The organism is Aquisalinus flavus, from assembly GCF_014640095.1.
GTDB lineage: Bacteria > Pseudomonadota > Alphaproteobacteria > Caulobacterales > Parvularculaceae > Aquisalinus > Aquisalinus flavus.
In genome coordinates this window covers 1,249,957-1,475,897 of sequence record NZ_BMGH01000001.1, presented here as the reverse complement: position 1 = coordinate 1,475,897, position 225,941 = coordinate 1,249,957, and the positions used below count along the sequence as shown (strand labels likewise).

217 protein-coding genes, 4 tRNA genes and 1 pseudogene are annotated in these 225,941 nt (G+C 61.5%); 144 read left to right on the top strand and 78 right to left on the bottom strand.

All coding sequences use genetic code 11. The features are described from left to right. Positions 1–125 precede the first annotated feature (125 nt). A complete protein-coding gene (gene secE, locus IEV88_RS06830; protein ID WP_188159151.1) occupies positions 126–422 on the top strand; it encodes a preprotein translocase subunit SecE in 297 nt (98 codons plus the stop codon). A 21-nt stretch (positions 423–443) separates the two neighbouring features. Next, positions 444–977, top strand: a complete 534-nt coding sequence (nusG, locus tag IEV88_RS06825; RefSeq protein WP_188159152.1) for a transcription termination/antitermination protein NusG — start codon at positions 444–446, stop codon at positions 975–977. Between the two features lie 3 nt (positions 978–980). Here nusG and IEV88_RS06820 read toward each other — a convergent pair whose 3' ends face one another. From IEV88_RS06820 to IEV88_RS06785, 8 genes are all read right to left on the bottom strand, one after another. Continuing rightward, positions 981–2,117 (bottom strand): ATP-binding response regulator, encoded by a 1,137-nt coding sequence (locus IEV88_RS06820; protein ID WP_188159153.1) that lies wholly within the window; start codon positions 2,115–2,117, stop codon positions 981–983. Then, positions 2,101–3,471, bottom strand: a complete 1,371-nt coding sequence (locus IEV88_RS06815; protein ID WP_188159154.1) for a PAS domain-containing sensor histidine kinase — start codon at positions 3,469–3,471, stop codon at positions 2,101–2,103. The genes IEV88_RS06820 and IEV88_RS06815 overlap by 17 nt, the downstream gene beginning before the upstream one ends. Positions 3,472–3,473: 2 nt before the next feature. Continuing rightward, positions 3,474–4,016, bottom strand: coding sequence for a heme NO-binding domain-containing protein (locus tag IEV88_RS06810; RefSeq protein WP_188159155.1), 543 nt, complete (start codon positions 4,014–4,016; stop codon positions 3,474–3,476). Between the two features lie 124 nt (positions 4,017–4,140). Then, complete coding sequence (locus IEV88_RS06805) at positions 4,141–5,394, bottom strand: glycoside hydrolase family 5 protein (protein WP_206711264.1); 1,254 nt, start codon at positions 5,392–5,394, stop codon at positions 4,141–4,143. 678 nt (positions 5,395–6,072) lie between these two features. Beyond that, the gene (locus IEV88_RS06800; RefSeq protein ID WP_188160724.1) at positions 6,073–7,455 is read right to left on the bottom strand and encodes an ATP-binding protein; all 1,383 of its coding nucleotides are present in this window, start codon (positions 7,453–7,455) and stop codon (positions 6,073–6,075) included. Beyond that, positions 7,452–8,192 (bottom strand): response regulator, encoded by a 741-nt coding sequence (locus tag IEV88_RS06795; RefSeq protein WP_188160725.1) that lies wholly within the window; start codon positions 8,190–8,192, stop codon positions 7,452–7,454. Before IEV88_RS06795 ends, IEV88_RS06800 begins: the two co-directional genes overlap by 4 nt. An 85-nt stretch (positions 8,193–8,277) precedes the next feature. Next, the gene (locus IEV88_RS06790; RefSeq protein ID WP_188160726.1) at positions 8,278–9,129 is read right to left on the bottom strand and encodes a hypothetical protein; all 852 of its coding nucleotides are present in this window, start codon (positions 9,127–9,129) and stop codon (positions 8,278–8,280) included. A gap of 62 nt (positions 9,130–9,191) precedes the next feature. After that, the gene (locus tag IEV88_RS06785; protein ID WP_188160727.1) at positions 9,192–10,469 is read right to left on the bottom strand and encodes a carboxylesterase family protein; all 1,278 of its coding nucleotides are present in this window, start codon (positions 10,467–10,469) and stop codon (positions 9,192–9,194) included. Positions 10,470–10,980: 511 nt separating this feature from the next. On the opposite strand from IEV88_RS06785, the gene IEV88_RS06780 reads away from it, so the two are divergent. The 9 genes from IEV88_RS06780 to rplL all read left to right on the top strand — a co-directional run bounded on the left by IEV88_RS06780 (position 10,981) and on the right by rplL (position 19,109). Then, on the top strand, positions 10,981–11,778 hold the full coding sequence (locus tag IEV88_RS06780) for an RHS repeat protein (protein WP_188160472.1): 798 nt from the start codon (positions 10,981–10,983) through the stop codon (positions 11,776–11,778). Then, positions 11,693–12,046 (top strand): hypothetical protein, encoded by a 354-nt coding sequence (locus tag IEV88_RS06775; RefSeq protein ID WP_188481206.1) that lies wholly within the window; start codon positions 11,693–11,695, stop codon positions 12,044–12,046. Before IEV88_RS06780 ends, IEV88_RS06775 begins: the two co-directional genes overlap by 86 nt. A 19-nt stretch (positions 12,047–12,065) precedes the next feature. Continuing rightward, positions 12,066–12,788, top strand: coding sequence for an RHS repeat-associated core domain-containing protein (locus tag IEV88_RS06770; protein WP_229731427.1), 723 nt, complete (start codon positions 12,066–12,068; stop codon positions 12,786–12,788). Between the two features lie 929 nt (positions 12,789–13,717). Beyond that, positions 13,718–14,146, top strand: a complete 429-nt coding sequence (gene rplK, locus IEV88_RS06765; protein ID WP_188160469.1) for a 50S ribosomal protein L11 — start codon at positions 13,718–13,720, stop codon at positions 14,144–14,146. A 4-nt stretch (positions 14,147–14,150) separates the two neighbouring features. Beyond that, positions 14,151–14,849 carry a 50S ribosomal protein L1 gene (gene rplA / locus IEV88_RS06760; protein ID WP_188160468.1) on the top strand — a complete coding sequence of 233 codons (699 nt, stop codon included), beginning with the start codon at positions 14,151–14,153 and terminating at the stop codon, positions 14,847–14,849. Positions 14,850–15,101: 252 nt separating this feature from the next. After that, entirely contained in the window at positions 15,102–16,676 is a 1,575-nt protein-coding gene (locus IEV88_RS06755; RefSeq protein WP_188160467.1) for an aldehyde dehydrogenase (NADP(+)), read from the top strand. 20 nt (positions 16,677–16,696) lie between these two features. Then, positions 16,697–17,845, top strand: coding sequence for a fumarylacetoacetate hydrolase family protein (locus tag IEV88_RS06750; RefSeq protein WP_188160466.1), 1,149 nt, complete (start codon positions 16,697–16,699; stop codon positions 17,843–17,845). Between the two features lie 346 nt (positions 17,846–18,191). Continuing rightward, a complete protein-coding gene (gene rplJ / locus IEV88_RS06745) occupies positions 18,192–18,707 on the top strand; it encodes a 50S ribosomal protein L10 (RefSeq protein WP_188160581.1) in 516 nt (171 codons plus the stop codon). A gap of 27 nt (positions 18,708–18,734) precedes the next feature. Then, entirely contained in the window at positions 18,735–19,109 is a 375-nt protein-coding gene (gene rplL / locus IEV88_RS06740) for a 50S ribosomal protein L7/L12 (RefSeq protein ID WP_188160465.1), read from the top strand. 74 nt (positions 19,110–19,183) lie between these two features. Here the strand turns inward: rplL and IEV88_RS06735 are convergent, their stop codons facing one another. The 4 genes from IEV88_RS06735 to IEV88_RS06720 all read right to left on the bottom strand — a co-directional run bounded on the left by IEV88_RS06735 (position 19,184) and on the right by IEV88_RS06720 (position 22,974). Further along, positions 19,184–19,723, bottom strand: a complete 540-nt coding sequence (locus IEV88_RS06735) for a hypothetical protein (RefSeq protein ID WP_188160464.1) — start codon at positions 19,721–19,723, stop codon at positions 19,184–19,186. A 7-nt stretch (positions 19,724–19,730) separates the two neighbouring features. Next, complete coding sequence (locus IEV88_RS06730) at positions 19,731–21,467, bottom strand: YadA C-terminal domain-containing protein (protein WP_188160463.1); 1,737 nt, start codon at positions 21,465–21,467, stop codon at positions 19,731–19,733. A 187-nt stretch (positions 21,468–21,654) separates the two neighbouring features. Further along, positions 21,655–22,365: an anti-sigma factor gene (locus tag IEV88_RS06725; protein WP_188160462.1), complete on the bottom strand. Its 711-nt coding sequence runs from the start codon at positions 22,363–22,365 to the stop codon at positions 21,655–21,657. Between the two features lie 48 nt (positions 22,366–22,413). After that, on the bottom strand, positions 22,414–22,974 hold the full coding sequence (locus tag IEV88_RS06720) for a sigma-70 family RNA polymerase sigma factor (protein ID WP_188160461.1): 561 nt from the start codon (positions 22,972–22,974) through the stop codon (positions 22,414–22,416). Between the two features lie 353 nt (positions 22,975–23,327). Between IEV88_RS06720 and rpoB the strand changes: the two genes are divergently transcribed. The 40 genes from rpoB (at position 23,328) to IEV88_RS06520 (ending at position 57,683) form a co-directional block, all read left to right on the top strand. Then, entirely contained in the window at positions 23,328–27,404 is a 4,077-nt protein-coding gene (gene rpoB, locus IEV88_RS06715; RefSeq protein WP_188160460.1) for a DNA-directed RNA polymerase subunit beta, read from the top strand. Between the two features lie 110 nt (positions 27,405–27,514). After that, positions 27,515–31,759: a DNA-directed RNA polymerase subunit beta' gene (gene rpoC / locus IEV88_RS06710; RefSeq protein ID WP_188160459.1), complete on the top strand. Its 4,245-nt coding sequence runs from the start codon at positions 27,515–27,517 to the stop codon at positions 31,757–31,759. A gap of 116 nt (positions 31,760–31,875) precedes the next feature. Continuing rightward, positions 31,876–32,931, top strand: coding sequence for a response regulator (locus IEV88_RS06705; RefSeq protein ID WP_188160458.1), 1,056 nt, complete (start codon positions 31,876–31,878; stop codon positions 32,929–32,931). A gap of 357 nt (positions 32,932–33,288) precedes the next feature. After that, positions 33,289–33,660 (top strand): 30S ribosomal protein S12, encoded by a 372-nt coding sequence (gene rpsL, locus IEV88_RS06700; protein WP_155138168.1) that lies wholly within the window; start codon positions 33,289–33,291, stop codon positions 33,658–33,660. Positions 33,661–33,672: 12 nt separating this feature from the next. Further along, positions 33,673–34,143, top strand: a complete 471-nt coding sequence (gene rpsG, locus IEV88_RS06695; RefSeq protein ID WP_188160457.1) for a 30S ribosomal protein S7 — start codon at positions 33,673–33,675, stop codon at positions 34,141–34,143. Positions 34,144–34,171: 28 nt separating this feature from the next. Further along, the gene (fusA, locus tag IEV88_RS06690) at positions 34,172–36,265 is read left to right on the top strand and encodes an elongation factor G (RefSeq protein WP_188160456.1); all 2,094 of its coding nucleotides are present in this window, start codon (positions 34,172–34,174) and stop codon (positions 36,263–36,265) included. Between the two features lie 91 nt (positions 36,266–36,356). Next, the gene (tuf, locus tag IEV88_RS06685) at positions 36,357–37,532 is read left to right on the top strand and encodes an elongation factor Tu (protein WP_188160455.1); all 1,176 of its coding nucleotides are present in this window, start codon (positions 36,357–36,359) and stop codon (positions 37,530–37,532) included. A 74-nt stretch (positions 37,533–37,606) separates the two neighbouring features. Then, the gene (gene rpsJ, locus IEV88_RS06680) at positions 37,607–37,918 is read left to right on the top strand and encodes a 30S ribosomal protein S10 (RefSeq protein WP_155138177.1); all 312 of its coding nucleotides are present in this window, start codon (positions 37,607–37,609) and stop codon (positions 37,916–37,918) included. A gap of 12 nt (positions 37,919–37,930) precedes the next feature. Next, on the top strand, positions 37,931–38,737 hold the full coding sequence (gene rplC / locus IEV88_RS06675; RefSeq protein ID WP_188160454.1) for a 50S ribosomal protein L3: 807 nt from the start codon (positions 37,931–37,933) through the stop codon (positions 38,735–38,737). Beyond that, positions 38,737–39,384: a 50S ribosomal protein L4 gene (rplD, locus tag IEV88_RS06670; protein WP_188160453.1), complete on the top strand. Its 648-nt coding sequence runs from the start codon at positions 38,737–38,739 to the stop codon at positions 39,382–39,384. The genes rplC and rplD overlap by 1 nt, the downstream gene beginning before the upstream one ends. Continuing rightward, positions 39,381–39,680, top strand: a complete 300-nt coding sequence (locus IEV88_RS06665; protein ID WP_188160452.1) for a 50S ribosomal protein L23 — start codon at positions 39,381–39,383, stop codon at positions 39,678–39,680. The genes rplD and IEV88_RS06665 overlap by 4 nt, the downstream gene beginning before the upstream one ends. Positions 39,681–39,701: 21 nt before the next feature. Next, positions 39,702–40,541, top strand: coding sequence for a 50S ribosomal protein L2 (gene rplB / locus IEV88_RS06660; RefSeq protein ID WP_188160451.1), 840 nt, complete (start codon positions 39,702–39,704; stop codon positions 40,539–40,541). A gap of 11 nt (positions 40,542–40,552) precedes the next feature. Beyond that, entirely contained in the window at positions 40,553–40,831 is a 279-nt protein-coding gene (gene rpsS / locus IEV88_RS06655; protein WP_188160450.1) for a 30S ribosomal protein S19, read from the top strand. Positions 40,832–40,839: 8 nt separating this feature from the next. Next, positions 40,840–41,220, top strand: a complete 381-nt coding sequence (gene rplV / locus IEV88_RS06650) for a 50S ribosomal protein L22 (protein WP_188160449.1) — start codon at positions 40,840–40,842, stop codon at positions 41,218–41,220. Beyond that, positions 41,220–41,972 carry a 30S ribosomal protein S3 gene (gene rpsC / locus IEV88_RS06645; RefSeq protein WP_188160448.1) on the top strand — a complete coding sequence of 251 codons (753 nt, stop codon included), beginning with the start codon at positions 41,220–41,222 and terminating at the stop codon, positions 41,970–41,972. The genes rplV and rpsC overlap by 1 nt, the downstream gene beginning before the upstream one ends. 30 nt (positions 41,973–42,002) lie before the next feature. Beyond that, the gene (gene rplP / locus IEV88_RS06640; protein ID WP_188160447.1) at positions 42,003–42,416 is read left to right on the top strand and encodes a 50S ribosomal protein L16; all 414 of its coding nucleotides are present in this window, start codon (positions 42,003–42,005) and stop codon (positions 42,414–42,416) included. A 9-nt stretch (positions 42,417–42,425) separates the two neighbouring features. Next, entirely contained in the window at positions 42,426–42,626 is a 201-nt protein-coding gene (gene rpmC, locus IEV88_RS06635) for a 50S ribosomal protein L29 (protein WP_188160446.1), read from the top strand. Between the two features lie 19 nt (positions 42,627–42,645). Further along, complete coding sequence (gene rpsQ, locus IEV88_RS06630) at positions 42,646–42,888, top strand: 30S ribosomal protein S17 (RefSeq protein WP_155138197.1); 243 nt, start codon at positions 42,646–42,648, stop codon at positions 42,886–42,888. Positions 42,889–42,968: 80 nt separating this feature from the next. Beyond that, positions 42,969–43,337 (top strand): 50S ribosomal protein L14, encoded by a 369-nt coding sequence (gene rplN / locus IEV88_RS06625; protein WP_155138199.1) that lies wholly within the window; start codon positions 42,969–42,971, stop codon positions 43,335–43,337. A gap of 14 nt (positions 43,338–43,351) precedes the next feature. After that, positions 43,352–43,669 carry a 50S ribosomal protein L24 gene (rplX, locus tag IEV88_RS06620; protein ID WP_188160445.1) on the top strand — a complete coding sequence of 106 codons (318 nt, stop codon included), beginning with the start codon at positions 43,352–43,354 and terminating at the stop codon, positions 43,667–43,669. Beyond that, positions 43,662–44,222 (top strand): 50S ribosomal protein L5, encoded by a 561-nt coding sequence (gene rplE, locus IEV88_RS06615; RefSeq protein ID WP_188160444.1) that lies wholly within the window; start codon positions 43,662–43,664, stop codon positions 44,220–44,222. Before rplX ends, rplE begins: the two co-directional genes overlap by 8 nt. A 47-nt stretch (positions 44,223–44,269) precedes the next feature. After that, on the top strand, positions 44,270–44,575 hold the full coding sequence (gene rpsN / locus IEV88_RS06610) for a 30S ribosomal protein S14 (RefSeq protein WP_188160443.1): 306 nt from the start codon (positions 44,270–44,272) through the stop codon (positions 44,573–44,575). Between the two features lie 15 nt (positions 44,576–44,590). Continuing rightward, a complete protein-coding gene (rpsH, locus tag IEV88_RS06605; RefSeq protein WP_188160442.1) occupies positions 44,591–44,989 on the top strand; it encodes a 30S ribosomal protein S8 in 399 nt (132 codons plus the stop codon). Positions 44,990–45,030: 41 nt separating this feature from the next. After that, positions 45,031–45,564, top strand: a complete 534-nt coding sequence (gene rplF / locus IEV88_RS06600; protein WP_188160441.1) for a 50S ribosomal protein L6 — start codon at positions 45,031–45,033, stop codon at positions 45,562–45,564. Between the two features lie 30 nt (positions 45,565–45,594). After that, positions 45,595–45,957 carry a 50S ribosomal protein L18 gene (gene rplR / locus IEV88_RS06595; RefSeq protein ID WP_188160440.1) on the top strand — a complete coding sequence of 121 codons (363 nt, stop codon included), beginning with the start codon at positions 45,595–45,597 and terminating at the stop codon, positions 45,955–45,957. Between the two features lie 9 nt (positions 45,958–45,966). Further along, positions 45,967–46,539: a 30S ribosomal protein S5 gene (gene rpsE, locus IEV88_RS06590; RefSeq protein WP_188160439.1), complete on the top strand. Its 573-nt coding sequence runs from the start codon at positions 45,967–45,969 to the stop codon at positions 46,537–46,539. Positions 46,540–46,560: 21 nt separating this feature from the next. Next, a complete protein-coding gene (rpmD, locus tag IEV88_RS06585) occupies positions 46,561–46,749 on the top strand; it encodes a 50S ribosomal protein L30 (protein WP_188160438.1) in 189 nt (62 codons plus the stop codon). Positions 46,750–46,854: 105 nt separating this feature from the next. Further along, positions 46,855–47,340 carry a 50S ribosomal protein L15 gene (rplO, locus tag IEV88_RS06580; RefSeq protein ID WP_188160580.1) on the top strand — a complete coding sequence of 162 codons (486 nt, stop codon included), beginning with the start codon at positions 46,855–46,857 and terminating at the stop codon, positions 47,338–47,340. A 134-nt stretch (positions 47,341–47,474) separates the two neighbouring features. Continuing rightward, positions 47,475–48,824 (top strand): preprotein translocase subunit SecY, encoded by a 1,350-nt coding sequence (gene secY / locus IEV88_RS06575; protein WP_188160437.1) that lies wholly within the window; start codon positions 47,475–47,477, stop codon positions 48,822–48,824. Then, on the top strand, positions 48,821–49,414 hold the full coding sequence (locus IEV88_RS06570) for an adenylate kinase (RefSeq protein WP_188160436.1): 594 nt from the start codon (positions 48,821–48,823) through the stop codon (positions 49,412–49,414). The genes secY and IEV88_RS06570 overlap by 4 nt, the downstream gene beginning before the upstream one ends. Positions 49,415–49,570: 156 nt before the next feature. Next, on the top strand, positions 49,571–49,939 hold the full coding sequence (gene rpsM, locus IEV88_RS06565) for a 30S ribosomal protein S13 (protein ID WP_188160435.1): 369 nt from the start codon (positions 49,571–49,573) through the stop codon (positions 49,937–49,939). A 9-nt stretch (positions 49,940–49,948) separates the two neighbouring features. After that, positions 49,949–50,341 carry a 30S ribosomal protein S11 gene (rpsK, locus tag IEV88_RS06560; protein WP_188160434.1) on the top strand — a complete coding sequence of 131 codons (393 nt, stop codon included), beginning with the start codon at positions 49,949–49,951 and terminating at the stop codon, positions 50,339–50,341. Between the two features lie 79 nt (positions 50,342–50,420). Beyond that, on the top strand, positions 50,421–51,446 hold the full coding sequence (locus tag IEV88_RS06555; protein WP_188160433.1) for a DNA-directed RNA polymerase subunit alpha: 1,026 nt from the start codon (positions 50,421–50,423) through the stop codon (positions 51,444–51,446). 23 nt (positions 51,447–51,469) lie between these two features. Beyond that, the gene (gene rplQ, locus IEV88_RS06550) at positions 51,470–51,898 is read left to right on the top strand and encodes a 50S ribosomal protein L17 (RefSeq protein WP_188160432.1); all 429 of its coding nucleotides are present in this window, start codon (positions 51,470–51,472) and stop codon (positions 51,896–51,898) included. Between the two features lie 110 nt (positions 51,899–52,008). Continuing rightward, complete coding sequence (locus tag IEV88_RS06545; protein ID WP_188160431.1) at positions 52,009–53,412, top strand: Do family serine endopeptidase; 1,404 nt, start codon at positions 52,009–52,011, stop codon at positions 53,410–53,412. Then, positions 53,413–54,750 carry a replication-associated recombination protein A gene (locus tag IEV88_RS06540; RefSeq protein ID WP_188160430.1) on the top strand — a complete coding sequence of 446 codons (1,338 nt, stop codon included), beginning with the start codon at positions 53,413–53,415 and terminating at the stop codon, positions 54,748–54,750. Further along, positions 54,750–55,538: a sterol desaturase family protein gene (locus tag IEV88_RS06535; protein WP_188160429.1), complete on the top strand. Its 789-nt coding sequence runs from the start codon at positions 54,750–54,752 to the stop codon at positions 55,536–55,538. The genes IEV88_RS06540 and IEV88_RS06535 overlap by 1 nt, the downstream gene beginning before the upstream one ends. Next, the gene (crcB, locus tag IEV88_RS06530) at positions 55,538–55,939 is read left to right on the top strand and encodes a fluoride efflux transporter CrcB (RefSeq protein ID WP_206711371.1); all 402 of its coding nucleotides are present in this window, start codon (positions 55,538–55,540) and stop codon (positions 55,937–55,939) included. Before IEV88_RS06535 ends, crcB begins: the two co-directional genes overlap by 1 nt. After that, positions 55,936–56,922, top strand: a complete 987-nt coding sequence (locus IEV88_RS06525) for an RluA family pseudouridine synthase (protein ID WP_188160428.1) — start codon at positions 55,936–55,938, stop codon at positions 56,920–56,922. Before crcB ends, IEV88_RS06525 begins: the two co-directional genes overlap by 4 nt. A 20-nt stretch (positions 56,923–56,942) precedes the next feature. Beyond that, a complete protein-coding gene (locus IEV88_RS06520; protein WP_188160427.1) occupies positions 56,943–57,683 on the top strand; it encodes an ATP12 family chaperone protein in 741 nt (246 codons plus the stop codon). On the opposite strand, the gene IEV88_RS06515 is transcribed toward IEV88_RS06520, so the two are convergent. From IEV88_RS06515 to IEV88_RS06490, 6 genes are read right to left on the bottom strand one after another with little or no spacing between them, the layout of a single operon-like run. Then, the gene (locus IEV88_RS06515) at positions 57,652–58,383 is read right to left on the bottom strand and encodes an SDR family NAD(P)-dependent oxidoreductase (RefSeq protein WP_188160426.1); all 732 of its coding nucleotides are present in this window, start codon (positions 58,381–58,383) and stop codon (positions 57,652–57,654) included. The two genes, IEV88_RS06520 and IEV88_RS06515, sit on opposite strands and share 32 nt — an antisense overlap. Before the next feature lie 51 nt (positions 58,384–58,434). Further along, a complete protein-coding gene (locus IEV88_RS06510) occupies positions 58,435–58,875 on the bottom strand; it encodes an HIT family protein (protein WP_188160425.1) in 441 nt (146 codons plus the stop codon). Positions 58,876–58,888: 13 nt separating this feature from the next. Next, a complete protein-coding gene (locus IEV88_RS06505; protein WP_188160424.1) occupies positions 58,889–59,233 on the bottom strand; it encodes a putative signal transducing protein in 345 nt (114 codons plus the stop codon). A gap of 12 nt (positions 59,234–59,245) precedes the next feature. Beyond that, positions 59,246–60,391 carry a GNAT family N-acetyltransferase gene (locus IEV88_RS06500; RefSeq protein ID WP_188160423.1) on the bottom strand — a complete coding sequence of 382 codons (1,146 nt, stop codon included), beginning with the start codon at positions 60,389–60,391 and terminating at the stop codon, positions 59,246–59,248. Positions 60,392–60,451: 60 nt separating this feature from the next. After that, entirely contained in the window at positions 60,452–60,916 is a 465-nt protein-coding gene (locus IEV88_RS06495; RefSeq protein ID WP_188160422.1) for a RidA family protein, read from the bottom strand. Then, on the bottom strand, positions 60,913–62,262 hold the full coding sequence (locus IEV88_RS06490) for a DNA polymerase IV (RefSeq protein ID WP_188160421.1): 1,350 nt from the start codon (positions 62,260–62,262) through the stop codon (positions 60,913–60,915). Before IEV88_RS06490 ends, IEV88_RS06495 begins: the two co-directional genes overlap by 4 nt. Before the next feature lie 180 nt (positions 62,263–62,442). Between IEV88_RS06490 and IEV88_RS06485 the strand changes: the two genes are divergently transcribed. Continuing rightward, positions 62,443–62,808: a response regulator gene (locus IEV88_RS06485; protein WP_188160578.1), complete on the top strand. Its 366-nt coding sequence runs from the start codon at positions 62,443–62,445 to the stop codon at positions 62,806–62,808. 36 nt (positions 62,809–62,844) lie between these two features. Beyond that, entirely contained in the window at positions 62,845–64,218 is a 1,374-nt protein-coding gene (locus IEV88_RS06480) for a PleD family two-component system response regulator (protein WP_188160420.1), read from the top strand. A gap of 89 nt (positions 64,219–64,307) precedes the next feature. Here the strand turns inward: IEV88_RS06480 and rpmG are convergent, their stop codons facing one another. The 5 genes from rpmG to topA form a co-directional block, all read right to left on the bottom strand. After that, entirely contained in the window at positions 64,308–64,475 is a 168-nt protein-coding gene (rpmG, locus tag IEV88_RS06475) for a 50S ribosomal protein L33 (protein ID WP_188160419.1), read from the bottom strand. Positions 64,476–64,568: 93 nt separating this feature from the next. Next, complete coding sequence (locus IEV88_RS06470) at positions 64,569–65,021, bottom strand: DUF983 domain-containing protein (RefSeq protein WP_188160418.1); 453 nt, start codon at positions 65,019–65,021, stop codon at positions 64,569–64,571. A gap of 53 nt (positions 65,022–65,074) precedes the next feature. Beyond that, positions 65,075–65,728 carry a hypothetical protein gene (locus IEV88_RS06465; RefSeq protein ID WP_188160417.1) on the bottom strand — a complete coding sequence of 218 codons (654 nt, stop codon included), beginning with the start codon at positions 65,726–65,728 and terminating at the stop codon, positions 65,075–65,077. Between the two features lie 143 nt (positions 65,729–65,871). Further along, positions 65,872–68,274 carry a ribonuclease R gene (gene rnr, locus IEV88_RS06460; RefSeq protein WP_188160416.1) on the bottom strand — a complete coding sequence of 801 codons (2,403 nt, stop codon included), beginning with the start codon at positions 68,272–68,274 and terminating at the stop codon, positions 65,872–65,874. Positions 68,275–68,312: 38 nt separating this feature from the next. Then, positions 68,313–70,952 (bottom strand): type I DNA topoisomerase, encoded by a 2,640-nt coding sequence (topA, locus tag IEV88_RS06455; protein WP_188160415.1) that lies wholly within the window; start codon positions 70,950–70,952, stop codon positions 68,313–68,315. Positions 70,953–71,174: 222 nt separating this feature from the next. Here topA and IEV88_RS06450 point away from each other — a divergent pair, with 222 nt between their 5' ends. Continuing rightward, positions 71,175–71,408, top strand: coding sequence for a hypothetical protein (locus tag IEV88_RS06450; RefSeq protein WP_188160414.1), 234 nt, complete (start codon positions 71,175–71,177; stop codon positions 71,406–71,408). Positions 71,409–71,553: 145 nt separating this feature from the next. On the opposite strand, the gene dprA is transcribed toward IEV88_RS06450, so the two are convergent. The 6 genes from dprA to ruvX form a co-directional block, all read right to left on the bottom strand. After that, entirely contained in the window at positions 71,554–72,669 is a 1,116-nt protein-coding gene (gene dprA, locus IEV88_RS06445; protein WP_188160413.1) for a DNA-processing protein DprA, read from the bottom strand. 69 nt (positions 72,670–72,738) lie between these two features. After that, positions 72,739–73,335, bottom strand: coding sequence for a glycerol-3-phosphate 1-O-acyltransferase PlsY (plsY, locus tag IEV88_RS06440; protein ID WP_229731424.1), 597 nt, complete (start codon positions 73,333–73,335; stop codon positions 72,739–72,741). After that, complete coding sequence (locus tag IEV88_RS06435) at positions 73,332–74,372, bottom strand: SDR family oxidoreductase (protein ID WP_188160412.1); 1,041 nt, start codon at positions 74,370–74,372, stop codon at positions 73,332–73,334. Before IEV88_RS06435 ends, plsY begins: the two co-directional genes overlap by 4 nt. Before the next feature lie 2 nt (positions 74,373–74,374). After that, complete coding sequence (locus tag IEV88_RS06430; protein WP_206711370.1) at positions 74,375–75,406, bottom strand: aspartate carbamoyltransferase catalytic subunit; 1,032 nt, start codon at positions 75,404–75,406, stop codon at positions 74,375–74,377. 35 nt (positions 75,407–75,441) lie between these two features. Next, complete coding sequence (locus IEV88_RS06425) at positions 75,442–76,578, bottom strand: DUF547 domain-containing protein (RefSeq protein ID WP_188160411.1); 1,137 nt, start codon at positions 76,576–76,578, stop codon at positions 75,442–75,444. A gap of 80 nt (positions 76,579–76,658) precedes the next feature. Further along, positions 76,659–77,120: a Holliday junction resolvase RuvX gene (gene ruvX, locus IEV88_RS06420; RefSeq protein ID WP_188160410.1), complete on the bottom strand. Its 462-nt coding sequence runs from the start codon at positions 77,118–77,120 to the stop codon at positions 76,659–76,661. Between ruvX and IEV88_RS06415 the strand changes: the two genes are divergently transcribed. From IEV88_RS06415 to gatA, 3 genes are all read left to right on the top strand, one after another. Beyond that, positions 77,119–78,396 carry a hypothetical protein gene (locus IEV88_RS06415; RefSeq protein ID WP_188160409.1) on the top strand — a complete coding sequence of 426 codons (1,278 nt, stop codon included), beginning with the start codon at positions 77,119–77,121 and terminating at the stop codon, positions 78,394–78,396. The genes ruvX and IEV88_RS06415 overlap by 2 nt on opposite strands. A 108-nt stretch (positions 78,397–78,504) precedes the next feature. Next, positions 78,505–78,804 carry an Asp-tRNA(Asn)/Glu-tRNA(Gln) amidotransferase subunit GatC gene (gene gatC, locus IEV88_RS06410; protein WP_188160408.1) on the top strand — a complete coding sequence of 100 codons (300 nt, stop codon included), beginning with the start codon at positions 78,505–78,507 and terminating at the stop codon, positions 78,802–78,804. Between the two features lie 12 nt (positions 78,805–78,816). Then, the gene (gatA, locus tag IEV88_RS06405; RefSeq protein WP_188160407.1) at positions 78,817–80,331 is read left to right on the top strand and encodes an Asp-tRNA(Asn)/Glu-tRNA(Gln) amidotransferase subunit GatA; all 1,515 of its coding nucleotides are present in this window, start codon (positions 78,817–78,819) and stop codon (positions 80,329–80,331) included. Between the two features lie 984 nt (positions 80,332–81,315). Here the strand turns inward: gatA and IEV88_RS06400 are convergent. Next, positions 81,316–82,299 carry a malate dehydrogenase gene (locus IEV88_RS06400; RefSeq protein WP_194420205.1) on the bottom strand — a complete coding sequence of 328 codons (984 nt, stop codon included), beginning with the start codon at positions 82,297–82,299 and terminating at the stop codon, positions 81,316–81,318. Between the two features lie 162 nt (positions 82,300–82,461). On the opposite strand from IEV88_RS06400, the gene IEV88_RS06395 reads away from it, so the two are divergent. The 6 genes from IEV88_RS06395 to IEV88_RS06370 all read left to right on the top strand — a co-directional run bounded on the left by IEV88_RS06395 (position 82,462) and on the right by IEV88_RS06370 (position 88,928). Then, positions 82,462–84,204 (top strand): FAD-dependent oxidoreductase, encoded by a 1,743-nt coding sequence (locus tag IEV88_RS06395; protein WP_188160406.1) that lies wholly within the window; start codon positions 82,462–82,464, stop codon positions 84,202–84,204. Then, positions 84,201–84,827 carry a class I SAM-dependent methyltransferase gene (locus IEV88_RS06390; protein ID WP_188160405.1) on the top strand — a complete coding sequence of 209 codons (627 nt, stop codon included), beginning with the start codon at positions 84,201–84,203 and terminating at the stop codon, positions 84,825–84,827. The genes IEV88_RS06395 and IEV88_RS06390 overlap by 4 nt, the downstream gene beginning before the upstream one ends. A gap of 88 nt (positions 84,828–84,915) precedes the next feature. Beyond that, positions 84,916–86,424 (top strand): Asp-tRNA(Asn)/Glu-tRNA(Gln) amidotransferase subunit GatB, encoded by a 1,509-nt coding sequence (gatB, locus tag IEV88_RS06385; protein ID WP_188160404.1) that lies wholly within the window; start codon positions 84,916–84,918, stop codon positions 86,422–86,424. 1 nt (position 86,425) lies between these two features. Next, on the top strand, positions 86,426–87,982 hold the full coding sequence (locus tag IEV88_RS06380; protein WP_188160403.1) for an ArnT family glycosyltransferase: 1,557 nt from the start codon (positions 86,426–86,428) through the stop codon (positions 87,980–87,982). A gap of 155 nt (positions 87,983–88,137) precedes the next feature. Continuing rightward, positions 88,138–88,419 (top strand): sel1 repeat family protein, encoded by a 282-nt coding sequence (locus tag IEV88_RS06375; protein ID WP_188160402.1) that lies wholly within the window; start codon positions 88,138–88,140, stop codon positions 88,417–88,419. A 170-nt stretch (positions 88,420–88,589) separates the two neighbouring features. After that, positions 88,590–88,928 (top strand): P-II family nitrogen regulator, encoded by a 339-nt coding sequence (locus tag IEV88_RS06370; protein ID WP_188160401.1) that lies wholly within the window; start codon positions 88,590–88,592, stop codon positions 88,926–88,928. Positions 88,929–88,989: 61 nt separating this feature from the next. Here the strand turns inward: IEV88_RS06370 and IEV88_RS06365 are convergent, their stop codons facing one another. Together IEV88_RS06365 and IEV88_RS06360 are read right to left on the bottom strand one after the other, a co-directional pair. Next, positions 88,990–89,961, bottom strand: coding sequence for a Gfo/Idh/MocA family protein (locus IEV88_RS06365; RefSeq protein ID WP_188160400.1), 972 nt, complete (start codon positions 89,959–89,961; stop codon positions 88,990–88,992). 23 nt (positions 89,962–89,984) lie between these two features. Next, the gene (locus tag IEV88_RS06360; protein ID WP_188160399.1) at positions 89,985–91,799 is read right to left on the bottom strand and encodes an ATP-binding cassette domain-containing protein; all 1,815 of its coding nucleotides are present in this window, start codon (positions 91,797–91,799) and stop codon (positions 89,985–89,987) included. 151 nt (positions 91,800–91,950) lie between these two features. Here IEV88_RS06360 and IEV88_RS15310 point away from each other — a divergent pair, with 151 nt between their 5' ends. Then, complete coding sequence (locus IEV88_RS15310; protein WP_268235729.1) at positions 91,951–92,085, top strand: hypothetical protein; 135 nt, start codon at positions 91,951–91,953, stop codon at positions 92,083–92,085. On the opposite strand, the gene cobS is transcribed toward IEV88_RS15310, so the two are convergent. After that, positions 92,082–93,074, bottom strand: coding sequence for a cobaltochelatase subunit CobS (cobS, locus tag IEV88_RS06355; RefSeq protein WP_188160398.1), 993 nt, complete (start codon positions 93,072–93,074; stop codon positions 92,082–92,084). The two genes, IEV88_RS15310 and cobS, sit on opposite strands and share 4 nt — an antisense overlap. 93 nt (positions 93,075–93,167) lie before the next feature. After that, a complete protein-coding gene (locus tag IEV88_RS06350) occupies positions 93,168–93,815 on the bottom strand; it encodes a J domain-containing protein (protein ID WP_188160397.1) in 648 nt (215 codons plus the stop codon). A gap of 99 nt (positions 93,816–93,914) precedes the next feature. Here IEV88_RS06350 and IEV88_RS06345 point away from each other — a divergent pair, with 99 nt between their 5' ends. Next, positions 93,915–94,178, top strand: coding sequence for a BolA family protein (locus IEV88_RS06345; RefSeq protein WP_188160396.1), 264 nt, complete (start codon positions 93,915–93,917; stop codon positions 94,176–94,178). Here the strand turns inward: IEV88_RS06345 and IEV88_RS06340 are convergent. The 4 genes from IEV88_RS06340 to IEV88_RS06325 are packed head-to-tail and all read right to left on the bottom strand — an operon-like array spanning position 94,175 to position 98,455. Then, positions 94,175–95,467 (bottom strand): TCR/Tet family MFS transporter, encoded by a 1,293-nt coding sequence (locus tag IEV88_RS06340; protein WP_188160395.1) that lies wholly within the window; start codon positions 95,465–95,467, stop codon positions 94,175–94,177. The genes IEV88_RS06345 and IEV88_RS06340 overlap by 4 nt on opposite strands. A 15-nt stretch (positions 95,468–95,482) precedes the next feature. Further along, positions 95,483–96,751, bottom strand: a complete 1,269-nt coding sequence (locus IEV88_RS06335) for an HlyC/CorC family transporter (protein ID WP_188160394.1) — start codon at positions 96,749–96,751, stop codon at positions 95,483–95,485. Then, positions 96,751–97,887, bottom strand: a complete 1,137-nt coding sequence (gene aroB, locus IEV88_RS06330) for a 3-dehydroquinate synthase (RefSeq protein WP_188160393.1) — start codon at positions 97,885–97,887, stop codon at positions 96,751–96,753. The genes IEV88_RS06335 and aroB overlap by 1 nt, the downstream gene beginning before the upstream one ends. A 4-nt stretch (positions 97,888–97,891) precedes the next feature. Further along, the gene (locus tag IEV88_RS06325) at positions 97,892–98,455 is read right to left on the bottom strand and encodes a shikimate kinase (protein WP_206711369.1); all 564 of its coding nucleotides are present in this window, start codon (positions 98,453–98,455) and stop codon (positions 97,892–97,894) included. A gap of 303 nt (positions 98,456–98,758) precedes the next feature. On the opposite strand from IEV88_RS06325, the gene IEV88_RS06320 reads away from it, so the two are divergent. The 12 genes from IEV88_RS06320 to gmk all read left to right on the top strand — a co-directional run bounded on the left by IEV88_RS06320 (position 98,759) and on the right by gmk (position 110,969). Further along, on the top strand, positions 98,759–100,477 hold the full coding sequence (locus IEV88_RS06320) for a hypothetical protein (protein ID WP_188160391.1): 1,719 nt from the start codon (positions 98,759–98,761) through the stop codon (positions 100,475–100,477). Then, positions 100,464–101,438 (top strand): site-specific tyrosine recombinase XerD, encoded by a 975-nt coding sequence (locus IEV88_RS06315; RefSeq protein ID WP_373291133.1) that lies wholly within the window; start codon positions 100,464–100,466, stop codon positions 101,436–101,438. The genes IEV88_RS06320 and IEV88_RS06315 overlap by 14 nt, the downstream gene beginning before the upstream one ends. Before the next feature lie 80 nt (positions 101,439–101,518). Beyond that, on the top strand, positions 101,519–102,520 hold the full coding sequence (locus IEV88_RS06310) for a lipid A deacylase LpxR family protein (protein WP_188160389.1): 1,002 nt from the start codon (positions 101,519–101,521) through the stop codon (positions 102,518–102,520). 8 nt (positions 102,521–102,528) lie between these two features. After that, positions 102,529–103,425: a subclass B3 metallo-beta-lactamase gene (gene bla, locus IEV88_RS06305; RefSeq protein WP_188160388.1), complete on the top strand. Its 897-nt coding sequence runs from the start codon at positions 102,529–102,531 to the stop codon at positions 103,423–103,425. A gap of 162 nt (positions 103,426–103,587) precedes the next feature. Next, positions 103,588–104,559, top strand: a complete 972-nt coding sequence (locus IEV88_RS06300) for an acetyl-CoA carboxylase carboxyltransferase subunit alpha (protein WP_188160387.1) — start codon at positions 103,588–103,590, stop codon at positions 104,557–104,559. 275 nt (positions 104,560–104,834) lie between these two features. Further along, the gene (fabD, locus tag IEV88_RS06295; RefSeq protein WP_188160386.1) at positions 104,835–105,770 is read left to right on the top strand and encodes an ACP S-malonyltransferase; all 936 of its coding nucleotides are present in this window, start codon (positions 104,835–104,837) and stop codon (positions 105,768–105,770) included. Between the two features lie 22 nt (positions 105,771–105,792). After that, complete coding sequence (gene fabG, locus IEV88_RS06290) at positions 105,793–106,530, top strand: 3-oxoacyl-[acyl-carrier-protein] reductase (protein WP_188160385.1); 738 nt, start codon at positions 105,793–105,795, stop codon at positions 106,528–106,530. Positions 106,531–106,670: 140 nt separating this feature from the next. Continuing rightward, positions 106,671–106,907, top strand: coding sequence for an acyl carrier protein (locus IEV88_RS06285; RefSeq protein WP_155138334.1), 237 nt, complete (start codon positions 106,671–106,673; stop codon positions 106,905–106,907). A gap of 151 nt (positions 106,908–107,058) precedes the next feature. Then, a complete protein-coding gene (fabF, locus tag IEV88_RS06280) occupies positions 107,059–108,357 on the top strand; it encodes a beta-ketoacyl-ACP synthase II (RefSeq protein WP_206711393.1) in 1,299 nt (432 codons plus the stop codon). 31 nt (positions 108,358–108,388) lie between these two features. Next, the gene (gene mltG, locus IEV88_RS06275; RefSeq protein ID WP_188160383.1) at positions 108,389–109,429 is read left to right on the top strand and encodes an endolytic transglycosylase MltG; all 1,041 of its coding nucleotides are present in this window, start codon (positions 108,389–108,391) and stop codon (positions 109,427–109,429) included. Further along, on the top strand, positions 109,419–110,321 hold the full coding sequence (locus IEV88_RS06270; RefSeq protein WP_206711368.1) for a YicC/YloC family endoribonuclease: 903 nt from the start codon (positions 109,419–109,421) through the stop codon (positions 110,319–110,321). Before mltG ends, IEV88_RS06270 begins: the two co-directional genes overlap by 11 nt. Continuing rightward, a complete protein-coding gene (gmk, locus tag IEV88_RS06265) occupies positions 110,322–110,969 on the top strand; it encodes a guanylate kinase (protein WP_188160382.1) in 648 nt (215 codons plus the stop codon). Between the two features lie 105 nt (positions 110,970–111,074). Here gmk and rsmA read toward each other — a convergent pair whose 3' ends face one another. From rsmA to IEV88_RS06235, 6 genes are all read right to left on the bottom strand, one after another. Then, positions 111,075–111,911: a 16S rRNA (adenine(1518)-N(6)/adenine(1519)-N(6))-dimethyltransferase RsmA gene (rsmA, locus tag IEV88_RS06260; RefSeq protein ID WP_206711392.1), complete on the bottom strand. Its 837-nt coding sequence runs from the start codon at positions 111,909–111,911 to the stop codon at positions 111,075–111,077. A 2-nt stretch (positions 111,912–111,913) separates the two neighbouring features. Further along, positions 111,914–113,014 carry a 4-hydroxythreonine-4-phosphate dehydrogenase PdxA gene (gene pdxA, locus IEV88_RS06255; protein ID WP_229731423.1) on the bottom strand — a complete coding sequence of 367 codons (1,101 nt, stop codon included), beginning with the start codon at positions 113,012–113,014 and terminating at the stop codon, positions 111,914–111,916. A gap of 26 nt (positions 113,015–113,040) precedes the next feature. Beyond that, positions 113,041–114,375 (bottom strand): peptidylprolyl isomerase, encoded by a 1,335-nt coding sequence (locus IEV88_RS06250; protein ID WP_188160380.1) that lies wholly within the window; start codon positions 114,373–114,375, stop codon positions 113,041–113,043. 153 nt (positions 114,376–114,528) lie between these two features. Then, positions 114,529–116,760 (bottom strand): LPS-assembly protein LptD, encoded by a 2,232-nt coding sequence (locus tag IEV88_RS06245; protein ID WP_188160379.1) that lies wholly within the window; start codon positions 116,758–116,760, stop codon positions 114,529–114,531. A gap of 149 nt (positions 116,761–116,909) precedes the next feature. Then, on the bottom strand, positions 116,910–118,004 hold the full coding sequence (lptG, locus tag IEV88_RS06240; protein ID WP_188160378.1) for an LPS export ABC transporter permease LptG: 1,095 nt from the start codon (positions 118,002–118,004) through the stop codon (positions 116,910–116,912). Next, complete coding sequence (locus tag IEV88_RS06235) at positions 118,004–119,146, bottom strand: LptF/LptG family permease (protein ID WP_188160377.1); 1,143 nt, start codon at positions 119,144–119,146, stop codon at positions 118,004–118,006. The genes lptG and IEV88_RS06235 overlap by 1 nt, the downstream gene beginning before the upstream one ends. Before the next feature lie 201 nt (positions 119,147–119,347). Here IEV88_RS06235 and IEV88_RS06230 point away from each other — a divergent pair, with 201 nt between their 5' ends. After that, the gene (locus IEV88_RS06230) at positions 119,348–120,832 is read left to right on the top strand and encodes a leucyl aminopeptidase (protein ID WP_188160376.1); all 1,485 of its coding nucleotides are present in this window, start codon (positions 119,348–119,350) and stop codon (positions 120,830–120,832) included. A 69-nt stretch (positions 120,833–120,901) separates the two neighbouring features. Here IEV88_RS06230 and IEV88_RS06225 read toward each other — a convergent pair whose 3' ends face one another. Continuing rightward, positions 120,902–121,528, bottom strand: a complete 627-nt coding sequence (locus IEV88_RS06225) for a P44/Msp2 family outer membrane protein (protein WP_188160375.1) — start codon at positions 121,526–121,528, stop codon at positions 120,902–120,904. Positions 121,529–121,709: 181 nt separating this feature from the next. Between IEV88_RS06225 and IEV88_RS06220 the strand changes: the two genes are divergently transcribed. Further along, positions 121,710–122,177, top strand: a complete 468-nt coding sequence (locus IEV88_RS06220; protein ID WP_308419364.1) for a DNA polymerase III subunit chi — start codon at positions 121,710–121,712, stop codon at positions 122,175–122,177. Then, positions 122,174–122,506 carry a TraR/DksA family transcriptional regulator gene (locus IEV88_RS06215; RefSeq protein ID WP_188160373.1) on the top strand — a complete coding sequence of 111 codons (333 nt, stop codon included), beginning with the start codon at positions 122,174–122,176 and terminating at the stop codon, positions 122,504–122,506. The genes IEV88_RS06220 and IEV88_RS06215 overlap by 4 nt, the downstream gene beginning before the upstream one ends. Here the strand turns inward: IEV88_RS06215 and IEV88_RS06210 are convergent, their stop codons facing one another. The 8 genes from IEV88_RS06210 to IEV88_RS06175 form a co-directional block, all read right to left on the bottom strand. Then, a complete protein-coding gene (locus tag IEV88_RS06210) occupies positions 122,507–122,953 on the bottom strand; it encodes a PaaI family thioesterase (protein WP_188160372.1) in 447 nt (148 codons plus the stop codon). It abuts the gene before it with no gap. Between the two features lie 11 nt (positions 122,954–122,964). After that, the gene (locus tag IEV88_RS06205; protein ID WP_188160371.1) at positions 122,965–123,489 is read right to left on the bottom strand and encodes a PaaI family thioesterase; all 525 of its coding nucleotides are present in this window, start codon (positions 123,487–123,489) and stop codon (positions 122,965–122,967) included. Continuing rightward, complete coding sequence (locus tag IEV88_RS06200) at positions 123,486–123,782, bottom strand: chorismate mutase (protein ID WP_188160370.1); 297 nt, start codon at positions 123,780–123,782, stop codon at positions 123,486–123,488. The genes IEV88_RS06205 and IEV88_RS06200 overlap by 4 nt, the downstream gene beginning before the upstream one ends. 39 nt (positions 123,783–123,821) lie before the next feature. Then, a complete protein-coding gene (locus tag IEV88_RS06195) occupies positions 123,822–125,063 on the bottom strand; it encodes a bifunctional alpha/beta hydrolase/OsmC family protein (RefSeq protein ID WP_188160369.1) in 1,242 nt (413 codons plus the stop codon). Positions 125,064–125,252: 189 nt separating this feature from the next. Continuing rightward, positions 125,253–126,332, bottom strand: coding sequence for a GGDEF domain-containing protein (locus tag IEV88_RS06190; protein WP_188160368.1), 1,080 nt, complete (start codon positions 126,330–126,332; stop codon positions 125,253–125,255). A gap of 124 nt (positions 126,333–126,456) precedes the next feature. Then, a complete protein-coding gene (trmB, locus tag IEV88_RS06185) occupies positions 126,457–127,119 on the bottom strand; it encodes a tRNA (guanine(46)-N(7))-methyltransferase TrmB (protein ID WP_188160367.1) in 663 nt (220 codons plus the stop codon). Beyond that, a complete protein-coding gene (locus IEV88_RS06180) occupies positions 127,119–129,032 on the bottom strand; it encodes an ABC-F family ATP-binding cassette domain-containing protein (protein WP_229731422.1) in 1,914 nt (637 codons plus the stop codon). Before IEV88_RS06180 ends, trmB begins: the two co-directional genes overlap by 1 nt. Positions 129,033–129,096: 64 nt before the next feature. Further along, positions 129,097–129,510, bottom strand: a complete 414-nt coding sequence (locus tag IEV88_RS06175) for a DUF4870 family protein (RefSeq protein WP_188160366.1) — start codon at positions 129,508–129,510, stop codon at positions 129,097–129,099. 137 nt (positions 129,511–129,647) lie between these two features. On the opposite strand from IEV88_RS06175, the gene ndk reads away from it, so the two are divergent. Both ndk and IEV88_RS06165 read left to right on the top strand, forming a co-directional pair. Then, the gene (gene ndk, locus IEV88_RS06170) at positions 129,648–130,070 is read left to right on the top strand and encodes a nucleoside-diphosphate kinase (RefSeq protein WP_188160365.1); all 423 of its coding nucleotides are present in this window, start codon (positions 129,648–129,650) and stop codon (positions 130,068–130,070) included. 206 nt (positions 130,071–130,276) lie between these two features. Then, positions 130,277–130,801 carry a hypothetical protein gene (locus tag IEV88_RS06165; protein WP_188160364.1) on the top strand — a complete coding sequence of 175 codons (525 nt, stop codon included), beginning with the start codon at positions 130,277–130,279 and terminating at the stop codon, positions 130,799–130,801. An 83-nt stretch (positions 130,802–130,884) separates the two neighbouring features. Here the strand turns inward: IEV88_RS06165 and rlmB are convergent, their stop codons facing one another. Continuing rightward, a complete protein-coding gene (rlmB, locus tag IEV88_RS06160) occupies positions 130,885–131,718 on the bottom strand; it encodes a 23S rRNA (guanosine(2251)-2'-O)-methyltransferase RlmB (RefSeq protein ID WP_188160363.1) in 834 nt (277 codons plus the stop codon). Between the two features lie 140 nt (positions 131,719–131,858). On the opposite strand from rlmB, the gene IEV88_RS06155 reads away from it, so the two are divergent. The 3 genes from IEV88_RS06155 to IEV88_RS06145 all read left to right on the top strand — a co-directional run bounded on the left by IEV88_RS06155 (position 131,859) and on the right by IEV88_RS06145 (position 132,535). Then, positions 131,859–131,943: transfer RNA gene (locus IEV88_RS06155), tRNA-Tyr, on the top strand. Positions 131,944–132,123: 180 nt separating this feature from the next. Next, entirely contained in the window at positions 132,124–132,363 is a 240-nt protein-coding gene (locus IEV88_RS06150; RefSeq protein WP_188160362.1) for a GIY-YIG nuclease family protein, read from the top strand. Between the two features lie 98 nt (positions 132,364–132,461). Continuing rightward, a tRNA-Gly gene (locus tag IEV88_RS06145) sits at positions 132,462–132,535 on the top strand. Positions 132,536–132,646: 111 nt separating this feature from the next. Here the strand turns inward: IEV88_RS06145 and IEV88_RS06140 are convergent. Beyond that, a complete protein-coding gene (locus IEV88_RS06140; protein ID WP_188160361.1) occupies positions 132,647–134,035 on the bottom strand; it encodes a D-alanyl-D-alanine carboxypeptidase family protein in 1,389 nt (462 codons plus the stop codon). 345 nt (positions 134,036–134,380) lie between these two features. Between IEV88_RS06140 and IEV88_RS06135 the strand changes: the two genes are divergently transcribed. The 4 genes from IEV88_RS06135 to clpA all read left to right on the top strand — a co-directional run bounded on the left by IEV88_RS06135 (position 134,381) and on the right by clpA (position 138,394). After that, on the top strand, positions 134,381–134,863 hold the full coding sequence (locus tag IEV88_RS06135; protein WP_188160360.1) for a phasin family protein: 483 nt from the start codon (positions 134,381–134,383) through the stop codon (positions 134,861–134,863). Between the two features lie 214 nt (positions 134,864–135,077). Next, the gene (locus IEV88_RS06130; RefSeq protein ID WP_188160359.1) at positions 135,078–135,485 is read left to right on the top strand and encodes a DUF1499 domain-containing protein; all 408 of its coding nucleotides are present in this window, start codon (positions 135,078–135,080) and stop codon (positions 135,483–135,485) included. A gap of 152 nt (positions 135,486–135,637) precedes the next feature. Next, positions 135,638–136,015, top strand: a complete 378-nt coding sequence (clpS, locus tag IEV88_RS06125) for an ATP-dependent Clp protease adapter ClpS (RefSeq protein WP_206711367.1) — start codon at positions 135,638–135,640, stop codon at positions 136,013–136,015. Between the two features lie 48 nt (positions 136,016–136,063). Continuing rightward, the gene (gene clpA / locus IEV88_RS06120; RefSeq protein WP_188160357.1) at positions 136,064–138,394 is read left to right on the top strand and encodes an ATP-dependent Clp protease ATP-binding subunit ClpA; all 2,331 of its coding nucleotides are present in this window, start codon (positions 136,064–136,066) and stop codon (positions 138,392–138,394) included. Between the two features lie 224 nt (positions 138,395–138,618). Here clpA and IEV88_RS06115 read toward each other — a convergent pair whose 3' ends face one another. Beyond that, positions 138,619–139,470: a Brp/Blh family beta-carotene 15,15'-dioxygenase gene (locus tag IEV88_RS06115; protein WP_188481204.1), complete on the bottom strand. Its 852-nt coding sequence runs from the start codon at positions 139,468–139,470 to the stop codon at positions 138,619–138,621. Positions 139,471–139,718: 248 nt separating this feature from the next. Beyond that, a complete protein-coding gene (locus tag IEV88_RS06110) occupies positions 139,719–140,510 on the bottom strand; it encodes a bacteriorhodopsin-like (protein ID WP_188160355.1) in 792 nt (263 codons plus the stop codon). An 865-nt stretch (positions 140,511–141,375) separates the two neighbouring features. On the opposite strand from IEV88_RS06110, the gene IEV88_RS06105 reads away from it, so the two are divergent. Beyond that, positions 141,376–142,428, top strand: a complete 1,053-nt coding sequence (locus tag IEV88_RS06105) for a sensor histidine kinase (RefSeq protein ID WP_188160354.1) — start codon at positions 141,376–141,378, stop codon at positions 142,426–142,428. Positions 142,429–142,667: 239 nt separating this feature from the next. Here the strand turns inward: IEV88_RS06105 and IEV88_RS06100 are convergent, their stop codons facing one another. From IEV88_RS06100 to uvrB, 3 genes are all read right to left on the bottom strand, one after another. Continuing rightward, entirely contained in the window at positions 142,668–143,129 is a 462-nt protein-coding gene (locus IEV88_RS06100) for a DUF1801 domain-containing protein (protein WP_188160353.1), read from the bottom strand. Positions 143,130–143,215: 86 nt separating this feature from the next. After that, positions 143,216–144,145 carry a lipid-binding SYLF domain-containing protein gene (locus IEV88_RS06095; RefSeq protein WP_188160352.1) on the bottom strand — a complete coding sequence of 310 codons (930 nt, stop codon included), beginning with the start codon at positions 144,143–144,145 and terminating at the stop codon, positions 143,216–143,218. A 267-nt stretch (positions 144,146–144,412) separates the two neighbouring features. Next, on the bottom strand, positions 144,413–146,740 hold the full coding sequence (gene uvrB / locus IEV88_RS06090; protein WP_188160351.1) for an excinuclease ABC subunit UvrB: 2,328 nt from the start codon (positions 146,738–146,740) through the stop codon (positions 144,413–144,415). Between the two features lie 105 nt (positions 146,741–146,845). Here uvrB and IEV88_RS06085 point away from each other — a divergent pair, with 105 nt between their 5' ends. Beyond that, positions 146,846–147,214: a thiol-disulfide oxidoreductase DCC family protein gene (locus IEV88_RS06085; protein ID WP_188160350.1), complete on the top strand. Its 369-nt coding sequence runs from the start codon at positions 146,846–146,848 to the stop codon at positions 147,212–147,214. A gap of 12 nt (positions 147,215–147,226) precedes the next feature. Here IEV88_RS06085 and secA read toward each other — a convergent pair whose 3' ends face one another. Next, positions 147,227–150,211, bottom strand: a complete 2,985-nt coding sequence (secA, locus tag IEV88_RS06080) for a preprotein translocase subunit SecA (protein WP_188160349.1) — start codon at positions 150,209–150,211, stop codon at positions 147,227–147,229. Between the two features lie 172 nt (positions 150,212–150,383). Between secA and IEV88_RS06075 the strand changes: the two genes are divergently transcribed. Genes IEV88_RS06075 through IEV88_RS06065 form a run of 3 tightly spaced genes read left to right on the top strand, consistent with a single transcriptional unit; the run spans position 150,384 to position 152,140 of the window. Next, positions 150,384–151,442, top strand: coding sequence for a peptidylprolyl isomerase (locus tag IEV88_RS06075; protein WP_188160348.1), 1,059 nt, complete (start codon positions 150,384–150,386; stop codon positions 151,440–151,442). Between the two features lie 60 nt (positions 151,443–151,502). Continuing rightward, entirely contained in the window at positions 151,503–151,904 is a 402-nt protein-coding gene (locus IEV88_RS06070; RefSeq protein WP_188160347.1) for a (deoxy)nucleoside triphosphate pyrophosphohydrolase, read from the top strand. Next, positions 151,901–152,140, top strand: coding sequence for a Flp family type IVb pilin (locus IEV88_RS06065; RefSeq protein WP_206711365.1), 240 nt, complete (start codon positions 151,901–151,903; stop codon positions 152,138–152,140). Before IEV88_RS06070 ends, IEV88_RS06065 begins: the two co-directional genes overlap by 4 nt. Here IEV88_RS06065 and IEV88_RS06060 read toward each other — a convergent pair. Next, positions 152,137–153,051: a methyltransferase domain-containing protein gene (locus IEV88_RS06060; protein WP_188160345.1), complete on the bottom strand. Its 915-nt coding sequence runs from the start codon at positions 153,049–153,051 to the stop codon at positions 152,137–152,139. The two genes, IEV88_RS06065 and IEV88_RS06060, sit on opposite strands and share 4 nt — an antisense overlap. Before the next feature lie 89 nt (positions 153,052–153,140). Here IEV88_RS06060 and IEV88_RS06055 point away from each other — a divergent pair, with 89 nt between their 5' ends. The 7 genes from IEV88_RS06055 to IEV88_RS06025 all read left to right on the top strand — a co-directional run bounded on the left by IEV88_RS06055 (position 153,141) and on the right by IEV88_RS06025 (position 159,179). Next, positions 153,141–153,968, top strand: a complete 828-nt coding sequence (locus tag IEV88_RS06055; protein ID WP_206711364.1) for a ComFC family protein — start codon at positions 153,141–153,143, stop codon at positions 153,966–153,968. Between the two features lie 26 nt (positions 153,969–153,994). Further along, positions 153,995–154,261, top strand: coding sequence for a glutaredoxin 3 (gene grxC, locus IEV88_RS06050; RefSeq protein WP_188160344.1), 267 nt, complete (start codon positions 153,995–153,997; stop codon positions 154,259–154,261). Beyond that, positions 154,258–155,100: a carbon-nitrogen hydrolase family protein gene (locus IEV88_RS06045; RefSeq protein WP_229731421.1), complete on the top strand. Its 843-nt coding sequence runs from the start codon at positions 154,258–154,260 to the stop codon at positions 155,098–155,100. Before grxC ends, IEV88_RS06045 begins: the two co-directional genes overlap by 4 nt. Further along, a complete protein-coding gene (locus tag IEV88_RS06040) occupies positions 155,097–155,549 on the top strand; it encodes a DUF1178 family protein (protein WP_188160343.1) in 453 nt (150 codons plus the stop codon). The genes IEV88_RS06045 and IEV88_RS06040 overlap by 4 nt, the downstream gene beginning before the upstream one ends. A 151-nt stretch (positions 155,550–155,700) precedes the next feature. Then, the gene (locus IEV88_RS06035) at positions 155,701–156,534 is read left to right on the top strand and encodes an AraC family transcriptional regulator (protein ID WP_188160342.1); all 834 of its coding nucleotides are present in this window, start codon (positions 155,701–155,703) and stop codon (positions 156,532–156,534) included. Positions 156,535–156,647: 113 nt separating this feature from the next. Continuing rightward, a complete protein-coding gene (locus tag IEV88_RS06030; protein ID WP_188160341.1) occupies positions 156,648–157,442 on the top strand; it encodes an SDR family oxidoreductase in 795 nt (264 codons plus the stop codon). Between the two features lie 819 nt (positions 157,443–158,261). Next, positions 158,262–159,179 carry an HNH endonuclease gene (locus IEV88_RS06025; protein ID WP_188160340.1) on the top strand — a complete coding sequence of 306 codons (918 nt, stop codon included), beginning with the start codon at positions 158,262–158,264 and terminating at the stop codon, positions 159,177–159,179. Here IEV88_RS06025 and IEV88_RS06020 read toward each other — a convergent pair. Further along, a complete protein-coding gene (locus IEV88_RS06020) occupies positions 159,176–159,424 on the bottom strand; it encodes a hypothetical protein (protein WP_188160339.1) in 249 nt (82 codons plus the stop codon). The genes IEV88_RS06025 and IEV88_RS06020 overlap by 4 nt on opposite strands. Before the next feature lie 71 nt (positions 159,425–159,495). After that, on the bottom strand, positions 159,496–161,502 hold the full coding sequence (gene parE, locus IEV88_RS06015) for a DNA topoisomerase IV subunit B (protein WP_188160338.1): 2,007 nt from the start codon (positions 161,500–161,502) through the stop codon (positions 159,496–159,498). A 209-nt stretch (positions 161,503–161,711) separates the two neighbouring features. Here parE and IEV88_RS06010 point away from each other — a divergent pair, with 209 nt between their 5' ends. Then, complete coding sequence (locus tag IEV88_RS06010; RefSeq protein ID WP_188160337.1) at positions 161,712–161,966, top strand: hypothetical protein; 255 nt, start codon at positions 161,712–161,714, stop codon at positions 161,964–161,966. Positions 161,967–162,049: 83 nt separating this feature from the next. On the opposite strand, the gene IEV88_RS06005 is transcribed toward IEV88_RS06010, so the two are convergent. After that, entirely contained in the window at positions 162,050–162,667 is a 618-nt protein-coding gene (locus tag IEV88_RS06005) for a transglycosylase SLT domain-containing protein (RefSeq protein WP_188160336.1), read from the bottom strand. Between the two features lie 134 nt (positions 162,668–162,801). Between IEV88_RS06005 and IEV88_RS06000 the strand changes: the two genes are divergently transcribed. Beyond that, positions 162,802–163,341 carry a DUF421 domain-containing protein gene (locus IEV88_RS06000; protein ID WP_188160335.1) on the top strand — a complete coding sequence of 180 codons (540 nt, stop codon included), beginning with the start codon at positions 162,802–162,804 and terminating at the stop codon, positions 163,339–163,341. A gap of 25 nt (positions 163,342–163,366) precedes the next feature. Next, positions 163,367–163,567 carry a hypothetical protein gene (locus tag IEV88_RS05995; protein WP_188160334.1) on the top strand — a complete coding sequence of 67 codons (201 nt, stop codon included), beginning with the start codon at positions 163,367–163,369 and terminating at the stop codon, positions 163,565–163,567. Positions 163,568–163,684: 117 nt separating this feature from the next. Here the strand turns inward: IEV88_RS05995 and glnA are convergent, their stop codons facing one another. Beyond that, positions 163,685–165,091 (bottom strand): type I glutamate--ammonia ligase, encoded by a 1,407-nt coding sequence (glnA, locus tag IEV88_RS05990; RefSeq protein WP_188160333.1) that lies wholly within the window; start codon positions 165,089–165,091, stop codon positions 163,685–163,687. A 212-nt stretch (positions 165,092–165,303) separates the two neighbouring features. Next, complete coding sequence (locus IEV88_RS05985; protein WP_188160332.1) at positions 165,304–165,642, bottom strand: P-II family nitrogen regulator; 339 nt, start codon at positions 165,640–165,642, stop codon at positions 165,304–165,306. Positions 165,643–165,763: 121 nt separating this feature from the next. Between IEV88_RS05985 and IEV88_RS05980 the strand changes: the two genes are divergently transcribed. The 5 genes from IEV88_RS05980 to IEV88_RS05960 all read left to right on the top strand — a co-directional run bounded on the left by IEV88_RS05980 (position 165,764) and on the right by IEV88_RS05960 (position 171,755). Beyond that, positions 165,764–167,245 (top strand): NAD(P)H-hydrate dehydratase, encoded by a 1,482-nt coding sequence (locus IEV88_RS05980; RefSeq protein ID WP_206711363.1) that lies wholly within the window; start codon positions 165,764–165,766, stop codon positions 167,243–167,245. 135 nt (positions 167,246–167,380) lie between these two features. Next, positions 167,381–167,465 (top strand) — tRNA-Leu (locus tag IEV88_RS05975). A 159-nt stretch (positions 167,466–167,624) separates the two neighbouring features. After that, entirely contained in the window at positions 167,625–168,980 is a 1,356-nt protein-coding gene (tig, locus tag IEV88_RS05970) for a trigger factor (RefSeq protein ID WP_188160331.1), read from the top strand. A 132-nt stretch (positions 168,981–169,112) separates the two neighbouring features. Continuing rightward, positions 169,113–171,173: an SGNH/GDSL hydrolase family protein gene (locus IEV88_RS05965; protein ID WP_188160330.1), complete on the top strand. Its 2,061-nt coding sequence runs from the start codon at positions 169,113–169,115 to the stop codon at positions 171,171–171,173. A gap of 267 nt (positions 171,174–171,440) precedes the next feature. After that, on the top strand, positions 171,441–171,755 hold the full coding sequence (locus IEV88_RS05960) for a ferritin family protein (RefSeq protein ID WP_188160329.1): 315 nt from the start codon (positions 171,441–171,443) through the stop codon (positions 171,753–171,755). A 16-nt stretch (positions 171,756–171,771) separates the two neighbouring features. Here IEV88_RS05960 and IEV88_RS05955 read toward each other — a convergent pair whose 3' ends face one another. Next, on the bottom strand, positions 171,772–173,073 hold the full coding sequence (locus IEV88_RS05955; RefSeq protein ID WP_188160328.1) for a helix-turn-helix transcriptional regulator: 1,302 nt from the start codon (positions 173,071–173,073) through the stop codon (positions 171,772–171,774). 191 nt (positions 173,074–173,264) lie between these two features. Between IEV88_RS05955 and IEV88_RS05950 the strand changes: the two genes are divergently transcribed. Beyond that, positions 173,265–175,301 (top strand): caspase family protein, encoded by a 2,037-nt coding sequence (locus IEV88_RS05950; protein WP_188160327.1) that lies wholly within the window; start codon positions 173,265–173,267, stop codon positions 175,299–175,301. A gap of 106 nt (positions 175,302–175,407) precedes the next feature. Here IEV88_RS05950 and ubiG read toward each other — a convergent pair whose 3' ends face one another. Next, positions 175,408–176,124 carry a bifunctional 2-polyprenyl-6-hydroxyphenol methylase/3-demethylubiquinol 3-O-methyltransferase UbiG gene (gene ubiG / locus IEV88_RS05945; protein ID WP_373291179.1) on the bottom strand — a complete coding sequence of 239 codons (717 nt, stop codon included), beginning with the start codon at positions 176,122–176,124 and terminating at the stop codon, positions 175,408–175,410. A gap of 311 nt (positions 176,125–176,435) precedes the next feature. Here ubiG and IEV88_RS05940 point away from each other — a divergent pair, with 311 nt between their 5' ends. From IEV88_RS05940 to IEV88_RS05900, 9 genes are all read left to right on the top strand, one after another. Further along, the gene (locus IEV88_RS05940; protein WP_188160567.1) at positions 176,436–177,695 is read left to right on the top strand and encodes an aspartate kinase; all 1,260 of its coding nucleotides are present in this window, start codon (positions 176,436–176,438) and stop codon (positions 177,693–177,695) included. 9 nt (positions 177,696–177,704) lie between these two features. Further along, positions 177,705–179,987, top strand: coding sequence for a phosphoenolpyruvate--protein phosphotransferase (ptsP, locus tag IEV88_RS05935; protein ID WP_188160326.1), 2,283 nt, complete (start codon positions 177,705–177,707; stop codon positions 179,985–179,987). A 193-nt stretch (positions 179,988–180,180) separates the two neighbouring features. Continuing rightward, a complete protein-coding gene (locus tag IEV88_RS05930; protein ID WP_188160325.1) occupies positions 180,181–181,551 on the top strand; it encodes a TonB family protein in 1,371 nt (456 codons plus the stop codon). A gap of 129 nt (positions 181,552–181,680) precedes the next feature. Further along, entirely contained in the window at positions 181,681–182,799 is a 1,119-nt protein-coding gene (gene ispG / locus IEV88_RS05925; protein WP_188160324.1) for a flavodoxin-dependent (E)-4-hydroxy-3-methylbut-2-enyl-diphosphate synthase, read from the top strand. 143 nt (positions 182,800–182,942) lie between these two features. Then, the gene (prfA, locus tag IEV88_RS05920; RefSeq protein ID WP_188160323.1) at positions 182,943–184,019 is read left to right on the top strand and encodes a peptide chain release factor 1; all 1,077 of its coding nucleotides are present in this window, start codon (positions 182,943–182,945) and stop codon (positions 184,017–184,019) included. Between the two features lies 1 nt (position 184,020). Continuing rightward, positions 184,021–184,923: a peptide chain release factor N(5)-glutamine methyltransferase gene (gene prmC / locus IEV88_RS05915; protein ID WP_188160322.1), complete on the top strand. Its 903-nt coding sequence runs from the start codon at positions 184,021–184,023 to the stop codon at positions 184,921–184,923. After that, positions 184,923–185,975 (top strand): agmatine deiminase family protein, encoded by a 1,053-nt coding sequence (locus tag IEV88_RS05910; RefSeq protein WP_188160321.1) that lies wholly within the window; start codon positions 184,923–184,925, stop codon positions 185,973–185,975. The genes prmC and IEV88_RS05910 overlap by 1 nt, the downstream gene beginning before the upstream one ends. A 31-nt stretch (positions 185,976–186,006) precedes the next feature. Continuing rightward, positions 186,007–186,852 (top strand): N-carbamoylputrescine amidase, encoded by an 846-nt coding sequence (aguB, locus tag IEV88_RS05905; RefSeq protein WP_188160320.1) that lies wholly within the window; start codon positions 186,007–186,009, stop codon positions 186,850–186,852. 344 nt (positions 186,853–187,196) lie between these two features. After that, positions 187,197–187,793 (top strand): DUF4167 domain-containing protein, encoded by a 597-nt coding sequence (locus IEV88_RS05900; RefSeq protein ID WP_206711361.1) that lies wholly within the window; start codon positions 187,197–187,199, stop codon positions 187,791–187,793. A 73-nt stretch (positions 187,794–187,866) separates the two neighbouring features. Here the strand turns inward: IEV88_RS05900 and IEV88_RS05895 are convergent, their stop codons facing one another. From IEV88_RS05895 to lgt, 4 genes and pseudogenes are all read right to left on the bottom strand, one after another. Next, a complete protein-coding gene (locus IEV88_RS05895; RefSeq protein ID WP_188160318.1) occupies positions 187,867–188,811 on the bottom strand; it encodes a ribose-phosphate pyrophosphokinase in 945 nt (314 codons plus the stop codon). A 188-nt stretch (positions 188,812–188,999) separates the two neighbouring features. Beyond that, a complete protein-coding gene (pgeF, locus tag IEV88_RS05890; protein ID WP_188160317.1) occupies positions 189,000–189,755 on the bottom strand; it encodes a peptidoglycan editing factor PgeF in 756 nt (251 codons plus the stop codon). A gap of 9 nt (positions 189,756–189,764) precedes the next feature. After that, positions 189,765–190,901 carry a class I SAM-dependent methyltransferase gene (locus IEV88_RS05885; RefSeq protein ID WP_188160316.1) on the bottom strand — a complete coding sequence of 379 codons (1,137 nt, stop codon included), beginning with the start codon at positions 190,899–190,901 and terminating at the stop codon, positions 189,765–189,767. Positions 190,902–191,062: 161 nt separating this feature from the next. After that, a pseudogene (lgt, locus tag IEV88_RS05880) lies at positions 191,063–191,914 on the bottom strand (prolipoprotein diacylglyceryl transferase); the annotation flags it as partial. A gap of 107 nt (positions 191,915–192,021) precedes the next feature. Between lgt and IEV88_RS05875 the strand changes: the two are divergent. The 6 genes from IEV88_RS05875 (at position 192,022) to IEV88_RS05850 (ending at position 198,365) form a co-directional block, all read left to right on the top strand. Further along, a complete protein-coding gene (locus IEV88_RS05875) occupies positions 192,022–192,537 on the top strand; it encodes a CreA family protein (protein WP_188160315.1) in 516 nt (171 codons plus the stop codon). A 70-nt stretch (positions 192,538–192,607) separates the two neighbouring features. Beyond that, a complete protein-coding gene (locus IEV88_RS05870) occupies positions 192,608–192,862 on the top strand; it encodes an accessory factor UbiK family protein (RefSeq protein ID WP_188160314.1) in 255 nt (84 codons plus the stop codon). Positions 192,863–192,872: 10 nt separating this feature from the next. Further along, positions 192,873–195,173, top strand: a complete 2,301-nt coding sequence (locus IEV88_RS05865; RefSeq protein WP_188160313.1) for a glycoside hydrolase — start codon at positions 192,873–192,875, stop codon at positions 195,171–195,173. A 157-nt stretch (positions 195,174–195,330) separates the two neighbouring features. Further along, the gene (locus IEV88_RS05860; RefSeq protein WP_188160312.1) at positions 195,331–195,834 is read left to right on the top strand and encodes a type III secretion system chaperone family protein; all 504 of its coding nucleotides are present in this window, start codon (positions 195,331–195,333) and stop codon (positions 195,832–195,834) included. A 12-nt stretch (positions 195,835–195,846) separates the two neighbouring features. Further along, on the top strand, positions 195,847–196,683 hold the full coding sequence (gene proC, locus IEV88_RS05855; RefSeq protein ID WP_188160311.1) for a pyrroline-5-carboxylate reductase: 837 nt from the start codon (positions 195,847–195,849) through the stop codon (positions 196,681–196,683). 77 nt (positions 196,684–196,760) lie between these two features. Continuing rightward, a complete protein-coding gene (locus tag IEV88_RS05850; protein WP_188160310.1) occupies positions 196,761–198,365 on the top strand; it encodes a GMC family oxidoreductase in 1,605 nt (534 codons plus the stop codon). 105 nt (positions 198,366–198,470) lie between these two features. Here the strand turns inward: IEV88_RS05850 and IEV88_RS05845 are convergent, their stop codons facing one another. Both IEV88_RS05845 and IEV88_RS05840 read right to left on the bottom strand, forming a co-directional pair. Next, entirely contained in the window at positions 198,471–200,933 is a 2,463-nt protein-coding gene (locus IEV88_RS05845; RefSeq protein WP_188160309.1) for a transglycosylase domain-containing protein, read from the bottom strand. A gap of 178 nt (positions 200,934–201,111) precedes the next feature. Further along, positions 201,112–201,879, bottom strand: coding sequence for an NAD kinase (locus IEV88_RS05840; protein WP_188160308.1), 768 nt, complete (start codon positions 201,877–201,879; stop codon positions 201,112–201,114). Positions 201,880–202,015: 136 nt separating this feature from the next. On the opposite strand from IEV88_RS05840, the gene IEV88_RS05835 reads away from it, so the two are divergent. Further along, positions 202,016–202,864, top strand: a complete 849-nt coding sequence (locus IEV88_RS05835) for a class II aldolase/adducin family protein (protein WP_229731418.1) — start codon at positions 202,016–202,018, stop codon at positions 202,862–202,864. 84 nt (positions 202,865–202,948) lie between these two features. Here IEV88_RS05835 and IEV88_RS05830 read toward each other — a convergent pair whose 3' ends face one another. Beyond that, positions 202,949–203,353: a VOC family protein gene (locus IEV88_RS05830; RefSeq protein ID WP_188160307.1), complete on the bottom strand. Its 405-nt coding sequence runs from the start codon at positions 203,351–203,353 to the stop codon at positions 202,949–202,951. Between the two features lie 150 nt (positions 203,354–203,503). On the opposite strand from IEV88_RS05830, the gene IEV88_RS05825 reads away from it, so the two are divergent. Continuing rightward, positions 203,504–205,054, top strand: coding sequence for a GNAT family N-acetyltransferase (locus IEV88_RS05825; RefSeq protein WP_188160306.1), 1,551 nt, complete (start codon positions 203,504–203,506; stop codon positions 205,052–205,054). A gap of 18 nt (positions 205,055–205,072) precedes the next feature. Here IEV88_RS05825 and IEV88_RS05820 read toward each other — a convergent pair whose 3' ends face one another. After that, complete coding sequence (locus IEV88_RS05820; RefSeq protein WP_188160305.1) at positions 205,073–205,501, bottom strand: c-type cytochrome; 429 nt, start codon at positions 205,499–205,501, stop codon at positions 205,073–205,075. A gap of 401 nt (positions 205,502–205,902) precedes the next feature. Between IEV88_RS05820 and IEV88_RS05815 the strand changes: the two genes are divergently transcribed. Next, the gene (locus IEV88_RS05815; RefSeq protein ID WP_188160304.1) at positions 205,903–206,472 is read left to right on the top strand and encodes a hypothetical protein; all 570 of its coding nucleotides are present in this window, start codon (positions 205,903–205,905) and stop codon (positions 206,470–206,472) included. Further along, entirely contained in the window at positions 206,469–207,398 is a 930-nt protein-coding gene (locus tag IEV88_RS05810) for a M23 family metallopeptidase (protein WP_188160303.1), read from the top strand. The genes IEV88_RS05815 and IEV88_RS05810 overlap by 4 nt, the downstream gene beginning before the upstream one ends. 19 nt (positions 207,399–207,417) lie before the next feature. Here the strand turns inward: IEV88_RS05810 and IEV88_RS05805 are convergent. After that, positions 207,418–207,493, bottom strand: a tRNA-Thr gene (locus IEV88_RS05805). A 220-nt stretch (positions 207,494–207,713) separates the two neighbouring features. Between IEV88_RS05805 and IEV88_RS05800 the strand changes: the two genes are divergently transcribed. The 15 genes from IEV88_RS05800 to frr all read left to right on the top strand — a co-directional run bounded on the left by IEV88_RS05800 (position 207,714) and on the right by frr (position 225,876). Beyond that, on the top strand, positions 207,714–208,007 hold the full coding sequence (locus IEV88_RS05800; protein WP_188160302.1) for a hypothetical protein: 294 nt from the start codon (positions 207,714–207,716) through the stop codon (positions 208,005–208,007). A gap of 72 nt (positions 208,008–208,079) precedes the next feature. Next, positions 208,080–210,299 carry a TonB-dependent receptor gene (locus tag IEV88_RS05795; protein WP_188160301.1) on the top strand — a complete coding sequence of 740 codons (2,220 nt, stop codon included), beginning with the start codon at positions 208,080–208,082 and terminating at the stop codon, positions 210,297–210,299. 222 nt (positions 210,300–210,521) lie between these two features. Then, entirely contained in the window at positions 210,522–210,950 is a 429-nt protein-coding gene (locus tag IEV88_RS05790) for a Fur family transcriptional regulator (RefSeq protein ID WP_188160300.1), read from the top strand. Positions 210,951–211,144: 194 nt separating this feature from the next. Further along, positions 211,145–212,488, top strand: coding sequence for a proline--tRNA ligase (proS, locus tag IEV88_RS05785; RefSeq protein WP_188160299.1), 1,344 nt, complete (start codon positions 211,145–211,147; stop codon positions 212,486–212,488). 20 nt (positions 212,489–212,508) lie between these two features. After that, positions 212,509–212,931: an ATP-dependent zinc protease family protein gene (locus IEV88_RS05780; protein ID WP_188160564.1), complete on the top strand. Its 423-nt coding sequence runs from the start codon at positions 212,509–212,511 to the stop codon at positions 212,929–212,931. 16 nt (positions 212,932–212,947) lie between these two features. Further along, entirely contained in the window at positions 212,948–213,853 is a 906-nt protein-coding gene (gene rimK, locus IEV88_RS05775) for a 30S ribosomal protein S6--L-glutamate ligase (RefSeq protein WP_188160298.1), read from the top strand. A 9-nt stretch (positions 213,854–213,862) separates the two neighbouring features. Beyond that, positions 213,863–214,897: a succinylglutamate desuccinylase/aspartoacylase family protein gene (locus IEV88_RS05770; RefSeq protein WP_188160297.1), complete on the top strand. Its 1,035-nt coding sequence runs from the start codon at positions 213,863–213,865 to the stop codon at positions 214,895–214,897. Continuing rightward, positions 214,894–216,261 carry a DUF2254 domain-containing protein gene (locus tag IEV88_RS05765; RefSeq protein ID WP_188160296.1) on the top strand — a complete coding sequence of 456 codons (1,368 nt, stop codon included), beginning with the start codon at positions 214,894–214,896 and terminating at the stop codon, positions 216,259–216,261. The genes IEV88_RS05770 and IEV88_RS05765 overlap by 4 nt, the downstream gene beginning before the upstream one ends. A 145-nt stretch (positions 216,262–216,406) precedes the next feature. Beyond that, on the top strand, positions 216,407–217,720 hold the full coding sequence (locus IEV88_RS05760; protein WP_188160295.1) for a lipoprotein-releasing ABC transporter permease subunit: 1,314 nt from the start codon (positions 216,407–216,409) through the stop codon (positions 217,718–217,720). A gap of 20 nt (positions 217,721–217,740) precedes the next feature. Continuing rightward, complete coding sequence (locus IEV88_RS05755) at positions 217,741–218,445, top strand: ABC transporter ATP-binding protein (RefSeq protein WP_188160563.1); 705 nt, start codon at positions 217,741–217,743, stop codon at positions 218,443–218,445. A 286-nt stretch (positions 218,446–218,731) separates the two neighbouring features. Further along, positions 218,732–222,205 carry a DNA polymerase III subunit alpha gene (gene dnaE, locus IEV88_RS05750; RefSeq protein ID WP_188160294.1) on the top strand — a complete coding sequence of 1,158 codons (3,474 nt, stop codon included), beginning with the start codon at positions 218,732–218,734 and terminating at the stop codon, positions 222,203–222,205. Positions 222,206–222,381: 176 nt separating this feature from the next. Then, entirely contained in the window at positions 222,382–223,206 is an 825-nt protein-coding gene (gene rpsB, locus IEV88_RS05745; RefSeq protein ID WP_188160293.1) for a 30S ribosomal protein S2, read from the top strand. Between the two features lie 150 nt (positions 223,207–223,356). Further along, a complete protein-coding gene (tsf, locus tag IEV88_RS05740) occupies positions 223,357–224,283 on the top strand; it encodes a translation elongation factor Ts (protein WP_188160292.1) in 927 nt (308 codons plus the stop codon). Between the two features lie 251 nt (positions 224,284–224,534). Continuing rightward, entirely contained in the window at positions 224,535–225,284 is a 750-nt protein-coding gene (gene pyrH, locus IEV88_RS05735) for a UMP kinase (protein ID WP_188160562.1), read from the top strand. 31 nt (positions 225,285–225,315) lie between these two features. Next, positions 225,316–225,876 carry a ribosome recycling factor gene (gene frr, locus IEV88_RS05730; RefSeq protein WP_188160291.1) on the top strand — a complete coding sequence of 187 codons (561 nt, stop codon included), beginning with the start codon at positions 225,316–225,318 and terminating at the stop codon, positions 225,874–225,876. Positions 225,877–225,941 lie beyond the last annotated feature (65 nt).

Sequence of the window (225,941 nt, the reverse complement as noted above, 5' to 3'; positions counted from 1 at the left end):
TGCGCTTGACAGATCGTTTGAGATGACCGATTGAAGCGCATCTCCCAAAAGGAAAGATCGGCCAAAACCCTTGTAAGGGCACTATCAAACCGTATCTTTCAATGACGCAACGCTGGACAGGAAACATGGCCAAGAAACCAGGCAAATCGACCAAGTCGTCATCAGGCAAATCCAACAGGGGCCGCGAACGCGATCCGGATATCAAGGTGACGCAGGAAAACGCGCCCAAGAAAAAGTCCGTCGGTCCGGTCCAGTTCTGGAATCAGGTCATCAGCGAAGGCAAGAAGGTCACCTGGACCTCTCGCAACGAGACGTTTGCCTCAACGATCATGGTGCTGATCATGGTCGTGATCATGTCGCTGTTCTTCCTGCTGGTCGATCAGCTGCTGCGCATCGTCGTCCAGTTCATTCTCGGCCTCTAACCAATAGTCAGGATCAAGCCCGTGGCACATAAATGGTACATCGTTCACGCCTATTCGAACTTCGAGAAGAAGGTCGCTGAGTCAATCAAGATGTCGGCTGCCGAGAAGGGGCTGGAGCAGTATATCGAGGAAGTCCTGGTGCCGACCGAGGAAGTGGTCGAAGTGCGCCGGGGCCGCAAGATCAATACCGAGCGCCGCTATTTCCCCGGCTATGTCCTGGTCAAGATGGTCCTCAATGATGACACCTATCACCTCGTCAATGACACGCCGAAAGTCACCGGCTTTCTCGGCACCGGAAAGAAACCGCTGCCGGTCAGCCAGAAGGAAGTCGACCGGATCCTCGGCGTCATGGAAGAGGGTGTCGAGCGTCCGCGTCCGACGATCCTGTTCGAGGTCGGCGAGAATGTCCGCGTCACCGACGGCCCGTTCGCGTCCTTCTCCGGCGTCGTCGAGGAAGTCGACGAGGACAATGCCCGCCTGAAGGTCGCCGTTTCGATCTTCGGCCGCGCCACCCCGGTCGAGCTGGAATACGCCCAGGTCGAAAAGGGCAGTTGATCGCTACGCGGCGGCCGTCTGCCTTGCTGCGCGGGCGCGTTCCAGTGTGATAACGACTGTCGTACCTTCTCCGTGCACGCTCTGCACCGTTAACTGACCGTTATTCAGGTTCGCGATGGCATGGGCCAGTGACAAGCCCATGCCGATGCCCTCGAACTGGCGGCTCAATTCTTCGTCACCCTGGCGGAATGGCTCCATCGCCCGCGCGACCGTGCTTTCGGGCATCCCGACGCCGGTGTCTGCTATCCTCAACGATACATTGGTCTCGTCCTCGTGCACGATCACGGATATATGTCCGCCGTTGCGATTGAACTTGACGGCGTTGGAGATAATCTCCCGCAACGCCATCACCACCTCATCCGCACGCGCGAGGAACGTAACGCCGTCGTGCTGGCAATCGATCGACAGGCTGATATTCCGTTTCGCGATTTCCCCGCGATAGGGCTGGATCGCATCCTTCAGGCAGGCTGCGACCGATACAGCGACCAGCGGTTCATGCACCGTGCTTGAGATAATCCGTGTGTAGAACAACACGCGATTTAACAGCGACAGCAACTCCTCGCCGCTGGTGCGGATGTGCCCCAGATAGGCCTCTGACAGATCGGTTTGGCCGGCCGCGACCATTTCCTGAAGGATACTGGACAGGCCAATGATGTGGGTGAGCGGCGTGCGCAATTCGTGGCTAATGATCGACATGAAGGCCTTGCGGGCTTTTTCGTCCGGCTTCTCGGCCGTTGCCGTTTCGTCGCCACCTCTTGCAAAGCTATAATCATCCAGCGCGTGATTGATGGCCCGGCGCAGTTCGACAAACTCCGTTGGCTTTCGCAGGAAGCGCATAACGTGACCATCATTGATCGCGGCCATGGCGGTGTCCTGGTCCGAGTTTCCCGTCAGCATGACACGACGCACCTCGGGCCATCTCCTGCGCACCTGTTGAAGCAGCTCAATGCCGTTCATGCCAGGCATCTGCATATCTGCGATGATGAGAGCGATCTGGTCATCATTTTCCAGGATTGCTAGCGCCTCGTTGCCGTTCAGCGCCGTTTCGACGACGAACTCCGTCGACAATCGCCGCTTCAACGCCGTGAGCAGTCTCGGCTCGTCATCGACGAGCAGTATTTTTTCAGCTGACAAAGTCATGTTCCACCTCTTGATCGGATAAATTCATGTCGGGAGCCCGTAGCGGCAGGCTTATGCGAAAAGTCGTGGCGTAACCTTCGATCTCGACAAGGCTCAGACGGCCCTGGTGACCGGTGACGATATAGTCTTGCGCCAGAGCGAGCCCCTGGCCCGTGCCCTTGCCGACCGGTTTCGTCGTGAAGAACGGATCAAATACCCGTTCTCTCAGGGCAGGCGGGATACCGTTGCCGGTATCGGAAATGAACAGATGCACCTGCTCATCGTCGTGACAGGTGCGGATGGCGATCTCGCCCGATCCGGATTGCGTTTCGGCAACGGCGTCGATGGCGTTGAGCACGAGATTCAGGAGGGCCTGCTGGATCTGGCTGCGCCGGCACGGAACCTGCGGCAGGGTCTCGTCCAGCTGGAGGCTGATCGTCGCAATATTTTTCTGCTGGTTGCGGCTGATCGTGACGACATTGCCGATGAGTTCGTTGAGGTTGACCGGATCCTTCTGGCCGGTTCCCGGATGGGCGAATTCCTTCATGAGCCTGACGATATCGCGCACCTGCCGGATGCCGGCGCGGGCATCGTCCAGTGAGGCCCGAATTTCCCGGATCATGGTGGGGAGGTCGACCGAGGCGTTGAACGTGTCGATTTCTGCCACGAGATCGCGCAGCGGCTCGATGCCCCAGACCTCGGCGCGCAGCTTTTCATATCTCTGGTAGGACTGGTTGATCAACTGCATGGCGTCGCCCAGATAGTCGATATTGTCGCCGATGAACTGGATCGGTGTATTGATCTCATGGGCGATCCCGCTGGACAGGGCGCCGATTGCCTCGAGCCGCCTGGCCTCTTCGAGCTGGCTTGCCATCTTCGAGTGCTGCTGTTCTTCATGCAGCTTTTCGGTGATGTCCTGGACCATCAGGACGTAGTGGCATTCCTGGCCGATCGGGCCCTTGTATCCCTTGATATCCACGATCCGGATATCCCCGTCGGCTCGGGTCAGCCGCTGGCGGGCGAAGGTGAAATTGCCGCTTTTCGTCCTGTTCAACATCAGGCTGATATTGTGCACCAGCTTGTCGACCGGCTGGTTGATCAGCAAGTCGTGGGCGTGGCCGGTCAATTCGCAGGAATGCCGGTTGCAGATATGGATCTTGAAATCGTCGGTACACAGGATGACGCCGTCCGGAGCGTGGTTCATGATCTCGGAGAGGACCGAAATCGAGTATTCGAGCCTGGCCTGCGATGCCTGCAGCTGCCGGTTGTTCTCGAAGAGCTCGAGGCTCTTCGTTTCCAGCAGGGACTCTGCCTGCTTCCGGCTTGCCCGCTCCCGCGCGATGATCGCGTTCATCTTTTCGACGAGATCGCTCACGACTACGCCCTGCGCAGATCGAACTGGATGGACGAGACGTCGTCAGCCCTGAGGGTCGTGCGCGTCAGCGTGAACGCTTCGCCGAAATGATCGAGACAGCCGAGAATGAGCCCTTCGCAGAGATCACCGAGATGGCGCGTGGAATTGTAGATGAGCGCCATGCCGTCGGCGGTCTGGTCACGGATCTCGAAGCGCGGCAGTTCCGCATCGGGATAGAGCTTGTAAACCTCCCGATGAATATACCCCTCGATCGAGGCGAGGAAGGAAAGGGCATCCTGGCCGCCTTCGAAGAAGGCCGGATAGTTGACCACGAACCGGCCGAACAGATGGTGCCCGAATTTCTTCATGATCTCGGGCACGGACAGCCCGGTCTTCTGCGCGAAGGCCGCCGCGAGGCGCGCCATCTCGCAGCCCGGATAGGTGCCGACCGCCGTATAGACCCCGCCCGAGGGCAGGTCGGCCGCCTCGATCAGATCCTGCAGAAAAAAAACATCGTAGTTTTGCTCGACGAACTCGAACAGCTCTACAAAAACAACACCCTTCATGGTCCGCCCCTGTTTGTCCAGGCGCTTCTATTGAAGGGAAAAAATTGAATAAAAGTGTATTTTTTTATTTAATGCTTGTTAAGCATGAAAAAGCTCCGTTTCCGGAGCCTTTTCAGTGTGTGCACTATTGCGCGCCGGCCACCAGGGCATCCAGCGTTTCGCGGTCATGGACCGTCAGCGCCCGGCGGTCGAAAATGCCCGAGCCGTGATTGTCGAGGCCGCCGGCGTCCCAGTAGAACGGGATCAGGCCATTGGCGAGGGCGGCGCGGGTCACATATTCATGAAAATGCGCCCGCGAGGCGAGATGCAGGGCGAGGTCGTCGCCGGTCAGAGTGGTGCGCCGCATGGCGGCATACTCGCCCATGATCACGGGGATGCCGAGATCGACGAACCTGGCCTTCATCGAGGCGAACAGCGCGTCGACATCCGCCTCCTCGCCATAGGTGGCATTGCGACCGGGATTGGTCGCCGAGTGAAAACCGTCGCCCCAGAAATAGAACATGTCGCCCCAGCTCTGGTCCTCTGGCATCAGGGTGAAATTATAGGGCGTGTAGAAATGAACCTCCGCCATCAGCCGGTCGACGGCATTGTCGACGGGCATCTGCCGCCACAGGTTGTCCGTCTTCTCGATATCGGTGCTTGGCCCCTGGACGATCAGCGTGCGATAGGCATTGCGCCCGCCGGTCTCGCGCACGGCGTCGACGAAGGTCTGGTGATAGCGCGCCAGCACTTCCATCTGCGCGGCGGTCTCGACATTGGGCTCATTGGCGCCGGCGAACATCAGCCGCTCGTCGAAATCGCGCAAGCCGGTCGCGATCTGCTGCCACAGCGCCTTCTGGCGGGCATCGACCTCATCGGCTGCAGCCTCGGTCACATTTTCTTCCAGCCAGCCTTCATCCCAGTGGATGTTGACGATGACCGGGATGTCCTCGTCCATGCAATACTGGACGACGTCGCGCACGCGGGCGAGCCAGGCGGGGTCGATTTCCGCGGTGGTGGCATCGGCATACTGGTTCCACGACACCGGCAGGCGCACGGCATCGAAGCCGCTCGCCTTGACCAGGGCGATCAGCTCGCGGGTGATCTCAGGATTGCCCCAGGCGGTCTCGCCGCCGATCGCTTCCATCGTGTTGCCGGCATTCCAGCCGAGGGAAATGCGCGCGGCGATTTCCTCAGCCGTGCTGTCCATGCCGTTCGGGTCCGGCGCGACGGGGCTGGTATTGTAGTCCGGGATCGCCGGGTCCGCAGGGCCGGAAGCCGGCGGCGGGGCAGGCGGTGCCGGTGACGGTGCGACGCTCGAGCCGCCACCGCTGCTGCCGCCGGAACAGCCGGCCAGGATGATGACGGCAAGCACCGCCAGAAGGTGTGAAATACGCATGGTGCCCCTCCCGAAGCTTATTAATTATTTCAAATATATTTATCATTTCAGGGAGCGGATGGGAAGCGGTGTCATGCCATGTCGGCGGCGGGGCCGGGGCGGGCGGGTGGAACGCGGGGTTGCCTTGATGGGCCACACAGGCACTTTGCGAGACGTCCTTTCTTGTCATTCCGGGGCACCCGTCAGGGTGAACCCGGAACCTATTTTCCAGAGACGGTGAGGCGGCTTGATACAGCAGCGGCAAGGCCTCTGGAAAATGGATCCCGGGTTGATGCTGGCGCATCCCCCGGGAAGACAAGAAAGGCAACACTGAAAGCACCGTCGAGAAATGCTCGCGGTGTTGAAACAAACGAGGGGGTCCGTGTGTAGCGGCCATCGCCTCAATTAAAAATAAATGACTGGCATAGCTCTCGCTACACACGGCGGTGATCGATGCGGGGCCAAAGTGCATAGCTCTCCCGCCCGGGGGCGACCCCGGGTCACCGTTCCGGCGGACGATGCGAAGCTTGCGCATACCCTCTCATGCCACCGGAAACCTGACGCGATGATTGTCCGTGCAGGTTACACTTTCAACCATCGCCACCACCTGGTCCTCACCGGGCTTGGGGAGAGAATAGACTGGTCGAGGGAGACGGGGATTACTTTTTCTCCAAAAGACAGGTCATCCGCTGCGGGCATTCAGGACGTGATTTCCAGTGCCGCAGGAAACAGGAGCGTCGCACGCAGCCCTGAAGGGCTCTTGTTTTGCAGCGTGAGGTGTCCGCCCTGGGCACGGAGGAGGGTGTCGGCGATCCCGAGGCCCATGCCACTGCCACCTGTTCTACGGTTTCTTGATGTTTCCAGACGATAAAACGGTTCCAAGACCTTCACGAGTTCATCCTCGGGAATTCCCGGTCCATCATCGTCTATGTGAATCGCCAAACCCGCCTCGTTGCTCTCGCACACAATACGCGCACTGCCGCCATAGCTGAATGCATTATCGATCAGGTTGTTCAGCACCCGGATTATGGCCTTGCTGTCAGCTGCAATAAAATATTCCTGCAAGGAAGTATTGATCTGTAGCTGGATAGAGCTTGGTGCTTCCTGGGCGTATGTCTTGATGAAATCAAGCATGTCGATCAGATCCACGCAGTGGTTTGGCTCGCCTGATTTGGCGTAGATGAGCATGTCGTCGATCAATTCTTCCAGCAGGTTGATGTCTTCCGCCATTGCCCCTTGATCTATCGGAGCGGGGCCTTCAGCCCTGAGGCGCAGCCGGGTCAGGCTGGTCAGGACATCATGTGCCAGCGCGGAGATCATCCGCGCCCTTTCCGAGATCAGACCGCGTACCTGATCCTGGGTCCGGTTGAGGGCTCTGGCGACCCGACGGATTTCCTCCGGTCCCCGTTCGATGACAGGCTCGGGATCGAACGTGACACCAAATCGTTCGGCAGCTCTTTCCAGTTCATTCAGCGGCTTGAGCGAAATATGGATGCCGATGGCGGCGATCGTGCCGATGATGAGAGAGGCAATCGCAAACAGCGTGCCCACCAGCCCCGGCCGATCGACGATAACGGCGGCGGGCGAAAACAGCACGACCAGGACACGGCCGTCGTTCAGCTCGACAGAGATTTCAAGCGCCGTAACCGCTGCAAACCTCGCGTTCATGTCGATCGGAAGGTCCTTCAGCTTGCTTCTGGCATTCACGTATCGAAAGCGAATGTCCCTGCTGAAGAATATGGCTTCGGTCTCGGGCGAAACGGTCATCAACCGTTCCCGGAGGTCATCCCGGATCGTGGCGTCGCCAGGAAAGTCCTCGACAATTCCCGCCGCCCGCGTTGCGCTGGCAAAGAGATCCAGAATGCGTGATTCGCCGCCGGGGGCGGCGTCTTCAGACTGCTGTATGATGATGGACAGTGGTCCTGCCAGACTTTCGATCGCGGCAGGAAAAATGAGCGTAGACCGGAATGCAGCGAAAAAGATCAGAACAAAGCTGATCAGCGCGATAATGGTAATGAGAAAAATACGCGCAAAGAGCGACCGGCCAATCCTGGCCATCGGTTGCGACCAACGGGCGATCATCGACCCGCCCTGCGATTCAGCTTCTCAACTTTCCCGGAAAAGGCATACCCCAAATTGCGCACGGTCTTGATGATCTGTGCCCTGCGCGGGTCAGGCTCGATTTTCTTCCGGAGGCGGCTGATGTGAGTATCGATGCTTCGATCGAACGGATTGGACGATGCGCCGCGCGTGAGGTCAAGGAGTTGGTCCCGGCTGAGGACGCGTGGTCTTGATTCGATCAGTGTAAGCAATAATGAAAACTCCCCTGACGTCAGATCGATCTCGGTACTGTCCAGCCGCTGGAGCCTGCGCCGATCGACATCAAGAACGAGGTCGTTGAAGACATATTGTCGTGAACCGTCCGGGGCGTGATCCGCCGCACCATCGGAGACGCGGCGCAGGACCGCCTTGACGCGGGCGACAAGTTCCAGAGGCGTGAATGGTTTGGTGACATAATCATCAGCACCGATCTCGAGCCCTACAATGCGGTCGATATCATCGCGCAGGGCCGTCAGCATGATAATGGGTATTCGCGAGGTCTGACGAATGCGTTGACAGAATTGTCGTCCGTCTTCCTTCGGCATCATGATGTCGAGGACGATCAGATCGACGTGGCCGCCAGCCAGAACGGCGTCCGCTTCGGCAGTACAGCCCGCTTTCAGGGCCTTGAACCCATTGTTTGCGAGGAGGTGAGCCGTCAGGTCTTGTATCTGCGGATCATCATCGACCACGAGGATCACATGCGGATTATTCACCAACAAAAAGCTCCATAGGCTGTGAAACGGTCCGTGACGCGTTCGCGCGCGGGAAGCAGGCGAGGGCGCCAGGACGTCATATTATCCGTTATTTCGAAACCATGACAGTCGTCTTCTGATTAAGGTCTCCGTTGGGATCGATGACGATGCCGGCGGCAAAAGTCACCGCGAGGGGGCGGCCTTTCCGGTCAAGGCAGAGCTCATGATTATTGTCTCGGTCGTTGAGATCACCGAGGGCGAAGGGCGTCACCTCGGTGACTGTTCCGTCAGGGCTCTCCAGCGTCACGACGTAATTCGACCATTCAGCCTGCGTCAGCTCGTTGCCGTCGGGTGTACGGATGCCGCCACCCCATACTGTCCGGATCACTTGTCGCGTGCCTTCTATCGGGCAGGCGTTGCCCCCGCCCCATTGCACGCGTGTACCAGGATTCCCGAGATCCCATTCTCTTGGCGGCAGCAATTGGGCGAGAACCATCTTCGGTCCGCTCTCCAGCGCGAAAATCGCGACCTTCGCTCCCTGAAACGAGGTGCGCCAGTCTTTTGATCGCACATCGCCCAGGACTTCAACAGAGGCTGGCTGGTCTTCGGGGGAGCCAAAATCGCCGACCAGCAGAAGCGTGCGCTGCTCGCCCGGATCGTCGGCGGGATCAAAGGTGAGGCATGTTACCGGGCGGTCGTCGCCATCTTCGCCGAGAACCCGGATATCACTCGGCGCAGGCAGTGCCGCTATCTCCTCGGAGAAGACGACAGGAATGCCATCGAGGCCGATCGCCCCCTGGCAGACGAAGAAGTCCGCACCCTGACCGAAGCCATTGTCTGCGCCGAAATTGGCCGACAGCAGCCGACCCTCCTGTGCGCAGGCGACAGTCGCGGTCAACCCCAGTATGCCGAGGCTGGAAAAGACTGCCGGGATGATGCGGTTCTGAATATCCAGGGCCATGTCGGACTGTCCTTCTGAATAGCGGGTGCTGCTGGCAAACTTCTGGCGTTGAAGGGAATGTCTCAGTCTTCCGACAGGACATTGTCGTAGAAGAACTGCGATGCCTCGGACAGAATCTGGTTATATTCCTCGTTGGTAAAGTCGACATGCTCCGTATCGCCGATCACGATAAAGGCATCGGCCGGCAGGCCGGTCGCCTGATAAAACGGAATGAAGTCACAGCTTCCCGATCCGGTGAAATCGGTGTCGGGCAGAGTAAATGTGTAGCAATTTGCCACCGGATCCAGTTCATTGTGGGCGGCGTAAATCGGGGCGGACTGGGCGTCGATCGTGAGCAGATCAAAGACCGCGCCGGAAATCGCGAATGCCCCCTGGACGGTCGGCGACTGGTCGAGATGATCGCCTATATTGCCGTACACGCCGCCGACTGTTTCAAGATAGTCGGCAAGCACGACCGGCGCCGGGTCGTTCGGGTCTGTCGTGGCCACTGACGCAGCCATCACTGCGCCGCCCGATGTGCCACCGACAAACACCTTTTCAGGATCGATGCCGTATTCGGCGGCATTTGCCCGCAAGAAGCGCACCGCGGCAATCATGTCATGGGTTGAATCGAGGGCCGCAAGACGAAAATCGTTTCCACCTTCAGGCGGCCTTCCGAGTGTGCGGTAGTCCATGATTGCCGCGACATATCCGCGTCTCGCGAATTCCTCGGCAAAGGGCCGCACCTGCTCGCGGATGGTAAAGATGAAGGCACCGCCCGATGCGAGCAGCATCACCGGCCGATCGGTTTCGTCATCCCCGACAGGCGTAATGATATTGAGGACATAGTCCTGGCCGTCGGTTGTGGCGTAGACGATATCCTGCGTGATCGTCGTCTCGGGGAAGATCTTATCGACATATCTCAAGTCCGATACGTCAGACACGGTCACGGCAAGAGCTGCCGAATCAGAGCCACCCCGTCCGTCCGAGACAGCGATTATGACGTCGTAGACATTGTCTCCATTTGCATCCGTGGGGTTCTCGAAGTCCGGTGCCTGGGCAAAACTCAGCGCGCCCGAGGACGAGCCAATGGCGAAGAGGGCCGCGTCGGCGCCGCCGGCGATGGAATAGGTCAGGCTGTCGCCGTCTGCGTCTGTTGCAGTCGCCGTAAAAACGCTTGTGGTGTTTTCCGGCACGGTGATGCTTTGATCAGGTCCCAGAACCGGTGCGGTGTTGCTCGCGCCGGATGCTGACGAGGCCGTCGTGCCGCCTGAGGATCCGGAGCAGGCCGCCAAGGCGGCCATCAAGGCGATTGAGCCGCACCCCAGATAGATCCTGCGTCGTAGATTGGTGATGAGCATCTCGGTTCTCCATTCAGTTTCCTGTCCGGAGAGTGCGGGCCCTTTTTTTCCGCCATTTTTCGCAAAAGGGCGATATTTTTACGGTTTGTGTCTGTGGTCACCGCCGGGAGACGACCGGCGGCAGGCGTGTATGGGGACAGCGCCGAAACCGCCGCCACTCAATGAGCGCGAGCGCATAAAGAGGAGGGGGCCCGTGTGTAGCGGCCATCGCCTCAATTAAAAATAAATGACTGGCATAGCTCTCGCTACACACGGCGGTGATCGATGCGGGGCCAAAGTGCATAGCTCTCCCGCCCGGGGGCGACCCCGGGTCACCGTTCCGGCGGACGATGCGAAGCTTGCGCACACCCTCTCATGCCACCGGAAACCTGACGCGATGATTGTCCGTGCAGGTTACACTTTCAACCATCGCCACCACCCGGTCCTCACCGGGCTTGGAGGGACAATAGCGCATGGGGAGGGGACGGGGATAAGTCGGGTGCGTTTTATGTCAGTGTAGGCAGCGCCAAGCGTGAGCGCGGTGCACCAAAACGGGTGTCCGCTATTTGGTGAGATTGAACGGTGCGCCGCCCGGTGCCGCCCGCTCGGCACGGTCACGTCCGCTTATAATGACGCCAACCAGCGCACCTCCGTCACCTATCCCGGCAGCTTCACGGTCGGCTATACCTATGACAATGCCGGCGCGATGAAGACAGTGACCCAAGGCGGCACCAACATCGCCACATACAATTACGATGATCTCGGCCGCCGCACCTCGATCACGCGGGGCAATGGCGTCACCACCTCCTATGGCTATGACGCCCAGTCGCGGCTCACCGATCTGGGCCAGGATCTTGCCGGCACCGGCAATGACCAGGCGCTGGATTTCACCTACAACCCGGCGGGCCAGATCATCGAGCAGGAAAACTCCAACACCGTCTACAACACGGTCATGACGGCGCTGGATGAGACCTTCACCGCCAACGGCCTGAACCAGCTGCTCGACGGCACGACCATCACCTATGACGGTCGTGGGAATATGACGAATGACGGGTCGACATCCTACACCTATGACGTGTTCAACCGGCTGACCGATGTCGGCACGACGGTCGACCTGAAATACGACCCGGCGGGCCGCCTGTTCGAGGTCGATGCCGCCGCAACCCTGACCGTGGCACGCGCTTCCTCTATGGTGAGCCATCAGGCAAATGAGCCGGTGACTCAATTGCCAGGCGAACGCGCGTATGGTCGCGGAATACAACACCTCCGGCACGGTGCTGCGCCGCTATATCTATGGCGCGGGGCTGGACGAGGTTCTGTGCTGGTATGAGGGCTCGGGCACCGGCGACAAGCGCTGGCTGACGACAGATCATCTCGGCTCCGTCACCGCGATCACCAATTCATCCGGCGCGGCCATCGCCATCAACACCTATGACGAATACGGATTGCCGGAGAGTGGCAATACAGGCCGGTTCCAGTATACCGGCCAGATCTGGATCGAGGGTCCGCACGGTCGTTGCCGTGCGGACGGCCTCGTTCCCTGTCCAGATGATTCACAGGATCATCTGGACAGGGAACTACAAGGCCCGCGCCTATAACCCCAGAATGGGCCGCTTCATGCAGACCGACCCCATCGGCTATGGCGACGGTATGAACATGTACGCCTATGTCGGCAATGATCCGATGAATAAGGTGGATCCTTGGGGGCTGGCCGAGCAATGCAAGCAGGTTTTTGATGGTTACAAGCAGTTAGGCAAGATCGGGGGAGTAATTACTGCTAAGCCGCGATATCGCTCTGTATGCAACGGCCAGCCAGAGGCTGACCGAGACTATGGTGGTGGTGGTGGTTCGCGGGAAGAAGACTCCGAGTATGAAAAATGCTTAAAAGCAAACGAAGCTATCCGGTTCGCCAACAATGCATACTGGGTTTCATCGGCTGCATTCGGCATTGGTGCTGCGGCGACTGTGACAGGTGCCGCCGCCACAGCGATTGCTGGGCCAGGAGGTGGTGCTGTGCCTTTTGCTGTGGCTGGGGTCAGCTTTGCAGTGAGTGGCATAGCGGGCGTAGTCGCACAAGTTCGAGCGGGAATAGCCCAATTGGGAACAGGCAGCCAAGATGCCGGGGTCAAAAATATTGTGGGTGGTGTTGCCAACATAGCTCTTGGTGGCTCTGGTTTAGGTCTTCAGGCAATTGCAAGAGCGCCAGCGAAAATAGGGCAAAGTGTGTTTGGTAAGGATGTAGCGGATACACTTGCCGGAGCAACGGTTTTTGGTATAAATTTAGGTGTGCTCTCCGGCGTTACTGGTCCTGAGGAGATGAATTGTGAAGCTACAGCTTGATAAAATTGGATATTTTATTGCATGGTTTTTGCTAATACCATCATTAGTGGTTTTTTTAATATATTTTTGGGAAATCTTTACTGGGCTATATTTATTGGGACTTCCAGAGTATATTAGTTGGAGGCCGGCGTTACTCTTATATTCAGCCATTTTTTTGCCTTTAGCGGCATTTGTGCGTTTCACGTCTAATCGTAGAAAATAACCCCGTGAATCTTATTTCAGGTCGATCTGAAATACGACCCGGCGGGACGCCTGTTCGAGGTTGATGCCGCCGTCGAAAAAAGTAATCTGGCACGTGCTTCCTCTATGGTGAGCCAACGGGCAAATGAGCCAGTGACTCATTTACAGCGCGAACGCGCGCATGGTCGCCGAATACAACACCTCCGGTACGGTGCTGCGGATAGGCATTCTTTGGTTCCAATGATTATACTCTGAATAGCATGGGGAAAACGCTCATAAAGACCTTGGCAGATTACGTGCAGTGGACGGGCCAACCGGCCGTCTTGCCTGCTTGACGACCCGGCGCTTCGCCGGATCGCGACCTCGATGAACTCACCCTCGAACCGGCTGCGGACCGGGCCTACAGCCAGCGCCGACCTCGCAGGGCTCGTCACTGGTCTGCGCTGAGAGACGTCAACTGACGGCGTTCCGCTCATGGCCATCATATCAGAGATGGGCCCCGGATCGCCTGGCGGCGTCCGGGGTGACAAAGAGGGGAGGCCGGGAGGGGAGGCCTTGTCCGTCGTGGGCGCTGCGCGCCACCTCAGGATGAGGGCCGCGACTCCCCGCTTGATTTCGCCCCGATCCTCGGCTATAGGCCGCGCTTCACCCGCGGGAGGTTTCCGGCTTGAAGTCCAGCCGGGCCGTACCGCGACCCCTTCATCTGTGGCGTCCTTGGCTGGGCGTCATGCCAAACGGAAGGCTATATAATGGCTAAGAAAATCACTGGCTACCTGAAGCTTCAGGTGCCGGCGGGTGCTGCTACCCCGTCCCCTCCCATCGGTCCGGCTCTCGGTCAGCGCGGTCTCAACATCATGGAATTCTGCAAGGCGTTCAACGCGGCCTCGCAGGAAATGGAAAAGGGCATGCCCGTTCCGACCGTGATCACGATCTTCTCCGACAAGTCGTTCACCTTCGCGACCAAGTCGCCGCCTGCGTCCTACTTCCTGAAAAAGGCAGCCAAGCTGTCCAAGGGCGGCGCTGCCGCGGGCAAGGAAGTCGCCGGCACGGTGACCGAGGCCCAGTGCCGCGAAATCGCCGAAGCGAAAATGAACGACCTGAACGCAAACGACCTCGACGCCGCCACGAACATCATCATGGGTTCGGCGCGCTCGATGGGCCTGAAAGTAGAGGGCTGATCCAATGGCGAAATTCACCAAGAAAATGACCGCCCGCCGCGAAGCGCTCGACTTCGAAAAGGTATACAGCGTCGTTGATGCCGTCAGCACGCTGAAAGAGCATGCCAACGCCAAGTTCGACGAATCGATCGAGATCTCGATGAATCTCGGCGTCGATCCGCGCCATGCCGACCAGATGGTCCGCGGCGTCGTCAACCTGCCCAACGGCACGGGCAAGACCCTGCGCGTCGCCGTCTTCGCCAAGGATGCCAAGGCCGATGAAGCCCGCGCCGCCGGTGCCGATTTCGTCGGTGCCGAGGACCTCGTCGAGGCGATCCAGAACGGCAAGTCGGATTTCGACCGGGTCATCGCGACGCCGGACATGATGCCGCTGGTCGGCCGTCTCGGCAAGGTTCTGGGCCCGCGCGGCCTGATGCCGAACCCGAAAGTCGGCACGGTCACGCCGAATGTCGCCCAGGCGATCAAGGACGCCAAGGGCGGCGCGGTGCAGTTCCGCGTCGAGAAGGCCGGGATCATCCATGCCGGTATCGGCAAGGCCTCGTTCGACAATGCCAAGCTGGCCGAGAATGTGCGTGCCTTCGTCGACGCCGTGAACAAGGCCAAGCCGTCGGGCGCGAAAGGCATCTATATCCGCAAGATCGCCATTTCCTCGACCATGGGCCCTGGCCTGAAGCTCGATACGGCTGACGCGCTGTCGGCTTAAGACAATCGCCTCGTCCGTCGTGGCCGCTGACGCGGCACCTCGGGATGAGGCCACGTTTTGACAATAATGAAACCCCCATCCTGATTGGCTGCACTGCAGCCGGCCCGGGGTGGGGGTTTTTTCGTGCGCGGAGGCGGGCATTCGCGAGTGGCGTGTCCGAGGTGGCCGGAAGCGGCGTTGGCATGGCGGGCTGGGAGCGTTATCATGCCGGCAACGATCGATAACGACACCATTCAGGGAAGGAGAGCGGCCATGACTCATTCGGAGACGCTGACTGGCGCCAATCTCATCGCGGGCGAGGCCCGTGCCGGCGCGGGCGGGGCCTTTGCCGCCGTCGATCCGGCGACCGGCAAGGCGCTCGCGCCGGACTATCACCAGGCGACAGCGGAAGATATCGAGGAGGCCTGCCAGCTGGCTGGCGCGGCGGCGGGCCATCTGGCGGCGATGGCGCCGGAGGCGCGGGCTGAGCTTTTGGAGGCGATCGCGGCGGGCCTCGAGGCGATCAAGCCGGCCCTCGTGGAGCGGGTGATGCAGGAAACGGCGCTGCCGCAGGCGCGGGTCGAGGGCGAGCTGGGGCGCACCTGCGGCCAGCTACGCCTGTTCGCGGAAGAAGTGCGCGCCGGGCACTGGCAGGGTGTACGGATCGATCACGCGCTGCGCGAGCGCCAGCCGCTGCCGCGGCCCGATTTGCGCCAGCGCATGGTGCCGCTGGGGCCCGTCGCGGTGTTCGGGGCAAGCAATTTCCCTCTCGCATTCTCTGTTGCCGGTGGCGACACGGCGTCGGCCCTTGCCGCCGGATGCCCGGTGATCGCCAAGGCACATCCAGCCCATCCGGGCACGTCGGAACTTGTCGGCCGCGCCATCGTCAGGGCGCTCGCCAGGGCGGGCCTGCCCCATGGCTGCTTCGCGCTGCTGCATACGGATCATGACGGTGCCGGGGCACTGGTCGAGAACCGGCACATCAAGGCGGTCGGCTTCACCGGCTCGCGCGCGGGTGGGCTCGCCATTGCGGCGCGGGCGGCGGCGCGGCCTGAGCCGATCCCGGTCTATGCGGAAATGTCGAGCATCAATCCGGTGCTGCTGATGGCGGGCGCGCTGCGCGAGCGGGGCGCGGAGATCGGCACCGGGCTGGCGGGATCGACGACCATGGGGGCGGGCCAGTTCTGCACCAATCCGGGGCTGGTTTTCGCTTTCGGGGATGATGGCTATGACGCCTTCCGCGACGCGGCGGTGAGGGCGATCAAGGACGCCGCGCCGGGCACCATGCTGACCGGCGGGATAGCCGACGCCTATGCCAGCGGCATTGCGGCGTTGGCGGAGCATCCGGGCGTCAGCGAACTGGCGCGGGGCGGCATGTCTGAATGCGGCCAGCCGGCGGCGCTGTTCGAAACCGGTCTCGACACTTTTGCCGGTGACAAGGCGCTGCAGGCCGAAGTGTTCGGTGCCGTCTCGCTGATCGTGCGCTGCGAGAGCATCGACCGGGCGCTGCCGGTGCTGGCAGGCCTTGAAGGCCAGCTGACGATCACCCTGCAGATGGAAGACAGCGACATCGAAACCGTCCGCCCGCTGATCCCGGTGCTGGAACAGAAGGCTGGCCGTCTGCTGGTCAATGGCTTCCCGACAGGCGTTGAGGTCTGTCATGCCATGGTTCATGGCGGGCCGTTCCCGGCGACGAGCGACGGGCGCACGACCTCGGTCGGGTCGCTGGCGATCAACCGCTTCCTGCGACCGGTCTGTTACCAGAACTTCCCGGCAGAGCTGTTGCCCGACGCGCTGCGCGACGATAATCCGCAGGGGCTACGCCGCCGGGTCAATGGCGAGTATTGAACAGGGAAGAGGGAGCAGCCATGACATTCACATTCGATCCGGCGACGCATATGCCGGCTGACTGGCGCGAGGGGCTGTTCGCCGGGCGCATCGACCAGGGCGAGGGGCCGGGGCCGGTGCTGATCCGCGGCGGCGAGGTGTTCGATGTCTCTGTCGAGGTGCCGACCGTCGCTGATCTCTTGGAGGCGGATGCTGCCAGCCTGAAGGGCAAGAGCCTGGGGCCACTGGACGACTTTGACCTGTCACCTGCGGCTGATGCTTCCACGCGATTGCTGCCGCCGCCGGACCTGCACTGCCTCAAGGCGGCGGGGGTGACCTTTGCCGTGTCGACGCTGGAGCGTGTGATAGAGGAGCGGGCGCGGGGCGATGCCTCTGCCGCCGCCGAGATCCGCGCCCGGCTGGAAGGCGTTGTCGGCGGGGCGATGCAGACGGTCGAGCCCGGCTCGCCTGCCGCCATGGCGCTGAAGGATGCCCTGATCGCCGACGGGCTGTGGTCGCAATATCTCGAAGTCGCCATCGGTCCGGATGCGGAGATTTTCACCAAGGGGCCGGTGCTGTCCAGCGTCGGCTGGGGTCAGGATATCGGCGTGCGCTCGGATTCGCGCTGGAACAACCCCGAGCCGGAGGTGGTGCTGTTCGTCACCGGGGCGGGCGGGATCGTCGGGGCGAGCCTCGGCAATGACGTGAATTTGCGCGACTTCGAGGGCCGCTCGGCGCTATTGCTGGGCAAGGCGAAGGACAATAACGCGTCCTGTTCGATCGGGCCGTTCATCCGCCTGTTCGATGACAGCTTCACCCTCGACGATGTGCGGCGGATGGATATCACGCTGGAGATCGAGGGGCCTGAAGGTTTTGCTCTTTCGGGCGTCAATTCCATGGGCCAGATCAGCCGCGACCCGGCCGATATCGTGGCGCAGGCGCTGAGCGAGCATCACTATCCAGACGGCTTCGCGCTGTTCCTCGGGACGATGTTTGCGCCGACCGATGACCGCGACGGGCCGGGGCAGGGCTTCACCCACCACATGGGCGATGTCGTCTCGATCTCGTCGGCGCGGTTGGGGCGCCTGGTCAATCGCGTGACGACCAGCAAGGAGGCACCGGCCTGGGAGTTCGGCATCCGCGCGCTGATGGGTAATCTTGCCTCAAGGGGCCTGCTGAGAGGCGCCTGACCGGAATTTCCGTTCCTCAGCGCCCGCAGGGGGTGGACATTGCCGGGATTTTCGGCCATATCGCCACTTCGCGAGGGCAACCTCGCACCCTGTCCGAGACTGCTGGTGGGATCTGATCCCTTAATTTCCGGCATAGACTGTGGGGAAAGATCAGCCGGGCGCAAGCCTCAGGCGTTCAGACCTTCTTCAGGACAGGCTCTCGCTGAGATGCGACGGGCCTTTTTTCATGCCCGTAACTTTCCAGCGATTTCGATGCCGCGATGCATGGATGGTCCATGCGTCGCCTGTAACCGGTCCCGGGCCATCATGGACGGGGCCATAACCTGGAAAGTCTGTACTTATGCCAATGGACAGAAGCCAGAAATCGGAAATGGTCGACTGGATCGGCAATGTGTTTGACACGAACGAAGTCGTTCTTGTCTTCCACAATGCGGGCCTGACCGTTTCCCAAGTCGCCGAACTGCGGTCGCAAATGCGCGAAGCAGGCGGTGGCGTGAAGGTGGTGAAGAACCGCCTTGCCAAGATCGCCGTCAACGGCAAATCGGGTGAGAAGATCGCCGGCCTGTTCAAGGGTCCGACGGTTCTTGCTTACTCCGAAGACCCCGTCACGGCGCCGAAAGTGCTCACCAAATATGCCAAGGGTAACGACAAGGTTGTCATCCTCGGCGGCATCATGGGGGAAACCCCGCTTGACGAGGCTGGTGTCCAGTCCCTCGCCAGCATGCCGTCGCGCGAAGAGATCCTGTCGTCGATCGCTGGCATGCTCGGCGCACCGGCAAGCAACCTTGCAAGTGCCATCGGCGCACCGGCAAGCAACATCGCCTCCATTCTCAAAACTCTGGAAGAACGCGAAGCCGCGTAACACTTTTAAACCCAAGGAACCATTACAATGGCTGATCTGAAGAAACTTGCTGAAGAACTCGTCAACCTGACCCTGCTGGAAGCTGGCGAGCTGAAAAACATCCTGAAAGACGAGTACGGCATCGAGCCGGCTGCCGGCGCTGTCGCCATGGCTGCCGGTCCGGCTGGCCCGGCCGAAGCCGTTGAAGAGAAGACCGAATTCGACGTCGTTCTCGCAGCTGCCGGTGACAAGAAAATCAACGTCATCAAGGAAGTCCGTGCGATCACCGGCCTTGGCCTGAAAGAAGCCAAGGACCTGGTGGAAGGCGCACCGAAGCCGGTCAAGGAAGGCGTATCCAAAGCCGAAGCCGAAGAGCTGAAGAAAAAGCTCGAAGACGCCGGCGCGACCGTCGAACTGAAATAGTCTTTTTACAGACTGTTACGGAAAAGGCCCGCCATTCAGGCGGGCCTTTTTTGTGCCGCTCGATCGGGGAAGGATTATTGCGGCACTGGAGAGGCGTCCATTTCCACGACCGACAGGCCGAGGATTTTCCAATCGCCTTCAGACAGGCGGAACAGGATATCGAACCGCACGGCCCGCGGGCGGAATTCGAAGCCGCCGCGCAGGCGCAGATAGCCCGCCTCGTTGATCGCCGGCGGCATGTCCCAGCTCGGGGAAATACTCAGGGTGCGGCTGAGATCGACATTCCTGCCTCGCAACTCCGAAAACAGCCCGGCCAGTTTCTCCGGCGACTGGCTGCGGACGAATTCCGGTGCGCCGCTCTGGTGCAGGACGGCGTAATTGCCGGTCTCGTTGGCATCGTCGAGGGTGATCATCGTGGACCAGACAAGCCGGGCGAGGGTGTTCTCGTCCGGCATGCTTTCGTTTGTTACGCTCTGGGCGGCTGCATTGACTGGCAGCAGGAAAAAGAACGCGGCGAGCGCCATAGGGATGGCGCTCGCCTTTTTCGACAGCACCCGAAAGCCAGAGAGGTAGCCTTGGGTGGCAGGTGCTGTCGATAGTCGTGTACGGAACATTGTCGCCTTACCAGGCAGCGTTGAAACCGGCGCGGGCGCCCGTTTCGCTGTTGGAGCCGAAGCCCGACGCAACGCCGGCGGACAATGACCATGTGTCATCGACGCGGTAGGCACCGGAGAAGGCGACGGCATTTTCATCGGCGAAGTGACCGACACCGCCCGAGATACCCCAGGTCTTGCCGACAGGAATATAGGGCGTGTCCAGTGCCATCGCCATGGCGACGCCGAGGCGGTTTTCCTCGATCATCTCACGGCTCTCCGCAGAGTAGGTAACGAGGCCGTCAATGCGGGCGCCGTTATTGCCGATCATGTCCCACATCATGCCGCCATCTGTCGCCAGATTGCCATTGGCATCGGAGGTGACGACCTGGACGCTGCCCGACTGGGCGTCGCGGCTGGCCTGGGACGTGATACCGGCCATGGTGTAGGTGCTCGACGCCGTGCCGACAGCGACCTGGTTGTCGCGGGTCGTCGTTGCACCGGCACCGAGGGCCATGGAGTTGGCAAAGCCAGCGGTGGAATTGGAGCCGACCGCCGTGGCATTGAGGCCGGTGGCGCTGGCCGCTTCACCGACGGCGAGCGTGCGTTCGCCATTGGCATTGGCGAGGTGACCGATGGCGTGGGCCCGTTCACCGGTCGCCACGGCCTGCCAGCCAAAGGCTGTCGCCGCCGTACCATCGGCGACGCTTTCGCCACCAACCGCTGTCGTCGACGTTCCGGTCGCCGAAGCGCTGTCACCGACGGCGAGGGCGTCCGTACCGTCTGCCATAGCCTGATTGCCGATGGCGGTGGCGTTGGCGCTCATCGCCGTGGCCGCTTCACCGACAGCCATGGAGAAGTCACCATTGGCACTGGCGAGGTGACCGATGGCGTGAGCCCGTTCACCGACAGCACTGGAGCGCCAGCCAAAGGCCGTTGCGGCGATACCGTCTGCCATAGCCTCGCCACCGACGGCGGTGGTCGAGGTGCCGTTGGCTGTGGCGTTGTCGCCGATTGCGAGAGCGTCGGTGCCATTGGCCATGGATGCGTTGCCGATGGCGGTCGCGTTATCGCTTGTCGCCATGGCCGCTTCGCCGATCGCCATGGAGAAGTCGCCTTGGGCGGAGGCCAGGTGGCCGAAGGCATGAGCGCGTTCGCCGGTTGCGTTGGCGCGCCAGCCGAAAGCGGTTGCCGCGGTGCCGTTGGCAACGCTTTCGCCGCCGACGGCGGTGGTCGAGGTGCCGTTGGCTGTGGCGTTGTCGCCGATTGCGAGAGCGTCGGTGCCATTGGCCATGGAAGCATTGCCGATGGCGGTCGCGTTATCGCTTGTCGCCATGGCCGCTTCTCCAACGGCGAGGGAGAAGTCGCCATTGGCAGCGGCGAGGTGACCGAAGGCGTGGGCGCGTTCGCCCACTGCCATGGCCTGCCAGCCAAAGGCAGTGGCCGCGAGGCCGTCCGCCGTGCTTTCTCCGCCTACGGAAGTTGTTGAATTGCCGTTGGCGACGGCATCCTCGCCGATGGCCGTGGCATCGACGCCGGTCGCGGACGCGCCGGTGCCGTCCCCATCCGCATCGCCGCCAACAGCCGTCGAGCCTTCGCCATTTGCTACCGCGTTGGCGCCGCACTCGGTCGATCCGGTGCCGGTGCCATCGTTGCAGTCGGCCGTGGCATCCGCGAAGGCATTGCTTCCCATGGCAAGGGCCATGGCGCTTGTCGCAGCCATCAGCGCCACCCGTTTGTGGGCGGACAGGTTCAGTTTGGTCATGAAATTAATCCTCCTGGTAGCCCGCAAAAGTCCTTCTCGCCGGAAGGACGTCCGGGCAGCTTCTCTCTCAAGCCTGACTGGCAGGCTTAGGGAGATACGGGCTGATCAGGAAAAGGGTTGCACGGAATATTAAAAAAACATTCAGATTAATCCGTGTCACGCAGCGGGCGAAGTCAGGCCGTCCATATTAATAGGAACGGACCTGTCCTATCGCGATCACGCGCTCGGAGGGGAGGCCGGTGGCGGAGCCGGTCGGCAGCTCCTCGAGACTGACGGCGAGCGCCACGCCTGCTTCGAGATATTCCAGGATCTGTTCCGACAGGCTGATCGTGCCGCCATTGGCCGGGAAGACGCCGAGCGAGCGCGGCGTGCCATCCGCCGGGATGACCCACAGCTCGGTATAAAGGTCCTCGACGGCGAGATTGTCCACGTCGATCATGGCGAGGCCGGTTGCCGGGTCGATGCGCACGGACAGGATGCCTTCTACCGCGGGCGGGGCGAGGGAGGCGATCAGCATCGGCGTCTCGACAGTCGTCCTGCTCGGCGGGCGGCTGATCATCACGGCAAGGAAGATCACCGCCAGCGCGCCGAGCGCGATGCTCGCGCCGCGCCAGAAGGCGAGGGAATGCCACAGGCCCCGCTGTTCGGATATCTGGTCGTCGCCGCCGAACAGGGTCGCCATGACGCGTTCGCGGACAGCGGGCGAGGGGGCGACAGCGGCAATCTCGCTGAGGAACGGCGCAAGATAATCGGTCCAGCGCCAGACCATCGCGGCGAAGGCAGAGTCGGACTCGATCCGGGTCTCGGCCTGGCGGCGCTCATCGGTATCGAGGACGCCGAGGGCGTATTCGCCGGCGAAGATCTCGTCTTCAGGGATATCTTGCGTGGTGTCGCTCATGATGGCGCGGGTCTTTTCCTTTGTTGCCTTGCGGCGGTCGTTATGCCGTCACTTCGCCTTTTCGGGCTCGGCTTCTATACATTCCTTCAGGGCCATCAGGCCGCGGCGCACCATGCTCTTGATCGTGCCCAGCGGTCGTCTGGTCATGTCGGCGAGCTGCTGGTATTTCAGCCCGCCGAGAAAGGCCTGCCGGATCACATCGGCCCGGTCGGCATCCAGCGTCTCGAGGCATTCATGCAGCCGGTTAACCTCTCCCGTCAGCACGGCGCTGTCCTCCGGCGACGGGCGCTCATCTTCCAGATATTTCTCTGACTCGCCGTCACCGGTCGCCTCGCGGCGTTTGCGAAGGCGGTCGATCGCCGTATTCCGCGCAATCGCCATCAGCCACGACATCCCAGATGCCTTGCTCACGGCGTAGGAATCCGCCTTGCGCCAGATCTTGATGAAGCATTCCTGCAGTGCTTCTTCCGCTTCCTGCCTGTCATGGAGAATACGCAGGGTTACGCCGAAAAGTTTCGAGGATGTGTGAGAATATAACGTGTCGAAAGCCTGCCGGTCTTTCAAAGTCACACGCGACAGCAGGGCCTCGATCGTTTCACCGTCTCGCATGCGGGCGTTCCCCTTGATAATTTGTCTTTCCAGTACAGGAGTTTAGGCCGCAGGGCGCGGCGGTCCACCCTGTCGCCTTACATTAAGTGATCATTTCCCCGGAAATCAGGCAAAAAATCTACATCAGGGGGTTGCGGTGCCGCGCCTAGGTGATTATTAACACCATCTCCCTGCGTGAGCGATTGCGTGGGGGAAAAGGCTTTGCGGCACGTGCGAGAAATATTCGTTAAATAAAATCTGGAATTCCAAGAACGCGGTCTGCTTGCGTGACCCGCGTGTTTTTGCGCATGGAGAATTTGCGCAAGAGTCACAAGCGGGCGAACCGGACGGCGTTCCATCAATGTGAGGACTACATGGCCCAATCTTTCGTCGAGAAAAAGCGCATTCGCAAGAGTTTTGGCCGGATCGGTGACGCGGCTATCATGCCCAACCTGATCCAGGTGCAAAAAGACTCTTATGAGAACTTCCTTCAGCGCTTCGTCAAACCGGAAGACAGGGTGCGCGATGGTCTCGAAGCGGTGTTCAAATCGGTCTTCCCGATCACCGATTTCACCGAGACGGCGTATCTTGAATATGTCTCCTACGAGTTCGAGGAGCCGAAATACGACGTGGAAGAGTGCCAGCAGCGCGACATGACCTATGCCGCGCCGCTGAAGGTCACCCTGCGTCTGGTCGTTTTCGATGTCGACGAGGATACCGGCGCGAAGTCGGTCAAGGACATCAAGGAACAGGATGTCTATATGGGCGACATCCCGATCATGACCGATAACGGCACCTTCGTCATCAACGGCACCGAGCGCGTGATCGTTTCCCAGATGCACCGGTCGCCCGGCGTGTTCTTCGATCACGACAAGGGCAAGACCCACTCGTCGGGCAAGCTGCTGTTCGCCGCACGCATCATTCCCTATCGCGGCTCGTGGCTCGATTTCGAGTTCGACCCGAAAGACATCGTCAATGTCCGCATCGACCGCCGCCGCAAGCTGCCGGCGACGACGCTGCTTTATGCCCTCGGCATGGATCAGGAAGATATCCTCGACGCCTTCTATAATCGCGTGCCGCACACGAAGGTAAAAGAAGGCTGGACCATTCCGTTCGATCCCGACCGGATGAAGGGCGCCAAGGCGACGCGCGACATGGTCGATGCCAAGACCGGCGACGTGCTGGTCGAGGCCGGCAAGAAGATGACGGCGCGCACGGCCAAGCAACTGGTCGAGCAGGGTGTCGAGAGCCTGCTGCTGGTCGAGCAGGAGATGATCGGGCGCTATTTCGCCAAGGACCTCGTCAACCGCGAAACCGGCGAGCTTTATGCCGAGGCCGGTGACGAGATCACCGCAGACAAGCTGGAAGAACTGGCCGAGATCGGCATTGACGAGTTCGAGACCCTCGACATCGACCACACCAATGTTGGCGGCTATCTGCGCAACACGCTGACCGCCGACAAGAACGCCAACCGCGACATGGCGCTGATCGATATCTATCGCGTCATGCGTCCGGGCGAACCGCCGACACTGGAAACGGCAGAGGCGCTTTTCTCCGGCCTGTTCTTCGATTCAGAACGCTATGACCTGTCCGCTGTCGGCCGCGTGAAAATGAACATGCGCCTTGGCTTCGAGAGCGCCGACGAACCGCGTATCCTGCGCCAGGAAGACATTCTCGCTGTCCTGAAGACGCTCGCGAATCTGCGCGATGGCAAGGGCGAGATCGACGATATCGACAACCTCGGCAACCGCCGCGTCCGCTCGGTCGGCGAGCTGATGGAAAACCAGTACCGCATCGGTCTTCTGCGCATGGAACGCGCAATCAAGGAGCGCATGTCTTCCGTCGAGATCGAAACGATCATGCCGCATGACCTGATCAACGCGAAACCGGCTGCCGCTGCCGTGCGTGAATTCTTCGGCTCCTCGCAGCTGTCGCAGTTCATGGACCAGACCAACCCACTGTCGGAGATCACCCACAAGCGCCGCATGTCCGCGCTCGGGCCGGGCGGCCTGACCCGTGAACGCGCCGGCTTCGAAGTACGCGACGTCCACCCGACCCACTATGGCCGGATCTGCCCGATCGAGACGCCGGAAGGCCCGAATATCGGTCTGATCAACTCGCTTGCCACCCACGCCCAGGTCAACAAGTACGGCTTCATCGAGAGCCCGTACCGCAAGGTGATCGACTCCAAGGTGACGAGTGAAGTCGTCTACCTGTCCGCCATGGAAGAACAGCGCCACGCGATCGCGCAGGCGAATGCCGAGCTGAACGAAGACGGCTCGCTCGCCAATGAACTCGTCAACTGCCGGTATCAGGGCGATGCCCTGCTCGTACCGCGCGAGGACGTTGCCTATATCGACGTTTCGCCGAAACAGCTCGTCTCCGTCGCTGCCGCGCTGATCCCGTTCCTCGAGAATGATGACGCCAACCGCGCGCTCATGGGATCGAACATGCAACGCCAGGCCGTGCCACTGCTGCAGGCCGAAGCGCCCTATGTCGGGACCGGCATGGAAAGCATCGTCGCCCGCGATTCGGGTGCTGCCCTGACGGCCCGCCGGACGGGTATCGTCGAACAGGTCGATGCGACCCGTATCGTTATCCGCGCGACGGAAGAGAAAGACCCGACCAAGCCGGGTGTCGACATCTATAATCTGCGCAAATTCCAGCGCTCCAACCAGAACACCTGCATCAACCAGCGTCCGCTGGTGAAGATCGGTGACAAGGTCAAGGGCGGCGACATCATCGTCGACGGTCCGTCGACCGATCTTGGCGAACTGGCACTGGGCAAGAACGTGCTCGTCGCGTTCATGCCGTGGAACGGCTACAACTTCGAGGACTCGATCCTGATCAGTGAGCGGATCGTGCGCGATGACGTCTTCACCTCGATCCATATCGAGGAATTCGAGGTTATGGCCCGCGACACCAAGCTGGGACCGGAAGAGATCACCCGCGATATCCCGAACGTCTCCGAGGAAGCGCTGCGCAATCTCGACGAGGCCGGCATCGTTGCCATCGGCGCGGAAATCCATCCGGGCGACATCCTCGTCGGCAAGATCACGCCGAAGGGCGAGAGCCCGATGACGCCGGAGGAAAAACTCCTGCGCGCCATCTTCGGCGAGAAGGCGTCCGACGTTCGCGACACCTCGCTGAAACTGCCGCCGGGCGTTGCCGGGACGGTCGTCGAGGTCCGCGTCTTCAACCGTCATGGCGTGGAGAAGGACGAACGCGCCATTTCCATCGAGCGTGAGGAAATCGAGCGTCTTGCGAAAGACCGCGACGACGAACTCGCGATCCTCGAGCGCAACATCTTCGGCCGCCTGAAGGAAATCCTTGTCGGCAAGAATGCCGTCTCCGGCCCGAAAGGCTTCGAGAAAGGCACTGTCACCGAAGAGATTCTCGATGACGACCTGTCGAAAGGCCAGTGGTGGAAGATCGCGCTCGACGACGAAGCCGCCATGGAAGAGGTCGAGGCGCTCAAGAAGCAATATGACGAGAGCCGCGCCCGTCTCGAAGCCCGCTTCGAGGACAAGGTCGACAAGCTGCGTCGCGGCGACGAGATGCCCCCGGGCGTGATGAAGATGGTCAAGGTCTTCGTTGCCGTGAAGCGCAAGCTGCAGCCGGGCGACAAGATGGCCGGCCGTCACGGCAACAAGGGCGTCATCTCCAAGATCGCCCCGATGGAAGACATGCCGTTCCTGGAAGACGGGACGCCGGTCGATATCGTGCTGAACCCGCTTGGCGTGCCGTCGCGCATGAATGTCGGTCAGATCCTCGAGACGCATCTTGGCTGGGCCTGCCGTGGTCTTGGCGTCCAGATCGGCGAACTGCTCGAGGCTTTTGAGCGCGAAGGCAAGAAGGACGAATATATCGCCAAGCTGAAGGACGTGTACGGAGAGGACCAGGAGCTGCCGCGCACCAATGCCGAGCTCATCGAGCTGGGTCAGAACCTGACGCGCGGCGTGCCGATCGCGACCCCGGTCTTCGACGGCGCCCGTGAGCCGGATATCGTCGAGATGCTGAAAAAGGCAGGCCTGCATGAATCGGGTCAGGTCACGCTGTATGACGGCCGTACCGGCGAGAAATTCGCCCGTCAGGTCACGGTTGGCTACAAGTATCTGCTCAAGCTGCACCACCTGGTCGACGACAAGATCCACGCCCGTTCGATCGGCCCGTACTCGCTCGTGACCCAGCAACCGCTGGGCGGCAAGGCGCAGTTCGGCGGCCAGCGCTTCGGCGAGATGGAGGTCTGGGCCCTGGAAGCATACGGCGCGGCCTACACGCTGCAGGAAATGCTGACGGTCAAGTCCGACGACGTCGCCGGCCGGACCAAGGTCTATGAGGCGATCGTCCGTGGCGACGACTCGTTCGAGGCCGGTATCCCGGAAAGCTTCAACGTGCTGGTCAAGGAGATGCGTTCTCTCGGCCTCAACGTGGAACTGCAGAACAAATGATGGCAGGGCCGGGAGCATTTGGCTCCCGGCCGTCGGCCTTCCCCGGAGGAAGGCATTTTTAAATAAGTGTTTTTGCTGAGTATTCAGCACCCGTCTTAAGGAGACGCTTTATGAGCCAGGAACTTGCTAACGTATTCAATCCGCTGGCAGCGCCGCAAACCTTCAACCAGATCCGGATCTCGCTGGCGTCGCCCGAGAAGATCCTGTCCTGGTCCTATGGTGAGATCAAGAAGCCCGAAACCATCAACTACCGCACGTTCAAGCCGGAGCGGGATGGCCTGTTCTGTGCCCGGATCTTCGGTCCGGTAAAGGACTATGAGTGCCTGTGCGGCAAGTACAAGCGCATGAAATACAAAGGCGTCGTCTGCGAGAAATGCGGCGTCGAGGTAACCCTGTCCAAGGTGCGCCGCGAGCGCATGGGCCATATCGAGCTGGCCGCACCGGTCGCGCATATCTGGTTCCTGAAATCGCTGCCGTCCCGGATCGCGCTGTTCCTCGACATGACGCTGAAGGATGTCGAGCGCGTACTCTATTTCGAGCAATATATCGTCATCGAGCCGGGCCTGACCCCGCTGACGCCGCACCAGCTGCTGACCGAGGAAGAGTTCCTCGAGGCCCAGGAGCAGTATGGCGACGACTCGTTCACCGCCGGTATCGGTGCCGAGGCGATCCGCGATATCCTGTCCTCCATGGACCTGGAGCAGGTCGCGGAGAACATCCGTATCGAGATTTCCGAGACGACGTCCGAGCTGAAGCCGAAGAAACTGGCCAAGCGCCTGAAACTGATCGAGAGCTTCATGACTTCCGGCAACAAGCCGGAATGGATGATCATGACGGTCGTGCCGGTGATCCCGCCGGAACTGCGCCCGCTGGTGCCGCTGGATGGTGGCCGGTTCGCGACCTCCGACCTGAACGATCTCTATCGCCGGGTCATCAACCGCAACAACCGCCTGAAGCGCCTGATCGAGCTGCGCGCGCCGGACATCATCGTGCGCAACGAAAAGCGGATGCTGCAGGAATCCGTCGATGCGCTGTTCGACAATGGCCGTCGCGGCCGCGTCATCACCGGCACCAACAAGCGTCCGCTGAAATCGCTGTCCGACATGCTGAAAGGCAAGCAGGGCCGCTTCCGGCAGAACCTGCTCGGCAAGCGCGTCGATTATTCGGGCCGCTCGGTCATCGTGGTCGGACCGGACCTGAAGCTGCATGAATGCGGCCTGCCGAAGAAGATGGCGCTGGAGCTGTTCAAGCCGTTCATCTATTCGCGCCTCGACGCCAAGGGCCTGTCGGCCACCGTCAAGCAGGCCAAGAAACTGGTCGAGAAAGAACGTCCGGAAGTGTGGGATATCCTCGACGAGGTGATCCGCGAGCACCCGGTCATGCTCAACCGTGCGCCGACGCTGCACCGTCTCGGCATCCAGGCGTTCGAGCCGAAACTGATCGAGGGCAAGGCGATCCAGCTGCACCCGCTGGTCTGTACCGCGTTCAACGCCGACTTCGACGGCGACCAGATGGCCGTGCACGTGCCGCTGTCGCTGGAAGCGCAGCTTGAAGCCCGTGTGCTGATGATGTCGACCAACAACATCCTGACGCCGGCATCGGGCAAGCCGATCATCGTGCCGTCGCAGGACATCGTTCTCGGTCTGTATTACATCACCATCGAGAAGGAAAACGAGCCGGGCGAGGGGATGATCTTTGCCGATCTTTCGGAAATCGACCACGCCCTCGATTCCGGTGCCGTGTCGCTGCATGCCAAGGTCAAGTGCCTGTGGAAGACGGTGGACGAGAATGGCGAGCCGGTGACCGATCTGGTCGAGACCACGCCGGGCCGCATGAAGGTCGCCAACCTGCTGCCGCGCACCTCGCTGATCCCGTTCTCCGCGATCAACCAGCTGCTGACCAAGAAAACGATCCAGTCGCTGATCGACGTCGTCTATCGCCACACCGGCCAGAAGGCGACGGTGATCTTCGCCGACCAGATCATGGATCTCGGCTTCAAGGAGGCCTGCAAAGCCGGCATCTCGTTCGGCAAGGACGACATGGTCATCCCCGATACCAAGAAGGGTATCGTGGAAGAGACCCGCTCGCTCGTCGCCGAATACGAACAGCAATATGCCGATGGTCTCATCACCCGCGGCGAGAAGTACAACAAGGTCGTCGACGCCTGGGCGAAATGCACCGACAAGGTCGCCGACGAGATGATGAAAGAGATTTCGCGCACCAAATACGATCCGGAGACGGGGCGTCAGCTGGAGCCGAACTCGGTCTACATGATGTCGCATTCCGGTGCGCGTGGCTCGCCCACGCAGATGCGCCAGCTCGCCGCCATGCGCGGCCTGATGGCCAAGCCGTCGGGCGAGATCATCGAGACGCCGATCATCTCCAACTTCAAGGAAGGCCTGACCGTTCTTGAATACTTCAACTCCACCCACGGCGCCCGCAAGGGTCTGGCGGATACGGCGTTGAAGACGGCGAACTCCGGTTACCTGACGCGCCGTCTCGTCGACGTCGCCCAGGACTGCATCATCAAGGAAGTCGATTGCGGTACGACCAAGGGTATCACGATCGAGGCCGCCATCGATGCCGGCGACATCGTCGTGCCGCTGTCCCAGCGCATTCTGGGCCGCACGTTGCTTGACGAGATCAAGCATCCGGAAACGGGCGAGATTATCGGCCAGACCAATGATGAGGTCGATGAAAGCCAGTCCGAGATCATCGAGGCTGCCGGTATCCAGAAGGTCCGGGCCCGCTCGGTCCTGACCTGCGAGACCAAGTTCGGCGTCTGTGGCAAGTGCTATGGCCGCGACCTGGCCCGCGGGACCCACGTCAATATCGGCGAGGCTGTCGGCGTCATCGCCGCCCAGTCCATCGGTGAGCCGGGTACCCAGCTGACCATGCGGACCTTCCACGTCGGCGGTACTGCGACGGTCGGTGACGTCTCCTTCGTTGAATCGAGCCATGAAGGCACGGTCAAGCTGGAGAACCGGAACGTCGTCAAGGATTCCGATGGCGACCTGATCGTCATGGGCCGTAACACGCTGATCAAGATCCAGGACAAGGACGGCAACGACCAGGCCTCGTTCAAGGTCACCTATGGTACCAAGCTGCGTGTCGATGAGGGCACCAAGGTCGAGCGCGGGACGCGCCTGGCCGACTGGGACCCGTTCACCCTGCCGATCCTCACGGAGATCGCCGGCAAGGTAAGGTTCGAGGATCTGACCGAGGGCGTGTCCGTCAACCTCGTCGCCGACGAGGCGACGGGCCTGACCTCTCGCGTCGTCATGGACTGGCGGGCGTCCCCGCGCGGGTCCGACCTGCGGCCGGCCATGGTCATCGTGGATGACGAAGGCGAGTCGCTGAAATTCGAGAACGGTAATGAAGCCCGCTATGTCCTGCCGGTCGACGCCATCCTGTCGGTCGAGGAGGGCGATGCCATCCGTCCGGGTGACACGCTGGCCCGTATCCCGACCGAGGGCGCCAAGACGCGCGACATCACCGGCGGTCTGCCGCGTGTTGCCGAGCTGTTCGAGGCACGCCGTCCGAAGGATCACGCGATCATCGCCGAAGTCGATGGCCGTGTCGAATTTGGCCGCGACTACAAGAACAAGCGGAAGATCTCGATCAATCCGACTGACGAAAGCCTCGAGCCGGTTGAATATCTGGTGCCCAAGGGCAAGCACATCGCTGTCCAGGACGGGGACATGATTGCCAAGGGCGAATACCTGCTCGATGGCAACCCGGCCCCGCACGACATCCTGTCGATCATGGGCATCGAGGCATTGGCCGACTATCTGATCAACGAGATCCAGGAGGTCTACCGCCTGCAGGGCGTGCCGATCAACGACAAGCATATCGAGGTGATCGTTCGCCAGATGCTGCAGAAGGTCGAAATCTCCGATCCGGGCGATTCCGGCTTCCTGAAAGACGAACAGGTCGACAAGATCGAGTTCGACGAGGTCAACGAGAAGCTGGACGAGCAGGGCAAGACCGTGGCCGTCGGGCACCCGGTGCTGCTCGGCATCACCAAGGCGTCCTTGCAGACGCGCTCGTTCATCTCTGCCGCCTCGTTCCAGGAGACGACGCGTGTCCTGACCGAGGCATCGGTCCAGGGCAAGGTCGACACGCTGGAAGGCCTGAAGGAGAACGTCATCGTCGGCCGTCTGATCCCGGCCGGTACCGGCGGCATGATGTCCAAGCACCAGCGTCTCGCCGACGAGCGCGACGCCAAGCTGATCGAGGAGCGGGCAGCGCGTTCCGCCGCGGCCCTGCCGCCGGCAGATGCCGCTGTCTTCGCCGAAGCCGAGGATGGCAGCGACGAGACCTCGAGCGCAGAGGACGATCAGCCTGCCGAATAGGTAAGCTCGTGAAACAACGGAAAAGCCGCCCTTCGGGGCGGCTTTTTACCGATTGGTCCTATCGCTTCAGAGGTTGTTAACGAGTGCAGCTTATGCCGTTCTTCCGGAGAGGGATTATGGTTAAGCCGGGCTTGCACCATTACGAACCGGACGTCTCAAGACGTATTGCCGTCGTGCAGATCGCCTTTGGTGCGCTGCTGCTGATCGGCTATGGCGCCGGACTGGTTCTCGGCGCCGGCCTGCCCGTTGTCAGCGCAGGCTCAGCCGCCATCGTCCTGTTCCTGCTCTGCGCCATCGCTCAATATATCAGGACACCGGTCGCGCGGGCCGAAGTGTGGGCCTTTGCCGGCTTGAGCGTGCTCCTGTTCTCCTTTCTCATATGGTCGATCGCCATTCTCTATGGCGGGCTCGTCTCTGCGGCGACGGGCGCGCCGACCTTCATGTTCCTGTTCGCGCTCCTGGTGCTCTACGGCTTCCATACGGACCCGCGGCTGGTGATGTTCACCGGCGGTGTCGCCGTCGGTGCGCGCCTCGCCATGGACCTTGCCGGGCTGATTGCCGGCGGCACGTTTACCACGAGTTATTACTGGGCATCGTCGTCGCGCTTCATCACGCCGCTGGGCGAACTCGAAATCCTTCTCGCGATGTCGGTCTTCACCGTGTTGCTGAGCTGGCTTGCAGGCCGCTGGGAGATGTCGCAGGCGAGGGCGGTTGCCGCTGTCAGGGAAGAGATGGAACAGCGCCGTGCGGCGGCGCCTGCAGGGGCGGACGTGACGACCGTCCTGATCGCCGAGGACAGCTCGGTGAACATGATGGTCATGTCCAGCATGCTCGGCGATCCGCGCTTCAACCTTGTGATGACCGAGGATGGCGCCGAGGCGGTCAGAACCTTCACCCGCATGGTGGAGGAGGGCGCGCCGCCGGATATCGTGCTGCTCGATATCGAGATGCCTGAAATGGACGGCCACGAGGCCGCTGCCCTGATTCGCGCGGCAGAAAAACAGGCCGGTATCGCACCGCGCCCGATCATCGCCGTCACGGCGCTCGGCAATGAAGAGAATCGCCGCGCGTCGCTGGCGGCGGGAATGGACGATCACCTGGTGAAACCTGTGCAGAAACCCGTTCTTCTGGCGGGAATTGCCCACGCCCTTGCGCGCCGCCGCCGCGGCTGACATACTGGTCGGACGCAGCCGGCTGACACAATCTGCCGAAAAGAGCCTGTTTACCAGCAATTCCTGTCAGGAACTGGCCTGCCGCTCCCCCGGATCAGGGGTGCTCCGTGAAATGCGAATTTTCCTAACAAAAGACCTTGACCCGGAGCCATAGTGTTTATAGGTTCCGCGCCACGCTGGAAGGGTGGCCGTCAGACGTTTCTGAAACGCTCCCAAGCACGCCGAACATATTTGTATTTGCGCCTTGTAAGTATGGCGCGGTTCCGTTATGGAGCTGCGCCTGTTTGAGGTGCTGAAACTTATTCGGTTTGTTCAGCACCGATTTTGAGATTTAACCGGGATCCAAGAGGACCTTTAATGCCGACGATCCAACAGCTTATCCGCAAGCCGCGTCAGCCGAAGCGGAAAATCAACAAGGTGCCCGCCATGGAGGGCAACCCGCAGAAGCGTGGCGTTTGCACGCGCGTCTACACAACGACGCCGAAGAAGCCGAACTCGGCCCTTCGGAAAGTTGCCAAGATCCGCCTGACCAATGGCTACGAAGTCATCGGCTACATCCCGGGTGAAGGCCATAACCTGCAGGAACACTCTGTCGTCATGATCCGTGGCGGCCGTGTGAAGGACTTGCCGGGCGTGCGCTATCACATCATCCGCGGCGTTCTGGATACCCAGGGCGTGAAAGACCGTAAGCAGCGCCGTTCGAAATACGGCGCGAAGCGTCCGAAGTAAGGATAGAGAAGCATGTCCCGTCGTCACCGCGCAGAAAAACGTGTTGTTCATCCGGACCCGAAGTTCGGGGACAAGATCGTTTCCAAATTCATGAATTACGTCATGCTGGACGGCAAGAAGCCGGCCGCTGAGAAGATCGTATACGGTGCATTCGACCGCGTCGAAGCCAAGATGAAACGCCCGCCGGTCGAGCTGTTCCATGAGGCGCTCGACAACGTAACCCCGGCGATCGAGGTCCGTTCCCGCCGTGTCGGTGGTGCGACGTACCAGGTTCCGGTCGAGGTCCGTCCGGATCGCAAGGTCGCGCTGGCCATGCGCTGGATCATCGATGCCGCGCGCAAGCGTAACGAGACCACCATGGTCGATCGCCTCTCCAACGAGCTGATGGACGCCGCACAGAACCGTGGCGCCGCCGTAAAGAAGCGTGAAGACACACACCGCATGGCGGAAGCCAACCGCGCCTTCGCCCATTACCGCTGGTAGACCGAGCAAGTTTTAAGGTATTATTCCAATGTCCCGCGATTATCCGATTGAAGACTACCGTAACTTCGGCATCATGGCGCACATCGATGCCGGGAAGACGACGACAACCGAGCGTATCCTTTACTATACCGGTAAGAGCTACAAGATCGGTGAAGTCCACGACGGCGCTGCGACCATGGACTGGATGGAGCAGGAGCAGGAGCGTGGCATCACCATCACCTCCGCTGCGACGACCACTTTCTGGCCGGGCCGCGATGGCAAGAAACGCCGGCTGAACATCATCGACACGCCGGGTCACGTCGACTTCACCATCGAGGTCGAGCGTTCCCTGCGCGTGCTCGACGGCGCTGTCGCTCTGCTCGACGGTAATGCCGGTGTCGAGCCGCAAACCGAGACTGTCTGGCGCCAGGGCGACAAATATCACGTGCCGCGCATGTTCTTCATCAACAAGATGGACAAGATCGGTGCCGACTTCTACGCCTCGGTGGAATCCATTCACGAGCGCCTCGCCGCCAAGACGGTTATCCTCCAGCTGCCGATCGGCATGGAAAGCGATTTCGTTGGCGTTGTCGACCTGATCGAGATGGATGCCATCATCTGGAATGACGAGAGCCTGGGCGCTTCGTTCGACCGTGTCGAAATTCCGGCCGATATGAAAGAAAAGGCCGAGGAATATCGCGAGAAGATGATCGAGACGGTTGTGGATCTCGAGGAAGAGGCCATGGAAGCCTATCTGGAAGGCGTGATGCCCTCCAATGACAAGATCCGTGAGCTGATCCGCAAGGGCACGATCAACGTGGAATTCCACCCGGTACTTTGCGGCACGGCGTTCAAGAACAAGGGCGTCCAGCCGCTGCTCGATGCTGTTGTCGATTTCCTGCCGAGCCCGACCGAGGTTCCCTCGATCCGCGGCGTGCTGCCGGACACGGACACCGAAGTAAAGCGTATTTCTTCCGACAATGAGCCGCTGTCGATGCTGGCGTTCAAGATCATGAACGACCCGTTCGTCGGCACGCTGACCTTCTGCCGCATCTATTCCGGTCACCTGGAGCAGGGCATTTCGGTTCTCAATACCGTAAAGGGCAAGAAAGAGCGCGTTGGCCGCATGCTGCTGATGCACTCCAACACCCAGGAAGAGATCAAGAATGCCTATGCTGGTGACATCGTCGCCATTGCAGGCCTGAAAGACACCACGACGGGTGATACGCTGTGCGATCCGCTCAAGCCAGTCGTTCTCGAGCGCATGGAGTTCCCGGAGCCGGTCATCTCGCTCGCTGTCGAGCCCAAGACCAAGGCCGACCAGGAGAAGATGGGCATTGCCCTCAATCGTCTTGCTGCTGAGGACCCCTCGTTCCGCGTTCGCACGGATGAGGAAAGCGGCCAGACCATCATTGCCGGCATGGGCGAGCTTCACCTCGACATCCTCGTCGATCGTATGCGCCGCGAGTTCAAGGTCGAGGCCAATGTCGGTCAGCCTGAGGTTGCCTATCGCGAGACGATCACGAAGAACGCCGATATCGACTACACGCACAAGAAACAGTCCGGCGGTTCCGGCCAGTTCGCGCGCGTGAAACTGAAGGTCAAGCCGGGCGAGCCGGGCACGGGTTTCGTGTTCTCGAACTCCATCGTTGGCGGTTCGATCCCGAAGGAATACATTCCGGGTGTCGAGAAGGGTCTCAAATCCGTACAGGAAGCTGGCCTTCTCGTCGGCTTCCCGATCCTCGACTTCGAGGTCGAGCTTTATGACGGTGCCTATCATGACGTCGACTCCTCGGTCCTGGCCTTCGAGATCGCTGCGCGCGCATCACTTCGCGAGCACAAGAGCGAGCTTGGCCTGGCCCTGCTGGAGCCGATCATGAAGGTTGAAGTCGTAACCCCGGAAGACTATACCGGCACGGTTATCGGCGATCTCAATTCCCGCCGTGGTCAGGTCCAGGGGCAGGAAATGCGTGGCAACGCCAACGTGGTCAATGCCATGGTGCCTCTCGCCAACATGTTCGGCTACGTCAACGCACTGCGCTCGTCCACTCAAGGCCGCGCCCAGTATACGATGCAGTTCGACCATTATGAGCGCGTCCCCCAGGCAGTGGCGGACGAGGTCCGGGCGAAGCTTGCGGGTTAGTGTTTCGTGAGCCGGCTTTGCTGAGCGGAGCCGGCCGCATACAGAAGAAATTGGTTTAACAGGTCAGTCGACAGTTTACGGAGAATAAGACATGGCTAAGGAAAAGTTTGAACGTACAAAACCGCATGCCAACATTGGCACGATTGGTCACGTCGACCACGGTAAAACCACGCTGACGGCAGCGATCACCAAATATTTCGGTGACTTCCGTGCGTACGACCAGATCGACGCAGCTCCGGAAGAAAAAGCGCGCGGCATCACGATCTCGACGGCACATGTCGAGTACGAGACCGAAGCCCGTCATTATGCGCATGTCGACTGCCCGGGTCACGCCGACTACGTCAAGAACATGATCACCGGTGCTGCCCAGATGGACGGCGGTATCCTCGTCGTGAACGCAGCCGACGGCCCGATGCCGCAGACCCGCGAGCACATCCTGCTGGCCCGCCAGGTCGGCGTTCCGGCCCTGGTCGTCTTCCTGAACAAGGTTGACCAGGTCGATGACGAGGAACTGCTCGAGCTGGTCGAGATGGAAGTCCGCGAGCTTCTGTCTTCCTACGACTTCCCGGGCGACGATATTCCGATCATCGCAGGTTCCGCCCTGGCCGCCCTCGAAGGCCGTGACCCGGAAATCGGCGAAAACAAGATCAAGGAACTGATGGCAGCGGTCGACAGCTATATTCCGACCCCGGAACGTCCGATCGACCAGACCTTCCTGATGCCGATCGAGGACGTGTTCTCGATCTCCGGCCGCGGTACGGTTGTGACCGGTCGTGTCGAGCGCGGTATCATCAACGTTGGCGACGAGATCGAAATCGTCGGCATCAAGGATACCAAGAAAACGACCTGCACGGGCGTCGAAATGTTCCGCAAACTGCTCGATCGCGGGCAGGCCGGTGACAACGTCGGTGTTCTGCTTCGCGGTGTCGAGCGTGAAGGCGTCGAGCGCGGCCAGGTTCTCTGCAAGCCGGGTACGGTTACCCCGCACACGAAATTCGTGGCAGAAGCCTACATCCTGACGAAAGACGAAGGTGGCCGTCACACGCCGTTCTTCAACAATTATCGTCCGCAGTTCTACTTCCGCACGACCGACGTGACCGGCATCTGCACGCTGCCGGAAGGCACGGAGATGGTCATGCCGGGTGACAACGTGAACCTCAATGTCGAGCTGATCGTGCCGATCGCCATGGAAGAGAAGCTTCGCTTCGCTATCCGTGAAGGCGGCCGTACCGTTGGCGCCGGCATCGTCTCGAAAATTCTCGCGTAGCAATAACCATTAGCGGGCAGGCCGTGAGCAGATTTTGCGGCCTGCCTTTTTGACTCAAAAAGAAGTATAGCGACATGCAACAGAATATTCGTATACGGCTGAAGGCGTTCGATCATCGGGTTCTCGATGCGTCCGCGGTTGAGATTGTCAACACCGCCAAGCGCACGGGTGCTCAGGTGCGCGGGCCGATTCCGCTGCCGACGCACATCGACAAGTATACCGTGTTGCGCTCGCCGCACGTAAACAAGAAATCGCGCGAGCAATTCGAGATGCGCACGCACAAGCGCATGCTCGACATTCTCGAGCCGACCCCGCAGACGATTGACGCGCTGATGAAGCTCGATCTGTCCGCTGGCGTCGACGTTGAAATCAAACTGGGTGCGTAAGGAGACTTGACGATGCGCACGGGCGTGATTGCAAAAAAACTGGGCATGACACGGGTCTACCGCGAAGACGGCACCCATGTCCCTGTCACCGTCATGCAAATTGACGGCTGCCAGGTCGTGTCTCAGCGTACGGAAGAGACGAACGGTTACACTGCTCTGCAGCTGGGCGCTGGCAAGGCCAAGGTCTCGCGCACCAACAAGGCGATGCGCGGCCACTTTGGCAAAGCCAATGTCGAGCCCAAGCGCAAGCTGGCCGAGTTCCGCGTAACGTCGGAGTTCCTGGTCGAGATCGGTGCCGAGCTGTCTGCGGAACATTACGTTCCGGGCCAGAAGGTCGATGTCACCGGCACCTCCATCGGTAAAGGCTTCGCCGGCAGTATGAAGCGCCACAATTTCGGTGGTCTTCGTGCCTCTCACGGTGTGTCCATCTCCCACCGTGCGCATGGTTCCACCGGCCAGTGCCAGGATCCAGGCAAGGTCTTCAAGGGCAAGAGAATGGCCGGCCACATGGGCGACGTTCGCGTCACCACCCAGAACCTGGAAGTCGTCCGTATCGATACGGACCGCAACCTCGTCCTGATCAAGGGCGCGGTGCCGGGCTCCAGGGGCGGCTGGGTCCTGATCAATGATGCTGTCAAGCGCGCTCGTCCGGAAGAGGCTCCGCTGCCTGCCGGTCTGCGCAGCGCCGAGCAGCCCAAGGCCGAGGAAGAAGTCCCGGTCGAAGCAGAAAACACCGCGACTGAGGCCGAGGCAACCGCAGCCGACGCTCAGGCCGCTGACGGGTCCCAGGATGCTGGCGACTCCAAGGGAGACGCGTAATGAAAATCGATGTCGTCACTCTTGCTAACGAAAAGGCCGGCTCCGTCGATCTCGACGAAGCGATCTTCGGTCTTGAGCCACGCAAGGACATTCTTCACCGCTGTGTGATCTGGCAGCTGGCCAAGCGCCAGCAGGGCACGCACAAGACCAAGGAGCGCGGCGAAGTCGCCGGGACGTCGAAGAAATTCGTGCGTCAGAAAGGCTCCGGCGGCGCCCGTCACGGTAACCGCAAGGCTCCGCTCTTCGTTGGCGGCGGCGTTGCTCATGGTCCGCGCGTGCGCAGCCATGCGATCGACCTGCCGAAAAAGGTCCGCAAGCTGGCCCTGCGCCACGCGCTGTCGGCCAAGCATGGTGCTTCCGAGCTGATCATCATCGACGATGCCAAGCTGGAAGAAGCCAAGACGAAGGCACTGGTTTCGACCTTTGCCAAGCTGGGCCTGACCGATGCGCTGATCGTCGATACAGAGATCGACGAGAACTTCCGCCGGGCGGCCCGCAACGTGCCGGGTGTCGATGTCCTGCCGGTTATGGGCGCGAACGTCTACGATATCCTGCGCCGGTCGAAGCTGGTTCTGACCAAGTCCGCCGTGGAAGGGCTTGAAGCCCGCCTCAAGAGTGAGGCCCCGAAAAAGGGTGACGAGCAATGAGCGATATTAAAGAAGTACACTACGACACTATTGTCTCCCCGCTGATCACGGAGAAATCCACGATCGCGTCGGAGAACAACCAGGTTGTCTTCAAGGTAGCGCTGAACGCGACCAAGCCGCAGATCGCAGAAGCGGTCGAGAGCCTGTTCAAGGTGAAGGTCAAGTCCGTCAATACCCTGCGCACCAAGGGCAAGAACAAGCGGTTCCGCGGTCGTCCGTATACCCGCTCCGATGTGAAGAAGGCGATTGTGACGCTCGAGGAAGGCCATTCCATCGACATCACGACCGGCCTTTAACGCGAACCAGGATCTGAGAAAATGGCTTTGAAGACATTCAATCCGACCTCGCCGGGCCGCCGCACACTGGTGCTGGTGGATCATTCGGACCTCTGGAAAGGGCGTCCGGAGAAGAAGCTGGTCGAGGGCATGACCAACAAGGGCGGTCGCAACAATACCGGCCGCATCACGGCACGCCGTCAGGGCGGCGGTGCGAAGAAGCTGTACCGCAAGGTCGACTTCCGCCGTGCCAAATACGATGTCGAGGCGACGGTCGAGCGTCTGGAATACGATCCGAACCGCACGGCCTTCATTGCGCTGGTGAAATATGAAGATGGCGAGATTTCGTACATCCTGGCGCCGCAGCGCCTGGCCGTCGGTGACAAGATCGTTTCCGGTGCCCAGGTCGACGTCAAGCCGGGCAATGCGATGCCGCTGAAGCGCATCCCGGTCGGCACGATCGTCCACAATGTCGAGCTGAAGCCCGGCAAGGGCGGCCAGATGGCCCGTTCCGCCGGTACCTATGCCCAGATCGTCGGTCGCGACGCCGGCTATGCGCAGATGCGCCTGCAGTCCGGCGAAGTCCGTCTCGTCTCGGGGGAGTGCATGGCAACCATCGGTGCCGTGTCCAACCCGGACCACTCGAACACCAGCCTCGGCAAGGCCGGCCGCAAGCGCCACATGGGCAAGCGCCCGTCCGTTCGCGGTGTCGCCATGAACCCGATCGACCACCCGCATGGTGGTGGTGAGGGCCGCACCTCCGGTGGCCGTCACCCGGTCACGCCATGGGGCAAGCCGACCAAGGGCAAGAGGACCCGCAACAATAAAGCGACCGACCGGTTGATTATCCGCTCGCGTCACGCACGCAAGAAGGGCCGGTAGGAGATAAAATTATGGCACGTGCAGTCTGGAAAGGTCCGTTTGTAGACCGTTATCTCTTGAAAAAGGCCGAGGAATCCTCGGCCGGCAGCCACAAAGGCGGCATCAAGACCTGGTCGCGTCGTTCGACGATCCTGCCCCAATTTATCGGGCTGACGTTCAACGTCTATAACGGCCACAAATTCATCCCGGTCCATGTCACTGAAGACATGGTCGGTCACAAGCTGGGCGAATTCTCGCCGACCCGCACCTATTACGGTCACGGGGCGGACAAGAAAGCGAAGCGGAAGTAGAGGCAATCATGGGACAGGAACAAAATCCCCGTCGCATCGACGACAACCAGGCCATGGCCAAGGCTCGTATGATGCGCGTCAGCCCGCAGAAGCTGAACCTCGTCGCTCAGCTGATCCGCGGCAAGAAGGTCGAAAAGGCGCTGGCCGAGCTCGAATTCTCGCGCAAGCGCATTGCGATCGACGTGAAGAAGGTTCTGGAAAGCGCCATCGCGAACGCCGAAAACAACCACGATCTCGATATCGACTCGCTGGTTGTCGACCAGGCCTTCGTCGGCAAGAACCTTGTCATGAAGCGCTGGAAAGCCCGTGCGCGTGGTCGCGTCGGCCGGATCCAGAAGCCGTTTTCGGAACTGACGATTATCGTCAAAGAAGTTGAGGAGGCCGTATAATGGGTCAGAAGGTAAACCCGATCGGTCTGCGTCTGGGCATCAACCGCACGTGGGATTCCCGCTGGTACGCGGACAAGAAAGCCTATGGCGACCTGCTGCACGAAGACCTGCGCATCCGCGATTTTCTGCAGAAGAAACTGGCTGCTGCCGGTGTCTCGCGCATCGTCATCGAGCGTCCGCACAAGAAATGCCGGATCACGATCTACACGGCGCGTCCGGGTGTCGTCATCGGCAAGAAGGGTGCTGACATCGAGAAGCTGCGCCAGGAAGTGGCCAAGCTGTCTTCGTCAGAGACCGTCCTGAACATCATCGAGATCCGCAAGCCGGAAATCGACGCCACGCTGGTCGCCGAGAACATCGCCCAGCAGCTGGAACGCCGCGTTGCTTTCCGTCGTGCCATGAAACGCGCGATGCAGACGGCAATGCGCATGGGTGGCCTCGGCATCCGCATCAACTGCTCCGGCCGTCTTGGCGGTGCAGAGATTGCGCGGATGGAATGGTACCGTGAGGGCCGCGTGCCGCTTCACACGCTGCGCGCCGACATCGATTACGGTGTCGCCACCGCCCGCACAACCTATGGCGCTATCGGCATCAAGGTCTGGATCTTCAAAGGCGAGATCATGGAACATGACCCGATGGCCCAGGAAAAACGCATCGTCGACTCCCAGACCGGTGGCAATCCGGGTGGTGGCCGTGACAATCGCGATCGTGCCCCCCGGGGTAACCGTCCTGCGCCGGCCAGTGCAAGTTAACCAGGCCAGTTAGGATTTGGAGAATAAGAAATGCTGCAACCGAAACGGACAAAGTTCCGCAAGATGCACAAGGGCCGGATCAAGGGTAACGCCAAGGGCGGTACCGAACTGGCATTCGGCTCGTTTGGCCTGAAGGCTCTCCAGCCGGAGCGCGTGACCTCGCGTCAGATCGAGGCGACCCGTCGTGCCATTACCCGCCACATGAAACGGGCCGGGCGCGTCTGGATCCGCATCTTCCCGGATGTGCCGGTCACGAAGAAGCCGACCGAGGTTCGCATGGGTAAAGGCAAGGGCTCCGTCGAGTTCTGGGCCGCCAAGGTGAAACCTGGCCGCGTGATGTTCGAAATCGATGGCGTGCCGGAAGACGTCGCGCGTGAAGCGCTTCTGCTGGGCGCCGCGAAGCTGCCGATCAAGACGCGCATCATCAAGCGCATTGGCGAATAGGAGTTCATCATGGAAGCCGCACAAGTACGCGATATGACCGAAGACGAGCTCAAGACCAAACTGCTTGAGCTGAAGAAAGAGCAGTTCAACCTGCGCTTCCAGAAAGCGTCCGGTCAGCTGGAAAAAACTTCCCGCATCGGCGAGGTCCGCAGGGACATCGCGCGGGTCAAAACCATCCTGCGCCAAAAAGCCGATCAGGCCAGCGCGTAAGGGACAGGAGAACTAAGAGATGCCGAAGCGAGTGATGCAGGGCGCTGTCGTGAGCAGCAAGGGTGACAAGACCGTAGTCGTGAATATCGAGCGGACCTTCAAGCACCCGCTGCTCAAGAAGATCGTTCGTCGTTCCAAGCGCTACCACGCCCATGACGAGAGCAATCAGTATAAAGAAGGTGATCTCGTGGTCATCCAGGAATGCGCGCCGAAGTCGAAACTGAAGCGCTGGGAAGTCGTCGGTGAAGGCTCCAAGGGCTGATCGCCCCTGGACCGATCACCGGGACTGGTAACAGGTTATTTGCAGCACTCCCGTAAGAGTGTTTTTGAAGGAGGGTCGTCATGATCCAGATGCAGACAAATTTGGATGTCGCTGACAATTCTGGCGCCAAGCGCGTCCAGTGCATCAAGGTGCTCGGCGGTGCCAAGCGCAAATATGCCTCTGTCGGCGACATCATCGTCGTATCGGTGAAGGAAGCCATGCCGCGTGGCCGGGTCAAGAAGGGCCAGGTCATGAAGGCAGTGGTCGTCCGCACCGCCAAGGATATCAAGCGTCGCGACGGGTCGGTTATCCGGTTCGACAACAACGCGGCTGTCCTGATCAACAACAACAAGGAGCCGATCGGCACCCGTATTTTCGGGCCGGTCACGCGCGAGCTTCGTGCTGCCAAGCACATGAAGATCGTCTCGCTGGCACCGGAAGTGCTGTAAGGAGCGCGAAAGCAATGGCTGCGAAGATTAAAAAAGGCGATACCGTCATTATCCTGACCGGCAAAGACCGTGGCGAGGAGGGCACTGTCCTCAAGGTCATGCCGAAAGAGGACCGCGTTCTGGTGGAGAAGGTCAACATGATCAAACGCCACACGCGTCCGAGCCAGATGAACAATGGCGGCATCATTTCCAGGGAAGCGCCGATTCACATTTCGAATGTGGCGCTGAAAGACCCGAAGACCGGCAAGCCGACCCGGGTCGGATTCAAGATCAATGACGACGGCACGAAGGTCCGTGTCGCCAAAGGCTCAGGTGAGGTTATCGATGGCTGAGGCTGAAACATATACACCGCGCATGAAGGCGCTGTACCAGGAACGCATCCGCTCGGCGATGCAGGAGGAGTTCTCCTACGCCAACCAGATGATGGTGCCGAAACTGGACAAGATCGTGCTCAACATGGGCGTCGGCGATGCGGTCAATGACCGCAAGTCGATTGACAAGGCGTTCGAGGAACTGACCCTCATCGCCGGTCAGCGTCCGGTTGTGACCAAGGCCAAGAAGTCGATCGCCGGCTTCAAGGTCCGCGAAGAGATGGCTCTCGGCGTGAAGGTTACCCTGCGCAAGAACCGGATGTACGAATTCCTGGACCGCCTTGTCACCATCGCGCTGCCGCGCGTGCGGGACTTCCGCGGTCTGAACGGCAAGAGCTTCGATGGCCGTGGCAACTATGCGATGGGCATGAAAGAGCACATCGTGTTCCCGGAGATCGAGTACGACAAGGTCGACGTGGTTCGCGGTATGGACATCGTTGTCTGCACCACGGCCCCGACGAACGAGGAGGCGAAAGCTCTCCTGAAACATTTCAACTTCCCTTTCCGCAACTAGGCAAGGTCCGGAATTGGTCTGGAAACCGGCTTAACGGAGGATATTAAATGGCTAAAAAAAGTATGGTCGAACGCGATCTGAAAAGACGCAGGCTGGCCAAGAAATTCGATAACAAGCGGCAGTCGCTCAAAGCGGTGATGAAGGACGAGAAATCCTCTCCTGAAGATCGCTTCAAGGCAGCTCTCAAGCTGGCCGAGCTTCCACGCAACGCGTCGCCGACGCGTATCCGCAACCGGTGCCTCGTGACCGGCAGGCCGCGTGGTTACTACCGTAAACTGAAAATGTCCCGTATCGCGCTGCGTGAGCTTGGCTCTCACGGCAAGATCCCGGGTCTCGTGAAGTCCAGCTGGTAAGGGAGGGCATCAATCATGGCGATCAATGATCCAGTAGGTGATATGCTGACTCGTATCCGCAACGCGCAAATGCGTGGGCACAAGGTTGCGACGACCCCGGCATCGAAAGTGCGTGGCTGGGTACTCGACGTGCTCGAGCGTGAAGGCTATATCCGCGGTTACACCCGTGTCGAGGAAGTCGGCAACAAGGTGCATTTCGAGATCGAGCTGAAATATTTCGATGGCGAGCCCGTCATTCAGCACATCAAGCGCGTGTCCAAGCCGGGCCGCCGCGTTTATTCCGCGGTCAACGACCTGGCGCCGGTGCGCAATGGTCTTGGCATTTCCATCGTGTCGACGTCCAAGGGCATCATGTCCGACGCCGCCGCCCGTGAAGCCAATGTCGGCGGAGAAGTCCTCGCCCAGATCTACTAAGATCAGGGTATGAGCTGAAATAACAGGAGTTGGAGGCAGCCATGTCTCGTATAGGCAAAAGACCAGTAGCAGTTCCCCAGGGCGCTGAAGTGTCCGTGAACGGGCAGACCGTGAAGGCGAAAGGCCCGAAAGGGCAGATGGAATTCGTCGTCAACGAGCTTTGCACCGTTGCGATGACCGATGATGGCGTGAAGGTCGAACCGATCAACAAGTCCAAGGAAGCGCGCTCGCAGTGGGGCATGTGCCGGACCATGATCTCCAATATCTGTGAGGGCGTTACCAACGGCTTCACCCGGAAACTGGAGCTCGTCGGCGTCGGTTACCGCGCCCAGATGAAAGGCGCGCAACTGAGCCTGGCGCTCGGCTACAGCCACGACATCGACTTCGATGTGCCGGCAGGCATCGAGATCAAGACGCCGAAACCGACCGAGATCGAGATCTCCGGGATCGACAAGCAGGCTGTCGGCCAGACTGCTGCGATCATCCGCGGTTTCCGTCCGCCCGAGCCGTATAAAGGCAAGGGCGTCAAGTACGAAGGTGAATACATCTTCCGCAAGGAAGGCAAAAAGAAATAGGGCTGAGGCTCTTTTCAGGATTGGTGCATTATGGCTCAGGATAAATCCATTTTACAAAAGCGCGCCGGGCGGACCCGGGCCAAGCTTGCCAGATATTCGAAAGGCAAGCTGCGTCTGTCCGTCTTCCGCTCGTCCAAGAACATCACGGCACAGATTATCGACGACAAGCAGTCGAAAACTGTGGCATCGGCCTCCTCGCTGGAGAAAGACCTGCTGTCGAAAGTCGGCAAGGGCTCCAATGTCGAGGCTGCTTCGGAAGTCGGCAGGCTGGTCGCAGAGCGCGCGAGGCAAGCCGGTATCGAGGAAGTCGTGTTCGACCGCGGCGCATACATCTATCATGGCCGGGTGAAGGCCCTGGCCGAGGCGGCTCGTGAAGCCGGCCTGAAATTTTAGGAGACGATTATGGCACGCGAACAAAGAGGCAGGGGCCGCGACCGCGATGAGGAACGTGACGAGTTTGTAGACCGTCTCGTTGCGATCAACCGCGTCGCGAAGGTCGTCAAAGGCGGCAAGAATTTCGGCTTTGCTGCGCTCGTCGTCGTCGGCGACCAGAAGGGCCGCGTCGGCTATGGCAAGGGCAAGGCCCGCGAAGTGCCGGAGGCGATTCGCAAGGCATCCCAGGAAGCCAAGCGCAACATGGTGCGCGTCCCGCTGCGCGAGGGCCGTACGCTGCATCATGACGCCCAGGGCCGTCACGGTGCCGGCAAGGTCTTCATCCGCACGGCTCCTCCGGGTACCGGTGTTATCGCTGGCGGTCCGATGCGCGCCGTGTTCGAGACGCTGGGCGTCCAGGACGTGGTTGCCAAGTCGATCGGGACTTCTAACCCGTATAACATGGTTCGCGCCACCATTGACGCACTGAAAAACCAGACCAATCCGCGGGCGGTTGCTGCCAAGCGGGGCATGAAGGTCTCCGAAATCATTTCCCGCCGTGCCGGTGCGCAAGACGATGCGTCCCCGGTTGACGCGGCGTAACGAGGCCCAAGGAGAACACCGATGGCTGAGAAGAAAACCCTGAAAGTGCGCCAGACCGGCAGCCCGATCCGCCGCGACTCCCGTCAGCGCGCCCAGCTTGTCGGCCTCGGCCTGAACAAGCTTGGCCGCGAACGCGAGCTGGAAGATACGCCGGCGGTACGTGGCATGATCCGAAAAGTCAGCCACATGGTTGAAATCGTCGAGGAATAGGGTATTCAGACACGCTCTGAACCCATTTCAGACTTTATAGGCGAGGCGGTCACCATTTCCCGAGGGAAGGGTGGGCCGCCGCAAGTCAAAGAGGACAACATGACTATCAGACTGAACGACCTGCATGACAATCCAGGTGCCCGCAAGGACAAGAAGCGCGTTGGTCGCGGTATCGGTTCCGGCAAGGGCAAGACCGCCGGCCGCGGTGTCAAGGGCCAGAAATCCCGTTCCGGCGTCGCGATCAAGGGCTTTGAAGGCGGCCAGATGCCGCTGCACATGCGCCTGCCGAAGCGCGGCTTCAACAAGCCGAACCGGGCGAAATTTGCTGAAGTGAACGTTGGCACGCTCCAGGCGGCCGTCGATGCCAAGAAGATCGACGCCGGCGCCAAGGTCGATGCCGCTGCGCTGATCGCGGCCGGCCTGCTGAAACGCTCTTATCACGGCGTGCGCCTGCTCGGCTCGGGCGAACTGTCGGCCAAGCTCGACATCGAAGTCGTCTATGCGACGGCCGCTGCGAAGGCCGCCGTCGAGAAAGCCGGCGGTTCGGTTACCATGACCCGCGTCGAGGCATCTGCCGAACAGGCCGACTAAGCGATAACGGGGCCGGTCTTCCGGCCCCGCCATTGTCCGCAGCGGGGGTTGTTATCGCGTCTCGTCGCAGCCACATGGCTTGGAGTTAACAACTCACCAGGGCAGGGCCGTTCCGGCCGAATAGTTGGAAGATTATGTCATCAGCAGCCGAACAGTTTACGTCAAATTTCGATATCCGGAACTTCGCCAAGGCCGATGAGCTGAAGAAGCGCCTGCTCTTCACGCTCGGCGCGCTGATCGTCTATCGCCTTGGCACCTATATTCCGATCCCTGGTGTAAATCCCGATGTTTTCGCGTCGGCCTTCCAGAGCCAGCAACAGGGCATTCTGGGCCAGATAAACCTGTTCGCCGGTGGTGCCATCGAACGGATGGCGATCTTCGCCCTCAACATCATGCCCTACATCTCCGCCTCCATCATCATGCAGATGATGACGGCGATGGTTCCGTCGCTGGAAGCGATCAAGAAGGAAGGCGAGCAGGGCCGCCGCCAGATCAACCATTACACCCGCATGCTGACGGTCGCCCTTGCCATCGTGCAGGGCCTGTTCATCGCGCAGACGCTGATGGGGACCACGTCCAACGGCCTGCCTGCGGTGTCGAACCCCGGCATCTTCTTCATGATGACGACGACGATCACCCTCGTCGGCGGCGTCATGTTCCTGCTGTGGCTGGGCGAGCAGATCACCGCCCGCGGCGTCGGCAACGGGATCTCGCTGATCATCTTCGCGGGGATCATTGCCGAACTGCCTCGCGCGGCAGCTTTCCTGCTGGAGCAGGCGAAATCCGGCCAGATCAATGCCGGTGTCATCATCGCCATCATCATCGGCGCCATCGTGATCATTGCCTTCGTCGTGTTCATGGAGCGCTCCCAGCGTCGGCTGCTGGTCCAGTATCCGCGCCGCCAGCAGGGCAACCGGATGACCCAGGGCGAGAAATCGCACCTGCCGCTGAAACTGAACACCTCCGGCGTTATCCCTCCGATCTTTGCCTCGTCGCTGATGTTCCTGCCGGCCACCGCCGTGGGCGCGCTGGGTGAGGGGGCGCCGCTATGGCTGCAGAACACCGCCGCGCTGTTCACGCCCGGCCAGCCGCTCTATATGGCGCTCTACGCCCTCGGCATTATCTTCTTCTGCTTTCTCTATACCTCGATCGTGTTCAACCCAAGCGACACTGCCGACAATCTCAAGAAGTATGGCGGCTATATCCAGGGTTATCGTCCCGGTCCGCGCACGGCTGAATATATCGATTTCGTGCTGACCCGCCTGACCGTGATCGGTGCCGCCTATCTGACTGCCGTCTGTCTGTTGCCGGAGATTCTGCGCTCGCAGTCGAATGGTTCCATCCCGGTCTATCTTGGCGGTACCTCGCTGCTTATCGCCGTCACGGTCACACTCGATACCGTTCAGCAGATCCAGGGCTACCTCCTTGCCCAGCAATATGAGAGCCTGATCAAGAAATCGCGCCTGAGGGGGGCGAAGCGATGATCCTGATTTTTCTCGGACCGCCAGGCGCCGGAAAGGGCACCCAGGCCAAGCGCATTGCCGCGACACGGGGTATTCCCCAGCTGTCGACCGGTGACATGCTGCGCGCGGCCGTCGCCAACCAGACTGAAATCGGCAAGAAAGCCAAGGAAGTCATGGATGCCGGCCAGCTGGTCTCCGACGATATCGTCGCGGGCATCGTTGCCGAGCGAATCGAGCAGCCCGATTGCAAGCAGGGCTTCATGCTCGACGGCTTCCCGCGCACGCTGGTGCAGGCCGAAATGCTGGACACGATCCTCGACAACCATGACCTGAAACTGGACGTGGTCCTGGAAATGCGGGTCGATGACGGTGAGCTGATCAACCGGCTCAACAATCGTATTCGCGAAACCCAGGAAGCTGGCGGCGAAGTGCGCTCCGACGATAATGAGGAGACATTCCGCAAGCGTTTGGACGTTTATAACGCCGAGACCGCTCCCCTGATCCCGTTTTATGCGGAAAAGGGGCTTTTGAAAGTGGTTGATGGCATGGGCTCCATCGACAAGGTGGCGGCTGAGATCGACGCCATTCTCGATGGTGTCCAAAAGGGGTGAAATTCCGGGTTTTGGCTCGGTTTTCGGTTGACGGGCGGGACGGCGTCGCTATACATACGCCACTTCGCCCAAAAGGTATGTTCCCCGTGCATGTAAGTGCAGGGGTTTTCGTTTTGGAAAGAATGCCCATGATGGGCGGAATTTAAGAGGTTCAAAGTGGCTCGTATTGCTGGTGTGAACATTCCGACGGCCAAGCGCGTCCCGATCGCGCTGACCTATATTCACGGTATCGGCCCGACCAAGGCTGGCGAGATCTGTGAAAAGGTCGGCATCGAATCGACGCGCCGCGTCAACGAATTGTCTGACGCTGAAGTGCTGAAAATCCGTGAGGCGATCGACGAGGGGTATATGGTCGAAGGCGACCTGCGCCGTGAGGTTGCGGTCAACATCAAGCGTCTGATGGACCTTGGTTGCTATCGCGGTCTCCGCCACCGTCGTCACCTGCCGGTCCGTGGCCAGCGCACGCACACCAATGCGCGCACCCGCAAAGGCCCGGCCAAGCCCATCGCCGGCAAGAAGAAGTAAGAGGACAACATGGCCAAGGCACCCGCAACACGCGTCCGTAAACGCGAGCGCAAGAACATCACCAACGGCCTCGTCAAGGTCAACGCGACGTTCAATAACACGATCATCACCGTCACCGACGAGCAGGGCAACGCGATTTCCTGGTCGACGGCCGGTCACATGGGCTTCAAGGGCTCGCGCAAGTCGACCCCGTTCGCCGCACAGATGGCCGCTGAAGACGCTGCCAAAAAGGCAATGGAACACGGCATGCGCAATGTCGACGTACAGGTCAAAGGTCCGGGTTCGGGCCGCGAGAGCGCCTTGCGCGCCCTGCAGGCCGCAGGCCTGACAGTGACGACCATTCAGGACACGACGCCGATCCCGCATAACGGGTGCCGTCCACGCAAGCGCCGCCGCGTCTGATCTGGTCGACCGAATAGTTTAAGCCTTCGGGAACGGGGGCTGTCCAACGGCGCGAAAGCGCGCTGAAACGGAGAAACAAGTGCTGGAAAAAAACTGGCAAGAACTGATCAAACCGAACAAGCTCGACGTTCAGCCCGGCTATGATCCGGCCAAGAAGGCCACGATCATAGCCCAGCCGCTTGAGCGCGGCTTCGGGCTGACGCTGGGTAACTCCCTGCGCCGCATCCTGATGTCGTCGCTGCAGGGCGCCGCCGTCACCGCGATCCATATCGATGGCGTGGTGCACGAATTTTCGTCCATTCCGGGCGTCCGCGAAGATGTCACCATCATCGTCCTGAACATCAAGCAGCTGGCCTTGCGCATGCACGCAGAAGGCCCGAAACGCGTCACCCTGCACAAGCAGGGACCGGGCGTCGTGACCGCTGGTGACATCCAGGAAACCGCTGATATCGAGATCCTCAACAAGGATCACGTGATCTGTACCCTCGACGAGGGCGCCGACCTGCGCATGGAACTGACCATCCAGAACGGCAAGGGCTATGTGCCGGCCGACCGCAACCGTCCGGAAGATGCGCCGATCGGCCTGATCCCGGTCGACAGCCTCTACTCGCCGGTCAAACGCGTTGCCTACAAGGTCGAGAACACCCGTGAGGGACAGGTGCTGGACTATGACCGTCTGGTGCTGGAAATCGAGACCAATGGCGCGGTCACCCCGGAAGATTCGGCTGCTTACGCCGCGCGCATCCTCCAGGACCAGCTTCAGGTCTTCGTCAATTTCGAAGAGCCCACCAAAGAATCCGCAGAGAGCAGCGAAGAAGAGCTTCTCTTCAATGCGGCGCTGCTGCGCAAGGTCGACGAGCTGGAACTGTCCGTTCGCTCGGCAAACTGCCTGAAGAACGACAACATCGTGTATATCGGCGACCTGATACAGAAAACCGAAGCGGAAATGCTCCGCACGCCGAACTTCGGCCGCAAGTCCCTGAACGAGATCAAGGAAGTGCTGGCCCAGCTCGGTCTGCATCTGGGCATGGACGTGCCGGACTGGCCGCCAGACAATATCGAAGAACTTGCCAAGAAATATGAGGATCAGCACCATCAGGGCTGATCTCTTCCAAAGGAGAGTAATCCATGCGCCACGGATTTGCGCACCGCAAGCTGAACCGCACCGCGAGCCACCGCAAGGCGATGTTCGCCAACATGGCAGCGTCCCTGATCAAGCACGAGCAGATCGTCACGACTCTGCCGAAAGCCAAGGAACTGCGTCCGATCGTCGAGAAGCTGGTCACGCTGGCCAAGAAGGGTGACCTTCATGCCCGCCGCCAGGCCATCTCGAAGGTTCGGGACGTTGCCATGGTCGGCAAGCTGTTCGAAACGCTCGGCCCGCGCTATGAAGAGCGCAATGGCGGTTACATCCGCATCATGAAGGCCGGCTTCCGTCATGGCGACAATGCGCCGATCGCCGTCATCGAATTTGTTGACCGCGACGAGACCGCCAAGGGCCAGGATTCCGGTCCGACCATGTTTGCCGATGAGGACGAAGTCCAGGCAACGGCATAAGCAGTCTTTTGCTTACTGATTTATCATGAACGGCCCTCCTTCACGGGGGGCCGTTTTGTTTTATATTGGCTTCTTAGTAGCAGGGAAATTGAGGGTAAGGGTCTGATTTCATGAGATTACCGATCATCGTCACCATCGCCGCCGCCGTGCTTTTTGCTGTCCAGCCGGCAGCGGCGCAGGAAGCAGAGCGTTTTGTCCCGCAGGATTCTGTTCAGCTGAAGGCGAGTTTTTCGCCTGTGGTCAAGGAGGTCGCGCCGGCGGTCGTGAATATCTATACACGCGGCGTCGTGCGCCAGCAGGTGCGCAGCCCGTTCGATGAGTTTTTCGGCGGCTTTGGCGGTTTCGGCGGCATGACCCGCGAGCGTGTCGCCCAGTCCCTCGGCTCCGGCGTGATCGTGCGCCCGGAGGGCATCGTTGTGACCAACAACCACGTCGTCGAGAACATGTCGGAAATCAAGGTCGTGCTGGCAGACCGGCGCGAATATTCGGCGCAGGTGCTGTTGACCGATCCGCAGACCGATATCGCGATCCTCCGTATCGAGAGTGACGAACCGCTGCCCTTCCTCGAATTCGCCAATTCCGATGTTGCCGAGGTCGGTGATATCGTGCTCGCCATCGGCAACCCCTTCGGTGTCGGCCAGACGGTGACGACCGGTATCGTCTCCGCGCTCGCCCGCACCCAGGTCGGCATTACCGACTATCAGTTCTTCATCCAGACTGATGCGGCGATCAATCCGGGCAATTCCGGCGGCGCGCTGGTCGATATCGACGGTCGGCTGCTGGGCGTCAACTCGGCGATCTATTCGCGCTCCGGCGGCTCCAACGGCATCGGCTTTGCCATTCCGGGTAATCTGGTGCGCCAGGTCGTGGCGACCGCGGTCGATGGCGGCGGGACGATCATGCGGCCGTGGATCGGCGCCACCGCCCGCGACATCGATGGCACCATGGCCATGGCCCTCGGCCTCGACCGGCCGTCCGGCGCGCTCGTCTCGCAGCTGTTCGCTGGCGGGCCCGCGGCGCAGGCCGGCATCAGGGAGGGGGATGTGATCATCGCGATCGACGGGCAGGATATCGTAGATTCCGACGCCATGCGCTATCGCGTTGCGACCAAGGAAGCCGATGCCCGGGTTCCGGTCGTTTATCTGCGCGATGGCAATCAGCGTACGGTCAATGTGCGCCTTTCGCTGCCGCCGGAAACGCCGGCACGCGATGAGACCCTGATCGGGGGCGAGAACCCGTTCAGCGGGCTGAAGGTCGCCAATCTGTCACCCGCTGTGAACATGGAGTTGAGCCGCGACCTGACCGACACGGGCGTTGTCGTGCTCGATGCCAGCCAGGGTAGCTATGCCGGGCGTTTCGGGATCGGCAAGGGCTACAAGATCCTGTCGGTCAATGGCACGGAAGTGGAGACCGTCGCACAGCTGAAACGCGCACTGGCCGATTCCGGCCGCGGCTGGATCATCCAGACGCAAAGCCCGCGCGGGCAGGTCTCGACCCTGCGCATCAACCGCTAGATGGCGGATGACCTGTTCCAGTCCGCCGGCCTTGAAAAGGGTGCGCCGCGCCCGCTCGCGGACAGGCTTCGGCCGCAGACGCTGGACCAGGTTGTCGGACAGGATCACCTGCTGGGCGAGGGCATGCCGCTCAGGCGCATGCTCGACGTGCGGCGGCTGTCGTCCATCGTGCTCTGGGGCCCGCCGGGCGTCGGCAAGACGACGATCGCCCGGTTGCTGGCCGACAAGGCCGACCTTGAGTTCCACCAGATTTCGGCGATCTTTTCCGGCGTCGCCGATCTGCGCAAGGTCTTCGCCGAAGCCGAAGCCCGCCGCCGCACCGGGCGCGGGACGCTGTTGTTTGTCGATGAAATTCATCGCTTCAACCGCGCCCAGCAGGACGGCTTCCTGCCCCATGTCGAAAGCGGCCTGATCACACTGGTCGGTGCGACGACGGAGAACCCGTCCTTCGAGCTCAACGCGGCGTTGCTCTCCCGGGCGCAGGTGCTGACGCTGAAGCGGCTCGACGATGCCGCGCTCGACAAGCTGCTCGCCCGGGCCGAAGAGGAAGAAGACCAGCGCCTGCCGCTGACGACCGCGGCGCGGGAAAGCCTCAAGGCGATGGCCGATGGCGACGGCCGCTTCCTGCTGAACCTCGTCGAGGACATCTTTGCCGAGCCCGTCGATGGCGAGGATCTGGAGCCGGACACGCTGTCGCGCATCGTCCAGCGCCGCGCGCCGGTCTATGACAAGGCGCAGGAAGGGCACTACAATCTCATCAGTGCGCTGCATAAATCGGTGCGCGGGTCCGATCCCGATGCCGCATTGTACTGGCTCGCGCGGATGCTGGCGGGCGGGGAAGACCCGCTCTATCTGTGCCGCCGTGTCGTGCGCATGGCGAGCGAGGATATCGGCATGGCCGACCCGAATGCGCTCACCATCTGTCTCGCCGCGAAAGAAGCCTATGATTTTCTCGGGAGCCCGGAAGGTGATCTGGCGCTGGCGCAGGCCGTGCTGTACGTGGCGACCGCCCCGAAATCGAATGCCGCCTATTCGGCGTTCAAGCGGGCACAGAGGGCAGCGCGGGAGACCGGCTCGCTGATGCCGCCACGACATGCGATGAACGCGCCGACGAAGATGATGAAGGATCTCGGCTATTCCGACGGCTATGTCTATGACCATGACGCGCCGGATGCCTTTGCCGGGCTCGACTATTTTCCACCCGACATGGAGCGACAGTCCTTCTATGAGCCGGTGCCGCGTGGCCTTGAGAAAGACATCCGCAAGCGGCTCGAGTTCTGGAATGCCCGCCGCAAATCGAGAGAGCCGGACAGAAAAACGGATAGCGGGGAGGGCTGATGGAAGCCCTGATTGCCAGCAAGGCCATCATCGTGTTCGGCGTCTTCGCGCTGCTCTTTGCCGTGGAGCGGCTATACGGGTTTGCCCGCCAGCCGCAACAGGGCGCGGACAAGCGCAACCGGCTGCTCCGCAATATCGGCCTGTGGCTGATCACCGTGCCGGTCTCGCCGCTGATCGTCATCCCGATCACCGCCTTGGCCTCGAGCCATGCCCTGTGGCAACGACCGGACTGGTGGAGCGGGATTGGCGGCCTCGCCCTCGACATCCTGTTACTCGATCTGTGGATCTACTGGATGCACCGCGCCTTCCACCGCGTCCCGTTCCTGTGGCGCTTTCATGAAATCCACCACCGCGATGGCTTTCTCGATGCGACTTCGGCGTTCCGCTTTCATTTTGCCGAGGTGATACTGTCGGCCTGTGTCCGGGCAGCGTTCATCGTCGCCCTCGCCGTGCCGCTGTCGAGCGTCATTGTGTTCGAGACCGTGGCTGCCGTGATCGTCACGCTGCACCATTCCAATATCCGCCTGCCGCGCTGGCTGGAGCGGCCATTGAGCCTCGTCATCATCACGCCCTCGATCCATTGGGTGCATCACCATGTGATCCGTTCTGATACAAATTCGAATTACGGCACGATTTTCTCGTTCTGGGACCCGCTATTCAGGACACGCAGTGCGACGGTGCGGACGGAGGATCTGCCGATCGGCCTCGATGATGCAGGTGACATTTCGCTTGGCGGGCTTATTGTGCAGCCCTTTCGCGGAGCAGGACGGCGCACGGGAGACGAGTGATGCAGGGTTACATGATCTGGCTGGTAATTGCGGCGGGCGGTGCGATAGGCGCCATGGCCCGGCACGGGGTCGGCCAGCTGGCGATGCGGCTCATGGGACCGAACTTCCCATGGGGTACGCTGACGGTCAACGTCCTCGGCTCGCTTGCCATGGGGCTGGTCATCGCCTGGCTCGTCGCGCGCGAACCTGCGGGGCAGGGCGTGCGCGCGTTTCTCGCCATTGGCCTGCTCGGCGCCTTCACCACGTTTTCCACCTTTGCGCTCGACGCCATAACGCTGTATGAGCGCAAGGCGATGCTGACCGCGGGCGTTTATATCGGAGCATCGGTCATTCTGTCGATTGTTGCGCTGTTTGCCGGTCTTGCTGCCGGACGCAGCCTGTTTGAAAGAGCTTTGTCATGAGCGGTGTCAGTAATGTCGAGGTCAAGGATGCCGACGACGGCATGCGGCTGGACCGGTGGTTCCGCCAGCATTACCCGCATGTGCGCCATGGCGATCTGGAAAAGATGCTGCGCAAGGGGCAGATCCGCGTCGATGGCGGCCGGGTCAAGTCGAACCGCCGCCTTGCAACGGGCGAGACCGTCCGCGTACCGCCCGTCGGCACGCCGGAACAGGCGGAAAAGGCCGAGAGCTCCGAGGCCGACAAGAAATATATCCGCTCGCTCGTCATCTATGAGGATGATGCGCTGATCGCCATCAACAAGCCTTTCGGCATCGCGGTGCAGGGCGGCGCGAAGACGCGCCGCCATATTGACGGCATGCTCGATGGGTTGCAGCAGCCCGGCGGCGAGCGCCCGCGCCTCGTCCACCGGCTTGACCGTGACACGGGCGGGCTGCTTTTACTTGGCAAGACGCGCAAGGCGGCGTCGCGCCTGTCGGAGTTTTTCCAGAAGCACCAGGTCGACAAGGAGTACTGGGCGCTGTGCTGGAAGATGCCGCATCCCATGGAGGGACAGATCGACATGCCGATCGCCAAGAAAATGGTGCGGATCCTGCAAGAGGACCAGGAACGGGTGATTCCCGTCGATGAAGACGACAATGACGCGAAACGGGCGCTGACCGATTACCAGGTGGTCGGGGAAGCCGGTGGCAAGGTGTCTTTCCTCGCGCTGCGGCCGCTGACCGGGCGGACCCACCAGCTGCGCGTGCACACGGCCGCCATCGGGCATCCGATCATCGGGGACGGGAAGTATGGGGGCGAGAAGACGAAGATCGAGGGCATATCGGCGAAGATGCACCTGTTCTGCCGGGCGATGAGCTTTCCGCATCCCAAGACCGGCAAGCGGACGATGTTACGGGCCGATCTGACCGGCCACATGGACAAGACATGGACCTTTTTCGGGTTCGAGCGGAAACCGGAGATTATCTGGCCGCACAATCACTAGGGCAAAGACGGATACCAGACATGAGTATTGAACAGACACCATTGCCGAAGCGCTTCTACAAGACGGCGGATGTTGTTTACGCCGACTTCTGCTGGACCGTTACCCTCGATGGGCGCACGGCCAGGACACCGGTCGGCAAGCGGCTGTCGGCGATTCACGAGCCGCTCGCCCGCGCTATCGCGGATGAGTGGAACGCGCAGGACGATCATGTCAATCCATCCAGCATGCCGCTGACCCAGCGGTTGATGCTCGTGCTCGATCGCGGCAAGCAGGATCGCGATAAATGGGCCGACGGCATGCGCAACTATCTGCAGACGGACCTTCTGTGCTATCGTGCCGGCGCACCGGAAGAGCTGGTCCAGCGCCAGACCCGCGTCTGGGACGCCTATCTGAAGTGGGCGAAGGATAAGCTGTCGATCAAGCTGAAGACGACGACCGGGGTTCTTGGCGTCGATCAGCCGCCGGAAGCCCTGCAGGCGCTGAACGCGCAACTCTCCGAGATGGACGAGGAAGTGCTGTGCTGCCTCGCGGCGGCGACGGAGATCACCGGTTCGGTCCTCCTGGCGCTGGCGCTCGGCTATCGCGCCGCCGATGCGGAAGACATTTTCGAGGTTTCCCGCCTCGATGAGCAATACCAGGCAGAGAGATGGGGTGAGGATGCCGAGGCCGTCGAACGCGAAGGCGCGCTGCGGGCGGAATTCATGGCGATCTCGAGATATCTTGAGCTGATCAGCGGCTTTGACGCCACTCCCGATAATTGATCCTGGTCGCATTGTCGGTGAAAGCCGGCGATGCCATCTGCACGATAAGCTCGGCGACCTCTTCCGGCGCCGGCAGCGTCGAGGGGTCCTCGCCGGGCATCGCCCTGGCGCGCATCTGGGTGCGGGTCGCGCCGGGGTTGATCAGATTGACGCGGATACTGGTCTTCTCGACCTCGTGCGCGTATGTCAGCGCCATCGCCTCCATCGCCGCTTTCGACACCGTATAGGCACCCCAGAACGGCTTGAAGCTTTCCGTGGTGCCGGTCGTCACGAACACGACCCGGGCGGCGTCTGACTGGCGCAGCAGCGGATCGAGCACCGCCGTCAGCTGCCAGTTGGCGAGGAAATTGATGCCCAGTGTCGAATCCCATGTTTTCTTGTCGATATCGGTGACCGGGCACAGCTCGCCCAGCACGCCGGCATTGCCGATGAAGATGTCGAGCTTGCCGAAGCGGTCTTCAAGCGCCGGGGCGAGCTGGTTCAGCGCGGCATAGTCGGCAAGATCGACGGCGATCAGCGATGCCTTGCCGCCGGCGGCCTTGATCTCGTCATCCAGTTCCTCGAGCGCGCCCTGGGTGCGGGCGAGGATGATGACATGGGCGCCGGCCCTGGCGAGCGCGAGGGCGGCGGCGCGGCCGATGCCGCGCGACGCGCCGGTGACAAGGGCGTAGCGCCCGGAGAGATCATGTTGTTCAGTCATGACCGCAGGGCTTAGGCTGAAATCACTGCTTCTGCAAGCAAGAGGACGGCGCTAAAGGGCGGCGCGGATTTCCACGGCGATCTCTTCCAGCGCCTTGGGATCGGCCATGCCGCTGTCCGGGTCGGCATGGGGTTTCATCGCGCCGCCTTCCCACACAGGGATGATGTGGAAATGGATATGGAACACGCTCTGGCCCGCCGCTGCACCATTGAACTGGGCGATGCGGATGCCGTCCGGGGCGAGAGCCCTGTCGATGGCCTGCGCGATCGTCTGTGTGCGCTGGATCAGCATCGACAGGACATCCGCCTCGACGGTCAGAAGGTTCGTCGCCTGCGCCTGTTTCGGGATGACCAGCGTATGCCCGCGGGTCTGGGGGAACGCATCCATGAAGGACAGGACATGATCATCCTCATAGATCGTCACGCTCGGGATATCGCCCTTGATGATCTTCGCGAAGATGTTGTCCGGATCGTAGGTTTCCCTGAGGCTCATAGCGGCCGTCTCCCTAGTTTATGATCTGCACGTAGAACCAGACGAGGAGGGCGCCGAAGCCTAGTGCCATCATCAGGCGGCGGACACCGTTCTCGTCGCCCGCCGGCGACACATCCTCGAGATGATCGCCCCGGAACGCCGTGTCACCTTCGTTGACGCTCTGCAGCAGCGCTTGCGCATCGGAGGCATCCTCTTCGGGCACGACGAGGCGCAACATGGACGCGCCGCCGAAATTGATATGCGGGATGACGGAATTGGTCTCGCCATCCGCCAGTTCGGCGTCGATGCCATTCGCCAGCAAATAGCTGCGGGCGATATAGGCTTCTTCCTGATTGAGGAACGTGGCGACCGTCTTCATGCTGTCAGCCTATCACCCTTTGCGATAGGGCGTATAGTCTCTGAGGATATCGATATCGGCCTCGACATGGGCGCGTTCATTGTCGAGATAGCGCGCGATCGCCGTGCGGAAATTCTCGTCCCCGATCCAGTGGACGGAATGCGTCTCGACCGGCTCATAGCCGCGGGCGATCTTGTGCTCGCCCTGGGCCCCGGCCTCGACGCGGGACAGGCCGTGTTCGATCGCATAGTCGATCGCCTGATAATAGCAGACCTCGAAATGCAGGAAGGGAACATGCTCCGTACAACCCCAGTAGCGGCCATAGAGCGTGTCGCCGCCGATCATGTTCAGCGCCCCGGCGATATAGCGCCCGTCGCGCCTGGCCATGATCAGCAGGACCCTGTCGGCCATGCGCTCGATCAGCAGGCGGAAGAAGGTCCGCGTCAGATAGGGCGTGCCCCATTTGCGCGACCCGGTGTCCTGATAGAATATCCAGAAGGCATCGAGATGCTCATCCGTGATCGCCGCCCCGGTGATCCATTCGATTTCCACCCCTTGCGCACTGGTGCTCTCGCGTTCCTTGCGCAAATTCTTGCGCTTGCGCGAGGCGAGCTCGCCAAGGAAGTCGTCGAAGCTGTCATAGCCGCGATTGGTGAAGTGATATTGCTGGCCCGACCGGCGCAGCAGGCCAAGCGCATCGCCGATGCTGGCCTCCTCCGGCTGGAGAAAATTGATATGCAGCGAGGAGACGCCGAACTTGTCGGCAATCTGCGTCGCCGCACTGGCCAGTTGCAGCCGCGCCCCGTCATCGCGGGCAAGCAGGCGGGGTCCGGGCACCGGCGTGAACGGTACTGCTGAAAGCAGCTTGGGATAATACTTCCCGCCAGCGCGCTCATAGGCATCGGCCCAGGCATAGTCGAAGACATATTCGCCCTGGCTGTGGCCCTTCACGTAAAGCGGCATCGCGCCGATCAGCGTGTCGCCTTCCTCCAGTAGCAGGTGAAAGGGCTGCCAGCCGGTTTCCGGCCTGACGGATCCGGACGCCTCCAGCGCGTGCAGGAAGTCCCAGGCAATGAATGGATGGTAGGGCCGGTCGCCGACATCCGCCGGATTGGCAAGCGCATCCCAGTGCTCCCGGTCGACCTCGTCGAGGGAAGAGATGGTACGCGCCTGTATCATCGATGAACCGTCTGCCATGCCCTATAAGATAGGCAGGCCCGGGCAATCGTCACGCCCTTCTCACAGCGCGATTTCGAAAATCCCGTCAATTTCGACGGCGGCGTTGAGCGGCAGGGACGGGGCGCCGACGGCGGCGCGGGAATGGCGTCCGGCATCGCCCATGGCCAGCACCATCAGGTCGGAGGCGCCATTGATGACCTTGGGCTGGTCGGTGAAATCCGGCGTGCAATTGACGAAGCCACCAAGGCGCAGGCAGCGCCGGGCCTTCGACAGGTCACCGCCGCAGGCGTCTTTCAACTGGGCAAGCAGGTTCAGGCCGCACAGGATCGCAGCTGCCTTGCCTTCATCGACAGTGAGGTCGGCGCCGAGCTTGCCGGTGATCTTGCCGGATTGGGAGAAGGATATCTGCCCTGAGATCATGACGAGATTGCCGGTGATGACCCAGGGCACGTAATTGGCGACCGGTGCGGCGGCCTCTGGCAGCGTCAGTCCGTTGGCCTTCAGGTTTTCCTCGATAGAGCTCATTTGCTTTCCTTGTTCTTGCGTGTCCCCAGCCCTCTGGCCGAGCCGATGATGTCGTCTCCGAACCTGGCACGCAACCGGTCGATGGCGCTTTCCTGCGCTTCCAGCCTGATATGATCCTCCATGAAGAAGAAGGACTGCCGCGCCTGCTCTGCCGCGACAAGGTCGGAAAAGCCGATGCCGATCAGGCGATAGCTGTCGCGCGACTGGCCGCCGGGGATTTCCTCGCGCAAGAGGGACTTGCCGGCGTTGAACAGTTCGCGTGCCAGATTGGTGTGATGCTCGAGCGTCGACCGCCTTGTCAGGGTGCGGAACTGTGCCGTCTTCAGTTTCAGGGTCACGACGCGGCCGGCGAAGCCTTTCTCCTTCATCCGGCGCGAGACCTTCTCGCATAGCCGCCAGAGGATGTCTTCCAGCGCGGCATAGTCACGCAGGTCTTCGTTAAAGGTGGTCTCGGCGGACACTGATTTTGTCTCCCGCTCCGGATTCACGGGGCGGGAATCCTCGCCAAGTGACAGGCGGGCGAGGCGCAGGCCATGCTCGCCATAGCGTTTGACGAGATCGCGCGGGTCCGCCCGCTGGAGATCGCCTATCGTGTTGAAACCGTCGCGTGAGAGCTTGGCCGAGAAGCTGGCGCCGACCCCCCAGATGAAGCTGATTGGCTTCCCGGCGAGAAAGGAGAGGGTTTCCTCGCGCCCGATGATGGCAAAGCCGCGCGGCTTGTCGAGGTCGGAGGCGGATTTTGCCAGAAACTTGTTGTGCGACAGTCCGATGGAGACAGAAATGCCGACTTTTTCCTCGATCCGCCTGGCGAGCCGGGCGAGGGTGACCGCCGGCGGCGCATGATGCAGCTTTTCCGTGCCGGACAGGTCCATGAAGGCTTCGTCGATGGAAATCGCCTGGACGAGGGGGGTGAGGGCCTCCATATGCGCCCTGATCTGGCGCGAGGCTTCGGTATACTTCTCGTAATTTCCCTTGATCACGACCGCCTGAGGGCACGCCTTCAGCGCCTTGAACATCGGCATCGCCGAATGAACGCCGTAAATACGGGCGATATAGCAGGCGGTGGACACGACCCCTCGCTTGCCGCCGCCGACGATCACCGGTTTGTCCGCCAGTTCCGGATTGTCGCGTTTTTCAACGGCAGCGAAAAAGGCATCGCAGTCGAGATGAGCGATGGACAGGCTGTACAGCTCCGCGTGCCGCAGCAGGCGCATACTGCCGCAGGACGGACACCGGCGTGTCGTAGCGCTGGGCTGCGGCATGAAGCAGTCGCGGCAGAACCCCGAAGTTGCGTCTTGCCCCGTATTCCACTGGGCCGGTTTGAATTCTGTCGCTTGTGGAGCCATATCCGTTTAAGCAATGATTAATTGGGTGTGGTGGCCGGGACTCACGTCTGGCATGAAAATCCGATTTAAACGCTCGATTAAGCATTATGGCCCATAACCGCATTAACTGTCAGGGGCTATGCAGCCGAATCATTCGGAAAGTGCGTCATGGTAAGCATGGAGAATTTCGACCTGTCGAATATGCCAAAAACCATTCTCATCGTTGAGGATAATGAGCTTAACATGAAGCTTTTCAACGATCTGTTGGAGGCCAACGGCTATGATATCATTCAGAGCCAGAATGGTCACGACGCGCTGGAGCTTGCCCGCAAGCACCGCCCGGACCTGATTCTCATGGATATTCAGTTGCCTGAGCGTTCCGGTCTGGAAGTGACCCGCGACATCAAGGCCGATCCCGAGCTTGCCAATATTCCGGTCATCGCCATCACCGCCTTTGCCATGAAGAGTGACGAGCAGCGCATCCGCGATGGCGGGTGTGAAGATTATCTGGCAAAACCGATATCTGTTCCGGTTTTTATTGAGAAAATAAAAAGATATCTGGATTAGACTCTTCTGCAATCAGCGGAAGGATGTGGTGGTCCCATGACTGCAAGAGTACTCGTAGTAGATGATCTCGAGCCGAACGTGAAGCTTCTCGAAGCGAAGCTGCGCGCGGAATATTTCGAGGTCTATACAGCCTTTTCGGGCGCCGAGGCGATCGAGATCGCGCACAAGGAACAGCCGGATATCATCCTGCTCGACGTCATGATGCCCGTCATGGACGGGTTTGAGGCCTGTCGCAGGCTCAAGGCGGATCATGAAACCTGTCATATTCCGGTCGTCATGGTGACGGCACTCGATCAGCAGGCTGACCGTGTCGCCGGGCTCGAGGCCGGTGCCGACGATTTTCTGACCAAGCCGGTCGAGGATGTCGCGCTGTTCGCGCGGGTCCGGTCCCTGACACGCCTGAAGATGATGACTGACGAGCTGCGCCTGTCCCATGCGACAGGAGCCGAACTAGGCATCCTGACCAATGCCAAGCTGGCCGAATTCGACACTCTCGACAGCCGGGTGATGATCATCGACGATACCGGCGATGTCGACGAAAGCCTCGTCGCGCCGTTGCCGGACAATTGCCGCCGGGAAATCTATTCCGACGTCAAGGAAGCGCTGAATGTCCTGCGCACGGAGAAAGTCGATCTCGTCATCGTCAATCTCAATCTCGAGGGTTATGATTCGCTGCGCTTCTGCTCAGCTGTCCGCACACTGAACGAGACCCGCCTGACGCCGCTACTGGCCCTCGTTCGGCAGGGCGATACGCGCAAGCTGGTCAGGGCGCTCGATCTCGGCGTGAATGATTACATCACGCGGCCGGTCGATTCCGGCGAGATCACTGCGCGGATCCGCACCCAGTTGCGCCGCAAGCACTATATCGACCAGCTGCGCGAGTCCTTCCAGGTTGGCCTCGAACTGGCGGTGACCGACCAGCTGACCGGCCTGTATAATCGCCGCTATCTCGCCAATCACATGAGCACGATGTTCGATGTCGGCAGCCAGGCGAAGATGCCGGTCTCCGTCCTGATCATCGACGTCGATCATTTCAAGCCGATCAACGACACGTATGGCCATGATGTCGGCGATGTCGTGCTGCAGGGCCTCGCCAAGCGGCTGACGGGCTCGATCCGGGGCATGGACATTGCCTGCCGCTATGGCGGCGAGGAATTCGTGCTGCTAATGCCGAAGACCGACGCGTCCACGGTTTCCGTTGTCGCCGAACGCATCCGCGAGGAAATCGAGGCCGACCCATTCGATCTCGGCGGCGACCGCCAGCAGTCCATCCCGATCACCGTCAGCATCGGTGCGGCGACATCCCATGAAGGAGACACGCCGCAGGCGATCCTGAAGCGCGCCGACGAGGCGCTCTACCGGGCCAAGGAACAGGGCCGCAACCGGGTCGTCTATGACACGGCAGCCTGATTTGACTTAGGGAAGCGTCCAAGAAAAAAGCCGCCCGGAAGAGGCGGCTTTTTCAATTCAGAGACCATGAGTCAACGGCCGGGCAGATCTTACTTGATCTTGCCTTCCTTGAAGTCGACGTGTTTTCTCGCAATCGGGTCGTATTTCTTTTTGACCATTTTCTCGGTCATGTTGCGGGTGTTTTTCTTCGTGACGTAGAAATACCCGGTATCAGCCGTGCTGTTCAGCCGGATCTTGATGGTTGTCGGTTTGGCCATCGTAAAACTCCTTGAAACGCGTTAGCGCGAAGCGCGGAAAATACCGGCCTTCGACCCAAAGTCAAGGCATTTCCGGCGAGAAACGGCGTCCTGCTAGCGCAACGGTTCCTCGGCTCTCAGGCTGGCCTCGACATCGTCATCGTGATGATCGGAAAAGCCATGCATGCGGTTGGCCCACTGGACGCCGATCAGGGCGCCTTTGGTCACGGGCAGGAGCCACCAGATCGCGAGGCCGAGCAGGGTCAGGGACACCAGGAGTTGCAGGCCGATGGGCGGATGGAAGTGGCGTTTCCATTCCAGCATCAAGGGGATGATCAAATGGCCGGCGATCAGCATGGTGAAATAGGGCGGTCCGTCATCGGCTTCGTGGCCGGACAGGACGAGCCCGCATTCATCGCACTGGTCCTTGACCTTGGTATAGCTCTTGAAAATGTGGCCCTTGCCGCATTGCGGACAGCGCTTTTTCATGCCGCGCCACATGGCACTGCGCACGCTGCGCCGGCCATCATCATGGCCACCGTAGATAAGAGGGGAATTATTACTCATCGGGCGAACATGAGCCCCGCTGCGCCCATGCGCAAGGCCGGGGCGTCAATCTGTCATTCCGAGAAACTATAGGTAGCGCAGACATTGTTTTCCGGCGCGTCCGGGCCCGGCGGGGTGTCGCCGGTGAGGAGGGCGATGGTGACGGAAACGGTGCTGTCCTTCAGGCCGCGATCAGAGCCGACACCGACCCATTCCGGCGCCTCGCCGCACAGGGGCTGGGCTTCCTCGTTTGTCGTCATGCCGATGACTTCGCGTATCTCGATAGTGGCTGCCTCGGGGACAAAGAGCAGGCTCGCCCAGCTGCTGCCGGTCTCGTTATAGGCCTGTGTCGCCGGTGCCATTTCGATCAGGCGTGTGGTTACCGTCTGGCCCTTGCCGAAATTGATCAGGTCGGAATCGAAATGGATGTCGCCGGTAATACCCATGGCCGTGGTGGAGATAGCAGCATAGCTGCCCTGGGTCAGGGCACCCGCCGACTGGAGCGAGCGGACGGGCGTGGATGATGCAGGGCCCGTGGCGCCCTCTTCCGGTGAAGCGGGAGCAGGCGCATCTTCCCCCTCCGGTGCCATGGTGCCGGACTCGTCCTCGACGGACACAGTCTCGCTATCCTCTTCCCCGACAATCACGACATCGGGCTCGTCATCGCCCCCGAAACAGGCCGACAGGCACAGGAGCGCCGCAAGCAGCAGGACAGGCAGTTTCTTCATCGCATTAACCTCGTTTCCTGATGCCATTAGAGCCCCGAACAGCCCTTGCTGTCCATGGTTCACATGCAGCAGCGGCGGACGGCTGATGATCTATTTCAATGATGGATAGCATCTCTATATGCCCGGGTCGGGCGCATGATTCTCTAGCGCTTGTGCGGTGGCTTGCCGCGCTTTTTCCCCGGTGCTTTCTGGCCCTTGCGCGAGGCCGGTGCTTCGTCGGCACGGGCTTTCTGGCTCGGACCGCGCGCGCCGGGCGCGGTACCGGGCTTGCGTCGCGAGCGCTTGCGCGATGATGGACCGCCGCTGCCCGGCTTGCCTGACTCGCTGCGCGCGTCCTTGCGGCCGGTGTTACGTCCGCCGCCCTTGCGGGAAGATTTCGGCGGCTTTTCGCCCTGTATCGGGTCGGAGATCATCTTGAACAACAGCCCGCCCTGCAGCGGTGTGACCTCTATCAGTTGCACGGTCACGCCCTGGCCGAGCCGATAAAGGCCGCCGGTCGATTCCCCGACAAGGATGTTCAAATCCGGCTCATGGCGGAAATATTCACTGTCGAGGGTGCGCATCGGGATGAAGCCATCGGCACCCGTCTCATCGAGCGTGACGAAGATGCCGGCGCGGGTGACGCCATTGATGTGGGCGCGGAATTCAGCCCCGACCCGGTCGGCGAGCCAGGCGGCCATGAACCGGTCGGTCGCTTCGCGCTCGGCCGCCATTGACTGGCGCTCGAGCACGGAGATGTCCTCTGCGATCGCATCCAGTTCCTTCGCCTCGCGGTCGGTCTGCGCGCCCTTGCCGAGATTGAGCGAGGCCACGAGCGCGCGGTGGACTGTCAGGTCGGCATAGCGCCGGATTGGCGAGGTGAAGTGGGCATAGCGCTGCAGGTTCAGCCCGAAATGGCCGATATTCTCGGTGGCATAGATCGCCTGCGCCTGGGAGCGCAACACGACCTGGCTGATCATCCGCGCCTCGTCGCGCGCGGCGGAATCGTGCAGGATTTTGTTGAGGGCGGACGGCTTCAGGTTCTGACCCTTCGGCAGGGTATAATCCATGCTTTCAAGGAATGTCCGTACACCCTCGAGCTTTTCCGGGTCAGGCTGGTCGTGGATGCGATAGATGACCGGCAGCTTGGTCTCTTCCAGTGCCTCGGCGGCGGAGACGTTCGCCTGGATCATGAATTCCTCGATCAGACGGTGGGCGTCAAAGCGCTCGCGCAGCTTGACGCCCTCGACATGACCCTTTTCGTCGAAAATGATCTTGCGTTCGGGCAGGTCAAGATCGAGCGGCGCGCGCTTGTCGCGGGCGGTCTTTACGGCGGCGTAGGCAGCCCAGAGCGGTTTCAGCACGCTCTCATAGACCGGCCTTGCGTGCTCACTGATCGCGCCGTCGATCGCGTCCTGCGCCTCGTTATAGGAAAGCCCGGCATGGGAGCGGATCATGGCGCGATAGAAGCGGTGGCCGATCTTGCGGCCATCGGCAGCGAAACGCATATCGGCGCACAGCGCGGGGCGGTCGAGGCCTTCCTTGAGTGAGCACAGATCGTTGGACAGTTTCTCCGGCAGCATCGGCACGACATAGTCGGGCAGATAGGTGGAGTTGCCGCGCTTGCGTGCCTCGCGGTCGAGTTCCGAGCCGGGCGTGACGAACCAGGAAACGTCGGCGATGGCGACGATGACGCGCCAGCCATCCTTGTTTTTCGGATCATCATCCGGTTCGGCGAAGCAGGCATCGTCATGGTCGCGGGCATCGGCCGGGTCGATGGTGATGAAGGCCAGATGGCGCAGGTCTTCGCGTCCGCCCTCGAGGTCCGGGAGCGACATCTCGTTGGCTTCCTTGTTGACCTCGGGCGGGAAGTCGACGCGGATTTCGTGATTGGCGATGGCGATGAGGGAATAGGATGACTGGTCCTCGATCTGGCCGACGACCTCGCGCACGCGCGCCTTGTTCGGGCCATAACCCCGCGAGCGCTTCTGCTCGGCCCAGACGAGATCACCGTCGGCGGCGCCGCCTTCATCGCCGCGCTCGACGATCAAATCGCGGCGGATGCGCCGGTTGACCGGCTGGATCACGCCGCCGGCCTTGCGTGGCCGGAATACGCCAAGCACACGCTCTGCCGCCTCGCCGATCTGCTTGATTGGCCTGGCGATATAGCTGCCATCGTTCTGGCGCGCGAGGCGGCCGAGGAAACGGTCGCCGACGCCCAGCGCTGGCCGCGTCTTGCCGGCAGAGCCCGACGGCAGGATGATGGGGGGAGGAGCGTAGTCCTCTTTCCACTCCGGCGGGAAGCATTGCAAATCGCCTTCATCATCCGCGGTATGAATATCGAGCACGGCGACGGGCGGCAGGTCGGCCTTGACGCTGGTGCGCTTGCCGGCGAGATCGATCAGTCCGTCGCCGGACATTTCCTTCAGAGTCTGGCGCAGCCAGGCACGGTCGTCGCCCTTGATGTTGAAGGCGCGCGCGATCTCGCGCCGGGTCACCTTGCCGGCAGTGTTCTGAGCTTCTTCGATGAAGTCGCGGATCTGCTTCTTCGAGGGTAATCGAGCCACTGGGTTCTTTCCAGGCGCGGCATCGGCGCCTCATCGGGTTACGTAGATTTTTTGGCAGCTTTCTTCGTAGCCTTCTTGGTGGACTTTTTTGCCGCCTTCTTTGTTGTGGTCTTCTTCGTCGTTTTCGTCGCGGCCTTCTTGGTCGCCTTTTTCTTCGTGCCGCCCTTGGCTTCGCGCTCGGCGATCAGCGCGACCGCTTCTTCCAGGGTGATCTTCTGCGGGTCCATGCCCTTGGGGATGGTCGCGTTGATCTTCTGGTGTTTCACATAAGGGCCATAACGCCCTTCGAACACGTTGACCGGGTCTTCGGTTTCCGGATGGGCGCCGAGTTCGCGTATGGGCTTTGCCGCCGTCTGGCCACGCCCGCGCGGATTGGCGAGCTTCTCCGCGATCACGGTGACGGCGCGGTTGAGACCGATCTCGAACACCTCGTCAGCCGTGGGCAGGTTCGCATAGGTCTTGCCATGCTTGATATAGGGGCCATAGCGGCCGATCGCGGCCTCGATCATTTCGCCGTCTTCCGGGTGCGGACCGACTTCGCGCGGCAGGGACAGCAGCATCATCGCCTTGTCGAAATCGATCTCGGCGACTTCCCAGCCCTTGGGGATGGAGGCGCGCTTGGGCTTTTCCTTCAGTTCCTTGTTCTCCTCGCCGAGCTGCACATATGGACCGAACCGGCCGGTGCGCAGGGAGACTTCGAGCGAGGTGTTCGGATCGACGCCTAGTACCTTGCCCTCGGCAAGTTCCGGATCGTCCGCCTCGGACTTCGCCAACTGGCGGGTGTAATTGCAGTCCGGATAGTTGGAGCAGCCGATGAACGCGCCAAAGCGGCCGATTTTCAGCGACAGCTCGCCCTCATTGCAAGTCGGGCACAGGCGCGCCGGCTTGCCATCCTCGCGCGGCGGGAAGATGTGCGGGCCGAGCGCCTCGTTCAGCGCGTCGAGCACATGGGTGATGCGCAGTTCGGAGAGGCTCTGGACCGTGGCGTTGAATTCCCGCCAGAAATCGCGCAGGAACTGTTTCCAGTCGGCCTTGCCATCGGAGATTTCGTCGAGGGTTTCTTCAAGGTTGGCGGTGAAGTCATACTGGACATAACGCGCGAAGAAATTCTCCAGAAAGGCCGTGACGATACGGCCCTTGTCGTCCGGGATGAACCGGTTCTTGTCCATCGTCACATAGGTGCGGTCCTGCAGGACGGAGATGATGGACGCATAAGTCGACGGGCGGCCAATGCCCAGCTCCTCCAGCCGCTTGACGAGGGAGGCCTCGGTGAAGCGGGGCGGCGGCTGGGTGAAATGCTGCTCGGTATTCGGGTCCAGCACATCGGCATCGGCACCGGCCGTGACCTTCGGCAGGCGGCTTTCGCCATCTTCCTCGGATTCGCTGTCGTCTCGTGTTTCGGTGTAGAGCTTGAGGAAGCCGTCGAACACGATGACGGAGCCGGTGGCGCGCAGGCCGGTCTTGTCGTCGGAGGACGCGATCTCGATCGTCGTCTGCTCGAGGCGGGCCGCTTCCATCTGCGAGGCGATGGCACGTTTCCAGATCAGGTCATAGAGGCGGTATTCGTCCGTACCGAGGTTTTTCAGCCCGCGCGGATGGCGGGTGAAGCTGGTCGGGCGGATACATTCGTGCGCTTCCTGGGCGTTCTTCGCCTTGGATTTGTACATGCGCGGGCTGTCGGGCAGGTATTCGGCGCCGAACGTGCCCTTCACCGCAGCGCGGGCGTCCTGCACGGCTTCCGGGGCCATGTCGATGCCGTCGGTCCGCATATAGGTGATCAGGCCGACCGTTTCGCCGCCGATCGAGATGCCCTCATAGAGGCGCTGTGCCGTGCGCATGGTACGCGAGGCGTTAAAGCCGAGCTTTCTGGAGGCTTCTTGCTGCAGCGTCGAGGTCGTGAAAGGGGCATAGGGATTGCGGCGCACCGGTTTCGACTGGACATCGGCGATGCGGAACCTGCTGCCCTCAACCGCCGCCTTGGCACGGGCGGCGTCACCGGCATTGCCGAGGGAGAACTTGGTCAGCTTCTCGCCATCGAGCGTCACGAGCCGGGCGGTGAAGGGTGCGGAGCCGCCGGAGGTGACCTGCGCATCCAGCGACCAGTATTCCTCGGCGACGAACTTCTCGATCTCCATCTCGCGCTCGCAGATCAGCCGCAGGGCGACGGACTGGACGCGGCCAGCGGAGCGAGAGCCAGGCAGCTTGCGCCACAGCACAGGCGAGAGGGTAAAGCCGACGAGATAGTCGAGGGCGCGGCGGGCGAGATAGGCATCGACCAGCGCCTGGTCGACATCGCGCGGATTGGCCATCGCCTCGGTAACCGCCTTCTTGGTGATGGCATTGAACGCGACACGGCGTACCGGCATGCCGTTCAGCGCCTTGCGGGCATGCAGCACTTCCATCAGGTGCCAGGAAATCGCTTCCCCTTCGCGGTCGGGGTCGGTTGCGAGGATCAGGCCGTCGGCTTTCTTGACGGCATCGACGATCTCGCTGACGCGCTTTTTCGATTTCGCGTCCATGTCCCAGATCATCGCAAAATCCTGCTCCGGATCGACAGAGCCGTCTCTGGAGGGCAGGTCGCGAATATGACCGTAGGATGCGAGGACCTTGTAGTCATTACCGAGATACTTATTGATGGTTTTAGCCTTGGACGGCGACTCGACAATGACGACTTGCATTCGATCTTGTTTCCCTGTCCGCCCTTCCTGCAATGCCCGGCAGGCGTGTGGCGGCGCGATAAATAAGTGTATAGGCAGCGGTTCGCGAAAGTGGTCGGGCGCGGGCGTCCTGTCAACACGCAATCTGACAGGCGCAACTTATAGTGAATAACATTTGATAGAATCGCGCCAAGCGGGCATACAGATTTTTCGCACGCATTTATCCAGGCAGAGAGCACGTCAATGAGCCAATCGGGCAATGACAATGGCAAGGGCAAAGGCCCTCTCGACAACCATTACGTCGAGGCTGCATCTGATGAAGAGATTCTCGGCTACATGCATGACCTGTCACGGGAGATGGAGAATATGTGTGAATTGAGGGGCTATGACGACTTGAAGCCGGTCTTCCAGCAGGCGCGGCTCTTCATCTCCAGCTCCATCAAGCGCAGTGGCAACCTGGACCCCGATAAGCCGTGACTTGCATCCAGCGCAGACCACAACTGCCTGGTTGGTTTGCCAGCGCTCTCCGGACTTGATGGACCAAGAGGCGGGAAGGTACCACGCAGGGGCTCAGGCTGAGGCGCGGTGCCAAGGCTGAGGCGTGATGCGAGCGAAAAAATCGCTACGCCCCGTCGCATGACAGGCTGAACCGTCCGCCGGTGTGCTCCTCTGCTTCGCCGGACAGGACGAGATCCAGGAGGGCGTCGGCGATGATGGCGGGCGGGCCTGACGCCTCGCGCAGGAGGATGTCACGGTGCACCGGCGTATAGCTGAGAAGGCCGATGATTTCGCGGCGGGCGCTGGCAAGGGCGCCGGCATCCATTTCCACAGCGTCGACGTCGTCGAACAGGTCGCCGGCGGGCTCGCGCAGGGAGTTCGTCGCCTCGTTCAAGCTGTCGATCACATCCTGCGCATTCTCGATCAGCATGGCGCCATCCCGGATCAGCCGGTTGGTGCCCTGGCAGCGCGGATCGAGCGGCGAGCCGGGGACCGAGAACACGTCGCGTCCCTGTTCTGCGGCATAGCGGGCGGTGATCAGCGTGCCTGATTTCACCGCCGCCTCGACCACGATCACGCCAAGGGAAAGACCGGAAATGATACGGTTGCGGCGCGGAAAGTCCTTGCCCGTCGGCTTGAACCCGATGGGCCGCTCCGACACGACCGCGCCGCGCCGCGCAATCTCCTCGGTCAGGTCGCGATGCTCCGGTGGGTAGAGGACGTCGATGCCGCCGGCCACCGCGGCGATGGTGCCGGAGGAAAGAGCGGCAGCATGGGCGGCGCCGTCAATACCTCTGGCAAGACCCGAGACGACGACGAGGCCCGCCATGCCGAGATCGCGCGCCAGGTCGCCGGCCATCCGCCGTCCGACGGCGGAGGCATTCCGCGCCCCGACAATGGCAATGGCGTTTCTCTGGAACAAGGCGGGATCGCCTGCCACACAAAGGACGGGCGGGGCATCGCTGATCGCCTTCAGGGCGCGGGGATAGCCAGGTTCACAGGACGCGATCAGGGACACACCCAGCCGCTCGGCGGCCTCCAGTTCAGCTTCGGCCTGCTCGACCGGGCAAAGCTTCAGGCTTTTGCGGTCATTGGCAAGGTCGGGGATGCGGTCGAGGGCTTCGCTGGCGGACCCGAACCGCCTGATCAACTGGTGGAAGGTGACGGGGCCGATCTGCTCCGACCGTATCAGCCGCAGCCAGTCACGCCTTTCCCGCTCGGACAGCGCCTGCAAACCCATGCGTTGTGTTCCCCTTTGTCCACAACCTCGCATGCGTTCCTGTTCTGTTCAAGACGATTTTGCCCGGCCCTATTCTTTCTTGCCGCCGATCTTCGGCTCCGTGCCGGCGATCAGGCGCTCGATATTGGCGCGGTGGCGGATGAAGATCAGAATGGTCATGAACAGCACGGCGAGCGCCGTTACCGTTTCGCCGAAGCCGACATAGATCACCAGCGGCGACAGCGCGGCGGCGACGAGTGCCGACAGCGATGAGAGGCGGCTGATCAAAGCGGTGAGCAGCCAGATTGCGCAGGCGACCAGGCCGGCGATAAAGTTGAGCGCCAGCAGCGTGCCGAGAAACGTGGCGACGCCCTTGCCGCCCTTGAATTTCAGCCAGGCGGGGAAGCAATGGCCGAGGAATGCGGCGGCACCGGCAACCGCCATCGGTGCCTCAGTCCAGCCCGTAATCAGCCCGATGAGAACCACGGCGATCGCGCCCTTACCGGAATCGAGGAGGAGGGTTGCCAGCGCCAGATCCTTGCGGCCGGTGCGCAGAACATTGGTCGCGCCGATATTGCCTGAGCCAATCGCGCGGATATCGCCGAGCCCTGCCAGTTTCGTCAGCACAAGCCCGAACGGGATCGAGCCGAGCAGGTAACCGAGGACGAGGGCGAGGAAGAGCATCATGATTTGGCCTTTACCACGCCGGTCGCAACCAGGCTCTCCGCCGCGGCGAGGGTGGCTTCCTCCGCGCCGCGCGGCGACCAGTTGAGAACACGGCGTATCTGCATGTTGTTGATCTTGCGTTCGATGCCCAGGTCCGGCAGCAGCGCTTTCAGGTCCGGGCGGAACAGCGCGAACAGGCGCACGGCGAAGTCGGGCAACACGGCGGTCGGGACCTTGATGCCGTGGGCTGCCATCGGCTCGCGGATGATGTCGGAGATGTCCTTGAACCAGAGCTCATCGACGGCACAGCAGAAGCGCTTGCCGGCCGCTTCGGGCTCGGTCATCGCCGCGATATGGGCGGCGGCGACATCGCGTACATCGACGACCGGGAAGGACAGACGCGGCAGGGCCGGCATCTGGCCGCTCATCATCTGCACCAGCGGCTCCATCGAGGTCGATGTGTCCGGCGTGGTTACCGGGCCGAGCACGAGGCCGGGATTAATGACCGCCAGCTCCATGCCGCGGTTGCGCGGTGTGCTAATGAAATCCCACGCCGCCTTTTCAGCCAGCGTCTTGGATTTCGCATAGGCGCTGATGCCATCGCCCGACAGGTTCGACCAGTCATGCTCGTCGAAGGGGCGCTCACGGCCATTATGGCCATACATGATCGCCGCCAGCGATGACGTCAGGACGGTCCGCTTCACCCCGGCGCGGGCAGCCGCCTGCAGCGCGCGCAGGGCGCCGTCGACGGCCGGGCGGATGACCTCGGACTCGTCCTGCGGTTCTGCCAGCGGGAAGGGGGAGGCGACGTGCAGCAGATAGGTGCAGCCTGCCATTGCCTCGTCCCAGCCATCATCCCCGGTCAGGTCGACATAGGCGAAAGACACTCTATCGCCGCCCCCGGGCACCGCCCCGTCGATGGCATCGCGCACTTCCTGTTCGCGCTTCGGGCTGCGCAGCGTGCCGCGCACGTCATAGCCTGCTTCCAGCAGCTGGATGATGCAGTGCTGGGCGATGAAGCCGGACGCGCCGGTTACAATCACGGTTTCGGTCATCATGGTCATTCCTGTTCAGTCAAGAGTGCGTCGAGAACGGCCATGCGGGTCGTCACGCCATGGGCGACCTGGTCGAGAATCAACGAGCGGGCCCGGTCATCGGCAAGTGCGCCGGAAATCTCGATCCCCCGGTTCATCGGCCCCGGATGCAGGACTTTTGCGTGTTGTCCGGCAAGCCCGAGCGTCTCATGGGTCAGGCCGAAGCTGGCATGGTACTCCTCATTGGTCATGCCATAACCGCCTTCCATGCGCTCCATCTGCATACGGAGGGCCATGACGAAGTCGCAGCCGGCAAGGCCCTGGTCCAGCGAGGTATAGCGCTCGACATGGCCGTACTGGGTGGCGGCAGGATGCAGTTGCTCCGGCCCGACGAAGCGGACATCCGCGCCGAGACGCGGCAGCAGCTCGGCATTGGAGCCGGCAACGCGCGAGTGGCGAATATCGCCGCAGATCGCGACGGTTATGCCTTTCAGGCCTTCATCCGGTGTGCGGCCGAGGCTTTCCAGCATGGTCGCCGCATCGAGAAGGGCCTGTGTCGGGTGGCTGCGCGTGCCTTCGCCGGCATTGATGACCGCGCAGGGGATGCCGGCCTTGCCGAGCGCGGACGAGACGAACTCGGCGGTATCATGTTCCTTGTTGCGCACGACCATCGCATCGGCGCCCATGGCGGCGAGGGTCTGGGTCGTATCCTGCAGTTCCTCGCCCTTGTGCACCGAGGAGGCGGCGACCGGCACGACGATGACATCGGCGCCCAGCTTCTTGCCCGCCAGTTCGAACGAGCAATTGGTGCGGGTCGAGTTCTCGAAGAACAGATTGACCTGGGTGCGGCCCTTGAGGCGCAGCGGGATATCGAGATCATCGCGCATCAGCGCCCGGTAATACTGGGCGAGCTGCAGGAGGAAAATCAGGTCGTCATCCGACAGGGCGTTGATGCCGGTCAGATGCATCCGGGACAGGCCGCCGGCGGGCGGTGTCGGGCGTTCGGGATAAAGGCTCATCAAACCCGGGATATAGGCGTGATCGCGGGGCGCTGGCAAGCGCGATCCTGCGCCCGCCAGCACCGGCGTTCGCGTCAGTCGATCTCTGTCGTGTCCTGCTGCTCGTCGCCATCGATGATGGTGACGGTGCCACGCGGACGGCCTTCGAAAAGGCGCCGGCGATTGGCGGTTTCGATCTTGTTCTCGAACTCCTTGAGCAGGCGGGTGACGGTCTGCGGCACGTCGATATTGATGTCCTCCTGACCACTCAGGGCATCGACGACGTAATAGCTCGATCCGCCTTCGACGCCGCCGGCGAGGTCGGCAATATCATACTCGTAGACACCCTTGCGCAGCGGCCGGTCATTTTCGAGGATCTCCGAGACATCGGCGGTGGCGTAGCGGGCGATGTGGGCTTTCACATCCGTCTCGAAGTCGGGGAAATACCACGGCGCGGCCTCATAATAGATCTGCGAGACGTCGATCGTGTTGGTCCGCTCGCTGACCCCGCGCAGGGAGTTGACGAACTCCGTCGCGTTGAAGCGCAAATTGGCCGACAGGTTGGAAGAGCTATAGGCTTCCCGGCGAATGCTGGGGCCGCCGATATTGCCGCGGAAAAAGCCATAGATGACCAGCGGGTCGTCCCAATGGGGATAGACGATGCGCTCGCGGATATCGCGCAGCGACAGCGGCACGCCCTGGATGGTGACGAGGTCGGCGTCATCCAGCAGAACGCCCGGATCGCCGAAGAGCAGGCGGTGGGGCTGCTTGACCGGATAGTTGACCGCGATGGTCTCGATCATCAACGCGTTGTGCAGGTTGAGCCAATAGGCGAGCTGCTCGTTGCGGCTCAGCGTGGCGATGTCGATCTCGTTGCCGATATCTTCCAGCGCGATGCGGTATTCGACGATCAGCGCCTTGTACTCATCGGTGAACAGCGAAAAGACGACGCGATTGCCTTCCAGCCGGTAAGGCGAGTCATGGCCCGGCGTCAGGTTCGAGCCGGTTTTCGGGGGCGGTGACCCGGCGCGGGTGCGCAGGGACTGGCCGAAGGAAAAGACCATGCCGGACAGAAGCTCGTCCCAGACCTCATAGTCGAGCCGCGTATTGACCGACGGCGCCGGCGCGAATTGCGTCAGCGCCGGTTCGCGCTCGGCGCGGGTTGCGGTTTCGGTGGTCGCGCAGGCGGCGACCGCCAGCATTGAGACGATGGCGAAGAGACGAGTGATCATGATGTCCCACACAGACTGATACAATTTGCATCAACCTAGCAGTCCGGGCAGATTCTGCCAGCCGATTTGTTGCCGCGCCTTTATCCGGCCCTCATCCGGTCGAGTGCGCCCTGCAGGATATAGGTCGCAGCCATCTCGTCGATCGTCGCGGCGCGCCGGGCGCGGCTGGTATCCAGCGCGATCATCTCGCGTTCCGCCGCCGCAGTTGACAGCCGCTCGTCCCAGAACGCGACCGGCAGGTCGCACAGCCGGGCCAGATTGCGGGCGAAGGCGCGGGTCGCCTGGGCGCGGGGGCCTTCGGTGCCGTCCATATTGATCGGCAGACCGAGCACGATGCCGGTGACGCGGCGCTCTGTGGCCAGCGCCAGCATCGCCTCTGCGTCCTGGGTGAACTTCTTGCGGCGAATCGTGGTGACAGGCGTCGCCAGGCTTCTTTCCGGGTTTGACACGGCGATGCCGATTGTCTTTGTTCCGAGATCGAGCCCGAAGACGGGCCCTGACGGCGGAAAGGCTGCGAGCTGGTCGATGAAATTTCCTGACATGAGCGTCCTATCGGGCAAAACACCGGGCGCGGCAACCCTGGCGGTGGCGGCGGGCGGGCTCGCCCTGTTCGTGCTGGCCCTCGTCCTGATCCTGCGCCCGGCACCGCAGGGGAGCCAGAGCTATCAGGTGCAACTCTATCCGTTCCTGACCGAGGCGGGGGTGGAAATCGGCTATCGCCCGGTCGAGCCGGTGGAGAGCCTGACCATCGGTCTGTCGCCGGACTATCTGGCGGCACTCTCGGTCACCATGAATGGCGAGATCGTGCGCATGGCGGGCGAGGGCGATGGCATCGGCTTTGACGGCAGCGAGCCATTCGATCTGGTCAGCATCGTTATCGACCGCTCTCTGGAGACACCGGCCAAGGCCTATCCGCTGGTGCAGTATGGCACTGGGGCGGCGGTCATCGACATCACGCCGTTCCAGCCGGTCGCGGTCAATGGCCAGCGCGTTTCCGGCCAGTCTCCGGGCCCGCGCTTCCAGTGGGTCGGCCAGCCGCTGCTCTGGGAGGGCGAGAACATCGTCATGCTCTATGAGGAGGCGATGCCGCAGGCGGTGCAGGGGATGATCGGCAATTCCATCGCCGTGCTGAACGATTACTACAAGGGCGTGCTGGGGGGCGATCTCCCGGCCCGGCCGGAGCTGTACATGCTTTATGCCGCCGGCCAGCCGGGGCAGATCGCCATCGAGGGCGACAGCGTGCGCGGCCAGGTGCTGATCCGCTTTATCGGCGGTGGCCTCAATGAGGTCGGGCAGGAGGCCCGGCGCCGCGTGCTGGAGAACATCGCCCATGAGATGGCCCATCTGTGGCAGCTGGAACGCGACGGCGTCGGTGCCGCGCCGGACTGGCTGCATGAGGGCGGCGCGCAGGCGATCGGGCTGGAGAGCCTGTTCATCACCGAGCAATATGCCGACGCCGATTACGCCGCGATGCTGGGCCGGACCCAGCGGACTTGCGCCAATGCGCTGGCTGGCGGCCCGCTCGACAGGGCAGCGGCACGGGGCGAGCATGAGGCAAGCTATGCCTGCGGCGTGATGGCGTGGACGGCCCTGTCGGCCCAGCGCGAGGGGGCGACGGTGGTTGCCACATGGAAGGCGTTTGCCGATTTTGCCGCCGGTCGCCGGGACGGCCAGTCCGCCGAGGCGTTCTACGATTTCGCCGCCGAATGGTCGGGCAGCGAGCCGTTCACCCGGTCGCTGCGCCAGTTCGTGCGGGCCGACTGGTCCGGCGCCAATGGCCGGATGATCGTCGACGGGCTGTTCGAGGGCTCGCTCTAGGGTCGGCAAGCCCAGCAACGCCCTTGCCCTTGAACGCCCTTGCCCTTGCGGGGCGGGCTTGCTAACCGGTGACGATATTCTTTCACGACAAGCATTCAGGGAAACCCCATGTCCATCGACAAGGAAACCGTCCGCAAGGTCGCCAAGCTGGCCCGCATCGCCGAGCCGGAAGAGCGCCTCGAACCGCTCGCCAGGGAACTCTCCGGCATTCTCGACTGGATCGAGATGTTGCAGGAAGTCGATGTCGAGGGCGTAGAGGCGATGGCCTCGACGGTCGAGGCGCAGCTGCCGATGCGTGAGGACGTGCTGACCCATGACTATACCGGCGGGGGCAAGCCGGAGGATATTGTCGCCAATGCGCCGAAGACGGAAGATCACTTCTTCGTCGTGCCCAAAGTTGTCGAATAGGCAGATAGACAGATGACTGATTACACCGAACTCTCCCTTGCCGACCTGCGCGACGGGCTGAAGAAAAAAGACTTCACCTCCGCCGAGGTAACCGACGCCTATATCGCCCGGATCGAGGGCGCGGCGGCGCTGAATGCCTTCATCACGCCGACGCCGGACATTGCCCGCGACAAGGCCGCTGAGTCTGACGCCAAACTCGCGAAAGGCGAGGGCGGGGCGCTGGAAGGCGTGCCGCTGGGCATCAAGGATTTGTTCTGCACCCGCGACACGCTGACGACGGCGGCGAGCCACATCCTCGATGGCTTCCACCCGAAATATGAATCGACCGTGACGACCAATTTGTTCGGCGACGGCGCGGTGATGCTGGGCAAGCTGAACCTCGACGAATTCGCCATGGGATCGTCCAACGAGACGTCCTATTATGGTGACGTTGTAAACCCGTGGCGCCGGACCGGGGATAACGCGACCCGTATCGAGGCCGGCAAGGTCGTCGGCGGGCTGACACCGGGCGGCTCGTCCGGCGGGTCTTCGTCTGCCGTTGCCGCGCGGCTGTGTGCTGCCGCGACCGCGACCGACACTGGCGGCTCGATCCGTCAGCCTGCGGCGTTTACCGGCACGGTCGGCCTGAAGCCGACCTATGGCCGCGTGTCGCGCTGGGGCATTGTCGCCTTTGCCTCGTCGCTGGACCAGGCCGGGCCGATCACCCGCACGGTGCGCGACAGCGCCATCATGCTGAAGTCGATGGCCGGGCATGACCCGAAGGATTCCACCTGCATCGACCGTCCGGTGCCGGACTATGAGGCGGTGCTGGGCCAGGGCGTGAAGGGCCTGAAGATCGGCGTGCCGAAGGAATATCGCATTGACGGCATGCCGGAAGAGATCGAGAAGCTCTGGCAGCAGGGCATCGACTGGATGAAGGATGCCGGCGCCGAGATCGTCGATATCTCCCTGCCGCTGACGAAATATGCGCTGCCGGTCTATTACATCGTCGCGCCGGCGGAAGCGTCGTCGAACCTTGCCCGTTATGACGGCGTCAAATACGGCCTGCGCGTCGCCGATGACAAGGACAACATCACTGCGCTGTATGAAAAGACCCGCGCCGCCGGCTTCGGCGACGAGGTCAAGCGCCGCATCCTGATCGGCACCTATGTGCTGTCGGCAGGCTATTACGATGCCTATTACATCCGTGCACAGAAGGTGCGCAAGAAGATCTTCGACGAGTTCCAGGAGGCGTACAAGCAGGTTGACCTGATCCTGACCCCATCGACGCCGTCTTCTGCGTTCGGCCTCGGCGAGAAGAAGAATGCCGACCCGGTCGAAATGTATCTCAACGACATCTTCACCGTCACCGCGAACCTCGCCGGCCTGCCGGGCATTTCCGTGCCTGCCGGTCTCGACGGCCAGGGCCTGCCGCTGGGCCTGCAGCTGATCGGCCGGCCTTTTGATGAGGAAACGCTCTTGCGCGGCGCCGATGCGCTGGAGCAGTCGGCCGGGTTTACGGCCAAGCCGGACGAGTGGTGGGTGTAGGCCCTCACCCGAAATCAGCAGGCTGATTTTGACCTCTCCCAGAGGGAGAGGTGAGGACCAATCTCGAATTTTGTGCAATGCCCAACCTCTCCCTCGGGAGAGGTCGGAAAATGCGTCAGCATTTTACGCGTGAGGGGCATGCCAAAACCGCCGCATGGCTGTGCCATCGGCGTTGTGCAAGGAGGGGGCCCGTGCATGGCGGCCATCGCCTCTGAAATAATAAAATGACTGGCATAGCTCTCGCCATGCACGGCGGCGTTCGATGCGGGGCCAAAGTGCATAGCTCTCCCGCCCGGGGGCTACCCCGGGACGCCGTTCCGCCGGACGATGCAAAGCTGTACACACCCTCCAATGCCGGCAGAAACCTGATACGCCGGTGCTCCGTGCAGGTCACACTTCGCCAGCGGCGCCTTGGCCCGGTCCTCACCGGGCTTGGGGAGAGTTATACTTGACAAATGGGGGGCGGGGATAAGTTTTGGTCGCTCAAAAACTCGCAACCCGTCATCCCGGCCAAGCGCAGCGCGAGCCGGGACCCATCTCTGGCGCGATGGCGTGAGAGAAAGGCTGTTCTTTAAGCACCCATTATATCAGAGCTGGGTCCCGGGTTGATGCTGGCGCATCCCCCGGGATGACGGGAAAATAGCATGGAGCGCGTGTTTCACCGGTCGGATTTCGTCAAGGATGGCCCGCAGGGCCACCGGCGGAGCCGGGCTGCGCTCCTTGACTAAATCAGCCCGGTAAAACCATGGGCAGCCGTGCTTTTCCTGAAACGAAAACAGGCTATGCTGTTTTCGTTTCAGGAAAAGGCAGGCTCAGTAAAGAGAGGGAGAGCATGTGGCAGGTAGGGTGCATGGAGCGCGAGCGCAATGCACCGTTCCCGGACTATCCTTTCTCATGGTGCATTGCGCTTCGCTCCATGCACCCTACGAAAAAAAGCCCGGCGATTTCCCGCCGGGCTTTGTATTGTTCCTCTGTAAGCAGAGCTTACTTTCCGAACAGGCCTTCGACGGCGGCGCGTTCCTCGCGCAGCTCTTGCTCCGTTGCGTCCAGCCGCAAGCGGGAGAAGTCGTTGATGTCGAGGCCCTGGACGATCTCGTATTTGCCGTCCTTGCAGGTGACCGGATAGCCATAGATGACGCCCGGCTCGATGCCATAGGAGCCGTCTGACGGGATGCCCATGGAGACCCATTCGTCGCCCTCGGTGCCGAGCGCCCAGGAGCGCATGTGGTCGATGGCGGCGGAGGCGGCGGAAGCGGCAGAGGACGCGCCGCGGGCCTTGATGATGGCCGCGCCGCGTTGCTGGACTTCCGGGATATAGGTGTTCTCGTACCAGTCCTGGTCAACCTGGGTCAGGGCCGGCTTGCCGTTGACGGTGGCGTGGTGCAGGTCGGGATACTGGGTCGAGGAGTGGTTGCCCCAGATGGTGATGCCCTTGACGTCGGTCGAATGGGCGCCCGTCTTCTCGGCGAGCTGGCTCATGGCGCGGTTATGGTCGAGGCGGACCATGGCGGTGAAGCATTTCGGGTCGAGATCAGGCGCGTTCTGCTGGGCGATCAGCGCGTTGGTGTTGGCCGGGTTGCCGACGACCAGAACCTTGACGTCGCGCGAGGCGTGATCGTTGATCGCCTTGCCCTGTGGGCCGAAAATGCCGCCATTGGCTTCCAGCAGGTCCTTGCGCTCCATGCCCTGCTTGCGCGGCATGGCGCCGACGAGGAGGGCGAAGTCGGCGTCCTTGAAGGCGACATTCGGGTCGTCGGTCGCGACCGTGCCGGCGAGCAGCGGGAAGGCGCAGTCGTTCAGCTCCATGATCACGCCTTCAAGCGCCGGCAGGGCCGGGGTGATTTCGAGCATCTGCAGGATGACCGGCTGGTCCTTGCCGAGCATGTCGCCCGAAGCGATGCGGAACAGGAGCGCATAACCGATCTGGCCGGCTGCGCCGGTAACGGCGACGCGGACTGGTGCTTTCATGATGATTTCCTCTTATTGCGTTGCGGTAGAATTCCGTGGCCATGGCATAGTCCCAATGCCGGTCGCGATCAAGAAGGGCGCAGCAGGGGCGCTGCAGGGGTGGGGGCAATTGCCGGGGCGGCCCGCCATGCCTATCTTGGACGGGAGAGCAGGAGAGACAATATGGCCGAGACGACCCAGACGCCGGGGCAGAACGCCGCCGATCCCAATGCCAGGGCAGCGCAAACCTTCCCGATGCTGACCGACGACCAGGTCGACCGCATCCGCCCCTATGGTGCCGCCGAGACGCTGGCGAAGGGCACGGTGCTCTTTTCCCGTGGCGACCGGACGGTGGATTTCTTCGTCGTACTGTCGGGCCATGTCGAGGTGTTCGACGATCAGGGCCGCGGCGAGGTAAACGTGTTCGCCCGCCACAGCCGCCATCATTTCAGCGGCGAGCTCGACCTGTTCAACGACCGCAAGATCCTCGTCTCCGGCCGGATGGGCGAGGATGGCGAGGTGCTGCGTCTGACCCGGGACCAGTTCCGCGAGATGATGACGGCGCTGCCGGACCTCGCCGAGATCATCATGCGCGCCTTCATCCTTCGCCATGTCGCGCTGATGGAACATGAGAAGGGGGCTGTGATCGTCATCGGCAACAGGGGCTCCAGCCGGATGCTGCAGATCGAGCGCTTCCTGCGGCGCAATGGCTATCCGGTCAAGGTGCTGACGCTGGAGGAGAACGAAGTCGAGGCCGAGCCGGTGATGCAGGGGCTGAACCTGTCGCCGCAATGCCTGCCGGTGGTGATCGGTCACGGCGATGCGACGATCCGCAATCCGGGCCTGCTGGAGCTGGGGCATTTCCTCGGCATCAGCCATGAATTCACCGACGGCGAGATCTATGACACGGCGGTGATCGGCGGCGGGCCGTCGGGGCTGGCGGCGGCGGTCTATGCGGCCTCGGAAGGGCTGTCCACGCTGATCGTCGAGGATCTGGCCCCTGGCGGGCAGGCGGGGACCTCGTCGAAGATCGAGAACTATCTCGGCTTCCCGACCGGCATTTCCGGCCAGGCGCTGGCGGGCCGGGCGTTCATCCAGGCGCAGAAATTCGGCGCGGTCATGGCCGTGCCCTATTGCGTCAAGGCGCTGCATTGTGATGACCATCCGTATACGCTGGAGATGGAAAGCGGCGAGCGGGTGCAGGCGCGCACCGTGGTGATCGCGTCGGGCGCCAGCTATCGCTCGATGGAGGTCGACAATCTGTCGGATTATGACGGCCAGAACGTGCATTATGCGGCGACGGCGCTGGAGGCGCGGCTGTGTACGGACGGTGAGGTCGTGGTCATCGGCGGCGGCAATTCGGCCGGGCAGGCGGCGGTCTATCTCGCCCAGCATTCGAAACATGTGCACATGCTGGTGCGCCGGGCTGATGTGGCCGACACGATGTCGGATTATCTGGTCGGGCGGATCAAGGCGTCGTCCGGCATCACGCTCTATGAGAATACCGAGCTTTGCCATATCGAGGGCGATGAGGCGCTGCGCAAGGCGCAGTGGAAACACCGCAAGACCGGCGAGGTCACGACCCGCGATATCGGCCACATCTTCCTGATGATCGGGGCGGTGCCGAACACCAAATGGGTGGAGGGCTGTCTCGCCCTTGACGAGAAGGGCTTCATCATCACCGGGCGCGATGCGGGTATCGCTTGGGAGAAGATCAAGGGCGGCGAGGCGTGCCAGCGCCAGCCCTATACGTTCGAATCCTCTCGCCCCGGCATCTTCGCCGTCGGCGATGTGCGCGCGCAATCGGTCAAGCGGGTGGCGTCTGCGGTGGGAGAAGGCTCGGTCTGCGTGTCGGATATTCACAAGGTGCTGGCCGAGCTGCGCACGAAGGATGCCGCGGCTGAGCCGGAGAAGGTGACGGTATGAGTGAAGGCGACTCCGAAGCCAAATCGGAAGACCGCCAATCGGTAGACTGGGACGCGCGGTTCCGCGCTGATGACGCGCCATGGGAGCGGGGCGAATTGCATCCGGCGTTCACCCTGTGGCTTGATGCCGGGCTGATCGCTGCGGGCAAGTCCGTCTATGTGCCGGGCTGCGGGCGCTCCCTCGAACCGCTGGCCTTTGCCAGTCTCGGGCTGACGGTGAGCGCGGTTGATTATGCGTCGAGCGCCATCGTCTGGCAGTGGCAACAGTTCAAGGCGGCGGGGCTGACCGGGACGCTCGTCACCGGCGACGCGCTGGCCTTCCGCCCCGACAGGCCGGTCGATCTCTATTATGAGCAGACTTTCCTGTGCGCGATCCACCCGAGCAAGCGGGAGGAGTACGAGGCAGCGGCGTATGCGCAGATCGCCCCCGGCGGCCATCTGCTCGCCCTGTTCATGCAGAAACAAGAGCGCGGCGGCCCGCCCTATGGCTGCGACATGGCCGATATGCGGGCGCTGTTCTCAGGCGAGCGGTGGGCGTGGCCGGATGCCGAGCCGCAGGCGTTTCCGCATCCCAGTCTCGGCGGCAAGGCGGAACTGGCCGTGGCGTTGCGGCGGAAGCCATAAACCGTTCTTTCGGCACTTTATTCCCGCGCAGAAAGCGAATAGGACAGGGGTTCGAAATCCTGCCAACAACCAGATATTGAAGACGACCATGAGCGAGACCATCACAGCCCCCCGTAAAGTTCTGCAAGGCGCAACCGGCGACTGGGAAGTCGTTGTCGGGCTGGAGGTCCATGCCCAGGTGTCGTCCAATGCCAAGCTGTTCTCCGGCGCGTCGGCCGAGTATGGCGCCGGGCCGAACGAGAATGTCTCGCTCGTCGATGCGGCGATGCCGGGCATGCTGCCGGTCATCAACCGCTATTGCGTCGAGCAGGCGATCAAGACCGGGCTGGGGCTGAACGCCAAGATCAACACCTGGTCGCGCTTCGACCGGAAGAACTATTTCTACCCGGACCTGCCGCAGGGCTATCAGATATCCCAGTACAAGGACCCGATCGTCGGCGAGGGCGAGATCGAGGTCGAGCTCGATGATGGCGAGGTGATCACGGTCGGTATCGAGCGGCTGCATCTGGAACAGGATGCCGGCAAGTCGATCCACGACCTTGCGCCGAAAGAATCTTATGTCGACCTCAACCGTTCCGGCGTCGCGCTGATGGAGATCGTCTCCAAGCCGCATATGCGCTCGGCCGAGGAGGGCTCGGCCTACTTTTCCAAGCTGCGCACCATCGTGCGCTATCTCGGCACCTGCGACGGCAATATGGAGCAGGGCTCGATGCGGGCGGACGTGAACGTCTCGGTGTGTCGTGCCGGCGGTTATGACAAGTTCCTCGAGACCGGCGATTTCAAACATCTCGGTACACGGACGGAAACCAAGAACGTCAACTCGATCCGCTATGTGCGCCAGGTCATCGACTATGAAGCGCGCCGCCAGATCGAGGTGCTGGAGGCCGGCGGCAGGATCGACCAGGAGACGCGCCTGTTCAATGTCGCGACCGGCGAGACGCGGATCATGCGCACCAAGGAAGACGCGCATGACTATCGCTACTTCCCCGATCCGGACCTGTTACCGCTGGAATTTTCACAAGACTGGGTCGAGGAGATCCGCGCGACGCTGCCGGAACTGCCGGACGAGAAGAAGCGCCGCTTCGTCGAGGAATACGGCCTGCCGCTTTACGACTCGACCATCCTCGCCATGGACCGGGAGAAGGCCGACTTCTTCGAGGCGGTCGCCAAGGGCCGTGACGGCAAGATGGCGGCGAACTGGGTGATGGGCGATTTCTTCGGTGCCCTGAACAAGATGGACCGCGACATTTCCGACTCGCCGGTCAGCGCCGACCAGCTTGGCGGGCTGCTCGACCTGATCGCCGACAAGACCATCTCCGGCAAGATCGCCAAGCAGGTTTTCGAGATCATGCTGGAAGAGGGCGGCGACCCGGCCGAGATCGTCGAGGCCCGCGGCCTGAAACAGGTCACCGATACGGGCGCGATCGAGAAGGTCGTCGATGACATCATCGCCGCCAATCCGGACCAGGTCGCGCAGTTGAAGGAAAAGCCCAAGACGATGGGCTGGTTCGTCGGCCAGGTGATGAAGGCGACCGGCGGCAAGGCCAATCCGCAGGCGGTCAACGATATCCTGAAAGCCAAGCTGGGCGTCGAATAGCATGCTGGCGCGGGGCGAGGGGGCGACAGCCAGGAAGGGCTTCGAGCCATTCTCCTTCGGCGGCGTGCTGATCCTTGCCACGCTTTACGGCATCGTCAATTCGCTGATCCGGCTGATTGCCGGGTTCCAGCTGGCGATGGATGATCCGAAGGAAAATATCTTCACCCAGGAACTGCGCTGGGGTTATCTGCCCGACAACCCGCCGCTGTTCGAATGGTCGCTGACACTGGTGCAGCAACTGACGGGGCCGGGGCTTGTCTCCTTCCTGATCGTCAAATACGGGCTCCTGGTGTTCTCGGCGGGCTTTCTGTTCCTGGCCGGGCGGCGGCTGTTCGGCAGCGATGGCGCGGGCCAGCGCTGGGCCGCGATTACCGTCTTCTCCGCGCTACTGCTCTACCAGATCGGCTGGAACTATCATCAGGCCTTCACCCACTCGCTGATGACCATCGCCGCGACCTGCTTTTCCTTCTGGGCGCTGATCCGCCTGTTACAGGAAAAGCGGTGGGCGGATTACCTGATCTTCGGCGCCTCGGTCGGCTTCGGCCTGATGGCGAAGTATAATTTCGCCGGTTTCCTCGTCGCGGTCGGCATTCCCCTAGTGCTCGATCGCGACATGCGCAGGACCATGCTGCACTGGCGTATCGGCACCTCCGTGCTCCTCGCCGGGCTGATCCTGCTGCCGCATATCCTGTGGCTCAACGCCCATCGCGAGCTGCTGGAATGGTATGCGGGCGTGAAGCTCGGCCTCGATGGCGGCCATTGGGAACGGGTCGGCGAAGGGCTTGGCGATGCGCTGGTCGCGATCCTGTCCTTCTATGTGCCGTTTTTGATCATTGTCGCCGTCATCGCCCGCAAGGCCTTCACAAGAGCGGCGATCGTCAGCGATCCGTTGCTGCAGCTGAGCCGCCGCTCGATCATCGTCAGTATCGTAGTCATTCTCGCGGGCGTCCTGTTCCTCGGCGTGTCCAACGTGACCGAGCGCTATGTTGTGCCGTTCTTCCTCCCGGGCTTCTTCTGGCTGATGGCGCGGGTGCGGGTGGCCGTGGCCGAAAAGGGCGATGGCACATGGGTGAAGACGCTGATCGGTGCGGTCGCCGTGATGGCGGTACTGCGCGTCGTCAATGTCGGCTGGGCCGGCGCGCCGGTGTGTGACGAATGCTGGCGCTGGATCCCCTATGACGCGCTGGAGACGGCGATCGAGGAAGAGGGCTTCGACAAGGGCGGTATCTATATTGCCTATGAGGAGAACACCGCCGGCAATCTGCGCCGCCTGCTGCCCGATGCCGATGTGCGCGCCATGAACCTGCTTTTTTACAATACGATCGACACGCGCGGCGGGCGCGCCTGCTATTTCGTCTGGTCGGAAGAACTGCTCGGCCAGCCGGTGCAGGACCAGTTCAGGGCGGTTTCAGAGACCCCCGGAACGCGCATCGTCGACGCGCCGTGGAACCACCCGATTCGCGCAAATGGCTGGCGCAGCACGCAATGGGGCATATCTCCCGTGCCGGAAACTGACCCGTTCTACAATAATTTCTGTACGGACAAACCCTGGCCGTAAGAGCGTTTCAATTATTAACGCCGTCTAAAAACTCCGTAAACAAACGATAAATTTGCCGTTTACGTGATCTTCATCCTGATCCTGACATAGTCGGCGTGGTTAACGGGTCTTAGGCCTGTTCATCGCACTGTCTGGAAGAAGGAAAGGGGCTCAGAATGTCCATCAGTATTACACCGAATATCCTGCAAGGGGCCGAAAAACTGCTCAGCGCCGACGACATGTACCGTCTGGGCCTGGAAGCATCGACGCCGGGCGCGGCGGATTACGACATCGTCAAGGCGCATAAATGGTTCAACCTGTCCGCGATGAAGGGCAATGCCGATGCGCGCCTCTATCGCAAGGAATTGCTGCTGGAGATGACGTCCGACCAGGTTGCCGATGCCCAGCGCATGGCGCGCGAATGGCTGTCAAACCGCCAGGGCGCGATGTCTCTCTAGGGCCGCCAATCACCGAAAGGCAGATTAGAGCGAGACCGCGGGGCAAATGGCCGGTTTTGGGGCAGGCGTGCGCCACTTAATGCTATGAAAATATAAAACGCTGGCACTTTATCTTCCCGGGTGAACAGGCTATAAATCTGTTTTTCCATACGAACCGGAAGGTGAGGCCAGTGAAACTGATCACAGCAATTATCAAACCGCAGAAACTGGATGAAGTGCGCGACGCGCTCGGCAAGGTCGGCGTTCAGGGCATGACTGTCAGCGACGTCAAGGGCTATGGCCGCCAGAAGGGGCATGCCGAGGTTTATCGCGGCACGGAATACCAGGTGAATTTCCTTCCCAAGCTGAAGTTGGAGATCGCGGTTGCTGCCGGCATTGCCGACCAGGTGGTCGAGGCGGTGGTCAAGGCAGCCGGCTCGGGCTCCATCGGTGACGGCAAGGTTTTTGTCGTCGACCTTGAAAAAGCCGTCCGCATCCGGACCGGCGAAGTCGACGAATCAGCTCTCTAGAAGCACCCTTCCAGACAGGGTTTATGCAGCGCCGTCCGGTTCAACCGGCGGCGCCGTTTTTTTATCGCGTCATGCCCGCCGCCGCGTAGATCGCGTTGATCAGCGCCATATTGGCGACGGCGTCGGAGGGCGGCAGGACCGGTTCGGCCTCGCCCTTCACCAGATTGATGAAATGATCGAGCTGGTGGTCATAGGTCGTCTCGCCCTGCACGGTCTCGATATCGTCCTGCCCGTGCACGCGCAGGGTGATCTTGTGGCCCTTATGGGGGTGGACGAAATTGGCGTAGTGGAGGATGCCGTTCTCGCCGGTCAGCTTCACGCTCGCCTCGAAGCCGATATCCTCGCGCATGGAGGAATGGATGTGCGCCGATATGCCGCCCGGAAAGGTGAGATAGGCCTCCATGCCCATATCCGCGCCCTTGCCATTGTCCTGCGCCACGGCCCGCTCGACATGCGGCTCGCTCCCGGCGATGGAGCGCAGCGCGTGAATGCAATAGCAGCCGAGATCCATCAGCGAGCCGCCGCCGAGGTCTGGCTCATGACGCAGCTCGCCGTCGCGGTCGGGAATGGTCACGGTGAAGACGCTTTCCATTTCGCGCAGCGTGCCGAGACGGCCCTCGCGTACGATCTCCAGCACGCGGGCAAAAGCGGGATGGAAGCGATAGTGAAAGGCTTCGAGCAGCACTGTTCCGCTTTGTGCCGCAGCATCGGCCATTTCCTGCGCCTCGGCGGCGTTCATGGCGAAGGGTTTCTCGCACAGAACATGCTTGCCGGCCTTCAGCGCACGGATGGTCAGATCCTTGTGCCGGTGCGGCGGCAGGGCATTGTAGACGATGTCGATATCGCCGGCGTCCACGAGCGCCTCATAGCTCGTCTCGCAGCGCTCTATGGCGTGTTCGAGGGCATAGGCCTTGCCGCGCTCCACATCGCGGCAGCTGGCAGCGACGATGGTGCAGTCGTCACGCTTGGCGACTTGCGGGATCAGGGCCTTCGGGGCGATCCTCGAGGCGCCCAGCAGTCCGATTCTCAGCATGTATTCCTCCTTGCGGTTCGCGCTCAGCCCTCAAGGCTCTCGCGCATCATTTCCAGCTCGAGCCAGCGCTCTTCCTTCTCGGCGAGACTCGCCTGTGCTGCCTCAAGCGCGGCGGTCGCTTTCTTGAATTTGTCCGGGTCCTTCATGAACAGGTTGGCATCGGCGAGGACTTTTTCATATGCCGCGATTTCCTGTTGCAGCTTTTCCAGCTCCGTTGGAAGCGTATCGAGCGCGTATTGATCCTTGTAGGACAGTTTGGCCTTCTTGTGTGGCTGGGGTGCGGCTGAAGCCATGTCGGGCTTCGGTTTGTCCGCAGTCTTGTCCGTGGCGGGTGCCTCGCGCACCGGCATTTCGCGTTTCTGGCGCATCATGTCGGTATAGCCGCCGGGCCAGACGCGCCATGTGCCATCGCCTTCCGGCGCGATGGTCGCTGTGACCGTGCGGTCGAGGAAATCGCGGTCGTGGGAGACGAGCAGCACGGTGCCGTCATACGCCGCGATCATCTCCTGCAACAGGTCGAGGGTCTCCAGATCGAGATCGTTGGTCGGCTCGTCGAGCACCATCAAATTGGAGGGCTGGGCGAGGGCGATGGCCAGCGCCAGCCGCCCGCGCTCGCCGCCGGACAGAGCCGAAACCTGCGAGCGGGCCTGTTCCGGCTGGAACAGGAAGTCCTTGAGATAGCTCATGACGTGGCGCTGCTGGCCGCCGACGGAAACCATGTCGCCGCGCCCGCCGGTCAGCGCATCCATCAGCCGCGTTTCCGGCTTCAGGCTGTCGCGCTTCTGGTCCAGGGTGATGATTTCCAGATTGGTGCCGATACGGATCGAGCCGCTGTCGGGCTCGAGCGCGCCGATCAGCATCTTCAACAGCGTCGTCTTGCCCGCGCCATTGGGCCCGGCAAAGCCGATGCGGTCGCCGCGCTGGATGCGAATGGAGAAATCCTTCACGATTTCGCGTTCGCCATAGGACTTGGCGAGATGCTCGGCCTCGATCACCAGCTTGCCGGACTGGCCGCTCTCGCTGGCAGCGAGTTTGACCCCGCCCTGGACCTTCACCGTCTCGCGGCGCTGGGCGCGCAGATCGCCAAGCTCCTTCATGCGGCGGACATTGCGCTTGCGCCGCGCGGTGACGCCATAGGTGACCCAGTGTTCCTCGCGCACGATCTTGCGGTCGAGCTTGTGCTGTTCCATCTCCTCCTGCTCGAGCACCGTGTCGCGCCATTCCTCGAACGCGCCGAAGCCCTGGTTCAGGTCGCGCGTCTTGCCGCGGTCGAGCCAGATCGTCCGTGACGTGATGTTCTCGAGGAACCGCCGGTCGTGGCTGATCAGCACGACCGCAGAGCGGGTCGATTTCAGTTCGCGCTCCAGCCAGTCGATGACCGGCAGGTCGAGATGGTTGGTCGGCTCGTCCATCAGCAGGATGTCAGGCTCGGGCGCCATGACACGGGCAAGCGCGGCGCGGCGCGCCTCGCCGCCGGACAGCTTTGCCGGGTGTTCCGCGCCGGTCAGGCCAAGCTCGGTCAGCATGTAGTCGATGCGATATTCCTCATCGCCCAGCGTCAGCCCGGCGGCGACATAGTCGCGGATCGTCGCATGGCCGGAAAAATCCGGCTCCTGCTCCAGATAGCGCACGGTCACGTCCGGCTTGATCATGCGCTCGCCGCTGTCGGCCTCGACGAGGCCCGCCGCGATCTTCAGCAGCGTCGATTTGCCCGAGCCGTTACGGCCGACGAGGCAGAGCCGGTCGCGGTCCTGGACGAACAACTCCGCCCCGGTCAGCAACGGTGTGCCGCCGAAGGTCAATGCGATATCGCGGAGGGTGAGCAGGGGAGGCGTCATGGTGCTGCCTGAAAATAACTGAGTAGCGTCAAGTCCGCGCCTTCTAGCGTGCGCGGTATGGCCCCGTCAAAGCCTTAGAAATGCCCAGTTCGTGGTGTCTTATGGGCATCGAGGCGGCGCGTGGGTTGTAATGCCGCAAGGAGATTTCGCCATGTTCAACGAGCATCACGACAAGATCGGGTCAGACGATTATCCGAAAGAACCCTCGCTCGACCTCGTCGGGCTGGTGTTCATCGGTGTCCTGGTCGCGATCCCGCTGGGGCTGTACCTGATCGCTGCCTTCTAGCTGATGCCGAGCTGGTGGGCGGCCTCGGGCAGGTCCTCGCCAAAGGCACGCTGGTAGAATTCCGCGACCGTCGGCCGCTCCAGCTCGTCGCATTTGTTCAGGAACGTCACCCGGAACGCATAGCCGATATTCTGGAAGATTTCCGCATTCTGCGCCCAGGTGATGACCGTGCGCGGGCTCATCACGGTCGAGATATCGCCATTGATGAAGCCGTTGCGGGTCATGTCCGCCACCCGCACCATGGCGGAGATTTTCTCCTTGCCTTCCCTGGTGTCATAGGTCGGCAGCTTGGCCAGCACGATCGCCGCTTCCTCGTCATGCTCAAGGTAATTCAGCGTTGTCACGATCGACCACCGGTCCATCTGGCCCTGATTGATCTGCTGGGTGCCATGATACAGCCCGGTCGTATCGCCGAGACCGATCGTGTTGGTCGTTGCGAACAGGCGGAAATAGGGGTTCGGTGACAGGACGCGGTTCTGGTCGAGCAGGGTCAGGCGGCCTTCGGCCTCGAGTACGCGCTGGATCACGAACATCACATCCGGGCGACCGGCGTCATACTCATCAAAGACGAGCGCGACAGGGCGCTGGAAGGCCCAGGGCAAGAGCCCCTCGCGGAAGGCGGTGATCTGCTTGCCGTCCTCGACCACGATGGCGTCCTTGCCGATCAGGTCGATCCGGCTGACATGGCTGTCGAGGTTGATCCGGATACACGGCCAGTTGAGGCGCGCGGCGACCTGTTCGATATGGGTAGACTTGCCGGTACCGTGATAGCCCTGGACCATGACGCGGCGGTTATGGGCAAAGCCGGCGAGGATCGACAGGGTCGTCTCCGGGTCGAAGCGATAGGTCTCGTCGCGCGGCGGCACATATTCATTGCCCTTGGAAAAGGCCGGCACATCCATGTCCAGCGGCACGCCGAACATCTGCCTGGCGGAGACGGTGATATCGGGTGCTTCGGCAAAGCTGGCATTGGTATCGATCGACGTCATAGGGCTCTCTTCAACAATAATGCAGCGCAACATCACGCAAACCGGGCCCAGGTGCAAGGTGCCCGTTCAGCGCAGTCGGTGTTGACAGGGTAGTTAGACGAAATTCGCCTTTTTCAAGATCTGGTGCGCCTTGATCACTTCCTGTAACTGCTCCTCGGCGCCGCGGTCGCCCGCATTGGAGTCCGGGTGGAAGCGCTTGACGAGCCCGGCATAGCGTTTGCGGATATCGGCGGCGGAGGCGTTCGGCTGCAGGTTGAGGGTCTTGAACGCGTTGATCTGCAGCTTGGTCAGGCGGCGGCCCTCGCGCATCACCGCTTCGCGGTCGATCTTCGCATCAGGGCTCTGGGCGAAGACACCCAGGGAGTCGTTGATCACGGCCTCGTCGCCGACAGAGGCGCGTGCGGCTGCGGCAGCGCGGGAGTTCCTTGCCATTTCCCAGGTCGGGCGGTCGCCATAGCGGGCCGACTCACGGATCTTCTGGGCCTCGCTCTCGCTCTTGCCCTCGAAGAAATTCCAGTTCTTGTTGTGCTCGCGGGCATGGACCGGGCAAAACCAGTAGAATTCGGTGAGCTGGTCGGGCGATTTCGGTGCCCTCACTTCAGCCGGGTTTTCGCATTCCGGATGATCGCAGGTACGCACGTCCTGCTTGGCCCATGACTTGCGCGCGGTACGCCCGCCCTTGGTCGGCTTGGCGCGGATATCGAAGCCCATACGCGGCTTGTATTCGTAACTCTTTGGCATGGCGGGATTATGGGCGTTTTGCCGGCGATAAAACAGTCTTGACTTGCAGGCCGGTAAGTGGCTTCCTCAGCGGTTTTCCTTTACCGGAAGGGTGGTGACATGAGCGTTGCAGACACGATCAGAAACAAGCTGGAAGCGGCGCTTTCGCCCGCTGAACTGGAGATCGAGGACCAGTCCTACCTGCACAAGGGGCACGCTGGTGCGCCTGACGCGGGCGAGAGCCATTTCCGGGTGCGAATCGTCTCCGCCGCCTTCGAGGGCAAGACGCGCCTGCAGCGTCACAAGATGGTGAACGAGATCCTCGCCGAAGAACTAGCCGGCCCGGTCCATGCCCTGACGATGATGACGGAAGTGCCGAGTTAGGCGGGGGTTTCTTTCGCCGCGTCCGGCTTTTGATCGGTAATCGTCTCTGCGTTGCGGGCGCGCAGGTCTGCCCTTTCCATCGTGATCCAGAACGGGATCATGGCGAGTGCCAGCAGGATCGCGGCGGCGAGGAACGGTGCGCCGGCGAACTGCACCGGCGCGCCGGTCCCGGTAAAATATTCGAACAACAGGGTCATGGTCAGCGGCGAGGTCATCATGGTGATCGACATCACCGAGGCTATGGCGCCCTGCAATTCGCCCTGGGCGTTGGACGGCGTTGCCCGGCTCATCAGGCCCTGCATCGCCGGCATCATGAAGCCGCCAAGCGCGCCGATGACGAGCCAGAGATAGACCCAGACGCCCGTCGGTGCGAGCAGGGAATAGCCGACGAAAGACGCGATCATCGAGGCCGCGCCGATCAGCACCGCCCGGCGCTCGCCGATCACCGGGATCAGCTTGCGCGTCAGCCCGCCCTGCACCAGGGCCGCGAGCACACCAACAAACATCAGTGACGTGCCGACCTCGAACGGTGACCAGCCATATTTCCATTCGGTGAAATAGGCCCAGATCGCAGGCAGCGAGTTGTGGGCGAACTGCATCACGAAATAGGTGACCAGCACGCCGATCACGACCGGGTATTTGGCCACCTGGATCAGGCTGCCGAACGGGTTTGCCCGGCCCCAGGAGAAGGGACGGCGGTTCTCTTCGGCGAGCGTCTCCGGCAAGACGAAAAAGCCGTATACGAAGTTGACGAAGATGATCGCGCTCGCTGCAAAGAAGGGCAGGCGCGTGCCCATTTCGCCGAGCCAGCCGCCGATGCCGGGCCCGATGATGAAGCCGAGGCCGAAGGCGGCGCCGAGCAGGCCGAAATTGGCGGCGCGTTTTTCCGGCGGCGAGATGTCGGCGATATAGGCATTGGCCGTGGCGAAGGTCGCCGCGAACGCCCCGGACAGGGCCCGTCCGAGGAATAGCCACCAATAGGTCGGGGCGAGCGCCATCAACAGGAAATCGATCGAATAGCCCAGCAGGGAGAACAGGATCACCGGGCGGCGGCCGAACCTGTCCGACAGGCCGCCGAGGATGGGCGACATGAAGAATTGCATCACCGCATAAACGAACAGGAGCGCCCCGCCATAGGGTGCGGCCTCTGATACCGACTTGCCGGTCAGCTCGGTCAGCAGGGTCGGCATGACCGGGATGATGATGCCCAGGCCAATAATATCGAGCAGCACCGTCACAAACAGGAAGGCGAGTGCATACTTGCCCGGTTTGCGGGAAAAGGGGGCCATGAAAAAGGGTGTGTCCTATTGCTCCAGCGGCGTGACCTTGAGCGCCGTGATCTGGTTGCGGCGGCGCTTGAGCACTTCGAAGCGAAACCCGTGAAAGGAAAAGATCTGGCCGACATCAGGGATGCACTGGCCTTCATGGATAACGAGGCCGGCAATGGTTACCGCTTCCTCGTCGGGCAGGCGCCAGTCCATGGCGCGGTTGAGGTCGCGGATCGTGACCGATCCGTCGACATTGATCGAGCCATCGGACTGCGGGCGCACGCCCTGCAGCGGTTCGTCATATTCGTCCTCGATCTCGCCGACGATCTCCTCGAGGATGTCCTCCAGCGTGACCAGGCCCATCAGCGCGCCATATTCATCGACGATCAGCGCAAAGTGCTGCTGGGTCAGCTTGAAGGCGTCGAGCTGTTCCTGCAGCGTCGTCGTCTCCGGCACGAAGTAAGGCTCCATCGCCAGGCTCGCAATATCGATCCGGGACGTGTCCATCTTCGCGCTCCACAGGGCGCGCAGCAGGTCCTTGGCGTGCAGCACGCCGACGATATTGTCCGAATCGTCCTTCCATAGCGGAATGCGGGTATGGTTGGAATTCATCATGGCACTGATGATCTCGTCGACCGGCAGGCTGATATCCAGCATCTCGATCTGCTTGCGGTGGAGCATGATCTCTTCGACGCGGATGTCGTCAAGCTCCAGCGCCCCGCGGATGATATCGCGGGCTTCCTTGTCGATCTGGCCTTCCTCATGGTGCAGGTCGAGGGCGCCCTTGATCTCGTCGCTGACGGACAGAACGTCCGCCTGCCGCGATACATCCAGTCCGAATGTGCGCAGGGAGGAGCGCACGATCCACTGCACGACGGCGGTGACCGGGGCGAACAGGGTGACGACGATCCGCATCGGCCGGGCGACGAGCATGGCGATGGCCTCAGGCCGCGCGATCGCCGCTGTCTTGGGAGTTACCTCAGCGAACACCAGCACGAGAACCGTCATGACGATGGTGGCATAGACCTCGCCCGGACCGTCTGGGAACAGCGAAATGAACATGCTGGTCGCCAGCGCCGAGGCGAGGATATTGACGAGATTGTTACCGAGCAGGATTGCGCCGATCAGCCTTTCGCGGTCGCTGATCAGCTTGTTGACCGCGCCGGCGGCGCTCGATCCCTGATCTTCCATGGAACGCATGCGGGCGCGTGATGTCGCCGTCAGGGCCGTCTCCGAGCCGGAGAAAAAGGCCGACAGCAGCAGAAGGCCGAAAATGATGAGCGAGGTGGGTAGAATCTGTTCCATCAGAAATAGCGCTCCAGAAAGCGTGTAACCTTGTCGGGCTCGACATCCCTGGCGATGAAGGCCTCGCCGAGGCGGCGGGCGAGGATCAGCGTCAATTTGCCGTCTTCGACCTTCTTGTCCTGATACATGAGCTTGAGCAGCCCTTCAGCGCCAGCCTCTCGCACACCGGCGAGCGTGGTGATATCGGGCAGCATGCCGCAGGCCGCCAGATGCGCTTCCAGCCGCGCCGCGTCCTGGCCCGGGCACAGGCCTTCTTCGGCTGAATAGCGCAGGGCCATGGCCATGCCGATGGCGACGCCTTCCCCATGGAGCAGGGTCGAGGAATAGCCCGTAGCCGCCTCCAGCGCATGGCCGAAAGTGTGGCCGAGATTCAGCAGGGCGCGCACGCCGCCCTCGGTCTCGTCTTCCTCGACGATCCGCGCCTTGGCGCTGACCGACCGCGTGACGGCTTCGCGGCGCAGGTCGTCATCGCCGGCAAGAAGCGCCGTGCCGTTTTCCTCCAGCCATTCGAAGAAGGCGAAATCGCCAAGGGCGCCATATTTGACGATCTCGGCATAGCCGGCCTTCAGCTCCCGTTCGGGCAGGGTGTGCAGCACATCCGTATCGGCGAGCACCAGCACCGGCTGGTGAAAGGCGCCGACCAGGTTCTTGCCGGCCTTCGCATTGATCGCGGTCTTTCCGCCTACGGAGCTGTCGACCTGCGCCAGCAGGCTGGTCGGGATCTGGATGAAGCGGCAGCCGCGCCGCAGGATCGCGGCGGCAAAGCCGGTGATGTCGCCGATGACGCCGCCACCAAGGGCAATGATCGCGTCCTTGCGTTCCACGCCAAGGGCGAGCAGCTGCTCGGTCAGGCTTTCCAGCATCTCGAATCGCTTCGTCGCTTCGCCGGCGGGCAGGGTGATCAAGTCCGTCGCGATACCGGCTCTGGCAAGGGCGGCGGTCAGCGCCTCGCCATGCAGGGCGGCGACATGCTCGTCCGTGACGATCACCGTCCTGCGGCGCGGCAGCAGCGGCGCGATATGCTCGCCCGCATTGCCGATCAGCCCCGCGCCGATACGGATATCATAGGCGCGCCCGCCAAGGCCCACGCGCACTGTTTCTGGCCCTGCTTCTGCCCCGGTTTCTGGCTGTGTCATAACATCAATCCTGTTGGCCCAGTTTTGCCAGTTCGTCCAGTATTCTGTCAGCCGTCAGCTTGTGCGGTCCATCCTTGCTGACGATGGCGATATCGGCCTGAGCATAAAATTGTTCACGCTGCTTCAGAAGCCGGGACAGCGTCTCGCGCGGATCGCCCTGGCGCAGGAGCGGGCGGGTGTCACGCTTGCCGGTGCGCCTGAGGATCACGTCGATCTCCGCCTGCAGCCAGACAGAGATCGCCGTCTCCTTGACGAGCGTGCGCGTCTTCTCGTCGGCAAAGGCACCGCCGCCGGTGGCGAGCACATGGCGCGGGCCTTTCAGCAGCCGCCGGATCACGCGGCGCTCGCCCTGGCGGAAGGACGCTTCGCCGAGCTCCGAGAAGATGTCGCTGACCGACATGTTGGCTGCCTTCTCGATCTCGTGGTCGGCGTCGAAAAACGGGATGTCGAGCATGTCGGCGAGCTTGCGCCCGACAGTGGTCTTGCCCACGCCCATCATGCCCACGAGGACGATGGTTTTTTGAGGAATCTCGCCATATTTCGGTGCGCTAGCGGCAGAATCTGACATAACCGGCATGGCTTTATCCGAAACCGGCGCCCGTTGCCAGCCGTGATCGGGGCGCAGGCTCAAGTTTGCAGGATCATTGCGCCTTTTTCCTGTCACCTTGGCCTGTCACTCTCCTATCGATTGGGGCTAAAGTGACTTTCCGAGGCAAAGGGCTGTCAGGACGGTAATGGCGATCAGGAGATGAGACTTTGCGTTTCTTCATGTTTTTGTTTGTGCTGTTCATCATGACCTTGATAGTTCTGTATGTCATGGGCGCCAGCCGCACGCCCAACACGAGAATGATTGAGCAGGAGATTGATCTCAATGCCCCGCAACCCGATCCATAAGGCGCTTCCGGCCCTTGTTCTGTCCGCTTTCGCCAGCGCCGCCGTCGCCCAGCCTGTCCAGGATATCGGACCGGTCGAGGTCGAGACGGCTGAATTCGGCCAGAACACGTTCGATATCGGGTCATTGACACCGTCGACCGGGGCTCTCCAGTCGACCCTGTGGCGCGGTACGCAGGCAGAGGACATCGCCTTCCTGCTGCAGGCCGTTCCGACGGTCTATTCCAATCCCGCCGAACTCGACCTGCTGCGTCGCGTCCTGCTCTCCGCCGGGCCGGGGCCCGACGGGGCCGATACCGACCTGACGGTGATCAAGCTGCGCACGCTCGCCGATGCCGGCTTCTACGAGGAAGCCGCATCGCTGGCAGAGCTTTCCGGCGGCCTGTCGCGCCAGCCGAAACTGGCCCAGGCCGTCGCCTATGCCGACATGCTGAACGGCGATCTTGCCACCGCCTGCCGCCGCGGCGCCAATCTGCAGGCCGGGCGCAGCGAGCCTTTCTGGCTGAAACTGCGCCTGTTGTGCTATCTTGAGAATGGCGAGACGGCTGCCGCCGACCTGTCGCTCGGGCTGCTGCGCGAGCAGGACGCCCTCGAGGGCGGCGAGGGGCAGCTGTTCACGGCGCTGATCAATGGCGCGACACCGCAGAGCTTCCCTGCACCCGAGACAGGCTTCGATTATGTTGCTGCCCGTCAACTGGGGGCGTCCTTCACCGCCGGCCAGCTCGAGGGCGCGAGCGGCATCATCCTGCGTGCGATCGCGAACGACCCCCAGGCAAGCCTGGAGGCGCGGACCTATGCCATCCGTGAAGGTCTCTATATGGGCGTGTTGCGCCCGTCCGATGCCCGCAGCCTCGTCCAGACGCTGCAATTGTCGCCGGAGCAGATCGCCACGGCCCGCGAGGCGCTGGAGACCCTGCCGGACGATCCGCTGACGCCATTGCTCGTCTGGCGGGCCGCCGCGGAAATGACTGCGCCGGAATTTACCATCGACCGCTCGGCGCTGATCGGCGATGCGCTGCAGGCCGCGCAAACGCCCGAGGAATTCACCGTCCTCGCCAAGCTGTTCGCGCCGATGGCCGACCAGGTCGAAGTGGTGGTCAATTATACCCCCTATGCCATGGACTATGCGCTTGCCGGTATCGTCGCGCGCAATGAAAGCCTGATCCGCAAATGGACCGGCGCACTGACCGCCGACCAGAGCAATCCGGACGGCCTTGACCAGGCGGCCATGCTGCTTTCGCTGCTCAACCTGCGCGACCCGGCTCTCGCGACGTCGCTCGCCGGGCAGAACGGTATTACCATCGAGCCGATCGAGACCAGCTGGTCGACAGACCAGACCATCGCGCGCGAACTGCTTCCGGATCTCGTCCGCGTCAGCCTGAACAATGCCCGGGGCGAGGCGGAAGGGGCGGCTGCCCTGTCATGGCTCATTCTGGCGCATACGGAAGATGGTGACGGCCTGCTCGGATCGATCCGGGAGACGTTGCTCGCCGATGCCGAGGAGATCCTGGTGACGGTGGATATCGAGGGCGAGCTGGCGTTCGAGGCGGCGCTTGGTCAGGTGATCACCGCGATTGCCGCGGCAAGGCCGCTCTATGAAAACGGCCCTGCGATCGTGCCCGAGGAAGCCAATGGTGCCCCGGCTAGCGGACCGCAATCGCGCATCATGCCGCGCGTCAAACCGGATGGCGATGAGTAGTCCCGGCGACGTCAGCGGGGGTGCCGACAGCCTCGCCCTCAAGGAAGCCTTTCTGGAAATGATGCTGGTCGAGCGCGGTGCCAGCGCGCGCACGATCCGCAATTACGGGCGTGACCTTGACCGTGTCGCGGCCTTCCTCAGGCGCCGACGGAAAAACCTTTTCAATGCGCAGACGGACGATATCCGCGCCTATATCGAGGGGCTGAAGGCCTCCGGTATCGCGGCGGCGACACAGGCGCTGTGTGTCTCGGCGCTGCGGCAATTCTATGCCTTCCTCTATGGCGAGAAGCTGCGCGCCGACAATCCGATGGAGACCGTCGACCGGCCGAAAACCGTCCGCCCCCTGCCGAAAGTGTTGAGCGGCGAACAGGTGGACGCCCTGCTGCAGGCCGCAAGCGACGCGGTATCCGGCGCGCAGGATGAGGTGGAGCGGGCAAAGGCCCTGCGTCTCCTCGCCATGCTGGAGATTCTCTATGCGACGGGTTTGCGCGTGTCGGAGCTTGTCGGCCTGCCGAAATCGGCGATCCGCGAGGGGCAGCCATTTCTCTGTGTCATCGGCAAGGGCGACAAGGAACGGCTGGTGCCGTTGTCCGATCCTGCGATGGCCGCAGCACGCCAATGGCTGGAGGCGGGCTGGCGGCATACCGTGCCGGACGCGGGGGGCGCGTTCCAGCGCTGGCTGTTTCCCTCGCGCGGCAAGACGGGGCATCTGACTGCCGCGCGGTTCGCGCAATTGCTCAAGGACCTGGCGGTCGCCGCCGGCGTGCCGCCCGCAGGCGTCTCGCCCCACGTCCTGCGCCACGCCTTTGCCACCCATCTGCTGGAAGGCGGGGCTGACCTGAGGGCGGTGCAGCAGATGCTCGGCCATGCCGACATCACGACGACGCAGATCTACACCCATGTCCAGCAGGCGCGCCTGCGCAAGCTGGTTCTGGAGAAACACCCCCTCGCCAAAAAATAAAGCAGGCTACTGTTCACGGTTAATGAAACCGGCCATATTGCCGCCGGGATATAGCTCACGAGTGACAGGCAGGGGACACAATGAACCGCACCGTACTGAAGACGACTGCTTCGGCAGGCATACTGGCCGCCATGATGGCCCTTGGCATTGGCGCAGCGCAGGCGGGCGAGGGCGGCGGCACCTACACGCTGGTCCACGAGAATGACTGGATGTTCAACCAGGACCGCGACTATTCCAGCGGTATCCGGCTTGATTACGTCTCCGGCGAAAGCGCGGTCGGCGATGGCTGGACGGGGCGTCTGGCGACGCAATTCCTTGGCGCGGATTCCGGGAGCCGCGTGCGCACCGGTATTTCGCTGAACCATATGATGTTCGTGCCCAATGATACCGCCACGGCCGGCGTGCCTGAGGGGCAACACCCCTATGCCGGCTATCTTGGCGGTGAATATTCGGTTTTCGAGCAGCGCGGCAATACGCTGGAGCGCCTTGCCATTTCCGTCGGCATTATCGGCCCGGAAGCCCAGGCCGAGCAGCTTCAGGACGCCTTCCACGAGATTTTCGACGACAACGAGGCCCAGGGCTGGGACAGCCAGTTGGGGACGGAGCCGGCGGTCGCGGTTTCCTATGACCGGATGCAGAAGATCCTGATGGTCGAAGGGCCGATGGGCTTCGGGGCGGATGTCATCGCCCAGGGCGGCGGCACGCTCGGCAATACCCTCGTCCAGGCGACAGGCGGCGGCTATGTGCGCCTCGGCAAGGATCTGGGCGACGATTTCCTGCCGGCCCGCATGTTCCCCTATTCCGGCGCCGGGTTCTGGGACAATGACTCGATCCTGTCGGCCTATCTCTTCGCCGGGATGCAGGCCCGCCTTGTCGCGCGCAACGTCTTCCTCGACGGGTCGAGCTTCGAGGACAGCCCGAATGTCGACAAGGAGCCGTTCGTCGGCGATTTCTTCATCGGCGCGGCGGCCCAGCTCGCCTTCACCCAGGTCAGCTTCACCTATCAGCAGCGTGGCAAGGAATACGAGACCCAGATGACCCCGCAGAAAATCGGCTCCATCGCGCTGTCGGTCAATTTCTAGGAACGTCCATGACCGTACTCCTCTGGGCAGGTCTGATCGCCGCCATCACGGGTGGCGACGCCGTACAGGCTGTACCTGCGCCTCAGACCGCCGAAGCGGCGTCACACCAGTGGGAAGAGGTCTGCGCAGACTGGGATGATTGGGACAAGCCCGGCCCGCCCTTCAGGGTGTTCGGCAACACCTATTATGTCGGTACGTGCGGTATCGGCGCGATCCTGATCACGGGGAGCGACGGGCACGTTCTGATCGACGGCGGCACGGAAACCGGTGCGGAGATCATCGCGGCCAACGTGCAGGCGCTGGGCTTCGATATCGCCGATATCAGGATCCTTCTCTACAGCCACGAGCATTTCGACCATGTCGCCGGGCTTGCCGCCCTGCAGCGGCTCAGCGATGCTCGCCTTTTGGCCTCACCCGCCGCCGCGCCGGTGCTGGACACCGGTGAGGATGCGCCATCGGACCCGCAATACGGCATGCATGAGCCATTTCCGGCTGCCCGCGTCGATGGTGTGGTCGAGGACGGTGACGTGCTGACGCTCGGCGATATAGTGATTACCGCTGTCGCTACACCCGGTCACACCGCCGGGGCGATGAGCTGGCAGTGGCAAAGCTGCGACGACAGCCAGTGTGAGACCATTGTCTATGCCGACAGCATGTCCCCGGTCAGCGCCGACGAGTACCGCTTTTCCGATCACCCGGCCTTTCTGGCGGCGTACCGGGCGTCCATCGAGAAACTGTCCGGCCTCGACTGCACCCTGCTGCTGACACCGCATCCCTCTGCCAGCGCGCTGCGCGAGCGGCTTGAGGCGGGCACGCTGACCGATCCTGCCGCCTGCAGCGATTATGCCGAGGCGGTCGATCGGCGCCTGAGGCAGCGTCTCGCCGATGAGACAGGAGCGCCCTGAGGTGCCATCGACCCGTCGAAATGCCGGATTTGCGTCGGTGTTTCCCCTTGTGCCCGGCCCTCGAAACTTGGCATTCCGGGCATATTGGCTTACCTGAGTATTGAATTGGCGGGCTTTTTAGGCCCATCGTAACGAAACCCCTATAAACCCGCGGGTATGAGTATGCGCACCTATCTGGACTTTGAAAAACCGATCGCTGAACTGGAAAGCCGTATTGAAGACCTGCGCGGCATGGAAAAGAGCGCGGACGTCAATGTGAATGACGAAATCTCGCGCCTCGAGGTCAAGGCGCAGAAACTGCTGTCCGACACCTATTCGAACCTGACGCGGTGGCAGAAAACCTCCGTTGCGCGCCACGCCCAGCGCCCGCATTTCTGTGATTATATCGAAGGCCTCACCGAGGACTTCACGCCCCTGGCCGGTGACCGGTCCTTCGGCGAAGATGAAGCCATCGTTGGCGGGCCGGCGCGATTCCGCGGCCGCTCGGTGATGTTCATCGGCCATGAAAAGGGCCGCGATACGGAAAGCCGCCTGAAGCACAATTTCGGCTCGGCCCGGCCGGAGGGCTATCGCAAGGCGATCCGCCTGATGGAGATGGCAGAGCGCTTTCAAATGCCGGTCGTCACCCTTGTCGACACCGCCGGGGCCTATCCCGGTCTTGGCGCGGAGGAGCGCGGCCAGGCCGAAGCGATCGCGACCTGCACCGAGACATGCCTCGCGCTCGGATCGCCGCTGATTTCCGTCATCGTCGGCGAGGGCGGGTCCGGCGGGGCCGTCGCCATCGCAGCCGGTAACCGCGTCATGATGCTGGAACATGCGATCTATTCGGTGATCTCGCCGGAAGGCTGCGCCTCGATCCTGTGGCGCGACGCCCAGGCCAAGGGCGACAACAAGGCACCCGATGCTGCCGAGGCGATGAAGATCTCAGCTGCCGACCTGCTGGAACTCGGCGTCATCGACCAGATCATTTCGGAGCCGCTTGGCGGCGCCCATCGCGACGTGAAGGCAACGATCGAACGTCTCGGCGATGCGGTGGAGCATGCGATTCACGATCTCGAAGATCTGTCGCCTGACGAGCTGCGCAAGCAACGGCGCGAGAAATTCCTCACCATCGGCCGGGTCGGTCTCGCTTAGGCATTTCAGGCATATGCAGGTTACACAACCCTGTCTTGGCGAGCGTCCTTAAGGTAATCCATCAGGAAATGGGTGGTCGAGGGGGCGTCAGGCCTCGCCGACAGCGCTTTTCATCGCCACGAGAAACAGGCGAAAGTGGCGCAAAATCAGGGCTTTGGACCGCTCTGCTGTGACGCGGGCTCGACATGGCCCGCCGCGGCCGACACACAACTTTGCGCCGCGGCGCTTGCACCGCCAGCCGGGCAGTCTTAAGACCGATCAGGAAGGAATCTATTATGGCAAAGGCGTTCATTTTCCCCGGACAGGGCTCGCAGTCGGTCGGCATGGGCAAGGACCTCGCCGACAGGTTTTCGGTCGCAAGGTCTGTCTTTGATGAAGTCGACGAAGCCCTGGGGCAGAAACTCTCGAAGATCATGTGGGAGGGGCCGGCCGATGAGCTGACCCTCACCGCCAATACCCAGCCTGCGCTGATGGCGCATTCGATCGCCGTTTTCCGTGTCCTGCAGAGCGAGGCTGACCTCGAGATCGAGGATGCCGCCTGCGTCGCGGGCCATTCCCTCGGCGAATATTCCGCCCTGTGCGCCGCCGGTGCGTTCAGCCTGGCCGACACGGCCCGGCTGCTGCGCATTCGCGGTGAGGCGATGCAGGCCGCCGTGCCGGTCGGCGAGGGGGCGATGGCCGCCGTTCTCGGGCTGAGCCTCGAGGATGTCGAGACCGTGCTTGCCGGGCTCGAGAGCGATGGCGTCTGCGAGATCGCCAATGACAATGCGCCGGGACAGGTCGTCATCTCCGGCCAGAAGCCGGCTGTCGAGGCTGCCGCCGAGGCGTTGAAGGCGAAAGGCGCCAAGCGCGTCCTGCCCTTGCCGGTGTCGGCGGCGTTTCACTCCACGCTGATGGCCCCCGCCGCCGAACGCATGGCCGAGGCGCTGCAGCAGGCCGAAATAAAGGCGCCGGCCATACCGGTCATCGCCAATGTCACGGCCGGGCCGACCGTCGATACCGACGCCATCCGCGATCTTCTTGTCCGGCAGGTGACCGGCCGTGTCCGCTGGACCGAAAGTGTCGCGCGGATGCGGAGCGAGGGCGTCGACCAGTTCATCGAGATCGGCACCGGCAAGGTCCTCGCCGGTCTGGTCAAGCGCATCGCCAGTGAAGCCGACGCCATCTCCATTGGCGGGCCCGATGATATCGAGAAGTACAAGTCACTTTAAGAGCTTGAGGAAGGCGCTATAAATGTTTGATCTTACTGGAAAAACAGCCCTTGTTACAGGTGCTACGGGAGGTATTGGCGGCGCCATTGCCACGGCGCTCCACGCGCGCGGCGCGACGGTCGCTATCTCGGGCACACGGGCAGAGAAGCTCGAAGGGCTGGAAAAGGAACTCGGCGAGCGGGTTCATGTTCTGCCCTGTAATCTGTCTGACCTCGAGGCGGTTGACGCCCTGCCGGGGCAAGCGGTCGAGGCGATGGGCTCGCTCGATATCCTCATCTCCAATGCCGGTGTCACCCGGGACCAGATCTTCATGCGCATGAAGGAAGACGAATGGGACGACGTCCTGCGCATCAACCTGACCGCCTATCACCGCCTCGCCAAGGCCTGCCTGCGCGGCATGGCGAAGAAGCGATTCGGTCGAATCATCGGTATCACGTCGGTGGTCGGGGTCATGGGCAATGCCGGGCAGGCCAATTATGCGGCCTCCAAGGCGGGCATGATCGGCATGTCGAAATCGCTGGCCCAGGAGATGGCGACGCGCGGGATCACCGTGAACTGCGTCGCCCCCGGCTTTATCGCCACGGCGATGACCGATGCGCTGAGCGATCAGCAAAAGGAAGCGATCTACGGCAAGATCCCGGCCGGCAAGATGGGCACGCCCGAGGATATCGCCTCTGCCGTCGTTTATCTGGCGTCGGATGAGGCAGGCTACGTCACCGGCCAGACCCTCCACGTCAATGGCGGAATGGTGATGATTTAGTGCATTTTGTTTCGGTTGCTTTCGAAAACAATTTGCCCTATCGCGCAATTGTCGGTTACGAACTGCAGGAACAGTCCGGGCGTTAATAGAATAAACCGCTGGGTGTCCGGCAGAGTGATACTCAAGAAAAGGAGCAAAGAATGTCCGATATCGCTGAACGCGTTAAGAAGATCACCGTTGAACACCTTGATGTCGACGCTGCCAAGGTCGAGCCCAAGGCGAGCTTCATCGACGATCTGGGCGCAGACAGCCTCGATATTGTCGAGCTGGTTATGGCGTTTGAAGAAGAATTCGATATTGAAATTCCGGACGATGCCGCCGAGACGATTCAGACCGTCGGCGATGCCATTGCTTACATCGAAAAGAACAACGCTTAAGGTCCGCACCGACCGATGAGAGTTTGAAAGCCATCATGACCTCCCGACCGGGAAAATCATGGTGGCTTTTTCTTTATATGCGGCGCCGGTTTTAGGTGACGCGGCAGCGCCGGTCCTGTTTATTGACCGGGAACAAGCCGGAGGATTTATGCTGAGACGTGTCGTGGTCACTGGTCTGGGGCTGGTTACCCCGCTGGGTGCGGGGGTAAAGGGCAAGGGCATTGACGGTGTCTGGCAGCGTATCCTCAATGGCGAGGCGGGGGCCAACCGCATCGAGAAATTCGACGTCTCCGACCTGCCGTGCAAGATCGCCGCGGAAATCCCCCAGGCCAACGGCAATGGCGGCGGCGAGGCGGAGGGCGGTGAGCTGACCTTCAATCCCGATGACTGGGTCGACGCCAAGGAACGCCGCCGGGTTGACGACTTCATCGTCTACGGTCTCGCCGCAGCCGACATGGCGCTGGAAGATGCCGGGATCGAGCTGAAGACCGATGCCGAAAAGGAACGCGCCGGTGCCATGATCGGGTCGGGTATCGGTGGTCTCAACCTGATCGAAAGCACGACTATCGCCCTGCACGAAAAAGGGCCCCGCCGGGTCTCGCCCTTCTTCATTCCGGGCAGCCTGATCAACCTCGTCTCCGGCCAGGTGTCCATCCGCCATGGCCTGAAGGGCCCCAACCACTCCGTTGTCACGGCCTGTGCCACCGGCGTTCATGCCATCGGCGATGCCGCCCGGCTGATCCAGGTCGGCGATGCCGACATCATGGTCGCGGGCGGTGCCGAAGCGCCGGTCTGCCGTCTCGGCATTGCCGGCTTCGCGGCCTGCAAGGCGTTGACGACCGGCTTCAATGACACGCCGAAAAAGGCCTCGCGGCCCTATGACCGCGACCGTGACGGCTTCCTGATGGGCGAGGGCTCCGGCATCGTCGTGCTGGAGGAATACGAACATGCCAAGGCCCGCGGCGCCAAGATCTATGGCGAGATCGTCGGCTATGGCCTGTCGGGCGATGCCTATCACATCACCGCGCCGGCGGAGAATGGCGATGGCGGCTATCGCGCGATGAAAATGGCGCTTGAGCGCGCCGGTATGGGCACGGGCGACATCGACTATGTCAACGCCCACGGCACCTCGACCCCGAAGGGGGACGAGATCGAATTGCGGGCCGTCGAACGCCTGTTCGCCGACGATGCCGACGGCCTCGTCATGTCCTCGACCAAATCCGCCACCGGCCACTTGCTCGGGGCAGCCGGGGCGATCGAGGCAATCTTCTCGATTCTCGCCATGCGCGACAATGTCGCTCCGCCGACGATCAACCTCGACAACCCGTCGGTCGACACGCCGATCAATCTGGCCGCCAACGCCAAGGTCGAGAAGGAAATCAACGCCGTCCTGTCAAACTCCTTTGGCTTTGGCGGTACCAACGCATCTATCATCTTCCGCAAGGTGTGAGTCATTTAACGCGGGGGCAGCGCGCCAGGTCATGACGGGAAAACCGATTTCAGCAAGACGCCGACAGGTCCAGCAGGGCGGAGCCGTCGGCGCGGCTATCCGCACCATTTTCATTCTGGCGCTGGTCGCCATCGCGGCCTTTGCGGCGCTGGCCTATTTCATCCAGAAGGAAATATCGTCCGACGGGCCGCTCGCCGCGAGGACGGTGATCTGGGTCAAGCCCGGCATGGGGGTGACCGACATCGCTGCGATGCTGGTCGAGGAAGGCGCGATCAAACGCGAGGAATATTTCCTCATCGCCACCAAGCTGCGCCAGGCCGATACGCGACTGCGCGCCGGCGAGTTCGAGATCGCGGCCGGCGCGAGCGTGCTCGACATTGTCGACACCATCGTCTCCGGCAAGATCTACATGCACCTCATCACCTTCCCGGAGGGGCTGACGACGAACATGATCATGGCGCTGATCAACGCGAATAACGTGCTGGAGGGGGAGATTACGCTCGCGCCGGCCGAGGGCGACCTGCTGCCGGAAACCTACGCCTTCCCGCGCGGCGATACCCGCGATGAACTCGTCCAGCGCATGATGGATGCCCATGACGAGGTGCTCGACCTGCTGTGGGAGACGCGGGCCGAAGACCTGCCCTTCGAGACCAGGGAAGAGGCGGTCATCCTGGCCTCCATCGTCGAAAAGGAAACCGCCGTTGCGGCAGAACGCCCGCTGGTGGCGTCCGTCTTCGTCAATCGCCTGAATCGCGGCATGCGGCTCGAATCGGACCCGACCATCATCTATGGCCTGACCGGCGGCGAGCCGCTCGGCCGCGGCATTCGCCAGTCGGAACTGCGCGGTGAGACAGCTTACAACACCTATGTCATCCGCGGCCTGCCGCCGACGCCGATCGCCAATCCCGGCCGTGCGTCCATCGCGGCGGTGCTGAACCCGGCGGATACCGATTATATCTTCTTCGTTGCCGACGGGACTGGCGGTCACGCCTTCGCCTCGACCCTTGCCGAACACAATGCCAATGTCGCGAAATGGCGGCGGATCGAGCGGGAGCGCGCCAGTGCCCAGTGAAAATACCCTGAACAGCATGACCGGCTTTGCCCGGGTCGATGGCTCTCACCAACAGGGCGAGCAGTCCTGGCGCTGGGTGTGGGAGTGCCGCAGTCTCAACAATCGCGGTCTCGACGTGAAGCTGCGCCTGCCCTCCATGCTTGATTTCCTCGAGGCGGACCTGCGGACGCTGGTACCGACACAGATCAATCGCGGCTCGGTCATGCTGAACCTTCAGCTCCAGTCCGACCAGCCGGACGCGCGGCCGCGGCTTGACGAGGATGCGCTCGCCGCGGTCATTGCCGCCGCCGAAAAAGTCAGTAATCTGACGGATTGCGCGCCGCCGACGGCTGACGGCCTGCTCGCGCTCAAGGGCGTGCTCGTCACCGAGGAGAAGTCGCTGGACGAGGATGACGCCGCGGCCCTCGGCGCCGAGATCACCACCAGCTTCCAGGCGGCGCTTGAGGCGCTTGTCGCGGCGCGCGGTGAGGAAGGCGCCCGGCTCGCCAGAGTGCTGGATGGCCAGGTGTCGGTGATCGATACCCTGACGGCGCAGGCCACCGATATTGCCGGGCAGAACACGGAGACGATCCGCCAGCGCCTGAAGGACCAGCTCAGGGACCTGCAGACCGAGTTGCCGGAAGAGCGGCTGGCGCAGGAAATTGCCCTGCTCGCCGTCAAAGCCGATGTGCGCGAGGAACTGGACCGGCTGACGGCGCATATCGCCTCCGCCCGCCAGTTGATGACGCAAGGCGGCCCGATCGGGCGCAAGTTCGATTTTCTCGTCCAGGAGTTCAACCGCGAGGCCAACACGCTGTGTTCCAAGGCCCAGACGATCGAGTTGAAACAGGTCGGTCTCGACCTGAAAACCGTCATCGACCAGATGCGTGAACAGATCCAGAATGTCGAGTAGATGAAAAGTCCTGCCGTCAACCGCATCCCCCGCCGGGGTCTCATGTTCGTCGTTTCCAGCCCGTCAGGCGCCGGCAAGACGACCCTGTGCAACCGGCTGCTGCAGGCGGATCCGGACCTGTCGCTGTCGGTGTCGGCAACCACGCGCAAGCCGCGACCGGGCGAGCGGGACGGCGTCGACTATCATTTTATCGACCAGGACGAATTCCTCCGTATGCGTGAGACTGGCGCGTTCCTGGAATCGGCGAAGGTTTTCGATAATTACTATGGCACGCCGAAAGCACAGGTCGAGGAGGCATTGTCGTCCGGCAAGGACGTGCTGTTCGACATCGACTGGCAGGGCGCACAGCAACTGGGCGAGATCGCCCGCGATGATCTGGTGAAAGTCTTCATCCTGCCGCCATCGCGCGACGAGCTGGAGCGCCGCCTGCACACGCGCGCGCAGGACTCTGCCGAGGTCGTGGCCGCCCGCATGGCCAAGGCTGACAGCGAAATCTCTCACTGGGCGGAATATGATTATGTCGTGCTGAACTACGAGCTCGATGAATCCGAAGCCCTGTTGCAGTCGATCCTCGTGGCGGAGCGGCTCAAGCGGACGCGCCAGATCGGGCTGGGTGCCAAGGTCAAGGCGATCATCGAGGGCAGCTAGATCAACCGGTCTTCAATGGACTCATTTGAAGGCAGAAAAGTTGATCGTTTCCAGAGTGTTGGCGCAGCTCCTCTGCGTCCATCCGGGCGCAGGCTGCTCTGACCCTCAGAGAAGCTCGCACAGCTTGACATATCCCTTCACCGGCACGTCTTCGGCCCGGCGTGTCGCCGGTATGCCGACTTCCTCGAGCTTCGCCTCGACCTCGTTGCCGAAGATCGCCTTCAGCGACGAGCGCAACATCTTGCGGCGCTGGGAAAAGGCGGCAGCGGTGATCTTTTCCAGCAGCAGCGGATCGACGGAAATGTCCGGGTTCGGCGTAAAATTCAGGACGATCGAATCGATCTTCGGCGCCGGCGTGAAGGCGCGGGCCGGGAGGACGAAGCCTTTCTCGGGTTTCGACATGGCCTGCGATATCACCGACAGGCGGCCATAGGTCTTGGAGCCCGGCTGGGCGAGGATACGGTCGCCGACTTCCTTCTGGAACATCAGCGTCATCGACGTCCACCAGCGCGGGGTCACCTTGAGCCATTTGATCAGCAGTTCCGTCGAAATGTTGTAGGGCAGGTTGGAGGCAAGCCGGACCGTGCCGTTGACGCCGTGCAGCGCCAGCAAGGCCGGCTCGTCGGCGATCAGCGCATCATCCTCGACCAGCAACAACCTGCCGTCATAATGGGGCTTCAGCTCTTCGAGGGCGCCGATGCAGCGCCGGTCGCGCTCGATCGCGATCATGTCGGCACCGGTCTCCAGCAGCGCCCGGGTCAGGCCGCCGGGGCCGGGGCCGATCTCCACCACCGTCTCGCTGCGCTCAAGGCCGCTCAGCCGGGCGATCTTGCGGGTGATGTTCAGATCAAGGAGGAAATGCTGGCCGAGCGCCTTTTTCGCGCCGAGTTCATGGCGGTCGATGACGTCGCGCAGGGGCGGGAGGGCAGAGCCCGGATACATACTCATGAACTACTTCCGCTGGTCAGGGAGGCATCATAGGCCTGACGCCGCGCGGCCATCAGGTTGGCCATGCGGATCGAGGCGATCAGGCTGTCCGGCCGGGCGATATTGCGCCCGGCGATATCAAGGCCGGTGCCGTGGTCCGGTGACGTACGGATTATCGGCAGGCCGAGGGTGATGTTGGATGCCGAATGGAAGGCGATCGTCTTGATCGGGATCAGGCCCTGGTCGTGATACATGGTGATCGCCGCATGATACTGGGCCCTTGCTTCCTCGTGGAACATCGTATCGGCTGGCAGCGGGCCGAAGGCATCGACCCCGTGCTCGCGCAGCCAGGCAATCGCCGGCACGATGATGTGCTGGTCTTCCAGTCCCAGCGCACCGCCTTCGCCGGCATGGGGGTTGAGGCCGCTGACGGCAAGGCGCGGACTGGATACGCCGAAATCACGCACCAGCGCCTGGGCGACAACGATGGCGACATCGGCGATGCGTTGCGTGGTCAGCTCTTGGGATACTTTGGCGAGAGGCGTGTGCACCGTGACCGGCGCGACGCGCAGCGTGTCACTGGCGAGCAGCATGACAGGTCCGCGCACCAGGCCCTCGCTCGGCAATGCGACATCCTTGGTCAGGTCACCCAGATATTCCGTATGCCCCGAAAAGGCAAAACCGCTATCAATCAGCGTTTTCTTCTGGATCGGGTTGGTGACGATCCCCGCGACCTTGCCGTCGAGCGCCAGCTTCACAGCCTGGCGGATCGACAGGATCACTGCCTCGGCCGTTGCCACGCTTGGCTTGCCGAAGCCGACCGCGGTGTCGGCGGGCAGGGGATCCATCTCCAGCGGCAGGACCGGCAGGGTCTTCTTGAAGGCATTGCCCGCTTCCGCCGGCGTGCCGATCGTCGACATGCGGATCGGCGAGCCGAGATGGCGCAGCGCCCTGGCCACGCGGACGGGATCGTCGATCAGGAAGAAATGATGCGCGCCGGGCGTGTAGCTCGTGGCGAAATGATGCCAGGCCTTGAGGGTTATTTCGAGGCCTATACCCGCCGGCTCGCCCATGGTCAGGGCGAGGGGGAGGGGCGGTCCTGCCGGGTCATGTTTCAAAAGTATGCCTTAACCGATCTGGTCTGTTAGCCGTTCTGGTTCTGGGGCCCGTTATTACCAAGAAGAATCTGAACAGAGGAATCCCGCTCCACATCGCGCAGGTAACGGCGGGAGATCAGGTCGAGTTCCTGGGCGAAGAGGCGATCTTCGATTTGGCCGCGCGATGGCAGGCCGAGCCCGTCATCCTTGGCGCAAAGCAGTATCGCATGCCATGAATCGCCGGACCGGATAGGCTCGGAGACTTCGCCGCGCTCCAGCTGTTCTGCGGGGGCACGGAACGGCTCCTGCATACGGCTTGCCGGGATCATGGGAAGGAGTTCGAAATCAACGTCCTGGCCGAGATCGATACTCAACGCATCGCCGGCGCAGATATTGGTCTGGGGCAGCTTGGACGTGATCTCGGCCACTTCTTCACGGCTCATGCTGGCCGGTGCGCTGGCATATCCGAGTTCATAGGACTTCACGCCCTGTTCGGCCGCTTCGCGGGTCTCGCGGACCGCAAGGATGCGGACGGTGCCGTCAAGCGCGATGGGACGGGAGACATTGCCTGCTGCCATCTGGCGCACGACATTGCCGAGCTCCGGTTCCATTTCGCCGGCACGCAGCCAGCCGAGATCACCGCCATTGGCTGCCGACGAGCAGACCGAAAACTGTCTTGCCATTGCCTCGAAAGGCGTGCCCTGCTGCATCTGCTGGATGATCTGCATCCCGGCCTGTTCAATCTGGGCGGTCGAGAAATTCTCGCGAACCGGCAGGCAGATTTCGGAAACCAAATATTGCTCGTCCTGGCTCTCGGCGCGCAGCCGGTTCATGACGGCGTCGATCTCGGAGTCCGAAATTCGCACGCGGCTGGAATAGCGCCCGGCGACAAGCTGCTGCCAGACGAGACGGGTGCGAATCTGGCGGCGCAGCGTTTCGATGGAAATCCCGACGGCATTGAGCTGCTGCTCGAGCTGTTCAATGGTATTGCCGGAATTGGCGGCGATGCCAGCCAGTTCCTGGTCGACTTCTTCCGGATCGACGTCGAAGTCGACGGATTCGGCTTCTGCCAGCTTCAGCTGCTCCTCGATCAGGTCCTGCAGCGCCTTGGCCTGGACCTGGGCCATGGCCGATTCGGGGATCTGTCCGCCGGAGGTCAGGGCGATCAGCTGGATGCGCTGGCGCAGGTCGAAGGTCGAAATCACCTTGTCGTTTACGACGGCAGCGACCGATTCGAGCGCCTGTATCTGCGGTTCCTGATTAGCTTGCTGGCTCCCGTCCTGTGCCATGACAGGCAGTGACGCGCCGGCGAAGGCAATGGCGAGAACACCCGCCACGCTGCAGAAAAGCCCGGATTTCTTCAACTGCGAACTCTTGATCATGAAACAAACAGACCCTTTCATCTCCCGCCCTTTTTGGCCGAGACGATAACGTTATATCGGCATTTCACAAGCTAAATTGCCCGACTGCCTGTGTAAACATACCTTCTGGATACCATGGCCGTTAACCGTGGCGTCAATATGGCTGGCGCCGGCCTATTGCGTGATGCCGAGCAGCTCGATCTTGAACGTGATCGACTTGTCGAAATCGAAATCCAGGTCTCGCCGCGGATCGTTGCGGTAGCCCAGAATGATGCGAGTGCACTCATCCTGATAGATCAGGGATATCTCTTCCTTGGTGTTTTCGCCTGCCGTCACGTCACGGATAGCGCCTGCGGCCACGGCCCATTCGCGCGTGATGTTGTATTGCACGCTGGCGTTGACGAACTCTTCCACCTGGCTGACGCCAGTCAGGTCCGGCTGCTGTGTCTTGAGATAGCTTGCCGAGCCCTTCAGCCGCCCATAGACGCCGTAAAGCTGGGTCTCGGCGCGGCGCACTGTGCCGTCGTCCTTGTCGAGACGGAAAGAGTTGTTGAAATAAAGCGAGTTGTTCCAGCCGACGTTAACCGTACCGACAATGTCGGACTCGGTACCGCCAAGGCCCGTTTGCAGCCCGTAGGCGGAATAGACGGAGCTTTCCTCGCTGCGGAACTGCTGGCCGATCTCGCCTTCGACGGACAGGCCATTGTCGAAGATTGCCGCTGCCGACAGGCCGATATTGGCGCGCTGGCCGTCTTCCCAGATGTCGTAGCCGGCGGACTTGTTTTCGCTGAACAGCGTCGTCGTGTCGAACTCGTAATACTGGCTGTCCTCGTTGAGTACCTCGTCGATGTAATCGGCTTCGGGGCTGGCGATCAGCTGGATGCGCGGCTCGACGATATAGGTGGCATTCCCGGTCTGCTTGGCGAGCGGATAGGACCATTCGACACCGGCGGTCGGCAGAAAGCGGCTGACAGCGGTGCTGCCGCCATCTTCGGGCAGGGGCAGGGTGACGATGCATTCCTGATAGGCCGCAGCGCTGAGATTGTCGATATTGCAGACTTCATTGCCGGCTTCGAGGTCCTGATAGCTGTGGATGTCGCCGCGGGCCTGGCCGAAAACACGGAACATATGGCCGTTGGTACTTGTGAAGCGGCGCTCCCAGTCCGCCGAGACGGTGGTCAGATAGGAATCGAGGCCATTCTCGCGGCGCAGCGACAGGAACTGACCGTTCAGCGTCGTCTGGCCACCGACCCTCGGCGTATCGAACACGCCATTATACCGGATACGCGGCACGCCCTGGGCGACATAGGAATTGTCTTCGTTGCTGCGCAGCGACTGGAAACCGAGCCCTTCGAGGGCGAAGAGCGAGCGGTCGGTGCGCCGTTGCAGTTTGATCTCGCTGCTCAGGCGGTCGGGACGGAACAGTTCCGAGCCGACCTCAAGATTGCCGACGCGGCTGACGTCATAGGTCTGCAGGTAGCGCTTGTCGGAGACATAATTGGCATCGAAGCTCGCGCGCCAGCTCTCGGAAAAATTCTGATGGCCCTTGCCAAAGAGGTGAAAGCGGTTCTCGGGCGTGTTGCCGGAAGGCTGTCCGGAAACGAAATACTCGTTGTTCTCATTGGCGTCGATGATACCGGCCTGGATCACCGAGCCGCCGCGCCAGTTGTTGATGCGGTATTCGCCCTGCAGCAGCACGCCCTGGGTTTCCATGAATTTGGGCCGGAAGGTGAAGTCCTGGTAATCGGAAATCGCGAAATAGTAGGGCGTCTCAAGATAGACCCCCTGGGTCGTCGTCGAGCCGAAGGAAGGGGTCAGCAGACCGCTCTGGCGCTTCACCGACGGATCGGGGATCTGCATGTAGGGCGTATACATAATGGGAACGCCCTTGACCTCGAAGAAGGCATTCCGGAAACGGATGACCTTTTCTTCCTTGTCCTGAACGACTCTCAGGGCCTTTAGCTGCCAGGATGGTGTCTTCGGCGAGCCGTCTTCCGTGCAGACATCGCAGCCGGTATAGACCGCGCGGTTGAGGATATTGCGCTCGTCGCCTTCCTTGACGAGCGTGGCGCTGGCGAGCCGCGCATCGCCTTCGAGCAGGGCAGAGAAATTGTTAACAACGCCATCCGCCATGTCGCCTGTGAGGACGATGTCGTCGGCGAAATAGGTCTGGCCGTCAGCCTCAGTAATGGAAACATTGCCGATGGCCGTGACGATATCGGTCGTCGGATCATAAACGATGCGGTCGGAAGTGATAAAGCGTTCGCCGTAATAGGCTTTGACATTGCCTTCGGCGATGACCGGGCTGTCCTTGGTCTGACGCGTGACCGTGTCCGCCTCGAACACGACGCTTTCGTCTTCGGTGGTCGGCGAGAACTGGGCGTGAGACACCGCCGTGATTGCCATGCCGCCCGCGAGACCCGCCAATAATGCTTTGCGTGAAACCTGCAACAGTGATCCCCCTCTGTGCCCTTTCACAAGGCCTGTAGATAAAGCCATACTCTTACCCCAAACTTATAATGCATCGCAGCAACAGTCCAATTTATTAAAGGCAATCAACCGTCTTCGGTATTGAACAGGAATGTGAGCGCAAGAAACCCTGCTATGAAGACGGGTGCCCAGGCGGCGAGCACAACCGGAACCAGCCTTGCCTCGGCCGTCGCATTGGATATCTCGGCGGAAATGAACAGCAGGAAGCCCGCCGCGATGCCCCACAGGACCAGCCTGACAGTGCCGCCCTGACGGACCGGTTTCATCGAGAACGACGCCGCGATCAGCACCATCGCCAGCAGCTTGACCGGCAAGGCCAGCAGGTCGTGATAGCGCAATTCGTATTTCACCGTAGGCAGACCGGCATCGCGGGCAAGGTCGATGAATCTCGGCAAGGCCCAGATCGACATGGTTTCAGGCTTGGCGATGTCCTCGCGCAGCTCGTCGATGGAAAACAGCGCATCGACGACCTGGGTTTCCCGAACCTGTCTGTCCTGGCCTTCGAGGGTGCGCAGGCGCGCATCGTGCAGGACATAGCGGCGATCCTGGATTTCAGCCTGCTCTGCATCCCAGCGTTCGAGGAAGACGCCGTCGAGGGTCTGTTTCCACAGGACCACGTCCCGCAGCAAATTATTATCCGCATCATAGCTGGAGGCATGCAGGATCAGGGTCTGCTCGTCCGTGCGCTGACGCAACCAGATGCCGCCATTGAGCTCCTTGATCAGGTTGGCGCTCTTGCCGCGAATGTCGTTCTTGATCGATTCCGCCTCGCTCGACATGCGCGACGCCGCCGGGTCGGCAAAGGTCAGCACGGCGATTCCGGTCAGTACGGCGAGGATCGCCGACGGCAGGATGATGCCCCAGATGGACAGGCCGGCCGAGCGCATCACCGCGACCTCGGAGCGCTTGTTGAGCTGGTAGAAAGCCCACATCGATCCGAACAGGAAGATGAAGGGCATGGTGGTGAGCACCAGTTTCGGCGCCCGCAGCAAGGTCAGCTGCGCGGCGAAGCCGATGCCTGCATTTTCGATTCGTTCGACCTCCCTGAGGCTTTCGATCATGTCGATCAGGATGGTCATCATGGCGAGAATGATCAGCAGGCCGATGACGCCGGTCAGGGTGCGGACGCTGAGATAGCGGTAGAGCGTAAATCTGGGCATCAGTGCGCTCTCCTCGGATAGAGTTTGTTGGTCAGGTCGCGCCGGGACCTGCGCAGGCCAAGGCGGGGCAGGCCGACCAGGATGGCCAGACAGACGATGCTGCCGCCGATCGGCAGGATATATTGCACGATGTTCATCGCCGGCGTCGATGCTGCCGCGTTTTCAAGCGTGAAGCCGATGACCCGCAGGAAGATCGCGATACCGGAGGCATAGAGAATGCGCCGTGAATAGCCGTTGCGATTGAACGGCCCCTTGATCAGCGCCAGCATGGCGATGAGGACGAAGAGGATATTGTAGAACGGGTTGGACAGGCGGGCATGGCCTTCGGCTTTGAGCACGCCTTCCTGCTGGATGTCATAGGGGACGCTCATGTCCGGATAGAGCAGCTCGGAGATATACCGCTCCGTCGGCTCGCGATAGCCGGGCCCTGCCGAGCGCTGGTACTGGGTCAGGTCGACAGCGGTTTCGGTGAAGCCGGTGACGTTGACCTTGCCGTCATTGCCAGGCTGCTGGAAATTGCCGCGCGCCAGGTGCAGGCGCGGTCCGAAAACGGTGTTCCGATAAAGACCGGCCTCGGCCATATAGGTCGTCGGGCGTGTCGGATTGCGTTCGTCATAGATCAGCATACCGAGATACTGTCCGCCCGGGCGCACCTCCTCGGCATAGACCATCAGGCCATCGACGACGGTGGTGAACTCGCCGGCGCGAATCAGCGATTTGGCAATGTCGCTGCGCACGGTCTGTACCGTGTCCTTCAGCACGCGGTAGCTGCGCGGCATCAGGTCGAGATTGAGATAGAAGCTCAATACTGTACCGAGCAGGGCGAGGGCGAGCAGCGGACGGGCGACGCGGAAGGTGCTGGCGCCGGAAGCGGACATAACCGCTATCTCGCTGTCGCCCTTCAGCCGATTGAGAATGAACAGTGCGGTCGCGAACAGGGTGAACGGCGTGACCACCGCCAGCAGGTTCGGGATGATCAGCACGGTCACCTTGAGAAAGGCACTCAGCGTGCCGCCATCCTCGACCATCAGATCGACGCGCTGGAGGATTTGTGTCAGCCACACGATCGCTGTCACGCAGATGGTGATCAGCATCAGGGGTTTGATACTCTGCGAAAAGAGATATCTGTCGAGTTGTGACACGAGTGTTCCTTAAGAGCCGTTGCGCGGACAGATGACGCACATAACGCCTATCCCCCACCGTTCGCTAGCATATTTGATCTTGAAGGCAAAGGAAGCCGCGTCATACCTTACAGGAAATTGTACCTTACCAAAAATTGAGACATGCCGGTCTCATCTGCGCATTTCCCCGTGTTACACGCACCACTCAACAGGGAGTATCGAATGAACATTACTTTTTCCAAGGCCAGCCTGCCGAAAGCCGGTATTATCGTCGTGCCCGTCTTTGCCGATGGCGATCAGACCGCGGCCTTTACCGATCTCGACGGCAAGACCGATGGGGCGCTGACCCGCGCGACCAAGGCCCGGGACTTCTCCGGCAAGGCCGGCCAGTTGCTCGAGATCCCGAGCCCGAAGGGTCTCGACAATGCCGCCATCTGCCTTGCCGGGGCGGGCAAGCGTAGCGAGCTCGACCTGCTGGCAGCCGAAGCCCTCGGCGGCCGGGTCATCGCAAAATATCTGCGCGACGGGGAAAAGGCCTTGGTATTCGCGCTCGAGGGGTTTGCCGATGACGATGCCGGCCTCGCCGCCCGCGTCGCCTTCGGTGCGCGCCTGCGCAGCTATTCCTTCGACAAGTACCGCACCACGGCGGAAAAATCCGAACTGCCGAGCCTGACCAAAATCGCCATGCACAGCACGAAATCGGCTGCGGTGAAATCGGCTTATGCGGAGCTGGAAAAAATCGCCGACGGGGTTTTCCTGACCCGCGATCTCGTTTCCGAGCCGGCCAACTTTCTCTATCCCGAGACCTTTGCCCAGCGCTGCAAAGAGCTGGAGAGCCTTGGCGTGAAGGTCGAGATCCTCGGCGAGGCGCAGATGAAAAAGCTCGGCATGGGCTCGCTTCTCGGCGTCGGGCAGGGCTCGGCCAGGGAAAGCAAGCTCGCCATCATGAAATGGATGGGCGGCGCGAAATCCGAGGCGCCGGTCTGCTTCGTCGGCAAGGGCGTGTGCTTCGACACCGGCGGCATCTCGCTGAAGCCGGGACCGGGCATGGGCGACATGAAATGGGATATGGGCGGCGCCGGTGCCGTGACCGGTGCCATGGCCGCGCTCGCCGGGCGCAAGGCGAAAGCCAATGTCATCGGCATTCTCGGCCTGGTCGAGAACATGCCTGACGGCAATGCGATTCGCCCGGGCGATGTCCTGACGTCGATGTCCGGCAAGACGATCGAGGTACTGAACACCGATGCCGAGGGCCGACTCGTCCTCGCCGACGCGCTGACCTACGCCCAGCAGAAGTTCAAGCCGTCCGCGATCATCGACCTCGCGACGCTGACCGGCGCGATCATCATTGCGCTCGCCCACGAATATGCAGGGGTCTTCTCGGGCGATGATGACTTGGTGGCCAAGCTCGATGCCGCCGGCAAGGCGACCGGCGACCGCGTCTGGCGCATGCCGGTAGACAAGGCGCATGAGGACATGATCAAGTCCCCGATCGCCGACATGAAGAATATTGGCGGCCGTGAAGGCGGATCGTCGACGGCGGCGGCGTTCCTGAAACAGTTCGTCGATGACGGTGTGCCGTGGGCGCATCTCGATATCGCCGGTATGGCGTGGACTGAGAAAGAGACCCCGATCATCCCGAAGGGCGGCACCGGTTATGGCGTGCGCCTGCTGGATGAGTTCATCCGCGCCAATTACGAGGCATAGGGAGCAAGATAAAAGGCCCGGGACGAGATCCCGGGCCTTTCTTCATCAGTCCTGATGAGGGGGGGTAGGTTACAGGGACTGACGGTAGAAAACGCCAAGCGCCGTGTTGCCGTAATCGGCTTCGAGCGTGCCGCCATCGACATCGAACTCGACTTTGCTGGTGCCGAGATAGCTTGCTTCGACCCCGATGAGGCCGCCGCTTGCGCCGACCGGACGGGCAACGCCGCCCTTGAACTGGTAGCCGAAGACGCCTTCGTTCTCGTCCTCAGCATCGACATTCACATAGCCGAGGCCGGCGCCGATATAGGGAACGAAAATGCTGTTCTCGACGGCAAAGTCGTAATAGCCGTTCAGGAAAACAGAGGTCGACGAGATGTCGCCATCGGTTTCGAACTCTTGGCCTTCAGCTTCGATGTTGCCGATATCGTTGGAACGATGGGCCAGCTCGATCTCGCTGCGGAAACCGTTGCCGAAATATTTGCCGAGCGCGCCGCCGATCGCATAACCGGTGTCAGCATCATAGCTGCCGGAGAAATCGCCAAGCCCGTCGACCGACAGGTCGGCGTCATCCTGTACGATGACATTGGCGCCAAGATTGCCTTGAACGTAGTACCCGCTATCCTGAGCGAGAGCGGAGCCGCCGAATGCGACTGCAGCCAGAACGGAAGTGGAAAGTGCGAAATTTTTCAGAGACATTGATTGTCCCTCCTCATGATCATTTTGTGTTGAAGGCCGGCACCAGCGTCGCCCGCATGGTGTCCGGTCTCGCCAGGTCACGACCTGTCGTGGCCTGCAGCGAAGCGTTAAGTGGGAGACGGATGATGGTTTTAAAGGGGCAAGTTTCACCTCTCGCATCCGTGAAAAAGGTTAATTCCGCATGGGGATCAACGCCAGCATGACAGAAGTGCTTTTTTATCATCTTGAGAGGGCCAGGCTTGAGCATATTCTGCCCGATCTGCTCGAAAAATCGATGGAACGTGGCTGGCGTGTCCTTGTTGCCACAAGCACCCGTGACATGGCGGACACGATAAATAATTTTCTCTGGACCTATACGGATGAAAGTTTTCTGCCCCATGGCACCGATGGCGATGGCGCCGACCACCCGATTTTCATTACCGAGACCGACTCAACCGGCGGTGAGCGCGATGTCCTTTTCCTGGTCGAGGGGGCAGAAGCCGAACCGGAAACGATAGAAAACCTCATCCGCTGTATCAGGATCTTTGATGGTGGTGACGAGCAGGCCGTGACGGCAGCGCGCGGCTTCTGGACAAAGGTCAAGGCCGCGGGTCACGCTGCGACCTATTGGCGCCAGAACCAGAGCGGACGTTGGGAAAAGCAGGGGTGACGGAAACACCGGAACAATGGCGTGTGCGGATTGAAGATCTGCGCGAGGATCTGCTGGCACGCTCGGGGATCAGCGCGGACGCCCGCAAGCCGGTCGAGCTCGACCAGCAATCGGTGGGGCGCCTGTCGCGCCAGGATGCCCTGCAGCAACAGGCCATGGCCAACGCCCAGGAGCAGCTCAGGAAGCGCGAGTTGAAACGAATAGACCAGGCGCTGGCGCGGCTGCAGGCGGGCGAGTTCGGTTATTGCCTCGACTGCGGCGAGGAAATCGCGCCGAAGAGGCTGGCGATCGACCCGCTGGCCGAGTTGTGTGTCGACTGCAAGGGTTGATCACTCTTCCCCGGATCGGATGACGCGGATGCCGATTGCGGACCGGGCGACGACATTGTCTTCCTCGCCCTGCCAGCCGGTGGCCTCCACGAAGGCAAAGCGGCGACCGACCCGTTGCAGGGAAATCCGTGCCAGCATGTCTTGCGCCTTGGACGAGCGGAAATAGCTGGTGTGGACGCTGGTCGTGCGCAGATGCACACCGGGCGACAGTCGGGCGATCAGTTCCAGCCGGGCGCAGCTTTCAAGAAAAGAAGAGATCACCCCGCCATGCAGGGCGCGGATCACGGGATTGCCGATATGGCCCTCCGCAAAGCCGAGCCGGTAGCTGAGGCCATCGTTCTCTGCCGTCGCGGAAATATTCAGCCACCGGCTCATGCCGGAGCCGGCGATATCTTTCTCGATCCGTTCGAGCGCGTCGGGAGTGAGGTCGGGTACGCTGTTTGCCATGCTCGCCTCCCTCACAGCCGTGAAGCGGAGGACCGCCCCTTGGTGCCGACCATGAACGTGCCTTCGGCCAGCGCGATCACGTCGCCGGTACCGGCGCAGACCGCCTTGCCGGAACAGAAGGCGACATCGTCGGCGATCCCTTCGCACTGGGCCATCACCTTGATCGCCTGTTCCGGTTCGGCATGGCCGAGATAATCCGTCTTCAAATTGATCGTCGCGATCGGCATGAACCGGTCGAGGCGCGTCCAGACGGTATAGGCGAGTATCGTGTCCAGCAGGATCGTGAAAATGCCGCCATGAATGACCTGGCCGCCCGAATCAGCGGGCGCCGCGGAGAAGTCCGCCGGGACGGTGATGCTGAAATCGGCCTGGCCGCGCATGATCCGCGTCGGCCTGAATGTCTTCAGCCGGGCGAACAGATTGTGCTCGTTCTGGATGAACTGGCGCGAGGCTTCCATCATCGGCAGGATGAAATCCGGCAGGTCGTCGCCGATTTCTAGCTTCTGGTCGTCCGGCTGGGCAGGCGTGTCACTCATGAATTACGCAGTTTTTCTTCTTCATACTGAATGCCCCACCCGATCAGCTGGCGCCACAGGGCTTCGACCAGCGAGGGCGGCAGGCCTTTTTCATCGGCCCTCTGCTTAACACGATCGATCACCTGTTGGATACGCCAGGGTACAGTTGCCTCTTCCGGCCTGGATTTCAGCTGCCAGGCGCGGTCGACATAGCCCCAGCGCTCGGCCATCAGGTCGACGATCGCTGCGTCCAGACGGTCGATCTCGACGCGCACTTCATCCATGTCCTTGCAGTCCTGCGGTGCCTTGCTCATGTCCTGTCCTTTTCCTGCCCCCTGTGAGGGCTTGGCGCTTTATGCTTCACGAACCTCCTTTGTGAGCACTTTCGCGCCTTTTTCAAGGGTGCGATGAACAGGACATTTGTCGGCGATCTCCAGGAGCCGTTTGCGGGTCGCCTCGTCGAGGTCGCCGGTGAAGGTCAGCTCCCGCTCGAATTGGTCGATATGCGTGCCCATGGCGCGGTCCTTCTCGGTGCAGTGCTCGCAATCGTCGATATGCTTGCGGTCGTGGCGCACGCGGATCGCGACCTTCTCCAGCGGGATCTTCTTGTGGTCGGCATACATGCGCAGGGTCATGTTGGTGCAGGCACCGAGCGCGATGGAGAGAAATTCGTATGGCGTCGGGCCAGTGCCGAGGCCGCCGACGCTGGTCGGCTCGTCAGCAAGCATGCCGTGGGGACCGACCTTGACGGCGTTCTGGAACTTGCCATGGCCGGTCTCGGTCAACTCGACGAAGCCCGCCTCGTCCTGTTCCTCCGGCATCGGGTCGCGGGTGCCGATATAGCGTGTCGCCCAGGCGGAGATGACCTGAGCGGCATAGGCGGCGTCGCGCTTGTCGGAGAGCAGGTGGTCGGCCTGATCCAGCGAGCAGAAGCTCTTCGGATGACGTGCCGCCTCGAACAGCCGCCGTGCATTGTCGATGCCGACGGTCGCATCGATCGGGGAATGCAGGATCAGCAGGGCGCGTTTCAGCGAGCCAATGCTCTTCTCGACATCGTGCCGGTCGAGATCGTCGAGGAACTGCTTCTTGATGGTGAAAGGCCGTTCGCCGAGGCTGACTTGCGCCTCGCCCTTGTCGCGGATCTCGGCCAGCTTGCCGGCGAAATTCTCCGTCACATGGGCTGCGTCGGCGGGCGCGGCGATGGTCGCGACGGCTTTGACTTCCGGTATCTCGGCCGCTACCGCGATGACGGCGGCCCCGCCCAGAGAATGGCCGATCAGGAGGCTCGGCGCTTCATAGTTCTGGCGCAGATAATCGGCAGCGCTTTTCAGGTCGGCGAGGTTGAGCGAGAAATTGGTCGAGGCAAAGTCGCCTTCCGAACTACCCAGACCGGTGAAATCGAACCGCAGCACGGCGATACCCGAAGCGGTCAGTGATTCGGCGATCTTGCGTGAGGCGGTCAGGTCCTTGGAGCAGGTGAAGCAGTGGGCGAACAGCGCATAGGCCTCGACCCGGCCTGCCGGCATGTCGAGCCGGGCAGAGAGTTGCGCGCCCGACGCGCCGGTGAAAGTGTGCTTGACGATATTGCCTGCCATGGATCGCATCTCCTGAAGACCGAAATGGCGCCGCGCCGGCGCCGTGTTGCGGAAATCCCATTGTCCCACGTCCGGCCATCCGGCCACAACCCGCGAGTGCCGTTCGGGAGAAAACGTGATGACCCACCCCGGAAATGAAAAAGCCTCGCGCATGGCGAGGCCTGTTCGTCGTGAGATGGCTAACGCCGGCTATGCGGAGTGAGACAACTCGTCGGTGACGGTCTTGTTCCGGCCGCCGCGTTTGGCTTCGTACAGCTTTTCGTCTGCCCGGCTCAACAGGCTGAGCGAGTCGTCGCTCTCGCCCAGGCTGGCAATGCCGAAGGAGGCCGTCACCGGTTCCATCGGTTTGCCGGTTGTCTTCAGGACGCGCTCCTTGGCTTCGAACTGGCGGCGGATGTTTTCGATCAGCGTCTTTGCGCCGCGCAGATCCGTCATCGGCAGGACGATGCCGAATTCCTCGCCGCCATAGCGCGCGACCGAATCGCGCCCCTTGATCGAGGAGGAGATCATCGCCGCGAAATCCTTGAGGATCCAGTCGCCGATAATATGGCCGTGGACGTCGTTGACCCGCTTGAAGTGGTCGATATCGGTCATGACGAGGCACAGGTCGTGACCCGCGGCCTTGGCGGTGGACACTTCATGGGCCAGCGTCGCATCGAAATATCCGCGATTGCCGACCTGGGTCAGCGGGTCTTTCAGGCTGCGCGCGCGCAGATCGGCGAGGTCGTCGCGCAGCGACTGGATATGGTCCTTCGAGCGGTTAAGGTTTTCGCTCAGCGCTTCGGTCTGGACCTGCATTTCCCTGTTGCGCAGGATGAGGGACTGTACCAGGTCGCGGATCTTTGAGGGATCGGACAGGCCGGGCAGGACTTCATTGGCTTCGCCGAGGCTGGTCGAATAGTCCTGGCTGCGATCGGCGCTGGCTTCCATCATGTGGAGAATGTTCGACAGCTCCTTGTCGAAATGCTTGCCGATGGCGTCCTGCGCCTGGACGATGCGTTTTTCATTGTCGCGATATTCCGACAGGATCTGGTCGATATCATATTCGCTCAGCGTACCGCTTTTGCGCAGGATATCCTCGACATCCTCGCGCAGGGCCTCGTTGTCGCGCGAAGCATAGGAGTACCAGAGCTCATAGGTCTTGGGCTTGGGCGGGGTCATGTAGCGTGCGACGAGGTCGAACACCTCGCTCGCGACCTGGACGCTATGCGAGTAGTCATCATTGGTTGCTACCTGCGTGACATACTGATTTTCTTTTGGCTGGCTCATGCAGATCCCCCGGCGGCCGAATACAGTTTTATCGTTGTCCGGATCATCCCGGAAATTGGTGGGAATTTGGTTAATCGCGGGTCGAAAATGCAGTATTTTAAAGTAATTCAAACACGTCAGACGCTCAGGGGTTGTGCGCCAGTACCCGGTACAGCCGGTGGCCGCTGACGTGATACTTTTTCTCGAAAGGGGTTAACGGCGCGGCGTCAATGTCCAGCGGCGCCAGGACCGCATCGCGATGATGCGCCGTCAGCGCCTGGAGGAATTCCTTCGCATATATTTCCCAATTGGTGCGCAACTCCAGCGTACCGCCCAGCGCCAGCATTGCCGGGAATACGGGCGAGCCATGCCAGCGGCGCGACAGGTGGGCCGCTTTCGGATAGGGATTGGGGTAGAGCAGGTAATGCCGGTCGAGGTGCCAGCCCGTCTCGGCCATCATCGGGTAGAGGTCCATGAGATTGCCGCGCACAAGGCGAGCGTTCGCGGGCAGGGGGGCGCGCTCACGCGATAGCCGGGCAAGAGACCGGTCGATGCCGAGAACGAGATGACCGGGGTGCTGTTCGGCGAGCGCCCGGGTGCTGTCGCCGGTACCGCACCCGGAATCGAGAATGACCGGCATGCCCTGATACGCTGCCCTTGCCGCCTCGACCGTCCGCAACGCCTTCAGGGAATGACCGGCCGGCGGCCTGCGAAAGTCGGTATCGCGATAGCGGCTGACCCGTGCGTCGAGATCGGCATGGATACCGGTCTGGTTCGAAGTAACGGGGCGTGACCGAGCGAACGCCATCAGCCCGGCAGGGCCTGTTCTGCTTCAGCCCTGGCATGCTCATAGGTCTCGGTGGCACCAAGCCAGTCCTCCTCGGCCTGCGCCAGTGCCTCGACGGTGCGGGCGCGATCCTTCGACAGCTGTGTCGCCCTGGCGATGTCCTTTTCGAACAGGCCCGGCGCCGCCAGCGCCTGATCGATCTGTGCGATCTCGCCGTGCAGCCGGTCCATTGCCTTTTCAAGATCCTCGCATGTCTTCTTCAGCGGGCTGAGCGCCTTGCGCATGTCGGCGGCGGCCTTGCGCTGGTCCGCCTTGCTGATCAGAGGTTTGGACTCGACAGGCTTCTTGTCGGATTTCTCGGTCCGGTTCGCATCGAGGATCAGGTCGCGATAGTCGGACAGGTCGCCGTCGAACCGTTCGGCCCGGCCATTCTTGATCAGCCACAGCCGGTCGGCGACCGCCTCGGCAAGGTGGGCATCATGGGTGATCAGAATGACCGCCCCCTGATATTCGTTCAGCGCCATCATCAGCGCCTCGCGCGAGTCGATGTCGAGGTGATTGGTCGGTTCGTCGAGGATCATCAGATGCGGTCCCTCGAAGGTGATGAGCCCGAACAGAAGGCGCGCCTTCTCGCCCCCCGACAGCTTCTCGGCAAGCACATCGGCCTTGTCCGGTCCGAAGCCGATCTGCGCGGTCCGGGCCCGCACTTCGGCTTCGGTGCCATCCGGCATCAGCGCGCGGACATGGTCATAGGGCGACTGCTTCGGCTTCAACTCGTCGATCTGGTGCTGGGCGAAATAGGCGATACGCAGCTTCTTCGACCTGTAGACATTGCCGGACAGGGCAGGCAGGCGGCCGGAGATCGCCTTGACCAGAGTCGACTTGCCCTGGCCGTTGGAGCCGAGAATGGCGATGCGGTCATCCTGGTCGATGCGCAGATTGACATCGCGCAGGACCGGCTGACCCTCTGTATAACCAAGATCGGCCTCGACCACGCGCACGATCGGCGGCGCCATGGGCGGCTTCGGGTCGGGAAAGTGAAAGGGAATGGTCCGCTCTTCGATCGGGATCGAGACCGCCTGCATCTTCTCCAGCATCTTGATGCGCGACTGCGCCTGCTTGGCCTTGGAGGCCTTGGCCCGGAACCGGTCGACGAAGGACTGCATGTGGCGGCGGGCCGCGTCCTGCTTGGTCGCCTGCGCCATCGCCACGGCCCGCTGCTCGGCGCGGCGGCGTTCATAGGTATCGTAATTGCCGTTATGGACCGAGAGCTTGCCCTGTTCCAGGGCCAGGATATGCGTGACCGCACTGTTAAGCAGGCCGCGATCGTGGCTGACGATCAATGCCGTATACGGATAGCGGCGGATATAGTTCTCCAGCCACAGCGCGCCTTCCATGTCGAGATAGTTGGTCGGCTCGTCCAGCAGCAGCAGATCGGGCGCGGCGAACAGGACGGCGGCAAGGGCGACGCGCATTCGCCAGCCGCCGGAAAAGTCAGAACACGGACGGGCCTGCGCCACATGGTCGAAGCCCAGGCCAGACAGGATGATCGCGGCCCGCGCCTCCGCCGAATGGGCGTCGATGTCGGCGAGGCGGGTCTGTATCTCGGCGATACGGATCGGGTCTGACGCCGTCTCCGCCTCGGCGAGGAGGGCGGTGCGCTCCGTATCCGCGACGAGCACCGTGTCGAGCAGCGAGTCCCGCGTCGCCGGGGCTTCCTGCGCAACCGAGCCGATGCGCCGGCCCTTGCGCAGCGACAGCGAGCCGTCATCCGGCGAGATTTCCTCGCGGATCAGCTTCAGCATGGTCGACTTGCCGGTGCCGTTGCGCCCGACGAACCCGACCTTCCAGCCATCGGAGATCGCAGCCGTCGCCTGGTCGAACAGCACGCGCCCCTCAATGCGATAGGTCAGGTCGTTGATATGCAGCATCATGGGCGAGGGTCTTAGCGGCTAGCGCAGCGGGAATAAATCCCTTTCGCACCGAACAGACGGGGGATCAGAAGCCCCAGCTTTCCGGGTCCGGATAGGCCCGCTTCTCCGAGGCCATCATGATGCCCTTCACGCAGCGCACGATGTACCAGACGAGCTGCGCGAGAGCGGCAAAAGAGCCGATGAGAGCGACGAGGATACCCGGCAGGATCTGTTCCTGAATGAAGAACGGAATGCACAGGCAGATCAGCACGACGGACAGGATCATGTACAGGATGCCCTTCCAGAAAATGTGGATGGCATTGTCATAATGGCTGTCGAGCCAGCTCGCAGGCCGCGCTTTGCTGACATAGGCGAGGATCACGCCCACGACCGGCGTAAAAATGATGAAGAACCCGACCAGATAAAGCACATAGATCACAACCGGCATCTGGGCAGAGTCTTGGCGGGAAGAGCCTTCGGAAGCGGATAGATCGCTCATAATTCTCTCATTCCTGTTTTTTCGCCCTCTGTCTGTATCACCTGATATAGAGTGGTCCGGCAGGACTTGCTAGGCTGCTTCCCCATTGCTATAGGCCCGCGACACCAATTTCTTCCACTGTACAAGGATACCGAACCATGGGCCTCGAGCGCACTTTTTCGATCATCAAGCCGGACGCAACGCGCCGCAACATCACCGGCAAGATCATTTCCAAGCTGGAAGAGGGCGGCCTTCGCGTCGTCGCCTCCAAACGCATTCACATGAGCCGGGAGCAGGCCGAAGGCTTTTACGCTGTCCACAAGGAACGCCCGTTTTTCGGTGAGCTGGTCGATTCCATGATGTCCGGCCCGGTTGTCGTCCAGGTGCTGGAAGGCGAAAACGCAATCTCGCGCAACCGTGAGATCATGGGTGCCACCAACCCGGCCGACGCCGCAGAAGGCACCATCCGCGCCGAGTTCGCCGAATCCATCGGCGAAAACTCGGTCCACGGCTCCGATGGTCCCGATACGGCCAAGGACGAGATCGCGTTTTTCTTCACTGAAGACGAAATCGTCGGCTAAACACGCTGATGCGGGGCTCAAACCTGCATCAACACTGAGATGCACAGTCACGTGAGGCAGCCTTGGGGGCTGCCTCTTTCTTTCCCATATGTGCAAAAAGAAGCCACATTTGCCCTGAAAAGACCTGTATGACGTCGCGAAAAAGACGGTGCGGGGAACAATTATCGGTATCAGACCGTTATTGATGGGAACAAGGAGTAAAGGTCATGAAACGTACAACTGCTGTATTACTGGGCATCGCCGCCACCGGTTTCGGGGCTGCCAGCTTTGCAAGCACTTACGTTGTGCCGAGCCAGTTCGGCGCCGAAGGCACCGAAATCGTCCTCGAAGATGCCCGCCTGAATGCGGATAACATGTTCGACAAGATTGACGTCAACGCCGACGGCCTGATTTCCATCGACGAATATGCGTCACAGGCTGTCGTCAATGCGTCGCTTTCCCGTTTCAACGGGGTGGTCGCGATCGATGGGCGCCAGACCTTCCATATTACCCTGCCGAGCGAGGCCACCGGTCGTCTTGCCCCTTACGAGCAGACGACGATCGACGCGATCGCCCGCAATGAATTCTATGCCTTTGCCGGGTCCGACAGCGCGATGGATCGCCGCGAATGGATTGCTGCGAAGCTGAATGATTTTGCCGAAGTCGACTTCAACGAAGACGGCAGGCTGACCGGACCGGAGCTGGAAGTCTATACGCTCAACTTTGCGCGTTTCCAGACGTCGGTAAGCTGATACCTACCCTGACTACGCCTAACTTTTGGAAACCCTCAAAACTGCCCGCCTCATCGAGGCGGGCTTTTTTTGATCCTGATGGTCTATCGGGCGATCTCGTATAGCGCGATGGCGGCGGCGTTGGAGACGTTGAGGCTGTCCATCTCGGCCGAGATCGGGATACGGACCAGCATGTCGCAGGTCTGTCCGACCAGGTCGCGAAGACCGGCCCCTTCGGCACCCATCACCAGCACCACCGGTTTTTCCTTCGGCATGTCAGCGATCAGCGCGACTGCCTCGCCAGCGAGCCCGGCGCAGAAATAGCCCATTTCCTTCAGCGCCTCGAGCGAGCGGGCAATGTTGACCGCCTGCACGCAGGGCACGATGTCCACGGCGCCCGCTGCGGCTTTGGCCAGAGCGCCGGCGAGCGGTGGCGTGCGCCGCTCCTGCACGATGATCGCACGGGCATTGAAGGCGGCAGCGGTCCGGAAGATCGCCCCGATATTGTGCACATCGGTTACCTGGTCGAGCACGATGACCGGGCGGTTCTCGCCCGCGACCGGCTGGCAGGTCTCCTTCAGGCGGGCGCGGGGCAGTTCGTCCACGTAAGCGGCAAGGCCCTGATGGACGGAGCCCGGCGGCAGCATGCCGTCGATCGCGTCGGGCTTGAGATCATCCGGCGTTGCCTCGATACCCTGGTCCGTCAGCCATTGGGCCGCGTTCAGGGTTGCGACCAGCCGGTGGATCTTTCGGTCCGGGTTCTTCAGCGCCGCGGCAACGGCATGGCGGCCATAGAGCCAGACCGGGCGGTCTTCGTCGAGTTCGCGCTCATGGCGGTGCGGCGGGCCTTTTTTCGGGCGGGGCTTTCCGCCGGCCGAAATGTGTTTTGAGCCGGGTTTGGAGGAGGGCTTGCGGGCAGGGGGGCGTTTGTCATTCATGGCGTCGCCATACAGGAGTGGCGGGGGCAGGAAAAGCACGAAAAAACATTATGAGAGGGCAGCTTAGGTGTTGCATGGTCCCCGAGTCGTTTCTATAACGCCTGCTCTTTTACCGCATATGGTAATCTCGTGAGCCCTGTGGAGGGGTGGCCGAGTGGTTAAAGGCAGCAGACTGTAAATCTGCCCGCATAGCGTACGCTGGTTCGAATCCAGCCCCCTCCACCATTCATAGTCGGTCTGCCGGAGGCAGAAAAATCGATCCAGTGGATCGATTTTAGACGGAGAATGCCCCGGCAGGGGCTTCGCTCTTCGAGCTACGGCTCGGCAGGCCCAGGCAAGAACGACATCATCCGGCTCGAAGTCGCGATGGCTGCCGAGCCGAAGCCTTAGCGCCGGCGGGCCGTTATGAAATACGTTTATATCCCCAAAAGTGAGCTGGATCCCGATAGACACTATGTCGGGATTGCGTCCGACCTCAAGGATCGGTTGAGCAAACACAATTGCGGTGCTGTCGCACACACTGCCAAATTCAGGCCTTGGGCAATCAAAACCTATCTTGCGTTTTCCGATCATGAGAAGGCGCTGGCGTTCGAGAAATATCTGAAGACGGCGTCGGATCGCGCTTTTTCCAAGAAGCAGCTCTAACACCTCCCCCCAAATCCCCCTTGCAATCATCACCACACCTTCGTATCCAAGGTGTTCGCTGTGATCGTGCGGGCTTGCCGCGCCGAAGCGCAGCGAAGGCGGGTATAGCTCAATGGTAGAGCAGCAGCCTTCCAAGCTGAATATGCGGGTTCGATTCCCGCTACCCGCTCCAGTTTCTCCCCGCCGCTGCCTTCAAGTCGAAAGACCTCGCCGTCCCGGGACGGTCGCTCGCAGCCCTTCTGTATGCGCAGGAACCAAGCGGCTTTCGACGAAAAGAGGCCGGTCAGATGCCGGACATGGCCGGATTGACCAGCGTGAAGCAGTCACCGCCATCAGCGATCACGGCCTTGCACGCCGTCTGGGCCTCGTTCTCCGTCATCCCGTTGAAGCGGATGCGATAGATCGGCTTGCCGGCGGAGGTCGTTTCTGAAATCTCGTTGATCAGAATGTCGGCAACGCCTGCGATGACGGTCTTGGTATTGACCATTTCCGTGCTGGCGAGGGAGGCATCGCGATAGGCGCCGGTCTGGATCGACCAGCGGCGCTCACGGCTCAGGCTGGCATAGTCGATGTCGCCTTCGCCGATAGTGATATCTTCCTCGTCCGAACTGGCAACGCGCAGAGCGGCCGTATTGAGCTTGTCGGCATCGCTGAGAGCGGCGAGGTCGCCGGCCGCGGTCAGGGCGTCGGCATCCTTCCAGTCACCGGACTCGATCTTTTCTTTCAACTGCGCCTGCAGGGCCGGGGAGCCGGACACGGTGTCCATTTCCGCCGCCGCCATGACCACCGGACGGTCAGGTCCGGACGCCGGTTTCGGCCAGACGCCGCCGAGCTTGGCGAGCGTCGTCGGCTTCAGGTTGGGTTCGGGCTTTTCACGGTGCAGGGCGCTGATCAGCGTCGGCGTGGCCTCGATCGCCTGATAGGCATCATCGAGAATTTTCTTCATATGCGCGTCGCGGGTATAGCTGGAGCGGCCACCGAGCACGATGCCGATCAGGCGGTCATCGCCGCGCCGCGCCGTCGTCGCGAGGTTATAGCCGGACAGGCGGGTATAGCCGGTCTTCAGGCCATCGGCACCGTCGAACGTATCGACGAGCTTGTTGTGGCCATTGATGGTCTTGCCTTTCCAGGTGAACGACGTCTCGCCAAAAAAGTGATAATATTGCGGAAAGTCCTGCACGATGCGCTGGGACAGGATGGCGAGATCGCGCGCCGTTGATACCTGGGTGGAATTCGGCAGACCGGAGGCATTGCGGAATGTCGTGGCGTGCATGCCCATGGTATGGGCCTGCTCCGTCATCATGCGGGCGAACCTGCTCTCGCTATCACCGATCTTCTCGGCGACGACGACGGCGACATCATTGGCTGACTTGATGATCAGGGCGTGGATCGCCTCCTCGACCGTAATCGTCGACCCGGCTGTCACGCCCAGCTTGGACGCGGGCATGGAAGCGGCGGTGCTGCTGACCTTCAACGGCGTATCGAGATCGACATTGCCTGCTTCCAGCTCGCGGAAGAGCATATACAGCGTCATCATCTTGGTGAGGGAGGCCGGGTAGCGCTTCTGGGTCGAATACCGGTCGAACAGGATGTCGCCGGTATCCGCATGAATCACGAGCGCGGCATACTTGCTATTGGCGCTGGCTGGCGAGACGGCGGCGAGCGCTATCATCACGACTGCCAACATGGCGATTGAACACAACTTACCTACCGACATAGCTTCATGGTACCCCTGATTGACGTTTTACCCAATACCCTGACCCAATGCGTTTTCTGTACGATACAATATCACAGTTGCAATGTCAGGTTACAGTTTCTGCTATTTGGGTAAACAAGCGGTTAAGGAACTGTTTACCAAAACACCACGAGTCTCCGGTTTTCTGCTCATGAAAAAATTGTGCGCTGCAACAAAAGTCTTGACATTCCCCGCCGATTCCACCATCTTTTGCAGTGCAACATAGGCATAGCGGGTTAGTCCCGAATGTACATACGGGTTATAACTTAAAGGAGATCCCTCATGAGTGCAGCGAAAAAAGCTCAAGCAGAAACCGTCGACGCCGCAAACGACGTGGCGAAGAAATTCGAAGAGAAAATGAAAGATTACAGCACGCAAGCCTCGGCGACCATGAAAGAGAACATGGAAAAAATGTCCAAGGGCATGGCTGAGTTTGGTGAATTCGGCAAAGACAACGTCGAAGCCGTTGTTGCTTCCGCGTCGACCTTTGCCAAAGGCTTCGAGGACATCGCGACCGAGCAGGCCAACTACGCCAAATCCTCGATGGAAAAATCCGTCGAGCAGATGAAGACCGTTGCGTCGGCAAAAACCCCGCAGGACTTCATGGAAGCGCAAACCGACTATGTGCGCTCCGCGTTCGAATCCAACATGTCGCAGATGAACAAGCTGTCCGACATGTGGATCGCCACTGCCAAGGATTGCACCGAGCCGCTCAGCCGCCGCTATACCGCGATGGTCGAGAAGGTCCAGTCCTTCCGCGTCTGATTAAAGGGTCGCCGGGCTATCAAGGGGATAGCCTGACATCTTCCCTGTAGCGTTTCCGGGCCCGGCTGTGAGACTCTTGCAGCCGGGCCTTTCCTGTCTTCGCCGCCCCTGCGTCATCTTCGACGCCCCAGGAACCATCGAACGACCGGCAGTCTTCGCAGCCATCAGCGCATCGGCGCCAAGCCGCCGTCATAATTCGCAGAAAGGCCAGGCCATGATCGATTTTTTGACCTTCACCCGCCCGTCCAGGCCGAACAATTATCTCGCCTGCACCGAAGAGCATTGTCCGAAAGCGGGCTGCGACTTGCCCGCCCCGGTCTTCGACGTCCCGCTGGCTCAACTTGTCGAGGCCTGGGAGGCGTTGATCGCCGAGCAGCCGCGGCTCGAGGAAACGGCGCGCTCGAGCGATGGCTGGCAGCGCGAATATGTCCAGCGCACCCGGTTCCTGCATTTGCCGGACACCATCACCGTGCGCTTCGTTGCCGGCGAGGAGGGCGGCTTGCCCGCAACCCGCGTCCTGCTGCACAGCCAGGCCAGATACGGCTATTACGATTTTGGCGTGAACAAGCAGCGCGTGCTGGGCTGGCTCGCCGACCTCGAGCGGCGCCTGCCCTTGAAATAAACCTTATCGGACCCAGCTTATCGCGTGCAGGGTTTGGTCGCAGGCGTGTTGTGGCTGACCTGAGCCGCGATCCCCGTTAGACTACACTCTTCTTCAATCACATCATGCTACATCTCGAGATGAAATCAGACCGCCGCGCGATGACAGTTCCTATGCCAACCACACGACCGACCCACCTGGCCGATAACGATCCCGATGATCCGGACAATAATAATCCCGGAAGGGGCAGTCCTGGCCGGGAAACCGGCACGGTCACGAAGACGCGCGTCAAGCCCGCGCGGCCGGCCCTTTACAAGGTCATACTTCTGAACGACGATTATACCCCGCAGGAGTTCGTGATCTGGCTCCTCGAGGCGGTCTTCAAAAAGGGCCGGGAAGAAGCGACTCGGATCATGCTGCATGTACACCAGACCGGTGTCGGCATTTGCGGGGTCTATACCTTCGAAGTCGCGGAGACCAAGGTCGCACAAGTGCTTGAGCTGGCCCGGCGAAACGAGCATCCGCTCCAGTGCATCATGGAAAAGGATTAACGGCGTACCCACATAGTAGAGACAGTACCAAACCCCACGGAGTATCTTTTGGCCGCTTTCAGTGAAAATCTCGAAAAAACCATCCATCGCGCCATAGCCATCGCCAGCGAGCACAAGCACGAGCTCGCGACCCTTGAACACCTGCTTCTTTCCCTGACCGAAGACCCGGACGCAATCGGCGTCATGAAGGCATGCTCGGTCGATATCGTGCTGCTGCGCCAGAACGTCATCGACTATCTCGAGGAAGACCTCGCCAAGCTGGTCGTGGAGGACCTCGACGAGGCCAAGCCGACCACCGGCTTCCACCGCGTCGTCCAGCGCGCGCTGATCCATGTGGAAACCTCCGGCCGCTCCGAAGTGACCGGCGCCAACATCATCGTCGCGCTGTTCGCCGAGCGCGAGAGCCACGCTGCCTATTTCCTCCAGGCCCAGGACATGACCCGCTATGATGCGGTCAATTACATCTCCCATGGCCTGTCGAAGAACCCGGCCATGAACGAATCGCGCTCGCCATCGGGCATTGGCGAGGATGACGACACCCAGACCCGCCAGGGCCCGGATGCGCTCGAGGCCTATACGATCAACCTCAACGACAAGGCCCGCAAGGGCAAGGTCGACCCGCTGATCGGGCGCGAGCGCGAAGTCGAACGCGCCATTCAGGTGCTGTGCCGCCGTCGCAAGAACAACCCGATCCTCGTCGGTGATCCCGGCGTCGGCAAGACTGCCATCGCTGAAGGCCTCGCCCGCAAGATCGTCGAGAGCGACGTGCCGGAAGTGCTGGAAGACGCCGTCATCTATTCCCTCGACATGGGCGCGCTGCTCGCCGGCACGCGCTATCGCGGCGATTTCGAGGAACGGCTGAAGGCCGTCCTGAAGCAGATCACCGACATGGACGGCGCCGTGCTGTTCATCGACGAAATCCACACTGTCATCGGTGCGGGCGCCACATCGGGCGGGGCGATGGATGCCTCCAACCTCTTGAAGCCCGCCCTGCAGGACGGCAATTTCCGCTGCATGGGCTCGACCACCTACAAGGAATACAAGCAGCATTTCGAAAAGGACCGGGCCCTTGCCCGCCGCTTCCAGAAGATCGACATCACCGAGCCGTCCGTGCACGACACGATCGAGATCCTGCGCGGCGTGAAGTCCTATTTCGAGGATCACCACAAGCTGAAATACACCGATGAGGCGATCAAGACCGCCGTCGAGCTGGCCTCGAAATACATGACCGACCGCAAGCTGCCGGACAAGGCGATCGACGTGATCGACGAAGCCGGAGCCCGCCAGATGCTGTTCAAGCCCGAGGACCGGGTCACCACTATCGGCGTCGAGCAGATCGAGGATGTGGTCGCCACCATGGCCCGCATCCCGGCCAAGTCCGTCTCCAAGAACGATGTCGAGCGCCTGCGCTCCCTGCCGGACGATATCAAGCGCGTCGTCTACGGACAGAATGAGGCAATCGACCAGCTCTCCGCCGCGATCAAGCTGTCCCGCGCCGGCCTGCGCGAACCGGAAAAGCCGATTGGCTCCTATCTGTTCGCCGGCCCCACCGGCGTCGGCAAGACGGAAGTCGCCAAGCAGCTCGCCTCGATGATGGGCGTTGAACTGTTGCGCTTCGACATGTCCGAATATGGCGAGCGCCATACGGTCTCGCGTCTGATCGGCGCCCCGCCGGGCTATGTCGGCTTCGAACAGGGCGGCGGCATGCTGACCGACGCCGTCGACCAGCACCCGCATTCCGTCGTACTGCTCGACGAGATCGAGAAGGCGCATCCGGAAATCTACAACATCTTGCTTCAGGTCATGGACAATGGCTCGCTGACCGACACCCATGGCAAGAAGATCGACTTCCGCAATGTCATCGTCATCATGACGACCAATGCGGGCGCGTCCGATGCGACCAAGAACGCCATCGGCTTCGGTGCCGGCAAGAAGACCGGCGAGCAGGGCGAGGCGATCCGCCGCCTGTTCACCCCGGAATTCCGCAACCGCCTCGATGCGATCATCAACTTCGCCGGCCTGTCGGCGCCGATCATCGACCGCATCGTCGCCAAGTTCGTGCTCCAGCTGGAAGCGCAGCTTGCCGACCGCAATGTCACCTTCGAGCTGTCGGAGGAGGCGACCCGCTGGCTCGCCGAGCGCGGCTTCGACGAGGAGATGGGCGCACGGCCGCTGGCCCGCACCATCCAGGAATATGTCAAGAAGCCGATCGCCGACGAGATCCTGTTCGGGTCCCTGCGCAAGGGCGGCATCGTCCGCGTGCTGATCGACACCAAGGACCCCACCAAGCTCGCCTTCGAATATATCCCGGAAGACCCCGAATCGGTCGAGCCGGTCGAGGGCAACGGCAAGGTCGAAGAGGCCAAGGTCGAGCGGTAATGATCCGTGTTTAGCCACAGGCAAGCGGGTCGGGTTTAAATCTGGCCCGCTTTTTTTAGCTGGTGTGCTGAGAAAAGCGTCGTGGCTATGCTGCGCGAGCGAGCGCGATCCGATCTGGCTATGCCTCGCGTGGAAGCCTTGATCTTGAAGCAGCCGGAAATTGCGCCGCCACCATCGCATATTGCATGGGGGTAATTATTGCGACGATCATAGGATAGGATAGATTAAGCAGAGACGGGTGGAAGCGGTTCAATCCCGTCACCCGTATTTTTTTGGCCAACCCTCGTCACGAAAAGGCGGCGATCAAAGCGTTCAACGAGTATCATGTGCGGTACGGTCAAGGCTGCCAGTCCTATAAAGACCGCCTGTAATCCCAATTCGAACGGGACCGCCGGATCGGCGACGCTTCGCACGAGAACAAAACTCACTCCAGCCAGCGCAACGATACTCGACAGACCGATGGCCGTGAACAAGGCGCGCCTGGCACTTGGCATGCGGCGGATTGAAGAACGATAGTGGCGGATAGAGTGCAGGCTGCAGAAATAAATGCCGAAGAACAGCAGCGGTGGAAGCAACCATGCAGCGATCCAGAGTATCATCAATTCTATGACCGGTTGACTTAGTCTCCTCCTGATCGCGAGGGTCAGGGCCAACGGTATGATTGCCAGTGCTCCGGCAAGTGCAGCTGCATCTGCCGCAATCGCTGCAGCAGGCAGTGGAGCAAGATGGCCGAAAAGGGCTGTGACTTCCGTGGGGTGCAGCAATGCCGGGGCGCCGATGGCGGCAACACCGCCTGCCCAGCGCAATGGCGCGGCCGTGCCTGCCCAATCGCCGGAAAAATGCAATGCCGAATAGGCGAGAAACGCAGACAGCGCGACTCCCGGCGCGACCAGCCACACAGCGATTACCAGAAGGATGAGGCCAACATAGCTTGCAATAAATTTCAGTTTTCCGGATACGCCTTCCAGCGGCCACAAGCGTTCGGCGATGGGAAGGTCCAGTGCTCCATGAGGCAGGCCGAAGACGGCGATAAGCGGCGCCAGAATAAGAAACTGGGATGAAGGATTGAGATCCATTGTCGCCTGCATGGCAATAGCGACGCAAGCACATGAACCGAACAAAAAAGTCTGCCAGACCGGGGCGATTGTCATTCCGGAAAAAGAATGTCGAAAAAGTGGCCTACGACAGCGCCGTGCATAGACTTTGTGATCGGTCCGTCGTTTGAGTTCAGAGCAATTTGCATGATCTTCCTTCCGGGACGGGGCGAATATGACAACGAGGGGGACACTGCCCGCCATCTGCGGGCAGTGTATTCGTGGCGATGTTATGCTGTCGGGCGCACCGCCGCCTTCTCAACTGGCGCTTTATGGCTTTCAAAGTAGGAAGCGCTTTTTCTCTGGGCGATCATGAAGATCAACACACCAAAAACCGCTTTGGCAGTTATGTCTGCAATGGTGTAGCCCACTTCGACGATAACGGTCGCTGCGGCGCTGTCGAGGCCTACCGCACCGGCAAAGTAGACTACCGGATAGAATGCCCAGCTACCTACGACGACGTATCGTGCGGCTTTCACGAGGCCGCGCGCGTCTTCAGGCTGGCTCGCAATGGATTTGGACAGACCGGCAAAGAGTTCGTACACTATCCAGAGGAACGGAATCATAGACGCGATGCCCCAGATCCAGCGCGCGGTGACGGTTTCTGCAACCTCGCCGGGATAGCCGAGGGCGATCATAAGCGCTGCCAGAATGCCTAGTCGCAACGCACGAGAAATGGTTTCCGACCGGCTCAGTCCCATGACAAGAATGAGTTCAACCAGTAGTAATGGTACGGTGAGGAACCAGTCTACATAACGGTAGGCTTGATTGAACGCGTAACCGGTGGTTGTGACTACGCCATCGGAGACGTCATACGCCGCTCCCCAACTCTCAAATATTCTGAAGTAATGATATGCCGCAATGAAGGTCACGAGACCTGTAATTGTCATTGCAGATTTGTACTGCGGAGCGACCTGACTTCGGCCCAACCAGAAAAATATTGTCGCCGCAGCGAGAGTCGCAAATGCGAAAGAGAAGGCATTGTATATGAGGTCATATTGCCCCGAAGTTATTATTTCCATTTCTTGCTCCCTTTTTGCACTTCATGGTGTAAACGAAGAACTAGCGTCAGAGCAGAATGTGCACACCCGGATGGACAAAGTGTCGCAAAATGTTGTTTGTTTGAGTTTAAGAATGCGGAAAATGGTGCCGGAATGTCAGGGAAATAGTAATGGGGCTTTTTGCCCCGTAGGGCGGGTGGAGCCGACAGGCGATACCAGCCGATCATGGCTTTCGCATCTTGGCGGGTATCGCTTCGCTCCACCCGCCCTACAAACTTGAAACTACAAACTCTCCCAAACTTATCCCCGCGCCGCCCAATCCGCCTATACTCCCAATCGTCCCGGTGCGGATCGGGGCAGGGGATGTGTGGAGGCGATAACCGGTCGCTGAAGCCATTCCATCAGGTTTCCGGTGGCATGAGAGGGTGTGCGCAAGCTTCGCATCGTCCGCCGGAGCGGTGTTTCGGGGTTTAGCGCCCCGGACGGGTGAGCCGCGTATCGGCCCTGTACCAGAACATCGCCCCCGCCTAAGCAGAATGGCGGAGCGTGAGGCTATACCTACACTTGGATTTTTGCTTATGGGGCCGTAGCGCTCCCACGGGCCCCCTCCTAGCCGCGCTGAAGCCCGAAGGGCGTAAGCGGGTTCTCGCGCCGAGCCTTGGCGACGGCGGATATCAATTCCATCACCGCAGCCATGGCTGGCGGTGCTCTCGCTGCTGTCCTGCGTTGTCCGGAGGTGCGCGGCGGCCCTCGCAATAGAATTGTCTGGCTTGCTGGTACTGTCGATGATACTATTGCGTCGTGCGTCAACCATAGGTCTGTGACCTAAGCGTTCTGCCGAGCCATGACCTGCACCGCAGGTCTCCGGTCCATTAGGGACCATCCAATGTCAAATTATACGACTGAACATTTCGAAGCAGCGAGCACTCTTGCCGTCGTGGTATCATCGCACGAGCCGCTGCTTCTCCTCTCCGAAAATCTCAGGGTGATTGCCGCGAGCAGCTCGTTTTGCAGCGCTTTCGGCATCGACCCTGCAACCGTGTCCGGCAGTCTGCTGGCCGAGTTGGGCGATGGCGAATGGGCCATGCCCACGCTCGCCTCGCTGCTTGCCGCGACCGCCTCCGGGAAGGCGCAGATCGAAGCCTACGAAATAGACCTGAAGCGGCCCGACCGGCCGATACAGCAACTGGTCGTCAATGCGCGGACGCTCGACGATGGCGACAAGGACCATATCCGGCTTCTGCTGGCGGTAACCGATGTTAGCGTCGCCCGTTCCGAGACCCGGCAAAAGGACGACCTTCTTCGCGAAAAGGCGCTGTTGATGCAGGAGATCCAGCATCGCGTCGCCAACAGCCTCCAGATCATCGTCAGCGTTCTCATGCAGGGGGCGCGCCGGGTTCAGTCCGAGGAGGCGCGCGGCCAGCTGGAAAGCGCCCATCAGCGGGTCATGTCGATCGCGACCTTGCAGCGCCAGCTCTCTTCCTCCAATGGCGCCAATGTTGAATTGCGGACCTATTTCACGCAGCTTGCCAGAAGCCTGGGTGCCTCGATGATCGCTGACCCCGACCAGGTCTCGATATCGGTGACTGTCGATGACAGCACCGTCGGCCCGGACATCTCCGTCAGCCTCGGCCTGATCGTCACCGAACTGGTGATAAACGCCCTCAAACATGCCTTTCCCGATCAGCGGCATGGCACGATTGCCATCGACTATCACGCTTCCGGTGACGACTGGACGCTGTCGGTAAGCGATGACGGGATCGGCATGCCCGTTGGCAGCGCGGCGCCCAAGGCAGGGCTGGGCAGCGGCATTGTCGAAGCCCTCGCCAAGAATCTGCTCGGTGTCATCGAGTTAAGCGATGGCGAGCCGGGCACGACTGTCACGATCAGTCATCGCGGCGACGCAGACCTGCCGGTCTATCTCCCGACAGCAAAATAACAAACGCCTGTCCGCACCAAGTGCACGGTTCCAGTCCGGTCGCCGAAGCGATCTCTACCCGCACCGGTTTGTCGCCAAAGCAACGCTCTCAATGATCGATCGGGCTTTGCTCCACGCACGCTAAACTATGATCAGCCAATGACGCGACACTTATCCCCGCAACACCCGACCCGTCTATGCTCGCAATCGGCCCGGCACCAGATCACCGCCGTGGGGTAAGGCAATGCAAACGATGCTCTCTACAACTTCTCGCCCGGCAGCGCCGCCGCCTGCGCGATCCAGTCGGCGAATTGCGCCTCGTCGAGGCCGCCTTCGGGGATGTCGTGATAGCGCACGCGCTCATATTTGGAGGTCTTCTTCGGGGGCGGGTTTAGTGCCGAGCCATCGAAGAAAGTGACGCGCAGGAATTTCGTGTAGCAATGAAGGCTGGCAAACCAGCGGCCCTGTTCGACGCCATAGAAGGGGGAGTTCCACTTCACCGCCTTTTCGGCATCCGGCACCATTTCGGCGATGATCGCATCGATCCGCACCGCGAGGTCACCCTTCCAGCCGGGCGCGGCGGCGATCCAGGCCTGCACCGGCGCGTCGCCGACGCCCTTGGGTATCTGCGGGTTGCCGCCGGAAAGCAATGTCGGTGTGGCGCCCTGCTTTGTGCTGCTGGTCAATTTTGCCTCCGGAATCTGATCCTTTGTCCGGCCCATCGTGCCCTGCCAGCGGGGCGTCAGGCAAGCCACAAAAAAAAGCCCCCGGCGGTGCCGGGGGCTTTGAATGGAAGGACGCTCAGCGATTACATGCTGCTGTCGTCGTCGTCGAACTCGCGTTCGCCGATCATATCCTGCTCGCCCCAGTCGGCGGCGTCGTCGACACCGTCTTCGTCATCCATCATCGATGTGTCGTCATCGCCGAACATGCCGTTCTGATCGTCATAGGTCACTTCGGCAATGCGAATGCCTTCGATCGAAACGCCACCGGCGAAGCCCTGCTGGTTGAAGGTGATCGCGGTGACCTCGCCGAGTTCGTCGATGTCACCATCCGTCACGACCTTGGCCTGGGCACCCGTGTTGATCACGGTGATCTTGGCATCGGCACCGGCGCGCCATTCGGCGCCGCCTGTCAGGTCGTCAAGCGCGTTCTGGGTGTTGAACGTCATGACCTGGCTGATCTGCTCGATCCCGGCCTGGAAGCCGACCGAGCCGGCAGCGAGCTGGTAATAGCCCTGAGGCTGGCCGTCGACCATCAGCACGCCCTTACCGCCCGTCCCACCGGCGATGAAGCTGGCAGATGTCAGTTCAGGGAAGACGAGAACGCCAGCGGCATTGGTCGATGCGACATTGCAGGCCTCGGACAGCGCGACACATTCATCAAGCGTCGCCCGGGCAGCGGAATCCCACGTCATTTTCTTCTCGCTCCACTCCGATTCAGTGGCGCGCTCAGCAGACCAGTCATCCTCTGTGTCAGTGTCCCAGTCCTGGCTTGTCTGCGTTCCGGTCTGGGTCGTCGTCTGAGTGCTTGTCTGGGTGCTCATCGCCATGCGACCATTGTCCCGATACTGCGCCAGCTGGATCTGGTTCAGTTCCTCGGCACTGGTTGCCGCTTCCTCAGCCTGCGTAACAGGCTCATCCGCATTGATATCGACCTGCGCATTGGCTGCGATACCGGCGGTTGCCATGGCAGCGGCAGAAGCACTGGCGGCAAAAAATTTCATCATATTGGTCATCTCAAACCTCCATCACATTACATTGGATACGGTCCTCATCATCGACGACCGACGCCTAGCTAACGATTTTCGCCAAGACGGGTTCGGTACGGAGGAATTACCGATGTTTCATCGAACCGTAATTTTCAGGACGGAACTTGTGCCCGCGTCCGGAAATGCCCCTCTGATCAGGCACTTAAAGATGAGTTTTCGCCCGACAAAAAAGAACCGGGCAGCTTTGCCACCCGGTTGCCGCTAAACGATCAAAGACCGTTCACCCTATGATCCTCAGCGTCGACGGCGCTTGTGGCTCTTCGCCCCCCTCGGCGTGGAAGTGAGGGTGCTTACGGTGCCTTCGGACTTGGTGATGCGGCCTTTGGAGTTGCGGGTTGCCGATTGCTCCATTGCCGACTGGCGCGCTATCGGGTCGTTGGAGATGGTCATCTCCACTTCCTGCAAGCGCTTGATCTCGTCGCGGATGCGGGCTGCTTCCTCGAATTCGAGATTGCCGGCCGCGTCGCGCATCTGGGCTTCCAGCGCGTCGAGATGCTTGCGCAGATTGCCGCCAGCCTCGAACTCCTCGCCCTCCTCGGCAAAGCCGGCAAGGCTCTTGGCCAGGTTCTGGCCGACAAAGGACGTGCCATAGGCAGCCTTCTTGCCTTCGTCGTCGGAGCTCATGGCCTCGGCGATCCTGGCCTTGACGGAGGTCGGGGTGATGCCGTTTGCCTCATTATGGGCAATCTGCTTCTCGCGGCGGCGTCTGGTCTCTTCCATCGCCCGTTCCATGGAGCCGGTCATGTTGTCGGCATAGAGAATGACGCGCCCGTCGATGTTCCGCGCCGCCCGGCCGATGGTCTGGATCAGCGAGGTCTCGGATCGCAGGAAGCCTTCCTTGTCGGCATCGAGGATCGCGACCAGCTGGCATTCGGGAATATCGAGGCCTTCGCGCAGCAGGTTGATGCCGACCAGTACGTCGAACGTGCCAAGGCGCAGATCGCGGATGATCTCGATCCGCTCCAGCGTGTCGATATCGGAGTGCATGTAGCGCACGCGCACGCCCTGATCATGCATGTACTCGGTCAGGTCCTCGGCCATGCGTTTCGTCAGTGTGGTGACGAGAACACGGCCGCCCTGCCTCGCGACCTTCTTGCACTCGTCGATGACATCGTCGACCTGGCTGAAGCCGTCCTTGGCGACGGGGCGGATTTCCACCGGCGGGTCGATCAGGCCGGTCGGGCGGATGACCTGTTCGGTGAACACGCCGCCGGTGCGCTCCATCTCCCATTTGCCGGGGGTCGCCGAGACATGGGTGGTTTGCGGGCGCATCGCGTCCCATTCCTCGAATTTCAGCGGCCGGTTGTCCATGCAACTCGGCAGACGGAAGCCATATTCCGCGAGCGTGCGCTTGCGGTTGAAGTCGCCTTTGAACATAGCGCCGATCTGGGGCACGGTGACATGGCTCTCGTCGACGAACAGGAGCGCATTGTCGGGGACATATTCGAACAGGGTGGGGGGCGGCTCGCCCGGCTTGCGGCCGGTCAGATAGCGGGAATAGTTCTCGATGCCATTGCACGAGCCGGTCGCCTGCATCATCTCCAGATCGAACTGGACGCGCTGCTCCAGCCGTTGCGCCTCGATCAGCTTGCCCTCGGCCTTCAGGATCGGCAGGGTTATCGCCAGCTCCTTCTGGATACCGTCCATCGCCTGGATCAGGGTCGGGCGCGGCGTGACATAGTGGGAGTTGGCATAGAGCTTGATGGTTTCGAGATCGTCCGTCTTCTGACCGGTGAGCGGATCGAACTCGGTGATCCCCTCGACTTCGTCACCGAACATCGACACCCGCCAGGCGCGGTCCTCATAGTGGGCCGGGAAGATCTCGATGACATCGCCGCGCGCGCGGAACGAGCCGCGCACAAAGGCCATGTCATTGCGCTTGTATTGCAGCGCGACGAGGTCAGCCAGAAGGGTCTTGCGCTCGATCGTCTGGCCAACCTCCAGCGAGAAGGTCATCGCGGTATAGGTCTCGACAGAGCCGATACCGTAGATGCAGGACACCGAGGCGACGATGATCACGTCGTCGCGCTCCAGCAGCGCCCGGGTCGCCGAGTGGCGCATCCGGTCGATCTGCTCGTTGATCGAGGATTCCTTCTCAATATAGGTATCCGTACGCGGAACATAGGCTTCCGGCTGGTAATAGTCGTAATAGGAGACGAAATACTCCACCGCGTTATTGGGGAAGAAGGCCTTGAACTCGTTATAGAGCTGCGCCGCGAGGGTCTTGTTGTGGGCGAGGATCAGGGCAGGGCGCTGGCACGCCTCGATCACCTTGGCCATGGTATAGGTCTTGCCCGATCCGGTGACGCCGAGCAGCACCTGGTCCTGTTCGCCGGCGTCCTGCGCGCCCTTGACCAGTTCGGCGATCGCCGCCGGCTGGTCGCCCGCCGGCTCATAGTCCGACACGACCTGGAAGCGCTTGCCGCCCTGGCTCTTGGCCGGGCGTTCCGGTCTGTGCGGCGTCCAGAGCATCGGGGCCATGCGCTGGTGATAGGTCTCTATCGCCTCATTGAAGCCTGTGCCTTCCGGGAGAGTGTCGGGGGTCTCGTAGCTGTCAGTCATGAAGCGGAATGTAGGGCGCAGCGCTTAACGGAACAAGGGGAGAACGGGCGGCACGGGACAATCTGACCTATCCCCGTACTCGCGACAGGATTTATATTCGCAGTGATGACAAAAGCTTCCCGGATCACAGTTTTCTATGACGGCGCCTGCCCGCTCTGCGTTCGGGAGATCGGCCTGTTGCGAAAGTTGGCGCGGACCGGGGCGATCGACTTCGAGGATGTCTCACCGCCTGATGCTGCGCCCAGTTGCGACATCGCTCGCACCAGTTTGATGGCACGGTTCCATGCCCGTTTGACGAACGGGTCTGTGGTTCAGGGTGCACAGGCCTTTACCGAGGCATGGAGCAAGGTGCCATGGCTGGTCTGGCTGCGGCCACTGGGGCGCAATATGGCGAGCCGCTGGCTACTCGACAGGGTTTATGACTGCTTTTTGAAACTGCGTCCCGGCCTGCAATGGCTGGCCGGGAAGAGGTGACGGATAGCCGGATCAGGCGGTCTTGCCGTGGCAATGTTTGAACTTGTTACCGGAGCCGCAGGGGCACGGCGCGTTGCGCGAGACGCGGCCCCATGTTTCGGGGTCTTTTGGGTCGAACTCGGCTGCGCCCTGGCGGGCAACGGAGGGAGCCTGAGCCAGCGCCTTGCCATAGGTGGGGAAATGACGCGGCCCGTCCGGATTTCCGCCGCCGGGACCGCCGGCATCGTTCTCGCCCGTCGAGGCGTCGATATGGGTAGCCTGCAGTTTCGAGGCATCCAGCTTGCGGCGGGCAGCCAGCTGCTCAAGCATCTTGCGCGCCTGATCGGTCTGGGCCGGGCCTGACGAAGCGTTCTCGCGCACCTGAATCTGGATCCCCATCAGCGAGGCAGTCACATCGCGGCGCAGCCCGTCGAGCAGCAATTCGAACAGGGTGAAGCTCTCGGTCTTGAACTCGTTCAGCGGGTCGCGCTGGCCGAGGGCACGGAAGGACACGATCGAGCGCAAATGGTCGATCTGCTGGATATGGTCACGCCAGTTATTGTCGATCGTCCGCAGCAGGATCGATTTCTCGACCCGGCGCATCATGTTGTCAGGATCGGTCAGGCCTTTCTCGTTGGCGATGGCAACGAGGTCCTCTTCCTTCTTGCGGTAGATCTCTGCCGTGCTGTCGAGCAGGCGGTCGAGGATTTCGGTATCGGCAACGCCTTCCTCGGCCGCCCAGTCATGGACAGGGAATTCCGTCAGGAACAGCTCCTTCAGTTCCTTGTCGAGACCGGCAATGTCCCACCGTTCGGCATAGGAGTTCGGCGGAATGTGCGCGCCAACGAGATCCTGAACCAGTTGTACGCGCATATCGTCGATGATGTCGTTGACGCTCTCGGATGACATGAACTCGATGCGCTGCTCGAAGATCGCCTTGCGCTGATCGTTGATCACATCGTCATATTTCAGCACGTTCTTGCGAATGTCGAAATTGCGTTGCTCGATCTTGCGCTGGGCCCGTTCTACCGCCTTGCTGAACCAGGGATGCTCGATCGATTCATCCGGCTTGATGCCAAAGCGCTTCAGCATGTTTTCCATGCCAGTGCCGAAGATACGCATCAGGTCGTCCTCGAGAGAGAGATAGAATTTCGTGGCGCCCGGGTCGCCCTGACGGCCGGAACGACCGCGCAGCTGATTGTCGATGCGGCGGCTTTCGTGACGTTCCGTGGCCAGAACATAAAGACCGCCGGCATCGAGCGCCTTTTGCTTCTGTTCCTTGATGTGCGCGGCAATCTCCGCACGTTTGCGGGCGATCGTCTCCTCGTCGTCATTCTCCTCGAGCTGCTTGATCAGCTCCATGTCGACGGAGCCGCCGAGCTGGATGTCGGTCCCGCGGCCGGCCATGTTCGTGGCGATGGTGACGGCACCGGGCACACCGGCCTGGGCGATAATCTCGGCTTCCTGTTCGTGGAAGCGCGCGTTGAGCACATTATGAGGGATCGGCACCGGCCGGCGCGAATAGTCCTCATAGATCTTCGACATGCGCTTGACCTCGGCAATCTCGGTGTCGTGCTTGCCTTCCTTGAGATCATCCAGATAGCGCAATGTATCCTTGGCCAGTTGTTTGAAGAACTTCTTGTTGGAGAGAAGCTGCGAGATCAGTTCAGACTTCTCGATCGAGGCGGTGCCGACGAGAACGGGCTGGCCACGGTCGACGCAGTCAATGATCTGCCGGACAATGGCTTTGTGTTTCTCTTCCGCCGTGATGTAGAGCTCGTCATCCATGTCATCGCGGGCGATAGGCTTGTTGGTCGGCACTTCGACCACGTTGAGTTGATAGATGTCGGCAAATTCGGATTCCTCGGTGAGGGCCGTGCCGGTCATTCCGGACAGGCGGTCATAGAGGCGGAAGTAATTCTGGAATGTGATCGAGGCGAGGGTCACGTTCTCCGGCTGGATATCGACTTCTTCCTTTGCCTCGACAGCCTGGTGGAGGCCGTCTGACCAGCGTCTGCCTTCCATCATGCGGCCCGTAAACTCATCGATGATGACGACCTTGTTGTTCTTGACGATATAGTCCTTGTCCTTGGTGAACATCTTGTGCGCGCGCAAGGCATTCTGGACATGGTGGACAACCGTGACGTTCTGGGCGTCGTAGAGATAGTCGCCCTCGATCAATTCCGCCTCGCGCAGCAGGTCCTCGATATGCTCGTTGCCGTCCTCGGTCAGCGTGACCTGGCGCTGCTTCTCGTCGATCTCGTAGTCTTGCTCTTCAAGTTTCGGAATGATCTCGTTGATCTTCTTGTAGAGTTCGGACTTGTCGTCGGTCGGGCCGGAAATGATCAGTGGCGTGCGGGCCTCGTCGATCAGGATCGAATCGACCTCGTCGACGATAGCGTAATGGTGGCCGCGCTGGACCATTTCCTCCAGCGAGGATTTCATGTTGTCGCGCAGGTAGTCGAAGCCGAGCTCGTTATTGGTGGCATAGGTCACGTCGCAGGCATAGGCGTCGCGGCGCTTCTGATCGTTGAGCTCGTTATGGATGACACCCGTCGTCAGGCCGAGCTGGGCGAAAACGCGGCCCATCCATTCGGCGTCGCGCTTGGCGAGATAGTCGTTCACGGTGACGATATGCACGCCCTTGCCTGTGAGCGCGTTGAGATAGGCGGGCAGGGTGGCGACGAGGGTCTTGCCTTCGCCGGTCTTCATCTCGGCGATATCGCCATTATGAAGGACCATCCCGCCCAGCAGCTGGACATCGAAAGGCCGCATGCCAAGGGCCCGTTTGGCTGCCTCGCGGGCAACGGCGAAGGCCTCGATCTGCAGGCTTTTCAGGGTCTCGCCATCGGCGTGGCGCTTCCTGAATTCTTCCGTCTTTTCCTTCAATTGCGCATCCGACAGGGCGCTGATTTCCGGTTCCATCTGGTTTATCTGCTCGACCTTGCGGTAGAGTGGCCGCAGCCTGCGTTCTGTCGACGAGCCGAAAACCTTCTTCGCAATGTCCAGAATAGCCATAAAAACTGATACCCTTTGAGCGGTGGCGGAACCTGCCGGTAATAAAATGAGTGGCATAACACCGGCAAGAGCCGGTAAAGGCACAATGGTCGTCACATAAGCAGGGCCTCTCCCGGTGTCAACGAAGCAGCAATTGCCGGGTACCGCCGGATGAGCGCCAGCATTCAAGAAGATGAAGGACAAGATGAAGAACGGATCGCCAATCTGGTTCCCTTTGCTCATCTGGAAAGGGGTGACTATCTTCCTCGGGCATATAGCGCGCACCATGCGTAAGGTCCGGCGATGGCTGGTTAGCAAGGACGGCGCTGTTTTCCTGTCGGCCTTCACGCTGGTGTTGATTCTCGGTGCCTTCTGGATACTCGATGCGCTGAGGACGGGCTTTTCTGTCGCGGACGAAGCGGAGGTTGTCAGCGCACAAGGCGCTATCCCGGCGATGCCCGACCCGGTGGTTGCACGGATCGGCGTGGAAACCATGCGATTGAATGATGTTCTGGAATTCGCGCGCCAGGATGGCAAGCTGCAGGCCGGCGAGCGCCTGAGCGCGGCTGAAGCGATCGAGCGCGGCCTTGTTGAGGATGCTATCAACCAGACCTTGCTGGCGCGCGCTGCGGCGGATGACGGTCTGGTGTCCGATCCGGAAGTTCGGGCCAAGCTGACCGCGGCACGAAACCGGATTCTCGCGGCCGCGTATCTCGAAAGCCAGGTCGCGGACAACGTCACCGAGGACATGGCGCGCGAATTGTATCAGGCCCAGCGCCGCAGCATGGCGAATGGCGAGGAAATACGCCTGCGCGAACTGGTCGTCGCCGATGCCCAGACCGCGATGGAGATTTCGGCGTCCCTCAATGCCGGTCTGTCATTCGAGGAGCTCATCGCCAATAATTCCATTGCCGAGTCGGTCGCTAACGGCGGGGACCTCGGGTACCGCCCGCTCGACCGGTTGCCAGATGCCTACGTAAACCAGGCCGGATCGCTCTCGGCAGGGCTCTATACTCTCCCATTCGAAACGGAGGCGGGATGGGTTATCCTCAAGGTCGAGGGTCGCCAACGGATTACGCCGCCAGCCTATGCGCAGGTGGAGGATGAATTGATGGAATTCCTGCGTTTACGCACCATCGATACAACGGTGGAAAGTCTTCGCGAGCGCTCCAGGGTCGAGGTCATCGAGCCTGGCAGCGAGCTTCCGGCCCAAGCGGTTGACACGCGTGACCCGGCGACGCTGAGAAACTAAAATTCGATCCTGATTTTTAAATGGCTGTAAATTCAGCCGGCGCAAAGTGAGACCCGAGACGTGAAGAAGATATTGCTTGTTGCCGCCTGTGCCCTCGTCGACCGCGACGGGAGAATCCTGCTGACGGAGCGCCCCGAGGGGAAGTCTATGGCAGGATATTGGGAGTTTCCGGGCGGCAAGGTTGAAGAAGGGGAGATCCCGGAGGAAACGCTGATCCGCGAACTCCGGGAGGAGCTGGATATCGAGACGGAAACGGCGTGTCTCGCGCCCATCGCTTTCGCCTCCCACAGTTACGAGGATTTTCACCTTTTGATGCCACTATTCGTTTGCCGCAAATGGAAAGGCATCCCGCGCGGCGCTGAAGGCCAGTCCCTGACATGGGTCAAGGCGGACCGGTTGTCGGAGTTCAAATTGCCGCCTGCGGACATCCCGCTGGCAGCCCAGTTACGGGATATTTTGTGAAACACCAGTTGCTTCCCCTGAGCCGAAACAATGCTATCGCGAACTCCCTGAAAAAAGTGATCCGGGGGAGTGGCCGGCGTCTCGGCGAGGATGAGGCCGGCACGACGGCCATCGAGTACACGCTCATCGCGACTATTATCGCAACCATGCTGGTGACGTCCCTCGGTACGATTTCCTCGCTCATGAAAGAGGACCTGACCGAGGTCAAGACCAGCATCGATAACGCCAAGCCCTAATCGTTGCGGTTGCGCTTTTCGAATGTTTTGACGGCCTCGGCCATCGAAGCTTTTCCCTGTCCCGGCTTGAGCGGCTTTTGCTGCGAGGCATGGGGCGCCCAGCCGGTGAGCATTACAATCTCGAACGTCGCGGTGACACCGCCGCCCTCGGCCGGATATGTCTGCGCGTAGATTTCCATCGCCCGTATCAGAACATCCTTGCGCAGGGTTTGCTTGCGCCTGTCGTTCAGAACGCTGGTCTCGCCCATGCCGCGCAGGTCGGCCAGGAGTGTCATCGGATTGCGGTAGGTGACAGGCAGGCGGATGAGGTCGGCAACGGGCAGGGCGAGACCCGCGCGCTGCATCAGGCCGCCGGCATCCTTGATCGCCGTGAACGGCGACAGACGCGGGCTGACCCCGCCGGTAATCTCGCTCTCGGCCCGGTAGAGGCTGTCGCGCAATTCGTGCAGCGACCGTTCGCCCGGGAAAGCGGCGATCAGCAATCCGTCAGGCCGCAGCGCCGCCCGCATCTGCGTCAGGGCTTCAGGCAGGCGGTTCACCGATTGCAACGCCATGATCGAGACGATGAGATCGAGCGAGGCATCCGCGAATGGCAGCGCTTCCTCGTCGGCGGTCGCGCGTGACGCGCCGTCGTCCCCCAGCCGCGCCATGGCCGGGGAAGAGGCGCCGCTGACGACATGGCCGACATCGCAGGCCGGTGTGAGACACCCGGTAATGTAATGGGCGCCGGGGCCGATAAAAACCGCCCGGTCGAAGCTACGGATAATACTCTCGAGCCGGTCGACAATATCTTCGGCGATATAGCGATGCAGAAAATCATGATCCGCCAGAGAGCGCGACGCGCGATCCTGGCGCGTGCGTAGCAGGGCGCGATCGAAGATCGCTGGAGGCGGGGGGCGGCTGTCGCTCATGGGCGCTATCTAGACCATGGCGGGCCGAGGACCAATAGACTGACTTTCCGCAGCCGGAATTGCATGTCAGTCTCATGGCAGGAGGACCATTGAACGAGAGCGACAGGCAATCGACCGGGATGAGCGCGGCGCTGGCAGGCCTGCATGGGCATGCCTCGGCGGCTTCGCGCTGGCTTGCCGACCTCGTCATGCCGCCGCAATGCCTGCTGACCGGCGAGCCGGTCGGGCGCCATGGCGACCTCGCCCCCGCTGTCTGGCAGCAATTGCATTTCATCGATGCGCCTCTGTGCAGCGCTTGCGGCATTCCCTGGGAAGCGCAGATGACGGGGCATGATCTGTGCGCTGCCTGTGTCGCTGGCGAGGACCATCCGGCAGCGCTGATCTTCGCCAAGGGGCTTGACCGGGTCCGCTGCGCGCTGAGGTATGACGACCTCAGCGCGCAGCTTGCCTTGCGGCTGAAATATGCCGACCGGCTCGATATGGCCGCCGGGCTCTCGCGCCTGATGGTCCAGGCCGGACGGGAACTATTGACCGGGCAAGCGCTCCTCGTTCCCGTGCCCTTGCATCGCGCCCGGCTGGTGTCCCGCCGCTATAACCAGGCAGCCATCCTTGCGCGCGCTGTAAGCCGCTCGTCCGGGCTCGGCCTCTGCCTCGACATGCTGCAGCGTCACCGGGCGACGCCGCGACAGCAAGGGCTTTCCGCCAAGGGCCGCGAGCGCAATGTGCGCGGCGCCTTCCGAATCGCGCCGACGCATGCCGAGCGTGCGAGGGGTGCCCATATCGTGCTCATCGACGACGTGCTGACAACCGGATCGACGCTGAAGGCCTGCGCCCGGGTTCTGAAACGGTCCGGGGCTGCCCGGGTCGACGCGCTTGTCCTCGCCCGGGTTGTGCCGGAGGGAATCGGCGCCATATAACCGCACTGAGACCCAAGGAGTATTCGATGCAGCCAGTGACCATCTATACCAAGCCGCTCTGCCCCTTTTGCACCCGGGCGGTTTCGCTGTTGAAGAAGAAGGGCGCCGAGATCACCGACATCTCCGCCGCCTTCGACAAGGCCAAGCGCGAGGAGATGCTCCAGCGCTCCAACGGCGCGCGCACCTATCCGCAGATTTTCATCGGCGATGTGCATGTCGGCGGCTGCGACGACATGATGGCGCTCGATCGCGACGGCAAGCTCGACGAGCTGCTGAAGGGAGACGCAGCTTGAAGGCAGCCTGCATCCAGATGCGTTCCGGCCTGTCCCGGGCGGACAATACCGCAGACGCCAGCGCCCTGATCCGCGAGGCGGCAGGGCAGGGTGCGGACCTGATACTCACCCCGGAAATGACCAATGTCGTCGACCGCAAACCGCGGCGGCTTTTCGATCATCTGGGACACGAAGATGAACTTGAAGAATTGAGCATTTTCAGTGCCTTGGCCAAGGAGCTTGAGGTGCACCTGATCATCGGCTCCTGCGCGGTGGCGCTGGACAGGGATTTCTCGTCCCGGCGGGCCGCTAACCGGACTTATTTCTTTGGCCCAGACGGGGGCACGCTCGCCACCTATGACAAGATCCACATGTTCGATGTCGACCTCCCCGATGGCGAGAGCTGGAAAGAATCGAATGTCTACCGGCCGGGCAAAGCGGCAGAAGTTGTCGAAACGCCTCTCGGCAAGATCGGCCTGTCGATCTGTTACGACCTGCGTTTCCCCCGCCTCTACCGGACGCTCGCCCAGTCAGGCGCTCGGCTGATGACTGTGCCCGCCGCCTTCACCCGCCAGACCGGCCGGGCCCATTGGGAACCCCTGTTGCGGGCCAGGGCCATCGAGAACGGGGCCTTTGTCATGGCGGCGGCGCAGGGCGGCACCCATGAGGATGGCCGGGAAACCTGGGGCCATTCTATGATCGTCGGGCCGTGGGGGGATATCATTTCGGAGAAATCCGATGACGAGCCGGGGATCGTGATTGCCGAGATCGACCTCGCTGACGCGGACAAGGTGCGCCAGCGCATTCCGAGCCTTGGCCTTGAACAAGGCTTCGAGATCAACAATATCAAGGGACTATGATCAAGTATCAGTTGAAATGCGAGCACGCGCACGAATTCGAGGGCTGGTTCAGCAACAGCGCGGATTATGATGCGCAGGCTGAAAAGGGCCTGCTCGAATGTCCCCATTGCGGTTCGTCCGGCATCTCCAAGGCGCTCATGGCGCCGGCGATTGCCCGGTCCGGGTCGCTGTCACCGTCTGCGAAGAGTGACGACCGGGTCGCGGCGTTCAAGCGCGACTATCTGCAGGCGGCCAGACGCGCCCGGGACTATGTCGAAAAGAATTTCGACAATGTCGGCAAGCGCTTCCCTGAAGAAGCCCGCCGCATCCACTATGGCGAGGCCCCGGAGCGCGGCATCTTCGGCGAGGCCAGCCCGCAGGAAATCAGCGAGCTGATCGACGAGGGCGTCGAGATCGCGCCGCTGCCTGATGTGCGCACTCCCGAAGAAGTCAAGAAGAAGCTGAACTAGGCTTCCTGTTCTCGCGGTTCGTGGCGGTGAACCGGTTTCCACGTCACCGGGAAACGCTTCAGGCCTGAAAACCGGTCTTCCCGCAATTTCGATCAAGGCTATCCTGTCATGATGAAGCAGATAACACGGGCTTCATGCGGAGAGGATAAGTATGCAGCCAATCGAACGAGCGATCTGGTATATCGAGCACAGCTTCCAGAGCGAGCTGACGCTGGACATGGTCGCCGATGCGGTCGGCCTGTCGAAATATCACCTCGCCCGTGGCTTCACTCTCGCGACCGGCATGTCCGTCATGCGCTATGTGCGTGGACGGCGGCTGAGCGAGGCCGCCAGGCGGCTGGCGGCCGGGGCGGACAGCATTATCGCTGTCGCTCTCGAAGCCGGCTATGGCTCCCATGAGGCATTCACCCGGGCGTTCCGTGACCAGTTCGGCAGGGTGCCGGAGCAGGTGCGGTCCGCCCGATCGACAGCAGATATCAGCCTCGTGGAGCCGATCAGAATGCCCCAGACCCAATCCAAGTCTCTTGAACCACCGCGCGTGGAAACCCGCGACGCGTTCACCGTTGCCGGTTTGAAGCAACACTACACCGCCGGCAATATGGCCGGCATTCCCTCGCAATGGCAGAAGATGGCCCCGTATTTCGGCCATGTCAGCGGGCAGGTCGGATCGACCACCTATGGTGTCATTGCCGGCGGCGACGATGACGGCAATGTCGACTACATGACCGCCGTTCAGGTCAGCCATACGGACGACCTGCCGCCGGAATTCGCCACGCTGCACATCGCCAAACAGCGCTATGCGGTGTTCCTGCACAAGGGGCATATCACCGGGATCGGCGGCACGTGGATGGCGATCTTCAATCACGGCCTGAGCGATGCCGGCTGCCGCATGGTGCGAGCGCCGCAATTCGAACTGGTCGACGACCGGTTCGATCCGATGACCGGCAATGGCGAGATCGAGATCTGGATCCCCGTCGAGGCCTGACCGGGGCCTGATCGGGGCCTGATCCGCCGCTGCCGGGCAACTGCATCGTGGCCTTGCCTGAGCGGGCCGCTCGCCCGATGGTGGGCATCGACCGATAGAAGGAGATGCCCGCCATGACCGATTTCACCGACACGCTGTTCGACCTGACCGGCAAGAATGCCATCATTACCGGCGCCTCGCGCGGGATCGGCGAGGCGATCGCGAAGCGGCTCGCCCAGCATGGCGCCAATGTCGTCGTGTCGTCGCGCAAGATCGATGCCTGCCAGGAGGTCGCCGATGCGATCAATGAGGCGCAAGGCCGCAAGGCCGCCCATGCGGTTGCCTGCAACATCTCGCATCGCGAGCACCTGCAGCAGATGGTCGACGAGACCAATGAGGTGTTCGGCGATGTCGATATCCTGATCTGCAACGCCGCGGTGAACCCGGCCTTCGGCGCGTCGAAGGACATCACGGAAGAGCAGATCGACAAGATCTTCGACTGCAATATCAAGGCGAACCACTTCCTGTCGCACATGGTGCTGCCGCAGATGAAGAAACGCGGTGGCGGGGCGATCGTCATCATCTCGTCGATCTCGGCTTTTGTCGGCAATCCCGGCATCGGCATGTATGGCGTGTCCAAGGCGGCGGACCTGCAGATCGCGCGGAACCTGGCGGTGGAGTACGGCCCGGACAATATCCGCGTGAACTGCATCGCGCCGGGTATCGTGAAGACCTATTTCGCGGAAGCCCTGTGGAAGGATCCGAAGACGGAGGAATTCATCGCCGGGAAACTGCCGATGCGCCGCTTTGGCGAGCCGGACGACATCGCCGGGGCCGCCGTCTTCCTCGCGTCGGACGCGGGCAAGTGGATGACCGGCCAGCACATCACCATCGATGGCGGCACGCTGATCGGCATGGGCGGGATGTGAAGGAGGGTAGCGAGTAGGAAGGTGAATGGTGAAGTGGTGAATGGTGAATGGCGCAGGATATTCCTCTATTCGCTATTCGCCATTCGCTCATGCAACTACCGCCGCCGGCTGCCGCCGCGAGCGTCTGAAACATCCGTCTTCGCCCTTCGGGCTACGACGCGACAAGGGAGGGGGCCCGTGCATGGCGGCCATTGCCTCATTTTTAATAATAGTGACTGGCATAGCTCTCGCCATGCACGGCGGCGTTCGATGCGGGGCCAAAGTGCATAGCTCTCCCGCCCGGGGGCTACCCCGGGACGCCGTTCGAAAGGACGATGCAAAGCTGTGCACACCCTCACCAGTCCCGCGAACGGGACCTCGGCCTTCCGAAACCTGATGGGACGGGCCGCCGGCAGGTCACCGGCGGGAGCCATCCCCTCGGCGCCGATCCTCACCGGCGCGTGGAAGGGAGTATGGGGGTGGTTAGCGGGGCGGGGATAAATAATTTTGCGGGTGGTTAGTTTTCAGTAGCTCGTCATCCCGGCCAAGCGCAGCGCGCGCCGGGACCCAGCTCTGGTGCGTTGGCTTTGGTGCAGGATTTTCTTATCGGATGGAACGCAGAACAAGGTCTCGTGAGCAATCATTGCGTCAGAGATGGGTCCCGGGTTCCTTCTCCGAAGGCCCCGGGATGACGGTGGAGGGATTGGCGAGTGTTTCACCGGCCGCGGTAAAACGATTGGCCGCCATGCGTTGAAAGGCCTTGGCTGATTTGACTTACCATCAACTACCAATCTGTTTAGTCTTTCCGCTCGAAATCCAAAAAGACACTACGAGGGCTGGATGACAAAGGGCGTTTTGGTTCACGGCGGCAACTCGAAATATGATGATGAGCCGGGTTCGCATTACCACTTCCCGAAAAGATACTTGCGGCGCATGGAGGCTATCCAAAATGATTGGGTCGTTTACTTCACGCCGGTAAAAGACCTGACTGTAAGCCCTCTCAGTCGAGGAGCCTATTCGGGTGTTGCAAAGATCGGAGCAATCCGTCCCGACCCAGCAGGTACAGACCTTTTTTACGCTGATATTGTGCCCGAGACGTATGCAAGCTTTGCTAGGCCAGTGTCTAGGCTCTTCGAAGACAGGTTTCTGGAAACTAATCTTCAGAAAGCCGATGGCAAAGCAAACACCGGCCATGCTTTGCAAGCGGTTCGCTATATCTCCGACATTGACTTCGCACGGATTGTCTCCCTCGGATGGCAAAATGAAGAAGCTGAATTACCGCGTATCGATCAACTAAATGAAGGTAGTATTTCTGGCTTTGATGACGAGCCGATTCCTTTTCAAGTTGAGCGTAAGGTCGTTAGCAGCCTTCAGAACAAAACGCTCCGTGATCGTCGTTTCAGGCTGTCGGTCCTCAATGCGTACGATAAAAAATGTGCGGTAACAGGTTGGCGGTTTGTCAATGGCGGAGGCAGGGCTGAAGTTGAGGGAGCGCATATCAAGCCCGTGGAGCATGGGGGGCCGGACAGCATCAAGAATGGCTTAGCCCTATCAGGCACTGTTCATTGGATGTTCGACCGAGGCTTGATAAGTGCAGGCGAGGGCGGAGAAATCCTAATCTCTCGGAAAGTGAACGATGTTGATGGACTAAAGGCAATCATCAACCCTACCGGATGTCTGCTAGTCCCTGAAAACAAACCGGAATTTCATCCGCACCCCAGATTTCTTGCTTGGCATCGTGGATGGCACGGTTTCTAAGGCGCTTCTACTGCTATCTTTTGGCAACCCCAGTGATATTCTCGTGGGAAAAACTCTTCAGCTTCATCCCATTGCTCAAAAACGGAAATTGAGCGATCGACCGCATAGTCTGTTTGTTCAATGATATCGAACATCGCTTGTTCGAGTGCTGCCATATTAGGGTAGAAATCGACCTCCATATATGGTGCGCCCCAATACAGGGCTTCGCCAATTTTGCGGGTGACGATGTAGAATACCTCGGTCATAGCGATCCATGGGACTGGCTTGTCTATGTCCAATAATGTCCAGGGTACGGATTAAATTCAAGCCCCGCCCCCTAAATATCCAGCTCTTCCACCACGAACGCCGCGTTTTCCTGGATGAAGTTATACCGGGCTTCGGCCTTTTTGCCCATCAGGCGTTCGACGAGGTCGGTGACTTCGACGACCTTGTCTTCGGGGATGACGACGCGGGCCAGCGTTCTCGTGGCCGGGTTCATGGTGGTTTCCTTGAGCTGGGCCGGCATCATCTCGCCGAGGCCCTTGAAGCGGGAGACGTCGACCTTCTGGCCCTTGCGGAACTCGGTCTCGATCAGCCGGTCGCGATGGGCCTCGTCAAGGGCGTAGGCTGACTTTCCGCCCTGGGAGACGCGATAGAGCGGCGGCTGGGCGAGGTAGAGGCGGCCGGCGTCGATCAGCTGCGGCATCGAGCGATGGAAGAAGGTGATGAGCAGGGCGGCGATATGGGCGCCGTCGACATCGGCGTCGGTCATGATGATGACCTTCTCGTAGCGCAGATCCTCGATCTCGAATTTCGAGCCGATGCCGCAGCCGAGCGCCTGGATGATGTCGTTGATCTCCTGATTGCCGGCGATCTTGTCGCGCGTCGCCGAGGCGACGTTGAGGATCTTGCCTCTGAGGGGCAGGATCGCCTGGGTCTTGCGATTGCGCGCCTGTTTGGCGGAGCCGCCGGCGCTATCGCCCTCGACGAGGAAGATCTCGGTGTTCTCTGCGGCCTGTTGCGAGCAGTCGGCAAGCTTGCCCGGCAGGCGCAGCTTGCGCATGGCGCTGGCGCGGGAGACTTCCTTTTCCTTGCGGCGGCGCAGCCGCTCGTCGGCACGGTCGATGACCCAGTCGAGCAGCTGGTCGGCCTGCTTGCGGTGCCCGGCGAGCCAGTGGTCGAACGCCGCCCTGATCGCGGTCTCGGTCAGCTTGTGCGCCTCGTTGGTGGCGAGCTTGTCCTTGGTCTGGCCCTGGAATTCCGGGTTGGAGATGAAGATCGACAGCATCGCCCCGGCGGTGCCCATCACGTCTTCCGCCGTGACCTGGGCGCCTTTCTTGACGCCGGCGAGCTCGGCATAGGCTTTCAGGCCGCGGGTCAGCGCCGAGCGCAGGCCCTGTTCATGGGTGCCGCCTTCCGGCGTCGGGATGGTGTTGCAATAGGAGTGGGAGAAGCCGTCGGCGGTCTGCCCCCCCTCCATGGCGAAGCCTGTCTGGCCCCAGCATATGGCCCATTCGACCGTGCCATGGCCGCCCTCGCGCGTCACCTTGCCGGAGAAGATGTCGTCGGTGACCGTCGGCTTCGTGTCGATGACCGACTGGAGATAGTCGCGCAGGCCGTTGTCGAACTTGAAGACGTCCTGCGCCGGGGTCTCATCCTTGATCAGCTCGGGTGCGCATTTCCAGCGGATCTCGACACCGCCGAAGAGATAGGCCTTGGAGCGGGTCATGCGGAACAGGCGGGCCGGTTTGAAGCTCAGCTTGTCGCCGAAAATCTCCGGGTCCGGGTGGAAGGTAGTCGACGTGCCGCGCCGGTTGGGCGCATCGCCGACGGTCTGCAGCTTCGAGGTCGGGATGCCACGCGAGAAGGTCTGGCGGTAAAGCTTGCGCCCGCGCGCGACCTCGACGGTCAATTCATCGGACAGGGCGTTGACGACCGAGGCGCCGACGCCGTGCAGGCCGCCGGAGGTGGCATAGGCCTTGTTGGAGAATTTCCCGCCGGCATGGAGCGTGGTCATGATCACTTCCAGCGCGGACTTGTTCTTGAATTTCGGGTGCGGGTCGATCGGCATCCCGCGGCCATTGTCGGAGACGGTGAGCGCGCCGTTCTCGTGCAGCTCGACCTCGATGCGGCTGGCATGGCCGGCGACGGCCTCGTCCATGGAGTTGTCGAGCACTTCGGCAAAGAGGTGGTGCAGGGCCTTTTCGTCGGTGCCGCCGATATACATGCCCGGCCGCTTGCGGACAGGCTCCAGCCCCTCCAGCACCTCGATATCCTTGGCGGTGTAGTCACCCCCGGAAAACAGGTCATCTTCAACAGCGGCTTTGGCGGATTTGCGGGCCATCGGTACTACACATTCCTGTTTGCGCGCATCCTGTGACGAAACCGGGTCCCACTTTTGTGGATGCGCTGGAGAGATTGCATGAAACACAGATAGCTACAGGCTTTCGGGCGAGCCGGGCAAGCCTGAACGGCCCCGTGTGGGGAATTTAACCGGAACGGGCGCGCGGCGCGGAACGTTGGCCTGTCAGGAAATCATAAAGGAGACCTGAGATGGCTGATGAAGAGAAGGATTTCGAGCGCGAACCGACAACCCGCCAGGGCCAGCTGGAGAGCCGGGAGGGTCTCGGCGAAGAAGGCGAGCCGACCAATGGCGGGCGCGCCGGCGGCACGCTGCAGAAGAAAAAAGGCACGCAGGACGAGGAGAAGCGGGCCACTGAGCGCCCGGCCGGCGTCACCCGTGTGCGCAAGGCCGACGAGAAGGAAAAGACTACGCCGCAGCGCAACATGACCTCGTCCGACAGCTAGGCTGACCCCAAGGCAGCGGTATGGATTTCGTGATGAGGGAGTGAAGTCCGGCCTGAAGAAAAGCGCCGAAGTGAAGCGTTTTGCTAGATAAACGGGATCAGCGGAATGCCGCGGCGGAATTTCTTCTCGCACCGGTTCAACTGGCTTTCATAGGTCTGGGCGGTATGGGCGACCTGCCGGGCGATGCTCTGAACGCCGGGCTTTGAGCGGTAGGTGCCGCGATTATAGCCACCCTGGCCCTCATGATAGGCGAGATACTGGTTGTAGGCGTCGCCGGGCCGGATGCCGGAGCGCTGGCGCGACAGGTCGGCATACCAGCCGATGAAATCGACGGCATCGCTGAAATTGTTACGGTCGGAGAAGCGGCGGCCGGTATCGGCCTTGTAGGTCTCCCAGGTGGTGTCGAGGGCCTGGGCATAGCCGGTTGCGCTGGACGGCCTTGCGCCGGGGAAGATGAACAGGAACTTGCCGCGTTCGGGCTTGGCGTGGCTGCGGAAGGCGCTTTCCTGCTTGACGATGGCGAGCTGCAAGGAGATCGGCACGCCGTATTTCTTTTCCACCTTGCGGGTCGCGGAATACCAGGAGCGCTTGGACTCGAAGATCTTGCAGGCGTTTTCCTGTTGCGGCGGCGGGGCCGTGGCGCAGGCAGCAACGAGACCGGTGAGGGCGGCGATGACGAGTATCCGGGAATATCTGATCATGGAGAAGAGGCTAGCAGAACAAGGTAAACCGTTCCCTATCATGGGTTTACCGCGGCCAGTGCAGCGCAGGCGGGAACCGGCGTCGTCTTCGGCCTGTTTGTCAGCCAAAGACGGTTAACGAACGGGGATCGACCGTGAACGAGATCAAGCTGTTCATCGACGACCAGGACACGCTGTGGCGGATACTCATCACCGCGCCGATCCTGTATTTCGCGATCATCGGCTTCGTGCGGCTGGTCGGCAAGCGGGCGACCTCGCAGATGAACAATTTCGACTGGATCGTCACCGTGGCGCTCGGCTCGCTGATGGCGTCCGGCATCCTGCTGAAGGATGTGTCGATCCTGGAGGCGCTGTTCGCCATCGGCCTGCTGCTCGGCCTGCAATATGTGCTGACATTTTTTGCCGTGCGCAGCGGTTTCGTTGACAATGCGATCAAGGCGCAGCCGCGCCTGCTGGTGGAAAACGGCAGGTTTATCGAGGAAGCGATGCGGCGCGAGCGCGTCACCGAGCAGGAAGTGCTCGCCGCGCTGCGCGAGGAAGGCCTGCGTGCGGTCGATGACGCCAAATGGGTGATCCTGGAAAGCGACGCCTCGTTCAGCATCATTCCGCGAACGGAGGAAAAGGCCGCCGATCGCAGCGCGTTGAAGACTGTAGACGGAATCCCGGCGCGATAGCGTCATTCACCAAAGGAGCGAGGATATGAAGGACTTGATGAAAGGGAGTATGGCGGCGCTGGCGCTGATGCTGGCATCGGCCTGCGGCCCGGCGCAAGAGACGCCGGAGCCGGTCGATAACCTGCCGGACGAACAAAACGATCCGGGCGCCGTGCCGGAAACCGATCCCGAGCCGCCCAACGACCCGGGCGATGTCGATCCGATCCGTTTCCAGACGAGAAGATAAGGACAAAAAGAAAGGCGGCTCCCCTGATCCCCTGTAGGGTCGGAGGAGCCGCCTTTCCTGCAACATAGGCATCGGCCCGCGAAACTGCCGGGGCCGGGAGCCTATCTCCGTCGTGACTTACACGGAATAGTACATCGCATATTCGACCGGGTGCGGCGTCGTCTCGTAACGGATGACATCGGCCATTTTCAGTTCGATATAGGCGTCGATCTGGTCGTCGGTGAAGACGTTGCCCTTTTTCAGGAATTCGCGGTCTGCATCCAGTTCGCCCAGCGCTTCACGCAGATTGCCGCAAACGGTCGGGATACCGACGACTTCTTCCGGCGGAAGGTCGTAGAGGTCCTTGTCCATGGCGTCGCCCGGATCGATCTTGTTCTCGATCCCGTCGAGGCCGGCCATGAGCAGAGCCGAGAAGGCGAGATAGGGGTTGGCACCCGGATCCGGGAAGCGCGTCTCGATCCGCTTGGCTTTCGGCGAGGAAACCCATGGAATACGGATGGAAGCGGAGCGGTTGCGGGCGGAGTAGGCCAGCATGATCGGCGCCTCGAAGCCCGGGACCAGACGCTTGTAGGAGTTGGTCAGCGGGTTGGTGAAGGCGTTGACGGCGCGGGCGTGCTTGATGATGCCGCCGATATAGTGGAGGCAGGTGTCCGACAGGTCGGCATAGCGATCGCCGGCGAACATCGGCTTGCCGTCTTTCCAGATCGACTGGTGGACATGCATGCCTGAGCCGTTATCGCCAAAGATCGGTTTCGGCATGAAGGTCGCTGTCTTGCCATAAGCAGCGGCGACCTGGTGGACGATGTATTTGTACATCTGCATGCGGTCGGCCATCTTCACCAGGGTGGAGAATTTCATGCCGAGCTCGTGCTGCGACGGCGCAACCTCGTGGTGGTGCTTTTCGGGCTCGAGACCCATTTCGCTCATCACGGTAAGCATTTCGGAACGCAGGTCCTGGGCGGCGTCGATCGGCGGAACCGGGAAATAGCCGCCTTTCGGGCCTGGACGGTGGCCAAGGTTGCCGCTGTCATAGTCGGTGCCGGAGTTATACGGCCCTTCCATGGAGTCGATGGCAAAACCGGTGGTGTTCTGCTCGACGGTCCAGCGGACATCGTCGAAGACGAAGAACTCGGCTTCCGGACCGAAAAAGGCCGTGTCGCCGATACCGGTGGATTTGAGATAGGCTTCAGCGGCCTTGGCAGTCGTGCGCGGGTCGCGATTATACGCCTGACCGGTTGACGGCTCGAGAATGTCGCAGAACACGGCGAGGGTCGGCTGAGCGAAGAAGGGGTCCATGACGGCGGTCGACGTGTCCGGCATCAGGATCATGTCGGACTCGTTGATCGCTTTCCAGCCGGAGATGGAAGAGCCGTCGAACATCTGGCCTTCGGTGAAGAAATCTTCGTCAACCATCGAGAGGTCGAACGTGACGTGCTGCCATTTACCCTTGGGATCGGTAAAGCGCAGATCCACGTATTTTACGTCGTTATCCTTGATATATTTGAGAACTTTGTCGGCAGACATCGGGTCAAACCCCCTGAATTTCTTGTTGTTGGCGATACGCCCCTTGCAAGGCAATGAGTTTGTGCACCATGCGCGAAAACACGGCCCTTTTTCAAGACCTGATTTTCGCAATGCAGCACATCGGAGCAGTTTTAGGCCAGATTTTACGCAATTCCTAGCGGAAAACCGTGTCGCGTAACAGGTTTGTGCCAGATATTATCGCAGTTCTGCACTTAAAGGGCCTCGCGGCCCTTTTCCCCGGTCCTGATGCGGACCGCTTCCTCGACCGAGGAGATGAAGATCTTGCCATCGCCGATCCGGCCGGAATGGGCTGCCTTGGTGATGGCCTCGACAGCAGCATCGGCGACGGAATCGTCGACGATCAGTTCGACTTTCAGCTTGGGCAGGAAATCAACCACATACTCGGCCCCGCGATACAGTTCGGTATGACCTTTCTGGCGGCCAAAGCCACGTGCCTCATAGACCGTCATACCCTGCAGGCCGATATCCTGCAGCGCTTCCTTCACCTCGTCGAGCTTGAAGGGTTTGATGATCGCTTCGATTTTTTTCATTAGCTGCCCCTTGATGGCGGTAGCCTTGCGGCACTCGTGTTACGCCTGAAGTGTTCTACTGACTCGGAGCCTATCAACAAAGACATTTTCTTTAAACATATCAATCCCTGAAGCGCTGCCCATGATGAAACATCGACCGATAGAACTGCTGACGACCGACGAGATGGCTCGCGCAGATGCGTTAACGACACAGTCAGGCACGGCTGGCGCAACGCTGATGGAGGCTGCCGGCGCGGCGGTTGCCGGCTGCGTGCGACAGGCCTGGCTGCCGCGCCCGGTGCTGGTGCTGTGCGGGCCGGGCAATAATGGCGGCGATGGTTTCGTCGTCGCGCGGCTCCTGAAGGATGCCGGCTGGCCGGTGACGCTGGCGCTTCTGGGCGAGAAAGACAAGCTGACAGGCGATGCCGCGCTGATGGCCGATCACTGGCATGGCGGGATCGAGCCCTTGTCCGACGCTGAACCGGAAAAGGCGGCGGTGATCGTCGATGCACTCTTCGGCGCCGGCCTGTCACGCTCGATCGAGGGCGATGTCGCCGCGCTGGTCGAACGGGTCAACAAGGCCGAAGCACCGGTCATCGCCATCGATGTCCCGAGCGGTATCGACGGCACGACCGGACAGGCGCTGGGCACGGCGATCAGGGCAAAAACGACGGTCACATTCTTCCGGCTGAAACCGGGACACATGCTCTATCCCGGCACGGATCATTGCGGCGAGGTGATCCTCGCCGATATCGGCATTCATGCGTCGGTTCTGGAGGCGATAAAGCCCAGCGCCTTCGTCAACGGGCCAGAGCTGTGGCGGGCCGACTTTCCGTGGCCTGCGGATAACAGCCACAAATATAGCCGCGGCCATGCGGTCGTCATGTCCGGCGGGCGGTATACAGGCGGTGCGGCGAGACTGGCGGCCATGGGTGCGGCACGGGCCGGGGCGGGGGCGGTGACGATGCTGTCGCCGCAAGAGGCGATGGATATCAATGCCGGCCATCTCGAAGAGGTGATGCTGACAGAGGCCGCCGATGGCGAAACGATCAGCCAGTTCATCGCCGAGCGGAAGGTGAAGGCCGGGCTGATCGGGCCCGGTGCCGGGCGCGGCGCGCAGACCCGCGACCGTGTCGCGGCCCTGCTGTTCAGCGAGGCAGGCGCGGTGCTCGATGCCGATGCGCTGACCAGCTTTGAGGATAATCCCGAGACCCTGTTCCAGGCGCTGCGGGAAAAGGACGTGATCACACCCCATGCCGGTGAGTTCGCCCGGCTGTTCGGCGACCTGCTGGATGGACAGTCCAAGCTCGCCGCGGCGCGCATCGCCGCTGACATGGCGGGCTGCGTCGTCATCCTCAAAGGCTCCGACACGGTCGTCGCCGCGCCGGATGGCCGGGCCGCAATCAACGCCAATGCGACCCCTTTCCTGGCGACGGCCGGCTCCGGCGACGTGCTCGCCGGGATCGTGACCGGGCTGATGGCACAAGGCATGGCGGGGTTCGAGGCGGCCTGCGCCGGTGTCTGGCTTCATGCCGAAGCGGCAGCGGGCTTTGGCCCGGGCCTCATCGCGTCTGATATTCACCGGCACTTGCCACGGGTGCTGGCGACCCTGAAAGCCCCGTAAAATAGCGGCAAATCGCCCTCGACATCGCCGTCAATCCTGCTATGACACCGGTTCGAACGGACATGCCGGTCCGGGCGGGGATTGCCCGTACTCGGGATGCTGCCCCCCCAAAGCCGGCTTGACCAGAGAATTATTGCGGATGTGGCGGAATTGGTAGACGCACCAGATTTAGGTTCTGGCGCCGCAAGGTGTGGGAGTTCGAGTCTCCCCATCCGCACCAGTTGAAGCCGGTCCGCGCCAGCGGAGAAATCGATCCGGCGGATCGATTTCAGGCGGAAACTGCCCCGGCAGGGGCTGAAGCGAAACGAAATTTTGCGGGGCATGCAGGAAGCGGTCCCGCTGGAGCAAGAAGACCAAGGAAGATCAGGAAGCCAACCACATGGAAGTAATTGAAAAATCAACCGAAGGCCTGTCGCGCGAGTTCACCGTCAAGGTGCCGGCCAAGGAGCTTGATGCCAAGCTGACCGCCAAGCTGGAAGAGATGAAGGGCCAGGTCCACCTGAAAGGCTTCCGCCCGGGCAAGGCGCCGGTCTCCTTCCTGAAGAAGATGTACGGCAAGTCGATGATGGGCGAGCTGATCCAGGAAACCATGAAGGAGGCCCAGGCCAAGGCGCTTGACGAGAACAAGCTGCAGCCGGCCATGGCACCGCATCCGCATATCGACGAATCCAAGATCAAGGACGTGCTGGAAGGCAAGGCCGACCTCGAATATGATATTCATGTCGAGGTCCTGCCGACATTCGAGCCGATGGACGTTACCGGCATGGCGCTGACCCGGCTGGTCGCCGAGCCGGGCGATGACGAAGTGCAGGAGACGCTGGACAATATCGCCAAGCAGAACCGCGACTTCAAACCGCGCGGCAAGACGGCCAAGGCCAAGGATGGTGATCGCCTGATCATCGACTTCGTCGGCAAGCTCGATGGCGAGGAATTCGAGGGCGGAAAGGGCGAGGACCAGCCGCTGGAACTCGGCTCCGGCCGCTTCATCCCCGGCTTCGAAGAGCAACTCGTCGGCGTCAAGACCGGCGAGGAGAAGACGATCGATGTGACGTTCCCGGAAGAATACCAGGCACCGCATCTGGCGGGCAAGGTCGCGACGTTCGACGTGACGGTCAAAGAGGTCCAGGCGCCACAGGACACTGAAATCAACGACGAGATGGCAAAGAATCTCGGCTTCGACGATCTCGAGGCGCTGAAGACGACGATCAGGGAGCGCCTGCAGTCAGAGCTCGACAGCCAGTCGCGCCTGCACCTGAAGCGCGCCATTCTCGACAAGCTGGACGACAATCACGATTTCGATCTGCCGAAGGGCATGGTCGAGGCCGAGTTCGACCAGATCTGGCGCCAGGTCCAGCAGACCGAACTGGACGAGGAAGACAAGTCCAAATCCGAGGACGAGCTGAGGGAAGAGTATCACAAGATCGCAGAGCGCCGCGTGCGCCTCGGCCTCGTGCTCGCCGAAATCGGCAAGGCCCAGAAAGTGGACGTGCCGCAGGAAGACATGAACCGTGCCTTCCAGCAACAGGCCCAGCAATATGGCATCCCGGCCAAGCAGCTTGCCGAGTTCTATCAACAGAACCCGCAGGCGATCCAGCAGCTGCGCGCGCCGATCTTCGAGGACAAGGTCATCGACTACATCATCGGCGAAGCCAAGATCGAGGAGAAGAAAGTCTCCAAGGCCGAGCTGATGGAAGACCCGGATGATGATGTCGAGACGGCTGCTGCTGCCGTCTAGGTCGTCCGTCTACTGAATGAAAAGCCCGGCCATCGCGCCGGGCTTTTGCCTGGATTTGCGCTGAATGGCGCGATGTCGCTAGGGTTGCGCGCAGGGACACAGTGTTCGTGGCTGGCGGTCGGGAGGGGGCAAATGGTTCCGGATCGGTTGAGTTACAGGCCCGAGATAGACGGGCTGCGCGCGATCGCGGTGATCAGTGTCATCCTGTTTCATCTCGATATTGACCTGTTCGGCGGCGGCTTTGTCGGCGTCGACATCTTCTTCGTCCTGTCCGGTTACCTGATTACCGACATGCTCTATCGCGAGATTGCCGAGAACCGCTTTTCCCTTGCCGGCTTTTACGAGCGCAGGGCAAGGCGGCTGGCCCCGGCGCTGTTCGTTGTCTTCATCGCCTGTCTCGTCGCGGCCTGTTTCATCTATACAAGAGCGCAGATGGCGGATTTCGGCGCGTCGCTGTTCCACGCCGTCTTCGCGGTCTCGAATTTCTTCTTTTATTTCAATTCCGGATATTTCGATGCCGAGGCCCATATGCGGCCCCTGCTGCATACTTGGTCATTGTCGGTAGAGGAACAGTTCTACCTGATCTGGCCGGTGCTGATGCTGCTGGCGGCGCGCTTCCTCAAGGTCCGGGGCTATATTGTCGCGACGCTCGCGCTCGTGTTCTCCTCGATAGCGATCGCCGAGTTCTGGCTGTCCACAGATCCGGCGGCGGCCTTCTATCTCCTGCCGGCCCGGCTGGGAGAGCTGGCTATCGGTGCCGTCTGTGTGTGGCTGGTGCCGATGATGCCGCAGCGGCCTGCACTCCATGTTGGCTTCTATGTCATCGGCCTTTGCGGCATTCTTGCCTCCATCTTTCTGTATACGGCGGAGATGCGGTTTCCCGGCATCAGCGTGCTGCTGCCGACCGTTTCGACGGCGCTGCTGGTCATCGCGACGCCGCCGGCGGGGCTGGGCAAGGTGCTGATCAACCCGGTGATGAAATGGGCCGGTCTCGTTTCCTATTCGGCCTATCTCGTCCATTGGCCAATGATCGTTTTCTACAAGGCAGCGACCTTCGAGCAGCCGGATATGACCGTGAAGGCCGCGATCTTCGTTGCGACCTTCGTGTTGTCCTATCTCATGTATCGCCTTGTCGAGCAGCCGTTCCGCCATCCACCGGCGCAGCGCCGTCTCAAGCCCGGCCGGACCGGGCTCGTGACCATGACGGCGATGCTGGCGATCGCCTTTTTCGCCGTGAATGGCTGGGCCGGACAGGGATGGCTTCTGGTCAACAAGGGCAGCGATGCCAAGCAGGAGATCGCGGCGATCATCGAGGCGGCATCCGACAGGCGGCGTGAGGCGGTGATGGCGGATGGCTGCAATGTCCGGGCGACCGGCCGGAAGTTCAATCCGGGCGATTGCTTCCGGACGGAGCCTGACAGGTTCAATGTACTGGTGCTGGGCAGTTCCTATGCCGCCGATGATACGATCGTTCTGCAGACGGCCTATCCGGAGGCCAATATCCGGAAACTGACGGCCCAGGGCTGCGTTGCCAGGCCGGGGGCGAGCGCCGATGACCCGGCATGCCGGGTGGCCGGCGAGTATATGGAGGCACACCGGGAAGACATCGCCAGGTTCGATCTGGTCATTGTCTCTCACAACTGGACCTGGCGGCATTACGAACTGGACCCCGATTTCCTTGCCGGCCCGATGCTGGATTTTCTCAGGCAGCTCGATCTTCCCGTGGCGCTGGTCGGCGGGCGCGGGCGGCTGAAGGCCGATATCGGCTCCTACCTCCAGCAGTTCGATCTGGTCGGTCCGGACACGACGCTGGGAGCGGAGCATGTTCTCGAGGAGACTGACGACATCAATTTCATCGTGCGGGACATGGCGCGCGAATATGGCGTCGCTTTCGTGCCGGTCTACGACATTCTGAGGGATGACGGTGCCCTGCCATTTTTCGCAACCGGCAAATATCCCGTCTATATCGACAATGGTCATTTCAGTCTCGAAGGCATGGCCTATGCCGCCCGTCAGTGGAAACAATATTATCCCTCGATCGAGATGCTCGCGGAGGACAGCGCGATCGAAACCGGTCCGTCGCAGGGACCGCGTCCGCCGGTTACCGCCCATGCATCGGCGGCAACGCTGGAGGCACAAAAGGTCGAACAGAGCGAGGCGGATGCTGCTGACGATGCGACCCCTGGCGACTGACCGGCAACAGCCGGGTTGCCGTCCGCGCAGCATCACTCTGCCGGGACCCGGGGGAGGTATCGGTTCTGTGCATGGGACCTATCGAAACAATTCGATTGCCGATGCTGCAGCGCCGAAATAGCATCCGGGCGAGAGAGGGTGCTCATGAAATTTCCGATTTTCAGACGCAGCCGGCGCGCGGCGCCGGACACGCGCAGACGGTTTCTCGACACCGGTCCCGGCCGTGAGGGCAGGGACCGATCAACTGATAGTGAGGGTGAAGACGATATGGCTGAAGGGTTTCACGTTCCGTATGGAAAGCTGTCGGCGAAAACGCTGCAAATGCACTATGCGATTTCCTCGTTGATGGAGGAGCTTGAGGCGGTCGACTGGTACGCCCAGCGCGCCGATGATTGCGACGATACGGAGCTGCGCGAGATCCTGTTGCACAATATGCGCGAGGAGGTCGAGCACGCCATGATGACGCTGGAATGGCTGCGCCGCAATGACGAGACCTTCGCCAAGGAAATGAAGGATTATCTGTTCACGGAGGGTAATATCCTGGAACAGGAACACGAGGTCATGGGCCGCACCGGCGAGTAGTCATGGTGCGGCAAGCTCAGGGGAGGCGCGCTGCCATCTCGAAGCTATAGCCGTCGCCTGAAAGCCGCCGCCGTCCAAGCGGTCTCGCGGCGTTGCCACAGGATCTGAGACCACTACTGCTGCTCCTATTGCTACTGGATGGCGCTGGCGCGTGGTGGTCCGGCGCGGTGCGCGGCAGGTTTGCGCGGATGCCGGCTGACGCCAGATCGTTCAGCTTGCCGATCAGCTCGGGCAGGCGACCGGCGTCAAGCTTTTCCTTCAAATGCCGCAGATGGGTGTAAACCGTGTTCGTGCTGAGGCCGAGCAGGCGCGCATACAGGGCCGGAGAGGTGCCGTTGATGAGCGCGACCGCGAGCCGGCTTTCCGCCATGGTCAGGCTAGCGGCGGCAGCGATATCACTGATACGGGCGTCGCTGTCACCCGCCGGGGCCCGCAGGAAAAGGATGAAACGTGCCTGCGATGGCAGCCCCGCCCGCTCGGACGGGAAAACGGGGCGCACCGTCGCCGACAGCGCTGTGCCGCCATTCAGGCCCGGCACCAGGAATGACGCCGGGGACGGGGCGCCCGGCTTGTCCAGCATCGAGGCGGCCATTTGCATGGCAGCACGGAACCGGTCCCGTGCTGTCTTACCGGTAAACTCGACCGCGCCATTCTTGAGAAAAGTGCCCCACCGGGTGCTCGCCATGTCCACGAAAGCCGCATTGGCGTGGACGATTTTCCCGTCACCGGTCAGCAATGCAGCGCCCTGGTCGATCCAGTCCAGCGTTGCTGCCAGCGATCGTTCCATGCCGGCGGCGCTGCCGAGCCGGGCCGAGACATCGAGCGCGAGCCGGACATGGGGCAGAAGCCGGGCAAGCTCGACCAGGCAGATCTGGTCGATATTGCCCTGTGCCGGGTTGCGACGCAGGGTAAGGATCACCTGGCGGTCGTCCTCATCTTTCAGGATGCCCGCGGCAAAGTCCCTTGTATCGGTACATTTCAGGTAATCCGTAGACGCATAGAAAGGCGCTGTCTTGCGACCATCGGCGGTGATGATATTGGACCGCGGCAGGGGCGCCGGTTTCATCGTGCCATCGCGCAGCTTCGTGAGGCCGCTCTCGTGGCAGAAGGATATATAATCCTCCGCCAGGTCGGGATTTATCCCGTGGCCGTGCCAATACAGGTGACGCTCGCCTTCAGGGTCGTAGCACTCCAGCGAAGCATGCCAGCAGCCGATATGCCGGGTGATGGCGTCAAGCGCGGCAGGCCACTGAGCCGGGTCCAGCCCGGCGTGGTGTATCGTTTCTATTGCCGTCAAAAGTTGGTCTGTGGTTCCCATGATCTCTCCCCTGGAGATGGGTTACGCACTCAAGACACAACGTCCTCTTCCCGCGTCAAATAGCAAAATACCGCGTCTGTGTCACCAAATTTGGTGATGCGCGATCTCGCAAGCTGCCCGATCAAAGGGGTAGCCAAGTCTGTTTCTTCATCGCCGGACGATCCGGTCGCTCAATCGGGGGGAGTTTTCAAATGCTGACTTTGCGTGTCCTGCTCATGACAAGTGTTGCTGCAACTGCGTTGGGCGGCATCAGCCCGGCGCATGCCGATCCCAACCATGTCGCGAGTGTCGGCGATCCTGACCGGGTCTTTCACAGGCTGTACATCATCGGGGCCGGCACGTCCGGCGAGATCGACGCCTGGGAAGACGATCTGGGGGAAATCCAGCAGGCACTGGAAACCGCAGCGAACCAGGCCGATGGCAGCACCAGCACGACGCTCAACCAGCCGACCAAGGACGGTTTGCGCATCGCCCTTGAGCGGTTGAAGCGGGTGGCCCAGCCAGGCGACGAAGTGACGATCTATTACTCCGGTCACGGTTACGGCGGCAAGCAGTACGGGTCGTTCGACGGGCTGCCGCGTACGCGCGACGAACTGTATGACGAGGAAATCTGGATCAATGACGACGACGGCAGCGGGGAAATGGATCAAGGCAGCGAGACCCTGATGGATGACGATTTCGCCGTGATGATGAAGGGGTTCCGCGACGATGTCAGCATCTCTGTCCTGATGGATTCCTGCTATGGCGGTGGCTTCACGGGAACCGACAAGGATTTGCCGATGACGGATCTTGTCCGGCTGATCGGTCCGTATACGCAATGCCCGACCGATGGTCCCTTTACCACGACGCTCACCGAAGACATGGTCAATGCGATCAATGATGACGCTATCCGCAAGGACGGGATCGTGACGACGCAGGAGGTGCTGAACTACCTCAATGTCCAGGAATGGTACATGGGTGCGCCATTCGACAGCGATGAAGACCTGCGCCTCGGTACGGCGCTTGGCTATGGCGACAAGCCGGAGAACAACAAGGGGCGCGGGAAACCGGTAAATGATTTCGCTGTCCCGGTCAGTGTGGTGACGGCGGAGGACCTGCAGGGTGAGGCCGGCGGGGACATTCCCAACCTGCCGATCCGCTACAATGTCGCCGTGACCTATGGTGTCGGGGAGGTCGAGGCAGGCAGGACCGGGATCGGTTTCCAGCGCGAGGCTGAAGGCGAGGAGGGTTTCGCCGGCTTTTCCGGTGGTGATCTGCAAACTGAAGAATATGGTCTGACCTTCTTTTTCGGCGGGGATGCGCGGCGTGGAACGCCGACGCAATGGGACACCTCCATCAGCCTCAACCGTGCCTATGGCACCAGCCGCAGCGAATTCCAGTACGATCCGGGTACAGGGATCAATACCGGTTTCGTCTATGGTGGCCTGTCGCCATCGGGCTCATCCGGCGTCAGCATCGGCGATGGCGGGCTGTGGGGACAAACGGAGTTCGATTTTTCCAGCTTCAGCCTGAAGGCCAAGCGCATGGCGCCGTTCAATCTCGCCGATAACAGGGTGAGGCCGTTCTATTTCGGCGAGATACGCCATCAGGAGCAGACCCACTACATGCATGGCAACTTCTCTGCCGTCTACGGATATTATGACTATTGCGACGACGATGAGTGCGATGACGGCTATTATGATGATTACTACGATGGCTATCCCGGGGAGTCGGGCGGCTATGCGCCTTCAAGCTCCTATTATGACATGTGCTATTTCGAAATGACCTATAATGGCAGCCAGATCAGGGAACAGGACATCGCCGATACCTATTATGGCGGCGGGCTGGGGCTGGCCTATACGCAGCCGCTGTCGCAACAGCTGTTTATCCATGGCTATGCCTCCGGCGGGCTGTATTACCGAGACAGCGAGTTGAACTCTGCCGAATGGAACCGCTGCGATTTCTGCCCGTCTGAAGACCAGGATTTCCTGTTCTCGATTCATGACCGGGATACCGGCACGGCTTTCGAGGGGCAGGCCGGGTTCATCATGAACTATCAGCTGGCGCGCTCCTTCGGGATCGCCGGGTATGGCAGTGCCAGCTACCTGACCGAAGCCGGGTTTGCGGAAAACCCCTATTCCGGCGACCAGGTTTACTATGACGGGTTCAAGACCCATCTCGGTACAGACGAAATGACGCGGTGGAGTCTCGGCGTGGCGGCGATCGTCTCCCTGTCCGAGCCGCGATAGCAGCATTCCCGGAGCGGGCGAGCCCGGGCTTTTCGGGGGAGAACCGCCGCTTCCGTTCCTGCAAGCCCCCTCGCCGGAACGGGAGCGGTGCTGATTCAGCGACAGATCAGGTGAGCGCAGGCTTTGTCGCCGTCAGCATGTAGTTAACCGAGGCATCGCCGGTGACGCGCCACGCGTCCGACAGGGGCTGGTAGGACATGCCGACCGGTGTATCGACCTGCATGCCTGCCCGTTCGAGGGCGTGGCGCGCTTCTTCCGGCTTGACGAACTTGTTCTGGTCGTGGGTGCCGACGGGAAGCCAGCGCAGGATATATTCCGCCGCGAATTTGGCCGTGGCAAACGCCTTCAGTGTCCGGTTGATCGTGGCGACGAACATGATGCCGCCGGGGCGCACCAGGTCTGCCGACGTCCTGAGGAACAGGTCGACATCAGCGACATGCTCGACGACTTCGAGGTTCAGCACCGCATCGAAAGGCTCGATACCGCTGGCGAGAAGCTCCTCGGCGGTCGTCGCGCGATAGTCGACCGTGACGCCCTGTTCGGCGGCATGGGTGAGGGCGGTCTTCACGTTCCTTGCGGCGGCATCGATGCCTGTCACCTGTGCGCCGAGCCGCGCCATCGGTTCGGAGACGAGCCCGCCACCACAGCCGATATCGAGCAGGCGCAATCCTTCGAGCGGGCGCTTTGCATTGGGGTCGCGGCCGAAATGGGCGCAGATCTCGTTGCGGATATGGGTCAGACGAACCGGGTTGAACTTGTGCAGCGGCTTGAACTTGCCGCTCGGATCCCACCAGTCGGCGGCCATGGCCGAAAACTTCTCGATCTCGCCCGCATCGACGGTGGTGCCGGAGGGAGAACGGAGCGGGGCGTCACTAGTCGATTCTGCCTTTTTCGCGGTTTCTGACACGATAATTTCCTAACCTCTTGCTTGCGCTGACGGGGCGACGCCCTTAGACATGCGCTCTTGGAAGACCGGCGCCGGATTCTGGGCCCATCCCAGTCGTCTGGCAATGGCACTTCCCTGTTAGAATTCATATAGTTGATGGAATTGAGATGTCTTCCCCAACCGACGAGAATGCCGCAAGAGGCGCCCCCGGATCCGGGGCCGGTTCACAGCCAGGCTCAAGGATCGTGATGAAATTCGGCGGCACCTCCGTCGCCGATATCGACAGGATTGCGCGCGTCGCGGAATTCGTGAGGCTCGAGGCCGATGCCGGCCATGCGGTCGTGGTCGTGGTCTCTGCCATGGCGGGCGAGACCAACAAGCTCGTCGATTATGTCAAGAGAGCGAGTACGCGCGGCACCTCCCGGGTCAGCGACAATCTGGAATATGACGTCGTCGTTTCCGCCGGCGAGCAGGTCACCTCGGGGCTTCTTGCCGCGATGCTGCAGTCGCACGGTTACAAGGCGCGGTCATGGCAGGGCTGGCAGATCCCGCTGAAGACGAGCGAGGCCCATGGCAAGGCGCGCATCGTCGATATCCCTGCGGATAATCTCGCCCCGGCGATCGACAGCGGCGAGATCGCCATCGTTGCCGGCTTCCAGGGGATCGCGCCGGACGGGCGCATCGCGACGCTCGGGCGGGGCGGTTCCGACACGACTGCCGTTGCCCTTGCGGCCGCCCTTGGCGCGGAGCGCTGTGACATTTATACTGACGTTGACGGCGTCTATACGACTGATCCACGCATCACCCAGGACGCGCGCCGCCTGTCGCGTGTTTCCTACGAGGAAATGCTGGAAATGGCGTCGCTGGGGGCGAAGGTTCTACAGACCCGCTCGGTGGAACTTGCGATGGCCTATCATGTTCGGCTGCGGGTTTTGTCGAGTTTTGCCGATCCGGCAGAGGCCCGGGACGGCAAGATGCATCCGTGCACCGTAATTTGCGACGAGGAAGAGATCGTGGAAAAACATATTGTCAGCGGCGTCACGCCGAGCCGTTCCGAAGCGAAGATCAGCCTGATGACGGTTCCCGACGAACCGGGCCGGGCAGCACGCATCTTCAACGAGCTGGCCATGGCCAATATCAATGTCGACATGATCGTGCAGTCGCCGGCCAAGACCGGCAAGGCGGCGAACATCTCGTTCTCGCTCGACGAGACCGACCTGTCGAAGGCGCAGGACCTGCTGGCCGGGCTGAAGGACGATATTGGCTATACCGACGTCGTCGCCGACCGCAATGTCTCCAAGGTGTCGGTCATCGGTGTCGGGATGAAGAGCCATGCCGGCGTCGCCGCGACCATGTTCAAGACGCTGGCCGACCGCGGTATCAACATCCTGAATATCTCGACATCCGAGATCAAGATCAGCGTGCTGATCCATTCCGAATACACGGAGCTTGCCGTCAGGGCGCTGCACCAGGCCTATGGGCTCCATAACCTGGCCGAGGCGTCCTGACCCAGTAACATGCCGATAGACAGCTCCATACGCCTCGGTACCCAGACGAGCTCGCCGCGTGTGCTTCTCAAGCGCCTGCGCGAAGTCATGGCTGCCGAGGAGGGCGCACAGCAAAGGCTCGATCACCTGACCAACGCCATCGCCAACAACATGGTGGCCGATGTCTGTTCGATCTATCTGCGCCGCGCCGACGACATGCTGGAACTGTTCTCGACCCAGGGCCTGAACCCCGAGGCGGTGCACAATACCCGCATGAAGTGGAGCGAAGGTCTCGTCGGTTACGTTGCCCGCACGGCAGAGCCGATTAACCTGCGCGATGCGCCGAAACATCCATCCTTCTCCTTCCGCCCTGAAGTCGGCGAGGAATTGCTGAATGCGTTCCTGGGTGTGCCGATCATCCGTACCGGCCAGGTGCTGGGTGTTCTGGTCATCCAGAACAAGGCGGTCCGTGAGTATACGGAGGAAGAGGTCGAAGCGGCGCAGATCGTCGCGACCGTGCTGGCCGAGATCGTCGCCGCCGGTGACCTGCTGGAGGAGGCCGACGCGCAGGAGGTCGATCGCGTTCTGCATCGCCATGAGCACCTGGTAGGCGCGCCGATCGTTGCCGGGATCGCCATCGGCACCGTCGCGCTGCACGAGCCGCCGGCACCCAAGCACCGCGTTTTCGCCGACAATGTCGCCGAGGAGGGCGAGCGCCTGCAGACCGGGCTGGAATCCCTGCGCAAGTCCATCGACGACATGATTGCGGCCAACCAGGACCTCGCCACCGTCTCGCGCGAAGTGCTCGAGGTCTATCGCCTGTTTGCCTATGACAAGGGCTGGGCGCGGCGCCTGGAAGACGCGGTGCAGTCCGGCCTGACGGCGGAAAGCGCCGTCGAACAGGTGCAGGGCGAGAACCGCAAGCGCATGCGTCAGGCCAAGGACCCCTATATCCGCGAGCGCATGCACGACCTCGATGACCTGTCCCGGCGCCTGCTGCGGTCGCTGGGCGGGGATGCCTATCAGGCACAGCTGGAACTGCCGCAGGATGCGGTGCTGCTCGCCCGCTCGCTCGGCCCGGCCGAGATTCTGGAGCTGGATCGCAACAAGCTGAAAGGCATCGTTCTGGGCGAGGGGTCCGACACATCCCACGCCGCAATCGTTGCCCGCTCGCTCGGTATCCCGCTGCTCGGCAAATGCCCGGCCGTGATCGACAAGGCGGAGATCGGCGACCGCATCATCGTCGATGGCGGTACCGGCGAGATTCATCTTCGTCCGGGCTCTGACATAATCTCGTCCTATGAAGACAAGCTGGCGATCTATTCCGAAGAGCAGAAGGCCTATGCCGCTCTGCGCGACCTGCCGGCAGTGACCAGGGACGGCACCGAGATCGAGCTGTTCCTGAACGCCGGTCTTGCCATCGACATGCCGCATCTGGAGGCTACCGGCGCCGTCGGGATCGGCCTGTTCCGGACCGAGCTGCAATTCCTGATCGGGCCGCAACTGCCGACCGCCCAGGAACAGGAGATGCTGTACCGGTCGATCCTCGATGGCGCGGGGAACAAATCCATCGTCTTCCGTACCGCCGATCTCGGCAGCGACAAGGCCGCGACCTACATGAAGATGTCGCATGAGGCGAACCCGGCCATGGGCTGGCGCGGGTTGCGCATGTCGATTGACCGGGAGGGGCTGATACGCCCGCAGCTGCGGGCGCTGATCGCGGCGGCAGAGGGCCGTGAACTGAACATCTTGCTGCCGCTGGTGACGACCAGCGACGAGATCGTGCAGGCGCGGGCGATCATCGACAAGGAGATCGAGCGGCGCAAGCGACAGGACAAGCCGCTGCCGTCGGCGATCAAGCTCGGCGCGATGATCGAGATCCCGTCCGCTGCGTGGCGGGTGGAGCATATCGCCCCGCTGGTCGATTTCCTGTCGCTTGGCGGCAACGACCTTGCGCAGTTCTTCTTCGCCGCAGACCGGGAGTCTGACAAGCTGACCGGGCGCTACGACCCGCTGCACCCGGCATTCCTGAGCTTTCTGAAAATGATCGCCGACAAGGCCAATCTGGCGAACAAGCCGATTTGCTATTGTGGCGAGCAGGCAGCGGACCCGTTGATGGCAATGGCGCTGATGGCGCTCGATATCCAGCGGCTGTCGGTGCCGGCATCCTCGATCGGGCCGTTGAAGAAAATGATTCGCTCTATCGACCTGAATGAGCTCGTGGCATGGCTTGAGCCACGCCTACAGTCCAGCAAACAGACCTTGCGCGACGAGCTGCTGGAATATGCCTATCGCAATGGAGTCGCGCTTTAGGCAATATTTCTAGAGGGTTGTGAACTATTTTGCATCCGATGCCTTCGCAGTGCAGCAATTTTTTTATTTTCCCGGGGCCAAAGGTGTGTTGGCATTGGATTCGCATCACACAACCTGATTGAAATCCGGGGCCGAACGCGGCCATGTTGCCAGTGCCGTTCTGGCACTGCCGGGCGCGGAGTTGGGGATAGTCATGTCTAGTGTCGCAGACGTCGTAGAACTTGATGAGGAGCGCGTAAAGCGCGGCTCCGTCAAGGATGACACCTTCGAATCCGCCGGGGCCATGCTCCGGGCGGCGCGGGAATCGCGCAAGCTGTCGATCGAGGATGTCTCCGGGGCCACCAACATCCGCGAAGTTCATCTTGCGGCGATCGAGGCGATGGATATCGGCAAGCTGCCGGTCGCCGCCTATACGACCGGTTTCGTGAAAGTCTATGCGCAGCTGCTGGAGTTGCCGGTCGAGGCGCTGGTGAACCGGTTCCGCGAGGAGGCCGGGTACGCCCGATCCTCCATCGCGCCGCAGGTCAACATGCCTGCCCGCCGCGAGCTAGCCGGTGGCAAGGAGCTGTCCCTGCTCGCCGTCGTCGCCATTCTTGCCTTCATCATCTGGGTAGCCTGGCAGGTGCTGCGCGAGCCTCAGACCGATGGTCCGGTCCAGATCGCCGGCACGCCGCTGCAGGAGCGCCCCATCGACGCCCGTACGGCCAGCAATGGCGGCGCCAATGAGGTGCCGGTCGCCCGTCCCCAACCGAACACAAATGTCGAGCCGATCCCCGGCATGCCGACCAATGAGACGCAGGTACCGACCGGGCTGGATGCCGCTGCGGTCGATCTCATCGCAAACGGCGAGACGGAGGCCGTCTCCCCGGCGGTATCCGAAGGCGGCGAGCCTGCCCCCGGCCAGGAGCTGGCGCAGACAGGTGATGGTCCCGAAAGCCTGGCCGCCGATGGCGCAACCGCACAGGCCGATGCTACTGCCGAGACTCTGCCGACCGAAACACTGGCCGACGCTACGGCGGACGCGCCCGCCGATGACCTGAGCGCCGATCCGGTCGCGCCTGTGGACGAGCCTGTCGAAACGGAGATCGCTCCCGCAGAGACGGCGGCAGCGCAGCCGGAAAACGATGCGCTCGACGCTTCTGATACCGGCCTCGCCAGCGCAACCGACGTGATCGACGAGACGGCGCAGGCGATTGTCGGTCAGGCCGCGCCCGAAGCCATGAACGGGGATTCCATGACCGGGGATGGGGCCGGAGCGTCGGAAACGCCGGAAGTGGCGCAGGCGGTCTATACCGAGCCTGTCAGTACGGCCCGCGTTTCGCCGATCTATCCACGCCGCTGCGAGCGCCTGTCGTCCGGCACGGAGGCGGTCGTCGTCACTTATGACATTTCCAGCCGTGGTGCACCGGTCAATGTGCGGGTCACCGAAACCACCAATGAGTGCTTCAATGCCGCGGCCATCTCGGCTGTGTCGCGCTGGAGCTTCGATCCGGCGACGCGCAATGGCAACCCGATCCCGGTTTACACCCGCTCGACGCGGTTCCGCTTCGAATTGCCACAATAATTTCGCAATATCAGGCCATTGTGCTGTGGTGCAGCGCACTGGCATAATCAGATCGGCCTGTAGGGGCTTGACCCGGGCTGTGGATTGTCCACATGCAACAGATATGCGCGCGACAAGAAGGCTGATCTCATGAGTGTACGTCCATGGCGGGATATCGAGCGGCGCAAGAGCCGTCAGATCATGGTCGGCAATGTGCCGGTCGGCGGCGACGCGCCGATTGCCATTCAGACGATGACCAATACCGCGACCACCGACGCCAAGGCGACGCTGAAACAGATCGAACAGGCGGCCGAGGCTGGCGCGGACATCGTGCGCGTCTCCTGCCCGGACGAGGCGTCCACCGCGGCCATGAAAGAGATCTGCCGGTTCTCGCCGGTGCCGATCGTCGCCGATATCCATTTCCACTACAAACGCGGGATCGAGGCCGCCGAGGCGGGCGCTGCCTGCCTGCGCATCAATCCTGGAAATATCGGCAAGGCCGACCGGGTCAGGGAGGTGATCTCCGCCGCCCGCAATAATGGCTGCTCGATGCGCATCGGCGTCAATGGCGGGTCGCTGGAACGGCATTTGCTGGAGAAATATGGCGAGCCATGCCCCGAGGCGATGGTTGAAAGCGCCCTCGACCATGCCCGCATTCTCGATGACAACGATTATCACGAGTACAAGATTTCGGTGAAGGCATCGGACGTGTTCCTGACCGTCGCTGCCTATCATGCGCTGGCCGAGGCGACGGACGCGCCGCTGCATCTGGGGGTGACCGAGGCTGGCGGCTTGCGGATCGGCTCGGTGAAGTCTGCCATCGGGCTTGGCTCGCTGCTCTGGGCCGGGATTGGCGATACCATCCGCGTGTCGCTGTCCGCGGACCCGGTGGAAGAGGTCAAGGTCGGCTTCGACATCCTGAAGAGCCTCAATCTGCGCTATCGTGGCGTGAACGTGATTTCGTGCCCGTCCTGCGCGCGCCAGGGCTTCGATGTCATCAAGACGGTCGAGATCCTCGAAGAGCGGCTCGCGCATATCACCACGCCGATGACCCTGTCGGTGATCGGCTGCGTCGTGAACGGGCCGGGCGAGGCGCGCGAGACCGATATCGGGTTTACCGGCGGCGGCGCCCAGTCGGGCATGGTGTATCTCGCCGGGTTGCCCGATCACAAGGTGTCAAACGATAAAATGATTGACCATCTTGTTGAATTGATTGAGAAAAAGGCCGTGGAGATCGAGGCGGCAAGAAGTCTCGATGCGGCTGAATAGCTGCCGCTAACGGAACGGAACGCCGTTTGGCAGTCTTCACTTTGCCGTGCCGATTTGCGCAGCGCTTGCACAAAGTCTAGAATACCGCGATATGCGGGATAGCTCTGGGGAGAGTTATCCCGTTTTTGTTAAGGATAATACGCGTGATACCGAGTGAAAAACTGGACGCTCTGATCAGCCGGTTCAGGGCTGTCGAAGAGAAAATGTCCGTCGTTACCAATCCGGAGGACATCGTCCGCTTGTCCAAGGAACATGCGGAGTTGAGGCCTGTAGCCGAGGCTGGCCGCGAATTGCTCGAAGCCCGCAACCAGATCGACGACCTCAATGAAATGGCCTATGCCGACGACAAGGAAATGGCGGCGCTCGCCTGGGACGAACTGGAAGCGCTGAAGCAACGCATGCCGCAGCTGGAAAAGCAGTTGCAGATCATGCTGCTGCCCAAGGACAAGGCCGACAATGCCAGCGTCATCCTGGAGGTCCGTGCAGGAACCGGCGGCGACGAGGCCGCGTTGTTTGCGGGCGACCTGTTTCGCATGTATCAGCGCCACGCCCAGATCGTTGGCTGGCGGGTGGAAGTGCTGTCGGCGTCGGAATCAGACATGGGCGGCTACAAGGAAATCCAGGCCTCGATCACCGGCGACAATGTTTTCGCCCGGCTGAAATTCGAGTCCGGCGTTCACCGGGTCCAGCGCGTGCCGGAAACGGAGACGCAGGGCAGGGTCCATACCTCCGCCGCGACCGTCGCCGTGCTGCCGGAACCGGAAGATGTCGACATCCAGATCAACGAGAACGATTTGCGCATTGATGTGTTCCGCGCGTCCGGGCCAGGCGGCCAGTCGGTCAACACGACGGACTCCGCCGTGCGCATCACCCACCTGCCGACCGGTGTCGTCGTGATCCAGCAGGATGAGAAATCCCAGCACAAGAACCGCGCCAAGGCGATGAAGGTGCTCATGGCCCGGCTTTACGACGCCGAGCGGGCACGCGCCGATGCCGAGCGGGCGGCAGATCGCAAGGGTCAGATCGGCTCCGGCGACCGGTCCGAGCGCATCCGGACCTATAATTTCCCGCAAAGCCGGGTGACGGACCACCGTATCAACCTGACGCTCTACAAGCTCGACAAGGTGATCGCCGGCGAGGCGCTGGAGGAATTGATCGACGCCCTGACCGAGCAGGACCAGGCAGACCGGCTGGCGGCGATGGAAAGCGAAGACGCGTAGCATGGCCCTCGCGCCCGGTACGACGCTCGCCGATGCGCTGGAGGCTGGTGCCGGTGCCCTGACCGGGACGAGCCCGACCGCGCGGCTCGATTGCCGCCTCCTGCTGCAACACGTTACAGGCCTGTCCCATACCGAACTGATCGGCTGGCCCGACCATACACTGGGCGCGGAGGAATCGGCGCATTTCGAAGCGCTCGTCTCGCGTCGTGCCGCTGGCGAGCCGCTGGCGCAGATTACCGGTGAAAAGGAATTCTGGGGACTGACGTTCGAGGTGACGGGCGACGTGCTGTCGCCGCGGCCCGACAGCGAGACGCTGATCGAGGCCGCCCGCGAGCTGTGTCTGGCGCGGCCGCCGCAAACCATTCTCGACCTCGGGACCGGCAGTGGCTGCCTGCTCGCCGCGCTGCTGACGGAGTTTACGCAGGCGCGCGGGGTTGCGGTCGACCTCAGCGCGGCGGCGCTCGCTGTTGCCGCGCGCAATTTCGAGGCGCTGGGGCTGGGCGCGCGGGTAGAGGTGCAGGAGCATGATTTCGCGCAGCCCGTCGCGGGCCGGTTCGACCTGATCGTCTCCAACCCGCCCTATATTGCGCAGGGCGAGCGCGACAGCCTGGCGGTTGAGATAAGGAATTACGAACCCGCCATGGCGCTGTTCGCCGGGGAAAAGGGTCTTGATGCCTATCGCATCCTGTCCCATATGCTGCCGCAACAGCTGGCCGAAAACGGCATCGCCATCATCGAGGCGGGCGCCGGGCAGGCGGGAGACATCGAAAGCCTGATGAAGTCTGGATTTGCGGCACAGGGCCGTGAGATATCTGTTGTCACCAGAAACGATCTTGCCGGGCATGCGCGCGCCGTCGCGATTCTGCCGGTCACGGATGCACATAAATCGACGAGGAGCCATTGATGGCCGATATTCATTTTCCCGCTGAATGGGATGAGCACGAGGCCGTCTGGTCCGCATGGCCGAGCGCAGCGGACCTGTGGGAAGACAATCTCGCCCCCGCCCGCGAGGAAGTCGCTGCCCTGTTCGAGGCGATCGCCATGCCGGACCCGGACGATGACAGCATTGCCGGCGAGACCGTGCACGTCCTGCTGCGCGGCGAGGAAGCCCGCAACAGCGCCGAGGCGATGCTGGACGACATGATCCAGGCAGGGCGGCTGTTCCTGCATGAGGCGCCGATCGGCGATATCTGGCTGCGCGATACCGGGCCGATTTTCGTCAAGGCAGGCGCAACGCTGACCGCCTCGCGCTTCGGTTTCAATGGCTGGGGCGGCAAATATCTGCTCGACGCCGATGATGAGATCGCCCCGATCGTTGCGAAAAAGGCGTCCACGACGCTGTCCGAGCATGGCTTTATTCTGGAGGGCGGCGCGATTGACACGGACGGGCAGGGGACCATCCTGACCACCCGCCAATGCGTGCTGAATCCGAACCGCAACAAGGGCATGACCGAGGAGCGGTTCGAGGCGTTGATGGCTGAGGCGCTGGGCATCAAGAAAGTCATCTGGCTCGATGATGGCCTGCTGAACGACCACACCGATGGCCATGTCGACAACATCGCCCGCTTCGTCGCGCCGGGCAAGGTCGTATGCATGGCGCCGTCGGGCGAGGACGATCCCAACAAGGATGCATACCGCGCGATCCGCGACGCGCTGGCAGGTGCCAGAGATGCCACCGGCCGCCGGCTTGAAGTGGTCGAGATCCCGTCGCCGGGGCGCATCCTCAACCAGGACGGCGATATCGTGCCGGCAAGCCACATGAATTTCTACATTGCCAACAAGTCTCTGGTCGTCCCGGTCTATGCCAGCAGTGACAGACAGGAAGGCTATGCGATGGAGGCGGTGGAACTGCTTGCCGATGCCGTCGGGCGTGAGCATGTCCATGCCATCGACGCCACTCATGTGCTGACCGGGGGCGGATCGTTCCACTGCATCACCCAGCAGCAGCCCAGATAAACGCAGAAGCGAGAGATAAAGAGGTATACGGATGACCGTCAAGAAAATCGCCGTGCTCCAGGCGCCATTCGGCGAGGATATGCAGGCCAATATCGATCTCGTCGCCGGGATGGTGAAAGAGGCAGCCGCTGCCGGCGCCGACATCATCCTGCCGCCGGAACTGTTCCAGGGACCGTATTTCTGCAAGGTCGAAAAGGACGAATTCTTCGCCTCTGCCTATCCGTGGCAGGACCATCCGGTGGTCACGCAGCTGGCGCCGCTCGCGGGCGAGCTGGGCGTGGCGCTGCCGCTGTCGATCTATGAAAAGGACGGGCCGCATTACTACAACTCCCTCGTCATGGCGGATGCGGACGGATCGACGCCCGGGATCTATCGCAAGAGCCATATTCCCGACGGGCCGGGCTATGAGGAGAAATTCTATTTCCGGCCGGGCAATACCGGCTTCAAGGTGTGGAACACGCGCCATGGCCGTCTCGGTGTCGGTATCTGCTGGGACCAGTGGTTCCCGGAGACCGCCCGTGCGATGATGCTGATGGGCGCCCAGGTGCTGCTATACCCGACCGCCATCGGGACAGAACCGGAGGAGCCGGACCTCGACACCTCTGCGCCATGGCGGCGGGCGATGATCGGCCATGCGGTTTCCAACGTCGTGCCCGTCGCCGCGGCGAACCGGGTCGGCGATGAGGAGGGACAGGTCTTTTACGGCACGTCATTCATCGCGAATCATCGCGGCGACGTGATGACGGAACTGAACCGTACCGAAACGGGTTTCACGATTGCGGAAGTCGATTTCGACGCAATTGAGCGTGCACGGGCTGCCTTCGGGTTCTTCCGCGACCGCCGGCCCGACCTTTATGGCGTCATTAGCCAGATTTGACACCGACAGGGCGCGAAAAAAGGTTTGAAATAACCAATAACATCGTTATTATGATTTGTAACAGAACTGAAAACCGGTTTTTCAGACTGCTTTTTGATATCAGATTCCATCATGTGCGCGCCATCTGCTGAAACCAGCGATGATTGCAGGACAAGATCAATCAGCACGGTAAGACCGTTAGGGGCAACGCCTGAGACACACTGCGGACACAGTTCCGCGCGGGGATAATCCTTTAGGCCAGATGAGGATCGAAGCCAGCGTGTTTCATATCCCGGCGAGCGAAAGCAACAACACTATTCAAGCAAGATCAGTAAAAAGGGTGATACTACCTTATGGCGCAAAACATGAAGCGCGGCCGTAACCAGCGGCGCCGTCAGAGCCCCAATGTGAACCGGGCTCTCGATTCCACCGGACCCGAAGTCAAGATTCGCGGGACGGCTGTCCAGATCCACGACAAATACCAGACACTGGCCCGCGACGCGGCTTCTGCTGGCGACCGGGTTCGGGCGGAAAGCCTGCTTCAGCATGCAGAGCATTACTTCCGCGTGATGAAGGCGATGCAGCCACCGCAGCAGCAGAACCAGCAGAACGATCCGTCAGACGAACCGCAACCGTCCCTCAATAATGACGAAGATGATGACGAGGACGATGACGGCGATAACCGGCGGAAACCGGCCAAGACTTCCCGCAAGGACCGGGGCGATAACGATCAGTCGCACGACAAGGCCGCCAGGGACAAGTCGTCGAAAGACAAGTCCGGCGGGGACGACAGCGACCAGAGCAACGACACTGACAGCAGCGATGATGATGGCGAGGAAAAGCCGCGCCGCCGCAGCCGCCGCCGTCCGTCGCGCAAGGCCTCTTCCGATACCGATGATGAAGGCAATGATCAGTCCGGTGGCGAGAAGGAAGACAAGGTCACCGAAGTCGCTGCAGAATAATTGATTGTCATGATACTGAAAAGCCCGGCTGTTGAGCCGGGCTTTCTTGATTCTGATGCGGTTGAAGGGCCGGTCAATCAAACAGGCTGGAGACACTTTCCTCATTCGCGATCCGGCGGATTGCTTCGCCGAGCAGCTTGTTGATCGATACCTGCTCGATCTTGGCGCAATTCCTGACGGCCTCTGTCGCTTCGATCGAATCGCTGACGACAAGCCGTTCAAGGCCTTTCGAATTCTCGACACGCGATACGGCCTTGCCGGACAGCACGCCGTGGGCGACATAGGCGGCAACGGATCTTGCGCCTTCTTCCATCAGCTTTTCTGCGGCATTGACGAGCGTACCACCTGAATCGACGATATCGTCGAACAGGATGCAGTGCATGTCTTTCACTTCACCGATGATATGCATCACCTCGGAGACACCGGCGCGCTGGCGGCGCTTGTCGACGATGGCGAGCGGCACATTGCCGAGGCGCTTGGCGAGGCTGCGGGCGCGCACGACGCCACCGACATCCGGCGAGACGACGCAGACCCTGTCTGAATCGACCGGATAGTTCGCGCGGATATGGTTTTCCATCTCCTTGACCGCATAGAGATTGTCTGTCGGGATATCGAAAAAGCCCTGTATCTGACCGGCATGGAGATCAACCGTCAGTACACGGTCGGCACCCGCCGTCGTGATCAGGTTTGCGACCAGCTTGGCAGAGATCGGCGTTCGCGGGCCGGCCTTGCGATCCTGGCGGGCATAGCCGAAATAGGGCAGCACCGCCGTCACCCGGCTCGCCGATGCGCGCGAGAGAGCATCGATGATGATCAGCAATTCCATGAGATTGTCATTGGCCGGCTTGGATGTCGACTGAATGACGAAGACATCCTCGCCGCGGACATTTTCATGGATCTCGACGAAAACCTCGCCATCGGCGAAGGTCTTTATCTCGGCTTCGGTCAGGTTGACATGGAGGACCTTCGCAATGTCCTTCGCCAGTGTCAGGTTGCCATTGCCGGAGAGAATTTTCATGACGTTACCCGTGTGTCCCGCTGGGTGTGGAAGTATCAGTCCTAACCGTCCCGCTGGACGGTTCAAGCAGCGTCGCCCCATGCACGCCTGATCCCGTTCTTTCGTCGTCACCGGGTTTGTGACGTTTTTTTAAAGCCGAGGCAACCACTGATAGATGCAGTTTCTTAAAATTTTTTGCCGGGTGGTTTTCACAGCACGATGGCGGACAGGTTCCGTCCATAGTCCTTGTGGCTGGCCTGTCTCGAGTGACGGTAACTGAAATATTTTGCAGGATCGGCCAGCGTGTTCTGTCCGGTGTCGCTGATATTTTCTTCGCCGAGCCCCAGTTCGCCCAGGCGCCACATCGCGAAGCCGGTGAGGTCGCACTGATATTTTCCGTCGCTCGCCTCCGGTGTAAAAAACCGTATGCTGACAGGATATTTCCCGATGAAAGCGCTAACAAGATCGTCACCGACCTGAAAATGCGGCGGGCGCAGGCACGGGCCGATGGCGGCGTGAATATTTTCTGGCGTCGCGCCATGTTGCTGCATCATGCCGATACAGGCCTCGAGCACCCCGCCGAGGGCGCCGCGCCAGCCCGCATGGGCCGCGCCGATGACACCGGCCCGGGGGTCGTGAAATAGCACCGGTATACAGTCCGCGGTGAGAATCCCGAGGGCGAGCCCCGGCGTTCGGGTGACCAGAGCGTCGGCCTTTGGCTGGGGCTGGCCGGTGGTCTCGATGAAGGCCGCGTCGGCGGAATGGATCTGATAGCCGGTGACCAGGGCGTCTGCCGACAGCGCGTCGCAACAGCGCCGGCGGTTTTCGCTCACATTCGCCGCGGCGTCGGCAGAGCCGGGGCCGCAATTCAGGCCTTCATAGAGGCCTGCCGAAACCCCGCCCGCGCGACCGAAAAAGCCGTGCCTGACGGAAATCGTCGCAGAGGTCAGGAAAGGCGGTGCCATCTCGTTGCCCTATTCAAATCCTGCCGGAACATCAAGGCCCGGGGAGGACAGGCAAAGCACCTTGAACATGGTCCCCATCTGGTCCGGCTCGACGAGGCGGCGTACGCCGTTCTCGAAGGCGGGCCGTTCGATCTCGATGACGTTCTTCAGGAGTGTGCGAGCGCGTTCCTCGATACCGAGACGCCCGAGGAACAGGCCCTGTTCGATGGCGCCATGGGCCTCGAGACCGCGGGCCACGCCTTCACGGGACAGCGCTTCGAAATCGACATGGGCAGTCACATCAGCATTGCCGGGCGCCGCGAAGACCGGCCAGTAGTGATGGGCCTGCATTGCCTGCAGCGTATCGCCGAAGCCGCTGCGCGTATGGCCGTAATCAATGATCAGTGCACGGCCCTTATGGTTTGCGAATCTTCCAGCTATATCCTCGATCACGTCACGGGCATCATCGCTGATTTCAAAAATATCTTCGGGCCTGGCGAAGCCCGGCGCCCCGCGCGGCGTCTCGTGCAATTGCTTCGACAGGGTAAAATGCAGCCGTGGACGGTTCTTGTCATCACGGCTGACATCGACCAGCCGCTCGCGCCAGCAGGCATCGTCATGAGAGGTGGTGCGCACGAACTGCCGGATCGGCATGCAGTCGAAAAACTCGTTGGCGACGACGAGGGTCGGGGCGAGGGGGATGTCGGCAATGTCTGCCGCCCATGTGATGTCGAGACCGGTTTCATGCAGCTTGCGCTGCTGGCTATAGCGCTGCCGGCCCGAGGTCTCGACCATGTAGATGCCAGCGGCGTCAAGGAATTTGGGTTTTACCTTCCTCGCCGTTCGCAGAATATCGGCCATCAGCGTGCCGCGGCCCGGGCCGAGCTCGATCAGGTTGAAGAAGGAGGGCGCGCCGATATCTTCCCACGCCTGCACCAGCCACGCCCCGATCAGCTCGCCGAAGACCTGGTTGATCTCCGGTGCCGTGATGTAGTCGCCATCCTGCCCGAAGGCGGTCTGCGTCATGTAATACCCGTGCTGGGGATGGCCGAGCACGTCGGCCATGTAGTCGCTGACGCGGATGGGGCCGTGACCCTCGATCAGGCGCACGAGAATCTCTTCAAGCGGGGTCGGGCCCCGGTCTTCGTGTTTTTTCGGGTCTGTCATCAGGCCTTGCTGGTTTTCTGGTCGGTTTCCGGCTTATCGGCATCCGCCACCGGTGCGCTGTCATCAGGCTTGTCCTTCAGACTGGCAGAGGCGGACTTGGGCGGCGGTTTCCTGCGGGACGTGTTTTTGTCGACCGGTCCGGCAAGGTTGCCGTTCCAGCCGCGCCAGACCAGCCATGCGCCAAGAAGGACCATGGGCAGGGACAGGATCATGCCCATGGTGATGCCGAGCGGGAAATCCGGCATGTGCGCGTCGGGCTCGCGGAAAATCTCCACGATGATGCGCGAGAGGCCGTACCCGGCGAGGAAAATGCCGGTCGCGACGCCAGGCTTGCGCAGGATCCGGTAGGTCCAGATGCCGACGGCGAGAATGGCGAACAGCACGAGCCCTTCGAGGAAGGCCTCGTAAAGCTGGCTTGGATGCCGCGCGAGCTGGACCGGGTCTGTCGGGAAGACCATCGCCCAGGGCGCATCGGTCGGCCGTCCGTAAAGCTCGCCATTGATGAAATTGGCGATCCTTCCGAAAAACAGCCCGATGGGCGCTGCGACGGCGAAAAGGTCGGCGACGGAGAAAAATCTCAGGCCGTGGCGACGGGCAAAGAAAAACCCCGCCAGCGTGACGCCGAGCATGCCGCCATGGAAGGACATGCCACCCTGCCACAGCATGATCGCCGGTGGCAGGTAGAGCGGCCCGGCAAGCTGTTCCCAGGGCGCGATGATCAGCGCGGGCTTGTAGAACAACACATAGCCGAGGCGTCCGCCGAGAATAATGCCGATCGTCACCCAGAAAATGAGATCGTCGAGCATTTCCCGGCTCATCGGTGCGCCCTGCGCGTGCTGGCCTTGCCAGAGACTGTCGCGCTTCAACAGCCGCACGGCATAGACCCAGCCGAGGACGATGCCGGTAATATAGGCAAGGGCATACCAGCGTATCGGCAGCGGGCCGATGCTGAAGAATACCGGATCGATGTCCGGATAGGGAATTTCAAGCGCGAACGCTGCCAGCATGCTCATCATCATTCTTTCTAATCCCGCATAGCCCGGCTGTCACCCTTGCAAAGCCAGCGAACCATGCCAATTACAGGACTGTTAGGGCATTAGCCCCGTTCAGGAAAAGTTTTATGACAAGATTCTCGGGCCTTTTGGCCGCTGGCCTGTTTCTGACCCTGTCTCTGGCCGGCTGTGGCGGCGGCGAGGACGAGGTCGGCGAGTTCAAGAATGACTGGCTTGGCAATGAAATCAAGGTCGAGGCCCTGAAGGACCCGAAGGTCGAGGGGGTGACCTGTCATCTCAGTCATTTCGATCGCGGCTTCTGGGATCGTGTCTCCAAGGGCAACTGGTTCGAGGACCCGTCCAACGCGTCCATCGCCTGCCGCCAGACCGGGCCGTTGGTGATCGGCGATATCGACATGGGCAAGGCCGGCGAGCGGGTGTTCGACCAGAAGGCGAGCCTGATCTTCAAGGTGATCTCGGTGCGCCGCATCTATGACCCGGTCAATGACACGCTGCTCTATGTGGCCTACTCAAGGAAGCCGGTGGACGGGTCTGCGAAGATGGCGATCTCGACCGTGACCATGTACGGCCAGGATGTGCAATGGCTGGAAGGCCGTGCGGGCGCCGTCGCTGCGGCACAGTAGCCTGTGAACCGGCAGACCGGTTTGCAGACGGGGCCGTATCAGACTATTTTCCAGTGAAAAGGAGATTGCCATGCAGACGTCGAACCCGTTTTTCGAACATTTCGCCAAAGCCATGACCGAGGCCGCCGGTGCGGCCGATGGCATGCGCCAGGAAGCGGAGACCATGTTCCGCAGCCAGGTGCAGAAATTCCTCGCCGACAGCGACCTCGTCCAGCGTGAGGAGTTCGAGGCCGTGCGCGAGATGGCGGTGAAGGCGATGGAAGAGAACGCCAATCTCAAACAGCGCCTCGAGACACTGGAAGCCAAGCTCGACAGCAAGAAGTGATCTGACCGGGGTGGTCAGAGGGATCACAGGGCTGCTGACGGCAGGACTGGCTTCAGTCCTGTCGTCGATGATGCCGGCGCATGCCGAAACGCTAGGTCTTGTCGGTCCCAACGCCCGTTTCGAGATAGACGCGGAGACCCTGGCGGTCAGCGCGGCTTTTCACGGCGGCGACCTGTTTCAGGTCACTGAGGCCACTTTCGGCGATGGCCAGATGGCCGAAATGAGTGGGAGCGCCGGCGGCTATCGCTGGCGGCTCACCGCTGAAGCCGGGACTTACCAAGTCGTTGCCCGGCTGGATGGCGATGCCCTTGTGGTCTCCATCACCGCGCACGAGGCAGGCGAGTTGACTTGGCCGCGCAGCCCGGTCGGACTCGCTCAGTCCTATGCCTTGCCGGTTTTCGGTGAGGGTCGTCTGGTCGAAGCCGATAACACTCTGTGGGCTGAGTTCCTGTCTTCGCGAATGGGCGAGATGCACGGCTCGGAACTTACCGTGCCTGTGTGGACGGCGCTGGGGGAGGATGTTTCCGCCAGCTATATCCTGGAAACGCCGCTCGATGCCGGGCTGATCCTCGCCAACGAAAATGGGCGCTTGCGCGTCGGGGCGCGACAGACCTATACCCGGTTCAACCTTGATGAGCCCTATACCGTACGGATCGCGCTCGGTGCTGCCGATCCGGTAGTCGGCGCGAAGTACTATCGTGCGTATCTTGAGGGCACCGATCATTTCCGCACGCTGGCGCAGAAGACGGCGGACAATCCGGCTATCGGCAAGCTCGCCGGGGCGCCGCATCTCTACGTCCATGACAAGGGGCCGCTGAAGCCGGGCGATATCATCGACTGGAAGGGCTTTGTGCAGACGTTCGCCGCGCGGCGGGATGAGGCCGGGGCGTTCTCCGCTATGCTGTGGGGCGCGGTGCCGTCTGATTATCGTGGTGAGATAAACGGCATCATCGAGGAAGCGGCCGGGCCGCAAGGCTATGTCTCTGGCTATGGCCGGGTTGCGATGACCCGGTTCATCAATCTCGTCCTGCCGGAAGTGCTCGCGGTGTCATCGGTCGCGCCGCTGCCCGGTGGTCATGATCCGGCAGCGCAGGACGCGTGGATCAGGGCGGTCCGCGCCAAGTTGACGGCCGAGTTCCCTGGCATGATGGCCGATCCGCCGAGCTGGGGCGACGGGCTGTCCACGGGGCTCGTCGAGGCGCTTCAAGGTGCCGGCATCGAAAGCGCGTGGATCGGCACCTCCGACTGGCGGGAGGCATTGTGGCATCCAGAGGCGGTCGAAGCCGCCAAAAACGCCGGCTATCTCGTTGGTACCTATGACAGCTATGCCAGTGCCCACCCGGAGGATCTTGCCGACAGCTGGCAGACGGCGCAGCAGGGGCAGGCGATCTTCGACGATGCGGCTTATACGAACGAGGATGGCAGCACGGTCACCGGCTTTGCCGGGCGCGGTGCCTATGTGAACCCGCTGCGTGTGGCCGAATATGCCCGCATACGGATGAAAGCGGTATCGGAGGCGGCAGGATTCAACAGCTATTTCATCGATGTCGATGCGACGGGGCTGTCCTATAATGACTATAGCGAGGACCACCCAACCGGCCGCGCCCTGGTGATGGCCGAGCTGCAGGACCGCATCGGCTATATCGCCAACGATCTGGAACTGGTGACAGGCTCCGAGGGCGGTACGGCGCTGTTTGGCAGGGACCTCGTTTTCGGTCACGGCATCACGACGCCGCCCTTTGGCTGGATGGACGGGCGGTTGAAACGCGACCGGGAGTCGGCATTCTACCTCGGCGGCTACTGGCCGGAGGAGGCGCCGCCGATCTATTTCAAGCAGGTCCCTGTGCCCGATGAGATGGCCGAGTTCATGTATGCGCCGGAATATCGCCTGCCGCTTTACCAGATCGCCCTGCATGATTCGATCATCGCGACCCATCACTGGGAGTACGGCTCGCTGAAGCCCGTGGGCCAGCGCGACCGTATCGGCCTGACCCAGATCCTCTACATGGTCCCGCCGCTCTATCACCTGCATGACAGCGTGATGACGCGCGACTTGCCGGTGATCGAGGCGTATCACAAGACATGGAGGCCGCTGCATGCGGATCTTTGGGACCAGCAGATGACCGGTTTCGTGTTCCTCAGCGAGGACCGGCTGGTTCAGCGCACGGAGTTTGCCAATGGCACCAGACTCACGGTCAACTTCGACGATAGGCCCCGGCAATTATCCACAGGCGAGACTTTGCCGGTGCGCGGCATTGCTGTGGAAAACACTGACGGAACACGGATTATCGTGATGCCGGCTATAGATTAGTCGCTGTCCCCCAAAGCGCCTGGCGTTGCGCAAAAACCGCTATCCGGCCCTGATTTTCAACAATCCAGACGAATCATTGAAGGCCCCTGCGACTCGCCCCGCAATGCATATCTGCGGGGCGGCGTTTTCCGCTCGTTGCAAGGTACGGGAACAGCGAATGGCATTTGACCTTCATCATGATGATCCTCAGTTGAACGATCCGCTCGATATCATCGAGCAGGTTGCCAGCCAGTCGGAAATGAATGCGGAGCGTGTCGATGCGACCGAACTGCATATCAATGTCGGCGGCATGTGGCGCGATATCGCCGTGTGGTTCGCCTGGCGCGAGAATATGCGTGTCCTGCAGCTCGGCGCGCCGCTGGAACTGAAGGTCCCGCAGGAAAAGATGGGCGAGATCTGCAAGCTGCTGGCCCGAATCAACGAGCGCGTCTGGCTCGGCCATTTCGATCTGTGGTCGGATGATAATGGCATCGTCTACCGCAACGGCACGGTGCTGTCGGAAATGGCCGATTTCGACGAGGTGCAGGCCGAAATCCTGATCCGCGCCGCTGCCGAGGCGTTCGAGCGCTTCTACCCTGCGTTCAACTATGTCCTGTGGGGCGGAAAGACCGCGGAAGAGGCAATTGCGGCTTCTTTGTTTGAAACCGAGGGCACGGCGTAATATATCGGTCGTATGACTGATATAAACACCGAAAAATTATCCGTATTGCTGCTCGGGGCCGGTTCCATGGGCGGCTCCATGCTCAAGGGCTGGATCGAGGAAGACCTGCTCGATCCGGCACGTTCCGGCGTCATTTCGCCGTCAGGCCGACCGAACATCGTTACGATGTGCGAGAGCTGCGGCGTGCCGGTGAACCCCGAGGAAGATCAGGCCTGGGATATCTGCGTGCTTGCCGTTAAGCCGCAAATGTTCCCCTCCGTGCTGCCAAACCTTGACTGGCCCGACATCGACAAGACCATGTTCATGTCTGTCGCTGCCGGTGTCTCCATCGAGACCATCCGAAATCACCTGAAAGGCGCAGGCGCGGGTAATGCCCCGATCGTGCGCGTCATGCCGAACCTGCCGACGGCGGTGCGCAAGGGTTGCACGCTGCTTTACGCGGGCGACGATGTCAGCGAGGAGCAGCGCGCCGCTGCCGACCGGCTGATCTCCGCCACCGGGTCTGCTGTCTGGATGAACTCCGAAGACGAACTGGACCGGGCGATGGCGATTTCCGGTTGCGCCCCGGCCTATGTGTTCCTGCTCGTCGAGGCGATGACCGATGCCGGCGTCGCCGTCGGGCTCGACCGCGAGCTCGCCGAGCGCATTTCCCGCGAGACGGTGATCGGCTCAGGCTATCTGATGGAAGCCGATCCGCGCTCCGCGCCGGAACTCTCCAAGGCCGTGCAATCGCCCGGCGGCACCACGGCCCAGGCGATCAGCGTGCTCGACCGTGAAGACGGCATGCGCCCGCTGATGGAAGAGGCAGTGAAGGCCGCGATCAAGCGCGCCAGGGAACTGGCGAGCTAGGCCTTCCTTCTGCATAGCGCCCTTTGCGCTTCATGAAATTCATGCTTGCCTTCCACAACCGGGAGGCAGGCATTTTTATGCGCACAGAGTTCGATTACGTGATCGTGGGGGCCGGGTCTGCGGGCTGCGTCATGGCCAGCCGGTTGAGTGAGGACCCGTCCGTGTCGGTTTGCCTGCTGGAAGCCGGCGGGCGGGACCGCGATCTGCGTATCCATGTGCCGGGCATGCTCGGCGACCTGCTCGGCTCGCGCAGCAGCAACTGGAATTACCATACCGCGCCGCAGGCCAATCTCGATAACCGGCGGCTTTACTGGCCGCGCGGCAAGGTCCTCGGCGGCTCGTCGGCCATCAATGCGATGTGCTACAGCCGCGGCGATCTCGGCGATTATGACGACTGGGAGGATGCAGGGGCTGAGGGCTGGTCGGCGATGGACGCGCTTCACTGGTTCAAGCGATCCGAAGATTACTCTGCGGGCGCCGATCAGTGGCATGGCGCAGGCGGTCCGCTGGGCGTCGCCAAGGTCACCCGAGGCCATCCGGCAACGGAGCACTTCGTCATGGCTGGCACGCAGGCCGGGTTGCGGCGGATCGATGATTTCCACGCCGGCAACCGGGATGGCGTCGGCGTTTTCGACACGACGACACGGGCCGGCAGGAGATGCTCCGCCTACACCGCCTATCTCGGCCCATCCGAGCGCGAGCGGTCAAACCTGACGATCCTCAGCCATGCCCTGGTGCGCCGTATCCTGTTCGACGGCACAAGAGCACAGGGCGTCGATGCTATGGGCGGCGGCGAGGCACGGCTGCTCGTCGCGCGGCGGGAGGTGATCCTGAGCGCCGGGGCGATCAACACGCCGCAGCTGCTGATGCTGTCCGGCATAGGCCCTGCGGACCATTTGTCGGCATGCGGCATATCGCCGGTCATTGATCTACCGGGCGTCGGTGAGAACTTGCAGGACCATCTCGACATTGCCCTGCTGGCCCGCTCGGCGCCCGGCAAGACCATCGGCTATTCCCTGCAGAGCATGGGGCAGATGGCGCTGGCGCTTGGCGAATATGCGATCAGCCGCCGCGGGTTGATGACGTCGAACCTCGCTGAGGGGTGCGGCTTTGCCTGTTCGCGCGAGGGGCTGGGGAAACCCGATATCCAGCTGCATTTCCTGCCCGGCTATTCCGACCGGCATGGTGAGGAGAAATTCATCGGCTCCAACGGCATTACCCTGCATGCCTGCCATCTCTATCCCTCGTCACGGGGGCGTGTCCGGCTCGGCTCGGCCGATCCGGCAGAGCATCCGGTCATCGATCCGGCCTATCTGTCAGGCGAGGGCGATCTGGAGGCACTGATCGCAGCGGCCAAGCTGGTCGCTGAGATCGCCCGGCAACCGGCACTGGCTGGCTATGTCGAGAAATGGGTGTATCCGGAGCATCTCGACAGGACGGATGATGAGTGGGCAGCGTTGATCCGCGCCCGGGCAGAAACGATCTATCACCCGGTCGGAACCTGCCGCATGGGACGGCGGTCGGACGAGATGGCGGTCACGGACGGATCGGGGGCGGTGCGCGGTGCCGCGGGGCTGCGCGTGGTCGATGCCTCGCTGATGCCGAGCCTGATCGGCGGTAACACCAATGCGCCGGTGATCATGATGGCCGAGAAGATTTCCGCGGCGATGAAGGAAGCCTAGAGCAGCTCCTCTGCGTCCGGATGGACGCAGGATCGCTGCTCGTTCCTTCGGCAGCGATCAGCGTTTCTGTCGCCAAACGATGCGATCTGGATGCGCGCAGATGCTCTAGTCGAGACCGGCGACAGCGCCCTGGCCCGCGACGACGGCTTCTTCGCTGCGCTCTGCGGCGGCTTCTGCGACGATCGCAGTGGCGCTTGCCGCTGCTTCCCCGACGATCAGGCGGGACGATTGTGGCCGGTACTTGTCGGCTGAGCTGGCGCCGTAGCGGTTATCTGCCGGATCGTCGATACTGTAGGCAGCCGAATAGGTGCCCCAGGAGCCATAGTGATAGGCATCGCCCCAGATGCCCTTGCCGGCGTCGCGGGCAGATTGTTCCGCATACCACAGGTCGCTTTCGGCATCGATCGAGATCGGCGCCCAGCCGCTGGCGGCGATGGTCGTGGCGAGGTCACGGCCATCAAGCTGGCACTTGGCGGAACCCCGATGGATTTCGCACATCATCTCGCGGCTGTTGGCAATCTGCGGCAGCTTGTCGGCCATCAGCGTGTAAGGCTGATAGGCGCCGCGATCGATCCCGGCGAGATAATAGGTGCGGCCATAGAAGTTCAGGGAGCCATCGGCGTTGACGCGCGCGGGACCGAGAATGCGCTTGCGTGGCGGCGAGATGTAATTCTCCTCATCCGCCTCGACCTCTGCCGGGTTGACGATCTCGGCCAGCGGGGTCGTCGAGAAGGTCGGAGCGTTCTTCTCCAGCGCCAGATGGGGCAGGGCCTGCTCCATATAGGTCTTCCAGATCAGGCCGGGCAGGGCGGCGCCGGTGACCTTTTTCATTGGCGTGTAGTCATCATTGCCGACCCAGACACCAACGATGAGGCTATCGGTCATGCCGATGAACCAGGCGTCGCGATAGTCCTGGGTCGTCCCGGTCTTGCCGAAGGAGGGCACGCTGATCTGTGTTGTGCGGCTGGTGCCTGACCGGACGCTTTCCTGCATCAGGATCAGGAGACCCTTGTTGATGCGATCCGGCGAAACGGGCATCAGACGGCGCTCGGGCTTGAAGACGGTCGGCTCCACCCTATGGTTCCTGACAAGCGAAGTGTAGGCGGCCGTGATATCGAGCAAATTCGTCTCGAAGACGCCAAGGGCGAGGCTGGGCCATGGAGCGGGGTCGGCGTCGAGGCCCGCGGCGCGGGCAGTGGCAATGACCTGGTCGCGCCCGGCATATTCCTGAAGCCGCAAGGCGACAGAATTGAGGGAATAGGCAAAGGCTGACTTGGTTTCGAGAAGGCCGTAATAGCGATCGTCATAATTGGCAGGCCGGTAAAACTCGCCTTTCCTGTCGGGGACGGGCAGGGACAGCGGCACGTCGACGACATAGTCGTCGGGGCGCCAGCCCTTTTTCAGTGCGGCATCGTAGACGAAAGCCTTGAATAGCGAGCCCGGCTGGCGCTGGGCCGAGGTCGCCCGGTTGAACTGGCTGCGGCCATAATCCGTGCCGCCGACGATGGCGAGAACCTCCCCGGTCGGACGCATGACAACAATGGCGGCCTCGCTGACATTAAAGGAGGTCTTCATTTCATCGGTCATGATCTCGCGGATCGTGTTCTCCGCGATCATCTGGAACGGCCTGTCGAGGGTGGTTTCGAGCTTGTTGTAGGTCGCCGTGCCGCGTGCGTCGGCCTGGGCCGCGGCGAGGTCGAGGAAATAGCCATTTGGTTCGGCAGGCTTTGCCTTGAACGCGATCTGTTCGAGATCGTAAAGGGCGAGCTGTTCCTGGATCGGGGTGATGGTCTTGTCGCGCTTCATCGAGGCGAGCACCAGGCGGGCGCGTTCGCGCGCCAGTTCCTCGCGCCGGAAAGGGTTATAATTGCTCGGCGCCTTGATCAGGCCTGCAAGCATGGCGCTTTCTGCCAGCGAAAGACCGGTTGCTTTTTTGCCGAAATAGACTTCTGCGGCGGCCTCGATACCATAGGCGTTCGAGCCAAAATAGACTGTGTACAGATAATCTTCTAGGATTTCCGCCTTGGTGCGCTGGTTTTCAAGGCGCAGGGCGTAGACTGCCTCCTGCATCTTGCGGTCGAGAGTCTGTTCGGAGGTCAGGTAGACGTTCTTGACCAGTTGCTGGGTAATCGTGCTGCCGCCCTCGACGATGCGGCCGGCCTCATAGTTGTGAAGCGCGGCGCGGGCGATGCCGATCGGGTCGATGCCGCCATGATCATAAAACCGGCGGTCCTCGATCGACAGGAAGGCCTGAATGGTGTGCCGTGGAACGGCGCTTATCGCGACCGGCTTGCGATTGGGGCCACGCACGCCGATTTCGCGGCCGCTTTCGTCGAGAAAGACATAGGTTGCGCGCTCGGCTTCGGCGTTACGCTCGGGCAGGGTGCCATGGGTCAGCTTGTTCCAGGCCATGAGACCGGTCACGGCAGGGACCAGGAACAGGGCGGCCAGAAGCGCAAATCCGGCAAATATGCAGACCCGGCGCAGGAGCCTGCCCAGCGCCGTGCTGAAATCGTCGTTACGTGGGCCGCCGACGCTCATAAAGCGGCCCGAATACTGGTCGTTCATGCCAAGAAGCTCCTCAGGAAGAAGAACAAGGCAACGCTACGATTTGTTCGATTTTCTCCCCACCTGATTTGACAACCTTATGGCGTGCCGGGCAAGCGGATTCTCTCCCTGGCCCCATACGCTGCCGCGATAGTGGCCGACAGGATACAGTCTTATAAGCCGCAGAAAATTCAATACCTTAGTAGGAGAATTGCTCGCGCACGATGCGCTCCTCGAGGGAGTGATCATTGTCATAGAGCATGGTCACGACATGATGGCGGCTTTCGACAGCCGTGACCTTCGAGACACGGCGGACTTCGTAATTGTCTGCAACCGCCGAAACGGGTCGCAATCCCGGCTCCAGGATCTCGAAACTGACTTCGGCATCATGAGGCAGGAGGGCACCGCGCCAGCGGCGTGGCCGGAAGGCGCTGATCGGTGTCAGGGCCAGCAATTTCGCGCCGATGGGAATGATCGGACCATGGGCGGAGAGGTTGTAGGCGGTCGAGCCAATGGGAGAGGAGAGCAGAATGCCGTCGCAGATCAGCATGTCCATCCGTGTCTTGCCGTTTACATGGATGGCAATGCGGGCGGTCTGGCGGGTCTCGCGCAGCAGCGAAATCTCGTTGAAGGCGATCGCCGTCTGCTCGGCGCCATCGCGGTCCGTCGCCGTCATTTCCAGCGGACGGATGCGGGCAGCCTCGGCATTGGCAATGCGCCGCGGCAGGTCCTCGATCGAGAAACTGTTCATCAGGAAGCCGACGGTACCGCGGTTGATGCCATAGATCGGCTTGTCGGCCCCCATATAGGCTTTCAGGGTTTCCAGCATGAAGCCATCGCCGCCGATGGGCGCAATGATGTCGGCGGCCTCAACCGGGAGATTGCCATAGCGATGGGCAAGGCCCTGCAGCGCCTCCTGGGCTTCAGGCTTGTCGCTGGCCAGAAAGGCTATCCGGGTCGAGTCCATAAGTGCCTGATCCTGCTGACGTGTTCCGAGCTTGCTCTGGTGCTACTGCCACAAACTCTTGAACACGCATACCATGATCCGGCAAGTTATGGCCAAGGCAAAAGCCAGACAAAAACCAGTGGAAGGAGCGCCCGTCATGACTATCCAGCACACAGCAGGGATGGACCAGGCCGAGGCCATCGGCGTGGTCAAGGGGTTTGATATACCCGACCCTGCAGGCATCGACAGCCTCAAGGGCCAGGTCTCCGACGTCGAATGGGCGCTGCGCTGCGATCTGGCCGCGACCTACCGGCTGGCAGCGCTTTATGGCTGGGACGACCTCGTCTTCACCCATATCTCGCTGCGCCTGCCGGACGAGGACGGCAAGGCGCGCTTCCTGATGAACCCTTATGGCGTTCTGTTCGACGAGATGACCGCGTCCAGCCTGATCAAGATCGACGTCGACGGCAATCTCGCCGGCCGGACACCGTATTTTCCCAACCCGGCCGGGTTCACCATCCATTCCGCCGTACACATGAACCGGCATGACGCCAATTGCGTCCTGCACCTGCACACGCCCTATGGCGTTGCCGTGTCGGTGCAGAAAGGCGGCCTGCGGCGCTATACCCAGTTTTCAATGATCGTGCACGACGATCTTGCCTATCACGATTACGAAGGCATCGCGCTCGACCTGTCGGAGCGAGAGCGGCTCGTTAAGGATATTGGCGAGAAGAACCTGCTGATGCTGCGCAATCATGGCACGCTGACCATGGGCGAGAATTGCGCCATCGCCTTCCTGCGGATGTATTTCCTCGAACAGGCCTGCAAGACGCAGATCCTGGCGCAGGCGGCGGGAACCGAAAATCTGATCGAGGAGCCCGAGGAGATGGGCAGTCTTGTGCGCCAGCAGGGCGCGCCAGGCTTTGCCAGGGGGCTGGGCGACAATCTCACCTGGCCCGGCCTGATGCGCAAGCTGAGGCGCCAGAACCCGGGATACGACCACTAGTCAAACCGGCACTCTCGCTGAATCGTTTGAACGCGGATTAGTCTATCGCTCCAGGGCGCTGGCGCGGAATCTTGTTCGGGCAGATCAGTCATTCTGCTCGAAGAGGCCGCAGACGGCGCCTGCCGGGTCGGCTATGGCGCAGTAGCGGCTGTTGCCATGGGTCTTGATCCCGGTCAGCAATCTCCCGCCATGGGCCTCGCAGGCGGCTCGGCTGGCGTCGAGGTCATCAACGCCCCAATAGTTCAGCCATTGCGGGGGCAAATCCGCTATTTCGGCAACGGCATTGCAGATGCCCGCAGCGATCTTGTCCATGCCCTCCGGCGCTGTCGGGCGCTCGCCGGCGGCAACCATCATGTAATCGGTACGGGTTTCCATCTCGACCGGCTGGGATATCCAGCCAATAACGGCCTCATAGAAGGCACGGACTTCCTCGGCATTCTTCACCGTCAGGTCTGTCCATAGTAGCTGTCCTGCGTGTTTTGCTGTCATGTCTGCCTCCCGTGTTATTCCGCAAACTCAAAAGGTGACAGGCTGCGCTGGCCCTGTCGATGCCTGTCTTAACGTGTCACACCAGGCGTTGCCGGAGCGTATTTGGAGGGCCGGTTTGACAGGGACTGCAACGCGTCCATTTATAGGGGCATGACAAACAAACGTACTTCCGCCTCCCTCAATATCCGCGTCGCCACCCCCAAAGACGTGCAAGCAATCCATGAGCTGAGCATCCGCGTCTATGGCGAGGGCAATTCCTGCACGGCAGGCATGATCCGTGGCCAGATCGCCGCCTTTCCCGAGGGCCAGTTCGTCGTCGAATATGACGATGAGATCGTCGGCTATGCGGCCAGCTTCCGGATCGACGAGAAAACCGCGATGGGTGACCATAGCTGGATGGAGATCACCGGCGGCGGCTATGCTTCCCGACATGACCGCGCTGGCGACTGGCTCTATGGCATGGAGGTGCTGGTCGACCCGACCCGCCGCCGGCTGCGTATCGGCCAGCGGCTCTATGATGCCAGGCAGGGACTTGCCGAGGGGCAGGGATTGAAGGGTATCGTCTTCGGCGGGCGCATGCCCGGCTGGCAACGCCGCAAGAAGACCTATCCGACGCCGCAGGAATATCTCAACGCGGTGGTCAACCGCAAGACGTCCGACCAGGTCATCAGCTTCCAGCTGCGGCAGGGGTTCGAGCCTATTGGTGTACTGAATAACTATCTTGCATCCGACAAGGCGTCAGGCGGTTATGCCAGCCACATGATCTGGCGGAACCCCTACGCGAAGGAAATGCCCGGCGAGACGGAACTGCCCCATGGCCAGAAGGAAGATGTGCGCGTGGCAACGGTGCAGTTCTCGGCGCGGATGGTTTCTTCCTTCGACGAGTTCATGGCCAATGTGGAGTATTTCGTCGACGTGACGGCCGATTATCGCTCCGACTTCGTCGTTTTTCCGGAACTGTTCACCCTGCAATTGCTGGCGCTGGAGCCGAAGAAGCTGTCGCCGGCTGAATCGATCGAGAAACTGACGCGCTACACACCCCGTTTTGTCGAGAAGATGCGGGAAATGGCGATCGGCTATAACATCAACATCATCGGCGGCTCGCACCCGACCCGAACAAAAGACGGTGAAATCCAGAATGTCGCCTATGTCTTCCTGCGCGACGGATCGGTCCATGCCCAGGAGAAAATCCATCCAACGCCGAATGAACGCTACTGGTGGAACATTCAGGGTGGTGACGAAATCAGCGTCATCCAGACCGATTGCGGTCCGATCGGCATCCTGATCTGCTATGACTCGGAGTTTCCGGAGCTGGCCCGCCGCCTGGCGGATGAAGGTGCCCGCATCCTGTTCGTGCCGTTCTGCACCGACACCCGCCAGAGCTATCTGCGGGTGCGCTATTGCGCCCAGGCACGGGCAATCGAGAACCAGTGCTATGTCGTCATGTCGGGCAATGTCGGGAACATGCCCAATGTCGAGAACATGGATATTCAGTATGCGCAGTCCTGCATCCTGACGCCGTGCGATTATCCCTTTGCGCGGGACGGCATCGCAGCGGAGACGAGCGAGAATGTCGAGACTGTCGCCGTCGCCGATCTGGACTTCACCGACATTACCTGGGCGCGGGCACAGGGCACGGTACGCAATTTGCGCGACCGCCGCTTCGATCTGTACAAGCTCGACTGGAAGGATGGCGGTTAGGCTCTGACCCGGCTGTGCCTATTCCAGCGTTTCGAGATAGGCCACGAGATCGCGCCGGTCGGCGTCGTTATCGAGCCCGGCATAGGCCATGCGGCCGCCCGGCACGACCGCTTTCGGGTCGGCAATATAGGCGTCCAGCGATGCCGCATCCCAGACGATGCCTGACCGCTCGAGCGCCTTGGAATAGGTGAAATCCTCGTGCCGGGCGGCCGGCGCGCCGGCAATGCCCCAGAGGTTCGGTCCGACCCGATGGCCTGTACCCTCGATGCGGTCATGGCATACGGCGCATTGCAGGAACTGGCGCTGGCCGTTCTCGATGCTTGGCGCCATGGCGAGGCGCTCCTCGTCGCTTAGTTGCGGCGTGGCCGGGTCGCTATTGCCGCAAGCCGACAGTAACATCAGCGATACCGCCGACAAGGCCATGAGAACGTTCGATTTTCCGGTCATGGTGAGCCTCCGTACACAGCTGTATAATCTGCTTCCGGCGAGCCGTCACGTGCTCACAGGCGCTCGGCATGCGGCAAAATGTTGTGACTGACGGAAATTGGGAGTAGTCTCGGCGCGGGTGTATGAGGGTTGGGGAGAGAATGATGGGACGACGGTACCTGTCCTTGCTGGTTACTGCGCTGGTTACTGCGGTAATCGCATTTATGGCTCACACCGCTGGTGCGCAGAGCGATAACGATCCGGAAACAGACGATAGCCAGACGGATATTGCGAGTGACGCGCGGATGTCCCCGGCTGATCGCTTGCTGCGGACACGGGAATTTCTGGTCGAACGGGCTCAGACGCGACCGCGATTGCAGCCGCCGCCCATCGGCAGGCCGCCCTTGAGAAATGACAGGGCCATGGTTGACTGGGACGATGTCAGCGCGACCATGGCCGAAACCCGCCGCCGCGATGCGGCTGGTGCCAATGCCGCGAGTGCCGCTTCCGTTCCCCGGCTGGAAGGGCTTCGGGCCCTGGCGCCCACGCAGTTGCAGCGCGTGCGCCCCAGCGAGGTGGATGCCGTTCAGATGCCTGTTCTCGTGCCGGGCTCGGATGAAATTCTGGCCAGCGTGCAGGTGTTCGGCCAGGCCGATGCCTATTCCGCGATTGCCGATGCCGGCAACAATCTTGCCTTCCGGATATCAGGGGCGCGAAAACGCCTTGTGCTCGAGGATCCGCCGGCACCGCGCGTCGCGATGGAGCGGATGCGCAGTGCCCGTCCGCCCTTGCCGGGCCTTGGTGCACGATATGTCATAACCCGGAGTGACAGTTCCACGGACCTGTCCTTTTCGCGATTCGGGTGCGGCTATGTTCTGTCGCTGATGTGTGACGATCCGGACGGTGATGCCCGCTGCGCGGAGGATGACTTTATCGTCTCGCTTGCGTCGTCCATGGTCCTTCTCAACGAAAATGCGGGGAGTGGACAATGAGGGCAGGATCTGAAACCCAGAAGGGCAACACGACAGTCAACCTGTTGATCGGGCTTGCCATCGTAAGTCTCTGTTTCCTTGCCGTGTGGTGGTACGAGAAGCAGGCGGTGGAAAGTGTGCCCCCTCAGTTCGCTGATGAACTGGAGGACGAGGGTTCCGCAATCGAGGAGCCTGATGCGCCCTCTGGGGCAATCCCCGAGGATCCGCCCGACACGCTGCCTGGTGACGAGGACGAGGATATTCCGCCGACCGATACCCCGTTGACGGACGCACAGGGTGATGTCTTTGCCTACCTGCCGGTCGGCGATCTCCTGCCCCTGAGCGGGCCGGGGTTCGTGGATGATACGGTTTATCGCCCTGATATCGTCTTCCCGACGGAGGACCGGGTATTCCTCAATTCGCAGGTCTATCGGTATGGCGGTTATCAGGGCAGCCTGAATGGTATGGAAGGCGGCCAGTGCGAGATCGCAAACTACGACTATCCCTGGCAGGACACTTTCTGCGAGAAGCGGTCGCGCAATCAGGACCTGTGTCCCGGCGGCGGGCATGAAGGGCTCGATATCCGCCCGGCAAGCTGCACCAAGAATGTTCACTGGGCCGTTGCGGTTGAAGATGCCCGGGTCATCGATGTGCGCCGGCATTGGGTAACGTTGCAGACGGCTGACGGGACGATCTACAATTACCTGCATCTCAATATGGGCGCGCTCGAAGTCGCGCTCGGTGACGATGTCGCGCAGGGCCAGCGCATTGGCGTCATTTCCAACGATTTCTACAATTCGGATGGAAGTTCCGTGGCCACGACCATCCATCTCCATTTCGAGATGTATGAAAACTACGTTGCCAGCGACGGCGCCGATCCGCTGTTCACCAAGGTAAACCCGTACATGACCCTGGTGTCGGCGTATGATGCAAAGCTGAGGGAGTAGAGATCGAAAAGGGTGTGAGTGGTGCCCCCAGTCCGACTCGAACGAACGACCTACTGATTACAAATCAGTTGCTCTACCAGCTGAGCTATAGGGGCCAGATCCGGGTATATCCCTGAAATTGGCGGCAGCGTCAATCCTCGGAATTCAATGCTGCGGCGTAGCGTCCGGTGCGATGGCGATGACACAGAAAGTGCCGCCTAGACTGGCAAAGCCGGCCAGCATCGCATCGCAGGCGGAAAGCCTTTGCCGGGCAAGATGTGATATGATATCACTTTTTCCATGCAGAGCATGACAGCATTTGACCGGATTCGGGACATGGCTGCCAGGAGCAGGATGCTTCTGGCCGTTTTTGCTGTGTTCTATGTGTTGCTGCAAAGCGCTGCCGCGGCCCACGCGGTCCAGTATGGCGACCTCGACCACGGCCATGGCGGCGAAACCTGTCTGCTCGGCCATGTTGTCCAGCGCGATGGCGATGCCGATCTTCCCGACCTGCCGATGCTGCTGCAGCCAATCGGCGATGTTGCTGAAGAGCCTCTGGCCCAGTCGCCCTCGCTGGCGTCTCTCACGCCCGCAACGCTGCGCCAGCGCGGCCCGCCACTTCTCCAGTAATCACGACACGGACGGACACTGCCAGTGCGCTTTCGCGCGCGGGCTCTATCGCGATTATTGGAGAATATTTACATGCTCAAGCAACAGCTGCGCCTGTCCGGCGCCATTTCCGCCATCTGTCTGGCAGGGCTCACCACCGTACACGCCCAGGCACAGGATCAATCACCGGCAGACACCGGCGAGGACACCATCGTCGTCACCGCATCGCCCATCGCCAAGGAACAGGATGACCTGCTGATCGGCGCCTCCGTCGTTACCCGCGAGGAAATCCAGAGACGGATGAGCAACACGATCGGCGAGATGCTCAAGGCCGAACCCGGCGTTTCCTCCAGCTTCTTCGGGCCGGGCGCCAGCCGTCCCATCATCCGCGGGCAGGGCGGCGACAGGGTCCAGGTGCTCGACAATGGCATCGGCTCCATCGATGCGTCATCGTCGAGCGTCGACCACGCCGTCGCCGTCGAACCGGCCCAGGCCGAACAGGTCGAGATCATCCGCGGCACCGGTCTGCTGCGTTATGGCTCATCGGGGTCCGGCGGCGTCGTCAACGTCATCGACGGACGCATCCCGTTCGCCGTGCCTGAGAACGGACTTGAAGCAAGCGTGCGCGTCGGGGCGTCGAGCGTCGACGACGGCCGCGATGTCGCCTTCGCGACCGATTTCGAGGCGGCAAAATTCGGTGATACATCCGTCGTCATGCATTTCGACGCCGCCCTGCGCGAGGCTGACGATTACGACATTCCTGGCTTCGCCGAATCCGCCGCCTTCCGGGCTATGGAGGAAGAAGATCACGAAGACGATCATGACGATGATCATGATGACGATCACGCTGATCATGACGAGCATGAAGAGGAAGAGGCCTTCGGTACCCTGGAGAATTCCAGCTTTGAGACCAGCGCCGTGTCCTTCGGTACATCCGTCATCAATGACCGCTTCACCTTCGGAATTGCCGTCAAGCAAACGAATTCGGACTATGGCATTCCGGCTGGTCATGATCATGCCCATGGTGAAGAAGGTCATGATGACGATCACGAAGACGACGATCATGATGACGACCATGACGATCATGACGACCATGACGACGATCATGATCACGAGCATGAGCATGGCGGGGAAGGAGAGGGCGGTGTTCGCATCAATCTCGAGCAGCTGCGCTATGACCTGCGCGGCGAATACAGGCTCGGTACCACAGCGTTCGAAACGGTGCGCGTCGCTCTCGGCATCTCGGATTATGAGCATCGCGAGATAGAGCCATCGGGCGAGGTCGGCACGATCTTCGCCAATCAGGGCTGGGAGGGCCGGGTCGAACTGGTCCAGCGCCCGCAGGGTGGCTGGCGCGGGGCGAGTGGGGTGCAGATGCGCCAGCGCGAGTTCTCGGCCATCGGTGAGGAGGCCTTCGTGCCGGCGACCGAGACCAGTCAGGTCGGTATCTTCACCTTCCAGGACTATGAGACAGGCCCGTGGCATTTCGAAGGTGCGGCGCGCTATGAGCGCACCGAGCACGAGGATGACATGGGCACGAACCTGTCCTTTGACGGGTTCAGCGTGTCCGGCGGAACCGGCTACCAGCTGACGGAGAATGTCAAGATCGGCGGCACGGTGTTCCGTACAGAGCGGGCGCCCACCACCGAGGAGCTGTTCTCCAACGGCCCGCACCTGGCGACCGAGGCCTTCGAGGTCGGCGACGCCTCGCTCGGTCTGGAGACCAGCACCGGCGCCGAGGCCGTGCTGCGCGGACGCTATCAGCGGCTGAACTTTACCCTCAACGGTTTCTATACAGACTATCAGGACTATATCTATCAGGCCGAAACCGGCGAGGAGGAAGACGGCTTGCCGGTCTTTGCCTATGAGGCTACCGATGCGACCTTCAGCGGGTTCGAGGCCGAGGCCGACATGCTGCTCGGCTCGGCCTTCGGTGCCGAATTCATTGCCGATGGTTCTGTCGAATATGTTCTCGCCGAGATCGGTGGCGGCAATGGCAACCTGCCGCGTATCCCGCCGCTCGGTGTTCTCGCCGGCCTCAATGCCGACTGGGACCGGGTATCGATTCGCGGGGAAGTTGATTACGCGGCGGAGCAGGATGAGATCGCAGCGTTCGAGATGGAAACAGACGCGTACACGCTGCTCAACCTGTACGTGACCTACCGGCCGTTCCCGCAGAACGAGAAACTGGCCCTTCGTGTGTCGGCAAACAACCTTTCGGACGAGGAAGCGCGTCAGCATACGTCTTTCCTCAAGGACCAGGTACCGTTGCCGGGGCGTAATTTGAGGGTCTCGTTCGAGGCCGGTTTCTAGGCGGACATAAGGGTCCATTTCCGCGCCTGATATCACAGCCAGTATAAAAACCGGTTGTGATTCAGGCGTGGAAATTATACTCTTTAACCATTGGGAACGGATCGTCAGGTTCAATCAGTGATTGTATCGCGTCTTGCAAGCTGACCGTCCCGAACGAAGGGTCGCCGGGCAGGCGTCGCGTGCAAAAGCCGTCCCGGACCCGTCAGACAGGATAGGGGTGTCATGGTGGACTATGGAAACAACGCAGCCGGCGCAGCGCAGCGGGAAAAGGGGGCCAACAGCCTCAGCCGCAACCAGGCAATCGTGTTCGATGCCCTGAAGCGCGACGGTAACCCCATGAAAGCCTATGCCCTGCTGGAACGGGTCAAGGATGAGGGGGTCCGGGCACCGATGACGGTTTATCGGGCCTTGTCGGATCTGATGGAAATGGGCCTTGTCTACAAGCTGGACTCCACGAAGGCGTATTCGGTCACGAGTTCGGCGGCGTCTGACATTCCGGTTTTCCTTGTTTGCGATACTTGCGGCAACAGCCGGATGATCGGCAGCGAGCAACTGGAAGAAGCCGCGCGCGACAGCGCCCTGCAGAACGGATTTTCGCTCGACCGGCTGCGTATCGAAGTGACCGGCTATTGCTGCAGCAAGTCGGCCTGACTGGTCCACTGACCTGCGCAAGGCCTGTCCCCGGACAGTCCGGTCGGTATCATTCCTGTTCAATTCGTGTTGGCGGCTTTCATGAAGGTATGCTTTCCTTGCGTTCTGCGCCGTGCGCAGGCATCAGGACAGATATGGACAACAGGCCCGGGCGTACCTAAAGAGGCCTGATATTCTGACAGGACCAAACACACATGTACCTTTCCCGCTTTTATCTGCCGCTGATGAAAGAAACGCCGGCGGATGCACAGATCATTTCCCATCAGTTGATGCTGCGCGCCGGCATGATTCGCCAGGGCGCGGCGGGAATCTATTCCTGGCTGCCGCTCGGCTATCGGGTCCTCAAGAAGATCGAGCAGATCGTGCGCGAGGAACAGGACCGCGCCGGGGCAGTGGAAATGCTGATGCCGACTATCCAGTCGGCCGAGCTTTGGCGGGAGAGCGGCCGCTATGAGGCCTATGGCAAGGAGATGCTGCGCATCACCGACCGCCATGACCGCGAAATGCTTTATGGCCCGACCAATGAAGAACTCGTCACCGAGATCTTCCGCGCGGGCACACGGTCCTACAAGGACCTGCCGAAAATGCTCTACCATATCCAGTGGAAGTTCCGCGACGAGATCCGTCCGCGCTTCGGTGTCATGCGCGGCCGCGAATTCCTGATGAAGGACACTTACTCCTTCGACCTGACCGAGGAAGCGGCACGCAAGTCCTATTACAAGATGTTCGTTGCTTACCTGCGCACCTTTAACCGCCTGGGCCTGAAATCCGTGCCGATGAAGGCCGATACCGGCCCGATCGGCGGCGACCTATCGCACGAGTTCATCGTGCTGGCGGAAACCGGCGAGAGCCAGGTTTACTGTCATCGCGAGCTGATCGACATGGCCGTACCGGGTTCCGATGTCGATTTCGATGGCGACCTTGAGCCGTTCGTTCGGGAGCGCACCTCTCTGTACGCAGCGACGGACGAGATGTATGACGAAAAAGAATTCGAGAAGGTGCCGGAGGATGACCGCATCACCGCTCGCGGGATCGAGGTCGGTCATATCTTCTTCTTCGGCACCAAATATTCCGCGCCGATGAATTGTGTTGTGTCCGGCCATGACGGCCGCAACGTGCCGGTTCAAATGGGCTCCTACGGCATCGGTGTATCCCGCCTGATGGGGGCCCTGATCGAGGCCTATCACGACGAGGATGGCTGCCGCTGGCCGGTACCGGTGGCGCCGTTCCATGTCGGGCTCATCAACCTCAAACCGGGCGATGAGGAAAGCGACCGCCTGTGCCGGGAATTCTATGCCAAGCTGCAAGGCGCCGGTATCGAGGTCTTGTATGACGATACACCGGCTCGCCCGGGCGAGAAGTTCGCCCGCATGGACCTGATCGGCCTGCCATATCAAATGGTTGTCGGGCCGCGCGGTCTTGCCACCGGCCATGTCGAGGTCAAGGAGCGCCATAGCGGCGAGCGCATCGAACTGACGCCCGATGAGGCGCTGGATCATGTGACCGGGAAGATCATCTCGGCCCTCGTTCCGGCGTGAAGAAGGCACCGGCGAAAACCCTGGGCTGGCGCGAATGGATCGGCCTGCCTGCCTTCGGCATAGACCGCATGAAGGCCAAGATCGATACCGGTGCCAAGACCTCTGCCATTCACGCCTACAAGGTGCGGGAGTTCGACCGCGATGGCGCGCTGTTCGTTTCGTTCTATATCCATCCGGTACAGCGCAAGAAAAAACCGGAGATTTACTGCGAAGCGCCTGTGGCCGACCGGCGCGCGGTAAGAAGTTCAAACGGTAAGGAGGAAATCCGCTATGTGATCCGTACCGAGCTGCAGATTGGCAGCGACGTGTGGCCGGCGGAATTCACCCTGACCAACCGTGACCAGATGGGGTTCCGGGCGCTGGTGGGGCGGGAGGCCCTGCGCAAGCGCTATCTCATCGATCCATCAAGGTCGTTTGTGCAGAAACAAAAGACAGAACAGTAACCAACAAAGGTTGTCCATGAAACTCGCACTGATGTGCCGCAACGCCAATCTCTACTCGCACAGGCGCCTTGTCGAGGCTGCCCAGGCGCGCGGTCACGAGATCGACGTCATCAATCACCTGCGGTGCTATATCAATATCGCGGCCCACAAGCCCGAGATCATCTATGGCGGCGAAAAGCTCGGCATGTATGACGCGGTGATCCCGCGCATCGGTGCCTCGGTGACTTTCTTCGGTACCGCCATTCTGCGCCAGTTCGAGATGATGGGCGTCTATCCCGTCAATGAATCGGTCGCGATCTCGCGCTCGCGCGACAAGCTGCGGTCGCTGCAGCTGCTGGCGCGCAAGGGGATCGGGCTGCCGGTCACGATCTTTGCCCACAGGACCTCCGACGCTGCAAAGATGCTGGAACTGATGGGCGGTGCACCGGTTGTCATCAAGCTGCTGGAGGGAACGCAGGGGCTGGGTGTCGTGCTTGCCGAGACCAACAAATCTGCCGAGTCTGTCATACAGGCATTCTCGTCGGTCTCGACCGACATCCTGGTGCAGGAATTCGTGAAAGAGGCAAATGGCGAGGATATCCGCTGCCTCGTCGTCGGCGACAAGGTCGTCGCGGCGATGATGCGCAAGGGCAAGGAGGGCGATTTCCGCTCCAACCTGCATCGCGGCGGATCGGCCAGGGCGATCAAGATCACCCCGACCGAGCGTTCCACCGCGATGGCGGCGGCCAAGGCCATGGGCCTGAATGTGTGTGGCGTTGATCTGCTCCGTTCCAATCATGGCCCGGTCGTGATGGAGGTCAATTCCTCGCCCGGCCTTGAGGGCGTCGAGACGGCAACGGGCATAGACGTCGCTGGCAAGATCATCGAGCATATCGAGAAGGCAGCGGTTCCCGGCAAGACGAAGACCAGAGGCAAGGGATAGTAGCGCCGGATGCGAGAGCCATTCCCGATTGGTGGGCAGACCATCGACCCCGGCACCCAGAAGACAGTCGAATTGCCCCTCAGTGTCCTGTCCGATCACACCAAGGTCTCGATGCCGGTGCATATCATGCACGGCAGGAAGCCCGGCCCCGTGCTGTTCGTCTCGGCGGCGATCCATGGCGATGAAATCCTCGGGGCGGAAATCATCCGGCGGCTCGTCAGCAAGCTGACGGTTGAAAAGGTCCGCGGCACGCTGCTGCTGATCCCGATCGTCAACACCTATGGCTTCATTGCCAACTCCCGCTACCTGCCGGACCGGCGCGACCTCAACCGGTCGTTCCCGGGGTCGAAGAGCGGCTCGCTCGCAGGGCAGCTGGCCTACAAGTTCATGGAAGAAATCGTCTCGCGGTCCGATTATGGCATCGACCTGCATACCGCCGCTATCCACCGGGAAAACCTGCCCCAGATCAGGGCGGACCTTGCAAGCAGCGCTGTAAAGGACATGGCCGCCGCGTTCGGCGCGCCGATCATCCTGAAGACGGATATCCGCGACGGATCTTTGCGCGAGGCAGCGCAGGCGGTCGGTGTCAACACGCTCCTCTATGAGGCAGGCGAGGCGCTGCGGTTCAACGAGTTCGCCGTGCGCATCGGGGTGAAGGGCGTGATGCGCGTGATGCAGCATCTCGGCATGCTACACCGGCGGGGCTTTGCGCAGGGCGCGAACGAGCCGGTCATGTCCAAGCTCAGCCTATGGGTGCGTGCGCCCTCCGGCGGCCTGATGCGCCTTCTGAAGGGCCTTGGAGATGCCGTAGAGAAGGGGGAGGTGCTCTCCATCGTCTCCGCTCCGCTTGGCCATGAGGAAAAGGAGCTGCGGGCGCCGATCAGCGGCATAATCATCGGCCGTTCGAACATGCCCGCCGTCAATCAGGGCGATGCGATCTTTCACATCGCGAAAGTGTTCGACCCCGGCGCAACCGACGAGGATATCCAGTCCCTCGAGAAGCAACTCGGCAGCGATCCGCTGTTCGATACGGAGATTGTATGAAGACGCGGGCGCTGGCTCTCTATCGCCGGATCAAGGCGAGTTACTGGTTTGTGCCCGGGACGATCGTGTCCGGGGCCATCCTCCTTGCGTTCGGGTCGCTGCAGCTCGACGTCATACTCGATAAAGAGGTCTTTACACAGATCAGCTGGTTCGGATCGGGCAGCCCGGAGGGCGCGCGTGCCATCCTGACCCTCGTCGGCGGGTCGATGCTTTCCGTCGCCGGTATCGTGTTCTCCATCACCATCGCCGCCATCGTCTTCGCGTCAGGTCAGTATGGGCCGCATATCATCCCGGAATTCATGCGCGACAAGTCGAACCAGGCAGTGCTGGGCATCTTTATCGCGACCTTCGTCTATTGCCTGCTCGCGCTCTATCGCGTGCATGCGGGCGAGACGACCTTCGTGCCGCATCTGACGGTGATTATCGCCCTTTTCTTTGCAGGCGCGAGCCTGATCATGTTCATCTATTTCATTCACCATATCCTCGAGACGTTGCATGTCTCCAATGTCATCGCCCGGCTGGGGAGGGATCTGATCGACAATATCCGGAGCCGCTTTCCCGAGGAGCTGGGTGAGGGCAATGGCGGCAGCGCTGCGCCTGAGCTGCCCGAAGGGTTCCTGCAGGATGCCGTGCCGGTTCTCGCCAATGGTACGGGCTATATCTACACGCTGTCGGCCGAAGCGATCTTCAAGACGGCGAAAGACAAGGGGCTGATCGTGCGCGTGACCCGGCGCCCGGGCGACTTCGTCGCCGACGACCGGCCGCTTGCCTGGATATGGCCGCCGGAAAATGCCTCGACGGAAGCGCTGGTGGCGATCCGCTCCTGCTATGCATGGGGCGCGGCGAAAACGCCGGATCAGGACGTCGGTTTCCTGATCGACCAGCTGACCGGGATCACCGCGCGTGCCCTGTCTCCCGGTATCAACGACCCCTATACGGCGACGGATACGATCCACTGGATGGGGGCGGCGCTGACTGCGGCGGGTCGCGGGAAGTCTCCAGCGGCGATGCGCCGGGACGAGGAGGGCCATATCCGTGTCATCGCGCGGCCGCTGGATTTCGAGGAAATCGCCAGCCTTATCTTCGACCGCATCCGCCCTTATGTGGCGAGGGACCGCAATGCCAGCCTGTCGACACTGACGGTTCTGGCCAATGTGCTGTTCGATGTCGACGATCCGGCGCGCAAGGCGGTGGTCCTCCATCACGCCCGGGCGCTGGAAAAGGCGGCTATGGTGGCGATGATCAGCGAAGATGATCGCCGGGAGATCGCCGCCCGCGTCGACGATCTTGAAGCCGTGCTGCGCAATGGTCTGTCGCGCTTCAGGGCCGGTGAGCGGTACAAGTGGATGGAGGGCTGGGCATGAGCGTTCATCCCAGCCGGGTTGAGGACGCAAAGCCATTCTCTGTTCGCCTTTCTTCAGGTGAATTATTAAGCAGACAACACTTGCCGGGCTTGATGAAGCCGCCCATGGTCTGGCAATTGTCAACTTCAGGGCGCCGGGCGAGACCATGACCGCATCGACAGACACCGCCACATCGACAGGCTCGGCAACACGGCCCTTCGGCCTGTTCGAATGGACCGTGGCGCGGCGTTATATTTCAGCGACCAAGAAGGGGTCGGGCGTCTCGCTGATCTCGATCATCGCCTTTATCGGCATCGCGCTCGCCGTCACGGTACTGATCGTCGTCATGTCGGTGATGGAAGGCTTCCGTGCCAAGCTGCTGGAACAATTGCTCGGCGTGAACGGGCATATCTATGTCGAGGCGACACAGGATACCGAGCTGACGGCATACCCCGCCATCAGCGAGGAACTGCGCCAGATTGCCGGCGTAGAGTCGGCGATCCCGATCGTCCAGGACTACGTCTATCTCACCGCCGCAGGCCAGACCGCCGCCATTGCCTACGGCATCGAGCCGGAGGACCTGCGCAATATAGACATGATCGCCGGCGAGGGCCATCTGCTCGAAGGCTCGCTCGAGACATTCGGTGAGGGCCGTAATGGCGGCAACGAGATAGTCATGGGCCGGCGGCTCGCGGCCAGCCTCGGGGTCGGCATCGGCAGCCCCGTGACCGTCATCACCGCAGGCGGGGCCGAGACGCCGATGGGCACGGCGCCGATCCGCGACAAGACATATTATGTCGGCGCAATCTATGCGATCGGCATGTCGGAATATGACAGCGGCTTCATCTACATGCCGCTGCAGCAGGCCCAGCTGTTCTTCCGTCGCGGCGATGCTGTCGACAAGATCGAGGTGCGCGTCGACCAGCCGCAGGACATCCGGCCCTATCAGGAGCGGATCATTTCCCGGCTGAGCGATACGCTCTTTGCCTATAACTGGCAGAACCTGCACCAGACCTATTTCAACGCGCTGCAGACCGAACGGGCGCTGATGCGGATCATCCTGTCGCTGATCCTCGCCGTGGCCGTGCTCAACATCATTACCGGCCTCGTCATGCTGGTGAAGGACAAGATGTCCGACATTGCCGTGATGCGCACCCTCGGCGCGACGCGCGGGTCGATCATGCGCATCTTCTTCCTGTCGGGGATGATGATCGGTTTCCTCGGCACGCTGACCGGCCTGGTCCTCGGCATCCTGATCAGCCTCAATGTGGGACCGATCGAAATGGCCCTGTCCGACTGGTTCGGCTTCCGCCTGTTCCCGGCGGACGTCTATCTGTTCGACCAGATGCCGGCGCGGGTGCAGATGGCCGAGGTGATCTCCGTCGTCTCGTTCTCGCTGGTCATGTCCTTCCTGTCGACGCTCTATCCGGCCTGGCGCGCCGCCAGCCTCGATCCCGTCGAAGCGCTGCGTTACGAGTAAGAGGCAAGGTCATGAGCGATATGAAAGAAACAGTCCTGCGTCTTGAAAAGCTTGACCGTTTTTACGGTGAGTTGAAAGTGCTCGAAGGCGTTGATTTTTCGATCGGGAGGGGCGAGGTCGTCGCGCTGCTCGGGCCGTCAGGATCGGGCAAGTCCTCGCTCCTGCATGTCGCCGGCCTGCTCGAGGAGCCGACGAGCGGCGAGGTCTATATCAATGGCCGGGCGACGTCGATGTTGAACGATGCGGAGCGCACGCGCCTGCGCCGCGACACGCTGGGCTTCGTCTACCAGTTCCATCATCTCCAGCCCGAATTCACCGCGCTCGGCAATGTCTCGCTGCCGCAGCTCATCGCCGGGCACAGCCAGAAGCAGGCTGACATCCGCTCGACCTCGATCCTGACCAATCTCGGTCTTGGCGAACGCTTGCAGCACCAGCCGGCGCAACTCTCGGGCGGCGAGAAGCAGCGGGTTGCGGTGGCGCGGGCGCTGGCCAACGAGCCGTCCCTGCTGCTGGCCGATGAGCCCACCGGCAATCTCGACGTCGAGACGTCGGGCCGGGTCTTCGATGCGCTCCTGGCGATCGTGCAGGAGCGGGGGCTGGCCGCGCTGATTGCAACCCATGACCGGGCGCTCGCGGCGCGCATGGACCGGGTCGTCGCGATCAAGGACCGCCGTCTGGTTCCGGTCGAGATCGACGAGAGTACCGTCACCATTCTCGGCGAATAGGCTCCAACCCTTTCATTTTCGGGCGTATTGCACGCGCCTGACGGCCCGGCCACAAAATACTGGACATGAGAACAAAAAGAGAATATCAAGAAGGGAACATAAGACGAACAAGTGAAGGAGGGTCTCATGAACGCACATCTCATCCGTGATGGTCTCGGTCTCGGCGTCATGCTCGGTCTGGTGGCGGCGGTGTATCTTTGGAGCGGGCTTCTCGCCGGCTGATCCGGACGCGATTGGGGAAAACTCGGCGGCATGAAAGGCGGGCAAATCGGGCTAAGGAGACATCATGCAGCCGTTCATCCATCTTCATCTCCATTCTTCCTATTCGCTCGCCGAAGGGGCAATCCATATCGCCCGGCTGAAGGAGTTGTGTCTCGAGCATGAGATGCCGGCCGTTGCCGTCACCGACACGAATAATCTGTTCGGCGCCCTGGAGGCGTCCGAAGTGCTCGCCGGCGCCGGTATCCAGCCGATCACCGGCCTGCAACTGGCGCTCGATCCGGCAGCGCTGGGGCAGCCGCAACCGTCGATCGGCCCGCTGCCGTCGCTCGTTCTGCTTGCCAGCAGCGAGACCGGCTATCGCAACCTCCTCAAACTGACCAGCGAGGCCTTCCTGTCGTCGGCCAGTGAAACTGCCGTCGCCTCCTCGCTGGAGCGGATCGCGGCCCGTGCCGACGGGCTGATCTGTCTGACCGGCGGACCCAACGGGCCGGTAGACCGGTTCCTTGCCCTCGACCGCGACGACGAGGCGGCGGAGCTGGTCGCGCGGTTGCAGGCGATCTTCGGCGACCGGCTTTATGTCGAGATCCAGCGTCATGCCGATGGCCGCGGGGGCTTCCGGCAGCCCTATGAGAACCAGCTGCTCGGTCTCGCCTATGACCGCCACTTGCCGGTGGTTGCGACGGCGGAGCCCTATTTCCCGTCACCGGACGATCACGAGGCGCATGATGCCTTCCTGTGTATCGCCGGGGGCGCTTATGTGCATATGGACGACCGCCGCCAGCTTGCTGCCGATCATTACTTCAGGTCGAGCGCGGAGATGGCGCAGCTGTTCGAGGACTTGCCCGAAGCGGTCGAGAATACCGTGCTCATCGCCCGGCGCTGCGCCTTCCGCCCGCGTCAGCACGAGCCGATCCTGCCGCGCTTTGCCGATGACGTCGATGGCGAGGCGGCGGAGCTTGCCCGTCAGGCGCGCGAGGGGCTGGAGCGGCGCCTTGCCGATGGCACGCCCGCCGCGCCGGTCGAGGACTATTGGGCCCGGCTCGACAAGGAACTCCAGATCATCCGCGGCATGGGCTTTCCCGGCTACTTCCTGATCGTTGCCGACTTCATCAAATGGGCCAAGGCGCATGGCGTGCCGGTCGGACCGGGGCGGGGCTCCGGGGCGGGCTCGCTCGTCGCCTGGTCGCTGACGATCACCGATCTCGACCCGTTGCGCTTCGGCCTGCTGTTCGAGCGCTTTCTCAATCCCGAGCGGGTCTCCATGCCCGACTTCGACATCGATTTCTGCCAGGACCGGCGCGACGAGGTGATTTCCTACGTGCAGGAGAAATATGGCCGTGACCGGGTCGCCCAGATCATCACCTTCGGCAAGCTGCAGGCCCGCGCGGTGCTGCGCGATGTCGGCCGCGTCCTGAACATGCCGTTCATGCAGGTCGACCGGCTGTGCAAGCTGGTGCCGAACAACCCGGCCAACCCGGTCACCCTGCGCGAGGCGATCAATACCGAGCCGCGGCTGCGCGAGGAACGCGACAAGGATGCCCAGGTCGCCGACCTGCTGGTCAAGGCGCAGAAGCTCGAAGGCCTCTACCGTCATGCCTCGACCCACGCCGCCGGCGTCGTGATCGGCGATCGGCCCCTCGACGAGCTGGTGCCGCTCTATCGCGATCCGCGCTCCGACATGCCGGCGACCCAGTTCAACATGAAATGGGTCGAGCCGGCGGGCCTCGTGAAATTCGACTTCCTCGGCCTGAAGACGCTGACTGTCATCCGCCGCGCGGTCGAGCTTCTGGCCAGGCGCAAGGTCACCATCGACATCGATCATATCCCGACCGATGACCGGAACACCTATGACATGCTGGGCGAGGGGCAGGCGGTCGGCGTGTTCCAGCTTGAAAGTACCGGCATGCGCTCGACCCTGCGCGGCCTCAAGCCCGACACGCTCGAAGACATCATCGCGCTCGTGTCGCTCTACCGGCCGGGGCCGATGGAGAACATCCCGACCTATATCGAGCGCAAGTTCGGGCGCGAGAAGCCGGACTATTTTCATCCGCTGCTGGAAACCATCCTGAAGGAGACCTACGGGGTCATCATCTATCAGGAGCAGGTCATGCAGATCGCGCAGGTCCTGTCGGGCTACTCCCTCGGCGAGGCCGACCTTCTGCGCCGCGCCATGGGCAAGAAGAAAAAAGAGGAGATGGACAAGCAGAAGATCCGCTTCGTCGAGGGCGCGGAGGCGAACAATGTCGACCGCGCCAAGGCGGAATCGATCTTCGAGATGGTGGCGAAATTTGCCGGTTACGGCTTCAACAAGTCCCACGCCGCCGCCTATGCCTGGATCGCCTATCAGACAGCGTGGCTCAAGGCCAATCACGGGCCGGAATTCCTCGCCGCGTCGATGTCGCTCGATCGCGCCAATACCGAGAAGCTGGCCGTCTTCATGAAAGAGGCACGGGCCAGCTACATCACCGTGCTGGCGCCGGACGTGAATGTGTCCGAAGCCGATTTCACCGTGAAGGCAGACCCCGAACATGATGGCGACACGTCGGATCAGGGCGGCGCCATCGTCTATGCCCTCGGCGCGATCAAGAATGTCGGCGAGGCGGCCATGGCGCATATCGCCGAGACCCGGCGCGAGGGCGGCCCGTTCGCCGACATCTTCGATTTCGTCGAGCGCGTCGATGGCCGTATGATCGGCAAGCGCGGCTTTGAAAACCTCGCCAAGGCTGGCGCCTTCGATTCGATCCATCCGAACCGGGCGCAGATTTTCGCCAATGCCGATTTCCTCGTGCGCTATTCCTCTGCCGTCGCCGAGGAGCGCAAGTCCGATCAGGGCGGCCTGTTCGGCGCAGCCGAGACGCCGGCGCTGGCCCGGCCGCCGCTGAAAAAGGCCGATGACTGGCCGCCGCTGGAGCGGCTCGACAATGAACGCGCCGCCATCGGTTTCTATTTCTCCGGCCACCCGCTCGACGACTATGCTGCCGCCCTGCGCAAGCTGAATGTCGTCCCGTTTACGGAGGTCGCCCAGCGCGCCGCCGATACGCGGATCAATCTGGCGATCGCCGGGGTCATCCGCGCCTTCACGCCGCGCCGCTCGAAGACCGGCAAGCCATTCGCCTGGATCGCCCTGTCGGACCAGACCGGCGAGTTCGAGGTCACCGTCTTCTCTGAATTGCTCGAAGCGGCACGCGACCATCTCCAGCCCGGCAAGCTGGTGTTGATGTCGGTGACCGCCGAGGACCGCGACGGCGAGATTCGCCTCACCGGCGAGGGCGTTCAATTGCTGGAACGGGCTGCCGCGACGACGAAAGCCGAGTTGCGGATTTCGGTGATGACGCCGGAGGCCCTGCCGTCGATCCGGCGGCGCCTGTTCGAGAGCGGCAAGCCTGCTGAGGCAACCGGCACGGCAGCGATCCTGCTCTATCTGCCGGAAACCGGCTGCGAAGTCGAAATGAAGCTGCCAGGCGAGGTCGCGGCGACGGTCGCCATGAAGGGCGCGATCAAGACGATCGAAGGGGTCGCCGATGTCGAACTGGTCTGACGCTGTTTGCCCCGCGCCGAGGCTTGGCAGCGGCCAGTAGCGTTGAAATACGCGATTTTTCTGTTGAAATGCGCCCCATTTGGGCCTATGCCGCCCCCCATCACACACGCGGGACATGATCTTCGGTGGCCGTCGGCTTCCACATTCCCGCGGAGGACATAACCGAGGAGTAACTCATGGCGCTGCCAGAATATTCAATGCGCCAGCTGCTGGAAGCTGGCGTACACTTTGGGCACCAGACCCATCGCTGGAACCCGAAAATGAAGGATTTCATTTTCGGCGACCGTAATGGTGTCCATATCATCGACCTTTCCCAGACCGTTCCCCTCCTGCACCAGGCGCTCGTCAAGGTGCGCGACGTGGTTGCCGGCGGCGGCCGCGTCCTGTTCGTCGGCACCAAGCGCCAGGCGCAGCAGCCGATCGCCGAAGCAGCCCAGCGCTGCGCACAGTATTACATGAATGTGCGCTGGCTCGGTGGCACGCTGACCAACTGGGAAACGATCTCCAATTCCATCAAGCGCCTGAAATCGATGGAAGAAATCCTCGCCCAGGGCGGCGTCGGCCTGACCAAGAAGGAACAGCTGACCATGTCGCGCGACAAGGAAAAGCTGGAAGCCTCTCTCGGCGGTATCCGCGACATGGGCGGCCTGCCGGACCTGATGTTCGTCATCGACGTGAAGAAAGAAGCGATCGCCATCCAGGAAGCCAAGAAGCTCGGCATCCCGGTCGTGGCCGTTGTCGATACCAATTGCTCGCCGGACAATATCGACCTGATCATTCCGGGTAATGACGATGCTTCCCGGGCCATCGCGCTGTACACCAACCTCGTTGCCGACGCCGTTCTCGACGGCCTGTCTGCCAGCGCGGCCGATATGGGCGTCGACCTTGGCGAGATGGAAGAGGCACCGGCAGAGCCGGCTCTGGAAGAGCCTGCGGCTGAAGCGTCCGAAGCGTCGGAAGCAGAGGGTGAGACAGCGGACGAGCAGCAGGCTTCCGCCTGATCGCCGCGCGGTGCGCCCGGTTGGCGCACCAGCACAGAGGCAGGGCGTCATCGCCCTGTCACAATTTCAGGCTAGCTGCCTGAGCCAATTCAATATGTTGCGGCCCGGTCGAATGCGGGCCGGCCCGAAACCAGATTAAGGAGCATGACAATGGCTGCCATTACCGCTGCAATGGTCAAGGACCTGCGAGATAAAACCGGCGCAGGCATGATGGACTGCAAAGCCGCCCTGAAGGAAACCGACGGCGACCTCGAAGCCGCTATCGACTGGCTGCGCAAGAAAGGCCTTTCCAAAGCGGCCAAGAAAGCAGGCCGCGCCGCTGCCGACGGCCTCGTCGCCGCTGCCGTCGACGGCACGACCGGTATCCTCGTCGAGGTCAATGCCGAGACCGACTTCGTTGCCCGCAACGAGACGTTCCAGAAAATGGTCGCGAATATCGCCCAGGTTGCCCTGACCACCGACGGGACGACCGACGCCGTAAAGGCCGCGAAGTACCCGGGGTCCGACAAGACGGTCGAGGAATATGTCACCGGGATGGTCGCCCAGATCGGCGAGAACATGGCCCTGCGCCGCGCCGTGATGTTGAGCGTCGAGGACGGCGCCGTCGTGCCCTATATCCACACGGTCGTGACGGAAAATGCCGGCAAGATCGGTGTCATGGTCGCGCTGAAATCGACTGGCGACAAGGATGTCCTTGCCAATGTCGGCAAGCAGATCGCCATGCATGTCGCCGCGGCCCGCCCGCTGGCGCTGAAGGTCGAGGAACTCGACGCCGAGGTCGTCAGGCGCGAGAAGGACGTCCTGTCCGATCAGGCCCGCGCCTCCGGCAAGCCGGAGCAGATCATCGAGAAGATGGTCGAAGGCCGTATGCGCAAGTTCTATGAAGAGTCCGTTCTGCTCGAGCAGATCTCCATGATCGACGGCGAGACCCGGATTGCCGATGTCGTGGCCAATGCCGCCAAGGATGCCGGTGCACCGATCGAATTGACCGGCTTTGCGCGGCTGGAACTGGGCGAAGGTGTCGAAAAGGAAGAAGCCGACTTTGCGGCTGAAGTTGCCTCGATGAGCGGTAACTAGTTTTCCGAAGACGTGTTATGGAGAGGCGCACCAAGGCGGTGCGCCTTTTTTATGGGCCCTGCCGCGAGCTGGCGGGCTTGACCCCCGCACAATCGACGCGCCGATGCGGCGTGTCGGAGAGCCATACTGGCAAAATGCCTTGCCGGCGCCGTTTTTTCGTCAGAAGAGCCGTGCATGTGACAAGGACGGACTGGCTGGAATCGGTGCGCGGTGATATGCGGGGTAGCGAGTTGCAGAACGGGAGCACGATCATGGGTGAACACGCCGCGAAGACATCAGCGCAGGCGGATAATCTGCTTTACAAACGGGTCCTGTTGAAGATCTCCGGCGAGGCGCTTATGGGCCCCGGGCAGTTCGGTATCCACCAGGAAACCGTCGACCGAATCGCCAGCCAGATCAAGGAAGGTCTCGCCCTCGGTGTCGAACTCTGCCTGGTCATTGGCGGCGGTAACATCTTCCGCGGCCTGTCCATGGCAGAAAACGGCATGGAGCGGGCGAGCGCCGATTATATGGGCATGCTGGCGACGGTGATGAACGCCCTTGCCATGCAGAACGCGCTGGAGAGTGTCGGCGTTCATACGCGGGTCATGTCAGCGATCGAGATGACCTCGGTCTGCGAGCCCTATATCCGCCGCCGGGCCTTGCGCCACATGGAAAAGGGACGGGTGGTGATCTTCGCCGCCGGCACCGGTAACCCGTTCTTCACCACGGACACGACCGCCGCGCTACGCGCGGCGGAGATGGGCTGCGATGCCGTTATGAAGGGGACACAGGTCGATGGTGTCTATTCAGCCGACCCCAAAAAAGACCCTTCCGCCCAACGCTTTGACGAGCTTTCCTATATGGAAGTGCTGAAGCGCGATCTGCGCGTGATGGACCAGGCGGCGATCTCGCTGACCCGGGAGAACCATATCCCGATCGTCGTCTTCTCACTCGGCAGCGAAGACGGCGTTGTCGGGGCGCTGACCGGACGCGGCAAGTATACGATTATTAAAGATTGAACGATTAGAGAAGAAGCAAGGAAGAACAACGATGAGCAAGGATTCAACCGGCCCTGATATGGGCGAGCTGAAGCGCCGCATGGAAGGTGCCGTCGCGTCATTGAAATCGGAATTCGGGGGGCTCCGCACCGGCCGTGCGACATCAAGCCTGCTCGATCCGGTCATGGTCAAGGCGTATGGCTCTGAAATGCCGCTGAACCAGGTCGGCACGGTAAACGTGCCAGAACCGCGCATGCTGTCGGTCCAGGTGTGGGACAAGTCGATGGTCGGCGCCGTGGAAAGGGCGATCCGCGACAGTGGCCTGGGGGTAAACCCGGTCACCGACGGACAGAGCGTACGCGTCCCGATCCCGCCGCTGAACGAGGAACGCCGCCAGGAGTTGACGAAGGTCGCCGCGAAATACGCCGAGCAGACCCGCGTTGCGATCCGCAATATCCGCCGCGACGGCATGGAAGCGGTCAAGAAAGCCGATGGCATGCCCGAGGACGAGCAGAAAAAGACATCCGACCAGATCCAGAAACTGACGGATGACTTCGTCAAGCAGGTCGACGACATGCTGGCGGCGAAGGAAAAGGAAATCATGCAGGTCTGAGGGATTTCGGTCCCGGCCTCATAGGGTGCGTTTACCGGAAAGGACTCGTGATCAGGTGTCAGTAA

Excerpts from the sequence above, each read along its gene's own strand:
- secE (WP_188159151.1), top strand. The coding sequence starts at position 126 with ATGGCCAAGAAACCAGGCAAATCGACCAAGTCGTCATCAGGCAAATCC.
- IEV88_RS06820 (WP_188159153.1), bottom strand. The coding sequence starts at position 2,117 with ATGACTTTGTCAGCTGAAAAAATACTGCTCGTCGATGACGAGCCGAGA.
- IEV88_RS06810 (WP_188159155.1), bottom strand. The coding sequence starts at position 4,016 with ATGAAGGGTGTTGTTTTTGTAGAGCTGTTCGAGTTCGTCGAGCAAAAC.
- IEV88_RS06805 (WP_206711264.1), bottom strand. The coding sequence starts at position 5,394 with ATGCGTATTTCACACCTTCTGGCGGTGCTTGCCGTCATCATCCTGGCC.
- IEV88_RS06800 (WP_188160724.1), bottom strand. The coding sequence starts at position 7,455 with ATGATCGCCCGTTGGTCGCAACCGATGGCCAGGATTGGCCGGTCGCTC.
- IEV88_RS06790 (WP_188160726.1), bottom strand. The coding sequence starts at position 9,129 with ATGGCCCTGGATATTCAGAACCGCATCATCCCGGCAGTCTTTTCCAGC.
- IEV88_RS06785 (WP_188160727.1), bottom strand. The coding sequence starts at position 10,469 with ATGCTCATCACCAATCTACGACGCAGGATCTATCTGGGGTGCGGCTCA.
- IEV88_RS06775 (WP_188481206.1), top strand. The coding sequence starts at position 11,693 with ATGGTCGCGGAATACAACACCTCCGGCACGGTGCTGCGCCGCTATATC.
- IEV88_RS06770 (WP_229731427.1), top strand. The coding sequence starts at position 12,066 with ATGCAGACCGACCCCATCGGCTATGGCGACGGTATGAACATGTACGCC.
- rplK (WP_188160469.1), top strand. The coding sequence starts at position 13,718 with ATGGCTAAGAAAATCACTGGCTACCTGAAGCTTCAGGTGCCGGCGGGT.
- rplA (WP_188160468.1), top strand. The coding sequence starts at position 14,151 with ATGGCGAAATTCACCAAGAAAATGACCGCCCGCCGCGAAGCGCTCGAC.
- IEV88_RS06755 (WP_188160467.1), top strand. The coding sequence starts at position 15,102 with ATGACTCATTCGGAGACGCTGACTGGCGCCAATCTCATCGCGGGCGAG.
- IEV88_RS06750 (WP_188160466.1), top strand. The coding sequence starts at position 16,697 with ATGACATTCACATTCGATCCGGCGACGCATATGCCGGCTGACTGGCGC.
- rplJ (WP_188160581.1), top strand. The coding sequence starts at position 18,192 with ATGGACAGAAGCCAGAAATCGGAAATGGTCGACTGGATCGGCAATGTG.
- rplL (WP_188160465.1), top strand. The coding sequence starts at position 18,735 with ATGGCTGATCTGAAGAAACTTGCTGAAGAACTCGTCAACCTGACCCTG.
- IEV88_RS06735 (WP_188160464.1), bottom strand. The coding sequence starts at position 19,723 with ATGTTCCGTACACGACTATCGACAGCACCTGCCACCCAAGGCTACCTC.
- IEV88_RS06730 (WP_188160463.1), bottom strand. The coding sequence starts at position 21,467 with ATGACCAAACTGAACCTGTCCGCCCACAAACGGGTGGCGCTGATGGCT.
- IEV88_RS06725 (WP_188160462.1), bottom strand. The coding sequence starts at position 22,365 with ATGAGCGACACCACGCAAGATATCCCTGAAGACGAGATCTTCGCCGGC.
- IEV88_RS06720 (WP_188160461.1), bottom strand. The coding sequence starts at position 22,974 with ATGCGAGACGGTGAAACGATCGAGGCCCTGCTGTCGCGTGTGACTTTG.
- rpoB (WP_188160460.1), top strand. The coding sequence starts at position 23,328 with ATGGCCCAATCTTTCGTCGAGAAAAAGCGCATTCGCAAGAGTTTTGGC.
- rpoC (WP_188160459.1), top strand. The coding sequence starts at position 27,515 with ATGAGCCAGGAACTTGCTAACGTATTCAATCCGCTGGCAGCGCCGCAA.
- IEV88_RS06705 (WP_188160458.1), top strand. The coding sequence starts at position 31,876 with ATGGTTAAGCCGGGCTTGCACCATTACGAACCGGACGTCTCAAGACGT.
- rpsL (WP_155138168.1), top strand. The coding sequence starts at position 33,289 with ATGCCGACGATCCAACAGCTTATCCGCAAGCCGCGTCAGCCGAAGCGG.
- rpsG (WP_188160457.1), top strand. The coding sequence starts at position 33,673 with ATGTCCCGTCGTCACCGCGCAGAAAAACGTGTTGTTCATCCGGACCCG.
- fusA (WP_188160456.1), top strand. The coding sequence starts at position 34,172 with ATGTCCCGCGATTATCCGATTGAAGACTACCGTAACTTCGGCATCATG.
- tuf (WP_188160455.1), top strand. The coding sequence starts at position 36,357 with ATGGCTAAGGAAAAGTTTGAACGTACAAAACCGCATGCCAACATTGGC.
- rpsJ (WP_155138177.1), top strand. The coding sequence starts at position 37,607 with ATGCAACAGAATATTCGTATACGGCTGAAGGCGTTCGATCATCGGGTT.
- rplC (WP_188160454.1), top strand. The coding sequence starts at position 37,931 with ATGCGCACGGGCGTGATTGCAAAAAAACTGGGCATGACACGGGTCTAC.
- rplD (WP_188160453.1), top strand. The coding sequence starts at position 38,737 with ATGAAAATCGATGTCGTCACTCTTGCTAACGAAAAGGCCGGCTCCGTC.
- IEV88_RS06665 (WP_188160452.1), top strand. The coding sequence starts at position 39,381 with ATGAGCGATATTAAAGAAGTACACTACGACACTATTGTCTCCCCGCTG.
- rplB (WP_188160451.1), top strand. The coding sequence starts at position 39,702 with ATGGCTTTGAAGACATTCAATCCGACCTCGCCGGGCCGCCGCACACTG.
- rpsS (WP_188160450.1), top strand. The coding sequence starts at position 40,553 with ATGGCACGTGCAGTCTGGAAAGGTCCGTTTGTAGACCGTTATCTCTTG.
- rplV (WP_188160449.1), top strand. The coding sequence starts at position 40,840 with ATGGGACAGGAACAAAATCCCCGTCGCATCGACGACAACCAGGCCATG.
- rpsC (WP_188160448.1), top strand. The coding sequence starts at position 41,220 with ATGGGTCAGAAGGTAAACCCGATCGGTCTGCGTCTGGGCATCAACCGC.
- rplP (WP_188160447.1), top strand. The coding sequence starts at position 42,003 with ATGCTGCAACCGAAACGGACAAAGTTCCGCAAGATGCACAAGGGCCGG.
- rpmC (WP_188160446.1), top strand. The coding sequence starts at position 42,426 with ATGGAAGCCGCACAAGTACGCGATATGACCGAAGACGAGCTCAAGACC.
- rpsQ (WP_155138197.1), top strand. The coding sequence starts at position 42,646 with ATGCCGAAGCGAGTGATGCAGGGCGCTGTCGTGAGCAGCAAGGGTGAC.
- rplN (WP_155138199.1), top strand. The coding sequence starts at position 42,969 with ATGATCCAGATGCAGACAAATTTGGATGTCGCTGACAATTCTGGCGCC.
- rplX (WP_188160445.1), top strand. The coding sequence starts at position 43,352 with ATGGCTGCGAAGATTAAAAAAGGCGATACCGTCATTATCCTGACCGGC.
- rplE (WP_188160444.1), top strand. The coding sequence starts at position 43,662 with ATGGCTGAGGCTGAAACATATACACCGCGCATGAAGGCGCTGTACCAG.
- rpsN (WP_188160443.1), top strand. The coding sequence starts at position 44,270 with ATGGCTAAAAAAAGTATGGTCGAACGCGATCTGAAAAGACGCAGGCTG.
- rpsH (WP_188160442.1), top strand. The coding sequence starts at position 44,591 with ATGGCGATCAATGATCCAGTAGGTGATATGCTGACTCGTATCCGCAAC.
- rplF (WP_188160441.1), top strand. The coding sequence starts at position 45,031 with ATGTCTCGTATAGGCAAAAGACCAGTAGCAGTTCCCCAGGGCGCTGAA.
- rplR (WP_188160440.1), top strand. The coding sequence starts at position 45,595 with ATGGCTCAGGATAAATCCATTTTACAAAAGCGCGCCGGGCGGACCCGG.
- rpsE (WP_188160439.1), top strand. The coding sequence starts at position 45,967 with ATGGCACGCGAACAAAGAGGCAGGGGCCGCGACCGCGATGAGGAACGT.
- rpmD (WP_188160438.1), top strand. The coding sequence starts at position 46,561 with ATGGCTGAGAAGAAAACCCTGAAAGTGCGCCAGACCGGCAGCCCGATC.
- secY (WP_188160437.1), top strand. The coding sequence starts at position 47,475 with ATGTCATCAGCAGCCGAACAGTTTACGTCAAATTTCGATATCCGGAAC.
- IEV88_RS06570 (WP_188160436.1), top strand. The coding sequence starts at position 48,821 with ATGATCCTGATTTTTCTCGGACCGCCAGGCGCCGGAAAGGGCACCCAG.
- rpsK (WP_188160434.1), top strand. The coding sequence starts at position 49,949 with ATGGCCAAGGCACCCGCAACACGCGTCCGTAAACGCGAGCGCAAGAAC.
- rplQ (WP_188160432.1), top strand. The coding sequence starts at position 51,470 with ATGCGCCACGGATTTGCGCACCGCAAGCTGAACCGCACCGCGAGCCAC.
- IEV88_RS06545 (WP_188160431.1), top strand. The coding sequence starts at position 52,009 with ATGAGATTACCGATCATCGTCACCATCGCCGCCGCCGTGCTTTTTGCT.
- IEV88_RS06540 (WP_188160430.1), top strand. The coding sequence starts at position 53,413 with ATGGCGGATGACCTGTTCCAGTCCGCCGGCCTTGAAAAGGGTGCGCCG.
- IEV88_RS06535 (WP_188160429.1), top strand. The coding sequence starts at position 54,750 with ATGGAAGCCCTGATTGCCAGCAAGGCCATCATCGTGTTCGGCGTCTTC.
- crcB (WP_206711371.1), top strand. The coding sequence starts at position 55,538 with ATGCAGGGTTACATGATCTGGCTGGTAATTGCGGCGGGCGGTGCGATA.
- IEV88_RS06525 (WP_188160428.1), top strand. The coding sequence starts at position 55,936 with ATGAGCGGTGTCAGTAATGTCGAGGTCAAGGATGCCGACGACGGCATG.
- IEV88_RS06520 (WP_188160427.1), top strand. The coding sequence starts at position 56,943 with ATGAGTATTGAACAGACACCATTGCCGAAGCGCTTCTACAAGACGGCG.
- IEV88_RS06515 (WP_188160426.1), bottom strand. The coding sequence starts at position 58,383 with ATGACTGAACAACATGATCTCTCCGGGCGCTACGCCCTTGTCACCGGC.
- IEV88_RS06510 (WP_188160425.1), bottom strand. The coding sequence starts at position 58,875 with ATGAGCCTCAGGGAAACCTACGATCCGGACAACATCTTCGCGAAGATC.
- IEV88_RS06505 (WP_188160424.1), bottom strand. The coding sequence starts at position 59,233 with ATGAAGACGGTCGCCACGTTCCTCAATCAGGAAGAAGCCTATATCGCC.
- IEV88_RS06500 (WP_188160423.1), bottom strand. The coding sequence starts at position 60,391 with ATGATACAGGCGCGTACCATCTCTTCCCTCGACGAGGTCGACCGGGAG.
- IEV88_RS06495 (WP_188160422.1), bottom strand. The coding sequence starts at position 60,916 with ATGAGCTCTATCGAGGAAAACCTGAAGGCCAACGGACTGACGCTGCCA.
- IEV88_RS06490 (WP_188160421.1), bottom strand. The coding sequence starts at position 62,262 with ATGGCTCCACAAGCGACAGAATTCAAACCGGCCCAGTGGAATACGGGG.
- IEV88_RS06485 (WP_188160578.1), top strand. The coding sequence starts at position 62,443 with ATGCCAAAAACCATTCTCATCGTTGAGGATAATGAGCTTAACATGAAG.
- IEV88_RS06480 (WP_188160420.1), top strand. The coding sequence starts at position 62,845 with ATGACTGCAAGAGTACTCGTAGTAGATGATCTCGAGCCGAACGTGAAG.
- rpmG (WP_188160419.1), bottom strand. The coding sequence starts at position 64,475 with ATGGCCAAACCGACAACCATCAAGATCCGGCTGAACAGCACGGCTGAT.
- IEV88_RS06470 (WP_188160418.1), bottom strand. The coding sequence starts at position 65,021 with ATGAGTAATAATTCCCCTCTTATCTACGGTGGCCATGATGATGGCCGG.
- IEV88_RS06465 (WP_188160417.1), bottom strand. The coding sequence starts at position 65,728 with ATGAAGAAACTGCCTGTCCTGCTGCTTGCGGCGCTCCTGTGCCTGTCG.
- topA (WP_188160415.1), bottom strand. The coding sequence starts at position 70,952 with ATGCAAGTCGTCATTGTCGAGTCGCCGTCCAAGGCTAAAACCATCAAT.
- IEV88_RS06450 (WP_188160414.1), top strand. The coding sequence starts at position 71,175 with ATGAGCCAATCGGGCAATGACAATGGCAAGGGCAAAGGCCCTCTCGAC.
- dprA (WP_188160413.1), bottom strand. The coding sequence starts at position 72,669 with ATGGGTTTGCAGGCGCTGTCCGAGCGGGAAAGGCGTGACTGGCTGCGG.
- plsY (WP_229731424.1), bottom strand. The coding sequence starts at position 73,335 with ATGATGCTCTTCCTCGCCCTCGTCCTCGGTTACCTGCTCGGCTCGATC.
- IEV88_RS06435 (WP_188160412.1), bottom strand. The coding sequence starts at position 74,372 with ATGATGACCGAAACCGTGATTGTAACCGGCGCGTCCGGCTTCATCGCC.
- IEV88_RS06425 (WP_188160411.1), bottom strand. The coding sequence starts at position 76,578 with ATGATCACTCGTCTCTTCGCCATCGTCTCAATGCTGGCGGTCGCCGCC.
- IEV88_RS06415 (WP_188160409.1), top strand. The coding sequence starts at position 77,119 with ATGAGCGTCCTATCGGGCAAAACACCGGGCGCGGCAACCCTGGCGGTG.
- ruvX (WP_188160410.1), bottom strand. The coding sequence starts at position 77,120 with ATGTCAGGAAATTTCATCGACCAGCTCGCAGCCTTTCCGCCGTCAGGG.
- gatC (WP_188160408.1), top strand. The coding sequence starts at position 78,505 with ATGTCCATCGACAAGGAAACCGTCCGCAAGGTCGCCAAGCTGGCCCGC.
- gatA (WP_188160407.1), top strand. The coding sequence starts at position 78,817 with ATGACTGATTACACCGAACTCTCCCTTGCCGACCTGCGCGACGGGCTG.
- IEV88_RS06400 (WP_194420205.1), bottom strand. The coding sequence starts at position 82,299 with ATGAAAGCACCAGTCCGCGTCGCCGTTACCGGCGCAGCCGGCCAGATC.
- IEV88_RS06395 (WP_188160406.1), top strand. The coding sequence starts at position 82,462 with ATGGCCGAGACGACCCAGACGCCGGGGCAGAACGCCGCCGATCCCAAT.
- IEV88_RS06390 (WP_188160405.1), top strand. The coding sequence starts at position 84,201 with ATGAGTGAAGGCGACTCCGAAGCCAAATCGGAAGACCGCCAATCGGTA.
- gatB (WP_188160404.1), top strand. The coding sequence starts at position 84,916 with ATGAGCGAGACCATCACAGCCCCCCGTAAAGTTCTGCAAGGCGCAACC.
- IEV88_RS06380 (WP_188160403.1), top strand. The coding sequence starts at position 86,426 with ATGCTGGCGCGGGGCGAGGGGGCGACAGCCAGGAAGGGCTTCGAGCCA.
- IEV88_RS06375 (WP_188160402.1), top strand. The coding sequence starts at position 88,138 with ATGTCCATCAGTATTACACCGAATATCCTGCAAGGGGCCGAAAAACTG.
- IEV88_RS06365 (WP_188160400.1), bottom strand. The coding sequence starts at position 89,961 with ATGCTGAGAATCGGACTGCTGGGCGCCTCGAGGATCGCCCCGAAGGCC.
- IEV88_RS06360 (WP_188160399.1), bottom strand. The coding sequence starts at position 91,799 with ATGACGCCTCCCCTGCTCACCCTCCGCGATATCGCATTGACCTTCGGC.
- IEV88_RS15310 (WP_268235729.1), top strand. The coding sequence starts at position 91,951 with ATGTTCAACGAGCATCACGACAAGATCGGGTCAGACGATTATCCGAAA.
- cobS (WP_188160398.1), bottom strand. The coding sequence starts at position 93,074 with ATGACGTCGATCGATACCAATGCCAGCTTTGCCGAAGCACCCGATATC.
- IEV88_RS06350 (WP_188160397.1), bottom strand. The coding sequence starts at position 93,815 with ATGCCAAAGAGTTACGAATACAAGCCGCGTATGGGCTTCGATATCCGC.
- IEV88_RS06345 (WP_188160396.1), top strand. The coding sequence starts at position 93,915 with ATGAGCGTTGCAGACACGATCAGAAACAAGCTGGAAGCGGCGCTTTCG.
- IEV88_RS06340 (WP_188160395.1), bottom strand. The coding sequence starts at position 95,467 with ATGGCCCCCTTTTCCCGCAAACCGGGCAAGTATGCACTCGCCTTCCTG.
- IEV88_RS06335 (WP_188160394.1), bottom strand. The coding sequence starts at position 96,751 with ATGGAACAGATTCTACCCACCTCGCTCATCATTTTCGGCCTTCTGCTG.
- aroB (WP_188160393.1), bottom strand. The coding sequence starts at position 97,887 with ATGACACAGCCAGAAACCGGGGCAGAAGCAGGGCCAGAAACAGTGCGC.
- IEV88_RS06325 (WP_206711369.1), bottom strand. The coding sequence starts at position 98,455 with ATGTCAGATTCTGCCGCTAGCGCACCGAAATATGGCGAGATTCCTCAA.
- IEV88_RS06320 (WP_188160391.1), top strand. The coding sequence starts at position 98,759 with ATGCCCCGCAACCCGATCCATAAGGCGCTTCCGGCCCTTGTTCTGTCC.
- IEV88_RS06315 (WP_373291133.1), top strand. The coding sequence starts at position 100,464 with ATGGCGATGAGTAGTCCCGGCGACGTCAGCGGGGGTGCCGACAGCCTC.
- IEV88_RS06310 (WP_188160389.1), top strand. The coding sequence starts at position 101,519 with ATGAACCGCACCGTACTGAAGACGACTGCTTCGGCAGGCATACTGGCC.
- bla (WP_188160388.1), top strand. The coding sequence starts at position 102,529 with ATGACCGTACTCCTCTGGGCAGGTCTGATCGCCGCCATCACGGGTGGC.
- IEV88_RS06300 (WP_188160387.1), top strand. The coding sequence starts at position 103,588 with ATGCGCACCTATCTGGACTTTGAAAAACCGATCGCTGAACTGGAAAGC.
- fabD (WP_188160386.1), top strand. The coding sequence starts at position 104,835 with ATGGCAAAGGCGTTCATTTTCCCCGGACAGGGCTCGCAGTCGGTCGGC.
- fabG (WP_188160385.1), top strand. The coding sequence starts at position 105,793 with ATGTTTGATCTTACTGGAAAAACAGCCCTTGTTACAGGTGCTACGGGA.
- IEV88_RS06285 (WP_155138334.1), top strand. The coding sequence starts at position 106,671 with ATGTCCGATATCGCTGAACGCGTTAAGAAGATCACCGTTGAACACCTT.
- mltG (WP_188160383.1), top strand. The coding sequence starts at position 108,389 with ATGACGGGAAAACCGATTTCAGCAAGACGCCGACAGGTCCAGCAGGGC.
- gmk (WP_188160382.1), top strand. The coding sequence starts at position 110,322 with ATGAAAAGTCCTGCCGTCAACCGCATCCCCCGCCGGGGTCTCATGTTC.
- rsmA (WP_206711392.1), bottom strand. The coding sequence starts at position 111,911 with ATGTATCCGGGCTCTGCCCTCCCGCCCCTGCGCGACGTCATCGACCGC.
- IEV88_RS06250 (WP_188160380.1), bottom strand. The coding sequence starts at position 114,375 with ATGATCAAGAGTTCGCAGTTGAAGAAATCCGGGCTTTTCTGCAGCGTG.
- IEV88_RS06245 (WP_188160379.1), bottom strand. The coding sequence starts at position 116,760 with ATGGCAATCACGGCGGTGTCTCACGCCCAGTTCTCGCCGACCACCGAA.
- lptG (WP_188160378.1), bottom strand. The coding sequence starts at position 118,004 with ATGCCCAGATTTACGCTCTACCGCTATCTCAGCGTCCGCACCCTGACC.
- IEV88_RS06230 (WP_188160376.1), top strand. The coding sequence starts at position 119,348 with ATGAACATTACTTTTTCCAAGGCCAGCCTGCCGAAAGCCGGTATTATC.
- IEV88_RS06225 (WP_188160375.1), bottom strand. The coding sequence starts at position 121,528 with ATGTCTCTGAAAAATTTCGCACTTTCCACTTCCGTTCTGGCTGCAGTC.
- IEV88_RS06220 (WP_308419364.1), top strand. The coding sequence starts at position 121,710 with ATGGGGATCAACGCCAGCATGACAGAAGTGCTTTTTTATCATCTTGAG.
- IEV88_RS06210 (WP_188160372.1), bottom strand. The coding sequence starts at position 122,953 with ATGGCAAACAGCGTACCCGACCTCACTCCCGACGCGCTCGAACGGATC.
- IEV88_RS06205 (WP_188160371.1), bottom strand. The coding sequence starts at position 123,489 with ATGAGTGACACGCCTGCCCAGCCGGACGACCAGAAGCTAGAAATCGGC.
- IEV88_RS06200 (WP_188160370.1), bottom strand. The coding sequence starts at position 123,782 with ATGAGCAAGGCACCGCAGGACTGCAAGGACATGGATGAAGTGCGCGTC.
- IEV88_RS06195 (WP_188160369.1), bottom strand. The coding sequence starts at position 125,063 with ATGGCAGGCAATATCGTCAAGCACACTTTCACCGGCGCGTCGGGCGCG.
- IEV88_RS06190 (WP_188160368.1), bottom strand. The coding sequence starts at position 126,332 with ATGAGCCAGCCAAAAGAAAATCAGTATGTCACGCAGGTAGCAACCAAT.
- trmB (WP_188160367.1), bottom strand. The coding sequence starts at position 127,119 with ATGGCGTTCGCTCGGTCACGCCCCGTTACTTCGAACCAGACCGGTATC.
- IEV88_RS06180 (WP_229731422.1), bottom strand. The coding sequence starts at position 129,032 with ATGATGCTGCATATCAACGACCTGACCTATCGCATTGAGGGGCGCGTG.
- IEV88_RS06175 (WP_188160366.1), bottom strand. The coding sequence starts at position 129,510 with ATGAGCGATCTATCCGCTTCCGAAGGCTCTTCCCGCCAAGACTCTGCC.
- ndk (WP_188160365.1), top strand. The coding sequence starts at position 129,648 with ATGGGCCTCGAGCGCACTTTTTCGATCATCAAGCCGGACGCAACGCGC.
- IEV88_RS06165 (WP_188160364.1), top strand. The coding sequence starts at position 130,277 with ATGAAACGTACAACTGCTGTATTACTGGGCATCGCCGCCACCGGTTTC.
- rlmB (WP_188160363.1), bottom strand. The coding sequence starts at position 131,718 with ATGAATGACAAACGCCCCCCTGCCCGCAAGCCCTCCTCCAAACCCGGC.
- IEV88_RS06150 (WP_188160362.1), top strand. The coding sequence starts at position 132,124 with ATGAAATACGTTTATATCCCCAAAAGTGAGCTGGATCCCGATAGACAC.
- IEV88_RS06140 (WP_188160361.1), bottom strand. The coding sequence starts at position 134,035 with ATGATAGCGCTCGCCGCCGTCTCGCCAGCCAGCGCCAATAGCAAGTAT.
- IEV88_RS06135 (WP_188160360.1), top strand. The coding sequence starts at position 134,381 with ATGAGTGCAGCGAAAAAAGCTCAAGCAGAAACCGTCGACGCCGCAAAC.
- IEV88_RS06130 (WP_188160359.1), top strand. The coding sequence starts at position 135,078 with ATGATCGATTTTTTGACCTTCACCCGCCCGTCCAGGCCGAACAATTAT.
- clpS (WP_206711367.1), top strand. The coding sequence starts at position 135,638 with ATGCCAACCACACGACCGACCCACCTGGCCGATAACGATCCCGATGAT.
- IEV88_RS06115 (WP_188481204.1), bottom strand. The coding sequence starts at position 139,470 with ATGGATCTCAATCCTTCATCCCAGTTTCTTATTCTGGCGCCGCTTATC.
- IEV88_RS06110 (WP_188160355.1), bottom strand. The coding sequence starts at position 140,510 with ATGGAAATAATAACTTCGGGGCAATATGACCTCATATACAATGCCTTC.
- IEV88_RS06105 (WP_188160354.1), top strand. The coding sequence starts at position 141,376 with ATGTCAAATTATACGACTGAACATTTCGAAGCAGCGAGCACTCTTGCC.
- IEV88_RS06100 (WP_188160353.1), bottom strand. The coding sequence starts at position 143,129 with ATGGGCCGGACAAAGGATCAGATTCCGGAGGCAAAATTGACCAGCAGC.
- IEV88_RS06095 (WP_188160352.1), bottom strand. The coding sequence starts at position 144,145 with ATGACCAATATGATGAAATTTTTTGCCGCCAGTGCTTCTGCCGCTGCC.
- uvrB (WP_188160351.1), bottom strand. The coding sequence starts at position 146,740 with ATGACTGACAGCTACGAGACCCCCGACACTCTCCCGGAAGGCACAGGC.
- IEV88_RS06085 (WP_188160350.1), top strand. The coding sequence starts at position 146,846 with ATGACAAAAGCTTCCCGGATCACAGTTTTCTATGACGGCGCCTGCCCG.
- secA (WP_188160349.1), bottom strand. The coding sequence starts at position 150,211 with ATGGCTATTCTGGACATTGCGAAGAAGGTTTTCGGCTCGTCGACAGAA.
- IEV88_RS06075 (WP_188160348.1), top strand. The coding sequence starts at position 150,384 with ATGAAGGACAAGATGAAGAACGGATCGCCAATCTGGTTCCCTTTGCTC.
- IEV88_RS06060 (WP_188160345.1), bottom strand. The coding sequence starts at position 153,051 with ATGAGCGACAGCCGCCCCCCGCCTCCAGCGATCTTCGATCGCGCCCTG.
- grxC (WP_188160344.1), top strand. The coding sequence starts at position 153,995 with ATGCAGCCAGTGACCATCTATACCAAGCCGCTCTGCCCCTTTTGCACC.
- IEV88_RS06040 (WP_188160343.1), top strand. The coding sequence starts at position 155,097 with ATGATCAAGTATCAGTTGAAATGCGAGCACGCGCACGAATTCGAGGGC.
- IEV88_RS06035 (WP_188160342.1), top strand. The coding sequence starts at position 155,701 with ATGCAGCCAATCGAACGAGCGATCTGGTATATCGAGCACAGCTTCCAG.
- IEV88_RS06030 (WP_188160341.1), top strand. The coding sequence starts at position 156,648 with ATGACCGATTTCACCGACACGCTGTTCGACCTGACCGGCAAGAATGCC.
- IEV88_RS06025 (WP_188160340.1), top strand. The coding sequence starts at position 158,262 with ATGACAAAGGGCGTTTTGGTTCACGGCGGCAACTCGAAATATGATGAT.
- IEV88_RS06020 (WP_188160339.1), bottom strand. The coding sequence starts at position 159,424 with ATGACCGAGGTATTCTACATCGTCACCCGCAAAATTGGCGAAGCCCTG.
- parE (WP_188160338.1), bottom strand. The coding sequence starts at position 161,502 with ATGGCCCGCAAATCCGCCAAAGCCGCTGTTGAAGATGACCTGTTTTCC.
- IEV88_RS06010 (WP_188160337.1), top strand. The coding sequence starts at position 161,712 with ATGGCTGATGAAGAGAAGGATTTCGAGCGCGAACCGACAACCCGCCAG.
- IEV88_RS06005 (WP_188160336.1), bottom strand. The coding sequence starts at position 162,667 with ATGATCAGATATTCCCGGATACTCGTCATCGCCGCCCTCACCGGTCTC.
- IEV88_RS05995 (WP_188160334.1), top strand. The coding sequence starts at position 163,367 with ATGAAGGACTTGATGAAAGGGAGTATGGCGGCGCTGGCGCTGATGCTG.
- glnA (WP_188160333.1), bottom strand. The coding sequence starts at position 165,091 with ATGTCTGCCGACAAAGTTCTCAAATATATCAAGGATAACGACGTAAAA.
- IEV88_RS05985 (WP_188160332.1), bottom strand. The coding sequence starts at position 165,642 with ATGAAAAAAATCGAAGCGATCATCAAACCCTTCAAGCTCGACGAGGTG.
- IEV88_RS05980 (WP_206711363.1), top strand. The coding sequence starts at position 165,764 with ATGATGAAACATCGACCGATAGAACTGCTGACGACCGACGAGATGGCT.
- tig (WP_188160331.1), top strand. The coding sequence starts at position 167,625 with ATGGAAGTAATTGAAAAATCAACCGAAGGCCTGTCGCGCGAGTTCACC.
- IEV88_RS05965 (WP_188160330.1), top strand. The coding sequence starts at position 169,113 with ATGGTTCCGGATCGGTTGAGTTACAGGCCCGAGATAGACGGGCTGCGC.
- IEV88_RS05960 (WP_188160329.1), top strand. The coding sequence starts at position 171,441 with ATGGCTGAAGGGTTTCACGTTCCGTATGGAAAGCTGTCGGCGAAAACG.
- IEV88_RS05955 (WP_188160328.1), bottom strand. The coding sequence starts at position 173,073 with ATGGGAACCACAGACCAACTTTTGACGGCAATAGAAACGATACACCAC.
- IEV88_RS05950 (WP_188160327.1), top strand. The coding sequence starts at position 173,265 with ATGCTGACTTTGCGTGTCCTGCTCATGACAAGTGTTGCTGCAACTGCG.
- IEV88_RS05940 (WP_188160567.1), top strand. The coding sequence starts at position 176,436 with ATGAAATTCGGCGGCACCTCCGTCGCCGATATCGACAGGATTGCGCGC.
- ptsP (WP_188160326.1), top strand. The coding sequence starts at position 177,705 with ATGCCGATAGACAGCTCCATACGCCTCGGTACCCAGACGAGCTCGCCG.
- IEV88_RS05930 (WP_188160325.1), top strand. The coding sequence starts at position 180,181 with ATGTCTAGTGTCGCAGACGTCGTAGAACTTGATGAGGAGCGCGTAAAG.
- ispG (WP_188160324.1), top strand. The coding sequence starts at position 181,681 with ATGAGTGTACGTCCATGGCGGGATATCGAGCGGCGCAAGAGCCGTCAG.
- prmC (WP_188160322.1), top strand. The coding sequence starts at position 184,021 with ATGGCCCTCGCGCCCGGTACGACGCTCGCCGATGCGCTGGAGGCTGGT.
- IEV88_RS05910 (WP_188160321.1), top strand. The coding sequence starts at position 184,923 with ATGGCCGATATTCATTTTCCCGCTGAATGGGATGAGCACGAGGCCGTC.
- aguB (WP_188160320.1), top strand. The coding sequence starts at position 186,007 with ATGACCGTCAAGAAAATCGCCGTGCTCCAGGCGCCATTCGGCGAGGAT.
- IEV88_RS05900 (WP_206711361.1), top strand. The coding sequence starts at position 187,197 with ATGAAGCGCGGCCGTAACCAGCGGCGCCGTCAGAGCCCCAATGTGAAC.
- IEV88_RS05895 (WP_188160318.1), bottom strand. The coding sequence starts at position 188,811 with ATGAAAATTCTCTCCGGCAATGGCAACCTGACACTGGCGAAGGACATT.
- pgeF (WP_188160317.1), bottom strand. The coding sequence starts at position 189,755 with ATGGCACCGCCTTTCCTGACCTCTGCGACGATTTCCGTCAGGCACGGC.
- IEV88_RS05885 (WP_188160316.1), bottom strand. The coding sequence starts at position 190,901 with ATGACAGACCCGAAAAAACACGAAGACCGGGGCCCGACCCCGCTTGAA.
- IEV88_RS05875 (WP_188160315.1), top strand. The coding sequence starts at position 192,022 with ATGACAAGATTCTCGGGCCTTTTGGCCGCTGGCCTGTTTCTGACCCTG.
- IEV88_RS05870 (WP_188160314.1), top strand. The coding sequence starts at position 192,608 with ATGCAGACGTCGAACCCGTTTTTCGAACATTTCGCCAAAGCCATGACC.
- IEV88_RS05860 (WP_188160312.1), top strand. The coding sequence starts at position 195,331 with ATGGCATTTGACCTTCATCATGATGATCCTCAGTTGAACGATCCGCTC.
- proC (WP_188160311.1), top strand. The coding sequence starts at position 195,847 with ATGACTGATATAAACACCGAAAAATTATCCGTATTGCTGCTCGGGGCC.
- IEV88_RS05850 (WP_188160310.1), top strand. The coding sequence starts at position 196,761 with ATGCGCACAGAGTTCGATTACGTGATCGTGGGGGCCGGGTCTGCGGGC.
- IEV88_RS05845 (WP_188160309.1), bottom strand. The coding sequence starts at position 200,933 with ATGAACGACCAGTATTCGGGCCGCTTTATGAGCGTCGGCGGCCCACGT.
- IEV88_RS05840 (WP_188160308.1), bottom strand. The coding sequence starts at position 201,879 with ATGGACTCGACCCGGATAGCCTTTCTGGCCAGCGACAAGCCTGAAGCC.
- IEV88_RS05835 (WP_229731418.1), top strand. The coding sequence starts at position 202,016 with ATGACTATCCAGCACACAGCAGGGATGGACCAGGCCGAGGCCATCGGC.
- IEV88_RS05830 (WP_188160307.1), bottom strand. The coding sequence starts at position 203,353 with ATGACAGCAAAACACGCAGGACAGCTACTATGGACAGACCTGACGGTG.
- IEV88_RS05825 (WP_188160306.1), top strand. The coding sequence starts at position 203,504 with ATGACAAACAAACGTACTTCCGCCTCCCTCAATATCCGCGTCGCCACC.
- IEV88_RS05820 (WP_188160305.1), bottom strand. The coding sequence starts at position 205,501 with ATGACCGGAAAATCGAACGTTCTCATGGCCTTGTCGGCGGTATCGCTG.
- IEV88_RS05815 (WP_188160304.1), top strand. The coding sequence starts at position 205,903 with ATGGTTGACTGGGACGATGTCAGCGCGACCATGGCCGAAACCCGCCGC.
- IEV88_RS05810 (WP_188160303.1), top strand. The coding sequence starts at position 206,469 with ATGAGGGCAGGATCTGAAACCCAGAAGGGCAACACGACAGTCAACCTG.
- IEV88_RS05800 (WP_188160302.1), top strand. The coding sequence starts at position 207,714 with ATGGCTGCCAGGAGCAGGATGCTTCTGGCCGTTTTTGCTGTGTTCTAT.
- IEV88_RS05795 (WP_188160301.1), top strand. The coding sequence starts at position 208,080 with ATGCTCAAGCAACAGCTGCGCCTGTCCGGCGCCATTTCCGCCATCTGT.
- IEV88_RS05790 (WP_188160300.1), top strand. The coding sequence starts at position 210,522 with ATGGTGGACTATGGAAACAACGCAGCCGGCGCAGCGCAGCGGGAAAAG.
- proS (WP_188160299.1), top strand. The coding sequence starts at position 211,145 with ATGTACCTTTCCCGCTTTTATCTGCCGCTGATGAAAGAAACGCCGGCG.
- rimK (WP_188160298.1), top strand. The coding sequence starts at position 212,948 with ATGAAACTCGCACTGATGTGCCGCAACGCCAATCTCTACTCGCACAGG.
- IEV88_RS05770 (WP_188160297.1), top strand. The coding sequence starts at position 213,863 with ATGCGAGAGCCATTCCCGATTGGTGGGCAGACCATCGACCCCGGCACC.
- IEV88_RS05765 (WP_188160296.1), top strand. The coding sequence starts at position 214,894 with ATGAAGACGCGGGCGCTGGCTCTCTATCGCCGGATCAAGGCGAGTTAC.
- IEV88_RS05760 (WP_188160295.1), top strand. The coding sequence starts at position 216,407 with ATGACCGCATCGACAGACACCGCCACATCGACAGGCTCGGCAACACGG.
- IEV88_RS05755 (WP_188160563.1), top strand. The coding sequence starts at position 217,741 with ATGAAAGAAACAGTCCTGCGTCTTGAAAAGCTTGACCGTTTTTACGGT.
- dnaE (WP_188160294.1), top strand. The coding sequence starts at position 218,732 with ATGCAGCCGTTCATCCATCTTCATCTCCATTCTTCCTATTCGCTCGCC.
- rpsB (WP_188160293.1), top strand. The coding sequence starts at position 222,382 with ATGGCGCTGCCAGAATATTCAATGCGCCAGCTGCTGGAAGCTGGCGTA.
- tsf (WP_188160292.1), top strand. The coding sequence starts at position 223,357 with ATGGCTGCCATTACCGCTGCAATGGTCAAGGACCTGCGAGATAAAACC.
- pyrH (WP_188160562.1), top strand. The coding sequence starts at position 224,535 with ATGGGTGAACACGCCGCGAAGACATCAGCGCAGGCGGATAATCTGCTT.
- frr (WP_188160291.1), top strand. The coding sequence starts at position 225,316 with ATGAGCAAGGATTCAACCGGCCCTGATATGGGCGAGCTGAAGCGCCGC.